The sequence below is a fragment of the Colwellia sp. BRX8-7 genome, assembly GCF_014077275.1.
Lineage (GTDB): Bacteria > Pseudomonadota > Gammaproteobacteria > Enterobacterales > Alteromonadaceae > Colwellia_A.
In genome coordinates this window covers 115,343-279,009 of the sequence record NZ_JACGVP010000005.1, presented here as the reverse complement: position 1 = coordinate 279,009, position 163,667 = coordinate 115,343, and the positions used below count along the sequence as shown (strand labels likewise).

Here is a 163,667-nt window from a genome sequence, read left to right as displayed (position 1 = left end):
TGTAGATATATTTTTTATTAATTTTCGTTATTCACCCATCTTATATCCCAAGTTTATTTTTTAATCAAGCTGAATAAAAAGTACGCTTATCATCACTCAATTTAGTTAAAATTTTTATCCAGTTAAAATTCAATAATAAAAGTACGTTATAATAAATATTTGTTATACAACTTAGGATCAAACCTTGAACAAATTTGCAGCCATAATTTTTGTTTTATTATTATCGTGTGGTGCTGCGCTATGGTTTTTAGCCAGTGACTCTTTAAATTTTCATATTAAAAATCAACTTCAAAATATTGGTTCGCAACTAAGCCAACAAAAAGTAACGGTTGAAAACGTAACAATCCATGGGTATCAGGGAACAGGAACCATTAGCAATTTTGTGTTGGCCCCGTCACAGTTATCAAATATTTCGACCTATGGAAAATCAACACTAAGTATTGCCGCCATTCATTTAGTGGTTGATCGTGATAGCTTAAAAGAAGATATTATTCTTATCGAGAGTATTACCATCGATGGTTTAAGTGCTTCAATTTATTACAGCGAAGATGGTGACAGCTTTAAACAACTACTATTAACCGTGCAAAAAAATATAGATCAATTCACCCTCAAAGACAGTAGTGTCAAAAATCAGCAACAAGTTACAACGACGCCACGTTTATTAAAGGTGGCTAAAATAACAGTAAATTCGCCAGTACTTAATTTAATAGGTCATAAAAACGCACCAATAATCACTAAAACATTACCTCGTTTTGAATTAGAAATTGTTGATAAAGAAACCGGTAACACTGGTGAAACCATAGGTATTGAGTTATTTGAAAAATTACTGAGCGCATTAAATAACCAAGCAACTATGCTTACAAAAACATTGTAAAGCTTGAAATAGTCTAATAACCCAGCTAATAATAGCTTTACTCTTTTATGTTTTTATCCGTATTGAAAAGGTCATAAAATGCGAACGTCATTAAAGTCAGCAAATCTCATTTGCATCCTACTTATTAATTCAGTTTTATTGTTATTACCTTTTACAAGTCATGCTCGAGATATAGAAATAACTCCCTTTATCGGGCAAATGTTCAGTGCTGATCTAATTAATAGCCAAAACGGCACAGACCTGGTTGTCACTGATGATAAAAATTATGGATTAGCAATCGCTTGGCAAGATTCACCTAATGGCCAAGGACAAATATTACTTAACACTGTTAGCCATGATTTTATCAGTAGTTCAGATCAACAAGAGCACTCCTTCGATATTACCTACTTGCATTTCAGTGGCGTTACTCAGCTTAAACAGCAAAATTATGTGACGACCATCTCGCTAGGTATCGGTGCCACTTATTTTGAAACTGACAGTAAAGACGAAATTTACCCCTCCCTCACTATGGCTTTTGGCACACGCTACGAACTATCAAAGAATATAGCTCTTGTTACAGAGCTTCGAGGTTATGCAAGTTATATAGAAGAGGATAATCAGTTATTTTGTCAAGAAACCATCTGCCACGCTTTGTTAGAAGATGGTCTGTGGCTTGATGGAAGTATTTCAGTTGGTTTAGCTATTAAGTTTTAGTCATCATTGATAAACCATTTTATTATCAAGGTCATTACTTACTTATTACCGATTGCAAAGATAGAGTAAACCTGCTGTTATAATCAAAACAGCTATCATTGTTAGACCTAGCTGATGTTGCAGACAAAATTTCCATAAATAGCTTCATCTAATGAAAAGCAGGGCTTTAAATTTGATACAGCCGTCGGGCTTGAACAAAAATTTCTTTGGCCGCGATTTTGAAAAGAAGCCGTATTATAAATCACTCGTTGTAAATTAAGTCCGGTAAAGCACTTTAATTACATGCCAACCAAATTTAGTTTTAACAAGATGGGGCTCTAATATTGCACCGCTAAAAGCCACTTTATCAAACTGAGGTACCATTTGACCTCGTTTAAACTCGCCTAAATCGCCCCCTTTTTTACCCGATGGACATGACGAATGTTTTTTAGCTAATGTTTGAAACTTAGCTCCTTTAGCTAGCTGCTTAATAATATCTTCTGCAATTTCTTTATGTTTAACCAAGATGTGAAGTGCATGCGCTGTTGCTGCCATATTGAAACCTTTTTAATACTGTCTAATAAACACGCATATTATAGCGGATCATGACTAATCTATTTGAATATTATCTTTCGGAAAACAAAAAGCCCCGACTCTTTCGAATCAGGGCTTTCATATAATGGTACCGCAGGACGGACTTGAACCGTCACTTCTTTCGAAACCGGATTTTGAATCCGGCGTGTCTACCAATTCCACCACTGCGGCTTAAATATTTTTCGTAGTAACTACCAAAAATTTAAACTGTTTATCAATAACGCCAGTGCGTTAATGAATCTGTTCGGCATTATACGAAAATAACTTTATTAAGCAATAGTTTTTATCAATCGTTGGTGTGTATGTTTATTATTTGCTCGATTTGGAGGGATTTGAAAGTTTAGAGCATTAAACACCGACTTAATTAATGCTTAGGTGACGGTTCCCCTCCAATAATGCGATTATGTATAGCTCGCAACACTCAAGAAAAATCTTGCCTTCATCGGCTATTGTATCGAAATTAAAATAATTTTAATCAAAATACACGGGGCAATATATAAACAAGTCATTTGATGCCAATCTAAAATCATTCTTGTGTGATATAACATAACTATGGAAAAAGCTTAGTAACAATTTACTTACTGTAAATTGACAATTCCATATGGAGAAATATTATGAAAACCTTAATAAACAATTCTAAAAAAGTACTTATCCCCTTAATTATGGGAAGTATTTTTGCTGGAAATGTTATGGCCGCAGGCCCCTATGCGGTTGAACTTGGCGAAGCAGGTACTTTCACCATATTGAGTAAATCTGGAATTACTGATGTTTATCCGTCTGCTGTTACCGGTAATGTCGGCACTAGCCCAATTACAGGCGCTGCGCTTTTACTCAACTGTGATGAAGTAACCGGCGCTATGTATACGGTTGACTCTGCTGGTCCACTGCCCTGCTCAATAAATTCACCTTACCTTTTAGGATTAGCAGTCAGTGATATGGGCATTGCCTACAATGATGCTGCAGGCAGAGTTCCTGCTGATCATACCGAACTTGGTGCGGGTGAAATTGGTGGCCTAACACTAGCACCTGGCGTTTATAAATGGTCTTCAGACGTCAATATCAGTACAGATGTTACTTTTAATGGCACTATGGATGATGTTTGGATCATGCAAATATCAGGTAATTTAAATCAGGCAAATGCCAAGCGCGTTACTTTAACGGGTGGCGCTTTAGCCAAAAATATTTTCTGGCAAGTCGCAGGTTATACCGCACTCGGCACTTATGCATCCTTTGAAGGCATCGTGCTCAGTAAAACCTTGATTTCTGTTAATACTGGAACCACTGTTAACGGGAGACTATTGGCACAAACTGCTGTTACATTGCAAAAAAACACGATTAACGCGCCAACTGAGCAATATGAAGAAGCTCCTCAATAACAACGTAGTGACTACAGTCAAATAGCGTTAACGACATATAAAAGGTAGCAAACTTCAATGCTACTATCATTTTTGTATGTCGTTTTTTAATACTATTTTAGCGATAAAAAACACAAATAATCATCTCTCTTATACTTTAGCTATTGTGTTTGATAAACTGTTAAAAATTTATTATTCACGTGACTTATGACTTTCATTTCATCTCAACATTTCCCCCGTGCCGGTTTTCGCCGCCGCTTAGCTTCTTGGGTATATGATCTTTTAATTGCCATTGCGGTATATATGACTGCTGGCGCAATGTCATTTCTATTGATGTACTTAGGTTTTCACTTTGGCTTATTCGGCTTACAGGGGTACGAACACTTTTCTGATGCTATTGCCAATACGGCTTGGTTAAAGTGGCCAAATGAGTTTTGGAAGCTTGCTTGGGTGTCGTTTTTCTTTATTTGGTTTTGGTCTAAAACCGGTCAAACCTTAGGGATGAAAGCGTGGCGTTTACGTGTGCAAAACCAAGATGGTACTTTGATCAATAAGGTTACTGGCCTAAAAAGATTACTGCCTACGCTATTAGGTTTAGGTAACTTTACGGTGATTTTTGATCGTAAAAACAAATTAAGCTTACAAGACAGGTTAACGGATACAGAAGTGGTGGTTTTAACGTTAGACGCTAACCGCGGTCGTTTGTAGAGTACTCCTGCTAATACGGGGCAATAAAAGTGAGGCATGATAAATGTGATTATCATGCCGACTAATCACATTTATCGACTAAAAGGCGCGCAAGTAAAAGTTAACTGGGCCGTTTATTCATTAGATATAACGCTAATGATACAAAGATAAAGCTGGGCATTAACGCGCCAAAAGCCGCAGGCAACTGATACACTAAGCTTAACGACCCTAACACTTCGTTTGTAATAAAGAACAAGATTCCTGTTGCTACTCCCATCATAATTCTTGCCCCCATCGATACTGAACGCAAAGGTCCAAAAACAAAAGACAAGGCAAGTAACAGCATCACCGCAACGGTTAGTGGTTGAACGATTTTACGCCAAAAAGCTAAAACGTAACGACTTGAGTCTTGGTTGTTTTCTTCCAAATAACTTAAGTATTCAGATAAGCCCCGTAATGATAAAGCTTCGGGAGTAACCATAACGACGCCAAGTTTTTCAGGCGTCAAACTCGATGTCCACATTTTTACCTGCGATGACTCGGTAACCATTTTGTTTTCACTTAAATGGGTATCGACAACATCACGTAACTGCCAAGCATCTTTTTGATAAATAGCACTATCTGCAGATAACCAACTTGATAGTTTTAATGATTTATCAAAGCGGTATATTTGTACATCGTTTAATTTCCCTTTATCTTCTACTTCACCAATATGAACAAAATAATCGCCGTCTTTCGCCCAAGTTCCATCAGCGGATGAAATTAAGCTTCCGCCTGATATCGCCTGTGCTTTAAGCTGTCTTGCGGCTAATTCACCAACCGGCGCTAACCATTCTCCGACCGCCATACTGATAAAAACGAGAATAGTCGCTGACTTCATCACTGATTTTATAATGTCTACCCGCGACAAACCTGCCGCTTGCATAACCACAAGCTCACTGTTTGTTGCCAGCATGCCCATACCGATTAAACCACCAATTAGTGCTGACATCGGGAAAAACATTTCAATATCGGGTGGGATTTTATAAAGCACAAATAAAGCAGCATGCGCAATATCATAGTTACCCTTGCCCACGGTTTTCATTTCTTCAACAAACTTAATGATACCACTTAGGCTGACAAAAACTGATAACGTTAAGAGCGTTGTAGATGCAATAATTCGACCAATGTACATGTCTAATATACGCATTATGATGATGTTCCTTTGCGGGTGAAATTGCGAAATAATAGCGGAAGCTTAGCTTTGATTTTCATCCCAAAACTGCGATCTTTTATAAGCAGACTTACGCCTAACACAAGCACAAATAAGTGTACTGGCCATAAACCTAAATTTTTAGGTATTGTGCCCGACTCAACGCCAGAGCGGACCGCTGTCAGCATCAAGAAATAACCTAAAAACAGCAATAACGCCGGTAACATTTTAGCAAATTTACCTTGCCTAGGATTAACAACACTTAAAGGTACGGCAATTAATGTCATGATCAAACACGCAATAGGAAAAGCAATGCGCCAATGACTTTCCGCACTAAAAGCAGCGGTATCTTCCTCAAACAAATCTTGGGTGGGAATAGCCCTTAATTTTCTATTTTTGTGCGCCACTTTTTGATCTTGTATTTGGATATAATACTTATCAAAAAAGACTTCTTTGAATTCTTTACTCTTAGTATCGTTTTGATAACGTGTACCGTCACTCAAGACTAAACGCTGTGAGCCACTTTCTTCCTCAATCACTTGTCCGGTTTGTGCATAAACTAAACTGGCATTAATAATACTTTTATCCGTGGCTTTTTTATCAGGAAGTTGCGCAACAAAAACTTTTTCAAAGGTGTTGTCATTACGATTTTTATCGTGAATAAAAATGACGGCTTTTTCATTACCTGTCGTTTGAAAACGACCAGCAATAAGCGAACTTAACCCCGAGTCTGCGGCTAATTGTTCTTTAACTTGATACTCATATTCCGAGGCCATAGGTGATAGGTACAGCGTAAAAATTCCGGTAAATATCGCTGTCACAAAACTTAAAATCAGTGTAACCCGCACTACGTACCATTCACTGACACCACAAGCATGCAATACTGTCATTTCGCTATCGGCATAAATACGCCCGTAAGCCAATAAAACCCCGAGAAATAAACTTAAGGGTAAAATCATTCCCGCTAAGTCAGGTATCTTTAAACCAATAAAGACCATAACCAAGTGTCCGGGGATCCCACCTTCGGCAGCATCATCAAGAATACGAACAAATTTATTACTAATAAATATGGTCATCAGCACTAAGAAAACCGCTAATTGAGTTTTAGCGACTTCTTTAAGTAAATAACGAAAGATAATCATAAGAATTCCCTATAAAAACATCGTTTTTTTCTGACATCTGCTCTATTTTTAAGTAAACTTGTCGTTTTCATAAGTAATATTAATTTTTGCTCTGAGGGGAATTCGCTTGCACCAAGCTATAATTATAGCCTGTAGCTGAATACTTTTAAAAGTAAGCATAACGATTATTTATAGATTTAAACAAGTTTACTCGTAAATTTCATTTAAAAACAGCTTGTTTTTGTACGAATTAGGAGAGCTCATGGAGTTCAACGTAAAAAGTGGTAGTCCCGAAAAGCAACGTAGCGCCTGTATTGTCGTTGGCGTTTTTGAACCTCGCCGTCTTTCAGCGATTGCTGAACAACTTGACGAAATTAGTGAAGGCTATATCAGTAACTTATTGCGTCGCGGTGATTTAGAAGGTAAATCAGGGCAAATGTTACTGCTTCATCACGTGCCTAATATCTTAAGCGAACGTGTTTTGTTGGTCGGTTGTGGTAAAGAACGTGAACTTGATGAACGTCAATACCGACAAATTATCAGTAAAACTATTAGTACGTTAAATGAAACGGGCTCGATGGAAGCTGTGTGCTTTTTATCAGAACTTCATGTTAAAGGTCGTGATACCTATTGGAAGGTACGCCAGGCCGTTGAAGCGACTCAAGACTGTTTATACAGCTTTGACGGATTAAAAACGCGTAAAGTTGAAGCACGCCGACCTCTACGTAAAATGGTTTTTAATGTACCAACACGTCGAGAGTTACCGATGGGCGAACGCGCTATTTCTCATGCGCTTGCTGTCTCTGAAGGTATAACAACCTGTAAAAATGTTGCTAATATGCCGCCAAATATCTGTAACCCAGCATATTTAGCAGAACAAGCTAAGATTTTAGAAAATGATTACGACAATATCAGCACCGAAATAGTTGGCGAGAAAGAAATGGAAGAATTGGGTATGAATTCATACCTTGCCGTTGGCCGAGCTTCACGTAATGAATCTATTATGAGTATTATTAAATATAATGGTGCTGGTGATGATGTTAATCCGATAGTTTTAGTCGGTAAAGGTGTGACTTTTGATGCCGGTGGTATTTCTTTAAAGCCTGGCGAAGCCATGGATGAAATGAAATATGACATGGGTGGCGCAGCGGGTGTTTTAGGTGCTATGCACGCCCTAGCAGAATTACAGTTGCCGATTAACGTTATTGGTGTTTTAGCCGGTTGTGAAAATATGCCCGGTGGCGATGCTTACCGCCCTGGTGATATTTTAACGACGATGTCAGGACAAACAGTTGAAGTATTAAATACCGATGCAGAAGGTCGCTTGGTTTTATGTGACGCGCTGACGTATGTTGAACGCTTTGATCCTGAACTTGTTATCGATGTAGCAACGCTTACTGGTGCCTGTGTGGTTGCCTTAGGTAAACATGCATCGGGCCTGTTGAGTACGCACAACCCATTAGCACATGAGTTGTTAAATGCTTCTGAACAAAGTGGTGACCGCGCATGGCGTTTACCGTTATGGGAAGAATATCAAGAACAATTAGAAAGCCCATTTGCTGATTTTACCAATTTAGGTGGCAAAGGCGCAGGTACTATTACGGCTGCCTGTTTCTTAGCGCGTTTCACTAAAAAGTACCACTGGGCACATCTTGATATTGCCGGTACGGCCTGGCGCAGCGGCGGCAAAGACAAAGGCTCTACTGGTCGTCCGGTAAGCTTATTGACTCAATTTTTATTGAATCGTGCCGGCGCAGAGCAAAGCGAATAACTCTAGACTAAAAAGAAATAAAAGGAACAACGCAAACATGCAAACACAAGTAATGTTTTATTTGCTTGAAGAAGATGCAAAGCATGAAGCGGTGGCTGAACAGTCACATGCTCATGCTTGTTTGCAGGCTGCTAATTTTTATCGCCAAAATCAGCGGGTATTTATTTACTGCGCTGATCAGCAAACAGCTCACCAGTTAGATGAACTGCTTTGGGCCTTTGAACCTGACAGTTTTGTTCCTCACAATTTACCGGGCGAAGGCCCTAAAAATGGCGCTGCCGTTGAAATTAGTTGGCAACCACCCACTAACCGACGCGCTATTTTAATAAATTTAACCAGCACAGTGCCTCACTTTGCTAATCAGTTTTCACACATTATTGACTTTGTACCCAGTGATGAAACCCTCAAACAACAAGCTCGAGAGCGCTATAAAGGCTATCGTCAATGGGGATTTCAAGTGGATAATCAAACCGCGCCACAACCGTCACAGTCAATTAATGCACTTTAATCAAGTTAAGTAGTCATCCCCATGGAAAAAACATTCAATCCTTCAGAAATCGAACAGTCTCTTTATCAAAGTTGGGAAGAGCAAGGTTATTTTAGCCCAACAGGTGAAGGAGATGGCTATAGCATTGCTATACCACCACCAAACGTTACCGGTAGTTTGCATATGGGACACGCGTTCCAACAAACTATTATGGATACCTTAATTCGTTATCAACGTATGCAAGGTAAAAATACTTTATGGCAAACCGGAATGGACCATGCGGGTATTGCCACACAAATGGTGGTAGAACGTAAAATTGCTGCCGAAGAAGATAAAACTCGTCACGATTACGGTCGTGAAGCTTTTATTGATAAAGTATGGGAATGGAAAGACGAGTCTGGAGGCACGATTGGCAAGCAAATGCGCCGTTTGGGTAACTCTATCGATTGGTCTCGCGAACGTTTTACTATGGATGATGGCATGTCTGAAGCGGTGCAAGAAGTTTTTGTTCGCTTATTTGAAGACGACTTAATTTATCGTGGTAAACGCTTAGTTAACTGGGATCCAAAATTCCATACCGCTATTTCTGATTTAGAAGTTGAGAACAAAGATAAAAAAGGTCACATGTGGTACTTACGCTATCCTTTGGCTGATGGCGTTAAAACCGCTGAAGGTAAAGACTACTTAGTGGTAGCGACAACTCGACCAGAAACTGTTTTAGGTGATACCGGTGTCGCGGTAAACCCTAAAGATGACCGTTATAAAGATCTGATCGGCAAACATATTTTATTACCTTTAGTTAATCGTTTAATCCCTATTGTTGGCGATGACCATGCTGATATGACCAAAGGTTCAGGTTGTGTGAAAATCACACCTGCACATGACTTTAACGATAATGAAGTCGGTAAACGTCATAATTTGCCATTAATCAATATTTTAGATAAAAATGCTGCTATTTTAGCAAACGCTGAAGTTTATAAAAATAACGGCGAACCTTCTGATGCCTACAGCACTGAATTACCAAGTGAATTTGCAGGACTCGACCGTTTTGTTGCCCGCAAAGCCATTGTCGCTAAATTTGACGAGCTAGGTTTACTTGTTGAAGTAAAAGATCATGATTTGGTCGCACCTTATGGTGATCGTTCAGGTGTGATTATTGAACCATTATTAACCGACCAATGGTATGTTCGCACCGCACCTTTAGTAGGCCCTGCCGTTGACGCGGTTGCAACGGGTCAAATTGAATTTGTGCCTAAACAGTATGAAAATATGTACAACGCTTGGATGCGTGACATTCAAGACTGGTGTATTTCTCGTCAGCTTTGGTGGGGACATAGAATTCCAGCCTGGTACGATGAAGATGGTGGTGTTTATGTCGGTAGAACCGAAGCTGAAGTGCGTGCTAAATACTCGTTGACGGCAGATTTTGTCTTAAAGCAAGACGATGATGTACTCGACACTTGGTTCTCATCAGCATTATGGACGTTTTCTACCTTAGGCTGGCCAAGCAATATGGAAGATCTTAAAAAATTCCATTCAACTGATGTACTTGTTACTGGCTTTGACATTATTTTCTTCTGGGTTGCCCGCATGATCATGATGACCATGCATTTCATTAAAGATGAAAATGGCCAACCACAAGTACCGTTCAAAAAAGTCTATGTTACCGGTCTTATTCGCGATGAAAATGGCGATAAGATGAGTAAATCAAAAGGCAACGTTGTCGATCCTCTTGATATGATTGATGGCATTGCCCTTGATGAGTTATTGGAAAAGCGCACCGGCAACATGATGCAGCCAAAATTGGCGGCAAAAATAGCTAAGCTAACCAAGAAAGAATACCCAGCAGGTATTGAAGCTCATGGTACTGACGCATTACGCTTCACCTTAACCTCAGTTGCATCAACAGGCCGTGACATTACCTGGGACATGAAACGCTTAGACGGTTACCGTAATTTCTGTAATAAATTATGGAATGCGAGTCGTTACGTGTTAATGAATACCGAAGAGCAAGACTGCGGTAAAGTCGTTAATGGTCAACAAGGTGAAGTGGAGTTTTCATTAGCTGACCGTTGGATATTAGGTCAATTCCAGCAAACCGTAAAAACTGTCCATGAATCTTTTGAAGCCTTTCGTTTCGATTTAGCTTCACAAGCACTATACGAGTTCACCTGGAACCAATTTTGTGATTGGTACTTAGAGTTAACAAAACCAGTATTGTTTAAAGGTAGCGAAGCACAGCAACGTGGTACTCGTCATACCTTAGTGACTGTGCTCGAAAGCTTATTACGCTTGATGCATCCTATTATGCCATTTATCACTGAAACAATTTGGCAACGTGTTGTGCCATTAAGTAACTTTGTTGCTGATAACAAAGGTAATGAAAACGCCAGTATTATGGTCCAGCGCTTTCCACAGTTTGATGAAAGCCAATGTGACCAGACGGCTATTGGTGATTTAGAGTGGGTTAAACAGTTTATTGTTGCTATACGTAATATTCGCGGCGAAATGGATATTTCACCCAGTAAAGAATTACCGGTACTGCTTAAAAATGTTAATGCTAACGACCAACGTCGCTTAGATGAAAATCAACAGTTTTTAAGTGCCTTAGCTAAACTTGAAAGTATTACGGTATTAACAGACAAGGACAATGCACCTCTGTCTGCTACTGCTGTTGTTGGTGATTTATCAGTATTAATCCCAATGGCGGGATTAATTGATAAAGAAGCTGAGCTAGCCCGTTTAACAAAAGCGGTCGATAAACTAGAGAAAGACGCTGAGAGAACCCGTGGGAAATTAAGCAATGAAAAGTTTGTTGGTAAAGCTCCTGAAGAAGTTATCAACAAAGAAAAGACCAAGTTAGCTGATACCGAATCGGCCTTAGCCAAGCTTGCTGAACAAATAGTACAAATTTCGGCGTTGTAAGGGTTGTTTATCTTATGATTGATAATAATAATGATTCTCAATCATAAATATCTAATAAAGCCAGCATCTTAGCTGGCTTTTTTATGTCATAAAAAAGTCATCAAATCTTAAGATTTTTATAGGATTTCAAGAAAATATTGTGCTAACATACTTTCGCGTTGAGTTTTTGCGTTTCGGGAGAAGGATATTTCAACTATTTACCTTAATTTAACAAGGTCGATTATTGATTAACCTCAGACGCTACTAGTTTGTGTTATTGGAAACCTTTCTCTGTCTGTACTTTTATAGGTAGAGAGCATTTACTCCGTATATTTCATAGTGGATAATCCACTTATTACTATTTTTTAATTAATGACCTACGGGAAATGTTGACATGTCTGATTCAGTAACTGGTAAAGTAAAATTTTTTAACGAATCTAAAGGATTCGGTTTCATCGAGCAAGATAACGGACCTGACGTTTTTGTTCACTTCAGCGCTATCTCTGGTGACGGTTTCCGTACACTAACTGACGGCCAAGCTGTTACTTTTACTATCAAGCAAGGACAAAAAGGTCCTGAAGCTGAAAACGTAATTGCTTCTTAATAACGACTTATCGTAGTTATTAAAGGATCTTAGGATCCGAATAAAAAAAGCGGAACAATGAAAATTGTTGCGCTTTTTTTTATACTAAAATTCAACCCACCACATTTTTTAAAGAACGCACATACCTTCAAACACCCCGTTGCTATCAAAGCCATTAACAAAGTCATTACTAAAGATCATCAAAAACGCATCAGTGATTGAACAAGAGTATGTGTTCTTATTGCTATGAGTTTATTTGTACGGCTGGGCCGATGAATCGCGTTTTAAAAGAACTTATTGGCGCAGCCATAGTGTTTGTTAATTAATAAAAAGAAGTGAGCTAATGAAGGGAGGTTTACAATAGTGACACCGTTATTAAATAGCGCAGCGGAAACACCCGTGAAAGGTATCAGCAAGGCTATAAAATACGGTGCCTTATTTTAGTTAGTGCCTTATCTCTGCAGAAATGATATCTACAATCGCATCAATATGCATTTCATCGGTATTTAAAGCTGGAATATAATGATACGTTTCACCACCAGCACCAATAAACATATCTCGGTTTTCGTGCACTAACTCTTCTAAAGTTTCTAAACAATCAGCACTAAATGCTGGGCTAATAATAGCGACATGCTTATTATCAGCAGCAAGATCAACAAGCGTTACATCGGTATAAGGTTGTAACCACTCTGCTTTACCAAAACGTGACTGAAAGGTCATCACAAAATCATCCTCGGTAAAGGCTAACGCTTCCATTAATAAACGCGTTGTCTTTGCACAACAACAATAATAAGGGTCACCCTGCTCTAAGAAATACTTAGGCATACCATGAAAAGATAATACTAACTTATCCGGCTTACCATGTTCGGCAATATGCTTATTTACACTTTGCGCAAGGGCCGCTATGTATTTAGGGTTGTCATGATAACCACTAATAAAACTTAAACTTGGGATCCAACGCCACGATTTAATTTTATTAACGACCGCATCGAAAGTAGAACCAACCGTTGGACCTGCATACTGAGGATACAGAGGTAAAGTAATTATCTTACTGACTCCTGCAAGTTGTAATCTGTCTAAAGCATCATCGATTGTAGGCTTACCATAACGCATTGCCAGCTCAACTCTGACATCATCACCATATTTCTCAGTGAGCACTTTAGCGACTTCGTCTTTTTGCTGTTGGCTAATAACTAATAAAGGTGAGCCTGATGGTGTCCAAATACTTTCATAGAGTTTTGCTGATTTTTTAGGTCGAACCCTTAAAATAATGCCATGCAAGATCATTAACCAAATAAGTCGAGGTATTTCAACGACCCGAGGATCAGATAAAAACTCGCCTAAGTAGCGTCTCAAAGCTGATGCAGTAGGCGCTTCAGGTGTGCCAAGATTGGTGAGTAAAACACCAACTTTAGCCGTTTTATTATGTATTTCTTTGGTACGGCCGTGAAAACGTCCACTAAATTTAGGCATGAATTCGATACTCTATTTTTTAAATGACGACAAAAAGACAACGGGTAAGTTAACCCTAACACACCAAACAAGAATCAGTTCATCTGATGTGTTAAAAGGCTCAAACCCATACTATATTTAAATTATGGAACGATATTACTAATGACTAAATTTAATTGCTCTGTAGTCGTTACTGGCACATTGTTAAGTTCAGCTTTGAAATCACCTGATTTAATACCAGCGCCGCCTGAAGCAGAAACGACTGCATAAATGTGTACCACATCGACATCACTCAACTTAGCTTGTGGCGTCATTGCACTTGCATCATTAAGTACTATGGTTATGGGTAAATCACTCGCGACTAATTTAACGGCGGCAAGAGGCATACGCCCCCGAGAAGTATCTGCAGATATAGCATAAATGAAAACCGTTTTATCATCACCCACTGACAGCAAGGTTTGTATTTCATCACTTAATGTAACGTTAACCGTTAGCTTGGGACCAGCAATACTTGGTTCGATTTGACTGTTAGCATCGTCGGTCATATTGGGTTGGGCGATACGCTTTTTCGCTTCATCAATAACTTCAAGCAATGCTTGCTTATTAACATTCTTTTTATCTGAATCAACAACACGTTGCCAATGAGAAATAGCCACTTGATACTTACCAGCAGTAAAACTATGCATACCTAGTAATATATTTGTGGAAGGATCACTCGGGTCTATCGATAAAGCCTGATCAATAAATCCTTGCACCCTTGCATCAATTTGTTGTTCGTTCTTATAGTAAATCGCTTGGGCTTTAGCACCAAACACATCGGCTTGCGGGCCTTCAATGCGTAAGACTTGGTCATAAGCTTTTACTGCACTGTCAAATTCACCGACGGTGACTAAAGATTGACCTAAAGCGTACCAAGCATCTGAGTTATCTGGTTCGGTTTTAGTGACATCCATTAAGCGTTTTAATTGATTAATAGTTTGTTGTTCCGCATTAGCCGATTGCTGCATTGGCTCTTGAGGCGTCATTGTTGTCAGTTTTTCATAAGTGCCTATTTCAGCATATAGATAAAAACTAAAAGCTAAAATAAAAACAGACAAGCCAACAGGCCAAGCCATAGCTAATACTTTCGTTTCTTGTGGCGTTTTATCTGCAAGATCTTGATTTTCCATATCTTGCAATAAAGTATTATCGAGCTCTGTTAGTAAATATTGGTAATTTTCATCATCAATATTATTTTGCTGAAAGTCTTTTTCTATCTCAGCTTTATGTTCGTGGTATAAGCGCACATTAGTTTCGTCACGCTGAGTATCATCAATCGAGATGTTGTTTTGGTGTTGTTTAATAAATGGTGCCCACACTACTGCTAAAATCAGCAATAAAAAGACAATAATGATAAAGATTAATTCCATGAGACAGCCTTATTTATGCTTTAGAATTTGATCAAGCTTATTTTTTTGATCATTGCTTAATGGTTGTTGGGCATTTTTAACTGGCTTTCGACGAAGAATAATAACGACGACTATCACACCAATAAATAATAGCCCTGCAGGGCCGTACCATAGAATATAAGTTAAGCTAGAGACCCTAGGGCGATATAAAACAAACTCACCGTAGCGTGACACCATAAAATCAACAATTTCCATATCAGCCTTACCTTGTTGAAGCATGTCATAAACTTCACGGCGAAGATCTGCGGCAATAGGTGAATTAGAATCAGCCAAATTTTGATTCTGACATTTAGGGCAACGTAATTCTTTATTAAGGGCATTAAAACGAATTTCTGTGACCTTATCTTTAAAGACATAAGTATCAACCGGGCTGGCTAAAACAAATGAACTCAGCAAGGTAACCGTCGTTAAAAATACGGCAACTAACAATTTATTGAACATCATTACTGGCTTCCTTTGCTCGTTGACGAAGCTAAAAATTCTGCTTCTATTTGAGTGATAAGTGGCTCAAATTCGTTTTGCCAAACTTGTGGAGTTAATGGACCCGCATAACGTTTGCGAATAATATTACTGTGATCAACCACAAAAGTTTCTGGTGCTGCGTATACACCTAAATTAACACTTAATTTTCCCTCTTCGTCAAAGGCCGAGAATTGATAAGGATTACCTAACTCGGTTAACCATTTTGCCGCATCAACACGTTGATCATCATAATTTAAACCATAAATAGTAAAACGATTTGTTTTAGACAATTCGTTCAAGTATTCGTGCTCATAACGACACGATGGACACCAAGTTCCCCAAACATTCACCAGTTTTATACCCGGTTTAAAGTCAGCTGTCGTAACAGTTCGATCAGCGTTTAATACCGAGTGTAAACTGAACTCAGGGAAATTTTTGCCAATCAACGCCGAAGGCAGTTCAGTCGGATTAAGCGATAAACCGCGAAATAAAATAGCCCCTAAAGCAATAAACAATATCAGTGGAATTAAACGAATTAACTTACCCATTACGCATTTCCCTGATTATTTGTTGCTAGTTCATCAGCGCTAGCTGTGTTTATTGACTTTTTATTGGTGGTCTTACTGACTTTTTTACGACGGTAGCGCTTGTCTAATATCGCTAAAAACCCACCAAACGACATAAATATTGCCCCCAACCATATCCAACGAACAAAGGGTTTGTAATGAACACGAACTGCCCAAGCATTTCCTTCTAAGGGATCACCTAATGCCACATAAATATCACGGAATAAACCTGGGTCAATACCCGCTTCAGTCATTCCCATGGTCTGTACTAAGTATGTGCGACGTTCAGGTTTCAAAAGCGTAACAAAATCACCATTATTGTACACTTCTATCTGACCTTGTTCGGCACTGTAGTTAGCACCTTTTACTTGCTTAATACCTTTAAAAGCGATTTCATAATCGGTATCAGAAATTTGAACTTTTTCATTAATGTGCATTTTTACGTTAGTTTCACTTTCATAAACAGAGACTATCGTTACACCAACGATAGTGATCGCTATCCCCATGTGAGCACAGGTCATGCCCCACTGGCTTAATGTCAGCTTAGAAAATTTCCCTTTGTCATTACCCGAGTTTATTTGATTCGTTAATTCTTTAAGAACGACCAGAAAAACCCAACAGGCTAAACCTATACCCATACTAACCAAGGGCACAAATTCACCACCGTATAAAAATGGGAAAGCAAGACCAACAATAACGCTGATCACTAGTGGACTCATCATTTGTTTGCGCAATTCACCTTGCTTAGCTTTTTTCCAGCGAATTAACGGACCAATTCCCATGACAACAAAAAGCAAACTCATGATCGGCACAAACACCGCATTGAAATACGGAGGCCCAACAGAAATTTTTCCTAAGCCCATAGAATCAACCAACAACGGATATAAGGTGCCCAATAAAACAGTAACCGTTGCCACAACTAAGATAATATTACAAATAAGCAGTGCCGTTTCACGAGAATACAAGGCAAAACGACTAAACGTTTGCACTGTACTTGCTCTAAAGGCATAAAGTGTTAATGAACCACCGACCGCAATCGCCAGTAATAATAAAATAAATAAACCACGACCAGGGTCTGCGGCAAACGAATGTACAGAAGTGATAACACCTGAACGTACTAAGAAAGTCCCCAACAGGCTTAAACTAAAGGCAAATATTGCTAATAACACGGTCCAATTCCTGAACGTACCACGTTTTTCAGTTACCGCTAATGAATGGATAAGTGCCGTACCAACCAACCATGGCATAAAGGAAGCATTCTCTACTGGATCCCAGAACCACCATCCGCCCCAGCCAAGTTCGTAATAAGCCCACCAACTACCTAAAGCGATACCTAAAGTTAAAAATATCCATGCGGCAACAGTCCAAGGTCTTGCCCATCGAGCCCAAGCAGCATCTAACTTGCCACACATTAACGCAGCAACAGCAAAAGCAAAAGCGACAGAGAAACCGACGTAACCTAAGTAAAGCATCGGCGGGTGAATAATTAAGCCAATATCTTGTAGTAATGGGTTTAAATCGCGACCTTCTGTGGGGACCATCGGCCATAAGCGTTCAAAGGGGTTAGAGGTTAATAACGTAAACAGCATAAAGCCAACAGCTATCATACCCAATACCGCTAATACCCTAGCAATAAAGGCTTCGTCGATGCCTTTACTGAATTTAGCAACGGCGGCAGTCCAAGCAGTGAGTGAAAAAACCCACAACAACAGCGAACCTTCATGCCCACCCCAGACGGCACTTATTTTAAAATAATAAGGTAAAAAAGAATTTGAATGACCTGCAATATATTTGACGGAAAAATCGTCAACGACAAAGCTCCAACCGAGAATAATAAGACTAATGGTAGTAAAGGCAAACATACCGAAGGTTAAGGGTTTAGCATAGCCGACTAATCGCTCTTGATTACTTGCCAATCCTACTAATGGAATAATGCTTAAACATATTGCAAAAGCTAAACCAATTATAAGGGCGAAATGTCCTAACTCAGGGAGCATTACTTCAGGGATCATTACTTTCTCCGATTCAGCGTATTTACTGAATACAAAAATTATCAATTAAAGACACCATTAATATGGCGTTTTAGTGAGTTTGTTGTTCAATTAACGGTAAATAGCAAGTTAAAGAAAAACAATTCAAACTAAAAATTTTGGTAATTCTAGCACTATATGGTGAGTAATTTCATCAATGTAATACGAAAATAAATGATTAATTTTCTCATTGCTAGGGCTAGCCTTTACCGACCGATATAGTATGATAATACCCAACTTGGTATTACGATCTAAATCAACTCTTTATGTAGCAAATTACGTTAATAGTTGTTCCATAAATTTGGTATTTAAATTATTCAAAAAGTGATTCTTTTGGCAAACTCTCAAAATATTCAACCACCGAACGAACGAGCGAATAAACAAGTATTGCTCTGTGCTAACGAATTAACTTGTATTCGTGAAGATAGAATATTATTTGAAGCACTTAATTTTTCAGTATCTAGCGGTGATATTATACAGGTGGAAGGCCCAAATGGATCAGGTAAAACTAGCTTATTACGTATTTTAGCCGGTTTATCTCAACCCTATGACGGTAGCGTGTTATTCCAACAAGAAAATATTGTTGACCATAGCGATACCTTTCATCAAAACTTACTCTATTTAGGACATTTACCGGGCGTCAAAGGTGAAATGACCGCTCAAGAGAATCTAGTGTTTAATCTTGCCTTGCATGGCAATGACATTTCAACAGCAGAAGAAACGTTAGAAAAAGTAAACTTGTTAGGTTTTGAAGATGCCCTTGCCTCACATTTAAGTGCCGGGCAGCATCGGCGTATTGCACTTGCACGTTTATGGCAAAGTACCGCGCCTATTTGGATATTAGACGAACCTTTCACCGCCATCGATAAGCGTGGTGTCAATACATTAGAGCAATTGTTTCTCGCACATGCTCAGCGTGGTGGCTGTGTTATTTTGACCACACACCAAGACTTATCATATCCTGAAGATAAGGTGAAAAAAATCACTTTAGATTACCGATTTTATTAGAGATAATAACATGACAACCGTTCATAATTTATCATATACGTCCGCTTTTAGCTTAATCATCAAAAGAGATCTTACAATTGCCTTTCGTCATCGCGACGATATTATTAATCCACTGTTATTTTTTATTATTGTCGTTACTTTATTTCCACTGGGTATTGGTCCTGAGTCGACAACTTTAGCGCGCATTGCACCGGGAATTATTTGGGTTGCGGCTTTACTTGCGACATTATTATCACTCGACCGCTTATTTAAATCTGATCACGAAGATGGTTCCTTAGAACAAATGATGCTGAGCCCTCATCCCATATTTATATTAGTGCTTGCTAAAATTATTGCACATTGGTTGGTTACTGGCTTACCCCTTATTTTTATTGCGCCGTTACTTGCCGTATTGTTACATTTAGATGAAAATAGCTATGGCGCATTAATGCTAACGTTATTACTCGGTACCCCCGTGCTCAGTTTACTCGGTGCTATTGGTGTTGCGCTAACGGTAGGTATTAAAAAAGGTGGCGTATTACTCAGCTTATTAGTCTTACCGCTGTATATTCCAATATTGATTTTTGCGACAAGTGCCATAGATACTGCGGCAATGAACTTACCTTACAGCGGACAACTTGCTATAATTGCCGCATTGTTTTTTGGCTCGTTAACCTTAGCCCCTTTTGCTGTTAGTGCAGCATTAAAAGTGAGTACTAACTAATGTGGAAATGGCTACATCCTTATGCAAATCCTGAAGTGTCGTATCGCTTTGTCGGTAAACTATTACCTTGGATTGCAAAGATTACGATCACTTTACTCACTATTGGCGTTATCTGGGCGTTAGTTTTTGCGCCAGCTGATTATCAACAAGGTGACAGTTTTAGAATTTTTTATATCCATGTGCCAACAGCTATATTATCAATGAGTATATATTTAGCTATGGCATCAGCGGCTTTTTGTAGTTTAGTCTGGCAGTTCAGGCTGGCTGATGCATCGGCGGCAGCCATGGCACCCGTGGGAGCTGTTATTACCGCTATAGCATTATTTACCGGCGCCGCTTGGGGTAAACCTATGTGGGGAACTTGGTGGATATGGGATGCGCGCTTAACGTCTGAATTAGTGTTACTTTTTCTCTATCTAGGTGTTATTGCTTTACACAATGCCTTTGAGGATAAAAACCTTGCAGGTAAAGCCGCAGGCATTCTATCACTCGTTGGCGTTGTCAATATTCCTATTATTAAGTATTCTGTCGAATGGTGGAATACCCTTCATCAAGGAGCAACCGTAAGTAAAATGAGTGCTCCCTCAATGAGTATGGATATGTTCTGGCCATTTGTTATCTGCTTTTTAGGTATCGCCATGTTGGTAACATTTGTTATTTCTATCCGTTTTCGTACCGAAATATTAGCACGTAATAGTATGCGTCCTTGGGTACGTGAATTGATCACCGCAGAGGGCATTAAATAATGCAGTTTGATAGTATTTCAGCCTTTTTTGATATGGGCGGTTATGCTTTTTTTGTTTGGTTATCTTATGGCGTTAGTGCTTTTTTATTAGCCGCGTTAATTTATAGCAGTCTTAGCAACCATAAAAAGGTTAAACAAAAAATAGCACTTCGTTTACAGCGCGAGAAGAAGTTACGCAAAGCGGCTCAACAAAATTCGGCGCAAGCAGAGCAAACTGATAGCAAGAACGCAGTTTTAAAAAATTTACCCAAAAACTCTAATAAGGTTGTTTCATGAATCCACGTCGTAAGAAACGTTTAACCATCGTTATATCTATTTTAGTCGGCCTAAGTGTCGTTGCTGGATTTGTGCTTTATGCATTAAGTCAAAATATAGATCTTTTCTATAAACCCTCTGAAATATATCAGGGTAAAGATGATACCGGCATAAAACCTATTGACGGCCAACGTCTTCGCATTGGTGGTTTAGTGGTACCTGGAAGTGTTAAGCGTGACCCATCAAGTTTAGACGTGACTTTTGAACTTGTAGATATGAGAATGCCAATAGTTTTTAATGATTCTGACCCTGTCATTAAAGTACATTATGACGGCATACTGCCTGATTTATTTCGTGAAGGCCAAGGTATAGTCGCAAATGGTATGTTAGTTAATGGCAATTTTATTGAAGCCTCTGAAGTATTAGCTAAACATGACGAGAACTACATACCGAAAGAATTAGCTGATGACATGGGTGAAAAGCATCAAAAACCCAGTTACAGTAAAGAACAGTTAGAAAAGAAAACCTACTAGTAAAAAACAAAAACGCTACACCAAGATAAATATTATATTTGTCTTGGTGTAGCGTTTTTTATTGTAAAATTTAAACGATTAATCGTTTAGCTAAGCAACATCATAAGCCGAAATAATACGATCACCGATTTTATTAAGAATGTTAATCTCACCTTCACAAACAGCAATAATCGACTTACCTTTCTTAAAGCTTTCAGGAATAACCACACGCCCTTCTGCAGATTGTAAAAATGATTCAATCTTATGTAAAAGTTCTAGGGAGTCATCACTGTAATAAATCAAGGTTACTATCTTTTCTTGGTAGATTTGCATTATTCACTCTTATTATTGTTGAGTTATAAATTTATCAAGTTAAAGTCACTTATAAACTTTATTGTTCAGCAATGGCTAAAAATAAAAAATCAGTAAACCTTGTATCCAAACAAAGTAACACAGCAAAAAACACAAAGCTAATTATACAATTAAATCAACAAGTTAAGTTAATAATAAGTTAACTCGGAGTTATCTTTAAGCAATTGTTGTATCTTGCTGTAAATTTTAAGTAAAAAAAAACCCTGAGTATAAAACCCAGGGTCGATCAAATTAGATCGTTTAACGCATCCTCAACTAGTGAGATCGGATATCCATGTGGATAAATTTTTTAAAATATTTAGAAACTGTCCAGAGAATCTATATTATTTCCAACTTTTCATTTTATGGCCCTTAAGCGCATAAAATAGAATAAATAAATAACAAGGTAACATCACAATATAACCCCCTTGTTGACCGAGTGATGAACCGCTTGCCAAGCCCCAAAATAGTGGACCAAATGCTCCTCCTGAAATACCCATAACTAATAATGCCGAGCCCACGCTGGTTAATTTCCCCATTCCAGAGAGTGCTAATGGGAAAACAGCAGGCCAAACAATCGCATTAGCTAAACCAAGCAATGCAATAAGCATCAAGGTATCAGGTAGTTCTGCCCCTCCAAAAGGAACAAGAATTATATTAGCGATAGCGTATGAATTATTGTCACCAAAGACCACACCTAAACTTAACACCAACCCCAGCAGGGCTGAAACAGTTAAGGCTTTTTGTTGAGAAATAAAACGAGGAATTAAAAAGATACCTAATATGTAACCTACCACCATACATATCATAGTGTATGAGGTCATTATGCTGTAATTTTCAACACCTAGAGACAAGGCAAACGTACCTATTGTGTCGCCGGCTATTACTTCAACCGCAACGTAGAAAAAGATAGTTAATACACCTAATGCTAGATTGGGGTGAGATAATGCTTCTTTAATATGTCCTTTGCTATTTGCTCCTTCTTCCTCATCTTCACTGGGTAATTCTGGAAGTGATGATTTTTTCACAGCAAAACCGAGTAAACCAATGAAAATCGCCATACCTAAATAAGGAAGTACCAACGAGTTAGCCATCTCATCAATACTGGCTTGGGTTAGTACTTCGGTTGAATGACCTTCAAAGCCACTCAAAATTAAGGCGGTAAAGACTAAAGGCGCAATAACACCGGCACCTTTGTTTAAAATTCCCATAACACTAATACGTGCTGCAGCAGATTCTTCAGGTCCTAAACGGACAACATAAGGATTAACAGCTGTTTGTAATAAAGTAATTCCCGAGCCCATCACTAACTGAGCAAACAAAAACAAAGCAAAAATTTGGGTTTGAGCAGCAGGAATAAATAATAAGCCAGCTACCATCATGGTGGCCATTCCCAAAGCCATACCATTTTTATAGCCTACTTTACGAATAATCGTTGCTGACGGCAGTGCAGTAAAAGTAACGGCAATGTAAAAAGAGAATAATATTAGTGATGCTTGAAATGGTGTCAGCTGGAGTATTTGTTTAAGGTAGGGCATTAATGACCCATTAAGCCATGTCGCAAAGCCTAGTATAAAAAAGAGTACCGCGACAATTGCCATCGGAAGTGCATTACTTTTTGGTTTATCACTTGTTATTATCTGTTCCATATATTCCTCAATATTTATCTTGTTATTATTGTTTTATGATAGGTTAAGTTAGTTAGTTTCTATAAATAGCTTGCCCAGAGATCCATGTCGATTTCACGGTAAAATTATCGTTAAGCTCAACAAAGTCAGCTTGACTACCTATTGTTAAACTGCCACGAATATCACTTTGCTTAATATAATTGGCCGGGTATTTTGAGGCCATTCTAAGCGCTTCATCTAAAGGTAACCTCAGGCCTAAATGAGTATTAGCTACTGCTTGCGCCATATTCAGCACCGACCCTGCCAACTCCCCTGTTGTTGACGTTAACTTGCCATTGTTAAGCCGCACTTTTTTACCAACTAAAGTAAACTCAACATCGCTTGTACCTACCGGTGGCATTGCATCAGTTACTAAGAAAACCCTTCCTGCAGGTTTAGTTTTCAGCGCTAATTTACAGCTCTCGTAATTAACATGATGACCATCAACAATTAAGCCACAACTTGCTTGATCGTTGAGCAAAGCACACCCCGTTACACCCGGCTCTCTGCCCTGTATTGCCGACATAGCATTATACAAATGAGTAAATCCGTCAGCACCCGCTTCTAACGCTTTTTGTGCGGTGTTAAAATCAGCATTGGTGTGGCCTAAACACACCTTAATACCCAACGAAACCATGCGAGCAATGTCATCAACATTTACCGTTTCAGGGGCAAGTGTCACCAGTATTTGCCCAATATCTTTACGTTCAAGCACTTGCCACTCTTGTGGTGAAATGGCGCGAATGTGCTCTTCGATATGTGCCCCTTTTTTAGCAACAGATAAATGTGGGCCTTCAAAGTGAATACCAATAATACCAGGTGTTTTTTCTGCCATTGCTTCTGCCATTGCTTCTGCAGCCTGTTGCATCACTGATATTTTATCGGTTATAAGGGTAGGTAACATCGCTGTAGTACCAAACTTGGCATGAGCGGCCATGATAGTTTTAATGTTTTTTAATGATGGTGAGTCGTTAAATAGTGCACCTCCACCTCCGTTGACCTGTAGATCAATAAAGCCTGGGACCACTAAACCATCAAGCACATCATCAACGTCAGAGATATTATTATCAAATGCTGTGATTTTTCCATCGGTGATCGTTAACACTTGATGGTCAATAAAATTTTGCCCATCAAATAATTTTTTAACGTAAAGACGAAATATAGTCATAGCAATGCTTGTTCCTTAAATTCTATCAATTAATTGGCTAGGTTTTACTGTAAAGCAAGTTGTTGTTTAGCGTAAATTACTGAACCAACTTCTGGTGGATGCTTTGGCTCGATCAGTTGTCGTTTAATATCTTTATCTAACCAAGGCTTTATTCTTGGTGTTAAGCCACCAATTAATGCAATGGCAGGTGGATTTTGCTTTAATAACTGCCTGGCCACATGGCTAATATATTCAGCGCCTTGTGCAACAATATCTAACGCAATTTTGTCACCTTCTTCTGCAGAGTCAAAAACCAAATTAGCCATACGGGCATAAAAAGCGGCTGGCTTACCAGCAATCACTTCGACTAATTCAACATCATCTTTGACATTTAATAACGCTAATACTTTGTCATTAATGGATGAATGAGGAATTAATCCATCGAGTGATAACAAAGATTGTTTTGCTGCCTGTAACCCAAACCATGCACCGCTACCTTTATCCCCATGAGGAAAACCATGAGCGCCAACAATATAAGGATGGCCATCAACATATGAAAAGCCACATGAACCAGTCCCCGTTATCATCACTGCACCGTCTTTACCATCGTGAGCTCCAAGACAAGCAATAAGTAAATCAGTGGCAAGATACATCTTTTTAAACGGATGCTGCCAGTTTGACATTTGCTCAAATAAAACCGGTAAATTCACCCCAGCAAGACCAACACCGGCAATTATATTACCGAGCTCACTTTCATCAATTCCGGCATTTTTAAGTGCTAATTTAGCCGACTCAGCAATTGAATTTATAGCTTGTTCATAACCGTGCAACGGGTTAGCAGGCCCCGCAATGCCAGTACCTAATATTTTATTATCATTCGACATTAGGATAGCTTTACATTTGCTGCCACCGCCATCTATGCCTAAGAATATTTCGTTGTTGCCGCTGCTGCTCAGCATGTTGACCTCATGTCTCTATATTTATTATTTTAATCACAATGCTTAATAAACAGCCAGTGTCTAAAATGTAATCTGATTTTATCTTAACGACAAATGACAGCGTTGTCATTTGTTTTTTTAATAAAAATGCTTTTTTTATTTTTCTATTACAAAATAAATAATGAATAGTCTGATTAAGCGGGCTTTATTAACTAGCCCGCCAAGAGCGTAAACCATAAATTAGTGGTTATTAATCGTTACTGCCCGACCTTTACGTTGTCCATCAAAGCTAATGCTGCGAACGTTTACTGTGCCCTCGATAGCTACTGGCCCTTGGTAACGAGTCCAATTGCCCGCCGATACTTGATACTCAATAGCGATACCAGGAAAAGCAATATTGGCATAAAGTTTCCCTTCTTTTACGATGGCACCTACGGTAGGTAATCGATAAAAAATGTTATCATTTTCTAATTTAATTAAGGCTTTTTGACCGATAGTATTCGCAAATAATTGCCACTGTTGATCGCGCAGGGCTTTTTTCTCTGCAGTAAAAAATTTAGTTGCCTGACTGTATTTAGCCCCCTGATAATTATAAGGAACTGCCCAATCAGCTAAGTGCCATGCACGCTCGGCTAAAGCAAACAGTCGTGGAAATAATTTATATTGCGCCGTATGGTCAGTACGAGTATTTTCACTCCATAACTGCCCTTGGATACCGAGGAAACGATTACCTAACTTCATCGGGGTTTGGCTATCATCGGCTTGATAAGGATTGTCTTGACGGTCCAACCAAAACTCCGCATGAATAGGTAAATTGTCGGGTATGAATTGAAAGACTTTTTCGGTGTTAGTGTGGCGAGAGGCCCAATAATAACCATGTTCTTTGGGATCAGCTTCATAAGGGAAATCAAAATAAAGTACATCGGGTGATGACAGCACAACTTGCCAATCTCTATTGACTAATTGATGGGTTTTGTTATGACCTCCCCACGCTAACGTATCCCAAGCGTTCGACTGAACAATAGCCGGCATATTTTCTTTACGGGTATGCTCCATACCATCGCTCCAACCTGCGGTTTCTATGTCTAATGCGGATAAAACACCAGCAACACGCTCAATAAAATAAGCACCAAGTTCACTCATTTTTTTAACACCTTTATCGTTATTGGCAATAAAGTCTTTACAGGCTTGAGACTCTATCCAAGCGCCCGCAGTTTCATCTGCGCCAATGTGATAACGCGTTAACGGTTGACCACCATCAGCATGAATTTTCTTAACTTGAGTCATCACTTCAGTCACAAAGTCGTAAGAAGACTCTAAGCAAACGTTGATGGTATTATCATTGTAAAATTGCACGGATGAATAGACCGTTGGGTCATTAGCATCATGGAGGATAAACTGTTTTGCTTTGTCATCTTGCTCAGCTATAGCGTATTTCTTGGTACGCGCTGCCATCGCTTTAATTGCGGCACGCGAATGCCCGGGCATATCTAAAGAGGGGATCACTTGAATATGGCGAGCCGTTGCTGCTTGTAATATCTCTTGATAGTCAGCCACAGAATAATAACCATTGACTTCACTTTTAGGGTCAATACCCGCGCCCAGTTGTGGTAATAAACAATTTTTATCGTTTAAATCAAAACAGCGCCTGCTACTCACTTCGGTTAACTCGGGGAGCGAGGGGATTTCTAATCGCCAGCCTTCATCATCACCTAAGTGTAAATGTAGCTTATTAAGTTTATAAGCTGCCATTTGATCAAGCAGGGTTAAAATAAAGGTCTTATCGTGAAAGTTACGCGCAACATCAATTAACAAACCGCGAAACTCATAATGAGGTTCATCATTAACCGTTAACACAGGTACTTGCGTTGAACCTAAGGTGATTAAGCTTGATAGTGATTGCAAGCCATTAAAAACACCAGCGCCGTCAACACCTGTGATCTTAATATCTGTTGTGGTGATGTCTAATTGGTAACTGCCAATCATTTTGCTGTTGTCTTCAAGCAGTCTTAACGTGACAGGCTTGCCTTGAGTATTATTAGCAATACCTAAGGTGTCTAAGCGAGTAATGGCTACGATAACATCATCTTTGTCGACATTACCATAATCAAGATTAATACCAGAAGTAAGACTAAGCTGAGCATTATTCTTACTATAAATAACCGACTTCGGCGTAGGTATAATCACCTTGCTCACATCGAGCTTTTGCTCACCTAATTGAGTATTTCTTTGATATAAACTTGCCGCATCAAGCCACTGAGTAGAATCTTGGGCGGTGCGTTTAAACTGCTTTTCAACATCAGTGAACGGCACCACATAAGGCAGTACTTCTAATCCTGTTTCACTGTTTGAATATGGCTTGGTACTGGCTATAACGCGTGGCTGTAAATTATTTGCACTGACAATGTAGTTAGGTAAAGCATCTGTTTCAGACAACGACCAAAACATAGCTCTAAACAATAAGGTTTTGGTTTCACCTGCAGTAAAGCCTTTAAACTTATCATTCAACGATATTTTATGTAAATCGCCATTAATATGAACAACAGAAAATTCATCACTTTCAAAAGATTGAATAGGCGCAATTTGGCTAAAGTGAATATGCCAATCTTTACTAGTTATAGATTGAGTCGCAGTGAAACTTAGCTCAACTTCAAAGCAATTACCGTCGGCGATATTTATATCACACTTATCACTGGGTATATTGGTCAATACTTTATACTTAACATTGAGCGTTTCAGCGATCTTGTCGATATCAATTTGAGTCGCGCTTACTGGGCTGTTATGTGTTGTTATTACAGGTAAAGCATCGGTCATTGAATCCGGTTTCGGTCCACAAGCGATTAATGTCGAGGTTGCAGTAATTAACAGTGCTAGAAGTTTTCTATTCATTATTTATAAGACTCACATGCTGTTGACGTTTGGTGTGAAAAATAATTTTCAACTTTGGATAGGCTTACAATCTCTTATTTTGACAGCGCTGTCAAAACAAATGTACTACAAAATATAATAGTTAGGAAAATCGACAATATTTTTGTTATAAATATTGTAGGATACCAATTAGCTTTGATTTAATATTTTGTTAGCCCCGACTTTAGAGAATTATTTTATGAACAGTAAACAACAACCAATATTTATTCATATTCCCAAAACAGGTGGCACCAGTATTAATTGTGTGATGAAAGGTACAGAGTGGCAAACACCACTTGACTATCACTACCGTCATTTAGATTTCGACACAAAAACATCTACTTGTGGTGATATTTTTGATAATAAAAATAATAAAACCTATCAAGAAGAATTTATTTTTATGATGCTTAGACACCCAGTTGACAGACTGATATCTGAGTATTATTACATTAGAAATAACCATGAATTCATGGACTTCCTAACGACTAAACCTGATAGTTTTTCAGCCTATGTAGACAACGTTCAAACCTCGAATTACATGCTTAAATTTCTTGATGGGCAAAGGATCTATTCTGAAAGTCAATTAACAGAAAAGAGAGCATTAGAGATTATTGAGTCAATTGATATTTTAGATATTCATGTTGGGATTTTTGAAGAGTATGACCGCTCTTTAAGTTACTTTAGCGAAGTAGGTGATTTTGATTGGCCAGAGACAATTGATGTAAAACGAGCAACGATTAATCGTCCAACTGTTAAGCAAATTCCATCAGAGGTTTTAGAAAAAATACTGACTGCCAACAAGCTTGATATTCAACTATATCTGCATTGTAAAGCTAAACTCATAGAGCGAACTCAAAAACTCGCTATTAATAAAATTAAATACCAAGGTGGGAAGTTAGACTTTGTCATTCCCTACACGATGTGGAATTGCATCTTAGATATCGAACTAACGAACAATACCTTCATTGAAGAAAACAAAAAATTCTTTGTGACGCTTAATACTTATCTACATAAAACAACCGGTTCAGGCAGAGAATACGCTAAAAACTGGATGAAACTATTTAAAAAATCTGTCGCGTTGTATTTCAAAGCAACAAAGTTTGCCAAACAAATTAAGCAAATTAAGAAGCCTTCCCCTATCGACGAAATAATCGCTGTGGCAAGAGCTATTGATGAAGCGACAATAAAGCCGTCAATGGGTTTAGATATTGGGAAACCACGTATAAAATTGTCACTAACACCTTTAATGGGTGAAGCATTGCAACAAGATGATGTGATCAAAAAAGGGATAATCAAATGGTAATCCCTTTTTGATCATCCCTAAACGTTTATCACTTTATTGCTAACTTAAATTTTTTGTAGCCCATGTAGCTTTATTGTTTCAATAAACTCACGGTGATTTGGTAAGCTACTTTTAATTTTATCGAGCATTTTCAAGTTTTGCTGAAAGTGCTTTTTAGCCAGCATATCATTATTATATAAATAGTCTTGTTTGCTTAAGTCACTTTTGAAATTCAAGCCATATAAAACATATTGAATACTCGCAATTGGGAAAACATCAAACTGAGCATCAGTATCATTAATATGAGGTGGATGATATTTCCACAACGCTAATAAATCTTGTAAACGATCTGACATTGATTCTTTTTGAATATTATCAAGCCAATATGCTTCATCTGTTCTTTCTGAAAGCACATAGTGCAGTTTCAAAAAGTCTATTATTGCTTCCCACTTTTTAATAAAGCCATTATTAAATTGCTTAGCAATAATTTCCATACTATTAAAGTCAGTCGGTAGCCGTTCACTTATCCACTCGACAGAATTATCGACCAAGATTAATGCTGAAGCTTCTAAGGGCTCTAAGAATCCAGCTGACAAACCAATAGCGACACAGTTTTTATGCCAAAATTTTTCTCGATATCCTGAAGTAAAAGGGATTTTTCTAAAATCCATCCCTTCTGCTTTAGGACCAATATGCTCTGCAAAGGTTTTAATCGCGTCTTCATGGCTCGTATGGTCACTTGAATATACATATCCCATACCTTTACGACTACTTAAGCCAATATCCCAAGTCCAGCCAGCGGTTTGTCCTGTTGCGATTGTATGACAAGCAATATCTTCACCTTCGTCATAAGGTATTTGCGTTGCGATTGCAAAATCATTAAACAAATACTTTTTAGCCGAGATAAAGGGCACTTTCATTGTTTTATCAATCAATATTGCGGCAAATCCTGAACAATCTACAAATAAATCACCATTGATTCGTCCACTTTTTTCACAGCCCAGATATTCAATGTAACCATTATCATCTAAATTCACGTCAATAACTTTATCAACCACATGGTTAACGCCCATCTCAATGGCTTTTTCTTTAATAAGATCAGCCACTTTTTTTGCATCAAAATGATAAGCGTAATTCAGTATCGATTGATATTCAGGAGTTACTATTTTTTTAGGGGCAAGTCCCGCTTCACATATCTGGTCTTGGAAATCTACTGCTTCAGCAAATCGACCATATTGTTGTTGGTTTTCTTTCTTCTGCCAATAGGCAGCCATATCAAACTGGCCATAACCACTGGGTACATTGAATGGATGATAATAAAATTCTTTTTTATCATTCAGGCGCCAGCTAACAAATTTAGCGCCTTGTTTGAAAGTAGCGTCACATCGTCTAATTAATTCAGTTTCAGAAATACCAATAGTGCGCAATGTTTTCCGCATTGTTGGAAAAGTACCTTCACCAACGCCTATTGTAGATATTTGGTCTGATTCAATTAATGTGATGCTAACATTCGAATTTTTACCACTACAATGCTGTTTGGCTAACATTGCTGCAGATATCCAACCGGCTGTGCCGCCACCAACAATGACTATGTTTTTTATCGCTTTATTCATTCATAATTCCTTCAGAGTATATTCGCCTGATATTCGCCTGATATTCGCCTGACACTCATTTATTAACGCCATACTACTTATTTAACAATTTATTTAAGTTGTCCTATTAACCACTTCTTTACCCCTTTTTTGGTTTGCTCATCTAGAGGCTCTAAAATCCCTCTAATTTCTTTGGGGATATGCTCATACTTTTCGTGTTGATCTGAGAAGATGAAATAATCAAATAAAGCTTTCCAAGTATTCTTTTGTACTAAAGGTAAATCACGAATAGAAAGCATTGCCATTAATATCGTATCAGCAGGAACAGGTTTAGTTTTGCCATTAATAGAACCACCTTCCCAATAATTCACTAATACATTGACGCCTCCCTTAGCCCGAACATGATGCCACCAAAGGATCGGAATATAGATAGCGTCACCCGGTTCAAGCTCGGCAACAAGTGCATTATCAAGAGCTTGATGAAATTTAGGATACTTCTCAAAGTCAGGTTCATTAAAGTCAACTAAACTCAACTGAGCCCCTGCGGGGGTAAAATCCATAGGACCTACATAAAGATTTTCGATTTGCTCTGGAGGAAATAAGGTAAAGGTTCGTTGTCCACTTACAACACAAGCAATATTTTCTGAATCATCATAATGAGCAGATACAACGGCGTCGTTACCAATCCAAATTCTCGGTGGGACACTTTTATCAAAAAATTGAAAAGGATTATTCTTTTCAAATTCAGGAAAATAATCAGCAACTGGCGCACTTTGTAAGGCAAGAGTGTCCGCTTTGTTATCTTTACTATTGGCTAATACATCACGGAAAAAGGTATCTAGTGGACCAACTTCTCTTTTGAAATTAAAATCAGTCATTTCTTTGTTATAAAAGAATCGTCCTTTTTCTTCTGGTGGTATCCGTGCAAATTGGATATCACCACCTATATATAAATCAGAAAAATATTGATATAAACCTTCAACACTCTGTTTCGCCTGCTTTACAGCAGGCCAATCATTTACTAGCCCCTTTAAAATTGCAGGTTGATGTAAGGGGAGTATCTCTTCTTTAAATACCTCAGGCGTTACATTATGCCAACAAGCAATTCCTTTTAGGGCTCTTTTATACATATGTACTCTCTTACTCTGGGGTAAAATTAGACTTTAACTGTAACAAACGATCAAATTGACTAAGGGATGCTAAATGAGCATAAATTGCTGCAAAATATTTACGCTTGTAAAGTGTTAATACTAAATCATCTGAAAGTTCGTTTAGTGCTTCTTCATCAACTTTATAAAGCCCGTTAAGCTGTCGTTCTCCTTCTTCACCTAGGGTAAGTGTTACCTCTGCTGGTTGTAATAAGTCATTTTCAACTAAGAAGGTAATAAAAATATCCGTTGCTGCATCTTTCGCTAAAATGTCAGTAAGCATATTTGTAACTTGCTGAGTTGCTTCTGAAGGCTTGCCATCTTCATCAAAAATTTGAACACCTTCTTTTTCATTCAAAAGTGCACTGTTCTCATCGATACATAAGATCATTTCACTTTCATCCACTACTTTTCCACCTGCAGCAAAAGGATAACGCCTAATATTTACGGGAATATAGTTGCTACGCACTTTATTATTAGCAAAAACTAAGTTTTCTTCGGCATCAAGACCTAACAAACCAACACTTTTGAATTTTCCTGTTTCTTGTTGTTTAACAAAAATAATAGGGAAATTTGTTGATGCGGGTATAAACTCAGAAGCGAGTAAAGGCGTCATATTTTGATTACTAACGTGTGCATAGTTACGGTCAACATTTATACGTAAGTTTTTATGTTTAACGGAATCTAGTGGAATCATATTTATTGTTGTCATTGTTAAATCCTCTTAAATTTCTGTTGAGGTATAAGCAAAAAAATACCTTATATTTTGCTTATGCCATATTTTTTTATTTTATTAATAATATCTCGATGCGACGTTAAGCTTTTCTGGGCTTGCAAAGCATGTTGTTTAATTCTATTTATAGCTTTGTTTGCTTGGTCAATATGAGGATAACGTTCACTTATTTGGCTAAGATCTGTCATAAAATCCATACCATAAAGTACGTACTGGTAATTCTCTAATTGAAACACTTCATATTTACTCGAAAAATCTGATTGGGTGGGTAAGTTAAATCGCCAATATTCCAGCTTTTCTAATAAACTATCAGGTGCTGTTTTGGGGTTAACATTATCTAACCAAAACTCGTTATCGCGTCGTTTACTTAAAAAGTAATGTAATTTAATAAAATCGATGACTTTATCCCATGCTGTCCGACTAATATCATTAAATGATTTTTCAGCATAGACCATTCCATGGGTAGTTGTTGGGAGTTTCTCGGCGAGTAACTTGGCTGTAGCTTCTACAATAAGTAATGCCGTTGCTTCTAAAGGCTCAACAAAACCTGCAGAAAGACCTATCGCTACACAGTTTTTGTGCCAAAATTTTTCTCGGTACCCTACTTCCATAGGTATGCGTCTGGCTGATAAATCAGCAGACTCATCACCGATATAATTTCTTAAAATTTCTTCTGCTCTATCATGGGATGTGTGATTTGAAGAATAAACATAACCGACACCTCTTCTTTTCGAAAGCCCTATATCCCATGTCCAACCAGCTTCATGAGCTGTTGAAATGGTATAAGGTGGAATTTCTTTTTCTTCATCAGCATACGGAACTTGCATAGCAAGCGCATTATCAACAAGTAACTGATGAGCTTTACTGACAAAACTAACCTTTAATGCTTGCCCCATTAAACGACTAGAGAAACCTGAGCAATCAACAAAAAAGTCTGCATCTACTGTTTGACTATCTTTTGCTCTTAGTTTTTCGATACTTCCGTCAGGGAATAAAACAACCTCCTCAATAGTCAATATTCGATGATTAATGCCTAAATTTTTACAACCATGTTTCGCTAGGAATTTTGAAAATTTCCCTGCATCTAAGTGATAAGCATAGTCTAATGTACCAGCATACTCTTTGTCGGTAATGCGTTTTGGACTTAAATGTAAATCGCATATCGTTTCTTGAAAGCTGACATGACTTGCATAGCTATCATTTCCTTTATTTAATAACCAATAAGGCGTGAGATCGAAGCCAGGAATTTGAGGGTAATTAAATAAATGGTGATAACTGTGGTGATGTCCTGATTTCGGCGTATGTAGCCAATCTACAAACTTAATTGACTGCTTAAACGTAACATCACATTCTTGAATGAATTCAGTTTCATTAACTCCAATCATTCTCAATGTCTGACGCATGGTGGGCACTGTACCTTCACCTACGCCAACAGGTGGTATATCAGCAGACTCAATAAGGGTAATAGTTGTTGTTACATCATTCGCATTATTTAATTGTTTCGCAAGTATACAAGCAGTTAACCAACCAGCTGTTCCTCCGCCTACGATCGCAATATTTTTTATTGGTGAATTCATGCAACTCTCTGAATCTGATTAAAATTAAATATGTAATATTTATAAGATATTCACTAGAAAAAAAAAGCCGAGCCTAAGCTCGACTTACTTGTCATGTCAATGTTAACTCAATAATTAGAAGTTAAGACGTACACCAGCAACAAAGCGACGACCGTTCGAATATAGTGATACTAAACGTGCTTTATCAACATTGTATTCAAAGATTTCTTCATCACCAAGGTTAACAGCTTCAAGCGTAAATGTTACGTTTTCACTGAAGTTCCAGTTTGCACTTGCATCCCACTGACCAAAGTCATCGTTATAAACTTCAATACCTGAGAAGTTAATTCCTTTGTACCATGCACTACGATAGTTATACATGATGCGAGCACCAAAAGTATCATTTTCATAGTATGCAGTTAGGTTCAATGAATTTTCAGATGTACCTTCAATTAAACCAGAACCAAGGTTAGCTTCATCACGCTCTTCATCTGCGTCTGAATTTGTATAAGTGTAGTTAATACTTGCACCGTAGCCACCGAAGTCATGCTGAAGACTTAATTCTACACCGTCTAATAATCCACCAAAACCATTACCCGGTTGAGTGAAATCAACATCAACAAACTGATTTTCTCTCTCAAAAAATCTAGGTTGAGTATCGATAGTGCTAGTACGTAATGTATTAAGATCTTTCACAAAGTATGCTGCAGAAAATAAAGATGCGTCTGCATAGTAATACTCATAAGAGATATCAAATTGGTTTGCGATGGTAGGTCTTAATTGAGGGTTACCACGAGTACCTGTATTTTGAGCCGTTGTTGATAACGCCCCCATAGATTCATTACCTGAAATATCCTGCCAGTTTTGACGAGACATTACACGTGCAGCACCAATACGTAAGATTTGATCTTCAGCAAGGTCCAAAGCGATATTAAAGCTAGGTAAGAACTCAGCATAATCATTATCTTGACTTACCCACTCAATACTAGAAGGGTTTAACCAGCTACCATTTTTAGTACGTAAACCTGAAGAATCATTTGAATATTCATAACCTGAAGATGTCTGCTCAGTAGAAACGTAACGAAGACCTACATTACCGCGGAAACCATCACCAGAAAAATCACCTTGAACATATAAGGCAGTTATATCTTCTTCAACCGACCAAACTTCACCTAAACCTTCATGGTTAGCATATCTAGCATCTGGACCAAAAGCCAATGCTTCCATAACAGAACGATTTTGTACAATTTGATTGGCAATGTTACCACCCGCTGCCGTGTCAACATTTACACTACCTAATGCATCTAAATCACAATCAGCCATTGTTGGACAACTAGCAAAGATAGATTGCATTGTACCATTCCAATCTGAATTAGGATCTGTTGCTTGAGTTGCATGCCAACTATATACTTCACGATCTTGTGAACGTTCAGCGTCTCTTGATTTAACACCGAATTTAACTGTAGAGAATGCACCTATGTTAACAGGCACCTCAAGATCTAGCTGAACCCATGATTCTTTATCTTCAGCGGGCTTAGCACCACCCCAAATCCAACCAGCTGCAAATTCAGAACCGTCAGAAGGATCCACACCAAAGTTAACTGTTGGCTTACCTGTTAGGTCATAATCATAACCTGCTTCTACTGCACTGTATTCCCAAGATGTTTCACGTATCGTTCCGCCTTCACCTTTTGTAGTACCAATTTCAAAGTTAAGAGTATAATCGTCTGTTTCATAATCGATATCTAAATGGTATTGCTCTGTTTCAGTGCTTGAAACACGGTTGATCATATTATAAGACGCTTGCCCTAAAGGATCTGATGTCGCTAAAATAGCGCCATCTTTTACTTTAGTAGCATTGGCAATAGCTGTCGCTCTATTTCTTGCTGGGAAATTAAGCAAGTTAGCATTTTGGTTATCGACATCCATTTTAGATTGAAGTGCATTAAATGTAACTAACAATTCATCACTTGGAGCGTATTGTAACGTAGCAAATACTGTTGAACGTTCACGGTCTTGAAGGAAACGTGGAGCACCTAAATTACCAGGAACAATAAAGTCATCATCGGGTGATGTTTGCCAGCCTAAAACTTCAAAGCCTTGGCGTTCAAGTGTACGGTCTTGTTTTACAGCAGAGACCATAAAACCGAAATTTTCGTCTTCATTTTTCCAAGAATACATCGCAGAAGCTAGCGGATCCGTTTTTTCTGATACATCAGAGTATTGTGCTTCTAACCCAATGCTAACACTGTTAGCATCCATTTCTAGTGGACGTCGTGTATTTAAAACAACAGTACCACCTATTGAACCTTCATCCATTGATGCTGTAGCTGATTTGTGAACCTCTAATCCTTTCACAATTACAGATGGCAACATGGTGTAGTTAAAACTACGGTTAGCTTCATCAAGAATAAACCAATCAGCAGAACCCACTGTTTGACCGTTTAATAATGTACGGTTATATTTTGGACCAGCACCACGGATTGAAATTTTCTCACCTTCACCAAACTCACGACTAACAGCAACACCTGTAATACGTGATAACGACTCAGCAACGTTTTTGTCTGGAAATTTACCGATATCTTCTGCAGTAATAACATCTACAACGCTATCAGCGAAGCGTTTGGCATTGATATTTTCTTTCAAAGAACCACGAATACCGCGAACTTCAATTACTTCAGTTTCTTGCTCGGCAGCTTTAACTTCTTCAGCAGCCATTGCGAATGGTGTAGCACCGCCCGCTAGCACTAGAGCGATTGAACTCGCTAACATGCCTTTTTTAAATTTTTGAATTGACATCGACTTTCCCTTACACACGTTTTTTTTAAATATAATAGTTATGTTTTTATAACCCTATCAAAGACAGCGCTGTCTTTTTAATTCATGACAGCGTTGTCATAGGTCGGGTAAAACATTACACAATAAATGACCATCTGGCTACACTTGATTACGATTTAATCAGCACCTTTAATGCAACGAACTGTAAACAATAGAGTTTTATTTTAGTTTTTTTGTAAACACCCTGTATTATTTTCGTACACACAAGCAATTATTATACGTTTTTAGCACTGCTTTATTCATTTAAAGTAACGTTTAATGAATAAAGAATTACTTTAGTGAATACTATAATTTAATGTCATTAATGAAGTCTAAAAAGGTAATTTTATTAATTTTCATTGTTTCAAAAATAGAAACGCTGACAATTTATCAGCGTTTTAAAGTAAAATTAAAGCTTATTTAGCTTTATTATAATAGTTCATCAAGTTAAGCGTAGAGCAATCATGACTCGGCGAAACATTACCGCTTTGCAGCTCTTTATGAATACTTTCTGCTAAGCCCTTACCTAATTCAACGCCCCATTGGTCAAAAGAGCATATTTGCAGCACAATACCCTGCACAAATATTTTATGTTCATAGAGTGCAATTAAGTTGCCTAACGTCTTAGGATCTATACGTTTTAAAAGAATAGTGTTGGTTGGACGATTCCCTTTGTGCACTTTATGAGGAGCCACCTTATCGATGTAATCAGCTGTCCGTCCTTTTGCTTTTAAATCAGCACGAACTTGCTTTTCATTGACGCCGGTCATTAATGCTTGTGTCTGTGCAAAAAAGTTCGACATTAACGTTTCGTGATGACCAGACACCGGCGTAACACTGGCAACCGAACCAATAAAATCAGCTGGTACAACATTATTACTTTGATGCAGGTACTGATAAAAGGCATGTTGACCATTAATACCCAGTTCACCCCATATAGAAGGTACGGTGGCATAGTCAACTTCATCGCCATTCCACGAAACAGATTTACCATTACTCTCCATTTCAGCTTGTTGTAAATAAGCAGAGAGCATATGTAAGGTTTGATCGTAAGGAAGGATCGCTTGAGATCTAGCTCCTAGAAAAGTGGTATTCCAAACGCTGAGTAAAGCCATTATTGCCGGCATATTTTTTTCTAGTGGTGCACTTTGAAAGTGTTCGTCCATTTCATTAGCGCCATCAAGCAATTCTATAAATTTATCAAAGCCCAGATCTAACGCTATTGCTAAACCGATTGCTGACCATAATGAGAAGCGCCCTCCGACCCAATCCCACATCCCGAAGATGTTTTCTTCTTTAATGCCAAACCCCATGGCATTTTCTTTATTCGCTGTTACTGCAACAAAGTGTTTACCGACCGCATTATCATCAAACGACGATGCGGTAAGCCACCTTATTGCTGTTTTAGCATTTGTCATAGTTTCGGTCGTGGTAAAGGTTTTACTGGAAACAATAAATAGCACTCTTTCTGGGTCAAGCGGACGAAGTATTTCTACGATTTGCGCGCCATCTACATTAGAAACATAATGAACATTAATGCTTTTATCACTGTAGTGTTTTAACGCCTCGGTGACCATCTGTGGACCAAGGTTGGAACCACCAACACCAATATTAACCACATCAGTAATACGCTTTCCTGAATAACCTAACCACTTACCTTCACGAACATGATTAACAAAAGCTTCCATTTTCTGTAACTGTACTTGAACGCTGGTGGTGACATTCTCACCATCAACAATGAGAGGCTCTTTGCTTTTACGGCGTAAAGCTGTGTGAAGAACAGCACGGTCTTCTGTTTTATTGATTTTTGCACCAATAAACATTTTTTCGCGCCATTCAACGACTTTACATTCACTAGCCAGATTGAACAGTGTATCCATTGTTTCAGTATCAATGAGGTTCTTTGAATAATCTAACAGTAATCTAGGTAACTCTATAGAAAACTTGTCAAAGCGTTCACTGTCTTGAGCAAACAGATCATTCATGTGCTGAGATTGTTTCTGTTGAGCAAGCTGAGTCAGCTTTTTCCAACTACTGAGTGTTTGACGACTTGACATAAATATTCCTATAGTGCATTAATTTAACCCTTCAATGTTGTACCATATTTGATAATGACAGCGCTGTCAATTTGAATTTTTATCCTTTATTTCTATAGATTAGTATAAAGGTTTGAGTTATTTTAAAATAAGTAGTTGCCGCCGTGCCAAAGAAACAATATTCTGTTGCGCTGCAGTAGGGTTACATAACAAGAATAATACACAAGGCTGTTTTAACCGATGAAAGCTACAATAAACGATGTTGCCAAACAAGCGGGTGTTTCGATAAAAACCGTTTCAAGAGTAATGAACAATGAATCATCTGTACGACAATTGACTCGAGATAAAGTCATGGAAGCCGTAAATGATTTACATTATCAGCCCAACTTAGCGGCACGAAACTTAGCGGGTACTAAGGCATACAGCATTGCTTTTATCTATGATAACCCTAACGCATATTATGTCATTGATATGCAAAATGGTATTTTAGCGGCTTGTAAACAACAAGGTTTTGAATTACTTATTCATCCTTGCCAAGCAAAATCAGTACATGTACTTGATGAAATTGCCGACATGGTTAGAAAGACACGAGTCGCTGGTTTAGTGCTCACTCCACCTTTTTCTGAAATGCCTGAATTTGTCCAAAAAATTATCGACCTAAATGTTGATGTTGTTCGGATAATGTCTGGCGATGTAGCACCCGATGAATTAGCCCCCTGCATTATGGTAAATGACCATGCGGCTTCGGTAAGTATTACTCAACACCTCATTGATTTAGGCCACAAACACATTGGTTTTATTGCCGGTGAAGCAGCACATATGTCAACTGTTGAACGTTTAAGAGGTTATAAACAAGCCTTGTCTGACAATGGCATTGCACTTGATGAGCGGTTAATTATTAATGGCGAGTATTCTTTTGAATCTGGCGTACTTGGCGCAAAGCAATTAATGTCTGAAGATATTCGCCCAACTGCTATTTTCTCATGTAACGATGAAATTGCGGCGGGTGCTTTGTTTGCCGCTCGGTTAATGGGGATATCAATACCTGATCAACTTTCTATTGCTGGTTTTGAAAACTCGCCCTTCTCTCGCCAAACATGGCCACGTTTAACGACAGCAAATCAGCCGAACCAAAAAATCGCTGAAGATGCAGCCAACTTATTGATTGCAAAATCGCGTAAACAAACCCCTCAAAATAGTGTTCATCATTACACACCAAGATTGATTGTCCGTGATTCAACCGCTAAACATAGCTCATTGATAATTGCTCATTGAGTTAAATCTTAGCGCAATATATAACCCACAACAAACCGGCCTTTCAACGGACAGTGTTCATCATTACACACCAAGGTTGATTGTCCGTAATTCAACCGGTAAACATAGCTAATTGCTCATTGAGTTAAATCTTAGCGCAATATATAACCCGCAACAAACCGGCCTTTCAATGGATAGTGTTCATCATTACACACCAAGGTTGATTGTCCGTGATTCAACCGCTAAACAGAGTTAATTGTCAGAAAACACTAAACTTTATCGACTAGCGTAACGCTTTAACGATAAAGTTTAGTTTGATTATCACTTGCAGCCTATGTTGATAAGCAAGTATGAAATATTACTTTTGTCTAAATGAATAAACGCCAACTTTACCATCCGCGCCTGCCGCCAAAAACATCATCTTATCGCTCGCAAGGGTATAGAAGCCTTTATCGTCTTTTTTACCTTGTGGGTTTGCTAGTACTTGCCACGTTTTTCCTGCGTTAAGCGAAATATCACTACTGGTTTTTCCTGTAGCAAGACAAATATTTCCCTGACAACTCATTGCTGAGCGCAAGCCATATTGCCCAGCATTGACTGACTGCCATTGGTTATCGGTAAAAGTTGCCATATTAGGGTAACTTGCAGGACGCTGTTCATAGTCTCCGCCAACAACAAAAAGTTGTTGCTTGGCATTTAATGCTAAACCATAACCGCCGGCGGTTTGTGTTTTAGAGTACAGTGGCACACGATCACGTTGCCATGTTTCACCAAAATCGACGCTGCTATAAACTGATGCTGAAAATCCACCCGTAGTAAGCCAAGCTTTACCTTTGTCACCAACAATTAAGGTATTACCACTGGCCGCAAAAGCGGCTTCTTTTTCAACAAATTTCGGGATGTTACTCTGCTCGATACGGCGCCACGTTTTGCCACCATCACTGGTTTTTTTTATAACATAAAAGCCATCGACAGGATCTCCCATCAACAAACCATTATCACCATCCCAAAAAGCGATGGAGTCAAAAAAGCCATCTTTATCTTCATTTTGATAAAGTAACTGCCAGCTATCGCCACCATCAATGGTTTTGTAAAGTACAGATTGTTCTCCACTGCCAACCCCCATAACAATAGCGGTATGCTTATCGAATAAGGCAATATCGCGAAAACCTGTTTTTATAGGGCTATCTACTGATTTATCCAACCAAGTTTTACCTCCATCTTGACTAACAAAAACAGTCTTATTACTACCACTAACCCACAATGAATTATCGATAACAGCACTTCCGCGCAAAGAAGGTGAACCTGGCAGCACCGTATGTTGCCAAGACGGCAAATCAACGATAGTAGTGCTACTGGCAATTACCGAGTAAAAGACAGTCGTGATACTAAGAGATTTTAAGATACGAATTAAGCGAGTGCTTACTTTAACTTCTGGTAATATTGAAAGAATTGATAGCATGATAATTATTATTTTAAGTGAACATAGCGCTACTATTCAATATTTTCAAATATTTAACAAGTGATAAACATCAAACACTGACAAAGAGGCAAAGCAACAAAATTGTCAGTCATTAAGTTGTAAATACCGCCAACTTCAGCGATAGTAGAATAATAAAAATAGCCGTGATAATACTTAATTGATTAATAAAACAGTAAATTCTTATGCTAGAAGTTGATGATAAAGTACTCGCTGATATCCGCCGTGGATTTTCTATTCCGGCTCAGCCAAGTTTATTAATTAAACTACAAAAAATAATGGCCGAAGACGAGCCAGACGTAAATGCGTTAGCCGATATTATTTCACAAGATGTCGGTGTAGCTTCAATTATTCTGAAAACCATTAACTCGCCCCTTTATGGATTGTCGCGCTCAATATCTGACATTCACAAATCAGTACGTTATATCGGTTTGCAGGGAATAAACTCATTAGTAACCAACACCTTGATTAAACGTAGTTTTGACCAACAAGATTGTAGTATCGCTTTAGAAGAGTTTTGGGACAGTGCCACACATATTGCCAACACTTGTGTTCATATTGGCAAAACGATTAAAGAAAAAACCTCAAAAGATAAGCTCTTTTCTCTTGGTTTATTTCATGATTGCGGCATTCCCATTATGGCAATGAAGTATAGTGACTACAACGATACTTACCAACTTGCTTACAGCACCCCAGATAAAACACTCCCCATCACTGAAGACCAAGCTTATGGTGTAAACCACGCAACCATTGGCTATTACGTTGCCTCTTCTTGGCGATTACCTAAAGATATTTGCGAATTAATTTTAATACATCACGACCGTGATTTTCTCAAAATGAATAATCCACGTGGTCAAGAAGTTTACTATGCAATATTAAAACTGGCAGAAAACCTAGTACACAATCATAAGCACTGTCGAGACTCTGCTGACTGGCCTTATGTGCAAGAGATGATTTTCACCTTACTCGACATTGATGAAGACAACTATCAAGATTATCTTGAAGACAGCGAATCATTCGATGTAAAAGCTGATTAACCCTTGAAGCTACCTTAAATAAGTTTGTCAAATAAGCCCTTGGTTAAGTGCAATCAATACCGCCCGTGTTCTGTCTCGGGTATTAAGTTTTGATAATATTGTTGATACATGATTTTTAATTGTGCCCTCAGCAAGAAAAATACTACTAGCAATTTCTTTATTAGAGAAACCACCCGCCACCAACTTTAAAATCTGTTGTTCTTTTTCAGACAAGGCTTCAATAACTTTAGATTCATTCAAGCCTTTATTTAATTGTTTCATCACCACGGGCTCAGCCACAAAACCACCATTGGCCAGTGTTTTAACGCCATTAACGAGTTTATCTAAGGAAACATCTTTAAGTAAAAAACCATTAGCACCTGCTTGTAAGCTTTGCATAAACAGTTCGCTATCATCAAAAGTTGTTAACATTAAAATAGGCAAGGTACTGCCTTGGCTTCTTAGAATTTTAACTAACTCAATACCATTCACTTTTGGCATTCTAATGTCGAGTAACAACACATCAGGCGTTGATTCACTGGCCAACATTTGTTGAGCGTGTTCGCCGTTTTCGGCCTGCCAAATAATACTTATATCGTCACTTAACGAAAGTAACCCTGCAATTCCCTGTCGAACTAACTGTTGGTCATCAACAAGCGCAACATTAATCATAACAATCCTCTACTTGTATTTTTAAGGTGAAACCACTGTCATTTACAATAAGATCTACCTTGCCAGAAAAATCAATCAATCGTTCATTCATGCCAGCTAAACCACTGCCAAAGTTTTCGTTATTCTTGTTGGTAACCGTGCCATTGTCAGACAAGTTAATGACTAAGCTATTGCCCATTTTTTCACAGGCTAAAGTAAATAGGTTCGCTTTGCCATGTCGAAGCGCATTACTCACACCTTCTTGTAAACAAAACATCAGCTGTTGCTTTAGTTGCAGTGAATTAATATCAATGGATGATTTCACAGTTAACTGACAATTAGGCAATTGATTAATGAGGTTTTCAAGCGACGAAACAAGATCTATTTGTTCTTCTTCACGCATTTCTTTTACCACTTGTCGAACGTTGCTTAGCAGTGTTTTAGCCAGTTGTAAGTTTTCTTGCAGTAAGGGTTTAAATTCTTCGGAAACTTTATGTTTAGCGACCTCTAAATTCAAAGACAACGCCGTTAGCTGATGACCAATAGCATCATGTAAGTCTCGAGATATTCGTAATCTTTCTTGCTTTTTCGATGAAGCTTTCAGCATAAATCGTGTTGCTAACAACTCTTGATTAATAGCCGCTAATTCTTCTTTAGCTTTTGCTTCACGCAAGATTGTTTCTATGGCAGAGAAACCAAAAACTTGTAGCATAAAATAGATAATGACCTGAAAAAATCCAGAAATAAAACTGCCATCATAAACAATAGTAAAATGAGCGACTGTAATAAAAAACATCAACAACAATGCTTTTTTTCGGGTAAACATTGATGGTAACTGCGTCGCAATCAACACTAACAAAATAGCGGCAACATTATAAATATCTGATGAAATTAACAATAATACCGTAACTACTTCAACCACCAGTAGTCGTTTATTTATCTTCGACTCTGCCCTTTTATCAGAAAAAACAATCCATGCAAATGAAAGATAAAAAATAATAAATGCCAACAATTTCAATACAAACGTCTGACCAAAATCAAGATTGACTAAAGACAAATAGCAAATAACTGACCAAGTAATAAAGCCAGAAAAATGTAGTAGCCAGTCTTTGCGTAAGTGCTCTGGTAATGGTGACTTCAACATAAATAAATACCTAGATAAAATGTGCAGTCTAAACCGTTAACATGCACATTTAAAACTTCATAATCATATGATTTTAAAACAAATCAATCGTAATTGCTGTGTTTTCTTTCACCATAAATTTAGCTTCTTTATATTTCGGCGCACCAAACATGCCGACATTATTACTAAAGCCATAGCCTTCTTTTGGGATCCCCATCATATTAAAATCCATTTTGTTATTGTCGTTTTCGTCTTGATACATTTTTATCGCATAGTCGCCATCAGGTACATTTTCAAAAATAGCGATTTCCTTACCATTTTGAGCTTTAACTTTTGCATAAAAACTAGCTTTATCTGTCTTATAATCTTCTTCTGAGGCATATAAAGCGATTAAAAGGTGGCCTTTCCCTTGCTCAATATCACTGATATTGACCGTTAAGTCAGCGGCAACGGCATGCTGGCTTAATAATAAAATCATCGATAATGCACTTATTACAGAAAGCGCTAAACTGGTTACTGACAAAGAGATTAATTTTTTAAAAATCATAATGATTCCTTTATTTATATAAATTGAAAGAGGATAAGTAAATTTGTTTATTAATTCATGATCAGTGTAAAGCTAAAGCTTTTGTTAAACAGGTGCCAAAAGTCATCATTTTCACAGCAGTAAAACATGACTTCTGGCACCTAAAGGTTAAAGGACATTATAAGAATATTGTTGGTTATGAAGATGAACAAGGTAACGTTGAAAGAGTGCGAGAATCACAATAGGTGCGATAACAGAGAGTACGATATTACCTTTAAACAACCAAGATAGAACGAGCGATATCAGTACGGCGATAAATAAGTAAGCTGATTTTTTATTAATGTTTATCCGATCTTTAGTTTCTTTAATCTGTGTTTTATTGATCCCAACAAAACCATGATTTGAAAAGAGCATGGTGGTAATACCAACAACAATCATCACAATAAAAATGGCCGACTCTTGCAACATGCTATAAAACGATAAATACCACCATTGTTGAAAAAATGCCGCTAAACCACCTAAAATCAAATAAATATTCGCTGATAGTATTAAACGGCTCATCACTATTTTAAGTTTACTGATTAACACTAACTGACAAATTCCCACCAATGCAGCTATTTTAAAAGCCAATAACCAGCTTTCATTGGATGTTTCGGTTTGCCAAAAACCAATCATTGAAAAAAGTGAAAGCGGGAGAAATTGTAATAAAGCACTGAGTTTATTTAACATACGGGCTGCCTTGTCGTTGAGTGATTAACTATTTACTTATTTTAAATAATAACGTTTCACAAGCTAAAACAAAGGTGCCAAAAGTCATGGTTTGCTTATAAAAAAAATGACTTTTGGCCGAAGAAGAAGGTATCAGCACCGATACAAAGCACATTAATCATCAACACCACTAATGTGTGCCTAAGGGGGGATTAGTCACGTAAAGCTTCGGTAACAGGTAAACGCATCGCCTTTATTACTGGTAATATCCCACCTAATAAACCAATAAATAACGCTAACGACATTGTTTTAATCATCAACAAAACCGTAATATCAAAATTGAACATCATTTGACTCAAATTACTGGCATTTTGCGTGGCAGCCGTCCAGCCATCAAAGACAAAATATAAAGGTAGTATGCCTAACACCCCACCAACAAAAGCAATGAGCAAGGCTTCACAAAGAATCGACATTGAAATTGCAAAAGGACTAAAACCTATCGCTTTATGCGTAGCTATTTCCTTAGAGCGACTTGCTATGGTGGCATACATGGTATTAAGTGCAGCCACTATTGCGCCTAACGCCATAACAATAGCAATAGGAAAACCTAACCAACGAATTAAGCGTGTTAAGTTACTGGCTTGATCAGCAAAGAATTGTTTTTCTGTTAACACTCGAATGTTTAACCTAGGGTCGTCCTGCCACTCTTTTTCTAATTGTGGTAAATCGCTAATATCTTTTAATGCTAAGCGGATAGACTGTAGCGTATTTCCTCGACGATAATCACTCTGTACCATGCCAATATCAGCCCACAATTCTGATTCAAAAACACTATTACCATCAGAAAAAATCCCGCTGACTGTCCACGCTGCTCCACCTAAGGTGATAACTTTGCCAACAATTAACTCTGGCATTCTACGCGTTATTGCCTGACCAACAATTAGCTGACGCACACCCGTAGCGAACATTTCACCTTTGACTAAACGAAAATTAGGGCGAAATTGTTGAGTCGATTTGCTGATACCTCGCAACGCTAAACTTTTCGTTTCTGTTTCTTGATCTACGGTATCTAGATTAGAAATATAAGTCACTTCAGCATTAACAAACATTTCAGCCGATACTTGCGCCAGCCCTTGTTCATCTTTAATAATTTTTTGATTATTCGCTAAAATATTAACTTCTACTGGAAACATCACACTTTGCAATTCTGAAGAGGCTCCCGCGCGCATCACTAATACGGTATTATCTAAACCAGTACGTTCCAGTGTTTTCATCATTCCCTCAGTCATTGCCAGAACACTTAAAATAACGCCAGCAACACAAGCAATGCTTAATATACTCACCATAGAAGCAATAATACGCTGCGGGAAACTTTTAAAATTAATAACCGTTAACGCTTGTGCTTGTTTTATATTGATAAACCATGAATGCTGCGCCTTTAATGAAATATTCATGCCTTGTCTCCTAACGTTTTGCTGATAACAAGTTGTTTAATCGCTACCGCCGGAAATACAGTGCAAAAAGCGGCAGCAATATTTACCCAGGCAAATACGGTTATATAATGACTTGGCGCAATCGATATACCCGGTAAAAAATCATTAAAACTCTGGCCGACCAATGCTAGAGATAAAGAGGCAAGAATGCTGCCCGACAAAGCGCCTAAGCCAATTAATAACAAAGCCTCTAGGTAAACACCTTGAATTAAACGTGTCGCTGAAAACCCTAAAGCTTTCATCATTGCGCTTTCATTATTACGCTCACGAATAGTTTGGATCATGGTATTGCAAACAATCAGTAATAAAGTAGAGAATACCGCAATAACTACAAGGTTAATGACCATAGCCATATCAACAAACTGTTGTGCTTGTTCTTTAATAAAAACCTGTTCAGTCGTGGTACGGGTTGGATTGTTGGTATGTGAGAACAATAAATCGATAGCAACAATAACGTCATCTACGTTGACATTTTCAGTTATTTCAGTCGATAACCACCCCAAAGAATTATTAGCATAAGCACGGCCTTTATCAAAATAAGCATGTTGGAAAAACACTTTATTATCAGCAGATGAATGCTGAGCTGTTTGGTAAATGGCAGAAACGGTAAACGACCAATTAAATGAACCACTTTTATTCATCCAAATAGAAGAGCTTAATGGCACGGTATCACCGATTTTCCAACCATATTTATCAGCAAGTCCCTGACCAATAACAATACCTGTGCGCGTTTTTTTCCATTGCGCTAGTTGCTCACTAGGGATTATATATTCATCAAATAAATTGAAATAATGATGATGGTCAACCGCAGTTACGGGTAGTTGATTTTTTTCATTTTGAAAGTACCCACCAAACCAAGATGCATAACTCACTTGTTTTACGCCCGGTAATGCCGCAATCTTTTGTTGAGTGTTAATGGGGAGAGATTGTGTCATTGATATTTTATGACTGGTCATTAAACGGTATTGATTACTACTGCTTACATTAGCCGTAAGCGCCTGATCCACTCCAGACAAGGTCGTCAATAAGAAAAAAGCCACCATGACAGAAGTACAGGTTAACCAAAAACGTACTTTTTTACGAAAGCTGTTCCGCCAAACTAATATCAGTAGGTTCATCTGCTTTCCCTCATATGACAGTTATGTGCTTCGCCAATATAAGACTCTAAATTAATCACTCTACTTGCGTAGTCAGCTGCTTTTTTATCATGTGTAACCATAACAATGGTTTTACCAAAATCGCGATTAAGTTGGTCAAGTAATGCCAGAATTTCATTGGCTGTTTTTCGGTCTAAATTTCCCGTTGGCTCATCACATAATAATATATGCGGGTCACTGACAATAGCGCGTGCAATAGCAACTCTCTGCTCTTGCCCACCAGATAACTCTTTGGGGAAATGACTAGCACGCTCACTCATGCCAACGAGCTCTAGCGCATAACTAGCATGCTCTTGTCGTTGCTTTTTATTTAACGAGGTTAACGCGAGTGGCAGTTCAACATTACCCTGCGCGCTTAACACCGGTAATAAATGATGTGACTGAAAAACAAAACCAATGTTTTCAGCGCGCCATTGGGTTAATGCCGCTTGCTTTAAATGATCAATACGCTGTGTACCAATAATCACTTCACCTGATGTCGGTTGATCAAGGCCGCCCATTAAATGCAACAAGGTGCTTTTTCCTAAACCTGATGGTCCCATTAATGCGACAAACTCACCTGATTTAATCGTTAAGTTAAAATCATGGTGAACGACTACCGTGTTTTTACCTTTCTGGTAACTTTTGTTAATATTTTTTAATGTAATGTTATAGCTATTTTTCATCATTTTTTCCTAAAATCTGCAGAGAGGCTTTCATTAAAGTGCGGCTATATCTACGTGATTATTTGAGCTACTAGGGAAAACATCTAACGAGTGTTGATCGTTTTTCATAAAGCTAACCTTCACCCCCATATCAGGTAAAATCCGAGGATCTGCTGTTAACAATTTCACCCTGACTTTAATGCTCGCTTTTTGACGATCTGCAGTAGGTATAACAGCAACGACTTCACTGCTAATACTCCATTGCGGGTATGCATCTAATCTAGCGAATACTTTTTGTCCAGGATAAACACGATTGATATAGCTCTCACCTACTTCAACTTCAATTTCTAACGAGCTCATATCAACAATAGTGCCGACACCGGTACGAATAAAACCACCACCAGAAGATCCCGCTGAAATAAGCTCACCCACTTGGGCATTTTTACTGATCACGACACCATCAAATGGCGCGCGAATTTTATGCTGATTTAACTGATACTGCGCCAATTCAACTCGTTGCTTTGCGGAGTCAACCATGGCTTTTTTATTTCGTATTTGGATGGCGAGTTGTGCATTTTTAAAGGCACTGTCTTCAAGTAATTGTTCACTGATCAGCTTTTTGCTGGCCAGCGTCTTATTACGCTTAAACCGCTGATTTTGCTGTTTAAAAAGTAAAGTAAACTCGTCAAAAACCGCTTGCTTTGCCGATAATTCCGCTAAAGCAAGTTGGTATGAAATCGATGCTTGCTTATCATCAAGCTCGGCGAGTATTTCTGATTTACTTACCCTTTGTCCTTCCTCAATATTTAAGCGGTTTAGCTTACCCGTTACACGAGAAGATACTGTAGCTATGCGCCTCGCAACCACATGGCCGCTCGCATCAAGTACGCTGTTATTTATGGGTTCTGCTGTATTTACATTATGGGTGGTAGGAGAGTGTTGTTTAATATCGACGTTAACTGACTCATTTACTCGTTTGTTATCAGTTTCAAGGTGATTAATAATTTCAGCAGCACTTGTTGGAAAAAACAGTGTCTGACCGACAAAATATAAACTTGTGCTGAGTAACGTAACAATCAAGATACTAGTATAGTTACCTGATAGCCCCGCAGCTTTAGTTTGCGGAGATCTATCAATAGTCAGCTTAGAAAGTTCGAAAGGGGTTTTACGTGTTATCGGCATTTTATTCTCCTACAAAGTTTGTAAAAGAATAAAAAAAAGTGGCGTCAGACAACAGTGCCAAAAGTCATTGTTATCAGAAAAGCTATAAATAATAAAAGCGTAAATAGGATGAAAACGTTATTCATCTATCAATAACGAATGACTGACTTGAGGTTAACCGAGTGAGTTAACGTGTGGTGAATCTTGCCCAAGACAATAATAATTCGCGAAAGTCTTCTAGCCCACAACTTGCTGACTCTTGATCGTCAAAGTCTATATCATCAGCACTGAGTGCTTCAGGTAAAGCTTCAATACCATTTAAGCTCGCGTTAGCGGCAATCGAAACATCTTTTTCAATGATTCTAACCGTATACTCACTGCCAACAATCTCCTGCTCTTGTGCACTTGCGTGCTCGGCTTTATCGATGAGCGTTAACAACGCGGTTAATTTTTGTGGATCGTTACCTACTTCAACTTCAAGCCAAGGGCCAAAAACTTCATGTTCAAAAGAGAACTTTGCTTTCGCATAGCGAGTAGTAGGGTCGTTTATAAATTCGTATTCCATGGGATAACTCGGAAATTTTTTGATATCTTTATTATAGAATATTTATCGCACAAGGGGGAGTTAACATTTACTCTTATCCCCCTCGATGAAACGATACGAGTGATAAACTATAATGGAATTTTTTTATCGGCAAAGGCTTTGGCGATAGAAAAACGCTTGCTTGACCGTTCGCCCAATTTAACCAGCATCAAATAACAAAACGGTACCAAAAACAAACTGGTAAAGGTTGAAAACAACAAACCTCCAATAATGGCAACCGCCATCGGGTAAGCTTGGCTATCACTTGATGCTAATGCTAACGGCACCATACCAATAATAGTTGTTGCAACTGTCATAAATATTGGCCGAATACGGCTAACACAAGCGTCGATAATCGGCGTCATTATATTCTCAGTGTCTACTTTTAACTTGTTGATTTGATCTATGAGGACAATACCGTTATTCACCACTATACCCATTAAAATCAACATACCGATCAGGCCTGTTTCACCCAACCCCATGCCTAAAATAGCAAAGGTCCAGTAAACACCAATAAAAGCTAAACCAATCGAAGACAAGATAGCGATTGGCATTAATAGTGATTCAAACAGCGCTGCCATAACAATAAAAATAAGCGCTAAGGCAAGCATCATGTTCATCATCATGTCTTTTGCTGCTTTTTCGTCTTGCGCAAATTGGCGTCCTAAGTTCCAATCATAACCCGAAGGAAAAACAATATTCTCCATCACTTCTTTAATTTTCATCGAGGCTTCAACACGGCTTAAGTCAGCTAAATTAATAGAAATTCCTAAGGTAGTTCTTCTGTTTGAGCGCGTAATTTGTTGCATTATCGGTTGTGTGTCAAAAACAACGAGTTGCTGTAAGGTAATAACTCTGCCGTTACTCTCATAAATAGGTAACTCTTTAATACGTTCGAGCGGCACAGCCTGTTCAGCGTGATAGACCAAGCGAATATCAACTTCACCTAGCTTAGCATCACGAAACGAACGCAAGTTAGTCCCACGCAGTGCACTTGAAATACGACTAGCGATATCTTGGGTGTTTAAACCTAAACGTGACACTTTTTCTCGGTCGATACGCAGTACTAACTCCATGTTTTTATCTTCGTTATCGATGCCAACTTCAGCAAAACCTTCAACATTACTTAACTGACTGATCACAGATTCGCTCAATTGTATTAAACGCTTGGTTGAGCTGCCGTTTAAAGTAAGTTTGACCAAATTTTCTTTTTGTTCTGACCAGTCAAATGATGGTTCTGCAATGGCCGTATCGGGGAAACCTTTTTTAATCTCTGCTTTTAAATCATAAAGTGTTTTTGAATAACCATCGTTAAGTTTTATGCGAGACATGGCAAAATCTGACCAAATCCGGCTATTGACTTGTGTAAACTCGAAGGCTTGTTGATTATCGTATAAGTACTGCTCCATCTCATCGACTAATTTACTGACATCAGCTAACTTTTGTTGCCCTTGGATATGATAGACAATATTGATTTCTTTGACAGTCTTACCCTTTTCGCCATTAATATTGACCATTTGCTTGGTTAACACACCACTAATGCAAAGTAATAAAATGAAAACCCCGGTTGTTTTAGGGTGAGTCAGTATTCTTGTTAAATTAGGACGATACCAGCGATCTAATTTTCCTTGGGTAACAACTGACGACAAGGCCTTTTTGTTAACACGACTAAGCATTAATGGAATGGCGGTTTTTGAAATAATTAATGATGCCAATAAAGGTAAACAAATCGCCACGGCTATTTGCTCAACTAAGATGGTAATAAAGTTTTTTTCACCCATCAGCAAAGGCATAAATACAATGGTGGTGGTGAGTGTGCCACTGATAATGGCAATACTGACATTATCAACACCATGAAGAATTTTGTCTATTGAGGTTAAGGCTTTATCTTGTTGTTGAAGGATACTCTCACAAATAACGACGGAGTTATCAATCAGTAAACCAACGGCAATAAAAAGCCCCGCCAGTGAGAGCATGTTTAAGGTGTAGCCCATAAAATACATGCCAGCTAAGGCAAAACTTAACGAAATAGGCACAGAAGCAACAACAATAAAAGTAATGTGGCTATTGCGCAAAAATATAAATAAAACAATAAAAGACAAGACAATACCTAAGGCGCCCGCCTTTAACAAATCACCTAATGATTCTTGAATTTCTTCGCCGCTGTTATCTTTAATTCCAATGGTAATCGCTTTAAAGTCATCTTCTTGGCGAAGCACTTCAATTAAAGCAACAATGTTATTTGTCACCTCGACAACATTAGCATCAGACTCTTTAAAGACTTCTAAGCCAACTGACTTCTTTCTATCTGTTCTAATTTCGCTATTCTTAGGAGGAGCGGTTAAACTCACTGTCGCTACTTCACTTAACCGAACACCCACTTTAACTTGAAAGTTTTTAATGTCGTCTAAACTATGATATTCACCGTCAGGAGAAACTCTGAACTTTCTACCTCCATTGAGAATAGAGCCTGACTTCACTAAAAAATTACTGTCACGTAAATCTTGCAATAACTTTGCTTGATCAACACGATTCATCGCGAGCTTAATACTGTCTAAATGAATTTCTATATGGGGTTGAACAACGCCACGCATTTCGACTTTACCAACACCTTGAAGCCTTTCTAGCGGGTTTTTCAGTTTTTTATCGATAAAGTCATAAGCGGTGGAGAGGTCTTTATTACCCGATAACACCAAGCTCATGATGGGTAGATCTTCAGTAGAGAACTTTTGTACCATTACGCTTTGCACGTCTTCAGGTAAAAGATGGCGCACCATATCGACTTTTTCTCGTACCTCTAATATTTTACTATCGAGATCACTACTAAGATCCATCATTACCTGAATAGAAGCACCGTTGGCCCGACTTCTTGACTGCATTTCAGTAATACCGCCTAAAGTCGAAACGGCTTCTTCTATCGGCCGGGTAATTAAGCGTTCAACTTCTTCAGGTGTGGCGCCGTTATACGGCACACTAATAAAAGCCATCGGAATATTCAGTGATGGCCAGCTTTCTTGTGGCAATAATTTACTGGCGACAAGCCCAGTAACAAAAAGCGACAACATCAACATAGCCGTGGTAACAGGCCGCCTTATCGCTAAAGCGGTTAACCAAACAGTTACTGGTAAGTCAAAAATGCTTTGCTTAGCTGTTTTCTTTTTAGACGTTGAATTTGTCATCTTACGCCTCGGCTACATTATTAGAGGATGCGCTATTAGCTTGCTGGCTTTCAAAACCATCATTGTCAAGTTCATCGCTTTCGACAATATAGTTTTTTCGGTCAAACAAGCTATACAAAACAGGAATTAAAAGTAACGTTAGCATTGTTGCAACCAGTAAGCCGCTCATTACCGTAATGGCAAGAGGTGCTCTTAATTCAGAGCCTTCTCCACTGCTAAATGCCAACGGCGCTAAACCTAAAATAGTGGTTAAAGATGTCATAATAATCGGGCGAAAACGTGAACGACTCGCTTCCATAATAGCAGCAAGTTTATCAACACCTTGATGACGTAACTGATTAATTCTATCGACTAAAACAATGGCATTATTCACCACAATACCCGTTAGCATAATAATACCTATGAGTACGATAACGCTGATATTGGTCCCAGTAACATATAAGCCTAATACCGAACCTAACACGGCTAATGGAATAGAGAATAAAATAATAAATGGATTTAATAACGACTCAAATTGTGAAGCCATCACTAAATAAACAAGGAATACCGCTAACGCTAACGCCATCATTAAGGAAGAAAAAGAGCTTTCCATTTCTTCATTTTGCCCTGCGACTCGTGCTTTAATATTAAAAGGTAAATAGAGTTCTTTCACTAGATTTTCGGCTTTGGCGGCCGCTGCAGATAAGTCGCCATAAGCCAGTGATGCGGAAATAATAGCAACACGACTTTGGTCAATACGGTTGATTTCATTAGGGCCAATACTTTCGGTAATATCGGCAACGGCGGCTAGTGGTAATGATTTGGCCTGCTGCGAGTTAACCGTTAATTGACGAATAGCTTGTGCTGAATTTCTCGCGTTTTCATCGGCGCGCACTAGGATATCAACTTGTCGGTCTTGTAAGTTGTATTTACTCGCCACCGAGCCAGCAATTTTAGTGACTAACTGATCGGCTATATCAGACGCTTTTAACCCTAAACTTGCTAAGCGCTCATTATCAAAGCTGATTTTTAACTCAGGTTGACCGGCGCGTAAACTATTGTTTAGGTCAATAAACTGATTATCCATCGACATTGTTTGCATTAATTGGTCGCTGTATTTTTTCAAAGCCACCAGGTCGTATCCTGACAAAATAATTTGCAAAGGACGCTCTGTTGTAAACATTTCTGTTTGCGCTATTTCAGCGGTGACATCAGCCATTTGAGCAACTTTCGCGCGAACCACAGCTTTAACTGATTCAAGATCATCACTGCTGTAAAGTGCCACTAACAGTTGTCCCCAGTTTTCACCGCCTTTACTGGCTGAGCTCATCATTAAGCTACCGCTACCTGCTAACGAATAGCTGTGCTTGACTCGTTTATCTTCGGCAATAGTCGCAGCAAGGTCTTTTAGCCGTTGATCAGTAACATCTATGGGCGTTCCTTGTGGCAAGGTTAACTCGATAGTAAATTCCGACTTTGCCACTTCAGGAACAAGTTCAACCGCAATTTTTGGTAATAAACTGCTGACAGCAAGCGCAAACACTAAACTAAGTGCCACTAAAATAGCTCTATTTTGCAAGGCGACTTTTAATAACCGACTGTAGGCTGACGCTAGTTTTTCAAAATAATAACTAAAAGCTTTATGTGCCGGTTTAAAAATAAAGCTGACGACCTTAGTGATTAAATTAGTAATCAATAACAAAGTTTTGGTTAATAATAAAGGTAAGTAATTAAAAACCAATAAAAGCGGAAAGGCCAAAATGTGCACGACGATATTAACGACTTTCTTTCTTCTAGTTAGCGGCACTTTATCGGTTTGTTTTTCTAATGAGTCATCATTATTGTCATTTGTAGGCATTCCTTTATTTTGGCTAAATTGACGTGATGCCAGCATAGGAATTAAGGTTAGCGCCACGATTAAAGAGGCGAGTAACGCAAAAGTCACCGTCATCGCTTGGTCACTGAATAATTGCCCGGCAAAACCGGTCACAAAAGCTAAAGGAAAAAACACCGCTAAAGTGGTCAGTGTAGAAGCAATAACAGCGCCCGAGACTTCATCGGTACCCTTTATTGCCGCTTCAATAATACTGGCGCCTTTTTCGCGATAGCGCGCAATATTTTCTAGCACGACAATCGCATTATCAACTAATAAGCCAACCGCTAAGGCAATGCCCCCTAACGACATAATATTAAGACTAATATCATTAGCAAACATTAAATTAAAGGTCGCGATAATTGAAATAGGTATCGCTAGTGAAATAATAATCGTATTGAAAAAATTACCCAAGAATAAATATAAAATCAACATGGCAAGTAATCCGCCAATAATAGCCGCACTTTTCACTTCGTCTACCGCATTGACAATAAATTCAGATTGGTCATAAATAACCGTAAAAGTCAGTGCTTCGGGTAAAGTTTCTTCAAGCTCGGCTAATTTTTTATTTACCGCTTTTGCTACGGTTACCGTATTAGCATCGCCTTCTTTATAAATGGCCAGTTCTATCGCTTCATTATTATTGATACGAGTAATATCGGTGCGTTCTTTTTCGCCATCAATAACTTGTGCTATGTCTTTAAGATAAATAGTTTTGCCATCGGCTTGCTTAACAATCATATTGCCAAGTTGCTCGAGTGAGACGAATTGGTTCACTGTTCGAACTAAATACTCTTGCTGACCATCGTAAACACGACCTGCCGACATATTAATATTTTCACTTTGGATACGTGCAACAATACTTTGTGCTGTTATACCTCGGCGCGCAGCTTTTTCTTGATCAAATACAACCTGTATTTCTTGCTGTAAACCGCCACCAAGCTGCACAGCGGCAACACCTGAAATAGTTTCCAGCTGTCGTTTTATTTCTTGCTCAGCAAAAGTACGTATCTTTTTTAATGCCCGAGGATGCTTATTTTCAGTGGACAGCCCTAAACGTATAATGGGGTCTAGTGCGGGGTTAAAACGTAAAATAATGGGTTTATTAACATCTTTTGGCAATGCAATTATGTCAAGCTTTTCACGGACATTCTGCGTCGCAAAGTTCATCGCCACGCCCCATTCAAACTCAATAACAACATCGGACTGTCCAGCTTTTGAGATAGAATGAACCTTGCGTATCCCTTTAACAACACCAACTGACTCTTCAATGGGTTTACTGATCAATTGTTCTATTTCAGCAGGTGCGGCGCCGGCGTTATCGGTTCTTACGGTTAACGTTGGATAAGAAAGATCGGGCAACAAGGCAACAGAGAGTCGAGAAAACCCCACCATGCCAAATAACATCACAGCGAGGGTAAACATCGCTACTGTTACCGGGCGTTTAACCACAGTACTAACAATACTCATGAATAATAATTCCTTTAGATTTAATGATTAGGTAAAAGCCAGTTCACAACTTATTAGTCTTGTGTTGCTTGATTATCAGCATTTTCCTTAACGGCATTATTATCAGTAGTTAGTTCAACGTTCTTCTTTTGGATTTTTTCTTTACCTATTATTTTTACAGCACTATCAATTTTCAAACCTTGCTGACCGACAATCACTACCGGTTCAAGGGCATTTAGTGGCGTTAATATTTCAACAAAACCATCTTGTTCAAAACCAGTAACCACTGTAACTTTCTTAGCTTTATTATCTTGAATAACGAATAAGCTGGTTTCAGTGTCGGTAACAAGCAAGGCATTTTGTGGCACAATTTGCGCGTTATCATGAACATCAAGTGTTAGTGACACTTTGGCAAACATCCCTGGTTTTAAGACATGGTTATCGTTATTAACTTTTAAGGTCACTTTAAAAGTCCCCGACTCGGTATCAATGATTGGTGAGATTAAGCCAACCGTTGCAGGAACTTCTTTTGCATTTGCCGGAAAGTTTAAATACGCTTGTTGACCAACATGAACATTATTCATTTCAGATTCGGGTAAATAAACAACCCCTTGTAAGGTATCGAGCGCAACAATGGTAAACATTTCACCACCAACATTAGCGGTCATATTGCCTTCTTTCACCATTCTTGAAGCAATAACACCTGATATTGGCGCTCTTACCTTTGAATCACGTACTTGTATCGCCGCCACTTTTTGTTGGTTTTTTCTTGTTTTCACTAAAAACTCAAGCTTCTCTAGATCTTTAACCGATATCAGTTGTTCACCATCTATTGGTCTACTGCGGTTAAATTCGGCAACCGCAGAGTCGACATCTATAGTGGTACGTTCAAGTTCTAATAAATAATTTTCAGAATCAATTTCAGCTAAAATTTGTCCTTTGGTAACCGACATTCCCTCTTCAACTAATATCTTGTTAATCATGCCTGTGACTTTATTGGTGACTTTGCTTTCTGCTTTTGCTTCAAGCACAGCAGTTGTTCGATAAGTATTAGTGATAGTTCTATTGTCAACAAGAGTAGTTTCTACGGGCACCTGATAAACTTTCTTTTCTTTGTCTGCTACTTTTTCTTCATTACAAGCGCTTAACACTGTGACTAAGAATAGTGATAATAATAATGAAGTTGCTAGTGAATTGAGGTGCATAACGGTCCGTTGTTTTATAATTATAATTAATGTCATTTTATCCGGATCGGCAAGTAAGATACAAATAGCTTTTGAGGGTTATTAAACATTCAATTGTAACGAGTTATGATTACTAGCAAGTATAAGAATTTTATCCGTAAAAAATATTTTGAATTATTTATTAAGTCGCCACAGAAACGCTATCTATCGAACGAACATTTTTTTTCAGTATCAACATTAAACACCTACCACTAAAATAATTAAAATAGTTTTAATCACCGCGCACTATGGTTTACGATTAATATATAAAAAAAATTTTTCTAACAAGGTTATTGAATGTCTTTTATAAAACTGTATTTTTTAGCGATTTTTACTGCTGTTATCTTCGTATCGCCCGTTATTGCTAATGACAAAGACGAGTCCCCTGTTCGCGGGCTAACTGGCTTTGAGAACATCAACGAAAGTCAGCCTTTATGGGAGTTTGGACTTGGTGGTGGCGCTATAGAAGTCGCTAATTACCCAGCATCAAGCGAGCGAAATTTTATTGCATTAGCCGCGCCCTATGTCGTTTATCGGGGCGATGTATTTCGGGTTGGAGGTGGTGATGGCATGCGTGCAGTTGTTGTTGAAACAAGTGATTTTGAATTAGACCTCTCCTTTGGCGGTGCATTCTCTGCCGACAGTGATGACAATACATCTCGAGCTGGTATGCCTGAATTAGACTTCTTATTTGAAATAGGCCCACAATTAATTTATCGCGTTAAAGACTATAAATTTTCACAAGGTGGAGATGCAAGACTCAAAGCTCGCTTGCAAGCAAGAGCGGTATTTTCTACTGATTTTGATCGCATCGACGATCGTGGTTTTGTTATAGAGCCAACCATTTCATACCAACAGCGTGGTGCAATTTTTAAAGAAGTAGGCTTAAATATCGCTTTTAGCTTAACTTTTGCGACTGAAAAATTACAAGATTACTTTTATCAAGTTGATCGCAAATTCGCCAATAGCAATCGCCAACAATATAATGCCAAAGGAGGCTATTTGGGCGCCGAACTTTCTATGGGTCTGTCATTACCCATACGAAAAAATATCCGCGCATTTATCACTGGCTCAGCACAATTTCATCAAGGAGCAGCCAACCAGAATAGTCCTCTTTATGAAGAAGACATTACTTACAGCGTCGGTATTGGCTTTGTTTGGCGCTTATACGAAAGTGACAAAAAAGCGAGTTGGTAACAAACCTTTCAATGACACTAAAACAAATAGCTACTATTGATTAAATTGACTTATAAAAAAGTTAACACTGCTCTAAACTGTAGATAATCAATTACAAAAGGAAAAAAACGATGTTCTCAATTAAAAAATTGTTCTCTTTAATGCTTAGCTTAACCTTGGTTGCTTGTGCTTCAATGGGAGATGGTAGTAAAGCAGAACAACAGCAAGAAATTATAACTATGAAAGATACGGTGCTTAACCAACTTTTTGCTAATAAACCAGATACCCGCAGCCAAATTAATTCAGCGGCAGGTTATGCTGTCTTTTCGAATGCTAATATCAATTTAATATTTATGGCAGCTGGTACAGGCTATGGTGTTGTTAAAAGTAATAATTCAGCTAAATATACTTATATGAATATGGCTGAAGGTGGTATAGGCCTTGGTCTTGGTGTTAAAGATTACCGTATTGTTATGGTATTTCATACGGCACAAGCAATGAATGATTTTGTTAATCAAGGTTGGAGCTTTGGTGGTAATGTTGATGCCGCTGCAAAAGCGGGTGATAAAGGCGGTTCAGTTGAAGGAGAAATGTATTACGGTGATGTAACTGTCTACACTTTTACTGAAAATGGCTTAGCCCTGCAGGCAACAATAAAAGGCACTAAGTTTTGGCAGGACAGTAAGCTTAATTAACAGCCCAACTCAGTAGTCATTATCCTTAGTTAAATCTGTTATTGATGTAAAGTGCACAATATGTAAATAAACCTTGTGCGCTTTAAGGGAAAATCAACATAAATTAACTTCGGTTGATGGACAACCTTAACTCTGGCTAAATTCCACTTAATTATAAAAACCATCAAGAAGATGAACTTACCTTTTTATCTATGGTCTATTTAGCCGAGTAATAAGTCGTTAACTTGAATGTTTAATAATAAGTGCTTTTATTAAAATCAATAACGTAAAAAGATAGTATAAAACGGTATTTACAAGGAGTTTTACAATACAAGGTTATAAGTTTGCTATTCTTTTCTCTATTATTTTCCATATTCTTGTTGTTTTACTGTTAAGTAATACGAAAGACAAACCGATCGATAATTTCACCAAAACACCAAAAAAAGTACCTATTAATAGTTTTATCTATTATAAACCGATTGAAAATAAACAAGAAAAAGTCATTTCCGTTGATAGTGAACAGAAAAAAGTAGCACAAAAAAAATTAGCCATTAAAGAGGTTGCACAGCAAAAGACAGACATTAAACCATCAAGTCCTTTAATAAAAGCGATAACTGCTCCGCTAAAAAAACAACAGCCTGAAGAGGTAAAACACCACACAACTTCCCAAAATTTATCTCGCCTTAAAGATAAAATTAATCAGCAAATAATCGACCAAGCCATGCAAAACTTCGCTAAACCTAATACAGGCTCGTTAATGCATGGTACACCGAGTTATGTTCCGCACTCTTTTGTTGAAGATACACAAAAGAAGAAGATTGGCTCAACAGCTAGTCAGGTGGGGAATGGCTTTAGTGTCAAAAAAGGTGATAACGGTACTTGTACGTTAACTGAAGATTTATCAGTTATTGGCCTTCAAGGCAAAACGACATCACAATTTAACTGTGGTTTATCAAAAGATGAGAAAAACTTTAAAAGGCATATGAAAAATGTCCTTAAAAAGTTAGGTCATTAATAAAAGATTAACCAACCGTAGCAGCTAAAAAGCATCGATAAATGACCATGCCCAATCTATACTTAGGTTATAATATGAGCAGTTGTGAGTATATCGCAAAGTAAACCTTTCGACTGAGAGTGAAATTCACCTCACTTTTACAATATTATCAACGCACAACAATACCAACATAACTACTACAACTAGACTTTCTATTAGTTATCACTGCGGTGAATAGTACTTATTTAATCAAATGATTCGTAGTAGCTCAAAAATCAGGTAAACTATAAGCAAAATTTTTCCTTGCTAATGATGATAATGTTATTAGCCCATTAGAACTAGAGAGAGTTTTAAATGAGTCTATATTTAGAGTACATTAAAGAAATTGAAAATCGTAAGAATGAGCTAGGATTAGCTCCTCTACCCATTGATTCTGCTGATCTATTATCAGAAATCATTGCTCAAATTAAAGATTCTGCAAATGAGCATCGCGAAGATTCACTTAACTTTTTCATTTATAACACTTTACCAGGCACAACCAGTGCTGCAGGTGTAAAAGCTGAATTTTTAAAAGAAATTATTCTAGCTCAGTCAGTTGTCGCAGAAATTACCCCAACGTTCGCTTTTGAATTGTTATCTCATATGAAAGGCGGCCCTTCAATTGAAGTACTTCTTGATTTAGCATTATCTGATGACGCAGCAGTAGCAAAACCAGCAGCAGAAGTTTTAAAAACTCAAGTATTTTTATATGACGCTGATACAGCACGTCTTGAAGCTGCATTTAAAGCAGGCAACGCACTGGCGAAAGATATTTTAGAAAGCTACGCTCAAGCTGAATTCTTCACTAAGTTACCTGAAGTTGAAGCAAAAGTTGAAATAGTCACTTATATTGCCGGTGAAGGTGATATCTCAACTGATTTATTATCTCCAGGTCATCAAGCACATTCACGTGCTGACCGTGAATTACATGGCCAATGCATGAGCACTCCAGAAGCTCAAGCAGAAATTAAAGCATTACAAGTTAAGTACCCTAAAGCGAAAGTCATGCTTATCGCTGAAAAAGGCACTATGGGTGTTGGTTCATCTCGTATGTCGGGTGTTAACAACGTTGCACTATTGGCAGGTAAACAAGCAAGTCCATACGTACCGTTTATTAACATTGCGCCTATAGTTGCGGGTACTAATGGTATTTCTCCAATCTTCTTAACAACCGTTGATGTAACTGGCGGTATTGGTCTTGACCTTAAAAACTGGGTTAAGAAAGTCGATGCAAGTGGCAACGCCGTTGTTGATGCAAATGGTGATGCAGTTTTAGAGGAAGCTTATTCTGTAGCGACTGGTACCGTATTAACTATCGATACCAAAGCGAAAAAATTATACAACGGTGACAAAGAGCTTGCGGATATATCTTCAGCCTTTACACCACAGAAAGTAGAATTCATGAAAGCTGGCGGTTCTTACGCGGTAACATTTGGTAAGAAATTACAAACGTTCGCAGCTGAAACACTTGGCGTAGCAACACCACCTGTATATGCCACTTCAAAAGAAATTTCTCATGAAGGTCAAGGTTTAACCGCCGTTGAAAAAATATTTAATAACAATGCTGTTGGTGTAACATCAAACACACCATTACATGCAGGCTCAGATGTTCGCGTTAAAGTTAACATTGTTGGCTCTCAAGACACAACAGGTCCTATGACATGTCAAGAGCTTGAAGCGATGGCAGCATCTACTATTTCTCCACTAGTAGACGGTGCATACCAATCAGGTTGTCATACAGCGTCAGTTTGGGATAGCAAAGCTAAAGCTAACATTCCTAAATTAATGGCATTCATGAACAAGTTCGGTCTTATTACTGCACGTGACCCGAAAGGCGTTTACCATGCAATGACTGATGTTATTCATAAAGTATTAAATGATATTACCGTAGACGATCGCGCAATCATCATTGGTGGTGACTCGCATACTCGTATGTCTAAAGGTGTAGCCTTTGGTGCTGACTCGGGTACAGTAGCAATCGCACTTGCCACAGGTGAATCGGCTATGCCAATCCCTGAGTCTGTAAAAGTTACTTTTAAAGGCAAGATGCAAGGCCACATGGATTTCCGTGATGTAGTTCATTCTACTCAAGCGCAAATGCTTAAGCAATTTGATGGCGAAAATGTCTTCCAAGGTCGTATCATTGAAGTGCATATCGGTACATTATTAGCTGACCAAGCATTTACCTTTACTGATTGGTCTGCAGAAATGAAGGCAAAAGCCTCAATCTGTATTTCTGAAGATGAAACACTAATTCAATCACTTGAGCTTGCTAAGAGCCGTATCCAGATAATGATCAACAAGGGTATGGAAAACGAAGCGAAAACACTTAACGGTTTAATCGCCTTAGCTGACCAACGTATCGAAGGAATAAAATCAGGCACTACGCCAGCATTAGCACCAGATGAAAATGCTAAATACTACGCGGAAGTAGTAATTGATTTAGATATTATCGACCAGCCAATGATTGCTGATCCAGATGTAAACAACGACGATGCTTCTAAACGTTACACTCATGATGTTATTCGCCCTGTTTCATACTACGCTGATAAATCAGTTGACCTAGGTTTTGTTGGTTCTTGTATGGTTCACAAAGGTGATATGCAAATTATCGCTCAAATGTTCCGTAATATGGAAGCACAAGGTAACAAGATAGAATTTAAAGCTCCATTAGTTGTTGCACCACCAACTTACAATATTGTTGATGAGCTTAAAGCTGAAGGCGATTGGGAGATTTTACAAAAATATTCAGGCTTCGAATTTGACGATGCTGTACCTAAAAATGCTGCGCGTACTAAGTACGAAAACATCATGTACCTTGAACGCCCAGGCTGTAACTTATGTATGGGTAACCAAGAAAAAGCTGAACCTGGTGACACGGTTATTGCAACATCAACACGTTTATTCCAAGGTCGTGTTGTAGCAGATACTGCTGAGAAAAAAGGCGAATCGTTACTTGGCTCTACACCGTTAGTTGTACTTTCAACAATGCTTGGTCGTTTCCCAACAATCGAAGAGTACAAGTCAGCAGTAGAGGGTATCGACTTAACTCGATTTGCTCCTCCTACGCATGAGATGACGACTAAGTATACTGCTCAAGCAGTACCTATTACAGTAATGTAATCACCGATATAGAGTCCTTAATAAGGGACTCTATTTTAAGCGATACATTAAAATAGACTTAGAAATATAAGGGTTATTTATTTTGGTTGAGTGAGGTAAAACTTACTATCAACTAAAATAAGTAATCCTTTTTTATTTTAATCTTCTAGTTATTAAAAATGGCACAGCCATGCAAGGACTATCCTCACTTAACTGGGTATGTAATTAAGTGAGCACATGAGAGAAGTTTACATTGAACAGAAATGCTTCTACTGACTAGCGCATTCAATATTAGCAGATAACGAAGGCATAATTAAATTTGGAAACGATTTTCTGTCATCAAACTTTTCAATACCTTTTAACACTTCAATGGTAAAACCATAAGTGCCACAAATCTCGTAAGACTGTCTCATCATAAAAGTAGCCAGCTTATCAAAATGAGTATCAGACTTAGGGTTAACCACTAAGTGATATTTATTGTCAGAGAGTTTTGTTTGTTCAAACTGAATATTGTGATCAAAATCCCATTGTGAAGCTCCGTTTTCAGAAACAATGTTGGTACAAGCAGATAGAGCAAAACAAGTAATAGCTAAAGTAAATAAACGCATCATAAGTCCTTTTCAAATAATAATTTATAGTATAAAGCAGCTGTACTCTACCATCGACAACCAAAAATGTACTAATGCTGAGACAATATAGCTGCCAAGGTATGGCGATGGTGCTGAGACAGTTCACGGTTCCTAAACATAAAAACCAGCAAAAATGCTGGTTTTTATATGAAGTTAGTCAAGCATTTACAAGTGCTTTTCTAAGAATTCACCCACCACCTTAAATGCTTCTATGCGATTTTCATTTTCATCGAGATAATGTGTACCATTAGCAAACTCAACAAAATCGATATCTAAATCAGCGTCTTTAGCCGCATCATAAAAATCGTCAGATTGGCTAAACCTTACCTGAGTATCATGTTTACCATGAATCAATAATATCGGTGCTTTGATCTGTTTAAGATAGTTAATTGCAGAAGTCGCTTTAAGACTGGCAATAATTTTATCGTCCGTTGGGTTACCAATGGTTTTATCAATAAAAGGTCGTTTAGATTCGTATCTGTATTCATCTTTTGCTAACTCAAGTAAGTCACCAATCCCAGCGATACTGGCAATACATTTAAATTGCTTGGGCCTTTGAAATGCAGCCGTTAATGCCACATAACCGCCGTAGCTAGCACCAACAATACAGCTATTATTAGTATCAACCAGTTCGGTCTCAGCTAACCAGTCTATCGCCTCATAAATATCATCTTGCATACGTTTTCCCCACTGTTGGTAACCAGCGGTTTGATAAGCGTTACTAAAGCCAGTGGAGCCACGAAAGTTAACTTGCAGTACGGCATAACCTTTACTGGCAAAGTATTGCACAAACGGACTAAAGTATTGGTAATCTCTTGATTGTGGACCGCCATGAGGGTGAATAATCAAGGGTGGTTTTTTATTATTACTCATTGGCGTTGTTGGCAACGTTAAATACCCGTGCAATGACATACCATCAGATGCTTCAAATTGAAACGGTTGAACACTAGCCAGCGACTTGCCTTCTAAATAGGGGTATTGACTGATCCAAAAACCACCTGATTTTTTAGCTAAATCTAACCAAAAAAACTTAGGGGGTGAATTATCTCGCTGAGCAGCTACTAAAATTTTCTTTTTATCTTTGCTCATACTATAAATACTGGCTTGGTATTGCTTGAAACTATTTTTTACAATGTTATAGATTTCAGTGTCAGCATCAGTAAAAAAATGATTCTTACGGTAGTGCTCGAAATAAATAGCACCAATAACTTCATTTCTATCCGCATTAAAAATAGCACCTTCTACATCATAGTTATCATTAGCATATAATAGCTTATCGTAGGCTCCCGACTTAATATCATATTGCCAAAGTGCGTCTCTGTGTAACTTGTGATCAGAGATAACAATCGCCTTATCATCACTAACTAAGATAGGAGAAAAAGTTTCACCTTCGAACGCCTTTTTAGAGTGTAATAACTTCCACTCATCATTATTGTCTTTTCTGTACCATATATTCGTAATCGTACTGTCATAATCGTCAGACCCTACACCCAATACGACATCACCCGCTTTATTGGCAACCCAACTATAAACGTCATATTTATTAACGAATAACTTTTCAAATTTATTTTCATAAATATTAACTTTATAGACAGATTGTCCTTTATCTTTAGGAGAGTACATCTGCAATAATACAAATTCTTTTTCTGCTTTTAATAACGAAACAACTTGTTGAGAGCTGTTTAAATCATACATAGCGATTTCTGCACCCGTTAAACTGCGAAGATTTGCTGCACGATTTAATTCAACCAACTTACTGCCGTCAATGTTAACCGAAAATAATCGATTAACTCGAAATCTATCACCCCATTGCTTTTTAGAGTAACTCGATGATACCAACAAACGTTCATTATTTGCCCACATAACCGAGTCTATTCTGTCTTTAGACTTTTTAAGGCTAACAAGTTTTATAATGCTATTTGAGCCAAAGTCACTCATCACAACCGACGGACCATCTTCACTGTTAAATATTCCAGCAATATGTTTACCATCTGGTGATACGGTAGGTTCTTGAATTATAGGTAAGTGACCAAACTCCTTGTAGGTTAACGTTTGTTTTTCTGCATGACTTAAGAAGGTCACGCTGAGCAATAGAATAGTGATTATTATTTTTTTCATTACTGCATCCTAGCGACTTGTTGATTAGCGGTAGTTGTCATTATCGATGATACGATAAAAATCATTTACCTATATCTTTACAAATTATTTACAAAATTGCCAGTAAACTTGCCATATTTATAATTCAGGTCGATCCAAACTAATAACGAGGTGGGTCATTGAAAAAAAGATGACTGATAATAATGATCAAAAAACGAAGGTTAAAAGGTATATCGCTGACTCTCACTAAATAGCGTTGGTGAATTGGGGCTTAGGTACTTAGTTCAGTAAAGATTAAGCGCTAACTAAAAAAATAGCCCATAAAAAATGCCATTCACTATCAATAGTGAATGGCATTTCAGCATAAATGCAAGTTTATCGTTTACTTAAAAACAATGATTATTTCTTTTTCTTTACCGCTTTTGCATTAGGTAAATCAGTAATTGAACCTTCAAAAATTTCAGCTGCTAAGCCAATAGATTCATTTAATGTTGGATGAGCATGAATGGTTAAGCCTATGTCTTCTGCATCAGCACCCATTTCAACGGCTAAACAAATTTCGCCCAACATTTCGCCTGCGTTGATACCAACAATGGCACCACCAAGAATACGGCCCGTTTCTTTTTCAAAGATTAACTTAGTTTTACCTTCAGTACGGCCAGAAGCGATAGCACGACCAGAAGCCGCCCAAGGGAAGTTAGCGACTTCAATGTTTAAACCTTGCTCTTTAGCTTCAGTCTCTGTTACGCCAGTCCAAGCCATTTCAGGATCAGTGTAAGCAACAGAAGGGATACAACGTGGTTCAAAGGTATGTTTTTTACCTGAGATAACTTCTGCTGCACAATGCGCTTCATGAACCGCTTTATGTGCAAGCATAGGTTGACCAACAACATCACCAATAGCAAAAATATGTGGAACGTTAGTACGTAGTTCATTCGTTACATTGATAAAACCACGTTCATCAACGTTAACACCTGCTTTGTCAGCAGCAACTAAATGACCATTTGGCTTACGGCCAACAGCCACTAAAATCTTGTCGTAACGTACCGGTTCTGCTGGTGCTTTTTTACCTTCAAAAGTCACATACAAACCGTCAACTTTAGCTTCAACTGCAACCACTTTAGTAGATAACATAATGTTGAAGTTTTTCTTGTTGAAATTAGTATAAATTTTAACAATGTCTTTATCTGCAGCTGGTACTAATTGATCAGCAAATTCAACCACTGAAACATTAGCGCCTAAAGCTCTGTATACCGTACCCATTTCTAGACCGATAATACCACCACCCAATACTAACATTTCATCAGGAATGTCATGAAGTTCTAAAGCGCCTGTTGAATCAATAACGCGTGGGTCATCATTTGGAATAAAAGGTAAATCGATAACAGAAGAACCAGCGGCGATAATAGCATTATCAAAAGTAACCGTCGTTTTCTCGCCGTCATTGCCTTCAACTTCAATCGTTTTATCTGAAGTGAACTTGCCGTAACCATAAACTGTAGTCACTTTACGCGCTTTAGACATTCCACCTAAGCCGCCAGTAAGTTGAGAGACTACGCTATCTTTCCAGTCACGAATTTTATCTAAATTAATTTCAGGCTTACCAAAAGTAACCCCGTGTGAAGCCATTGCAGCTGCATCATCAATAACTTTAGCAACATGAAGTAATGCTTTTGATGGGATACAACCCACATTTAAACAAACACCACCTAATGTTTTTCGGCTTTCAATTAAGACTACATCTAAACCTAAATCTGCAGCACGGAATGCCGCTGAATAACCACCAGGGCCTGAACCTAATACTACTACTTGAGTTTTAATTTCGTTACTCATGTTTACCTCAATTAACTTGTTGTTTTGTCATTTATCGCTTTGCCAATATGGAAAGCCACAAATATAATATTATTTATACTTTACTGGGCGGAATTTTACTTAAACTCCTACCAAAGTACCATCTTTAATCGCACCTTCTTTGACCAAAGTAGTAAAAAGTGAGAGGCACTTCTGCCTGCTCACTTTTATCTTAGCGTCAAAGACTCTATCAATTATAAGATCAATTGACGAATATCAGACATTACACTTGCTAAGTGTACCGTAAAGCGCGCGGCTAATGCACCGTCAATAACACGATGGTCGTACGACATTGATAATGGCAACATAAGTTTAGGCTCAAAATCCTTACCATTCCACTTAGGTTTTATTTCTGATTTTGAAACACCTAAAATTGCCACTTCAGGAGCATTAACAATCGGCGTGAATGCTGTACCACCAATACCACCAAGACTAGAAATAGTAAAACATCCACCTTGCATATCGGTCGCTTTCAATTTGCCATCTCGTGCTTTCATGCTAATTTCTAGAAGTTCACGAGAGAGTTGATGAATACCTTTTTGGTCGACATCACGTACTACCGGGACAACTAAACCATTAGGCGTATCAACAGCAACACCGATGTGAATGTATTTCTTGAGAATTAAGCTTTCTCCGTCTTCACTCAAACTTGAGTTAAACGCAGGGAATTCACGTAAAGCATCAGCAACCGCTTTTAAAATAAAGACTAATGGCGTGATCTTAAAACCTAGCTTTTTCTTTTCACAAATAACATTTTGTTCTTTACGAAATGCTTCAACATTAGTGATATCAGCTTCATCAAATTGAGTAACATGTGGAATAGTTACCCAATTACGATGAAGAAATGGACCTGATATTTTTTGAATACGCGTAAGTGCTTTCGTTTCAATTTCGCCAAATTTCGAGAAATCAATAGCCTTAGCACTGACGACCTGTAATCCACCCTCACCCGCAGCAACAGAGCTACCCGCATTAGCTTTAGGTCGAGACAGTTCGTATTTCACGTAAGACTGTACGTCTTCTTTTAAAATACGACTTTTTCTGCCCGTTCCTTTAACTAAGGTTAAATCAACACCATATTCACGTGCAATACGGCGAATCGATGGCGAAGTATAGATACTGCCCGATGAAGCCACTTTACCCGCTTGTGGGTGATGCGGAACAGGAGCAGCCTTTTGTGGTGCGGGTTTAGCTTTCGGTGCTTCAGCAACTTCTTCAGCAACAGGAGCAGGAGCAGCGACTTCAACTGGTGAGCCACTTGATGTTTCAAGCTTAATTACAATAGCGCCCTGCTTTACTTTGCCACCAACGCTAACCAATACTTCTTTAACGGTACCCGCATGTGACGAAGGCACGTCCATTGTCGCTTTATCTGTTTCTAAGGTGATTAAACCATCTTCAACTTCAATAACATCACCAACACTCACTAAAACGTCGATAATTTCAACTTCACCGTCTTCACCAATATCAGGAACTGCAATATCAATAATTTCACTTTGTGCTGATACCGCCGCCTTAGCAGGAGCCTCAGCAGGTGCAGGAGTTGACTCAACTTCTGCAACCTTTTCTTCTACAGCTTCTGCTGGCGCTTCGTCTGTAGTTTCAGCCGTTTCAGGTGCTGCTTGCGATGATGTCATTTCAGCAATCACATCACCTTCTTTAATTTTATCGCCAACACTGACCAATAATGCTGATAACTTTCCAGCAAATGGTGCCGGGATATCCATTGATGCTTTATCAGTTTCAACGGTAACAATTCCTTCGTCTGCTTCGATTGAATCGCCAACAGCAAAACAAATTTCAATAATTTCTACTTCGTCGCCACCAACATCAGGGACTAGAATTTTTTGACTATCTGACATATTAAATCTCCTAGTCTGCTTATGCGTAAAGTGGGTTAAGTTTTTCAGTGTCGATATCAAAGCGTTTAATCGCTTCAGTAACTACTGAACGCTCAACATCACCACGGTTAGCTAACTCAAATAACGCCGCAACAACAATATAAGCAGCATTCACTTCAAAGTGAGTACGTAAATTAGCGCGACTGTCACTGCGACCAAAACCATCGGTACCTAAACAGCGGTATTCGGTGTCTATGTAGGCACGCACTTGCTCTGAATAGTTTTTAATATAATCAGTTGCTGCAATTGCAGGACCATTTTCTTTGGTAATAACATTAGAGATGTACGCTTGTTTTTGCTTACTTTCTGGGTGAAGCATATTCCAGCGTGCAACATCTTGACCGTCACGGGCTAATTCATTGAATGAAGTTACTGAGTAAACATCACTTGAAATACCGTAATCAGCACTTAAAATTTGTGCCGCTTCACGTACCTTTTCCAAGATAGTGCCTGAGCCCATCAACTGCACGTTAACTTTTGGTTTTTTCGAAGCTTTCTTCGCTGCTACCGTTTCAAGCTTGTAAATACCTTTAATTATTTGCTCTTCAACATTTTTATTTTCAGGCATCGCCGGATGTTTATAGTTTTCGTTCATTAAGGTTAAGTAAAAGAAAATATTTTCATTTTCTTCATACATGCGACGTAAACCTTCACGCACAATAACCGATATTTCATAACCATAAGTAGGATCGTACGTCACACAATTAGGGATCAAACCTGCTTGCACATGTGAGTGACCATCTTGATGTTGTAAACCTTCACCATTCAAGGTTGTTCGACCGGCAGTAGCGCCTAGTAAAAAGCCTTTTGCTTGGCTATCACCCGCTGCCCAAGCTAAGTCACCAACACGTTGGAAACCAAACATAGAGTAGTAGATGTAAAATGGGATTGTTGTCGCATTACAAGTAGAGTAAGACGTACCCGCTGCAACCCAAGACGCCATAGCACCTAATTCATTAATACCTTCTTGTAAAACCTGACCTTTTTTATCTTCACGATAATAAGCAACTTGGTCAGCATCTTGAGGAATGTATTTTTGCCCTTCGTTTGCGTAAATACCCACTTGGCGGAATAAACCTTCCATACCAAAAGTACGCGCTTCATCAGGGATAATAGGCACGATACGCTTGCCTATTTTTTTATCTTTTAATAGTGCATTCAATACACGAACAAAGGTCATTGTTGAAGAAACTTCACGATCACCAGAGCCTTTCAATATTGCGTCAAAGACTTTAAGAGATGGGATTTCTAACGTTTCATCTGCTTGTACACGACGAGCAGGTAAAGAACCCCCTAACGCTTCACGACGCGCTTTCATGTACTTGAACTCTTCGCTGTCTTCAGGGAATCGATAGAAAGGCAAATCAGCAATTTCATCATCATTGATCGGCATATTGAAACGATCACGGTAAAGCTTAATAGACTCAACATCCATTTTCTTCACGTTATGAGCAACATTCAATGCTTCGCCTGAGGCACCTAAACCAAAACCTTTTACTGTTTTTGCTAGAATGACAGTTGGACGACCTTTAGTTTCTATCGCTTTTTTATAAGCGGCGTAAACTTTAACCGGATCATGGCCACCACGATTCAAACGATAAATATCTTCATCAGACATATTGGCAACCAATGCCGCTGTCTCAGGGTATTTATTGAAAAAGTTCTCACGGGTATATTTACCACCCTTGGCTTTACAGTTTTGGTATTCACCGTCAACCGTTTCTTCCATAAGTTGTAAAAGTTTACCTGAAGTGTCACGGGCAATAAGGGCATCCCAGTAAGAACCCCAAATAACTTTAACGACTTCCCAGCCAGCGCCACGGAAAGTACCTTCAAGCTCTTGAATAATTTTGCCATTACCACGAACAGGGCCATCTAAACGCTGTAGGTTACAGTTAATAACAAATGTTAAGTTATCTAAACCTTCACGCGAAGCTAAACCAATAGCACCTAATGATTCTGGCTCATCGGTCTCGCCATCACCTAAATAACAGTAAACGCGTTGCGCTGAACAATCTTTGATACCACGATCGGTTAAATATTTAAGGAAACGCGCAGTATAAATTGCTTGTAATGGACCTAGCCCCATAGAAACAGTTGGGAACTGCCAGAAATCTTTCATCAAATGAGGGTGAGGATAAGAAGATAACCCTTTACCATCACATTCTTGACGAAAGTTATCCATTTGAGATTCAGTTAAACGACCTTCCATGAAGGCACGCGCATAAATACCTGGAGAGATATGTCCTTGTGCGAAAATAAAGTCACCACCGTCTTTTTCAGAAGCCGCTCTGAAGAAGTGATTAAAACCGACATCGTATAACATCGCAGAAGAAGCAAAACTGCCTATATGTCCACCTAAGTCTAAATCTTTTTTCGACGCACGAAGTACCAGTACTAAAGCGTTCCAACGAATAGCTGCACGAATGCGTGCTTCAATCGTTTGATCACCTGGCATATTAGGCTCTTGCCCAGGAGGTATGGTATTTACATAAGCTGTTTTTGCTTCAAAAGGTAAATGTGTGCCACTGCGACGAGCGCGGTCAATAAGTTTTTCTAAAATGAAATGTGCACGATCTGGACCTTCATTTTCCAGAATAGAATCCATAGATTCCAACCACTCTTGGGTTTCCAATGAATCTAAATCAATTTTTGGGAGCTCAGACATAATTACTTAGTTTCCAATAGTTAGTAAGTATATATAGTCATCATTACTCTATATGCAGGTTTATTGCGTTTCAAAACTAGCACTACGGCGTTACTCATTGTTGCAATAGCGAACCATTGCTGCAAACGAATGCCTTGTATCTATAATTTTGCACTCACACTAAACTTCAACATCTTAAATTATGATAGCTATAAGTTAAATTTCTGTGTTTAAAGATAGTCAACTTTTGCATATTTACATGCTTTGATTAACGTTAAACAGTTATTTTCTAAATTTTATTTTGCAACGTAATAGCTATTAATATTCACTACGTTGCATTCTGCGCATTGATCTTTCCATGCGACTATCTTCTTGTGACATTTTTAGTAGCACTTCTTCTATAAAAGCGAGGTGACGGTGGCTTGCCCCCCAAGCTTTTTGTGGCTGACCACTAATAATTGCGTCTAACAAGCGTTTTCTAAATTCAGCCATTTGCGTAAATATATCTGGGCGCTTAGCTAAAACAGTAAGATTTTGCTCAATATTATCAATCAACAAACTCGACATACTTCGCGCTAAGTGCAGGGTGACCGCATTGTGTGACGCCGCACATATAGCAAGATAAAAGTCGAATATAGCTTCAGCCTCTAAACGTAAATCATTTTCTAACTGGGCATTGCCGATACCGTCATGCTTTTTCTGTATTTCAGCAAAATCATTTTCCGTGCCTCGCATCGCCGCATAATATGACGACATACCTTCAATACCATGACGAAACTCTAAGAGATCAAATTGCGACTCTTTACTTTTCGACATTAACTCAAATAACGGATCAGACAAGCCTGATAAAATTTGGTCACTAACAAATGTGCCACCACCTTGGCGACGATTTACTAAGCCTTTAGCTTCTAACTTTTGAATAGCTTCGCGTAATGAGGGTCGAGAAACATCAAATTGTTTTGCTAACTCTCGTTCAGGTGGTAATTTTTCACCTGCTTGCAAGCTACCTTCAAGAATCAAGGCTTCTAATTGTCGTAAAATTACATCCGACAATTTTGCTTGCTTAACTGGCTTTTGGATACCTGACAATGTCATAACTAACAGCTTAACCTATAGTTTTATTGGCCTAGAGTTAGATAAAACTAAAAAGTGATTAAACTTTCTTTGTAAATCTTCTAAAAAACCAAGAGGTAAATTGGTCTTACCAATCAAAAAAGTGGTGTAAAAATACCAAAAAAAACACATTTTGTAAAGAGAAGATAGATCAGCTAGGCTGATTTTCCAAGTACTATTTTAGAGCTCAAACTCCAAACAACTGTTTGAATAGCTAACACAATAACTCAAATAAAAGCCTTATATCGAACACTATTCAACCAACAAGGTGGTCATTAAGCTAAATTATTTTATCTGGTTATTTTTAGTTTTATACGCATTGAGATTCGATAACAGATCAAAAAAAACATTATAAAAATTATTGAAAAGCCCGCTATAAATTACGCTTAACTCTTATAAAACGGCTAGATGTTAAATAAAATAGCCCTTTACAAAGCTGAGTTTCCATTAATTAAAAGTCAATTTAAGCGACACAAAACAATAATGAATTATAGGACTATTTTTTAATTTATAACTTTATCTGACCAATCTAAACGAATATCCCACCCTTCTACTCGATGCTCTGGCTCTAATGGTGCAACTGATTCATCGATCGTCTTATGAACGTTAATTGCAGGCGTAATATTGACATCGCGGCCATGAATAAAACTCTGCGTTCTGACAATTTGGGTATAGGCTTTATTCATCGCATAAGCACGTTGCTTGGACGGGGTAATTAACGCATAAACATCCGCTTGCTTTACTTTCTCCTTATCAACAGAGCCATCTTTTTTATACCACTTGCTGTGCATTTCCATGTTTTCTCGAAACTCATTACCGCCACCATTAATTTGCAGATATTGTAAAATTTCTCCCTCTTGCTGTCCTTTCGATGGTGCATCTTTCATACCTTTTAAATTGATATAGCCCCAACCTGCTCGTCCAGTTACTTTTCTTGGAAAAGCAAACGTTTGATCAATTGTGGTACCTATAGCGGAGTGACAACCCATGCAGTAGAAAGTTTCTTCATAAGACTGAGGTCTTAACTCACCATTATAATCTTCTATGAAGCCTTGAATAAGCCAGCCAAATTTATTATTAAAACCACGGTCTTTAACACGGATATAACTGGGTAATTGTTCATCAAGTTTCTCTTTTCGCTCTCGCCGATAAGCACTGTCTATTGCCGAGTCATTTAATAATTGCGTTTTAGTCATATAGCGCAACTCTTTCATCCGTTGCGGAATAGTGGTTTCACCCTTTGTATCAATCCCAACATAACGAACTGAATGCATAATTTCGGTGTTAACCGGGTATTGTTGACGAGGCACTTTAATCTGCTTGGCATCGCCAACAAAGTATTCTTGAGCTAACAATAATTCAACTTGTCTGGTGAATTGACCATCTATATTTAAGTCGCTATTAAGCTTTACTTCATCGGCTGGGAAAATATCTATTTGTGGTAAAGCCTTAATACTCATTTCAACTAACGAAAGATTAATTAAATAGACATCTTCATTATATTCGCCATTAAGTTGCCTAAACTCTGCTGATAAGCGAATTAATACATCATCTGTGGCGCCATTCGTTGGCCAAAAGGTTCCCGGAAAGGGTTTGTAATTAAACGCCACCCAACCTGTGCCATCTTTAGCAATACCTTTATCATTAAAGGCTTCACCGGCTAAATTATAGTTTTTCAAGTCGGGAATAAAACCTTGCCAGTTATTATCTTTTAATGTCGTCGACAATTGACTGTAGTTATCTTGATCTATGTATTGTGCTATTTGTTCATCAGATATTTTTGCTATCCAGGGTTCGCGGTTAACAAATAAGTTTTTCCAGCTATTACTTTCACCTTCATCCGAAAAGTTGTAAAGACCCTGATTAACCCCGTCATTACGTAAATTATTGCGGTAACTATCAGTTTCAGTATGGCTATAGGTTTGATGACAGGTGTAACAGGGATTGTTACTCCCTGCAGTTTTGGTGTAACACTGCGATGGAATAGGTGCTTCTTCATTAATGCTGCCATTCGCTGTCGGCGTGATTATTTCACTCATGTCTACTTCGGGTAATAAGCCCTGAGTCATTTTTTCACTTTTTGATAAACTCGAAAAACCAATAAAGGAAATCGTCACAAGTAAACTAAATATTAATACGTAATTTTTCATAAGCTTTAATAGCCCCTCATTTATATATTCAGTAAATTATACAAGGCTTTTATTACAGTAATTTGAAGCGCACTTTCATATTTTCTTAACAATAAAGTCAAAAAGACGTCACCTAAATGTCACACCCCGATATTACTTTAATAGCGTTTTTACACATAACTCTAGGAAGATAAAATGCTGAATCTAAAAAAAAGAAAAATAGCGACACTCATAGCAGTGATTCTCGGTTCGTCAATGTTAACAGCGTGTGGTGGTGATGACGGTAAAAATGGTACAAACGGTTCTAATGGCGTCATTGGATTAGATGGTAGCAATGGCAATGATGGTGTCAACGGTGCTGATGGTACTGATGGTACTGATGGCGCTAATGGGAGTGATGGGGCTAATGGGCAAAACCTGACAGCTGCAGCAAAACTAACCCGCTTAGCAACCGTGCCAGTAGGTGCAGAAATTACGGGTATGTTTTTAACGGATAACGATGAACTTTTCTTTAATGTACAACACCCTTCAGATCTGTCAGGTAACGAAACACCAGCAAAAGTTGGCGTAGTAACGGGGTTTGACTGGGGTACGCTTGACCCTATGACTGAGAGTTTATCGGTTCCAACAACCGATACAGAAAAAATGGCAGTACGGGTCGTTGCCGGAACCTACCAAGTTTTGGGGCAAGCGGGTGATACCTTGAATAACCAATTACCTCATGGTTTAGGCGCGATTGCTAGTGCTGATCAAGCCACTAAGATTAAGCAATCTCAAGATCCTGATTTTAATGCCTTCGTTCCAACTTCTGCCAGTGGTGACACAGGTTTTTTATTCACCGCATGGGAAGATCGCCCAGGTGCAATGAGCCGTATAGAACTATCTAAAGAAGACAGTGGAACTTGGACAATAGGTGATGCGATTAACGTTGATTTTTCAGCGGTATTAGGCACAATCATTAATTGTTTTGGTACGCTATCACCATGGAATACCCCTTTAACGTCAGAAGAAAACTACGAAGCTGAAAATACCGAGCAATGGAATAACACCGCTTACTTAGATGGCTATCCTAGCTACCCAGATGTTAAAAACTTACAAACCTATTTAGCAAGTTCAACATTACCCAACCCCTATGATTACGGCTATATAGTTGAAATTACAGACCCAACTTCAACGAGCCCAACGCCAGTAAAGCATTTTACCTTAGGTCGTGTTGCCCATGAAAATTCGGTGGTAATGCCTGATTGGAAAACAGTTTACACCACTGATGATGGTTCAAATAAAGCCTTTTATAAATTTGTTGCCACTAACGCAGGCGATTTAAGCGCCGGCACTTTATATGCCGCTAAATTAACGCAAGACGCAACAAGTGCGCCAGCAAAAGCCGGCTTTGATATTCAGTGGATTGAGTTAGGTAGCAGTAATAATACCGAAATAAAAACCTGGATAAATTCATATAACGGTATTACTGAAGCTGATTATATTGAAGGTGAAACCAGCTATATCACTCAAACAGAAATAGATGATTGGGCAATAAATGGAGCTGGCGACGACCGTTACGCATTTTTAGAAACGTTACGAGCAGCTAAAGCCAAAGGCGCGACCACTGAATTTCGTAAAATGGAAGGTGTGGTGATTAATTATGATGGTGTTGCCAGTGGTGCCGTACCTTACATGTATGTTGCTATGTCTTCAGTTGGAAAAGGTATGGTTGATAATGAAGGTGATATTCAGCTTGATTCATCAGCTTACTGTGGCGCGGTATATCGCTTTGGTGTCCAAACAGACTTTAACGTTAACCGCATGGAACCAGTCGTTGTCGGTGGCGCTTATAATTCAGACGGCGATGCCAATGGCAACAAATGCGATGTTAATGGTATATCCAACCCTGATAATTTAGCGGTGATGGATGATGGTCGTGTTTTAATTGGTGAAGACACCAGTAAGCATGTTAACAACGCCCTGTGGATTTATAACCCAAAAGGTGAATAACCTTTAAAAATTCAGCGTTAATATTGATAAAGCCCAGCATGTCTGGGCTTTTTTTTACATAAAAGTGATACAAATATAAGGCGGTTTGCCGCTCGGTAGTAAGCGCTAGGGGTTGGTTTAATTTCAGCATTAAGAAATGACTTAGCAATACAAAACACTCACTAAATATTGACTAAACCATAGCAAGTAAATGCTAAGTAAATGCCATGGCAACTTAGCGTAAACAGCAGTATTTTTAGGCAACTATATATATTATACCGTATATTTTATATCTTATTTGACCAGGAAATACATTCTATGGTGGTATTGTACTATAGCGACATTTATAATTAGGCAAATCAGAATTAAACAAACAAATTCTATTGTAACTATCGCTATATAGCACCAAGCTGTTATGTAGTCATTTTGAGGAAGAGTATATGCTTTTTAATGGTTCGTTTAGCACAGACTGCCCAATTCGTCAGAAAATCCGTGAATTTTATCGTATTGATGAAAATATAGCAGTAGATCATATTCTACCTGTGGCAGAAGTTAATGTTAGTGCTAGAAGTAGAGCTTGGGAAAGAGCTCGCAAAATGGTTTTACAAATTCGTGAAGACCAATCTGGGAATGGCGCAATTGATTCCCTATTAAAAGAGTACTCACTCTCCAGTGAAGAAGGTGTGGTATTGATGTGTTTGGCAGAAGCCTTATTACGTGTGCCAGACAAACATACTCAAGATGCCTTAATTCGTGACAAAATTTCTCAAGGCCAGTGGAGCAGTCATTTAGGCAGCAGTGATTCACTGTTTGTTAATGCTTCATCATGGGGCTTATTAATTACCGGCACTATGGTTAATTATGCTGATAAACGTAAAAAAGACAGCTTTGGTTTATTGAAAAAAGTCATTGGTCGCTTAGGCGAGCCAGTTATTCGTAAATCAATGAACTACGCCATGAAAATAATGGGTAAGCAGTTTGTAATGGGTGAAACTATTCAAGCGGCAACAGCGCGTGCTGCCACTAAAGAACAGCAAGGTTATGTCTATTCCTACGATATGCTCGGTGAAGGTGCCCGCACCATGGCGGATGCTGATCGTTACTTTAAATCTTATCAAGTTGCAATCGATGCGATCGGCGCTGTTGCTCGCGCCTCGGGTAAAAATGATCCTCGCCGAGTGCCCGGTATATCGGTTAAGCTTTCAGCCATTCATCCTCGCTACGAGTTTACCCACAAAGCCCGCGTTATGGCCGAAATTGTGCCAAAACTTAAAGCACTTTGCTTACAAGCAAAAAGTTATAACATTGGCTTAACCGTTGATGCCGAAGAGTCTGAACGCTTAGATATATCACTTGATATTATTGAAGCGGTTTTTAGCGATAGCGAGTTAGGCGATTGGACAGGTTTTGGTATGGCTTTACAAGCTTATCAAAAACGTGCGCTTTTTGTCGTCGATTGGTTACGTGATTTAACCCTACGTGCTAACCGAAAAATGATGATCCGTTTGGTTAAAGGCGCTTATTGGGATACTGAAATTAAGAATGCTCAAAAAGATGGTCTTCAGCATTTCCCTGTTTTCACGCGTAAGTCTTCTACCGATGTTTCTTACCACGCCTGTGCTAATAAATTACTGGAATATAGAGATAGTATCTATCCACAGTTTGCTACGCATAATGCTTACACAGCGGCAACCATTGTTGAGCTAGCTGGCGATGATAAAGAAGGTTTTGAGTTCCAATGTTTACATGGCATGGGCGATTCTTTATATGACCAAATTGTCTCAAGTGAAAATATTCAATGTCGAATTTACGCTCCTGTTGGTCATCATGAAGAGTTATTAGCTTACTTAGTGCGTCGTTTATTAGAAAACGGCGCTAACTCTTCTTTTGTTAATGCTATCGTTGATGAGTCTCAGCCAGTCGAGTCTTTATTGGGCGATCCCGTTGAAAAAACCCAGCGTTTAAAAGATAAATATAACCACCAAATAGTTAAACCTATCGCCTTGTATCATGATGCGAAAGGTCTGGGCCGTGATAATTCTAAAGGGCTAGACTTAACCGATATTAATGCTATAGCGCCGTTAAAATTATCATTAGATAACTGGTTTACCGATCATCACATCAATGAAAATGATGTGCCTTCAGGCTCGGTAGCGGTTAAAAACCCCGCCAACCATAGTGAAGTCATAGGTTTCCATCAACACCACACTAAAGATGACATGCTGGCAATGATCGACACCGCACAAGCAACATTTGCTTCGTGGTCGAAAACACCAGTATCTGAACGTGCCGATTTGTTATGTCGCGTTGCCGATATTCTTGAACGCCATATGGACGAACTTATCGCCTTATGTATTAAAGAAGCGGGTAAAATTGCGCAAGATGGTATTGATGAAGTCAGAGAAGCCGTCGATTTTTGTCGTTATTATGCTAACCAAGCGATTGAACTCGAAGAAGATGAACGCCTAGAAGCTCGTGGTGTAGTACTGTGTATCAGCCCATGGAATTTTCCATTAGCGATATTTTTAGGGCAAGTTGCTGCGGCAATCGCTACCGGTAATACCGTATTAGCAAAACCTGCTGAACAAACGAGTTTAATTGCCTTGCGCACCATTGAACTAATGGAGTCGGTTGGACTACCTGAAGGTGTTGTTCAAGCGGTTATTGCTCGCGGAAGCGAAGTGGGCAGTGTTATTGTGCCTGACGCTCGTATTCAAACTGTTATGTTTACAGGTTCCACTGAAACCGGCACAATAATTTCACAAACGTTGGCTGATAGAGGTGGCGATCAGGTGCCTTTCATCGCTGAAACCGGTGGACAAAATTGTATGATAGTTGACTCAACTGCCTTGCCTGAGCAAGTTGTTGACGATGTTATTTCTTCAGGATTTCAATCGGCAGGTCAGCGCTGTTCTGCGCTTCGTGTATTATTTTTACAAGAAGACATCGCTGATAATGTCATTACTATGCTTAAGGGTGCCTTAGCAGAATTACATGTCGGTAACCCAGAATATTTAAGCACAGATATCGGCCCAGTAATTGATGAAAAAGCCCTCAGCGCGCTCAATGCACACAGTGACTATATGCAAACCCATGGTCAATTGTTATATCAGTGTGAGATATCAGCTGAAGTGGCAGGTAACGAGCATTTCTTTTTTGCGCCTCGTCTTTATGAAATTAAAGATATTAGCGTCCTTAAAAAAGAAGTCTTTGGCCCTTGTGTGCACATTGTACGTTTTAAAGGCAATGAAATAGAAGCGGTTATCGATAAAATTAATGGTACAGGTTTTGGTTTAACTATGGGTATTCATACGCGTATTGAACACCGTGCCTTAGATTTAGCTAAGCTGTCACGCGCAGGTAATGTTTATATTAACCGTAATATGATTGGCGCCATTGTTGGCGTACAACCTTTTGGTGGTCGTGGTCTGTCCGGTACGGGACCAAAAGCAGGTGGACCCAATTACTTAACACGTTTAGTTATTGAAAAAGCTACGCCAGATGCCGAACAATTTAACTTGCTACCTTCGCAGGTAGAAGCCTTAGACGGTGATGCAGAATCAGATAAAGCCTCAACTTTGTTTATGGACAAAGCAAATGCAGCAGAAAAAGGCTGGCGCTTAACTGAGTTAAATACCCGTCTTTCTTGTGTTCGTCAGCTGTTAGCCAAAATTGCGCATATTGATATTGTTGATGATTTAGCCGACGATTTAAATCTGACCTTAAAAGGCGCTCGTTCACAGTTGATTGATATTGAAAAGCGTTTGAAAAAGCCAACATTCTTACCAGGACCAACGGGTGAGTCTAATGTGTTATATTTGGAAAACCGCGGTAATATTATTTGTTTTGCCGATGCGACAGTGAGCTTTCACTTCTGGGTACTATCTATTGTAACGGCGTTGGCTACCGGTAATACCGTTGTTAGTGTTGTTTCTGATTTGTATTATGATGAAGCCATCGCCTTTAGAGACAAGTTCCTCTCAACGGGTGCCGATGAAGGTGTTTTTCAGGTTGCACGTTTACGCCACTTGTCAACGATGTTAGCGCACCCTGCCTTGTCAGGTGTTGTGGTCGACAGTCATTGTGATCGTAAGCACTTTATCAGTGAAAAATTAGCTGAACGTCAAGGGGCGATATTGCCAGTGATCAGTTCAGAATATTTCGATAATTTGATCCAACGTCTATTAACCGAGAAAACGATTAGTATTGATACGACGGCATCAGGTGGTAATACATCGCTGATGACCTTAGTTGAAGAAGATTAACAACTGATTGCCTAAAAAGTATGACCCGTTATGGGTCATTACTTACAAATCAAACGAAAAAGGGCATCATAAGATGCCCTTTTTATTGATATTTTTTTATATAGCTGTGATCAACGTTGTTTATATTGCGTTGGGCAGTATCCTCTCGATACGTCAGGACTTCTTAATTTTACATGCTTGGTTGAGCGTCCACTTACTCTTTCCCGCCATAATCTAAAGCTTCTAGGCTTTAAGTGACTACGCATAAACTTAATAACATCAGGCTCTTGCAAACTAAACTGATGTTCTATTGCTTCAAATGGTGTTCTATCTTCCCAAGCCATTTCTATAATTCTTGACTCTTCATCCATAGAAAATTGCATAAAAGGATCCTAAAGGTAGTAAATAAACATAATCGTTATACGCGCCACTCATAAATAAAGACCATTAGCGCCTAACTTTTATCCATTAACTGAAGGTCTGCCTATCTAGCCAGCGCTAACTCATGAGCCTATAAATTATCTAGATTATTCAATAACTGTGTTGCGTGCTCTCTAATTTCAATTTTTTTCGCAGGCTCCATTTTATCCCAGTTACGAATAGGAAAACTCATTCTATGATTGCCAGCAAACTTATCATAATTTTGATCAATAAAATTCCAATACAAACTGTTTAATGGGCAGGCATTAGCGCCCACTTTTTCTTTAACGTTGTAATGGCAACCTTTGCAATAATCACTCATTTTATTGACATAATTACCACTAGCCGCATAAGGTTTTGTCGCTATCCAACCACCGTCAGCAAAAAGTGCCATGCTGCGGGTATTCGGTAATTCTACCCATTCAATCGCGTCAATGTAGATACCTAAATACCAATCATCGACTTGGCTAGGCGTTATGCCAGCCAGTAAAGCAAAGTTGCCGGTGATCATCAATCGTTGAATATGATGAGCATAGGCATGTTTGAGTGATTGCGAGATAGCACTTCTTAAGCACTGCATTTTAGTATTAGCATTCCAGAAGAAAGCGGGTAAATCACGCTTTGCCTCTAAAAAATTCTGATCGGCATAATTAGGCATATTAGCCCAATACATACCTCTAACATATTCTCGCCAGCCTAATATTTGCCTAACAAAACCTTCGATTTGCGCTAAGGTTATCTTACCTGCTGATGCTTGATAGGCAGCCAGAGCGGTTTCAATGACCTCAAGCGGATTAAGCATTTTACAGTTCAATGAAAAACTCAGCCGCGAGTGGTACAAACTCCAAGCATAAGGTGAGGCTACAGTCATCGCATCTTGAAAATTACCAAAGTTTTCTAACTGATGTTCGCAAAAGAACGTTAATAATTCTAGCGATTGTTGGCGATTAATAGGATAAGCAACATGCTCAGATTCACGCCCTATCGTGTCAATCTTATGATGTTTTATCCGTTGTAAATAATCACTTGCTGGGTTGTCAAAGACCAGTGGTTTAGGAATAAATTTAAGATCGGTTTTTTTAAAGGATTGACGATTATTCGCATCAAAATTCCAAGCATCACCTTCAGGCTTGGCACCATTCATTAAAATAGCAAAGCGCTTGCGCATAAAACGATAAAAATTTTCCATTCTTACGTGGGTAGCGGCTTTAAAATGATCAGCGAGTTCATCAAAGGGTAATAAAAAGTGTTCACTGTCGACTTCATAGACAGGTACCGATAATTGAGCTGACATCTCGCTTAATTGCGCGCGCAATCGATATTCATCAGGACGCATAAAACTAAAATCTTCACTGGCATAAGTGGTCACTAATGTGGCGATCAAAGCAGGTAAATCTTGATATTTTGCTGTTTCATCTAAGGTTAAATAGCAAACCTGATGCCCTTTACTCTCCAGAGTTTGAGCAAAATTATCCATAGCAGCAAAAAACGCTGTTATCTTCTGACTGTGGTGCTTAGTATAATTAGCTTCTTGATAAAGCTCTGCGATGACATAAACAACATCGCTATCGACCCGTTCAAACCAGCTGTGCATAACATTAAGTTGATCGCCTAATATTAGCCTAAGATGTTTCGCCTTCATTAATTTACCTTACTTTACATTTAACTTTGAATTGATCTATACATAATTATTTTAGCTGATGCTGGTATTTTTACTACGTCGGCAACGCTCAGAGCAATAGCGGACATCTTCCCAACACGCTTGCCATTTTTTACGCCAAAAGAAATTCTTTTTACAAGTCTGGCAATTTTTCTCGGGTAACGTTAATTTTTTATGCATGATAACTTAATCACTTTCTGCAATTTTTAACTGTTGAGGTTTTTTAGCTTTGGATATTTTTTTATTGCCTCTAACATGTTTAGCTACAATACGTTGCCCTTCTTTTTTAGTGGTAAATCGTTGACGAAAGCCCCACAGTAAATCGCGAGCAATCTTGCCTGTTTCGTTAATATCAACCATAGGAGATGGATAATCATCACCTAATTGGCATTGATAAAGCTGTTGTTCCATGGGTGACAATAACCAGGGTGTATGAATAACTTCATTGGGTAATTCAACTAATTCAGGTAACCATTTTCTCAGGAATTCACCATGACTATCTTTCTCTAATGATTGCTTAACCGGGTTATAAACCCTTATGATATTAGTACCAGTAACACCAGACTGCATTTGAAATTGTGGGTAATGAATGCCAGGTTCAAAATCAAGAAATAATTGTGCTAAATGGGTAACGCCTAATCGCCAATCCACCAGTAAGTGATGGCATAAAAAACTCACTAGCATCGCCCGCATACGAAAATTTATATAGCCAGTTTGCTCTAAACAACGCATACAAGCGTCAACTAATGGATAACCTGTTTGCGCAGTTTTCCATTTATCTAGTCGTTCTTCAACACTCAGTCCACAATGAATATCTGGATACATTAAGTCATTATAGGCTTTATTCACGGGTCGCCATTGCATTTGATGTTCACTTTCAAATTTTTGAATAAAGTGACAATGCCAATGTAGCCGAGAAGCCAGCGCGTCTATTGGTCGTTTCCAACCCCGCTCTGATCTTGTTATCAAAATAGTTTGATAGAACTCTCTTAAACTTATATTGCCCCAGGCTAGATAAGGTGACAACCGAGAGCAACTTTTACGACTTGCTTGCGGTTTAGAGATATCAAAATGATACCCCTTACCACGACCCTTTAAGAAGGATTGCAGGGTTCTTTGTGCCCAAATCTCGCCACCTTTGAGCATAAAGTCATCCGTTATTGACCATGATATTGGAAAACTGCAGACAAATAGCTTATCTATTAATGTGCAACTCGCTAGAACATCATCCGATAATTTGGCTTGTTCCAGCGGGGCTTTCATCACTTGGCGCCAGTGTTTGTCCCAATCAATTCTATTTTTTTTGCCACGACTTACTGCACCAAATTGACTCTCATTCCAAACTATATCTTGTGCTTGGCACCACTGTTGTACCGATTTATCTCTCTCAAAGGTCGATAATAAACCCACTTCTTCGTGGCTAAACAACCCGCTTATTTTAAAGACGTTATTGATTTCAATTAAGCCCGCTATTGCATCACCAAAATACAAATATACACGTGAATTAAAAGCGGCTAGCTGACTATTCATATCAGCAATAGATTGCCAAACAAAACGCCAATGCCGCTCATCATAATGAGGGTCGTTTATAAGTAGCGGTTCAAAGACGTAGTAAAGCAAGGTTTGACCCGATTTAATCGCTTGCACTAAAGGTTGATGATCACTGAGCCGTAAATCACGTTTCAGCCAAACAACATTTACCGCTGTATTCATCGGTTTTTCTTCAATAAGTGTCTTAGTCATTTAGCGGTTGCACCGGCCAATCAGAAGCGTCGACAGAATCCAGTGGCTTACTCGAGTAATCATCTCGGGTAACCCACTTAGCCTGATAAACCCCATCAGAGTCATAAAGTGCTGTTTGCTTTTCAATATTGAAATGTCTGCCACCTCTAGGGTCAACGCCGACACCCGCAATATACTGCCAATTACCCCAATTAACTCCAGCATCATAATCTATTAGCTGCTCTTCAAACCAAGCCGCGCCAAATCGCCAATCAACACTGAGTTCGTTAACCAAACAACTGGCTACAATTTGACGGGCTCGATTACTTATATAACCTGTGGTCATTAATTCATTCATACAGGCATTAACAAGCGGATAAGGAGTTTGACCTAAGCACCATTTATTAAAACGCTCAGGATAAAATGAAGTTAAGGGTGGATGTTCAGCCAAACCTTTAAATTGGTAGGTTTTTGCACCGACTTTAAAATGTAACCACTGGAAGTATTCTCGCCATAATAATTCTAAATATAGACATTGTGTTGAACTATTTTCCCCTTGCTGCTCTTCAAAATCAGTAATGGAGCGGTTTACTTGCCGCGCAGAGATACAACCATAATTTAACCAAGCCGATAACTTACTGCTATTATCCCAGCCGTCTAAATTATTTCTAACCTGTTTATAATCAGCCGGTAAAGCCGATGAAAAGTAACGACTAAGCTGCTTTAAACCGGCAGTTTCACCGCCCTCAAAATTATAACCACACTTTGCCCTTTGATAAGGTGTGTTAGGTAACCACGATGGCCTAAAAATTGTTGGTGAAGGCATATTAGCAAACATACTGGGCAAAGATTGAGTGCTGGGTGTAACATCAGCGATGCTAATATCAGCCATCACCTTTCTAAACTTAGAATAACTTATTGGGAGTTGCTCAAGTTCAAAGGGTAAAACGTGATGTGGGAATAACGTAAATTGATCGACCTGATGAATATCCGCTTCGGGCAAACGCCGACCGAGCTCATCGATCAAACTGTTTTCATATGTGCCAGGAAGACGTGTGGTAATAACATCGGTAATATCATATTTTTCACAGAGCGCGGTTAAACTCGATAATGTGTCCCCGTAAACAATGTAAAGTTGTTGATCTAATGCTAATAAACTTTGATTAAAATCACTCAAACACCCCTGTAAAAAGTGCCAGCGTTTATCACCCAAAGGTTTAGATTGATAGTTCTTTGGCTCGAACCACTTTTTATCAACGACATAAACACAAAGTAATTGTTCGCTTTGGCTGGCTAAGTTAAGTGCAATGTTGTCATTGAGACGAAGATCGTTAGTCACCCAGTATAAGGAACGTTTCATAGATATAATTCGAAGATTCAAAAAAATTATATACGAATTAACTTAGCGATTAGATCAACATCGTTAAGTTATTATATGCGGGTGTAACTCGATGTAGTCAGGCAGTTAATCGCCCACTAATTGATAAAAGCAGGTTTTACAGAAAATCATAGTTGAGTCGGTTAGCTGAGGCTAATACTTAATAGGTAAGAATGACGAGTGTATTTAAGTGATAAAAAAAAACCTCTGCATTGCTGCAGAGGTCATTTAATCAATTAATCAATTAATCATCTTGAACAGGTTCATCCCAAGAAAGATGATGTTCACTTAAGACGACCAAGTTTTCACTATTGATCAATCGTTGTGAAGCGCTATACCCAAGGATATTTTGCACTGTTTCGTCTGGACGACTAGCAATAATGGCTGTTTCATCCGATGAGAAGTTACACAAACCACGTGCTATTTCTTCACCTTTTTCGTCGTAGACGTGAAGCACATCTGCGCGCTCGAAGTTGCCATGTATTGAAACAACATCGTGACAGGTAAATCCTTCGTCACCGCCAAATAATGCATCAGCAACTTCTTGTTTTATCACTAAACTACCGGCCATTTGTAAACGGTCAGTTAGCCAGATGTTCCATGCTGATGAAGGTGATGAGTGAGCAATACACTTAGTGTGTCTGCGATCACCGTGCAATATTCCGGTAACAGGCGCTTCCATCGTCCCTCTCGAAATAATGGTTGTACAACCAGCATTTTGCGCCATATTGGCCGCTTGTAGTTTAGTTAGCATGCCACCGGTACCTAAAGAGCTGGTGCCGCTTGCCGCTTCCATATAACTACTAACATCTTCGATAGAATCGACAAAAATTGCGCCTTCTTCTGAAGGGTCTCGGTCATACACGCCATCGATACAGGTAAGAATAAACAAATACTCTGCGCCAATCATTTGTGCGACTTTAGCAGCAAGTCTGTCATTATCTCCGACACGAATTTCTTCTGTAGTCACCGTATCATTTTCGTTGACGATAGGCATTACGCCTTGTTTTATCAGGCGATGAACGGTATTTTTAATATTGAGAAAGCGACGTCTATTTTCTAAATCATCTAAGGTAACTAAAACCTGTGCTATATCAAAACCATACTCAAGTGCAATTTGCTTGTAGGCATGCATTAAGATGGGTTGTCCACAAGCGGCAGCCGCTTGCTTATCTTGCACACTAGCATTTTCAATAGTGCAACCAACCGTATTTAGACCTAATGCTACTGAACCAGAAGAGGTCAGTACAACTTCGTAGCCTTGCTCGCGTAACAAAGATATGTCACTTAGGAGACCATGCATAAAAGCAAAACTAGGTGTTAAATTTTTAACATTTGCTAAGAGACTCGAACCCACTTTAATAACGATACGTGGCTTGTTTCGAGAAGATTTATCAGTTTTTTGTTGTTCAAATGAGGGCAAAATTACTCCGTGCTCTGGTTAATTAAAATAAATAGTAGCGTTGAATCATTCACAAAATTGATTCAACAAATTGCAGCTATTTTCGTGATATTTTATTGTCGTATTAGAATTATTGCTTATTACTGATAACATAAATTTATCTGCGGTTGACTGCGTTAAAAGTAATAGATAAAAAATTGCTGAAACGTTGGTAAAAACGTTAGAATTTGACGGCAATCGACAAATGAGTGCAGATATCATATACTAAAAAAGATAATTTTTCAATTGAACTCAAACTCAACGTTTTGAAAAATATATTATCGGATTTTAAAAAGTTCGTACTGAACACCTGCAAAACGATCTGCATTTCATTCAATGTAAGCTAAAAAACAACAGGAGTTTCATGTCATTACTTATGATTGGTTGTGGTAAAATGGGCGGTTCTTTATTGACTCGTTGGGCAACCTCTACAAATCACACCATCACTATTATTAATCCCTCATTAGTTAAAGCACCGCAGAATGTTATCGTCAGACAAGCCATTGAAGAGCTAGCTGATCAACGTTTCGACATCATTGTTATTGCGATTAAACCACAGCTTATTGAAAAAATATTACCAAGCTATCGTCGTCATCTTGCTGATTCGGGTTGCATTATTTCTATCGCTGCTGGCTACTCGGTTTTTTCAATAGAGCAACTGATTGGCGAACAAGCTATTGTTCGCGTTATGCCAAATCTACCCGCAAAAATTGGTAGAGGCGTTAGCGGACTTTTCGCAAACTCTCGTTGTAGTGCGGCTCAAATTGAAAACGCTGTAGCATTAACCAATGCCGTTGGTTTTACACACATAACAACCAGCGAAGACGAGCTAGACCGAGTAACGGCAGTCGCTGGAAGTGGTCCTGGTTATGCCTTTGAAATAGCACGTTGTTGGATAGAGTCGGCAATTAAACTCGGCTTTTCACCGCAAACTGCAAGAGAGTTGGTATTGAATACACTCAGTGGTTCGATGGAGTTGGCCTTAACGAGTAAAGAAGATGCCGAGACTTTGCGAAACTCAGTAACCAGTAAAAATGGTACGACAGCGGCAGGATTAAGTGCGCTTATGCAAGATGAACAGTTAGCGTCTCTATTTGACTCAACTGTTTTATCGGCTTATCAACGTGCAGTAGCCTTGCGCTAACTTTAGTCTAGTCAGCAATGACGCACTCAAACATTTTTGATGAAAACCCTAAATTCTTTAAACTGAACTTTTATTATTGCTTTTGATATTAATATCAGCGATAAAAATAAAAGTTAATATCATTCAAGTAAAAAAGTTGATCAAACAGTTTAGCGTTAAATGAACAAGTAAAAGGATAAAAATTAATGTCAAATACCTCTAAGAATACTGATATAGAAACAATGATCACCACGCTTGGTAAGCAAGCAAAAGCCGCGGCCAAAGTACTTGCCTGTGCAACGACAGAACAAAAAAACAAAGCATTAACTATTGCCGCAAATGCGCTTCGTGAAAATATGGACGCACTGCTAAAAGCAAACGCACTCGATGTTTTAAGCGTTAAAAAAGCCGGTAAAGCCGATTCTTTTGTAGACCGATTAGAGCTTAACCCTGAAAGAGTTGAAGGTATGGCTGTCGCGCTAGAAGACATTGCCAAGCTAGCCGATCCTGTCGGTCGAGTATTAGCTGAATTTGACCGTCCCAATGGTCTTAAAATAACCCGTGTAGCAACACCTATTGGTGTTATTGGGATGATTTATGAATCACGTCCTAATGTTGGCGCAGATGCTGGCGCGTTATGTCTTAAGTCAGGTAATACGGTAATTTTACGTGGCGGCTCTGAAAGCTTAAATTCCACACGTATTATTGTTGAGTGTATGGCAACGGGTTTACGTGCGGCTGGCTTACCGGCTAACTGTATACAACTGGTTGACACCGATGACCGATCTGCCGTTGCCGCTTTACTGCGCTGTGCCGATTATGTTGATTTAGTTATTCCTCGTGGTGGCCGAGGTTTAGTTGAGCTAGTCAGAAACGAAGCTCAAGTACCAACCTTGTTACACTTAGATGGCAATAACCATATTTATGTTGATAAAGACGCTGACTTGACCAAAGCACTCAGTATCATTAAAAATGCAAAATTACGCAGAACCGGTGTTTGTGGTGCAACTGAAAGTTTAGTGTTAGACCAAGCAATAGCAAAAGAATTTTTACCACAACTCGTAGATACCTTAGCGGGTTGTGAAATTCGTGGCGATGTTGCTGCTCAAGCCTGCGATCCCCGTATTAATGTTGCAACTGATGCCGATTGGGATACTGAATACCTTGATGCGATTTTATCGGTTAAAGTAGTATATGGATTAGATGAAGCGCTTGATTTTATTGAAGAGCATTCCTCTAAACATACCGATGCTATTATCACTGAAAATGCGGAAATCGCGGAAACGTTTATGCGCTCTGTCGATTCTGCCGTGGTGATGCATAACGCCTCAACTCAGTTTGCTGATGGTGGTGAGTTTGGTATGGGCGCTGAAATTGGTATTGCAACCGGTAAAGTACATGCACGTGGACCCGTTGGTTTAGAGCAGCTAACCATTTTTAAATACCGTGTTGCCGGTCAAGGGCAAACTCGTCCTTAAACGCTTTTGCATTAAACACTACCACGCATAAAAGTACCAAACTTTTAGCTAAATCTATACCTAGTTAACACTTTTTTGTTAGCGATAATAGTGCCTCTAACCGCGTGTTAGGGGCTAGCTATTTATATTAAGTTCAGACCTTTTTCACGTAAATCCCCCATACATTTATCAAACGATTAAAACGTTAAAGCTACCGTTAGTTTAGGCGAGGGATTACTATCACTTTCGTTAACCTTATCAATGCGCTATAGATTTAAATACTTAGTAAAACAGTATTTAAACCTTTCGTTTACAAATGTAGTTGGCTGAGAAATTATAGCTATGTTATAGTTGCAACCCTTAGGACTAGGTATAGAATAGTCTATACTTGCCCGTCATTTATAAAGCCTTACCGTAAACCTATGATTTCATTATTAAAAAACGTGAACCTTTATAACCCTGCTCCTATGGGTATTAAAGATGTGCTGATTGCTGGTGGAAAAATCGCTGATATTTTTGATGTATCTGATCATGCCCACCATAATATCCCTGATAACTGGCCGGTAGAAGTTATCGATTTTAATGGCGCATACCTAGTGCCAGGTTTTATCGACAGTCATGCTCATATTACCGGTGGTGGTGGTGAAGCAGGTTTTTCAACACAAGTTCCCCCAGTTTCTCTTTCAGAATTTACCCAAGTGGGTGTGACAACTGTAGTTGGACTTTTAGGTACAGATGACACCACTCGAAGTATTGCCAACCTAATAAGCAAAGTTTACGGACTCCGTGAAGAAGGCATGTCGGCATATTGTTGGACCGGTGGTTATCATTATCCGTTAACAACGTTAATTGGTAGCGCAAAAGCAGATATTACTTTTTTAGAGCCAGTTATTGGTATTGGTGAGTTTGCTATTAGCGATCATCGTTCAAGCCAACCAACTTTTGAAGAAGTAATAAAACTAGCTAGTGAAGCACATGTTGCGGGGTTATTGACAGGCAAAGCCGGTATTATTCATTTTCATCTCGGTGATGGTGAACGGCGTCTTGAATTAATTGAGCGAGCGATTAGTGAAACAGAAATTCCTGCCCGTGTCTTTAATCCGACGCACGTTAATCGAAATAAGCCACTATTTGAAGACAGTTGCAAATTATTAGCGCACGGCTGTTATATCGATATTACCGCTTTTCCTGAAGGCACAGCAGAGCCTGGTTTAGAGGCATGCGATGCGATAGAAATTGCCGTACAAAGAGGTTTACCCTTGGACAAAATAACCGTCAGTTCAGACGGTGGTGGTTGTTTACCTTGTTTTGATCAACAAGGCGAATTACAACACATGGACTTTGGCCGAGCCAGTACATTACTGGAAACATTACAAGCAACATTAAGAAAGAATATTGCGCTTGAAAGTATTTTACCGATGTTTACTAGCAACGTGGCTACGTTGTTACGTTTACACAGTAAAGGAAAAATAGTACGTAATAACGATGCCGATATGCTCGTACTTAACAACAAATTTGAAATTACTGACGTGATGATAAAAGGTCGTTGGCATAAACGTGACAACACAACAGTAGTAAGTGGAACTTTTGAGTAGAGGTAGGTATGTGTCCAGCAAAAATTGCTGAAGGTCAGCAAAGGGGATTTATAATTCCAATCGGGGGGGCAGAAGAGCGTGTTGATGACCCAATAATTCTACAACGTTTTGTAGAATTATGTGGCGATGAAAATGCCAATATAGTGATTATTCCAACCGCGTCACAGCTTGCTGAGACTGGGCCAAATTATGAAGTTATTTTTCGTAATCTTAATGTCAAAAATGCGATATCTTTACCGATAAATAGCAGAGAAGATGCTGAGCGCGAAGATTATTTAGCCGCACTTGAAAACGCAACAGGTATTTTTATTACCGGTGGTAATCAATTACGCTTGTCGACTATATTAGGCGGTACTTCGGTTGCACAGAGTATAAGAAAATTAAACTCTGAAGGTGTGCATGTTGCAGGAACATCTGCAGGTGCCGCTATTATGCCTGAGCATATGATTGCAGGTGGCTCTACCGGTGCATTACCTAATGAGCAAGGTGTAACTTTTGCTCCTGGCTTAGGTTTAATAAGTAAAGTACTTTTAGATCAACACTTTAGTCAACGTAATCGTTTAGGACGTCTACTTTCTGCTGTTTCATATAATCCTTTTGCTTCAGGACTAGGAATTTGTGAAAATACCGCGGCCTTTATTGCGCCAGACGGGTTACTAGAAGTAGTTGGACACGGAAGTATTACGGTAGTTGACCCTTCTGATTTGCAGCACAGTTCAATGGCTGAAGCTCGTACAGGAGATTCCATTACCTTGATAGGGTTAAAACTTCATATGCTTAGTCACGGTGATACTTATTGTTTAAATACTCGAGTCGCATCACCTAAAGCCGTTTAGTCTCTTTAGACACCAATAAGCTAAGCTAAAATTTGCCCATAAATAAACGCATTATTTATGGGCAAATCTATTTAAAAGGCTCACAAACGCCGCTTCTTTTTCATTGAACCCGAATAAAAAAATACCTTTCTACGACGCTATTCAACATAACTTTTTGGCTGACTTTCCTTGCGCATTTAATCATTAGCAAGTTTAGAAAAAAATTGTCTTGTCTATTAGTAAAACCATGGTATCTTTTTGTTATACCATTATTTTTTTATGGCAATTTTTTACTTCTATTCGATCTTATAAAGATCTTAAGTGTAATGCGTTGAAACTTCTCGGTTTGTAACTCAACATATGCACATCAATAGAACCTGTGCACATAGTCAGTTCAGTATCACCGTGATTTATTCCTCCCAATAATTGTCATATTATATTTTGTTGCACCCTGTTTTCGACAAAAGGTTCAACTTGTAGGTACACATAATAATAATTCTAATCACCTGATTTTTGGACATATAATGAAAATATTAACAAGTAATGTTTATGTTGGCCCTAATGTTTACGCCCATTTTCCTGTTATTCGACACGCTGTTGATGTTGGCATATTAGAGCAATACCCTTCGGTAAAATTAGGTAAAGAATTCATTGATGGCTTAATTGAAGCCTTACCCGGTTTAAAAGAGCATGGCTGTTCATACGGCGAATCTGGCGGTTTTATTAGGCGCTTGCAAGAAGATGAAGGTACCTGGATAGCTCACATATGGGAACATGCAACCTTAGAACTGCAATGCATGGCCGGTACTGAAGTTACTTTTGGCAAAACCAGAGGCAATGGCGAAGTTGGTCAATATGACATGGTCTTTCAGTACAAACAACGAGATGTTGGATTAGCTGCTGCTGAACTTGCCAGAAACCTGCTTATCTCAGTGATGCCAGTAAATATTCAAGCACAACTACAAACAAAATTAGAAGCCGATTTCGATTTTGCAGAAGAGCTATCAAACTTTATTCGTTATGCACAGCGCAAAGAATTTGGTCCTAGTACTCAATCTTTAATAACGGCAGCCGAAGAACGTCATATCCCATGGCTACGGTTAAATCAGTACAGCTTAGTACAATTTGGCCATGGTAAATACCAACAGCGCATTCAAGCCACCATTACTAGCCAAACGAATCATATTGCTGTTGAAATATCTTGTGATAAAGAAGACACCCACAATTTATTAAATGATCTCGGTTTACCTGTGCCTAGACAACAAATGGTTTATTCTGCCAAAGATGCCATAAAAGCAGCAAAACGTATTGGCTTACCGGTTGTACTTAAACCATTAAATGCTAACCATGGCCGTGGCGTCTCTATCGATTTAACCACTGACGAGCAAATTAATACAGCATTTGATTTTGCCCGCGAACAAGGCACCAGTAGAGCTGTTTTAGTTGAGTCATTTTTAACCGGTTTAGATCATCGAATGCTTGTTGTTAATGGCGAACTTGTTGCTGTCGCAAAACGCGTACCGGGTCATGTTGTTGGTGACAATAAACACACCATTACGCAATTAATCGATATTGTAAATGAAGACCCGCGTCGGGGTGTTGGCCATGAAAAAGTGCTCACTCAACTCGAAATGGACTCACAAGCAACCCGTTTAGTTGAAGAAGCTGGCTATAGCGTTGATACCATATTACCTGAAGGAGAAATTTTCTATTTACGTTCAACCGCTAATTTATCAACGGGCGGCACCGCGATAGACATGACTGATGTAGTTCACCCTGACAATAAAGTGATGGCTGAACGAGCGATAAAAGCCGTTGGTCTTGACGTTGGCGGTGTTGATTTTCTGACCTCTGACATTACTCAATCATATAAAGATATCGGCGGCGGTATCGTTGAAGTCAATGCCGCGCCAGGTTTTCGTATGCATGTTGCACCAAGCCATGGCAAACCTCGTGATGTTGCTGGCAAAGTTATTGATATGCTCTTTCCACCTAATACACCCACTTGTATCCCTATTGCCGGCATTACAGGTACCAACGGTAAAACAACAACCTCACGAATGCTTTCGCACATTTTAAAAACAGCAGGGCATGTTGTAGGTATGACATCAACTGATGGTGTGTACGTTGATGGTCTGTTATCAGTAAAAGGCGATATGACCGGACCCGTTGCATCACAAATTGTCTTAAGAGATCCTTCGGTTGATATTGCTGTTCTTGAAACTGCCCGTGGTGGCATCGTTCGCTCAGGTTTAGGTTATAGAGAAAGTAATGTTGCCGCCTGCATTAATGTTCAACCCGATCATTTAGGCTTAAAAGGTGTTGATACCCTAGAACAACTTGCTGAAATTAAACGTATTGTCGTTGAAGTAGCCAAAGACGCGGTCATACTTAATGCCGACGACCCACTTTGTTTAAAAATGGCCGACCATACTCAAGCAAAACATTTATGTTATGTGACTATGAATTCAGGACATGGTTTAGTTAGAGAGCATATTCGCGCGGGTGGACGTGCCGTGGTGCTTGAAAAGGGCATCAATGGTGAAATGATCACCATCTTTGATAACGGTGCGCATATCCCATTACTTTGGACACATTTAATTCCTGCGACACTGGAAGGTAAAGCCACTCATAACGTACAAAATGCGATGTTTGCCGCTGCCCTCGCCTATTCTCTAGATAAACCACTTGATGCGATTCAACAAGGATTAAGAACGTTCAACACCACCTTCTATCAAGCACCGGGGCGAATGAACGTCTTTGATGAACATCCTTTTAGAGTTATTTTAGATTATGCTCACAACGCCGATGGTGTTCGCCATATGAGCGAATTAGCGACTAAATTAGACGTTAATGGTAAGCGTATTGCGGTATTAGCCGCACCGGGAGATCGCCGTGATGAAGATATTGAAAACATCGCCAAAGCAGCCGCTGGACATTTTGATTTATATATCTGTCGCGCCGATGACAATCTTCGTGGACGTGGTAGCGATGAAGTGCCGCAAATGTTAGCTGCAACGTTAAAAGCACAAGGTATCAGCGAAGACAATATCTTGATGATACCTGACGAGGTCACAGCTACTGAAAAAGCCTTATCGATGGCAAATAAAGATGATTTAGTGATTGTCTTTGGTGATGCGATTACCCGTTGTTGGAAGCAAATCATTAATTTTAACGGTAGTGAAGATAATCCAGCAGAAACAGTAACAAAACCCGTGCATACCGTTGTTTCGATGTTAAACACCGATGAACCTGATCCCTTTATACTAGAATCAGGCATGAAGTTAGTTAAGGATGATCGAGGCGTTCGCATTGTTTCAACCATAGAAGAAGAAAGTGATTAAAAACAAGTTAATGCAGTTATTTGCCATTAACTTAAGATGAATAAGCTTAACCCCGCTAGGTGATGTGTTACCAACATAACCTAGCGGCACAAATTAGCGCAGCCTATTGTTAAACCAATAAAGCTGCGTATTAACTTTTCAAATCATCATCGAGCTTGTCATACAAATAATGACCTAACAAAACTGTCTCAAAGTTAACAATTATATTGATACAGCTTTACCTTCTTCTCACTTTCCTAACAGCGCTGCGTTAGGAATAAATTTAATCAAATTGGTATGCCATGAATAACCTTATAACCTTAACATTAGATGACCAGCGACGGCTTACTGGCAAAAGCTTATTATGGAATAAACCCGGCGCGATTATTGATGCTTTTGTCTCAGGCATCGATAAGCAAACAGTCGTTGATCAGTGGTTAATTTACGTTAATCAGTTATTGGCAGCAGTCGATTGGCAAGATGAATCTACGTGTTATCGTATTTTTGAAGACGGCATAAGCCTTGCGATAAGTGCGCCAATGGATGCCTTGTATGCATCTTGCGATGTCAACGAAGCCGCATGGGATTTTGCGTGTAGCAAAATTTTAACCGGCAGTATAAGTGACACTCATCAACAAGAAATGGATAAAACCGTCACTCGTCTTAAACAAATGATTGCCGAAGAGGCTAACCCTGCTCTACTTAACTTAATAGATTTAGCCATAAATAATCATGTCGATTATTTAGTTGATGATGATGAATTTTCGTTAGGTTACGGTAAAAGCTGTCAACGCTGGCCAGTGACATCATTACCAGATCCAACGCAGCTCAATTGGCAACACTACCAATCAATTCCTATTGCATTGGTCACTGGCACTAACGGAAAATCAACCACCGTGCGTATCATGTCTGAAATTATTAAGCAGTCTAATAAATGTTGCGGTGTCACCTCGACTGACTTTATTCGTGTTGGCGAAAAAATAATAGATTATGGTGATTATTCAGGACCCGGTGGTGCACGAATGTTACTTCGACATCCAGAAACCGAAACAGCCATTCTAGAAGTCGCGCGCGGCGGAATATTGCGCCGTGGCCTACCCATAGATCACGTTGATGCCGCATTAATTACCAACATAGCTGAAGACCATTTAGGGCAATATGGTATCAATACCGTAGCAGGGCTTGCACAAACCAAAGCGGTTGTAGCAAAAGCGCTAACTAGCGGTGTATTAGTGCTCAACGCTGATGATCCGTATTTAACAGCACTTGCACCAACATTAACCGTTAATAAATGTTGGTTTTCATTAAATGAAAATAATCCAGTACTTCAACAGCATAAAGCCATTGGTGGTGCTATTTGTTTCATCCGTGACGGCGCAATTTTTTATTGTACGCAAAATACCAGCACTGGCGAGCGCCTTGAATCGATGATCGTTGCCGTTAACGATATACCTATGACATTAAACGGCGCTGCCCGACATAATGTTCAAAATGCCTTAGGGGCGACCGCTTTAGCTAAGAGCTTACACATAGATAGCGCAGTGATTGGTCTTGCCTTGCAAAATTTTTCAAGTAATGTTGACGATAATCCGGGCCGCGGTAACCAATTTAAACTCAATGGCGCTTCGGTTATTATGGATTTTGCCCACAATGTTCATGGTATGAATGCCATGGCACTGACCATGGCCAATATACCAGCATCACGAAAGTTTTTGATGCTTAGTCATGCAGGTGATCGCAGCAATGACGATATTATTAAAATGACAAAATCAGCCTTAAAAATGAAACCTGATATATTGGTTGCGGCCGAAACTGTCGAGTACTTAAGAGGAAGAGAGCTTGGCGAAATATCAAATTTAATAGCTAAAGTAGCGATTGAAAGTGGTATGTCTGCCGATAACATCTATTTTTCAGAGGGTCCTTACCAAGGTGCGCAACAGATTGTTAATCAACTGTCAGCTAATGATTTAGCACTGTTAATCGTTTTATCTGAACGAAATAAAGTGATCGAGTTATTAACCAAAAAGGCAAATCAAACAGCAGATATGTCGTAAACCATAAAATCATCAATAAAATTGAATAATAGGAACTTTAGAAAGCCGCTGAGTGATTTAAAAATAGCTCAGGCGGTTACTAAAGTTTACTTTTAAAAGACTAAAACAGCAGTTGCTGTTTTGAAAATCGATTGTGTTAGGTTTCATCGTTTAATTGCTTTGTGCCTTCCAGTAAATAAGGAGCAAGTGCGCTTTTAAAATCGAGTGTTGCCCCCAACTTATTGGCTAGCAGTATCATACCGGTAATTTTACGATTGACTAATGCAACTTCAAATATCGGAGATGCTATCGCTGTTTTATCGGTAATTAATGGCATACTAACCTCTCTAATTCGCTTAATCAGTTGTTGTTTTTTTAAGTTGTAGCCCGTATTACTTTGTAAACAATAACTAGCTTCAAAACACGTCTTTAGCACAATATCTATCGCGGTATCACTCATGTTATTGTCAACTAAACCAAGCGAATACAAGGCTGAACGCATGTCATTATTATCTTGACGCTGCATTGCATCAGCCATAGCAAGATAATGTACTGAGGTATGTTGAGAAAGCTGCCGGCAAGCGCCAAAATCAAGTAACACTATTTTTTGTGTATCGCTCTGATACAAGAAATTAGCAAAGTTGGGATCACTTTGCATAAATTTATGCGTAAATAGCTCTTGGTAAGTTAAATCCATTAATTGGCTACAGACTAAATCAACAATACCATCACTCATCGTACTAATATCAGTGATGGGAGAACCTTCGATATATTCCATCGTCAGTATATTTTTGTCCGTTAGCTCGTCAACAACAAAGGGCACAATAAAGCGAGGGTCGTTACACAGGTTTTCACGATAAGTGTTAAGAAATTCCGCCTCCTGCAAATAATTAGCTTCAGCTTTAAGCTGTGCTTTTGCTTCAGCGAGCACGCTAGTCAAATCAATATGTTTAGGTAAAACGCCACTGAGTTTTAATAAATTCATGACGTTATCAATATCACTGTCAATGCTTTCTCTAACACCCGGGTACTGGACCTTAATCGCCAACTGACGACCATCCTTTAGTGTTGCCCGATGAACCTGACCAATACTTGCCGATGCGATGGGGGTAAATGAAAAATAACTAAATTGTTGATGCCAGTCTTTTGACCAAGACGCAGCCAAGGTTTTCAGTAGTTGCGCCTTAGGCATAGGGTCAGCTTCTTGGCGCAATCTTGAAAGAATAGGTTCCCATTCGATAGGCAGTAATTCACCGGCATCCATGGAGAGTAGTTGACCAAGTTTCATCGCCGCGCCGCGCATATGTGCTAAACGCTTGGTGATAGATATAGCGTTGTCAATATTACGTAAGGACTCAGTTAATGATGGACGTTGTCCACTGAGCATTTGTTTTGTCGCACCTTTAACAATATTGCCGGCAACCGCTGAGGCCAAACCGCCCAACTTAGCGAGACGAGCAATTCTTCCGGAAGGTACTTTCCGCTCTTTACGTTTGTCGGTCATCGCCAAATGGCTTGGTTGGGCATGTTAACTATTACCTTAATGTTGTTTACTCTAGCCTCCATACTATTTATAGCAAGCGGTGAGGGGCAAGAATAAGATTAACAAAAATTAAGCCGGCAACCAATGACATTACAATCAAAAAAGACAAGTTACTTCAACACGTTCAATTACTACCTTATTTTTAGGTATTTATGTATTTCGAAGACTAAGATAATGCGTAAGTTAAACAGCATAGAAAGCCGTTCAGTCTCCTATAGCTAGCGCTATAACATTATTTGGGATTGTATAGATTGATACGAAAGGATTTTAGAAAACCGCTTGATTATTATTAAAATAATCAAGCGGTCACTAGAATAGTTGAGTTGACCACATAAGCCGGGTTTTGTATCTCTTTCGAAAAAGAGTGACAATCATTCGTCTAGGCCTTAAATCGCTCTAAGGCTCAAGCAACCTACCCGGTTTCAACGCGAGCCACGCCATATGAAACCCTATTTGGTCTTGCTCCGGGTGGAGTTTACCCTGCAATTACTGTTACCAGCAATCCGGTGCGCTCTTACCGCACCCTTTCAGCCTTACCTGTGAAGTTCCTAGAAACAACCATCGGCGGTCTTCTCTCTGCTGCACTTGTCGTCGGCTCACGCCGCCCAGGCGTTACCTGGCACCCTGCTCATTGGAGCCCGGACTTTCCTCCCCCTCATACCTATATCTTCAGTTTACACATCTGATACAAGAATAAAGCAGCGATTGTCTGGTCAACTCGCCGCGCATTTTACCTGAATTACAAAAAAAGCCAAGGCTTATTAATACGACTAAAAAAAATGATTGTGAGCACTGATGTAAGTAACCTTTTATTATTACCAATTACTATAATTAGCTATTTTTAGGCTACAGCTTAGTCTCTTTCACTAAAAATAAAGCGCTAAAGGCGACATGCACACCATTTGTCCAACCGAAACCTTCTTGTACATCATACTCTCCGCCTTCGGCTTTATGGCTTTGATGACATACATTATATTTTTCCATTATTTTTCCTGTTTGCTGAAAATACGACTCTACCGTATTAAGCCAACGGTTCTTAATGGTTAGTGCTAAGCATTGTTTTTCATATTTAATTAGGCCTTGAACAGCAAACCAATGCAATGGCGCCCAACCATTTGGTGAATCCCATTGCTGGCCTGTTTCAATAGCAGTCGTGATTAAACCGCCTCGCTGTAAAAATTCATTTTCAATCAACTTACTAACTTGGTCAGCTTGTTTCGCATCAGCTAGCTCAACAAACAAAGGTAATACTCCGGCTAATGATTTTACTGAGCTATAAGATTTTTTATCTAGATCATAGTCCATGTAAAAACCATCATTTTCTGACCACATATAACGCTGTATTGCTGCCTTTCTTGTTGTCGCATAGTCTGAATAAACAAGGCTCGACGCTTTATTCCCCAGTATTTCATAGAACTTAGCGAGTAATTCTTCCTGTTTGTACAATAGGCAATTCAAGTCAACTGGTAGAATGCGCGTAGTTCTAATAGACGCTAATGAATTTTCATCGCCTAACCAGCGTGAACTAAAATCCCATCCTGATTCGCATGCCGCACGAATATTACGATAGAAAGATTCAGGGTCTTCAGGCATTAATTCCTGACATAATTCAATGTCTTCACGATATGATTCGGCACGAGGAGCAGCATTATCATCCCAATATCGATTCAAGAAACTTCCGTCGGGCATTTTAATGATTCGTCTAGACTCAAATTGTTCATCTGTCTCCAATGCCTTACCTTGCATCCAGAACTTATATTCTGTTTCAATGGCTTTAATATGAGTTGTTATAAATTGCTGTTTATTTTGTTGAAAAGGCAAAAGTAACTCAACTAACAAGCCTAAAATAGGAGGCTGCGAGCGAGATAGATAATAACTTCTATTACCATTAGGAATACAACCATAGTTTGATTGTAATTCTAAGAAGTTACTCAACATAGATTCAGCTAAAGCAATATTTCCTGACTCAACCAAACCTAATGCAGTAAAGTAGCTGTCCCAGTAATATATCTCCCTAAATCTACCTCCTGGCACTATATAAGGATTTTTCAGAGGTAACAAAGAGCCTACAGCATTGGGATCAGCTTCCTTTTTTAAAGCGGTCCATAGTGAATCAATGTGTTCGGCGATACTCGTTTTTACGTTTTCTGAATGTATTTCTTTATGCTCAACAATATCAAAACACTCTGTGATAAAAGCTTCTAAATTGAATGAAGACTTATGTTTTTTTTCAATTTTATACTTCTGTAAAATTTCCATAAAAGCAGTTTTAGGAATAGCATCAGTAAAAGTTTTGCTGTCAGCAAACAAACCACTCATTTGCACATCTTTGAATAATTCACTTTCAAAAAAATGTAAACTTTCTTTAGTTTGTTGATTTAATAATTCGGTATTCATCATGGGGTAACCTTGTTGTTATTTCTTTAAACAGAATGCTTCGCAGTTGCGACTTTAAAAAAATACAAACTAGCGACGAGAAGTCCCATAGGTATTAACGAGAGATAAAAGGCTTGTTGACCACCGAGTGCTTCAAAAGAATAACCGGTAATAATAGAACCTGTAGTACCACCGAGTGCAGAAAATACCACAATGAGTCCAGTCATTGATGAGTGCTTTGCACGCGCTAAACTACTTAGCATCACTGAATTGAGTACAGGATAAATAGGCGCCATCATTAAACCAATTAACGGGAGAAGATAAGCGACGGCTGGAGCATCAAAAACACTGGTGACTAAACCCGTCGTCGGGTCTTGTGTTAATGGCAGTAGTAATAGAATAATTAATGCCATCCCTGCTAAACAAATATTCAAAAAGGTATACCAATTTAGGTAACGTAGAATTTGCCCAGCTAATAATCGACCTAATGCTAATGCAGCGGCAAAAATACTCGTCATCTGTACACTAATATTGGTGGGTAAACCTAAGACTTCACTATTGAACGTAGGTAGCCAAGTGCCGATCCCTTGTTCAATTAATACATAAAGAAATATAGAGATGACAAAGATAAGCACCAAAGGCTGATAACTCATTTTTATCATTTCAACAAAGTCACTAAATATACTTGTCGATGTTAAAGACTGCTCAGCTTTGCTAATCGAAGAAAAGCTCACTAACACTAAGGTTAATAAAGACATAACGGCTAGCACATAATAAACATTCATCCATTGTGTAGACTCTGCCGAATTGCCATCAATATAAAAACTGAATAACCAATAGCCCGATAAACTGCCGAGCATAAAAATACCTTCTATGGTGTTAAGCAGTGAAGAGTGAGATTTTACTGAATGTGTTAACTGACCAATAATGGAATAAACTGATATTTTGACTAAAGCAAACGAAACACCTATACAGGCGAATAGGAGTTTGATCACTAGAAAGTTACCAATAACTGGCGTTAAGAAACAAGCGATGGTAACTATGGCTAAACCTACAGCCAGCGCAATTTTATATCCAATTCGTGGAATAACTGATGCCACAAAAAAAGAAACAAACGCGATAGATAAATCTTTAAAACCTTCTAATGTACTCGCTTGCGGTTTGCTTATATCAAAGCTATTTATTGACTGAAGAATGACAGTACCTACGCTATTAAGCAGAATAGCAAAAACGAAATAGCTTGCAGCAATTGCACTTATGGTAATAAAACGCGACATAAATAAACTCATTATTTGATAATTAAGTTTAGTCTATAATCAAAAGCGCACGAATGCAAACGTTTGCATTCGTGCGCTAATAATAAGAGGATTTAACGATTATTAGATAGAGCGGGTAGAGTTTCGTGCAATTAACTCAATATCCATAACAACCGATTTTGCTTTTCCGCCACTAAACTGAACTAATAACTGTTCCACCATAATTTTAGCCGCCGATTTAGTATTTTGTTTAATCGTGGTAAGTGACGGGTGAAAAAGCTCAGCCATCGCTATATCATCAAATCCTACAATACCAACATCATTTGGAATACTGACATAACGCTCTTTCAACGCTTTCAACGCTCCAAGTGCCACCATATCGCTTGATGCAACAATGCCATCAAAAAACAGCCCCTTTTCAAGAACAAGATCGCCGATTCTTTCGTAAGCCACTTTACTGGTTATATCACACGCTAATGTTAATTCATCACTAATATTAATATCATACTCTTTTAGTGCACGCCCATAGCCCTTATAGCGTTCACTCATTTCTGCATGTTCAGGATCTCCAAGAAACAAAATACGTTTGCAACCGGTATTTATTAAATGTTCCGTCGCTAAATATCCGCCTAGCTCATTATTACTGCCGACAACGGCATAGTTCGCGTGCCCTTTTGGATCGCCCCACACAACAAGTGGTGCATTAGATTCAGCCACCTTTTCAATTTTTTCCGTGCTTTTACCTTGCCCAATAACAATAATGCCATCAGCGCGACTACTTCCTATGAAGTAATTAGCCCAATCTTGTGTTGCCATAAAAGAATTCGACAACAGTAATTCATAGCCACTTTGATTAAGTGCTTGGTTTAAATCGCCCACCACTTTGAGTAAAAAAGGGTCACTAATACTTTGATCGGTATTGTCAGTTAAGTTTAAAATTACCGCGACAACATTGGTTTTTTGCGTGCGTAAACGGCTAGCAGCTCTATTTAAGCTAAAATTATGTTCACTCGCTAATGCTTGTAATTTTTCACGTGTTTCTTTTTTTATCAAAGGGTTATCATTCAAAGCCCTTGATACCGTTGACGTTGATACACCTGCTAGTTTAGCCAGCCCTGCCAAAGTAAGTTTGTTTGCGTTAGCCAATTCCGTTTATTTCCAAAATTAATAAAATAAAAATGCCGAGGAAGTATTACATATCTAGCTAGTATTGCAATTGAAAGCACAACAATGCAAACGTTTGCAAAAACAACTTGCAAACGTTTGCATTCATCTTTATATTAATTATGGGGAAGGAAATATCAATAAATATAACTAATAACTGATATGGCACTGCTAATATTGGTATAAGAGGGAAAAATACATGACTACTAACTTCAAACTATCTACCATTGCGATAGTTGTCGCATTAAGCTGCCAAGTGAGTTCAAGCTTTGCGGCAGAGAAAACATCAACAAAAAATAAAAATGCTAATATCGAAAAAATTGTTGTTACGGGTACTTTCAGCGGTAAAAGCGTTGCTAAGGAAGAAGCAAGCTTTGCTGTTAGTTCTTTTTCTGAAGACGACATGATAAAAATAGCACCTAAAAGTACCGCTGATCTTTTTAAAGCAATTCCTGGTGTTTGGGCTGAAAGCTCGGGTGGCGTTGCCGGTGCCAATGTATTTGTTCGCGGCTTTCCAGGTGCAAGTGACGCACCATACCTTACAATTCAGCTGCAAGGCGCTCCTATTTTCCCACCACCAACACTTAGTTTCCTAGAAAATTCAAGCATATTTCGCTTAGACGATACTATTGAATTTATGGAAGCACTTCGTGGCGGCACAAACCCAGTAATATCAAATGGTCAGCCAGGCTTAACCACTAACTTTTTATTAAAAGAAGGCTCTGAATATACTGAAGGTTCAATTAAATATTCAACATCCGATTACGGCTTACAACGTGTAGATGGCGTAATAAGTGGTCGCTTAGCTGATGATTTATACTTCATGGTTGGTGGCTATATTAAAAGCTCACCTGGCGCTCGTGACGCAGGTTTTAATGCTGAAGAAGGTAATCAATTTACTATTAACATTACTAAAAAGTTAGACAACGGTAAAATTAATATTTATACCCGTCAAACTGATGATCATGGTACTTGGTATGTACCCGCACCTATCACTGTTGATGGCGTATACAATAACTATACGCAAATTGGCACTAATAATCGTCTGCAAGAAATTGAGTTTGGTGATGGAGAATCTAAAGTTTTTGATTTTGGTAAAGGCCGAGGCTGGAATGGCGCAGTATCTGGCGGTAGCATTGATTTAACCCTTGATAATGGTTGGGGTCTTGTTGATCGTTTCTCTTACACCAAAGGTGATGCTGATACCTATGGCTTAGTACCACAAGGTGGAGCGGTTAAGTTATCAACGGTTGCTAATAATGGCGAATCGGCCATTGGTGTGGTTACTGGTACTCAATATAATGGTGATACCGACGTACAAATGATTGGTGGTTGGGTCGTTCTCAAAGAAATTGAAGCATTTACTAACGACTTTGCTTTAACTAAAACATTTGATAAAGGCAGTGTAACGGGTGGTTTTTATAATTCTACATTTTCATCTACCGATTGGTGGTCATTAGGTAATCAGTCTTATCATGTGGTAGAACAAGGTGGCGAAAACCTGACAGGTATTGACTGTAATGACAATGCCGACCACTGTAGTTGGAGTTACGACATCAATAGCATTGGTGATGGCAAAACTACCGCATTTTATGCTGCTGCATCTTATGAAATTTCAGATGTTTTAACTATCGATAGTGGTGTACGTCGTGAAAATCATGAAATTGAATATACGCTTGATACGGGCTTAGACGGTAGTATTGATCAGGTAGCCTCTTTTGATGAGTCAAGTACTTCATGGACTGTTGGTGCAAACTGGATGTTTACAGAGAAACAAGGAATTTTTGCTCGTATCAGTGACGGTAGCAAAATGCCTTTCTTTGATAATTTAAGAGAAGGTCAAACTGAAGTTCAAGAAGTTGCTCAATATGAATTAGGTTATAAACATTCAGCTGATAACTTTAGTCTTTATGCTACAGGTTTTTTCAACGAAGTGACTGGTGATTCTTTCGTTGCTATTCCAGGCCAACCAGCACAAGTAACGACCAATGAAGCTTATGGAGTAGAAATTGATTTTAATTTCTTCACCGATAATGGCTTCTCTGTTGCCGTAGGTGCGACGCTTCAAAAAACTGAGCTTACAGAGTCTAGCAACCCTGATAATGTCGGTAATCAAGCACAAAGATTACCAAACTGGCAGGTACGTATCACGCCAAGCTACGATATTGAGTTTGACAATGGCATGTACGGCACAGTATACGGTACAGTTTCTTCGGCAGACGACCGTTTCAGTGATCCAGAGAATACTGATGCGCTAATATTAGAAGGTTATACGAAAATTGATTTTGGTGTCATTCTAAACCTTACTGACGAAGTTAAAATGCAATTAGCGGTGAACAACCTTACTGATGAAGAAGGTTTAACAGAAGCAGATCCGCGCGGAACTTCTGGTCTGTTGGATAATGGCCGTTATATCATAGGTCGTACAATGGATTTTAACGTGAGTTATCAGTTCTAGTTTGACGGTACGTTTGAGCGATTAGCAAAAAGCCAGCTTATATTATTAGCTGGCTTTTTATATTGATTTAATTATCATTTACTCGTGCTATTTAAAATAAGCGTATTAGTGGGAGTAAACGACCTAAACTTGGTCTTCCTTCATTGAAAGGGCAATCTCATATAAAGCGTTTTTCTTCACACCATAAATTTCAGCAGTAATTGCACAAGCTTTTTTAGGTTTCATTTCTTCCAATAATAACTTCAATGTGTCAATCGCTTTTGCGGGTATCACATTGGCGTCAATTTTTTTGCCTTCTATGATTAAAACCATTTCACCTTTTAACTGATTTGGATCTTCTTTTAACCAAGCTAGTAAGTTTTCAGCAGTATCTGAGTGGACGGTCTCGAACGTTTTTGTTAACTCACGAGAAATAACCACCTGACGGTCTCCACCCAATACTTTGACAATATCTTCAACGGTATCAATTGCTCTACGTGGCGCATCATAGAACACCATAGTGCGCGGTTCTTCTAATAAGTTTGCTAACGTTGATTGTCTAGCACCTGATTTTGAAGGAAGAAAACCTTCAAATGAAAAGCGATCAGTGGGTAAACCCGCGACAGATAGAGCAGCAATTGCTGCACAAGCCCCCGGAATAGGAGAAACAGGTAAATTAAGTTGTCGGCAATGGCGAACCAAATGAAAACCAGGATCACTGATTAAGGGTGTTCCGGCATCTGAAACCAGTGCTATGCTTTTGCCTTCTTGTAAAAGTGTTGCTACATAGTCTTGACGTTGGCGTTCATTATGGTCATGTAATGATAATGTTTTGTTTTTGATAGTATAAGCAGATAATAATCTTTGAGTATGGCGAGTATCTTCACAGGCAATAATATCCACATGAGTTAACACATCAAGTGCGCGTTGACTGATGTCGGTTAAATTTCCAATGGGTGTGGCGACGATGTAAAGCGTGCCTGATTCTACAAATACTGACGACATAATGAATACTTAAGTTGAGACTGATGAAGATGAAGTTTATTATAAAGCTAACTAATAAAGTACGGATTTATCGCTGGTGAGCCAAACTAATTTTTTGTTTTCTAAAAAAAGCACTTTTTATCGCATTACTACACTCTTTTCTGTCGTTCTACTAACAACGACATTATTGACAAGTTGCGGTACTTCCAAAAATATTGCTGCCAATAAAGGCGCAATCGACTCTCGAAATCAACCATTAGCGAGTGCCAATAATAAAATAACCTCACAACAGTTGCTGTCGGCTGCACAAACACAAGAAGTAAAAACAGCAATCGCCACACTTATTGATGCTAGTGAATTACTGATTGGTGAGGAGAGTTATAATCAAGCACTATGGTTATCTGAGCAACTCACAACACTGACTGACAATTCACAAGACAATTACCGTCTAGCATTGGTAAGTGCAGAAAGTTTACTTAAGCTAAATGAGGTTGAATTAGCCTTTAAGCAGCTTGAAGTTGCTAATAAAATTTCAACCGATAATAACGTTATTCATCGCGAAAACTACTACTTCTTACTGGCTGATATACAGCAGCGTAGAGCATTAGAAATTAGTGCGGTCAACGCTAAATTGCATTGGTTTTCCAGCAGTTCAAATACAGACGTTGATGATATTTATGAATTATGGCAAGCATTAAGTTTACTGTCTACTTGGCAAGTCAGCCAATTAGCAGAGCTTGACCCGCCTTATATTAAAGGTTGGCAACAACTATTAACTTACGCGCATAAATTTGGCGGTGATATTAACCGCTTTGATGCTTACTTAAGTCAGTGGCAAGGTGATTTTTCTGCGCACCCCGCACAAGCGATTATTGAAACATTAAGAAGAACAGAACAAAGCCCACAAGCACTTATTGAAAATATTGCTATTATTTTACCCCTTTCCGGTAAACAAGCGTCTGCAGGAAAAGCTGCCCAGCAAGGGATCCTAGCCGCTTATAGTAATATTCCCAATAAAAACTTAACCTTTATCGATGCTGATACACTTGACTGGACCTTATTAAATGAACAGCTAATCGCCTTAGATAGTCATTTTATTATTGGCCCTTTGCTTAAAAATAATGTTGATAAGTTCCTTGCCCAAGGTGAAATTTTGCTACCTAGCTTATTACTTAACACCCCAAAAGTTCAGCAACGGAGCGCAGAGCAATTCATTCTGTCGATGCGCCCAGAAGACGAAGCTTACCAAGCAGCAACAACATTGAGTCGTAAAAATTATCGCTCACCAGTCATACTTAGCCACCGAGATACCGCCAGTAAAAGAATTGCCCGAGCCTTTAGCAAACAATGGCAACTGATTAACGGCTATGCTCCTGAAGTTGTATATTTCGAAAAAGGCAAAATGATGCAAGAGCAACTCAAAGCTAGCTTAGAGGTTGATAGTAGCCAAGCCCGTATCAAGGATTTGAAAATAAGAGTAAAACAGAGTATCGATTCAGAGCCAAGAAATCGCCGTGACATCGATATGTTTTACTTAGTGGGTTCACCGGCACAAACAAAATTACTAAAACCGTACATTGATGTTAATACCAGTCCTTTTGCTACTATTATCCCGGTTTATGCTAGCTCTCGCAGTCATAGCAGTAAACAAGATTCAAGTAAGCATAATGATCTTCGTAACCTTATATTTACCGAAATGCCTTGGCTATTAAGTAGCCAACAACAAAATGCTCAATTAGCTGATTTGAGTAAAACGCTTTGGCCAAGTCGCACTGACTCTTTACAACGCATCTTTGCCATGGGTTATGACAGCCTATATTTAGTCGATAAACTGCCGCTAATGAAAAAAAAACCCTATGTTCGTCATTATGGTCAAACCGGTATATTAAAATTAAACAGTAATAACACCCTAACGCGAAGCTTATTGTGGGGCATATATCAAGATGGCGAGGTCGCTGAAATTGCCATGGACTAAGCCAGTTACGACTAAAAAAACTGGCGATATTACCGAAAGGTACGCGGGAGATTTTTTGGTGGCACAAGGCTTAATTATTGAAGAAAAAAACTACACCTCCCGGTTAGGTGAAATTGATATAATCGTCAAAGATGCTGACACTTATGTCTTTGTCGAAGTAAAATATCGTGCTTCGATGTCGTTTGGTGGTGCTATTTCAGCAATATCAACGAAAAAACAGCAAAAAATTAGGAAAACAGCTGCAATTTATCTGCAACAATGTGGTTTAAACGAATATAATACTTCTTGTCGATTTGATGTTATTGCTTTACAAGGTAATATAAACAATCTCGATATTACCTGGCTAAAAAACGCCTTTTAGAGTCAATAAACGGAGCTAATTTCATTTATGTTAGAACGGATCAAAAGCAACTTTACCGAAAGTATCCAAACCAAAATTGCCGCCAGTGAATTACTAGCAGGCCCTATTGAGCATGCTGGTATGATAATGGTGCAAAGCTTATTGGCTGGTAATAAAATACTTGCCTGTGGTAACGGCGGTTCAGCGGGTGATGCACAGCACTTTTCAGCCGAATTATTAAACCGCTATGAAACTGAACGACCACCTTTGCCGGCAATAGCCTTAACAACCGACACGTCGACGATTACTTCTATCGGGAATGATTATTCCTTTGATGAAATATTTTCTAAACAAGTGCGAGCATTAGGTAATAATGGTGACGTTTTACTCGCTATTTCAACCAGTGGTAATTCTCGCAATGTCATAAAAGCGATTGAAGCAGCAGTATCTCGCGACATTCCTATTATCGCATTAACCGGCGGTGATGGTGGTGATATTGCAGGTTTACTGGGCGAAAACGATGTAGAAATACGTGTACCTTCTTCACGTACGGCTAGAATTCAAGAAGTACATTTAGTGGTAATACATTGCTTATGCGATATTATTGACACGACTTTATTTCCTCAAGATGCCAATTAATATGATGCGAAAAAAATTATTAATAACCCTAGCAAGTATTGTACTTTTGCAAGGGTGTGTTGCTGCTGCTGTTGTTACTATTGTCGGTGGAGCATCTGCTGCTACCGATGAGCGTAGTATTGGTACACAGTTGGACGACCAAAAAATTGAATTTGAGGCCAATGCTAAGCTTGGCAACCATCAAGCCCTCGAAGACAACACTAATCTGCAAGTGATCAGTGTTAACGGTAGTGTCTTAGTTATCGGGCAAGTGCCCAATACCTATTTACGCGATCTGGCGATAAAATCGATTAATGAAGTTAAACAAATTGTTCAGCTACATAATCAAATTCGTATCAGTAATACCACTTCTATTACGACCAGAAGTAATGATGTTTGGTTAACGTCTAAGGTTAAAGCGGCTCTTTTTGGCAGTGACAACATCGATGCGACTAATATTAAAGTGGTTACTGAAAATGGCGAAGTATTTTTAATGGGCTTAATAACACAAGCACAAGCTAATGAAGCCGTAGAGATAGCCCGTAATGTTAGCGGCGTCAATCGTGTATTCAAAATATTTGAATACATTTAACGATAAGTGACTTACCATAGCGCTCATAAAAAAAGCTTCACAAGTTAATACTTGTGAAGCTTTTTTATTATTTGCTGCTTGCCATAATAATGACTGAAATAAATTTAAAACAGTTTCAGCATAACCGCTAATATACCAACAAAAATTATGGTGTCTTTAGTAATTACTTGATCACTTTTAAGCTAGGCTTACCTTTCGCTGAACTCTTTTCAGACTTGGTTTTTGCAGTGCTGCTCTTATCTGAAGAGACACTAGATAAACCTACTGGCTTTACTGGACTTATTTCTTTATCAAGTTCTGGTTCAGGGTGTTCAATCGCAAGCGATGTCCCTGCACCATTCTCTTTTGCATAAATAGCACTAATAGCACCGTAAGGCACGACCAGCTGTTCAAGCTTACCACCAAAACGTGCGCTAACTTCAATGGCATGATCAGCAAGAGAAATAGAGCCAACGGCTGACATTGAAACGTTGAGCACAATTTGCCCATCAGTTACATAAGCTGTTGGAACTAACACACCATAGACACTCGTATCTACAGCAATATATGGTGTAAGGTCGTTATCAGAAATCCACTGATAAAAAGCTCTCACTATATAAGGCTTGTTAGAGGTCATCTCTGGAGATATCAAGGTTAAAACATACCTAAACGTATTTCACGTTCTTCTTCAGTTAACGATGCTTGAAATGACTCACGTTCAAATAACTTCAGCATGTAACCTTTAAATTCTTTAGAGCCTTCACCATCAAGTTCAATACCTAAAGCAGGTAAACGCCATAGTAGTGGTGCTAAGTAACAGTCAACTAAACTGAATTCTTCACTCATAAAGTAAGGCGCTTCATTTAAAATTGGCGCTACACTTAACAAACTTTCTTTAAGTTCTTGACGAGCTTTGCTTGCAGCGTCTGCTGGGCCACTCATAATTATTTTTGCTAGACTGTACCAATCTTGTTCTACACGGTGCATCATCAAACGGCTACGACCACGTGATACCGGATAAACTGGCATTAATGGTGGATGAGGAAAACGCTCATCTAAGTATTCAATAATAATTGATGCTTCGTATAGTGCTAATTCACGATCAATTAACGTCGGTACTGTGCCATAGGGATTTAAGTCGAGTAAATCTTCTGGTAAGTTAGCCAAATCAACTAAGTGAATATCAACGCCAACACCTTTTTCAGCGAGTACGATGCGTGTTTGATGACTATACATATCATCAGCATGAGAATATAAATTCATCACTGAACGCTTGTTTGCTGCTACGGCCATAATGCCTCCAAAAATCTGTAATAAAAAACTAACAAAGGGGGCCAAAGCCCCCCATAAATAAAACGCTGTACATTAACAATAATTGTTAGTGTACATCCTTCCAATATTCAACTTTAAGTAAGTAAGCAAAAATAAGGAAAATAAATAAGAAACCTATTACCCAATATCCCATAGCTTCACGCTTAAGCTTACTTGGCTCACCGGTGTACTCTAAGAAATTGGCTAAATCACGAGCAAAGGCATCGTACTCTTCAACGGTCATAGAACCACCCGTTGCTTCACTGAGATTACCATTTTCGTCCATCGTACGAACACCTTGTAACCCCTGTAAAACATGCGGCATACCCGCATTTTTTAATACGGTGTTATTAACGCCAAAGGGACGTTCAGGATCAACGTAGAAAGAACGCAAGTAGGTATAAATATAATCAGGCCCTGGTTTTAAACGCGCCATTAGCGTTAAATCAGGTGGTGTATTACCAAACCATTTAGCCGCATCTTTTGCTGGCATAGTATTAGTAATATGATCACCGACTTTTTCACCCGTATACATATAATTAGCAATACCATCGGCTTCACTAATACCTAAATCCTCGAAAGTACGATTGTATCTTTGGTACTGCAACTGGTGACAACCTAAACAATAATTAATGTAAGATTGAAAACCACGTTTAAGTGACTCTTTGTCACTTAAATCATTACCGGCTTTGTCTAAATGAACACCACTGCTAGCAGCAAGTGTGAGCATAGGTACTAGCGCAAAAATTCCAAAAGTAAAAGCTCTAATAAATTTATTCATTATCCTGAAACCCTCTCTGGAACTGGCTTAGTTTTTTCGTTCTTACTGTATACCCATAAGGCAAGAAAGAAACCAAAATAACCAAACGTAGCAATAGTACCAATTAAGTTATAGACCGGTGTTGATGGCAATGTACCTAAAACACCCAAAGCAATAAAACAAATAACAAATTGCGCTAAGTTAACCGTATGAGCAGTACAACGGAATTTGATAGATTTTACTGTACCACGGTCAAACCAAGGTAATAAGAATAAGACAATGATCGCAGAAAACATACCAACTGCCCCTAATAACTTATCAGGGATAACACGTAAGATGGTATAGAAAGGACCAAAATACCAAACCGGTGCAATATGCTCTGGTGTTTTCAAACCATTTGCAGGTTCAAAATTTGGCGCTTCCATAAAGTAGCCACCACCTTCAGGGTTGAAAAACATTACCCAAGAGAAAATGATTAAGAAGATAACGATCGCCACTAAATCTTTAACGGTGTAATAAGGGTGGAACGGGATCGCATCGACGATATCGTATTTTTTAGTATATTGCTCATGGAAAGTAAATTTACTGTGCTCTTCTAATGGCACACTGCCTTTAGGTTTTTTAATATTTGTGCCTTCAGGATTGTTCGAACCCACTTCATGAAGTGCAAGAATATGTAAGAAAACTAATACAACTAAAACCAGCGGCATTGCAATAACGTGTAAAGCAAAGAAACGGTTTAAGGTAGCACCTGATATAACGTAATCACCACGTATCCAGAGTGTTAAGTCATCACCTATAATTGGAATAGCGCCAAACAGAGAAATAATAACCTGCGCGCCCCAATAAGACATATTACCCCAAGGTAATAAGTAACCCATGAAAGCTTCAGCCATAAGCACTAAGAAGATCAACATACCGAAGATCCAAAGTAACTCACGAGGCTTTTGGTATGAACCGTACATCATGCCACGGAACATATGCATATAAACTACAACAAAGAACGCTGACGCGCCTGTAGAATGCATATAGCGAAGTAACCAGCCGTAATCAACATCACGCATGATGTATTCTACAGAAGCGAACGCACCTTCACCTGATGGCTCATAACTCATTGTTAACCAAACACCCGTTAACAATTGGTTGACGAGTACGACACTCGCTAAAACACCAAAAACATACCAAAAATTAAAGTTTTTAGGTGCAGGATATTGACCAGCATGCTTGTTTACCGCGTCGGTTAACGGTAAACGTTTGTCAATCCACGCCATTAAATTAGCTAACATTATGCTTCTCCTGCGCTAACACCAATTAATAAGGTGTCTGCTGTTGGGAATGAATGCTCAGGAACCACCAAGTTTGTTGGTGCAGGAACGCTTTGAAAAACACGACCAGCCATATCAAATTTAGAACCGTGACAAGGACAAAAGAAACCGTCTTTTACACCTTCAACAAACTCTTCAAAATCGCCTTGGTGGTGAGTAGGAGCACAACCTAAGTGAGTACACACGCCTAAAGCAACCATAAACTCAGGCTTTATTGAACGATATGCATTGGCTGCATAAGTAGGTTGTTGAGGCTCTTCTGAACCTGGGTCTTTCAATTGATCGTCATGCGCCGCTAAAGTTGATAATATTTCTTCAGTTCTACGGACCACATACACAGGTTTTCCTCGCCATTCAGCGCGGATTAATTGACCTGGTTCTATTTTACTAACATTGACTTCAACCGGAGCACCTGCAGCTTTCGCTCTAGCACTAGGGTTCCAAGAACCAATGAAAGGCACAGCCAAACCGACAACACCAACACCACCTACTACCGAAGTAGCAGCAGTTAAAAAGCGTCGACGGCCGTTATTCACGGGCGCATTGCTCATTCAAAATCTCCAAATAACATTGTTTCAAACAAATTCGAATTATTATTCTCACAGCTACAGTGAGTTGCGAGAGGAAATACTTTCCAATTGTTTGCCCAAACTTGCGACAAAAAATTTTTCTGATAATAAAGAAATAAGCACTTTTTTACAAGTAAAAATAAGCGAAACATCAGTTATATATCTTTATTTCACTGACTTTGTCACTTTAGACACACAGCTAAATACGAAAGATTATTATTCAAAAAAAGCGCAGAAAAGAATAGTTTCTCTTTCGCTATCCGATAAATTATTTTAATGCTTATATAGTTGAGTGTAATTGCTAACCATCGAAAAAGTGCTCAGTAAACAGCTCAATAATACGACTATTTTCCCGCATATTATTTTTATTACTGATCCTTTAAAGTTTACCATTTTATTGGAACTCGCACTGTATTATTTATTATCGCCTAAGGTCGCTTTTATAATAAACAGCCCACGAAGTTACCTTACTGCGGATGCTCATTTTTCTAAATGACAGATATAAAAAAACCGACATAAAGTCGGTTTTTTGAAAACGTATAAGGTAAATATTAACGTTTTGAAAATTGTGGCTTTTTACGAGCCTTGTGTAAACCAACTTTCTTACGTTCAACTTTACGAGCATCACGAGTTACGAAACCAGCTACACGTAGAGAACCACGTAAAGTTTCATCGAACTCCATTAATGCACGAGTAATACCGTGACGAATTGCGCCAGCTTGACCAGAAATACCACCACCAACAACAGTGATGTTAAAGTCAAACTTTTCTAACATTTCAACTAATTCTAATGGTTGACGAACAACCATACGAGCCGTTTCACGACCAAAGTATACAGAAATGTCACGCTTGTTAATTGTAATTGCACCGTTACCAGCTTTCATGAACACACGAGCAGTTGAGCTCTTGCGACGACCAGTACCGTAATATTGATTATCAGCCATTGCTTAAAGCTCCAAAAGTTGTGGTTGTTGTGCAGTATGCTTATGTTCAGTGCCCGCGTAAACTTTAAGCTTACGGAACATTTCACGACCTAAAGGACCTTTAGGTAACATACCTTTAACTGCGAATTCTAAAACACGCTCTGGAGCTTTTTCAATTAGTTTTTCAAAACTAATTTGCTTAAGACCGCCTGGGAATTCTGTATGCGAGTAGTAAATTTTACCTTTCGCTTTATTACCAGTTACTTTCACTTTCTCAGCGTTAATAACAACGATGTAATCGCCAGTATCTACGTGAGGAGTATATTCTGCTTTATGCTTGCCGCGTAAACGGGTTGCAATTTCAGTAGCGATACGTCCTAAAGTCTTATCTTCGGCGTCCACTAAGAACCATTCGCGTTGTACGCTTTCTGGTTTTGCTACAAAAGTTTTCATTAAAAAACCCAATATTTATTATGTTACTTTAAATGATGAATGCTAAGAATTAGCATCACCGGTTAAAAAGACCACGCTCTACCCCTTCGAGTATCGAGTCCATCGCCACTACTTTTCACAAAAGTCAAAAACAGTAGGCATTTGTAACGCAGGGAGCGCGGATTATACAGAAGTTATCTACTAAGATCACCTATAAATCACAATCAATTGCACTTTTTTTAAACTTTTATCACGAATACAATCGCTAGCTAGTAACTAACCACATTTTGAATCGCCGCAATTTAAGCAAGTAGCGCAATTGTCTAATGAGATTACCGACTTTTGATAACATTTTACACATTGGCTTGCTGTGGTTGGAAAAGCTAATAGCTCACTTCCCTCTTTAGCTTTTATTATTTGGCGCTTTTCCTCAATGTAGGCTTGTTGGTGGTTATCTCTTTCACTTTTTGGCAACCTATCTAATGCCTTTAAATGTGTTTCAATTTCATCGTTTTATTTATGGTCTATATTACCTATAAAAATAAATGACAAAAGCCAAAGCACTTCATACTGCACCCAAAACCAATAAAAAAACAAAATATAGCTAATTTGTGTAATAACGCTAAAATTGCCATAAAAAATGCTGATCGTTAAATCGGCATTTTTATAATTATCTTTAAGTAAGTTTTACTATCTCACTAAGGTAAGTGCTTACTTGCTAAATAATCATGTGACTGCATTTCTTGTAAACGACTTAAACAACGTTTGAACTCAAATTCCAAACCACCATGGCTGTATAAATTTTCCATTTCGACTTCAGCAGAAATAATTAATTTTACATTACGTTCATAAAATTCATCAACCAAGGCAATAAATCGACGGGCCGCATCTTCACGATCGACACTCATTTGTTTAACATTAGCTAATAATACCGTGTGATACAAACGACTTATCTCCATATAGTCAGTTTGACTACGTGCGGATTCACACAACACCGAAAAGTCAAAGTGCACAATACCGTCTGACTCTTCAATCGCCGATAATGAGCGATTATTTATTTTAACGTCAACATCTTTCTTACCTGGTTTGACCGACAATTGAATAAAATATTGCGCCAGGTTTTCACTTGCCTCTGCATCAAGTGGAGCATGGTAAATCTCGGCTTGCTCTAGGGTTCGCAAACGGTAATCAATACCGCTATCGACATTTACCACATCACAATGTTTATTGATGAGTTTAATGGCTGGTAAAAAACGTTCGCGTTGCAAACCATTTCGGTACAGACCGTCAGGTATAATATTTGACGTTGCCACTAAAGTAACATTATGTGCAAATAATTCTTCAAACAAAGCGCCAAGGATCATTGCATCGGTAATGTCGGAAACAAAAAACTCATCAAAACAAATAATGCAGGTTTCATCAGCAAAACGTTTGGCAATTATTTTCAATGGGTCAGCTTGCCCGGTTAATGTTTTTAATTCTTGATGAACACGGTGCATAAAGCGATGAAAGTGAACACGCATTTTATTTTCAAAAGGCAAACAATCATAAAATGTATCAACTAAATAAGTTTTCCCTCGACCAACGCCACCCCAAAAATAAAGTCCTTGTATGGTTTTGGTTTCAGATGAGGCAACAATGCGCTTCCAGCGATTAAGCACCTTCTTAAATCCTTCAACGGGTAAGGGTTTATTTTGAAGATCTTCATAGAGACGCTGTAAGTTTTTTACCGCATTTTCCTGCGCATCGTCATGTAAAAAATCATCACGAATTAAATCTTCATTATACTTATCTAGAGGTGAAAGCTTGATCATTTATTGGCCACTTATATTTTGTTTCACAAAGTCTTTACAGGACTAATGAAATATTTTCTTGAAATTAACAAATTCGCAATCATATTCATTAGGTAAGCGCGAACAGAAGCGCTATTATACAAAATAAGTTCCCATATTTTTACTAATTTTACTAATTTTATTGAATATAACGAGGGTTTGACACTATGGATATAGTTTTAGCAATTTTTCTTTTATTAGTTGGTGCGGCAATAGGTTTTGTTGCTAGTCGTTTTTTATCTGCATCAGTCCAAGACAACCAGAAACTTAGTGAACGCGTTAGTAATAGTGAAGCCGCTTTAGCGCAATATAAACTCGATGTTGCAGAACATTTAGATGATTCAACAATACTTTTGGACAAAATGAATAGCACTTGCCAAACGGCCATGTTGCAAATGGAAAAAAGTACGCAGTTATTAAAGCAAGCAACACCTTCAGACGTTGATGGCATGCCTTTTTTCTCAAAAGAAACACAAGAACAACTTGCACAAACCGTATCATTACGTCACAGCCGAGCCGAACGTAAGAGTGAAGAAACAAGCACAGAACCACCACTTGACTACTCAGGTCAAGCGAGTGGACTTTTTGCCGACAAGAAACAAAGTGTTACAAATGTAGGCTAATGTTCTTTGGAACTAACGCACACAGCATAGGTCTTTAGTTAAGTATAAAATTACATTAATCATTTATGTTTATAAGAAGGTTGTCTCTTTTATGAAAAAACTGTCTGTTTTAGCAACAAGTATTCTTCTTTCCGGCTCTATTGCCGTGGCAAGTTTGCCCGTCCAAGCCAATTTACCTTTTTCCGTTAGTGGTCAACAGTTGCCAAGTTTAGCGCCGATGCTAGAGAAGGTTACTCCAGGTGTCGTGCTAATTTCGGTTACCGGTACCCACGAAGATAAATCTAAAGTACCAGATGCTTTAAAGTTTTTCTTTGGTAATCCTCAACAAAACCAAGCAAGAAAACGTGAATTTCGAGGTTTAGGCTCAGGGGTCATTATTGATGCTGCACAAGGCTACATAGTCACTAATAATCATGTCATCAATGAAGCTGATGAAATTCAAATAACGTTAAAAGACGGTCGTCAAATCACCGCCAAGAGAATTGGCTCCGATGCCAGTAGTGATATCGCTTTACTACAAATAGACGCTGAAGATTTAATTGAAGTAAAATTAGCTGACTCAGATGATATACGAGTTGGAGATTTTGCTGTTGCCATTGGTAGCCCTTTTGGTTTAGGTCAAACCGTCACTTCAGGTATTATAAGTGCTTTAGGACGTAGCGGATTAAACGCGCAGAATTACGAAGACTTTATTCAAACTGATGCTGCTATTAACAGCGGTAATTCAGGTGGCGCACTCATTAACTTACACGGTAAACTTGTTGGCATTAATACGGCAATATTAGGCCCTAATGGTGGCAATGTGGGTATTGGTTTTGCCATACCCAGTAATATGGTCGATAACATTGTTAGACAATTAATTGAGTTCGGCGAAGTTCGCCGCGGTGTACTTGGCGTGTTAGGCCGAAGTGTCAATGGTGAAATCGCCAAGGCACTAGAACTCGAGTCGAGCCAAGGTGGCTTTATCGAGCAAGTCGTTGCTGATTCTGCTGCTGCCGATGCCGGTATTGAGTCTGGTGATGTTATTACCAAAGTGAACGGAAAAGTGGTGAAAACGTTTGCCGCCATTCGAGGAAAGATTGGCTCGATTGGCGCAGGCAAGTCTGTTGAATTAACGGTCATCAAAAAAGACGGTTCAGAAAAGACTTATGACGTTACGCTTAAAAAACAAGAAACAGCAAAAGTAGAGGCCGCAAGCATTCACAGAATGTTAGATGGCGCTGAACTTGAAAATAGTACGAATGATCAAGGTATTGATATTAAGTCAGTCGAAGAAGAAAGTCCCGCCGCCGCTATTGGTTTACAAAGAGGTGACGTGATCAGCGGAATAAACCGCACGCGTATAAAGTCTATAGGTGAATTACGCAGTTACTTAAATGACAACAAAGGGGTTTTTGCGCTCAATATTGTCAGGGGTAATAGCACATTATTTTTAATGATCCGCTAACACCGCAAGGGTGATAATGGACTTATCTAAAGGCTCTTTATGAGCCTTTTTTATTTTTCAAACTATAAGATTAAAGCAGACCTATGCTATGCTAGCGATATTAAACACTCATCATAAAAATTAATTTTGAACATAATAAACCTAATAAAATACATTGTTCGTCCAGCCAGTTATGGCGTGATGTTAGCTGTCACTTTACTTCTATTAGTGCCAGAGTTACGCAACAACACTTTGCAAGTACTACAAAACAATCAACCACAACAACAACCATTATCTTATGCAAAAGCAGTAAGTACCGCCAGTCCTGCTGTTGTTAACATCTATTCAGAAGATATAAGCACTAGCCCTGTCTATGGTGCAAAAGCGAGAAGATCTACCCGCTTAGGTTCAGGGGTTATTATGGATTCTAACGGATATATATTAACCAATTTTCACGTCGTACAAAATGCTGATTTAATTAATGTTGATCTGCAAAATGGCCAACGTTTTCCTGCAGAACTTATTGGTTATGATACTTATACTGATTTAGCCGTCCTTAAAGTAGACACAGCGAACCTACCGGTTATTCCACAAAGAGCTGATTTACAATCACTTGCTGGTGATGTGGTTTTAGCGATAGGTAATCCACTAAATTTAGGACAAACAGTGACTCAAGGCGTGATAAGTGCCACAGGTCGTAGCGGTTTAAGTGTCATTAATTATTTAGAATTATTACAGATGGACGCGGCCATTAATGATGGTAATTCCGGCGGCGCGCTTATCAATACTAATGGCGAGCTGGTAGGTATTAATTCAAGAAAGTTCATTGATACAGAAAGGAATATTCAGGGAATATTTTTCGCCGTTCCTTATTCACTCGCCCATAAAGTGATGAGAAAAATAATTGCTAATGGTCGGGTCATACGTGGCTACTTAGGCGTAAGTATCAACTCGCTACCAAACAACTTTAAAGGTTTTACTATTGCTGGCGTTGAAAAGAACAGCCCTGCCTTTAGAGCTGGCTTACAACCGGGTGATATCGTTTACCAGATTAATAATGTCGCCATTAGTTCATTTATACAAGCACAAGATATTGTGGCTGAAACTCAACCTGGCACCGTATTACCTTTTAAATTAATACGAAAGAAACAGTTAATAGAAGTATCTGTCACTATTTCTGAAAAGGCAAAAGATTAGCCAGTGATTAAAGGATAATGCCAAATGTTTTTAATCTCTTGCGCCAAAAGTTAACAAAAATTTGGCGCTGTTGATAAACAATTTGCCTAGCTCGTTCAGCTCAGCTCAGCAAGACAGTGATTAAATTATAACGCCATGGGTGTTTTATCACTTGGCTAAAAATTAACTAACATCCGGCGCTGTTGATAAACAATTTGCCTAGTTCGTTCAGCTCAGCTCAGCTCAGCAAGACAGTATTGATTACGGCCATTGTTTTTCGCCTGATAGAGTAAACTGTCCGCTTTTTTCATAACATTAGCGACAACAACAGACTGAGACGACTTAACCACCACAGCACCAACACTGACTGTTAATTGTGGCGACACACTAGAATACTGATGTTTGATTTTTTTATCTTTGATCGCTTGAGCAATATTACTGAGCATAATTTCAGCGCCCGCTTTATCACAATCAGGTAAGATGAGCACAAATTCTTCACCACCATAGCGTGCGATAAAGTCTCGTGGTCTTACACAGATTTCACGAAGCGCCTGTCCGACTTGCCTTAAAGCAACATCGCCAGCGCCATGACCGTAGCCATCATTATATTGTTTAAAGTAATCTATATCGAGAATTGCCACGAGTAAATTGGTATGCTCATATTTATTTGCTGCAACTTCATCTTTTAAAACAAGATCCATCTTACGCCGGTTATTAACCCCTGTTAAGGCGTCAATATGAGCAATTTCATCTAACATTTTACGTTGACGAATTAATTCTAAATGCATCATCACGCGAGCAATAACAATGTTGGGTTTAAAGGGCTTATAGATATAATCACAGCCGCCTAAATTAAAACCACGCTCTTCATCATCATCATTAGCTAAACCTGTGATAAAAATGACCGAAATATTGATTGTCTTAGGGTCATTTTTCAAAGAATCGATGACCTCAAAACCAGAAATATCAGGCATAATCACATCTAATAAGATAAGATCAGGAAGATGTTTTCTAGCAAGTTCTCTGGCTTGTTTACCATTTTTCGCAAAAATAATTTTTGCTTGTTCCTGCAACAACTCTTTTAGCATTTTACGGTTTGCTTTATCGTCATCAACAATTAAAATGATTTGCTCTAAAGTTTTCATTTTCCGCTATCAACTTTTTTCTTTTAAAACAGATAATAATCAAGCCAAACTTGACCCACTAATACTCACTTGCCCTTGAGTCGACTAATAGACAAGTTTATTCCTTAATGCTTCGATACGGTTTAATGCGCTAGCGTATTCGATATCTTCAACTAATTCGACAATATTATCAACAAGTTCAACGAGATCACTTCCTCGGGTATATTCGAGTAACTGTGGTAATAAGTCTTCGACTTCTGCATCTTCTTTTTTAAGTAAGTCGACAATAGAATTTAACAGTACGAGTAGTAACTCTTTGTTAATGGCCTTTTTAGGCTCATCACTTAATAAATCTGTATGGCTATTAGTCAAGGTCGCTAAGGCTGATAATATCTTCTGGTGTTCTGTTATCAGTTGTCTCATGAGTGATAAACAGTTCTCAGGTTGCTCTTTTATTTTTCCTTCTAGCTCTGCTGATAACTCAGCTAAACAGAAGGCACCAATGTAAGCGGCATTAGATTTCAAAGAATGAACCATGCGATATAAACTTTCAACGTCTTTATCTTGGTAAGCTTGCTCTATTTTTTGAGGAATTTTTAGGGTACTTTTATGAAAGTCGATAACGAGTTTTTGATAAATATGCTGTCTGCCACCCATCGCCTGCAAGGCTTTCTTACTGTTTAAGCAACTCAGTTGTGCAATGCGATCCATTAATGTTTTTTCGGGGTTATCCGAAATCAACTCAGTAATATCAATATTTTGCTCTTTAATATCGACAGATTTGTTTACCACGGCATTAATTTTATCACTTAAGTATTTTGCCATTAAACTAAATAACGCGTTAGGGTCAATCGGTTTAGTAAAATATTCATTCATACCGGCTGCCAAACATTTATTGAGCTCATCTGGCATCGCGTGAGCTGTCATGGCAATAATAGGCAGCTTTTTAAATTGGGCTTGTTTTCTAATTTCTTGTGTGGCCGTTACCCCATCCATTTCAGGCATTTGAATGTCCATCAAAACTAAGTCATAACTTTTATTGGCTAATTTCTCTAAAGCGACAAGGCCATTTTCTGCAACATCAACATTCGCTTGGGTATCTTCTAAAAACCCTAAAACAACCTGTTGGTTTAACTCATTATCTTCAACTAATAATATGTCGGTTGTTGAAAAATCCATTAAACTTGCATTTTTTATGCTGTAAAAGTCTTCATCAGGGGAGATTTTCAATACATCCATCATCGCCTCTAATAGCAAGCTGGCATTAACAGGTTTCTCTAAGAAGCCATCAATACCCGATGAATGTGCTAACGGCATGGCATCACTTTTATCAAATGCCGTCACCATTAACACTGCTCGAACGTTATATTGATTTTTATCATCTTGTATCGCTTTAGCAAAAGCAATACCATCCATTTTGGGCATACGCCAATCAGTAATAACCAAGTCATAAGATTTATGATTACTTTTTGCCGTTGCTAACAATGCTAATGCTGTTTCTGCGCTGGCTACGGCGGTAATTTCACAATGAAACTCTTGTAACAACTCAGTAATAACATTCAAGCAAAGCTCATTATCATCCACCACTAAAATATTAAGTCCTTTAATAGCGTCAATATTTATCAGTTCATTGCCCGGTAAATCGCTTTTTTCACAGACAATATTAAAGCTAAATTTACTGCCTTTTCCTAACGTACTCTCAACCCAAATCTCACCGCCCATCAAACCACTTAACTCTTTACAAATGGATAAGCCTAAACCTGTGCCACCAAATTTTCGGGTAATTGAACTGTCTGCTTGGGTGAACGACTGAAAGAGGTTATTCATTGTTGATTGTTCGAGACCGATACCTGTATCACTCACACTAAATTCAAGCGTAAGCTGATTACTATCATCAGCCATTAATGACTGTTTAGCCAGACCGACTTCAATAAGGATATGTCCTTGTTCGGTAAACTTAATAGCATTACTCACTAAGTTAACTAAAATTTGCTGCAGGCGAACCGGATCAGACTTGATATGCTTTGGCACATCACTATGTACTTTAACAATAAGCTCTAAATCTTTAGCATGAGCACGCAACGCACAAATATTATTGGTTTTCTTAATTAAGCCACCCATATTCATTGTTACCGACTCTACTGACATTTTACCGGCTTCAATTTTGGAGAAATCTAGAATATCGTTAATTAGCCCTAAAAGCGCTTGAGAAGCGTCTTGGGTTTTGCTAATTAAGTCTTTTTGATGGGGATTTAAATCCGTTTTCAGCGTTAAATAACCTAAACCGATAATAGCATTCATCGGTGTGCGAATTTCATGACTCATTTTAGCCAAAAACTCACCTTTTGCTTGCATCGCATATTCGAGTTCAACGGTACGCTCAGCGACTTTCGTCTCTAAACTGCGGTTAATATCTAGCAAGGTTAAATGCGTTTCAACACGCGATAATAGTTCGTATTTTGAGATAGGTTTAGTTAAATAATCATTACCGCCAGCAGAAAAACTTTCAACTAAGTCAACGACTTGATTTTTAGCCGTTAAAAAGATCACCGGTAACTCATTAACTGAATATTTTTCTCGAAGTTTTCGACAGACTTCATAACCTGAAATTTTTGGCATCATAATATCAAGTAAAATTAAATCAAACGGACGTTCCCCCGCCAACAAGCCTTCACTCGCTTGTTCAATAAGCGCTAAAGCTTGCTCACCACCGTGGGCTTGAAAAAGCTGATAATCCAGTGGCAATAAATAGTTATTTAAGACTTGACGGTTAATCGGATCGTCATCAACGATTAATACTCGAAAATCATTATTCTCCTTATTGGTCGTATTATCTTTCGGTGATAAAATATCAACAGGAAAGTAGTCAATAGTGTCATCTAGGGCCTGTAATCGTGATAACTGTTGCTTAGTTTGCTCATGGTTTACATCCCCCACGGCGATAAGTTCACTTAATTCACTATCACTTATATCGTAAATCGGAAGCGTGAAGCTAAATATGCTGCCTTTATTCTGTGTCGAGCTTACCGTTATAGTACCGCCATGTAACTCAACAAGCTGTTTAGAAACCGCTAAGCCTAAACCTGTGCCACTTGCGGCACGCGTCTCGTTACCCGTAACTTGTTCAAATGATTTAAAAATAGTCGCCAAATTTTCTGTTGCAATCCCAATCCCAGTATCACTGATATCAATACAAACAAATTGCTGTTCATCAGTACGGCTATTGCCCACTAATTGCGCAGAAATAGTCACTGTACCTGATGGGGTAAACTTAATGGCATTGCCAACTAAATTAAAAAGAATTTGCTGCAAACGGTCCTCATCAGCTTTGACCGCAGGGAAATCTTTAGCAATATTATTAATTAGTTCAATGTCTTTTGTTTTTAATGTGGCTCGAGATAAAGTAAAGACCACATCAACCATACTGTTAATATCAATTGCAGAGGTCTGTATTTGTAAACCATGATTTTTTAATTTTGAAAAATCTAAGATATCATTCACTAAGTTTGATAACCGTCGACCACTCGCCACCACCATGGATAGGTCATGATTCGCTTTTTCCGGCAACTGCCCAGCAACACCGTCAATTAATGACTCGGCTAAACCAATAATACCGTTTAAAGGAGTACGTAACTCATGGGAAGTATTAGCTAAAAATTCATCTTTTAATTTATCAACACGGGTTAAACGTAAATTAATGGCTTGCTCTTTTAAACGTTGGTAATTCAAACGATATATATAAGAGATTAGCGCGCCAATACCGACAATAAAATAAAAAGTAAACGCCCACCAAGAAAGCCATGGCGCTGGTAATACCGTAACGTTTAATGACTTCCCTTGTTCGTTCCAGTAGCCGTCACCATTACTGGCTTTTACCCGAAAGACATAATCGCCTGCGGGTAAATTGGTGTAAGTGGCTCGGCGATTTTTTGCATCGGTATAAACCCATTTTTCATCAAAGCCTTCAAGTGTGTAAGCATATTTATTACTCATTGGCTCAGAAAAGTGGAGAGCTGAAAATTCAAAAGTGATCAGTTTTTCAAGGTGAGTTAACGTTAGTTGTGTTAATTCATTGATGACGGCATCAAGCATAAATGGCTGTTCAGTTTTATTGCCACTTTCTTCATATGAGCCCACTTTAACCGTTTCGTTATGTACCAAAAAATTGGTTAGGACAATGTTGGGTAATCTGGTGTCGTCTTTAATATCTTGTGGATAAAAATGGTTATAACCATTAACACCACCAAAAAACAACTCACCCGATTTGCTTTTATAATATGAAAGTGTGGCAAACTCCTTTGATTGAAGTCCATCGGTAACATCATAATTTTTAAAATTTTCTGTTTCTGGATTAAAGTGTGACAAGCCATTAGTCGTACTCAACCATAAGTGACCTTGTTCATCTTCTAAGATGCCATAAATAGTAGAACTGGCAAGACCATGTTTTTCTTTATAATGGGTGAACTTTTCTGTTAATGGGTCAAATTTATTTAAACCATTTGAAGTCCCCAACCATAAAATACCGTCACTCGTTTGATGAATGGCATCAACAAATTGATTACTAAGGCTATTGTCATTTTTGGGGTCGTGCTTAAAGTGCGTAAAAGTATTCGTTTTAGGATCAAACTTATTCAAGCCACTAAACATGGTGCCGAGCCAAAGAAAGCCTTTATCGTCTTTATGTATCGCCCATATATTATTTCCTGACAAAGAATTTATATTGTTAGGATCGTGCATAAAGCGAGTAAACTTTTTAGTGCGCGTATCAAATTTATTGAGACCGCCCCCCCAAGTACCTATCCATAAAGTATGCTCATTCTCTTGAAAAATAGGTAGTATTTTATTATGGCTAATACTGTTTGGATCATCAGGATTATGCATAAAGCGCGTAAAAACTTTTGTTTTAACATCAAAAAGATTTAAACCACCACCAACGGTACCCACCCAAACACCTTGTTTTTCATCATTGATTAACCAAGTAACCGTATTCGATCCTATGCTATTATTATTGGTCGGATCATGTAAATATTGATGATATTCGCCTGTCGTTTTGTCATATTCATTTAACCCTGACTGATAGGTTGAAATTAATAATTTATCGGTAGAGTGTTCCAAAAAGTGAAAAAAAGCACCACCTTGTAAGTTATTATTTTTTGTAACATCTTGTACTGTATGGTTAAATTGTTCTCTAGATACGTCATATTTATCAATACCATTGATATATGTACCTATCCATAGGTTATTTGCATTATCATTAATAATGGCTCTGATATCATTGTCGATTAAGCTATCAGGGTTTTTCTTGTCTGATTGCAGGTGCTCAATACTTTTGCTGATGAGGTTATAGCGATAAAGCCCCTTATTCCTAGTCGTTATCCATAAGTCTTTATTATTCTGTAATAAAAATGAGGTAATATGGCTACTAGCAAGTTCATTAATTAATGTGTTGTGATCACTAAGCAAACCACTTTTCTTGTGGTATAAATGCAAACCATTTTCAGTGCCCAACCATAATGTATTATCGTCATATTCTAAAAGGCTGGTGATACTTTGCTCTTTCAACTCTATTTTCACAGCGTTCAGCGTCTTAGCTTTCATATCAAAAAAACTAAGTCCACCTTGCGTACCCAGCCATAAATCATTGTTGCTATCTTCGAGAATAGCTTGAATATTGTTACGTAAGGCATTATTTTCTTCACTCTGGTGGGAGAATAGAATAAAGCTTTCGCCATTAAATTTATTTAATCCATTTTTGGTGCCTACCCATAAGCTACCAAACTTATCAGCAGTTAATGTTTGAACAATATTGTTACTCAAACTATTATTTTGTTTATTGTCATGTAGAAACGTAGTAAATAACTCGGTACTTTTATTAAACCTATTTAAACCGTTTACTGTTCCAAACCATAAATTTTCATTGCTATCTTGAGTAATCGATAAAACATTATTATTAGATAAACTATCAAGTTTATCGCTATTGCTGCGAAAAACTTTAAATTGATAACCGTCAAAGCGATTAAGACCATCAGTAGTACCAGCCCAAATAAAGCCTTGTTTATCGTGATAAAGAGCTTGCACCGATGCTTGTGATAAACCTTGGTCACGAGAGAAGTGATCAAAACTATACTGCGAGTTTTCTGCATAGCTGTGTAGCGAAGTAGCACATAATATGATGAGGGAAAGTAATTGAATTAAGCAGCGCATTTGTTTCTTCTTTTTATAAATAATGATTCAAGTAAGCTGGTATGTAGCTTAAATATAAAGTTTGACATCAACAAGTTATAATTAAAATTATCCCTTGACAAGAAATTCAATTAATTACTATGCTATTGCAGCTTTATTTCAATGTACTGGTATAAAGTAAGGTAAATAATACCTCTAATCTAAGGATAAAAATATGTCTAATAATAAAAGTAACGCAGATCATCTACATGACGCTGGAGTAGTTAATAAAGCAGAGCTAAGTGATGAACACCTAAAAGCCATCGATAGTTTATCAAAAGAAGAAGTTGCACAATTAGAGTCTATTCATAAAAGTGCGAACAAAGACAATGATAAGCCTGTTGGCGTTATTGTTTAATGGAAAAAAAGAATACGTTACCGCATTACCAACGTTTAAATACAAACCTTTTGTTAATGAAAATGCGAGCAGGGGCTGTAAATAGTACTTTTACTCAACTTGCTTGTTACCCTGATGTTTGTATAGAACAAGCCATCGTAAATTATAAAATATCAACGACATCTACAGAGTTGATGAAAGAAGTTATTCGTTGCGCTAAATTACGACCTGAAGACCCTATATCAAAACCCCTTATTGCTTACATGGAACAACATATTCCTGAAGAGCTTAATCACGACGAGTGGTGCTTAGAAGACTTAGAAGTACTTGGGGTGCCCAGAGAGTCTGTTATTAATAAAATACCTTCAACCAATTTAGCCGCCTTAATTGGTTCACAATATTACTGGATCCGCCATGCTGACCCGATTGCCTTTATGGGATACTTGGCCTGTTTAGAGGTGAACCACCCTACCGTAGAATATGTTGAAACATTAATTGAAACTTCAGGTCTACCGGCAGCAGGCTTTAACAGTTTAATGCATCATGCCAAAGTTGATTCACATCATAAGCAAGATATTATAGATACGATAAACGCTTTACCATTAACGCAAGAGCAATATAAATTGATGGAACTAAGTGCTTTTCAGACTTATCGCTATGTCGCTTTAGTGATGGAAGATGTTTGTCGGGTAGCACCCGTTCAACAAAAAACGAGTACTTAATATCAAAGTTCGTTATTATTCTTTGTGGTAAGAAAAATATTTATCTGATTATTTTTCACATAATTTGGTAACTGTTTTTTATATCCACTCACTCGATGGCAACCGCCTTTGCTGCTTTATCTAAATTCAAATATCCTGAAGGATAATCTTTTACATCGGGTAATTTTGGCGTTTTCCCTTTTAATGCAAGTGCTAAATAACAGTGACTTAATGATAGCAACAATTTATTTTTTATCAGTATTGCTAATGCTTTATTCACGTTGATGTCATCATTAGGGAGTGCTAACTCGGCTAACTTACTGATCAAACGACTTTTTGATACTGGCTCTTCACATAATCTGTAAATACATGCTGTTAAACCTGATAATTGATGGGTAACGTTAGTAGCCACTTTACGGGTGTCAATAACAACAATATTTTCGCCTTGGTCGCTCATATAAAGTAAGGGTACTGAGCTACCACTCCACTGCTGTGACCATAGCGTAACTTGCTCTTGTAGTAACTTATGACCCGCTACATTGTGAACATTACCAACAGTTAAACTAAAAACAGCTTGATCTTTTGTTGATTTCTCATCAAAAAAATAGGCGATATTAGCAAGTTCATTCTCTGTTAAAGGATAAATATACTGATAACTTTGTAATGGTTCAAGCGTTAGGCCGTACTTTTTAGGGTCTTTAAAATAAGGGCTAAAGCGCGGATAGCGTATTTTAATCAATTCATGATAAGGTGGTTGTAAGTGCATAATAAGCGGCAGTATTTCTGCAATTTCATCATACCAATGGTCTTTTTCATTTGGCGCTCCACATAACAAATTCCATGAAACCCTCACACCAAAATTTAAGCTCCATTTAAGTGCAGAAACATTTTGAATACCTGTAGCACCTTTAGCAACGAGCTTTAAAAAATCGTCGTGTAAACTTTCAAAGCCAGGTTGTATCCATTTTACCCCAGCATCAGCTAGTTGAGCGACATGCTCTTTTTTCAGGTTAGACTTTGTTTCATAAAAAATATTATATTTTTGTTCCTTACTTAATGCAGGTAGCACTGTTTTCATGTATTCCATCGGTAAAATATTATCAACAATTTCTAATTTATTAATGTTGTATTTTTGATGAAGCTCCTCAAATTCAGCTAATACTGCTGACGAAGACTTTGAGCGATGCGTCATGCTAACACCGTTTAAGCCACAAAAGGTGCAATGCTTTTTGGCTCCCCACCAGCATCCTCTCGAGGTTTCAGCTAACAACCCCGGATGAATACTTGCCGTTAAATCTAAATGATCTAACGTACTAAAATAGCTGTCGTAAATGGGGATACCTACCTGAGCCATATCTTCAATATAACCACGTGGTGGCTTGGTTGACACCTTGTTTTGTGAGAGCAATAAGTCATTATTTTTTTGGCAAATAAAACCATGCGGTAAGTTATGCGTGCCAATAAATTCATTACGCATCAGCTTATCAATGAACTTACCGATAACGTCGTCACACTCACCTGAAAAAACGTAATCAACCCACGGAAAAGACTCACTGATGGTTTGCCCCATAATACTTTCACAATTTGCCCCTCCCATCATTGTTACTACATTGCTATTTTTTTCTTTGATCATGCGTAGTAACGCCAAAGAGGCACAATTTTGTTGGAAGGTAGAAGTACAGGCTACGACTTTGGGTGAGTCTGCTAGGATGCGATCAGCTAATTCAGCAATATATTGTTCCGCTTTATTTCTAGTGGATAAAAGTTGCTGTTTTATGATGTCGGTCAAATCAGTGAATAGCCCAAAGAAACCGTCGTCATCACGTTTTTTGTCCGGAAAAGCACCACGAGAAAATGTCCATTCGCCAATGAGATGTTCAAAAAAAGAGTTGTCTATTTGATCATAAAGTTCAAGGCCAATTTTTGTCGAGAATTCAACATTGCCATATATTGTTTCTACTTGGTGACCATATTTATTAATATAATTTTCAATAAGCCCCAGTGCTAGAGAAGGCCGAGTAATTGAAGAATACGGCATATTGATCAAGTAGATAGTTGAAAGCATGAAAGAGACAAGTCTTATTAAATTTAATTAAACGATATATTAACAACTAAAATTATTTTTCGCTTCCTTTAATCTCTTTTGTATAAAGGACAAAGTTTGTACACTTTTATCGACCTAACAAAACAAATATTGTATCTTTAGTCATTGTTATTGTTTATAAAGTTAAAAAAGACATGGAAGCCTTGCATAAAAGAACCATACAACCTGATATCCATGATCATCGTGATCACCAATTTTGTCTACATCACGGTGACAAATCGCCCCAGTACAGCCATATAACTTGCCCAATTAAATTAAAAGAGCAAATGGCTGAAGATATTCTCCCTATGGTAGATTTACGCAAGAGTCTTACCTCTGAGATAATTAACCAAGGCTTACTTAATTCATGTTCAGCCTGTGCTATTGCAGTAGCGGCTGAACTTTATTTAGTCAAAGATAATCAGCCTTTTATTAATGAGAACATCAGTAATATCGATGCTTCACAAATGTTCATTTACTACAATGAGCGCGTAATAGAAGGTAAAGTTGATTTAAATGCCCCTGTTTTTATTCGTAACGGAATTAAATCTTTGTTTAAAAACGGCATTTGTTCAGAAGTCTCTTGGCCTTATCCTGAAACAACATTACCCAAAAGCATTAAAAATATTATTAGGACAGGCAGCGTTGCAGAAATTACAGCAGCGATAGCAAAAGCACTAAAAGACAATGAAACCGAATTACATGCTGCTATTTCACAAAGCCCCTCTATGCAGGCTCTCACACAAGCAAAAAAACATATAATCAACCGTTATTGCAAATTAACCCTAGATAACGGTTTGCTAGACCTAAAAATGTCTTTGTCGAAAGGCTTTCCTGTTATTTTTGGCATGATGGTACCGAGAAGTTTTTATTTAACACCGGCGAGTGGTATTTTTACTATGCCTTCCCAAAATGAAATTAGGCTCGGTGGTCATGCCTTACTAGCGGTTGGATATAATGATGCCGCGCAGCACTTTATTGTTAGAAATTCATGGGGTGAAGAATTTGGCGACAAAGGCTATTGCTATATACCTTATGATTTTTTTATTGGTAAATATAACACCAATCAAATAAGTCAGCCTGAAGAGACACAAGATAACACCTTTAGCTTTTGGTGCCTGACTCATGACTAATTACTCGGTAACAAGTTATGAGTCATCGGTGTGACCATTTAATGGCATTAATCTTAGGTAGATAAACTTAGATACATAAACTTAGGTACATAAACTTAGATACATTAGCCTAACCATCAATCAATACCGTTAATATTTGCGGATTATTGTGCAATGTTCGATGCACTGGACAACGGTCAGCTATTTCCATTAATCGTTTTTTTTCATTATCACTTAACGGCCCAAACAACTGAACTTTGCGAAGTAATGATTCTATCTTTTCATCATGCTCTGACGCTTTGTCTGCATCATTTAAATAATTACGCTCGTGGGATAAAGAAACTTCAACGTGCTGAAGCGGAATTTTTTTGTGGTCGGCATACATACGGATGGTCATTGCCGTGCAAGTACCTAGAGCAGCAAGTAAATGTTCATAAGGATCTGGACCTGAATTCTTCGCGCCTGACTGAGTCGGTTCATCCGCATACCAGTGATGGCTATCACTAAAAACTTCCTGCTGAAATTTGTGATCAAGCTCAGCAACCAAAACATGTCCCTTTGTAATGTTAACAGTCGAGATTTCAGGCGCGGGAAGATAACGACTCGCCCACCCTGAAATTGTTTGAGCAACATATTCACTATCAATTGATTTGGATAAAAGGTGATCAGCGGTATCTAAGCTAACAAAACTTTTAGGGTGTTTTGCCGCTTTGTAGATTTTCTCTGCATCTGCGATATCTACGGTTAAGTCAATCGGAGAGTGTAAGACCAATAAGGCTTTATTCAAGTGTTGTATATGTTCTGTCGTTTGATTACGTAAATCATCCAAAAATTGCTTCTTAATTGTAAATTCACGAGAACCTAAACTCACTTTCGCCGAACCGCTTTGTTCAATTTTATCAAGGTGTGCATCAAAGTTATGTATAACATGGCTTGCCTCATATGGGGCACCAATCGTTACTACGGCTTTAACTTTTGGAAGTTGTGAAGCCATAGCTAAAACAGCCGCGCCACCAAGACTATGACCTATTAAAAGTTGAGGAGCTTGATAATTTTTTTCAAGGAAGTGAGCGGCTGACAGTAAATCTTCAGTATTGGATGAAAAATTAGTATTGGCAAAATCACCGTCACTATTTCCTAAGCCAGTGAAGTCAAAACGAAAAACGGCAAAACCATGTTGCACCAAAAATCGACTAATACGTGATGCTGCCGCTATATCTTTACCACAAGTAAAACAGTGGGCAAAAAGTACATAGGCTCGAGTTTTTTGATCAGGCGTTTCTAACAAACCTGCTAGATATTGACCTTGGCTAGGAAATTCTACTTTTTTTCTCATCGGTTCTCTCCTGTGTGTTAATTAACGGCGTTAACTTACGTGCTATACGTAGATGACGTTAAGTAAGCAACAGTGGGTCGATAACCGCTTGCCAGTCGGTTAACCTTGATTGGTGATCTAACGGTACTTTACCAGCATTATTTATAAATAATGTTGGTGTTGCCCATACAGCCTTGGTGGCAGCATAACGAATAGGAGTACGAGCCTGGATGTAAGTATCGTTATTATTCATGCTTTTAATAAAATTTTCGCGGTCTACGTTGGCATGCTCTTCAGAAAAATCGGCTATCAATTGAATTAAATCATAGTGAGACTTATGTAAAAACTTATCATTATAAAATTGTGCTTGTCGCTCAAATATAAATGTTGTGAAATCATAAAATTTACTGGCGTCACCCTGTGCTAATGCAAAGAGCCCTAAACTCATATCCCAAGCCTGTCGGTGATTGCTTAGGGTGATTAAATGCACTCTAAGACTGACAGGCTTATCTTTATAATGTTTAGACACTGCCAGTAACGTTGGCCAGATAGTGCGAGAATGTGGGCATTGAATATCAATAAAAGCATCAAGAGTAATAAGTGCTGCTGCATCACCAAGAAGGAAGCCGCTCGGGCGATGAGGAATAGGTATAGTCATTACAAATATTTCCCTGTATTACTTATCATTGATGATTATAGCTAAATAAATTACCTATGAGACTGTTGAAACTTTGCCATTGAATAACTGTTTTTCAACAAGTCGGTCTAATGCAAAGCGCCCACCATTAAAGATAACAACCAATGCGAGTAATACTCCCCATAATACATGTTCAGCATAGGCGACTGGCGCAATATCTTCTAAACTTATCACAGCAACAATATTAACAAAAAACAAACCTAAAGCAGAAAATCGACTCGCTAATCCAGCCATTAATAACAAGGGTAAAATAATTTCTGCACCTGTACCTAAATAAGCGGCTAATTCAAACGGTAATACAGGTACTTGATATTCATATTCAAATAACATCAGTGTACTCTCCCAATCTCTGAGCTTCGTTAGTCCAGAGGCAAAAAAGGCCCAAGCAACATAAAAACGCGCAGCTAACAATGCGACGGGTTCTAACATACTAATTTTACTGGCAACATTACGATAAAAAAAGCTGGTTTGTAAGAATAGATTTTGTAAAGTATCCATGGTTATTTCTCTTTAAAATAATAAATTAAGTTACGCTCAATAGCACTAATCAGCCATTGTTCAAATGAAAATTCGTTGTCATGATTTACTGCATTAAGGGCTTGTTCTAATGATTTACCAGCCAGTAAGTCATTGATAAAAAGACCTTCATTTATAGTTAATGTTGTTACTTTTGGCTGATATTCAGGACGGTAAACCATCACAAATTGTTCTAAAGGTTTTACTGATAGTGCTTGCCTTGCATTATTCATTGCCATTTTTCGTTGAAGTTCATCTTCATGATGATGTGCATAAAAAATATTTTCTAATGGAAATGCTGTTTTCAACACGCGCACATTCTGATTAAATTCAATAAAAATATCCTTAGGTTCACTTTCACCAAGCACTTGCAATGACGTTTGTACCAAGGTCTGATCACGACCATTTAATGCACAATGAATGTGCCAATCTAGAGCAGAACAATCAGAAATATAAGGATAAATCATAGCTATTTTTGTTGTTTCTAAAAAGTGAGAAAAATTTTCTCCCCATAGAGCCCAGTCGCCTTGGTCTGGTGGCGATCTCCTTAAAAATTGATAAACTAGGTCTTCGCCAATATCACTATCTAACAATTCAAATACTGTTGGAAAACTAATCGTCAATGCTCGTTGAGCGTTAGCCAGTAGGTTTCGTCGATAAACAGTAATACCTTTAGCGTCAAAACCACATTGTTCTAAGACGGTTGAACCTTCATTCCAAATAACGTCTAGCAATGTTTGCTGGAGACTTTTATTGGGTTCATTTCTACCTGGTTCATTAATGCTTAGCTCAATTTCAGGTTGTTCACTCATGTGCTCTTTCTCACTAATACCGCATGGGCAATATCACGCGCTTTTTTAGCTTCAGCAACCAGTACTGACCACTCGGGCAAATCGCTGTCCCATTCAATGAGTGTTGGCAGTGCCCCAAAACGGGTTAGCGCTTTTTTATAGCCTAACCAAACTTCATCAGAAACGGGGCAAGCATGATCATCAATGGTTAACTCTCCTACCAAAGGTATGCTACAACCGGCTAAGTGAATTTGTGCCACACTCGCCACGGGTAATTCATTAATATAATCAGCTATAGATTGCTGAATATCGCCGTTATCAAAATTTACACTATTAACGGCAATATTATTAATATCTAATAATATTTTTGCCCCCGTACGTTGATAGAGCTGTGTTAAAAATTCAGCCTCTGAAAGATGGCTTTCATCAAACTTTATATAAGCAGAAACATTTTCAATGATAAGTTCTCGCCCTAAAAAATCTTGTACTTTTTCAACTTGTTCACACATCGAGGCTAACGTCTGCTGAGTATGGGCAATCGGTAACAGATCACCACTGTGAATAACTTGCCCTTGTTGCTGTCCCCAAGTAAAACAGGCATGTTCAGACATAAGAAATGGGTCAATATTTTCCGTTAATTTTTTCAAACGATCCAAGTAATACTGCGGAATGTTCTGTGCAGAGCCAAGCCCCATTGACGTTGAATGCAAACTGACTGGGTATTTCTCTCTAACTTGTTTAAGTACAGATAACGCAGCGCCGCCTTGACCAAAAAAGTTCTCCGAATGTACTTCAATAAAATCAACCTGTTTGGGCTGAGTTAGTATGTCGGTAAAATGAGGGTGCCTTAGACCAACGCCTATCATTACATTACTGTTTAATACCGACATACTCATTATTTAAGCGCCTTTCGTTGCTTTATAAAGTTTTTTAGCATCTGCTTTTGATAGTCCGCCAAGTGTTGAGCAAGTACCCTTAGTTACTAGCTTCCATTCACCTTTATCGTTATCAACCTTTGACTGACCAGCACATGAATGGGTACCCGCTAAATTTGCACAATCGTTTTGTGCCGCTTTTGCTACGCCATAACATTTTTCTTTCTTATCTGCTGCTTCTGCTGTTGCAACAATACCTGTCGAAATTACTGCAGCTAGTGCTGCACTTACTAATAATTTATTATTCATCATTTATCCTATTATTGTTTAAATGAGCAACTAGGTCCGTTGCTCTAACCATTGTATTAATTGTTGTTGTGGTAAGCCACCTACACGTTGGTCAATAATTGCACTATTATTCACCAACATCAGCGTAGGTACACTACGTATACCATAATCAGCAGCTACACTTGCCATACTATCGACATCAATTTTAATCGTGTTAAATCTATTTTTCATCAGATCAGAGGCTCCTTCAACAATAGGAGACATTGTTTTACAAGGTCCACACCATGAAGCAGTAAAATATAACAGTGAATATTGATGCTGAGATAATAGATCATCAATTGAGTCATCTAATGTTAGTTGTTTCATCATCAAACCTTACCTAATGGGTGAATATTAGTCGTAAATTTTTTCAATTTGCGCTTCTGTTAACCCTTTAATATCGGTCCAATTAGTCTGAGCGGTTTCAATATAACCCGGAATATCTGTTACCCATTTTTTTTGCACGTCTTTATTGAGGTTTAAATATAATTTGTCACCACGGATATGCCAGGCCATCGGATCGGTATCAAATTTTTTATTCATCGTAACGCCAAAGGCACAGAAACCACCGTACTGTGGTGCATATTTACTTGGCTCAGATTTAAAAAGGTCACGGTTATCTGCCGTAGAAAACTGGTAAATAGCGCCGTTGTAAGCTGCAGTGAATTGATCTGAGCCTTTCGTTGGTGAGCCTTTAGTAAAATAAGATACCGTATCATAGCCTTTAATCGCTAAATCATTGCCATTGGCATTTACTTCAATATTCGCTGCAAAACTTAAACTGCTAACTAATAAGGCAGAAGTCGCAAAGGTAGATTTTATCAATGTTGAAATTTTCATTTTGTTGCTCCAGTAATTAATTTTTACTCTGTCATGTTCAAAGTTTGTTTATTAATAAGGATGTTTCCTTGGTTGATAATATAGGCCTTTCAATTACCTAAAAGGAATGAGATAGTCCTAACTTTGAACCCTATCGTCCAGAATAGGTATAAAGAGAGATAAAATGGATCAACTTTCAGTCATCTTGCAACGCTTTTCGATGAATACTGAGGTTTTCTTTACCGGAAATTTATGTGGTATTAGTAATTTTAATCGCGAGCAAAATCAGGGACACTTGCACTTACTTCGCAGTGGAGAGTTAACGCTGATTGATGAGCGGGGTAAACCTCAATTAATTAATGAACCGACCGTGTTATTTTTCCCAACACCTCATGCTCATCGTATTATTGGTAGTGAGCACAATCCTCCTGAATTAGTTTGCGCTAACATCATCTATAACGAAAGCTCCTCTAATCCCATTGCTAATGCTCTGCCTACGAGAATGTCCTTTACACTTGGCGAAGACGAAAAACTGAAACAAACTGCAGATTGGTTATTCGAAGAAGCGTTTCACGAACGATGTGGACGACTTCCTATGATTAATTCGTTAACCAATATCTTTCTTATTCATGTACTTCGCCATGTACTCGATAACAATATTATGCAGCACGGATTACTCGCAGGATTAGCCCACCCTCAAGTCTCCAGGGTATTATTAGCTGTTCATGATGCGCCACAGCATCAGTGGAGCTTAGAAGAAATGTCTGAGCTTGCAATGATGTCCCGTTCAAAATTTGCAGATATTTTTAAATGTACTGTTGGTCAAAGCCCTGGAGATTATTTAATTGATTGGCGTATTGTTGTGGCTAAAGGCTTATTAAAACAAGATAAATCTGTGGCCTTAGTGGCTAATGCGGTTGGTTATGAAAATGGCTCAGCATTAGCACGGGTGTTTAGAAAAAAATTGGGAATATCCCCAAAGCAGTGGCTTGAAAAAACACGCTAACTTAATTTGACTATGCGACATGACTTACCTTTTCAACGCAGCCAAAATTGGCTGCTATTAATGAAGTTATCTTTAATAATAAAACCAGCTATTGAAAAATAAATTATAAATAAAAATTTATGCAATACTGATATATTTTTATTTAACCGCCAAACCGCGAACTAAAAACATTACAATTTTTATTTGCTTAAACACTTAGCTTCAATATGATCTATTGATGAGAATATAGCGGTATATGCAGGGAGATTTTTGGTGAAAGAACATTTAGTCAATAAAAGTAACGTTAGGCGACTAACAAGCGCTGATTTCGGTCAATTATCAAGTGGTGAATCAACACAACTTTTTACCCTGCAAAACAACCGTGGGACTCAGATAAGTATCACTAACTTTGGCGGCATAATCACCGCCATTAACACCCAAGATAGCAAAGGTATTTTTGCTGATATCGTTTTAGGTTACGATAACATTGAAAGCTACGAACACGACCCTTATTATCTAGGTGCCATTATTGGTCGCTACGCCGGTAGAATTGAGCAAGGGACTTTCAGTATTGCTGATGAAACTTTTCAGCTGACCTTAAATGCTCCTGACAGCCAACTTCATGGAGGAAAAAAAGCCCTTAACAAGCAATTGTGGCAAGCCAATACATTTCAAAATAACAGCTCGGCAAGTGTAGTGCTCACTTATACTAGCCCCGATGGCGAAGAAGGTTTTCCCGGCACCGTTACTTTTAAAGTAATTTATACTTTAGATGACGATAACCAATTCACCCTTGAATATTTTGCCCACACCGATAAAACTACTATAGTCAATTTAACGCAACACAGTTATTTCAACTTGGCTGGCCATGACAGTGGTAATATTTTAGATCATCAAGTTTATATTAATGCTAACCATTTCTTACCTATGTGTGAACGTGTCTATCCGACAGGTGAAAAAGGCCCCGTTGCTGGAACGGTTCATGATTTTACCAACGCTGCAGACCTACGCACTTTGGGCGATGAAATTAACGGTGAAGATGAACAAATAAAAATTGGCTTGGGTTATGACAATTATTGGCTTTTAAATAAAGAGTCTTTAGGGGGAGAAGTGCTTGCAGCACAAGCTGTCGAAAAATCCTCTGGCCGTTGCCTAAGTATTTATTCAGACCAACCTAGCTTAATTTTATATACCGCCAATTATATTGACGGTAGCCAAATAGGTAAAGACCATTGCCGTTACCAGCCACGCGCTGCACTTTGTTTAGAAACCCAACGCGCTAATAGTTTTCACAAGGGTTGCTCTATCGACAATGTACTATTGACCCCTGAAGCAGATTTTTATAGTAAGACTCGCTGGATTTTTTCTTGTCTTTAAAATGAAGATCACAGATAAAAAGGATCGGTGATCCTTTTTATCTGCTGGTAATTACTTAACGAAAAACATGATGAGTGCACCAGCCATTGCGCCAAATAACGCCGCAAATAATATCTGCATATTTGGGTTAAAACTATTATCTTCTTCATCTGAAAACGCTTCATCAAGCGCTTCAAGTAAAACTATCTCAGTTTGTGCTATTTCAAAAACCGACGCGAGTCCAAGTACGGTATCTTGAGAAGCATTACCGTAACGTTCTACGCGTTGCACCGTTCTTAAGCTAATAGCGCAGGCATCAGCTAAATGTTGTTGGGTCCAGCCATTGGCCGTGCGAAGCTCTTTAATTTTTTTGGCATTAACATCCATCTTATTCACCAAACAACATAAATAAAACGTTAACGGCTAAAAAACCACAAAATGCACCGGCTACAAAGCAACTTGGGATGAACCACCAGAGTTTATCTTTACTGAGTTGAAGACTTTTCTTTAGCGCTTTTTTAAGTGTTTTTACATGGACATCATTTTTGATTAACGTACAGTGAGTTTCACCGGTAAACATATTAACAACATGTAATTCAACTTCATAAGAGTCTGCACCAATAGAAAAATAATGAATTGATTTACGTCTAAACGACCATTTTCCAGAGACTAATACATCATCAACATAAAGTCGCTCTTTACCATTAACCGCTGAGCAATTTAAGTAAACCGTATGGTCACCTTCAATAAAGCTATAGTTGAAACCCTTGCGAAAACTTATCGTACCTTCCAAATCTCGTTTAGCCGTTGTCATATTCGGTGGTATATTTTTTTCTGAGTTTTTCTTTGTCGTGTTTTCTACATTATTTTCCATGATGTTGCCTTAGTTAGTCTTATTGGTGTGAGGCCAGTAAAACTTTTTTCGGTAATAAAGTCTGCGTCATTGAGGTGACAGTACCCCTAAATGTCATATGACAACATCAGTGTCACATAAACTAACGTATTGAAAATATTAAACAACACAAAATAAAAGAGGGCAACATAATTGTTGCCCTCTTTTATGCTAAGTCAACCTAGTTAACTATACATCTAATAAATCTTTAATTTGTTGGGTGATTTCATCGATTCTATTAATATCTATCGGGGCAATAAAGATAGTATCATCGCCAGCTAATGTGCCTAAAATTCCGGCGGGTTCACCTAAACTGTCTAGCATTCTCGAAATCAATGGCGCACCACCAATACCGGTTTTCAAAATTATTTGCATATTATTATGCTTAACACTGACCACAACTGACTGAATAGATTGCTTTGATTTAGGTACTGCAAGCTCATCAGGTAAAATATAAACAACTTCAGTATTGGCGTTACGCATTTTAACTGCGCCAAGTTTTGACAACAAACGAGATATTTTCGCTTGTGACATGTTTTTAAAACCTTGCTTATCTAAAGCTTCAGCGAGCTGACTTTGTGAACCGTAGCATTGATCTTTTAATAAGGATTTGAATGCTAAAACTAATTCTGCTTCATTTTTTTTACGGCTAGAAATCATATCTTCGCTGGTACAGTGGTTATATTATTTTTTATTTTAAGCGATTAACACTATATTCACCTAGACAAATTTATAAAAAGTAGTGTTAACTTTGTATTTTCACTAAAGAAATAACACCTAAGGATACAAGGCTACATAAATAAAGCCTTAGCCTAAAACAAAAAAAAGTAAAAAGTGGGTAATAAACATCTGAATATAAAGACTTTTATGACAGTTCTGCGCGAGGATGTACCGTTCTTTCATTCCATTAGTATACGGATTTACCCTTCGTTGCTTTTGATTTACTGCTGAGACGCTAAGCAGCAATTTTACTTTACTCGATAGTTATACATATTTACTTGCTTACAATTTTTAAACATTTTTCAAACGCATATGTCTGACAAAATTTGCTTACATTTGTTAACATTTAGTTATATAAAAAATAATAAGAATTTATCGAAGAATCATGAACAATCATCTTCCAAAGACAGATCGCTTAATAGGCTGTAAATTATGTTGAGTAAAAACTTAATAAAAAGTACCTATCAACTCTTTTTTTTATTACTGACATTTATATCAGTACCCGCTTTAGCTGCTGATCCACAACATGAAAATGAAACTACGGTCTTTGATAAAACATTCAGCTGGCAAGCTATGGGTGGGATCTCAGGTATTTACCAACAGAGTCAATTAATGGGGGTTGAGCCATCAGAATTTGAAGATTACCTTAATATTTCACTGTTACTTGATGTTTATTACAAAGGTTTTTTTATCCAATCAAATCATCGTCGCTCTGATGCTGTCACGCTAGGAGGTGAAATAGGCTACGAACTCATTGTTGAAGACAATTGGGAACTCGATATTATCACCAAAACTTATGTACAGGGTTATCAGCCTAAAGAATTAATAAAAAATAGCGACTCTGGTATCGCCACCTTACTCGGTTTACAAGAAAGAGACTCGGGTGAAGGGTTAGGCTTTCGTTATTCCCACTTTTATGACGATGCTATTTTATCGGTCGATGTCGCCGCACTTATCACCGATGGCTGGGTGGCTGATATCTTTTATAGCAAGTTACTTCCCTATAGAAATTGGGACATTTATCTTGGCGCAGGTCTTACCCACTATTCAGCACAAGTGACTGATTACTTTGTCGGTGTTAATAAAAATGAAGTTTCAGATATGCGTTCTTTTTATAAACCCGGTAGCAGTTATAAAGCACAATTAGAAGTATTTGCTCGCTACCCTATATCTCAAAAGTGGTCGTTTAATGGCGGTGTAACTCAAAGTTATTATTCTGCTTCTTATAATGACAGCCCTCTGATTGGCCAGCAACACTTAACACAAGTGATGTTAGGGGTACTTTATGTCTTTTAAATTTAGCAAAGGACATGCTAAAAAGTGGTTATTATTAAGCTGTTTATTCGCGGGTTTGACGTCTAGTGTCGCCGCAGAAATAACGCAGGAGAAACAAGTTCAGCAGCTCGAAAAATCGCCAGAAAATCACGTGAGCTTTTCAGCACAGCCAGCTAACTGTATTGCTTTGCGATATGGTAGAACCTGCTACGCTAACGTAAAAATAAATTGGACTAGCGATATTAAGCAAGATTATTGTCTATTGATTAAACAAGAAAAAACAGCACGAACAGTTCAGCAAAACATAAAATGTTGGAAAAGTAGCAATGGCAACGAAATTATTTTTAATTTTGAATCAAATAAGAAAATTGAATTCCAGCTGATGTCCTCTAAAGACAAGCAAGTTATTGCAGAAACCGCAGTAGAAGTAAGCTGGGTGCACGAAGCAACCCCAAGAAAACGTCGCTGGCGTATATTTTAATGCTAACGTCAGATGTAATAAGGATAAAAAAATGACCAGTCGAATCTTATTAGTAGAAGATGATTTAACCTTAGCTGATTGGGTTTGTGAGTATCTTCGCGAACAAAATTTTATTGTTGATCATGTCGCTCGTGGTGACTTAGTCATGGCCGCCATGGCAAAATTTCAACCACAATTGGTATTGCTCGATATTATGTTACCTGGTTTGAATGGTATTGAAGTCTGCCGATTGATTCGCCAGGAAAGTCAATTACCGATAATAATGCTCACCGCTAGAGCGGATGAGTTTGATGAAGTTATAGGCTTAGAGGCCGGCGCTAATGACTACGTAATAAAACCTGTTCGTCCACGTGCCCTACTAGCGAGAATAACGGGTGCGCTTAAGCATAGCGCTCCAACCGAATCATCTACGCAAATAATAACCTTCGGTTCACTCATTATTAATGGTGAAGCTAAGCGAGTCACCTATAAAAATGAAGAGGTGGAATTATCGACCAGTTTATTTGCCTTTTTAACTTTTCTTGCTAGCCATGCTGGCGAAGTTGTTGACAGAGACACCGTATTTAAAGCGTTAAAAAGTCGCGAATATGACGGACAAGATCGCCGTTTTGATGTGATGCTTTCAACACTACGGAAAATATTTAAAGACGATCCACAAAAACCACAAAAATTTAAAACGGTTTGGGGTAAAGGCTATTTATTTGTGGCCGATGCGTGGGCTGAATAAAAAATGAAACGCTTGTATATCAGTATGGTAGTTGCCGTGTTGGGGGCATTATTCATTATAAGTTGGGGACTAGATAAACTGGTCGCAAAACAAGGTAATGAACATGAAAATACAGAGTTAGTGGTTTACCAGAAACTCATTGATGGTTTTGAGCAACAGTTATCAAGCATAAAAGCTGATGAATTATTAGAAAAAACCAATCAATTAGCAAAGAACTTTCAAGTCAATGTTTCACTTGAAAGTACCGATAACATTGCTTTGCCACCCTCTTTACTGGCACAACTCTCACAATCAGGTGGTTTATTACTCGCTTCTCAAGATGATGCTTATTTATTAAGAAAGATATCCTTGTATCCACAAACGCTGATACATTTACAATTACCACCGATGGTGCCAGAAAATGAACAAGAAAATTTACTTTTCACCTTGATCCTCTATCTAGGTATTTGTGGTATTTTACTGCTCTGGCTGTTGCCATTAACTCGTCGCCTTTATTTACTGACATTTGCCGCTGCTAAAATTGGCGCTGGCGATCTATCAATACGTGTTCCTTATAACCGTTTATCTTATATAAATACCTTAGAAAGCAGCTTTAATAATATGGCGGCGCGCATAGAGAAATTGGTTGCTGACAATAAAATTCTTGCCCGCAGTATTTCCCATGATATTCGCACACCTATGTCATGCCTGCGATTTGGCGTTGAAGCCGCATTAGACTGTGATGATTTAAACAAAAAAAACAACTATCTTTTGCGTATGGAAAACGAATTGACCCGCATGGAAGATATGACAACTGCTTTTCTTGACTATGCGGGTATGGAACGACAGAGCTTTCATTTAAATACCGAATTAATTGATGTCAATAATCTCATTGAACTGGTGACCAGCGACTGTCAATCATTAGCAGAACAACATAATATTAAATTAACTTGCCAGTCATTAAACATAGAGAAATTCTATTCTTTAGACTTTCATTGGTGTTATCGCGCCGCATTAAACTTAGTGAGTAATGCTATTCAGCATGCCAATTCACAAGTCATATTATCGGTAGAGCTAACCCAGCAAGGGTTTTCCATTGCAGTAGAAGATGACGGTAAAGGTATTCCAAAAGATAAACGAGACGTCATTTTTTCACCTTTTATAAAACTTGATAGTTCACGTTCACGAGAGCAAGGACACTTTGGTTTAGGGCTTGCTATTAGCGCTAAAGTGATGGACTGGCATCAAGGCACCATTAAAGTCATTGCAGGTCTTCATTTATCAGGTGCACGATTTATTTTACTCTTTCCAGCGCAGAGTCAAATTGAAAAATAATAAACATTTACAATAGTTTGCTACCAAGACAACTTGTGATGATAATAAGATGAGTGTGCTATTATCGTTATCATTTACAGAAAGAATGGCCAATTGGTGACTGCTATTTTGCATTAGTACCCTATTAAGTTAATTGCCGCCCTCTACTTACGGTAAATATGAGTAATGCTAAAGCTTTAACTTCCCATATTTATAACTTTCTATTAGTATACCGCCTGATTTCATCTTGATAAAATTAACTAAAGCCTTTTAAAATAAAGGACTATTTTGTTTTTTATTTTTCAAAACTAAACACTAGCAGTAAATAACTATGAGTAAAGTTGTTAATAACACCTCCCTAAAACAAGTGCTAACGAACTATCGATGTTCTGTTGATCAATGTAGCGTATCTCCTTTAGGGAATGGCTTAATTAATAGCACTTACTTAGTGCGAAATATTAACGATAATTTTGTTTTACAACAAATAAACAAAAACGTTTTCAAAAAGCCAGAAGACGTCATTAATAATGCGGAATTGATTAACCAACATTTATTAGCAAAAAAGCAGCAGAATTTATATTCGCTATCGCCAATATGGCAAATACCAACTATCGATAAACAACCTTTTGTTATTGATGAACACAAAGAGTACTGGCGTGCTATTGGCTACATACCGAACTGTTTTACTGTTGAAGAAGTTGAAAACCCCGTACAAGCACGGCAGGTTGGCTCAGCTTTTGCGCAATTTACAGCAGCATTAAGTGACTTTTCTGCAACATCATTAACCGAAACCATTCCTGACTTTCATAATTTATCTAAACGAATGGATGATTTAAAAACGGTAGTCAATACCAATGCTAAGCAGCGTTTATCTTCATGCCAAGCACTCGTTGATTTTTGTTTTGCACAGCAAGTTTTTATTGATGAAGTCGCTAGCCTTACCCAACAACTTCCGCTGCAAGTTACCCATAACGATACTAAAATTAATAATTTATTATTTTGTGCTAAATCCAACCAACCACTTGCTGTCATTGATTTAGATACCTGCATGCAAGGATATCTTATGCATGACTTTGGTGACATGGTAAGAACTTGCTGTTCAAATTTACCTGAAGATGGCAAAGATTTAACAAAGATGGCCGTTAGATTTGATATTTACAGTGCGCTAGCGCAAGGCTACATAGAAGCTTTTGGTGACAAAATGTCGGCACTTGAACGACAAAGCTTAACAATTGGCGCACAATTATTACCTTTTATGCTCGGCGTTCGATTCTTAACTGATTATCTAGATGGAGATAATTACTTTCACGTTAAGCATCAAAGTCATAATGTAGAACGTGCTAAAAATCAGCTTAACCTTTATCAGTTGTTACATAAGGATCGTGAAAAACTGAATAAAATAACCACTGATTGTGCCCTCGCCATAAGTTAACCCCTGCTGTTGCCTTTGGTCAGACTTATAAACGGGGTAAAGTTATATTAAAGGCGACACGACCTGCTAATCAATCAATTCTACCTTCTTTATTGAGTGTTACTTTGCCACTTTTGCGATTAGAGACACAAGTTATAATGAGTGAAGAATCCAATAAAGTATCTTATATTTGACGAGTTTGACCTTGTTGTTATTGTTTGTTTTTTAACCTACACTATTTTAAAAATATAATAATAAGAATAATAATGGCTCGATATAATAACGTCACCCCAAGGTTTGTTAAATACGCCATGTTAGCAAGCATTGCATTTATATTGATAATTGCCAGTAACTTAGTTAATAACATCACAACATTTACTAAAAACGATAATGAACAACAATTTGTGGAAGTAAGCACATTGCAAACTGGCATTGGTCAGCAGACTCGATTCTCGCTCTCTGATGGTTCAAGAGTTAAGCTCAACACCAATAGCCTAATCGAAGTCAATTTTTCAAAAAAAATGCGCTTATTAACGCTTATAAAAGGCGAAGCGAGCTTTGATGTTACTAAAGATAAAAGTCGACCCTTTATGGTCATGGTGGGTGAAAGATCATTTACCGCCTTAGGGACCATTTTAATATAGAAAAAAAATCAAACAAAAATATCGAGCTTGTTGTGACCAAAGGCCGTGTTTTAATTACCGAGTCATACCAGCCCATCGATAAATTAGTTAAACAACAAACAAGGTTAACAACAGAAAATTTGCCTGGGGTAGTGATTGCGTCAGGTGAAATTGCCACCATAGAAAATAGTGCCTTCACTGCAAATAAAAGCACGTCTTTTGAACAAATTCAGCGAGTACTCGCTTGGCAACAAGGTATGTTAGTTTTTAATGGTCAACCCTTAGATGAAGCTTTAACTGAAGTTAGTCGCTATACCACCATAAAGTTTGAAATCATTGATAGTAAACTCAACCAAACAAAAGTATCAGGCTACTTTAAAGCTAACGATATCGATGGGCTACTTGAATCTTTAAAAAACAACTTTAATGTTCAATTCGAAAAAGTAAATAATAACATCATTCGCTTAAGCCTAAACACCGAAGAAAATCACTAAAGCATTTATTGCTAAGCTGGCGCCGAATACCGCTTTTAAAAGTATTATCTCATTTACTAAAAAAGCAAAGTGCTAAGACTTTGCTTTTTTAGGTTTTAAGGTTAAGCATATTAAATTATTAATATTAGCTATCAGGGTCAAGACCCTGCTTAATTTTTTCTATTCGCTCTTGGTGCCTATGATGCGCTTTCAATGCATTAACAGAAAAGGCGCCAACAATAGCAATAATGGGTATTAATAATGCGAGTGTTGCCGGATTAAGTAGTGTTTCTAACCATCCCATCAGTAAGTCCTTTTAAAATTATTAATTAAGCATTAACGGTTATTCTTCGAAATAAGTCCCCCAACCATCATAATCAACTTTACAAAGGCTGGCTAACTCAAACATTTTTTTAGTCTCTTCGAAAATAATCTCTTCATCGAGCGGTTGTTCAGTAATAATATCAAAAGCGAAAACTTTATCACCATTTTCTAGCTCGGCTTCTTCAGGGTCTTCTATTTCTAAACCCATTTTAAAAGCGGTAATAGCCGCTTTTTCTAGCAGATCAAAATCTGTACTAGAAAAATGATGCTCAATAGTGTGATGTACCTCTTCGTTGGTACCATCTTCGATAAGGGCATTCACCAAATTATTGGTGTGATCTTGCCATTGTTGCAAATCTTCATCTATCATCATGATCTCTATTTTTAAACTTTATTTTTTAGGATTAGCTCGTTTCCAGACTCTTTACTGAGCTCAGCAATTTTCACAAGCATACTTTTATGGGCGGTGTTAGCGACTTCTCTAATACTTTCTTTAGCTTGGTTATTAAAATATATAGGCTCTAATAGCTCAATAATCAATTTACCGTTGTTCCAACGACCTAATTTTATCTTGCCGTGTAAATTACTAACACAAACAGGAATAATAGGTACATTTGCTTGTTGCGCTGTTCGAAATGCGCCAGTTTTAAAAGGCAGTAAACCTTTACCATTACTTCTAGTTCCTTCTGGAAATAACCACACAGACAACTCTTTTTCAGTAATCTTTTTTGCAGTTAACGCTATGGTATTAATGGCTTTACTTGAATTTGAACGATCAATTAAAATGTTACCCGTTAACCAATACATTTGGCCGAAAAAAGGGATCCACTTTAAACTTTTTTTACCAACACTAACAGTAGAAGGCTGAACAGCTGCACTAACAGTAAAAATATCGTAGCTATTTTGGTGGTTACATATATAAACTGCAGGTCCAATATCTTTAATACTTTCGGGTATTCTAACCTCAATAGTTAGGCCTAAAAGTGTAGAGACCTTACTCAAATAATGTGAGGTATGATAGACATTATTACGATGAAAGGGTCGTAAAATACTATAAATACAAGCAGCACAACAAATAAAGACTAAAGCTAGTGTCATGACAATAAAGCGAATTATGGCTAACAAATTTACATCCTAATTAATATATATCGGCGCAGTATACCTTATAGATGTTCGACAACAAAATTCCTTTTTATTAACTAAAATGGGGGTAAACAGCTATTATTTATCTAATGGAAATTATCGGGCTATTTGAAGTTCTCTATATTTCATATAAAGAACTTTTAAACGCTCATATCAATACTGCGTAAAAAAGTCTGTAATATCTCTTTATCACCACGGGCATCTAATTCATCAATAACGATTTGCAAGGCAAGCATATCAATTCCTACCCCAAAAGCATCACGTAACGAAGATGGGCCTAGTATAGGCAAAACTAAATAAGGTCCTGGGGCAATGCCCCATTAACCCAGTGTTTGACCAAAGTCTTCATTTTGTTCATCTAGACCTATTTTCGTTACTGCATCAAATACACCAAAAATACCAAGAGTGGTATTTACCGTAAAATGACCAAGAGTTTCAACGCCAACACTAGGTTTACTTGTAAAAGTGCGTTGATAAAAACAGAAAACCCTCATACGTTTGTAAAAAATACTAACCGCTCTTTCAACAAAGTCAGGTGTTATCGCTTTATAACCAGCAACAACAGGTAAAGTATGTATTCGTCTGCTTTTGCATAAAGTCATACATACGTCGATTGAACCCTTGCCAAGGATCGTCATATCGATTAGTAACCGCTATTTTTTGATAGACTAAAGACAACTTCACTCGAGGCGCTTCGACATTACCTTCAATAAAAGACAAATAAATAGGGTCATTAAAGCCAACTATTTCACACTCAATATTTTATTAAGCTAAATACTCTCGTTGTTTTTTATACTGTGTTGACCAAGGTTAATTCTTCGACTAATCAAATATTAAGCGATATAAAGTGGTATTTAAGCTAAATATAACGCCTTTTTTTCAATACTTGCCTATAGTTAACATCTAGTAAAAGTTAATTAAAATAATAAAAACATTAATTTTTTGGAATAGGTTATCTCATGAAAATATTGATAAAATGGATGCTATCACTACTATTTACCTTAAGTGTATTACCTAATGCACAAGCCTACGACGATGAAAAAATAGTACCAAGCGCTATAGAGGGATCCTTAATTAGTGACTGGGCCAATTCGGCGGTAATTTTTGAGGCTTTAGATAAAGGTTATGATTTAGAAGCCATAGGGTTCCCTCTGACAAGCAAAGCCACTGCCCCATCTGAGACACGATTAATCAACAAATCTGAAACTCACCAAATAGCGATCGTTTTTGATAATAAAGCTTTTAGTGCCCAAAGTGGTTTTTCACACCAGGGGCTTGATCAAATTAATGAACAGACTTTTTTTATTCAAGGCAGTTACCGAGTACTACAACAAGAAAATTTTGCCTTACTTGTTACTGCAAAAATAGAGTCTTTAAGTGATCACTCAATCTACCAGTTTTACAGTAATGACTTTGTTTCAAGCGAAGTATCTTCCAGAGATATTAACGGCGCAAAATCCTATGCTAGGTTTGGTATTCTAGGTCAATATTCAATAAACAATAACTGGTATGTGAGCGGAGGGTTAACATCAACAGCTCATGAAGATTCTACAAACAATTTACCTATTAATAATATTCAAAAAGAACAAGTAGCGATATTTGGCACCACCTATATTTTTTAATCTTTGGTCGCAGTAAGATCAATAGAATTTCGTCACCACAAAAGGGGCGCTAAAACATCAATAGAATGGCAAGGGTCGCTGTGAGATCAATAAAAAAGCGCTACCATAAAATGGTAGCGCTTTTTTTATCATGCTATTTAATGTTATTTTAGCTGACTAGAATAAGCTTTCATCAATATCAAACAAGGTATCACAACCCGCTTTTATCGACGCAGTCAATGACAAACGACGAGGTAACAAACGTGCGAAGTAGTAGCGCGCTGTTTTTATTTTACTTTCATAAAATTCATCACTTGAACTTTCTTTAGCCAAAGCTGATTCAGCCATTTTAGCCCAAACAAATGCCATTGCTGTGTAACCAAATACATGCAGGTAATCGTTAGCCGATGTTCCTAACTCTTCAATATTCCCTTGCGCTGCTTTAAGGATATGCTGAGTTAATTCAGCTAAATCAATATTGGCATCTTTTAAAGGTTGAATAAATTCTTGCATGTTATCGGCAGAAGTTTGTTCAATGTAAGTGTTCACTTCATTGATAAAAGTCTGCATTAACTCGCCCTTACTAGCGGCTACTTTTCTTGCTAATAAGTCCATCGCTTGAATGCCATTAGTGCCTTCGTATATTTGTGCGATACGTACATCACGAACCAGCTGCTCTTGTCCCCATTCACGGATATAACCATGACCACCTAAGACTTGTTGACCTGCAACGGTATTATCAAGACCTAAATCGGTAAAAAAGGCTTTCGCTAAAGGAGTCATTAAAGCTGATAAACTCTCACCCTTAGTTTTTAATTCGCCTTCACCATAGGTTGCCATATCCAGTGTCATTGAAATGTACGTAGACAATGCGCGTGAACCTTCAGTTAATGCCTTCATGTTAAGTAACATACGACGTACGTCACCATGAACAATGATAGGATCAGCTGCTTTCTCTGGATACTTAGCGCCTGACAATGAACGACCTTGTAAGCGTTCTTTTGCATATTCTAAAGCATTCTGGTAAGAACGTTCTGCCGCACCAATACCTTGAATACCAACACCAATACGTTCAAAATTCATCATAGTGAACATGCAGGCTAAGCCTTTATTCTCTTCGCCAACTAAGTAACCTTTTGAGCTATCAAAATTCATTACACAAGTTGCTGAAGCGTGAATACCCATTTTATGTTCAATGGAACCACAGCTCACATTATTAAAATCACCTAATGACTCATCGTCATTGACTTGATATTTAGGGACTAAAAATAGTGAAATACCACGAGGGCCGGCTGGCGCACCGGGTAATTTCGCCAATACTAAATGGACAATATTTTCAGTGATATCGTGTTCGCCGGCAGTAATAAATATTTTTGTACCACTAATGGCAAAGCTACCATCGTCTTCAGGAACAGCTTTAGTGTAAATCAATCCTAAATCAGTACCAGAATGAGGTTCAGTTAAACACATGGTTGCCATCCAGTCGCCTGCATACAAACGTGTTAAATAGCGCTCTTTCAATTCGTCTGTCGCATGCTTAGCAATCGATAAGCCAGCACCAGCGGTTAGCCCTGGATATAATGAAAAGGCGATATCTGCTGAACAGAGCATTTCTTCGTGTAATGCCGTGATCACTTTAGGCATACCCATACCACCAAAGTCAGGTTCGCCACCTAAGCCTGTCCAACCACCATCAGCGTAAGTTTTAAATGCTTCTTTATAACCTGGAGCGGTTGTTACTTTACCTTCATTGAAACTTACACCAATTTCATCACCTTGGCGTGAAAGCGGGGCAATTTCTTGCTCAGCTATTTTTGCACATTCTTGTAAGATGGCTTGCGCGGTCTCGCGATCGACATGCTCTGATAAGGTAGGCATTGACTGCCACATTGCTTCCATTGAAAAAACATCATATAACAAAAAATTCATATCTTTTAATGGTGCTTGATAATCAGCCACGGTATTCCCCTAATATTTTTAAATGTTACGACAAATAACATTGTAATTTAACTTTTGAAACAATCATTTCAAACATGCGTTTGAATATAGCAAAATCTGCTTAAAAGTAAAGCGTCAACGATAAATATTAAGTCATCTTTTGTTGATTGGTATGAAAAGTAAAAATGCGTTAATGTTAGCATAGGTAATATCTTTGCTAGTGGTTTGATTATTTTCGATGACTTCTCCTATGTTAACTAAATTTTTATGCATAACGCTTTGCTGTTTAATGCCCTCTTTGGCCTTAGCCGAACAACTCGCCTTTTCAAAAGTAGAAAAAGGAGATAATTACCAATTTAATTATCAATGGCTTGATTATCAGGGTGAAACACAAAGCCTACAATTTTTACTGGCTAAAAAAGCAATATTCGATCGTTTTAGAAACTTCAAAGTATTTAAAGCTGATATGGCAAAATATTCAATTAATAATGCCCTACAAAAGAAATTACGTGCAGAGCCTATCCGTGGGGTAATGATTGATTTTAATAAAAATTCCACAAATGATGAAATTGTCATAAAAGGACGAAACAACCAAACAATCAATGCCGCCTACGCTAGAGTTTATGAGTTAAAGCAAGCGTTAAGTGATCAATATTTAGCAGATAATTACTATCATCAATTTATAACTCATGATCAAATTAACGCGGTAAAACCAGACCATGGACGATTTGCAAATATTGCCAGCATTGATTTAAAGCCGGTAAAGCCTATTATTCTTAAAAAGTTTTCAATAAAAAACATTCGAAAAGTTACCGACTATGTTTTAGGATTTATACAAAGTATTCCCTATGCAACTTTAGAATCAAGAGTAACCGCCTCTGGAGCAGGTTTTAATCCACCATTAAAGTTATTATGGGAAAACCAAGGTGATTGCGACAGTAAAGTCACGTTAACAGCGGCAATTTTACGTAGCCTAATGCCACGTATAAAAATGATTCTAGTCTTTATTGATAATCACGCTTTACTCGGTATTCAAATGCCTGTGCAAGCAAATGATCAAACAGTTGTTATTGATGGCATATCGTATGTGCTAGCAGAGCCAACAGGGCCTAGGCTTTTACCTTTAGGGAAAATAGCTCCCGCTTCAGAGTTAGCGGTAGGTAACGGGCATTACACAGCAGAGCGGTTCCATAAAAAGGTAAAGCGAGCATTAAAAACAGACCTTAATAATACGACTGTAGTGGGTAAGGAACCATAACACCGAGCTGTTATTAATGTGAATAACGATGAGTTGTTGCAATTAATTAAGCACGTCTAAAATACTCGAAAGTAGTAATTCAGCACTGATAGGTTTTGCCATATGCTTATTCATACCCGCTGCTAAGCTTCTCTGCTTGTCTTCTTCACGGGCGTGCGCCGTCATCGCGATAATGGGTAAGTTATGAAATTCTTTTTGTTGGCGTATTTGCCTAGTCGCTGTTAAACCATCCATGATCGGCATTTGAATATCCATAAGCACAACATCAATATGGTGCTGCTTATCGGTCAATATTTCCAACGCTTCTTTACCATGACCCGCAATAATGACATTGGCTTGCATCGTTTTTAATAGCTCTTTTGCCACCAACTGATTAACTAAATTATCCTCAACCAATAAAACATTAATACCTTTTAAATTATCAATATCTTGCGACAGGCTTTGCAAAGGAATCGATTCGTCAATAGCTGCTTCAGCCGCAAGCTCTCTAGCTGTTATGACTGAAAATAGCTTACTGATAAAGCTTCGATAAAGTGGTTTTTCTAGCAAGATATAAGAAAGTTTTAATGCCTCAATACGTTCAATGATTTCACTGGAAATACCTTTAGCCATTGGATGACTTATCGCTAATAAAATCTGGTTATCAAGACAGCTTTGATATATTTTTTCTGGATATTTATTAATGCTTTGTTCGTCAATAATCAGCACTACATTTTCATTGTTCTTATATTTGTCGAGTTCCGATAACGCCGTAATATTAACATGGCTTATTTGAGAACCCGCTAGATGACCTATTAACGATTCAGATAATTCTTGAGAATAACTGCACAAGGTCAGTGCTGATTTTTTGCTTAATGCCTTATTTTCAACAACGTTAAAAGGTAAAACAAAAGTAAAGCTAGTGCCTTTACCTAAGTCACTTTTCAAGGAAATGTCACCCGATAAAAGATTGATAATTTGCTGACAAATAGATAATCCTAATCCTGAACCACCATATTCGCGGGTCATCGACTCATCTGCTTGACGAAATGCTTCGAATAAGTGACCTTGTTTTTCTTGAGCTATACCTATACCGGTATCAGCAACGATAAAGCGTACTAAAACCTGTGAGTCATCAAAGATGGTGCCTACAGCATCATTGCCCGTATTAACTTTTTCAACTGTTAGTGAAATTTCACCTTGGTGGGTGAACTTCATCGCATTATTAAGTAAGTTTGTTAGTACTTGCACCAATCTCATATCATCAGTTAAGACAATATCTGGCACATCAACAGCAATATTTATCTTTAGAGATAATTGTTTTTCACTGATCATACCGATATTAAGTTTAACGGCTTGATCGACTATTTTGTCAATACTGGCGGGCATTTTTATAACAGACATATTGCCAGATTCTATTTTGGCTAAATCAAGCACTTCATCAACCAAATGTAAAAGGGACACAGATGCACCTTCAGCATTTAATATATGTTGCTGCTGTTCATTCGTTAAACGTGTTCTGGCTAATAAAAATAGCATACCTTTAATCGCATTAATTGGCGTGCGTATTTCATGGCTCATATTAGCTAAAAACTGACTTTTTGCTTGGTTAGCATATTCAGCTTGGTTTTTTGCTTGTTCCAAAGCGACATTCGCCGAATACTGCGCGGTAACATCACGTACTAAATTGATAGTGCCAACAATTTCAGCGGTTTGACTATATAACTGGTTACTAAACACCTCATAAGTATTAGCCGGTGTTTCAACAACCTCTGCTAATCCTTGTTCTGTTGACCGTGTTAATGACGCTTCAGACATAGCGACTAATGACTGACCTAACTCGACACTGACTACTTCATTACTACACTTACCAATTAAATCTAGTGAGCCTGCTTGAACAAAGTTTTCAAACGCTTTGTTATACCCCATCATGGTGCCATCTAAGTCGTTAAAAATGATGTAATCAGGAATAGCATCCATCACCGAACGCAGCAAAGCATAGTCACGTTGGTGTTGTTCACTCTTAAGGCGTAACGCTTGGGTTTTTTCGTTAACACGCGTATCAAGAATCACATTTTGATCTTTCATTTGCTGCAATAAAGTACGATTTTGTCCAAAAATATCTTCAACAATTTTAAACCAATATGACCAGTCCGCTGGAGGTTTTACTTTACCTGGATCACCATGCGAGCAATGTTCAATATGATTAATAAATTCTTTAGTGGGCTTCATAAAGGTTTTGCGCGTTACGATATAGATGATACTCATAAAGGCAAATAGCCCGACAAAAAACAAAACCAGCATCAAGATAAATCGATTAAAAATAGAGGCAGTAAATTCTTGATAAGGTTGGTACTTAAGGAGAACCCAACCATTAATAGGTAGTTGATATTTTTGAATGAGCCAAGTGCCCTCTTTGTGACTGTCGGGTAATTGATTAATGCGCTGATAGGAATAACTTGCTAATTGCTTTGGTGCAATATCTTGCCAAGTTAGCTTGGTTGATAAGGCTTGATTATCAGCCGTTTTGTGGATGAGAATATTGTTCTTTTCATCAAGCAATATTAACGCTTGATTAGGTTTACTAATATCAGGCAAACCATCACTCAAACTTGATAAACTAAAGTCCATTAGCACCGCGCCAGCGAGTGATCTATTACGATAGACAGCTGTGCCTAACGAAGCACTCAAGCCTTTACCTGCTGAATCTAAATAAGGTGGTGACCAAAAGAAATTGTCGTCGCCAGGCAATAGCGTTTTAATGCTATTGATATTGTCATTATTTAAGTTATGCTCTGAGAACCGCCAACTATCACGCCCTATCCAAGGATATAGGCTAACAAATTGATTTAAAGAGATGTAATAAAACCAATTAGATTCTTTAATTGAATTTTTGGCAATAATAAATGCTGGCGTTAACGCATTTGCCATTGCCAGCTCTTGCTTTTGTAACTCATCAAAATCAGCAACCTGCCCGATACCCGTTATACTTCCTCGGTAATTTTTTCGATGAGCAAAAGAATCTCGGCTATTTTTCTTTAAATAGAATTCATTACCGTCTTGTTCAAGTGGCGGGGTTGTAGCAAGTAACTCTTCGGGGAAAGAAAGATGATAATTAGCAAATTTTTTAATGCCAGCAATACTTTTTAACCCCAAAATCAAGGTGTTTTCTAACTGCTTAGCACGTGTAGTTAAGGTGCGAAGTTCTCGTGCCTGATATGAATCTAACTCAATAAAATATCGGTAAGACGCTATCGACATAGCAATCAATGTTATTACGATAAACACAGCCAAAACAGAACGATTGTAACGACTAAACACCTGTTCTTTGGAGGACTTATCAAACACTGTTGCAACCTTATATTTATTCAGATAATTTTAATTTATAACAATTAATACATCTTACTTAAAATAGTCTTTGATAACTAGTCGCACGGCTAAGTCGGTCAATTATCAAAACTAAAGGCTCAAAAATGAGCCTTTAAATATTACCTATAAAATCAGCTGACCCTATAAATTTTCCTCGGCGAAAGAGGCTAATCGACTTCTCACCACACCATTTAGATTAATAGTTGAGCTACCTGAAAAGTCTTTAAAACGTTCAACAATATAGGTTAGCCCTGACGTAACCGCCGTTAAATAATTACTATCAATTTGAGCAAGATTACCTGAACAAACCAGCTTAGTACCCTCACCGCAACGAGTGATAATTGTTTTTAATTGCGATGCCGTTAAGTTTTGACATTCGTCGAGCAAAACCAAAGAGTTTTGAATACTTCTGCCGCGCATAAAATTCACTGACTTAAACTGAATATTGGCTTTTTCCATTATGTAATCAAGGCTACCATTCATATTTTCATCTTGTTTATGCAACACTTCTAATGAATCGGTAATAGCCGCGAGCCAAGGCGCCATTTTTTCTTCTTCTGTTCCGGGTAAAAAGCCAATAGACTCAGCAATTTCTGGAGTACTGCGCGTAACGATGACTTTATCATAGAGGCCACGTTCTATTACTTGTTCAAGCGCTGACGCCAGCGCTAGCAGTGTTTTCCCACAACCTGCTGGCCCAGTAAGAATCACTAAATCTATGCTTGGGTCAAGTAAAGCATCCAATGCCATCCCCTGGTAAATGTTTTTTGGATGGATCCCCCACGCTTGTTTTGCCATTAAACGGTCTCGGCTTAAATCCATTATCGACAATTTTTCGTCATCCCAACCAGTAACTTTGCCGGCAAAGTTCTCACTATCATCAATAAGATATTCATTCATGTAAGTATTAGGAAGGACATCACGCTTAACATAGTGGGTGGTATTTCGGCCTTCAGTTTCACTTTCACACTCATTAACATGTTGCCAAAAGTCACCTTCAAACTTGTGATAGCCTTTCGTTAAAAATTTAATATCATCGATAAGCTGATCTGTACGGTAATCCTCAACATAAGCCAAACCTGCGCCTTTAGCTTTTAAGCGCATATTAATATCTTTAGTGACCAAGACAACTTTATTGGGCGCCTTTTTTTCCTGTAGGTATAAAGCCGCGTTAATAATACGATTGTCATTTTCATTAAAAGATAACCGGCCAGCTTTTTGCTCTAAGGTATAATCATTAAAGATTGATAAACAACCACTGGGATGTTCGTCATCATTTTGAGGTAATTTAACACCCGCAAGTACTTCTTCAGGAGTGGCATCGACAAGCATATCTTCAAGTGCACGTATCGCAACACGGGCATCTCGACTAACATCTTTGCGGCGGTCTTTAATGGAGTCTAATTCTTCAAGCACAGTCATGGGGACGACCACGTCGTGCTCTTTAAAAGAGAGAAAAGCGAAAGGTTCGTGTAATAAAATATTTGTGTCTAATACGTAAAGAATTTTTTCATCATTCATACAAAGATCTCCTATCTAAGTTAACGTGACACAGAAGAATCGTTAAGTAAGCTTAATCACTTAGTCTTCAACTGCGACTAAAAAACCAAAAACAGTAACTATACCTTTACCGATCACCTTATTACGTGAATGATAACTTTACTTTGCCAGCTAAATTTATCACTGGCAAGTGGCATCGAAAGATTATTTGTCCTCAGACAAACTTTATTGCCGCCTTTTGTAAATTCTCGGCATTTTTTGGTGATCCTAACTATGATTAACGTTACTATAGCGCCCTTTTTTAATGCCGTATTGGCGTGTTCTGTTGCACAAGTTTTTAAAAATCGTGCAAGGTTTTAATTTTTGGAGTTTTTATATGGTTTTTTACCCTGGTCAACGATGGATAAGTGACGGAGAGTCGGATCAAGGATTAGGCACGGTACTAACGGTTGAACACCGTTTTGTTTCTATTTTATTTACCGCTACCGGTGAATCGCGCCAATATGCCATAGCAAATGCACCATTAACACGTGTTATTTTCAACCAAGGGGATAGTATTCCTAGCCACGAAGGCTGGATGCTTATCGTTGAAGAGGTTGAAGATATTGACAACTTACTCACTTACCATGGTAAGCGCCAAGATACCGGTGAAGAAACGTCACTAAAAGAAGTGATGATTGACCACTTTATCAAATTTAATAAACCGCACGATCGATTGCTTAATGGTCAAGTTGACCGTCTCGACTGGTTTCGTTTACGCAAAGATAGCTTAAAACACCAGCATACTCAGCAGCAATCGCCATTAATGGGTTTAAGTGGTGGCAGAGTCAGTTTAATTCCTCATCAACTTTATATCGCTGAAGAAGTTGGCTGTAGATTTGCACCTCGCGTGTTACTTGCCGATGAAGTTGGTTTAGGTAAAACCATTGAAGCTGGCCTCATTATTCACCAGCAGCTTGTTACCGGTCGTGCACAACGTATTTTAATTATTGTGCCTGAATCACTTATGCATCAGTGGTTGGTAGAAATGTTACGCCGTTTTAACTTACATTTTAGTATTTTTGATAGTGAACGTTGCCAAGAAATAAAAAACTCAGGTGAACAAGAAAATCCATTTAGTACTGAACAACT

General features: G+C 38.3%; 129 protein-coding genes, 1 tRNA gene, 1 other RNA gene and 1 pseudogene (1 of these 132 cut by a window edge). 51 read left to right on the top strand and 81 right to left on the bottom strand.

The annotated features are described in order from the left end of the window. The first annotated feature begins 184 nt into the window (after nucleotides 1-184). Both H4J57_RS07255 and H4J57_RS07250 read left to right on the top strand, forming a co-directional pair. The gene (locus tag H4J57_RS07255) at nucleotides 185-874 is read left to right on the top strand and encodes a hypothetical protein (protein ID WP_182242368.1); all 690 of its coding nucleotides are present in this window, start codon (nucleotides 185-187) and stop codon (nucleotides 872-874) included. A 78-nt stretch (nucleotides 875-952) separates the two neighbouring features. After that, a complete protein-coding gene (locus tag H4J57_RS07250; protein ID WP_182221803.1) occupies nucleotides 953-1,567 on the top strand; it encodes a hypothetical protein in 615 nt (204 codons plus the stop codon). A gap of 255 nt (nucleotides 1,568-1,822) precedes the next feature. Here H4J57_RS07250 and ppiC read toward each other — a convergent pair whose 3' ends face one another. Beyond that, nucleotides 1,823-2,101: a peptidylprolyl isomerase PpiC gene (ppiC, locus tag H4J57_RS07245; protein WP_070375841.1), complete on the bottom strand. Its 279-nt coding sequence runs from the start codon at nucleotides 2,099-2,101 to the stop codon at nucleotides 1,823-1,825. A 125-nt stretch (nucleotides 2,102-2,226) separates the two neighbouring features. After that, nucleotides 2,227-2,311: transfer RNA gene (locus tag H4J57_RS07240), tRNA-Leu, on the bottom strand. Between the two features lie 443 nt (nucleotides 2,312-2,754). On the opposite strand from H4J57_RS07240, the gene H4J57_RS07235 reads away from it, so the two are divergent. Together H4J57_RS07235 and H4J57_RS07230 are read left to right on the top strand one after the other, a co-directional pair. Further along, entirely contained in the window at nucleotides 2,755-3,516 is a 762-nt protein-coding gene (locus H4J57_RS07235; protein ID WP_182218267.1) for an ice-binding family protein, read from the top strand. A 186-nt stretch (nucleotides 3,517-3,702) separates the two neighbouring features. Beyond that, nucleotides 3,703-4,203 (top strand): RDD family protein, encoded by a 501-nt coding sequence (locus H4J57_RS07230; protein WP_182218268.1) that lies wholly within the window; start codon nucleotides 3,703-3,705, stop codon nucleotides 4,201-4,203. A gap of 100 nt (nucleotides 4,204-4,303) precedes the next feature. Here H4J57_RS07230 and lptG read toward each other — a convergent pair whose 3' ends face one another. Both lptG and lptF read right to left on the bottom strand, forming a co-directional pair. Next, nucleotides 4,304-5,371 carry an LPS export ABC transporter permease LptG gene (lptG, locus tag H4J57_RS07225; protein ID WP_220465994.1) on the bottom strand — a complete coding sequence of 356 codons (1,068 nt, stop codon included), beginning with the start codon at nucleotides 5,369-5,371 and terminating at the stop codon, nucleotides 4,304-4,306. Continuing rightward, nucleotides 5,371-6,516, bottom strand: coding sequence for an LPS export ABC transporter permease LptF (gene lptF, locus H4J57_RS07220; RefSeq protein ID WP_182242367.1), 1,146 nt, complete (start codon nucleotides 6,514-6,516; stop codon nucleotides 5,371-5,373). Before lptF ends, lptG begins: the two co-directional genes overlap by 1 nt. Nucleotides 6,517-6,757: 241 nt before the next feature. Between lptF and pepA the strand changes: the two genes are divergently transcribed. The 4 genes from pepA to H4J57_RS07200 all read left to right on the top strand — a co-directional run bounded on the left by pepA (nucleotide 6,758) and on the right by H4J57_RS07200 (nucleotide 12,261). After that, entirely contained in the window at nucleotides 6,758-8,266 is a 1,509-nt protein-coding gene (gene pepA, locus H4J57_RS07215) for a leucyl aminopeptidase (protein WP_182242366.1), read from the top strand. Nucleotides 8,267-8,303: 37 nt separating this feature from the next. Next, nucleotides 8,304-8,774, top strand: coding sequence for a DNA polymerase III subunit chi (locus H4J57_RS07210; RefSeq protein WP_182172566.1), 471 nt, complete (start codon nucleotides 8,304-8,306; stop codon nucleotides 8,772-8,774). A gap of 21 nt (nucleotides 8,775-8,795) precedes the next feature. Continuing rightward, a complete protein-coding gene (locus H4J57_RS07205) occupies nucleotides 8,796-11,678 on the top strand; it encodes a valine--tRNA ligase (RefSeq protein WP_182242365.1) in 2,883 nt (960 codons plus the stop codon). Nucleotides 11,679-12,051: 373 nt separating this feature from the next. Beyond that, entirely contained in the window at nucleotides 12,052-12,261 is a 210-nt protein-coding gene (locus H4J57_RS07200; RefSeq protein ID WP_070375833.1) for a cold-shock protein, read from the top strand. Nucleotides 12,262-12,684: 423 nt separating this feature from the next. On the opposite strand, the gene hemH is transcribed toward H4J57_RS07200, so the two are convergent. From hemH to H4J57_RS07175, 5 genes are all read right to left on the bottom strand, one after another. Continuing rightward, nucleotides 12,685-13,713, bottom strand: a complete 1,029-nt coding sequence (hemH, locus tag H4J57_RS07195) for a ferrochelatase (protein ID WP_182242364.1) — start codon at nucleotides 13,711-13,713, stop codon at nucleotides 12,685-12,687. 122 nt (nucleotides 13,714-13,835) lie between these two features. Further along, the gene (gene ccmI / locus H4J57_RS07190) at nucleotides 13,836-15,101 is read right to left on the bottom strand and encodes a c-type cytochrome biogenesis protein CcmI (protein ID WP_182242363.1); all 1,266 of its coding nucleotides are present in this window, start codon (nucleotides 15,099-15,101) and stop codon (nucleotides 13,836-13,838) included. 9 nt (nucleotides 15,102-15,110) lie between these two features. After that, on the bottom strand, nucleotides 15,111-15,581 hold the full coding sequence (locus H4J57_RS07185; RefSeq protein ID WP_182242384.1) for a cytochrome c-type biogenesis protein: 471 nt from the start codon (nucleotides 15,579-15,581) through the stop codon (nucleotides 15,111-15,113). Between the two features lie 2 nt (nucleotides 15,582-15,583). Continuing rightward, on the bottom strand, nucleotides 15,584-16,150 hold the full coding sequence (locus H4J57_RS07180) for a DsbE family thiol:disulfide interchange protein (RefSeq protein ID WP_182242362.1): 567 nt from the start codon (nucleotides 16,148-16,150) through the stop codon (nucleotides 15,584-15,586). Next, on the bottom strand, nucleotides 16,150-18,165 hold the full coding sequence (locus H4J57_RS07175; protein ID WP_182242383.1) for a heme lyase CcmF/NrfE family subunit: 2,016 nt from the start codon (nucleotides 18,163-18,165) through the stop codon (nucleotides 16,150-16,152). Before H4J57_RS07175 ends, H4J57_RS07180 begins: the two co-directional genes overlap by 1 nt. 366 nt (nucleotides 18,166-18,531) lie before the next feature. On the opposite strand from H4J57_RS07175, the gene ccmA reads away from it, so the two are divergent. Genes ccmA through ccmE form a run of 5 tightly spaced genes read left to right on the top strand, consistent with a single transcriptional unit; the run spans nucleotide 18,532 to nucleotide 21,442 of the window. Next, a complete protein-coding gene (gene ccmA, locus H4J57_RS07170) occupies nucleotides 18,532-19,206 on the top strand; it encodes a cytochrome c biogenesis heme-transporting ATPase CcmA (protein WP_259366814.1) in 675 nt (224 codons plus the stop codon). Nucleotides 19,207-19,216: 10 nt separating this feature from the next. After that, nucleotides 19,217-19,909: a heme exporter protein CcmB gene (gene ccmB / locus H4J57_RS07165; protein ID WP_182172592.1), complete on the top strand. Its 693-nt coding sequence runs from the start codon at nucleotides 19,217-19,219 to the stop codon at nucleotides 19,907-19,909. Next, nucleotides 19,909-20,655, top strand: coding sequence for a heme ABC transporter permease (locus H4J57_RS07160; RefSeq protein WP_182221797.1), 747 nt, complete (start codon nucleotides 19,909-19,911; stop codon nucleotides 20,653-20,655). The genes ccmB and H4J57_RS07160 overlap by 1 nt, the downstream gene beginning before the upstream one ends. Continuing rightward, nucleotides 20,655-20,930, top strand: coding sequence for a heme exporter protein CcmD (gene ccmD / locus H4J57_RS07155; protein WP_182242361.1), 276 nt, complete (start codon nucleotides 20,655-20,657; stop codon nucleotides 20,928-20,930). Before H4J57_RS07160 ends, ccmD begins: the two co-directional genes overlap by 1 nt. Next, complete coding sequence (gene ccmE, locus H4J57_RS07150) at nucleotides 20,927-21,442, top strand: cytochrome c maturation protein CcmE (protein WP_070375826.1); 516 nt, start codon at nucleotides 20,927-20,929, stop codon at nucleotides 21,440-21,442. Before ccmD ends, ccmE begins: the two co-directional genes overlap by 4 nt. A gap of 90 nt (nucleotides 21,443-21,532) precedes the next feature. On the opposite strand, the gene H4J57_RS07145 is transcribed toward ccmE, so the two are convergent. The 5 genes from H4J57_RS07145 to H4J57_RS07125 all read right to left on the bottom strand — a co-directional run bounded on the left by H4J57_RS07145 (nucleotide 21,533) and on the right by H4J57_RS07125 (nucleotide 28,413). Then, nucleotides 21,533-21,754, bottom strand: a complete 222-nt coding sequence (locus H4J57_RS07145; protein ID WP_070375825.1) for a TIGR02922 family protein — start codon at nucleotides 21,752-21,754, stop codon at nucleotides 21,533-21,535. Between the two features lie 362 nt (nucleotides 21,755-22,116). Beyond that, on the bottom strand, nucleotides 22,117-23,409 hold the full coding sequence (gene nagP / locus H4J57_RS07140; protein WP_070377171.1) for an N-acetylglucosamine MFS transporter NagP: 1,293 nt from the start codon (nucleotides 23,407-23,409) through the stop codon (nucleotides 22,117-22,119). 64 nt (nucleotides 23,410-23,473) lie between these two features. Then, the gene (gene nagA / locus H4J57_RS07135; RefSeq protein ID WP_182242360.1) at nucleotides 23,474-24,607 is read right to left on the bottom strand and encodes an N-acetylglucosamine-6-phosphate deacetylase; all 1,134 of its coding nucleotides are present in this window, start codon (nucleotides 24,605-24,607) and stop codon (nucleotides 23,474-23,476) included. Nucleotides 24,608-24,651: 44 nt separating this feature from the next. After that, entirely contained in the window at nucleotides 24,652-25,545 is an 894-nt protein-coding gene (gene nagK, locus H4J57_RS07130; protein ID WP_182213608.1) for an N-acetylglucosamine kinase, read from the bottom strand. 219 nt (nucleotides 25,546-25,764) lie between these two features. Further along, nucleotides 25,765-28,413, bottom strand: coding sequence for a family 20 glycosylhydrolase (locus H4J57_RS07125; RefSeq protein ID WP_182242359.1), 2,649 nt, complete (start codon nucleotides 28,411-28,413; stop codon nucleotides 25,765-25,767). Nucleotides 28,414-28,630: 217 nt separating this feature from the next. On the opposite strand from H4J57_RS07125, the gene H4J57_RS07120 reads away from it, so the two are divergent. Beyond that, nucleotides 28,631-29,734: a sulfotransferase family 2 domain-containing protein gene (locus H4J57_RS07120; protein WP_182242358.1), complete on the top strand. Its 1,104-nt coding sequence runs from the start codon at nucleotides 28,631-28,633 to the stop codon at nucleotides 29,732-29,734. Between the two features lie 44 nt (nucleotides 29,735-29,778). Here the strand turns inward: H4J57_RS07120 and H4J57_RS07115 are convergent, their stop codons facing one another. The 6 genes from H4J57_RS07115 to pgi form a co-directional block, all read right to left on the bottom strand. Then, complete coding sequence (locus tag H4J57_RS07115) at nucleotides 29,779-31,326, bottom strand: tryptophan halogenase family protein (protein WP_182242357.1); 1,548 nt, start codon at nucleotides 31,324-31,326, stop codon at nucleotides 29,779-29,781. An 89-nt stretch (nucleotides 31,327-31,415) separates the two neighbouring features. After that, complete coding sequence (locus H4J57_RS07110) at nucleotides 31,416-32,435, bottom strand: cupin-like domain-containing protein (protein ID WP_182242356.1); 1,020 nt, start codon at nucleotides 32,433-32,435, stop codon at nucleotides 31,416-31,418. A gap of 10 nt (nucleotides 32,436-32,445) precedes the next feature. Continuing rightward, nucleotides 32,446-33,165, bottom strand: coding sequence for a SapC family protein (locus tag H4J57_RS07105; protein WP_182242355.1), 720 nt, complete (start codon nucleotides 33,163-33,165; stop codon nucleotides 32,446-32,448). Nucleotides 33,166-33,212: 47 nt separating this feature from the next. Further along, a complete protein-coding gene (locus H4J57_RS07100) occupies nucleotides 33,213-34,763 on the bottom strand; it encodes a tryptophan halogenase family protein (protein ID WP_182242354.1) in 1,551 nt (516 codons plus the stop codon). A 114-nt stretch (nucleotides 34,764-34,877) separates the two neighbouring features. Next, nucleotides 34,878-37,541 carry a TonB-dependent receptor gene (locus tag H4J57_RS07095; protein ID WP_182242353.1) on the bottom strand — a complete coding sequence of 888 codons (2,664 nt, stop codon included), beginning with the start codon at nucleotides 37,539-37,541 and terminating at the stop codon, nucleotides 34,878-34,880. 434 nt (nucleotides 37,542-37,975) lie between these two features. Next, the gene (gene pgi / locus H4J57_RS07090) at nucleotides 37,976-39,616 is read right to left on the bottom strand and encodes a glucose-6-phosphate isomerase (RefSeq protein ID WP_182221793.1); all 1,641 of its coding nucleotides are present in this window, start codon (nucleotides 39,614-39,616) and stop codon (nucleotides 37,976-37,978) included. A 219-nt stretch (nucleotides 39,617-39,835) separates the two neighbouring features. On the opposite strand from pgi, the gene H4J57_RS07085 reads away from it, so the two are divergent. Next, nucleotides 39,836-40,870, top strand: a complete 1,035-nt coding sequence (locus tag H4J57_RS07085) for a LacI family DNA-binding transcriptional regulator (protein ID WP_182242352.1) — start codon at nucleotides 39,836-39,838, stop codon at nucleotides 40,868-40,870. A gap of 337 nt (nucleotides 40,871-41,207) precedes the next feature. Here H4J57_RS07085 and H4J57_RS07080 read toward each other — a convergent pair whose 3' ends face one another. Beyond that, on the bottom strand, nucleotides 41,208-42,311 hold the full coding sequence (locus H4J57_RS07080) for a YCF48-related protein (RefSeq protein ID WP_182242351.1): 1,104 nt from the start codon (nucleotides 42,309-42,311) through the stop codon (nucleotides 41,208-41,210). 203 nt (nucleotides 42,312-42,514) lie between these two features. Between H4J57_RS07080 and H4J57_RS07075 the strand changes: the two genes are divergently transcribed. After that, nucleotides 42,515-43,366 (top strand): HDOD domain-containing protein, encoded by an 852-nt coding sequence (locus tag H4J57_RS07075; RefSeq protein ID WP_182242350.1) that lies wholly within the window; start codon nucleotides 42,515-42,517, stop codon nucleotides 43,364-43,366. A 27-nt stretch (nucleotides 43,367-43,393) separates the two neighbouring features. On the opposite strand, the gene H4J57_RS07070 is transcribed toward H4J57_RS07075, so the two are convergent. From H4J57_RS07070 to H4J57_RS07015, 12 genes are all read right to left on the bottom strand, one after another. Next, a complete protein-coding gene (locus H4J57_RS07070; RefSeq protein ID WP_182242349.1) occupies nucleotides 43,394-44,017 on the bottom strand; it encodes a response regulator transcription factor in 624 nt (207 codons plus the stop codon). Beyond that, nucleotides 44,010-45,140 (bottom strand): sensor histidine kinase, encoded by a 1,131-nt coding sequence (locus tag H4J57_RS07065; RefSeq protein WP_182242348.1) that lies wholly within the window; start codon nucleotides 45,138-45,140, stop codon nucleotides 44,010-44,012. Before H4J57_RS07065 ends, H4J57_RS07070 begins: the two co-directional genes overlap by 8 nt. A 73-nt stretch (nucleotides 45,141-45,213) precedes the next feature. Next, nucleotides 45,214-45,666 carry a DUF2141 domain-containing protein gene (locus H4J57_RS07060; protein ID WP_182213624.1) on the bottom strand — a complete coding sequence of 151 codons (453 nt, stop codon included), beginning with the start codon at nucleotides 45,664-45,666 and terminating at the stop codon, nucleotides 45,214-45,216. Between the two features lie 147 nt (nucleotides 45,667-45,813). Next, nucleotides 45,814-46,374, bottom strand: a complete 561-nt coding sequence (locus tag H4J57_RS07055; RefSeq protein ID WP_182242347.1) for a hypothetical protein — start codon at nucleotides 46,372-46,374, stop codon at nucleotides 45,814-45,816. A gap of 191 nt (nucleotides 46,375-46,565) precedes the next feature. Continuing rightward, nucleotides 46,566-47,807 carry an FtsX-like permease family protein gene (locus tag H4J57_RS07050; protein WP_182242346.1) on the bottom strand — a complete coding sequence of 414 codons (1,242 nt, stop codon included), beginning with the start codon at nucleotides 47,805-47,807 and terminating at the stop codon, nucleotides 46,566-46,568. Next, the gene (locus H4J57_RS07045; RefSeq protein ID WP_182242345.1) at nucleotides 47,804-48,964 is read right to left on the bottom strand and encodes an ABC transporter permease; all 1,161 of its coding nucleotides are present in this window, start codon (nucleotides 48,962-48,964) and stop codon (nucleotides 47,804-47,806) included. The genes H4J57_RS07050 and H4J57_RS07045 overlap by 4 nt, the downstream gene beginning before the upstream one ends. Beyond that, complete coding sequence (locus H4J57_RS07040) at nucleotides 48,961-49,668, bottom strand: ABC transporter ATP-binding protein (protein WP_182242344.1); 708 nt, start codon at nucleotides 49,666-49,668, stop codon at nucleotides 48,961-48,963. Before H4J57_RS07040 ends, H4J57_RS07045 begins: the two co-directional genes overlap by 4 nt. 33 nt (nucleotides 49,669-49,701) lie before the next feature. Next, nucleotides 49,702-50,829 (bottom strand): efflux RND transporter periplasmic adaptor subunit, encoded by a 1,128-nt coding sequence (locus H4J57_RS07035; RefSeq protein WP_182242343.1) that lies wholly within the window; start codon nucleotides 50,827-50,829, stop codon nucleotides 49,702-49,704. Between the two features lie 166 nt (nucleotides 50,830-50,995). Beyond that, on the bottom strand, nucleotides 50,996-51,373 hold the full coding sequence (locus H4J57_RS07030) for a YacL family protein (protein ID WP_070375813.1): 378 nt from the start codon (nucleotides 51,371-51,373) through the stop codon (nucleotides 50,996-50,998). A gap of 107 nt (nucleotides 51,374-51,480) precedes the next feature. Beyond that, nucleotides 51,481-54,570 carry an efflux RND transporter permease subunit gene (locus H4J57_RS07025; protein WP_182242342.1) on the bottom strand — a complete coding sequence of 1,030 codons (3,090 nt, stop codon included), beginning with the start codon at nucleotides 54,568-54,570 and terminating at the stop codon, nucleotides 51,481-51,483. A gap of 1 nt (nucleotide 54,571) precedes the next feature. Continuing rightward, nucleotides 54,572-57,892 carry an efflux RND transporter permease subunit gene (locus tag H4J57_RS07020; protein WP_182242341.1) on the bottom strand — a complete coding sequence of 1,107 codons (3,321 nt, stop codon included), beginning with the start codon at nucleotides 57,890-57,892 and terminating at the stop codon, nucleotides 54,572-54,574. 53 nt (nucleotides 57,893-57,945) lie between these two features. Next, nucleotides 57,946-59,076, bottom strand: coding sequence for an efflux RND transporter periplasmic adaptor subunit (locus H4J57_RS07015; RefSeq protein ID WP_182242340.1), 1,131 nt, complete (start codon nucleotides 59,074-59,076; stop codon nucleotides 57,946-57,948). Nucleotides 59,077-59,391: 315 nt separating this feature from the next. Here H4J57_RS07015 and H4J57_RS07010 point away from each other — a divergent pair, with 315 nt between their 5' ends. From H4J57_RS07010 to H4J57_RS06995, 4 genes are all read left to right on the top strand, one after another. Continuing rightward, nucleotides 59,392-60,291: a MipA/OmpV family protein gene (locus H4J57_RS07010; RefSeq protein ID WP_182242339.1), complete on the top strand. Its 900-nt coding sequence runs from the start codon at nucleotides 59,392-59,394 to the stop codon at nucleotides 60,289-60,291. A gap of 110 nt (nucleotides 60,292-60,401) precedes the next feature. Continuing rightward, nucleotides 60,402-60,965, top strand: a complete 564-nt coding sequence (locus H4J57_RS07005) for a YSC84-related protein (protein ID WP_182213643.1) — start codon at nucleotides 60,402-60,404, stop codon at nucleotides 60,963-60,965. 700 nt (nucleotides 60,966-61,665) lie between these two features. Next, the gene (locus H4J57_RS07000) at nucleotides 61,666-61,959 is read left to right on the top strand and encodes a hypothetical protein (protein ID WP_182221784.1); all 294 of its coding nucleotides are present in this window, start codon (nucleotides 61,666-61,668) and stop codon (nucleotides 61,957-61,959) included. Between the two features lie 333 nt (nucleotides 61,960-62,292). After that, nucleotides 62,293-65,100: a bifunctional aconitate hydratase 2/2-methylisocitrate dehydratase gene (locus H4J57_RS06995; RefSeq protein WP_182221783.1), complete on the top strand. Its 2,808-nt coding sequence runs from the start codon at nucleotides 62,293-62,295 to the stop codon at nucleotides 65,098-65,100. 248 nt (nucleotides 65,101-65,348) lie between these two features. Here H4J57_RS06995 and H4J57_RS06990 read toward each other — a convergent pair whose 3' ends face one another. From H4J57_RS06990 to H4J57_RS06960, 7 genes are all read right to left on the bottom strand, one after another. Then, nucleotides 65,349-65,687, bottom strand: a complete 339-nt coding sequence (locus H4J57_RS06990) for a hypothetical protein (RefSeq protein ID WP_182213649.1) — start codon at nucleotides 65,685-65,687, stop codon at nucleotides 65,349-65,351. A 186-nt stretch (nucleotides 65,688-65,873) separates the two neighbouring features. After that, a complete protein-coding gene (locus H4J57_RS06985) occupies nucleotides 65,874-67,826 on the bottom strand; it encodes a S9 family peptidase (protein WP_182213651.1) in 1,953 nt (650 codons plus the stop codon). 378 nt (nucleotides 67,827-68,204) lie between these two features. Next, complete coding sequence (lpdA, locus tag H4J57_RS06980; RefSeq protein ID WP_070375807.1) at nucleotides 68,205-69,638, bottom strand: dihydrolipoyl dehydrogenase; 1,434 nt, start codon at nucleotides 69,636-69,638, stop codon at nucleotides 68,205-68,207. A gap of 212 nt (nucleotides 69,639-69,850) precedes the next feature. After that, nucleotides 69,851-71,518 carry a dihydrolipoyllysine-residue acetyltransferase gene (gene aceF / locus H4J57_RS06975; RefSeq protein WP_182242338.1) on the bottom strand — a complete coding sequence of 556 codons (1,668 nt, stop codon included), beginning with the start codon at nucleotides 71,516-71,518 and terminating at the stop codon, nucleotides 69,851-69,853. Nucleotides 71,519-71,537: 19 nt separating this feature from the next. Beyond that, nucleotides 71,538-74,225, bottom strand: coding sequence for a pyruvate dehydrogenase (acetyl-transferring), homodimeric type (gene aceE, locus H4J57_RS06970; protein ID WP_182213654.1), 2,688 nt, complete (start codon nucleotides 74,223-74,225; stop codon nucleotides 71,538-71,540). Nucleotides 74,226-74,522: 297 nt separating this feature from the next. Beyond that, nucleotides 74,523-75,284, bottom strand: coding sequence for a pyruvate dehydrogenase complex transcriptional repressor PdhR (gene pdhR, locus H4J57_RS06965; protein WP_182242382.1), 762 nt, complete (start codon nucleotides 75,282-75,284; stop codon nucleotides 74,523-74,525). Between the two features lie 536 nt (nucleotides 75,285-75,820). Next, the gene (locus H4J57_RS06960; protein WP_182242337.1) at nucleotides 75,821-77,467 is read right to left on the bottom strand and encodes a hypothetical protein; all 1,647 of its coding nucleotides are present in this window, start codon (nucleotides 77,465-77,467) and stop codon (nucleotides 75,821-75,823) included. A gap of 174 nt (nucleotides 77,468-77,641) precedes the next feature. Between H4J57_RS06960 and H4J57_RS06955 the strand changes: the two genes are divergently transcribed. Both H4J57_RS06955 and putA read left to right on the top strand, forming a co-directional pair. Continuing rightward, on the top strand, nucleotides 77,642-79,438 hold the full coding sequence (locus H4J57_RS06955) for a PhoX family phosphatase (RefSeq protein ID WP_182242336.1): 1,797 nt from the start codon (nucleotides 77,642-77,644) through the stop codon (nucleotides 79,436-79,438). A gap of 419 nt (nucleotides 79,439-79,857) precedes the next feature. Then, the gene (gene putA, locus H4J57_RS06950) at nucleotides 79,858-83,682 is read left to right on the top strand and encodes a bifunctional proline dehydrogenase/L-glutamate gamma-semialdehyde dehydrogenase PutA (protein WP_182242335.1); all 3,825 of its coding nucleotides are present in this window, start codon (nucleotides 79,858-79,860) and stop codon (nucleotides 83,680-83,682) included. A gap of 110 nt (nucleotides 83,683-83,792) precedes the next feature. Here the strand turns inward: putA and H4J57_RS06945 are convergent, their stop codons facing one another. From H4J57_RS06945 to proB, 6 genes are all read right to left on the bottom strand, one after another. Beyond that, nucleotides 83,793-84,044: a TIGR03643 family protein gene (locus tag H4J57_RS06945; RefSeq protein WP_070375800.1), complete on the bottom strand. Its 252-nt coding sequence runs from the start codon at nucleotides 84,042-84,044 to the stop codon at nucleotides 83,793-83,795. 128 nt (nucleotides 84,045-84,172) lie between these two features. Further along, nucleotides 84,173-85,723 carry a cryptochrome/photolyase family protein gene (locus H4J57_RS06940; protein WP_182242334.1) on the bottom strand — a complete coding sequence of 517 codons (1,551 nt, stop codon included), beginning with the start codon at nucleotides 85,721-85,723 and terminating at the stop codon, nucleotides 84,173-84,175. Between the two features lie 51 nt (nucleotides 85,724-85,774). Further along, on the bottom strand, nucleotides 85,775-85,921 hold the full coding sequence (locus H4J57_RS06935; protein WP_182242333.1) for a DUF2256 domain-containing protein: 147 nt from the start codon (nucleotides 85,919-85,921) through the stop codon (nucleotides 85,775-85,777). A 6-nt stretch (nucleotides 85,922-85,927) separates the two neighbouring features. Further along, the gene (locus H4J57_RS06930) at nucleotides 85,928-87,484 is read right to left on the bottom strand and encodes a cryptochrome/deoxyribodipyrimidine photo-lyase family protein (protein ID WP_259366813.1); all 1,557 of its coding nucleotides are present in this window, start codon (nucleotides 87,482-87,484) and stop codon (nucleotides 85,928-85,930) included. Next, complete coding sequence (locus H4J57_RS06925) at nucleotides 87,477-88,823, bottom strand: DASH family cryptochrome (protein ID WP_182242332.1); 1,347 nt, start codon at nucleotides 88,821-88,823, stop codon at nucleotides 87,477-87,479. The genes H4J57_RS06930 and H4J57_RS06925 overlap by 8 nt, the downstream gene beginning before the upstream one ends. A 262-nt stretch (nucleotides 88,824-89,085) precedes the next feature. Continuing rightward, entirely contained in the window at nucleotides 89,086-90,264 is a 1,179-nt protein-coding gene (gene proB, locus H4J57_RS06920) for a glutamate 5-kinase (RefSeq protein ID WP_182221776.1), read from the bottom strand. A 382-nt stretch (nucleotides 90,265-90,646) separates the two neighbouring features. Here proB and H4J57_RS06915 point away from each other — a divergent pair, with 382 nt between their 5' ends. The 6 genes from H4J57_RS06915 to H4J57_RS06890 all read left to right on the top strand — a co-directional run bounded on the left by H4J57_RS06915 (nucleotide 90,647) and on the right by H4J57_RS06890 (nucleotide 100,649). After that, nucleotides 90,647-91,426, top strand: a complete 780-nt coding sequence (locus H4J57_RS06915) for a pyrroline-5-carboxylate reductase (protein ID WP_182242331.1) — start codon at nucleotides 90,647-90,649, stop codon at nucleotides 91,424-91,426. 185 nt (nucleotides 91,427-91,611) lie between these two features. Further along, a complete protein-coding gene (locus H4J57_RS06910) occupies nucleotides 91,612-92,883 on the top strand; it encodes a glutamate-5-semialdehyde dehydrogenase (RefSeq protein WP_182242330.1) in 1,272 nt (423 codons plus the stop codon). Nucleotides 92,884-93,284: 401 nt separating this feature from the next. After that, nucleotides 93,285-94,457: a beta-aspartyl-peptidase gene (iadA, locus tag H4J57_RS06905; protein ID WP_182221774.1), complete on the top strand. Its 1,173-nt coding sequence runs from the start codon at nucleotides 93,285-93,287 to the stop codon at nucleotides 94,455-94,457. An 8-nt stretch (nucleotides 94,458-94,465) separates the two neighbouring features. Further along, nucleotides 94,466-95,293, top strand: a complete 828-nt coding sequence (locus H4J57_RS06900; protein ID WP_182221773.1) for a cyanophycinase — start codon at nucleotides 94,466-94,468, stop codon at nucleotides 95,291-95,293. Nucleotides 95,294-95,796: 503 nt separating this feature from the next. Beyond that, the gene (gene cphA, locus H4J57_RS06895) at nucleotides 95,797-98,616 is read left to right on the top strand and encodes a cyanophycin synthetase (RefSeq protein ID WP_182242329.1); all 2,820 of its coding nucleotides are present in this window, start codon (nucleotides 95,797-95,799) and stop codon (nucleotides 98,614-98,616) included. Nucleotides 98,617-98,897: 281 nt separating this feature from the next. Continuing rightward, nucleotides 98,898-100,649 carry a Mur ligase family protein gene (locus H4J57_RS06890; RefSeq protein WP_220470276.1) on the top strand — a complete coding sequence of 584 codons (1,752 nt, stop codon included), beginning with the start codon at nucleotides 98,898-98,900 and terminating at the stop codon, nucleotides 100,647-100,649. Nucleotides 100,650-100,785: 136 nt separating this feature from the next. Here H4J57_RS06890 and H4J57_RS06885 read toward each other — a convergent pair whose 3' ends face one another. The 5 genes from H4J57_RS06885 to H4J57_RS06865 form a co-directional block, all read right to left on the bottom strand. Then, nucleotides 100,786-102,132, bottom strand: coding sequence for an AarF/ABC1/UbiB kinase family protein (locus H4J57_RS06885; protein WP_182242328.1), 1,347 nt, complete (start codon nucleotides 102,130-102,132; stop codon nucleotides 100,786-100,788). Nucleotides 102,133-102,486: 354 nt separating this feature from the next. Beyond that, nucleotides 102,487-102,892: RNase P RNA component class A (gene rnpB / locus H4J57_RS06880), an RNA gene on the bottom strand. A 125-nt stretch (nucleotides 102,893-103,017) separates the two neighbouring features. Continuing rightward, nucleotides 103,018-104,571, bottom strand: a complete 1,554-nt coding sequence (gene treF / locus H4J57_RS06875; protein ID WP_259366812.1) for an alpha,alpha-trehalase TreF — start codon at nucleotides 104,569-104,571, stop codon at nucleotides 103,018-103,020. Nucleotides 104,572-104,594: 23 nt separating this feature from the next. Next, on the bottom strand, nucleotides 104,595-105,824 hold the full coding sequence (locus H4J57_RS06870; protein WP_182221769.1) for a sugar MFS transporter: 1,230 nt from the start codon (nucleotides 105,822-105,824) through the stop codon (nucleotides 104,595-104,597). Nucleotides 105,825-105,926: 102 nt separating this feature from the next. Next, complete coding sequence (locus tag H4J57_RS06865; protein ID WP_182213678.1) at nucleotides 105,927-106,949, bottom strand: LacI family DNA-binding transcriptional regulator; 1,023 nt, start codon at nucleotides 106,947-106,949, stop codon at nucleotides 105,927-105,929. Between the two features lie 217 nt (nucleotides 106,950-107,166). On the opposite strand from H4J57_RS06865, the gene H4J57_RS06860 reads away from it, so the two are divergent. Next, entirely contained in the window at nucleotides 107,167-109,425 is a 2,259-nt protein-coding gene (locus tag H4J57_RS06860) for a TonB-dependent receptor (protein WP_182242327.1), read from the top strand. 123 nt (nucleotides 109,426-109,548) lie between these two features. Here the strand turns inward: H4J57_RS06860 and rsmI are convergent, their stop codons facing one another. Next, nucleotides 109,549-110,409 carry a 16S rRNA (cytidine(1402)-2'-O)-methyltransferase gene (rsmI, locus tag H4J57_RS06855; protein ID WP_182242326.1) on the bottom strand — a complete coding sequence of 287 codons (861 nt, stop codon included), beginning with the start codon at nucleotides 110,407-110,409 and terminating at the stop codon, nucleotides 109,549-109,551. A 76-nt stretch (nucleotides 110,410-110,485) separates the two neighbouring features. Between rsmI and H4J57_RS06850 the strand changes: the two genes are divergently transcribed. The 4 genes from H4J57_RS06850 to dolP are packed head-to-tail and all read left to right on the top strand — an operon-like array spanning nucleotide 110,486 to nucleotide 113,913. Next, nucleotides 110,486-112,363: a penicillin-binding protein activator gene (locus H4J57_RS06850; protein WP_182242325.1), complete on the top strand. Its 1,878-nt coding sequence runs from the start codon at nucleotides 110,486-110,488 to the stop codon at nucleotides 112,361-112,363. Beyond that, nucleotides 112,350-112,724: a YraN family protein gene (locus tag H4J57_RS06845; protein WP_259366811.1), complete on the top strand. Its 375-nt coding sequence runs from the start codon at nucleotides 112,350-112,352 to the stop codon at nucleotides 112,722-112,724. The genes H4J57_RS06850 and H4J57_RS06845 overlap by 14 nt, the downstream gene beginning before the upstream one ends. A gap of 27 nt (nucleotides 112,725-112,751) precedes the next feature. Next, nucleotides 112,752-113,342: a phosphoheptose isomerase gene (locus H4J57_RS06840; protein WP_070375790.1), complete on the top strand. Its 591-nt coding sequence runs from the start codon at nucleotides 112,752-112,754 to the stop codon at nucleotides 113,340-113,342. Nucleotides 113,343-113,346: 4 nt separating this feature from the next. Further along, nucleotides 113,347-113,913, top strand: coding sequence for a division/outer membrane stress-associated lipid-binding lipoprotein (gene dolP / locus H4J57_RS06835; protein ID WP_182242378.1), 567 nt, complete (start codon nucleotides 113,347-113,349; stop codon nucleotides 113,911-113,913). Nucleotides 113,914-114,076: 163 nt separating this feature from the next. Here the strand turns inward: dolP and H4J57_RS06830 are convergent, their stop codons facing one another. The 8 genes from H4J57_RS06830 to zapE form a co-directional block, all read right to left on the bottom strand. Next, a complete protein-coding gene (locus H4J57_RS06830) occupies nucleotides 114,077-114,544 on the bottom strand; it encodes a ClpXP protease specificity-enhancing factor (RefSeq protein ID WP_409049405.1) in 468 nt (155 codons plus the stop codon). A 2-nt stretch (nucleotides 114,545-114,546) separates the two neighbouring features. After that, nucleotides 114,547-115,185, bottom strand: a complete 639-nt coding sequence (gene sspA, locus H4J57_RS06825; RefSeq protein WP_070375788.1) for a stringent starvation protein SspA — start codon at nucleotides 115,183-115,185, stop codon at nucleotides 114,547-114,549. Between the two features lie 85 nt (nucleotides 115,186-115,270). Beyond that, nucleotides 115,271-115,984 (bottom strand): cytochrome c1, encoded by a 714-nt coding sequence (locus H4J57_RS06820; RefSeq protein WP_070375787.1) that lies wholly within the window; start codon nucleotides 115,982-115,984, stop codon nucleotides 115,271-115,273. Continuing rightward, nucleotides 115,984-117,249 (bottom strand): cytochrome bc complex cytochrome b subunit, encoded by a 1,266-nt coding sequence (locus H4J57_RS06815; RefSeq protein WP_182242323.1) that lies wholly within the window; start codon nucleotides 117,247-117,249, stop codon nucleotides 115,984-115,986. Before H4J57_RS06815 ends, H4J57_RS06820 begins: the two co-directional genes overlap by 1 nt. Then, a complete protein-coding gene (gene petA, locus H4J57_RS06810) occupies nucleotides 117,249-117,839 on the bottom strand; it encodes a ubiquinol-cytochrome c reductase iron-sulfur subunit (protein ID WP_070375785.1) in 591 nt (196 codons plus the stop codon). Before petA ends, H4J57_RS06815 begins: the two co-directional genes overlap by 1 nt. Nucleotides 117,840-118,408: 569 nt before the next feature. Further along, complete coding sequence (gene rpsI / locus H4J57_RS06805; RefSeq protein WP_182169313.1) at nucleotides 118,409-118,801, bottom strand: 30S ribosomal protein S9; 393 nt, start codon at nucleotides 118,799-118,801, stop codon at nucleotides 118,409-118,411. A 3-nt stretch (nucleotides 118,802-118,804) separates the two neighbouring features. Further along, nucleotides 118,805-119,233, bottom strand: a complete 429-nt coding sequence (gene rplM, locus H4J57_RS06800; RefSeq protein WP_070375783.1) for a 50S ribosomal protein L13 — start codon at nucleotides 119,231-119,233, stop codon at nucleotides 118,805-118,807. A gap of 677 nt (nucleotides 119,234-119,910) precedes the next feature. Beyond that, on the bottom strand, nucleotides 119,911-121,026 hold the full coding sequence (zapE, locus tag H4J57_RS06795; protein ID WP_182242322.1) for a cell division protein ZapE: 1,116 nt from the start codon (nucleotides 121,024-121,026) through the stop codon (nucleotides 119,911-119,913). A 185-nt stretch (nucleotides 121,027-121,211) separates the two neighbouring features. Between zapE and H4J57_RS06790 the strand changes: the two genes are divergently transcribed. From H4J57_RS06790 to H4J57_RS06780, 3 genes are all read left to right on the top strand, one after another. Then, nucleotides 121,212-121,667 (top strand): YhcB family protein, encoded by a 456-nt coding sequence (locus H4J57_RS06790; RefSeq protein ID WP_182213692.1) that lies wholly within the window; start codon nucleotides 121,212-121,214, stop codon nucleotides 121,665-121,667. A gap of 91 nt (nucleotides 121,668-121,758) precedes the next feature. Continuing rightward, nucleotides 121,759-123,114: a Do family serine endopeptidase gene (locus H4J57_RS06785; protein ID WP_182221764.1), complete on the top strand. Its 1,356-nt coding sequence runs from the start codon at nucleotides 121,759-121,761 to the stop codon at nucleotides 123,112-123,114. 126 nt (nucleotides 123,115-123,240) lie between these two features. Then, the gene (locus tag H4J57_RS06780; RefSeq protein WP_220465261.1) at nucleotides 123,241-124,290 is read left to right on the top strand and encodes a trypsin-like peptidase domain-containing protein; all 1,050 of its coding nucleotides are present in this window, start codon (nucleotides 123,241-123,243) and stop codon (nucleotides 124,288-124,290) included. A 212-nt stretch (nucleotides 124,291-124,502) separates the two neighbouring features. Here H4J57_RS06780 and H4J57_RS06775 read toward each other — a convergent pair whose 3' ends face one another. After that, nucleotides 124,503-125,414: a diguanylate cyclase domain-containing protein gene (locus H4J57_RS06775; RefSeq protein WP_182230198.1), complete on the bottom strand. Its 912-nt coding sequence runs from the start codon at nucleotides 125,412-125,414 to the stop codon at nucleotides 124,503-124,505. A gap of 84 nt (nucleotides 125,415-125,498) precedes the next feature. Next, entirely contained in the window at nucleotides 125,499-131,597 is a 6,099-nt protein-coding gene (locus H4J57_RS06770; protein WP_182242321.1) for a response regulator, read from the bottom strand. Nucleotides 131,598-131,790: 193 nt separating this feature from the next. Here H4J57_RS06770 and H4J57_RS06765 point away from each other — a divergent pair, with 193 nt between their 5' ends. Together H4J57_RS06765 and H4J57_RS06760 are read left to right on the top strand one after the other, a co-directional pair. Beyond that, on the top strand, nucleotides 131,791-131,973 hold the full coding sequence (locus H4J57_RS06765; protein ID WP_182242320.1) for a hypothetical protein: 183 nt from the start codon (nucleotides 131,791-131,793) through the stop codon (nucleotides 131,971-131,973). Beyond that, nucleotides 131,973-132,674 (top strand): iron-containing redox enzyme family protein, encoded by a 702-nt coding sequence (locus H4J57_RS06760; protein ID WP_182242319.1) that lies wholly within the window; start codon nucleotides 131,973-131,975, stop codon nucleotides 132,672-132,674. Before H4J57_RS06765 ends, H4J57_RS06760 begins: the two co-directional genes overlap by 1 nt. Nucleotides 132,675-132,762: 88 nt before the next feature. Here the strand turns inward: H4J57_RS06760 and H4J57_RS06755 are convergent, their stop codons facing one another. After that, nucleotides 132,763-134,718, bottom strand: coding sequence for a RiPP maturation radical SAM C-methyltransferase (locus tag H4J57_RS06755; RefSeq protein ID WP_182242318.1), 1,956 nt, complete (start codon nucleotides 134,716-134,718; stop codon nucleotides 132,763-132,765). A 173-nt stretch (nucleotides 134,719-134,891) separates the two neighbouring features. On the opposite strand from H4J57_RS06755, the gene H4J57_RS06750 reads away from it, so the two are divergent. Next, nucleotides 134,892-135,869 (top strand): C1 family peptidase, encoded by a 978-nt coding sequence (locus tag H4J57_RS06750; RefSeq protein ID WP_182230201.1) that lies wholly within the window; start codon nucleotides 134,892-134,894, stop codon nucleotides 135,867-135,869. A gap of 109 nt (nucleotides 135,870-135,978) precedes the next feature. Here H4J57_RS06750 and H4J57_RS06745 read toward each other — a convergent pair whose 3' ends face one another. The 8 genes from H4J57_RS06745 to H4J57_RS06710 are packed head-to-tail and all read right to left on the bottom strand — an operon-like array spanning nucleotide 135,979 to nucleotide 141,209. Beyond that, nucleotides 135,979-137,184 (bottom strand): bifunctional alpha/beta hydrolase/OsmC family protein, encoded by a 1,206-nt coding sequence (locus tag H4J57_RS06745; protein WP_182242317.1) that lies wholly within the window; start codon nucleotides 137,182-137,184, stop codon nucleotides 135,979-135,981. 58 nt (nucleotides 137,185-137,242) lie between these two features. After that, nucleotides 137,243-137,821 carry a thioredoxin domain-containing protein gene (locus tag H4J57_RS06740; RefSeq protein ID WP_182242316.1) on the bottom strand — a complete coding sequence of 193 codons (579 nt, stop codon included), beginning with the start codon at nucleotides 137,819-137,821 and terminating at the stop codon, nucleotides 137,243-137,245. Nucleotides 137,822-137,875: 54 nt separating this feature from the next. Then, the gene (locus H4J57_RS06735) at nucleotides 137,876-138,358 is read right to left on the bottom strand and encodes a DoxX family protein (protein WP_182242315.1); all 483 of its coding nucleotides are present in this window, start codon (nucleotides 138,356-138,358) and stop codon (nucleotides 137,876-137,878) included. Nucleotides 138,359-138,360: 2 nt separating this feature from the next. After that, nucleotides 138,361-139,188, bottom strand: coding sequence for a putative DNA-binding domain-containing protein (locus H4J57_RS06730; protein WP_182242314.1), 828 nt, complete (start codon nucleotides 139,186-139,188; stop codon nucleotides 138,361-138,363). Continuing rightward, nucleotides 139,185-140,063 carry a DUF692 domain-containing protein gene (locus tag H4J57_RS06725; protein WP_259366810.1) on the bottom strand — a complete coding sequence of 293 codons (879 nt, stop codon included), beginning with the start codon at nucleotides 140,061-140,063 and terminating at the stop codon, nucleotides 139,185-139,187. Before H4J57_RS06725 ends, H4J57_RS06730 begins: the two co-directional genes overlap by 4 nt. Nucleotides 140,064-140,066: 3 nt before the next feature. Further along, nucleotides 140,067-140,351: a DUF2282 domain-containing protein gene (locus tag H4J57_RS06720; RefSeq protein ID WP_182242313.1), complete on the bottom strand. Its 285-nt coding sequence runs from the start codon at nucleotides 140,349-140,351 to the stop codon at nucleotides 140,067-140,069. 30 nt (nucleotides 140,352-140,381) lie between these two features. Beyond that, nucleotides 140,382-140,699, bottom strand: coding sequence for a co-chaperone YbbN (locus H4J57_RS06715; RefSeq protein ID WP_182242312.1), 318 nt, complete (start codon nucleotides 140,697-140,699; stop codon nucleotides 140,382-140,384). A 24-nt stretch (nucleotides 140,700-140,723) separates the two neighbouring features. Further along, nucleotides 140,724-141,209: a YHS domain-containing (seleno)protein gene (locus tag H4J57_RS06710; RefSeq protein WP_070375769.1), complete on the bottom strand. Its 486-nt coding sequence runs from the start codon at nucleotides 141,207-141,209 to the stop codon at nucleotides 140,724-140,726. 163 nt (nucleotides 141,210-141,372) lie between these two features. On the opposite strand from H4J57_RS06710, the gene H4J57_RS06705 reads away from it, so the two are divergent. Together H4J57_RS06705 and H4J57_RS06700 are read left to right on the top strand one after the other, a co-directional pair. Next, nucleotides 141,373-142,194, top strand: a complete 822-nt coding sequence (locus H4J57_RS06705; protein ID WP_182242311.1) for an AraC family transcriptional regulator — start codon at nucleotides 141,373-141,375, stop codon at nucleotides 142,192-142,194. Between the two features lie 252 nt (nucleotides 142,195-142,446). Next, on the top strand, nucleotides 142,447-143,550 hold the full coding sequence (locus H4J57_RS06700) for an aldose epimerase family protein (protein WP_182242310.1): 1,104 nt from the start codon (nucleotides 142,447-142,449) through the stop codon (nucleotides 143,548-143,550). A 51-nt stretch (nucleotides 143,551-143,601) separates the two neighbouring features. Here the strand turns inward: H4J57_RS06700 and H4J57_RS06695 are convergent, their stop codons facing one another. The 3 genes from H4J57_RS06695 to argR form a co-directional block, all read right to left on the bottom strand. Then, entirely contained in the window at nucleotides 143,602-143,916 is a 315-nt protein-coding gene (locus H4J57_RS06695; protein ID WP_182221753.1) for a helix-turn-helix domain-containing protein, read from the bottom strand. Nucleotide 143,917: 1 nt separating this feature from the next. After that, a complete protein-coding gene (locus tag H4J57_RS06690) occupies nucleotides 143,918-144,403 on the bottom strand; it encodes a hypothetical protein (protein ID WP_182242309.1) in 486 nt (161 codons plus the stop codon). Nucleotides 144,404-144,610: 207 nt separating this feature from the next. Further along, nucleotides 144,611-145,081: a transcriptional regulator ArgR gene (gene argR, locus H4J57_RS06685; RefSeq protein ID WP_070375764.1), complete on the bottom strand. Its 471-nt coding sequence runs from the start codon at nucleotides 145,079-145,081 to the stop codon at nucleotides 144,611-144,613. Nucleotides 145,082-145,573: 492 nt separating this feature from the next. Between argR and H4J57_RS06680 the strand changes: the two genes are divergently transcribed. The 7 genes from H4J57_RS06680 to H4J57_RS20275 all read left to right on the top strand — a co-directional run bounded on the left by H4J57_RS06680 (nucleotide 145,574) and on the right by H4J57_RS20275 (nucleotide 151,445). Next, complete coding sequence (locus tag H4J57_RS06680) at nucleotides 145,574-146,437, top strand: MipA/OmpV family protein (RefSeq protein ID WP_182213719.1); 864 nt, start codon at nucleotides 145,574-145,576, stop codon at nucleotides 146,435-146,437. Then, nucleotides 146,427-146,897 (top strand): DUF3019 domain-containing protein, encoded by a 471-nt coding sequence (locus H4J57_RS06675; protein WP_182242308.1) that lies wholly within the window; start codon nucleotides 146,427-146,429, stop codon nucleotides 146,895-146,897. The genes H4J57_RS06680 and H4J57_RS06675 overlap by 11 nt, the downstream gene beginning before the upstream one ends. Before the next feature lie 31 nt (nucleotides 146,898-146,928). Beyond that, nucleotides 146,929-147,624 carry a response regulator transcription factor gene (locus H4J57_RS06670; RefSeq protein WP_182169277.1) on the top strand — a complete coding sequence of 232 codons (696 nt, stop codon included), beginning with the start codon at nucleotides 146,929-146,931 and terminating at the stop codon, nucleotides 147,622-147,624. 3 nt (nucleotides 147,625-147,627) lie between these two features. Further along, nucleotides 147,628-148,938 carry an ATP-binding protein gene (locus H4J57_RS06665; protein ID WP_182242307.1) on the top strand — a complete coding sequence of 437 codons (1,311 nt, stop codon included), beginning with the start codon at nucleotides 147,628-147,630 and terminating at the stop codon, nucleotides 148,936-148,938. Between the two features lie 310 nt (nucleotides 148,939-149,248). Further along, nucleotides 149,249-150,349: a phosphotransferase enzyme family protein gene (locus tag H4J57_RS06660; protein ID WP_182242306.1), complete on the top strand. Its 1,101-nt coding sequence runs from the start codon at nucleotides 149,249-149,251 to the stop codon at nucleotides 150,347-150,349. Nucleotides 150,350-150,594: 245 nt separating this feature from the next. Continuing rightward, on the top strand, nucleotides 150,595-150,972 hold the full coding sequence (locus H4J57_RS06655; RefSeq protein ID WP_182242305.1) for a FecR family protein: 378 nt from the start codon (nucleotides 150,595-150,597) through the stop codon (nucleotides 150,970-150,972). Between the two features lie 32 nt (nucleotides 150,973-151,004). Further along, nucleotides 151,005-151,445: a FecR domain-containing protein gene (locus tag H4J57_RS20275; RefSeq protein WP_182242304.1), complete on the top strand. Its 441-nt coding sequence runs from the start codon at nucleotides 151,005-151,007 to the stop codon at nucleotides 151,443-151,445. 124 nt (nucleotides 151,446-151,569) lie between these two features. Here the strand turns inward: H4J57_RS20275 and H4J57_RS06645 are convergent, their stop codons facing one another. The 4 genes and pseudogenes from H4J57_RS06645 to H4J57_RS19975 all read right to left on the bottom strand — a co-directional run bounded on the left by H4J57_RS06645 (nucleotide 151,570) and on the right by H4J57_RS19975 (nucleotide 153,493). Further along, nucleotides 151,570-151,728 (bottom strand): hypothetical protein, encoded by a 159-nt coding sequence (locus H4J57_RS06645; protein ID WP_182213728.1) that lies wholly within the window; start codon nucleotides 151,726-151,728, stop codon nucleotides 151,570-151,572. Between the two features lie 39 nt (nucleotides 151,729-151,767). Then, on the bottom strand, nucleotides 151,768-152,121 hold the full coding sequence (gene rraB, locus H4J57_RS06640) for a ribonuclease E inhibitor RraB (RefSeq protein ID WP_259364676.1): 354 nt from the start codon (nucleotides 152,119-152,121) through the stop codon (nucleotides 151,768-151,770). A gap of 11 nt (nucleotides 152,122-152,132) precedes the next feature. Then, nucleotides 152,133-152,873, bottom strand: coding sequence for a 1-acylglycerol-3-phosphate O-acyltransferase (locus tag H4J57_RS06635; protein ID WP_182213730.1), 741 nt, complete (start codon nucleotides 152,871-152,873; stop codon nucleotides 152,133-152,135). 158 nt (nucleotides 152,874-153,031) lie between these two features. Further along, a pseudogene (locus H4J57_RS19975) lies at nucleotides 153,032-153,493 on the bottom strand (MlaA family lipoprotein). 357 nt (nucleotides 153,494-153,850) lie between these two features. Here H4J57_RS19975 and H4J57_RS06620 point away from each other — a divergent pair. After that, a complete protein-coding gene (locus tag H4J57_RS06620) occupies nucleotides 153,851-154,513 on the top strand; it encodes a hypothetical protein (RefSeq protein ID WP_182213732.1) in 663 nt (220 codons plus the stop codon). A gap of 156 nt (nucleotides 154,514-154,669) precedes the next feature. On the opposite strand, the gene H4J57_RS06615 is transcribed toward H4J57_RS06620, so the two are convergent. Then, nucleotides 154,670-156,451 carry an acyl-CoA dehydrogenase C-terminal domain-containing protein gene (locus H4J57_RS06615; protein ID WP_182213733.1) on the bottom strand — a complete coding sequence of 594 codons (1,782 nt, stop codon included), beginning with the start codon at nucleotides 156,449-156,451 and terminating at the stop codon, nucleotides 154,670-154,672. Nucleotides 156,452-156,680: 229 nt separating this feature from the next. Here H4J57_RS06615 and H4J57_RS06610 point away from each other — a divergent pair, with 229 nt between their 5' ends. Further along, nucleotides 156,681-157,688 carry a hypothetical protein gene (locus H4J57_RS06610; RefSeq protein ID WP_259366348.1) on the top strand — a complete coding sequence of 336 codons (1,008 nt, stop codon included), beginning with the start codon at nucleotides 156,681-156,683 and terminating at the stop codon, nucleotides 157,686-157,688. 42 nt (nucleotides 157,689-157,730) lie between these two features. Here the strand turns inward: H4J57_RS06610 and H4J57_RS20270 are convergent, their stop codons facing one another. Continuing rightward, the gene (locus tag H4J57_RS20270) at nucleotides 157,731-161,015 is read right to left on the bottom strand and encodes an ATP-binding protein (protein WP_182242301.1); all 3,285 of its coding nucleotides are present in this window, start codon (nucleotides 161,013-161,015) and stop codon (nucleotides 157,731-157,733) included. Nucleotides 161,016-161,177: 162 nt separating this feature from the next. After that, a complete protein-coding gene (locus H4J57_RS06600) occupies nucleotides 161,178-162,557 on the bottom strand; it encodes a PhoH family protein (protein ID WP_182221744.1) in 1,380 nt (459 codons plus the stop codon). Nucleotides 162,558-162,912: 355 nt separating this feature from the next. Here H4J57_RS06600 and rapA point away from each other — a divergent pair, with 355 nt between their 5' ends. Continuing rightward, on the top strand, nucleotides 162,913-163,667 hold the 5' end (the start) of the coding sequence (rapA, locus tag H4J57_RS06595) for an RNA polymerase-associated protein RapA (RefSeq protein ID WP_182242300.1). Its footprint extends 2,173 nt past the window's final position; the window shows 755 of its 2,928 coding nt (coding positions 1-755); its start codon is at nucleotides 162,913-162,915; its stop codon lies beyond the right edge, outside the window.

Excerpts from the sequence above, each read along its gene's own strand:
- H4J57_RS07010 (WP_182242339.1), top strand. The coding sequence starts at position 59,392 with ATGTCTTTTATAAAACTGTATTTTTTAGCGATTTTTACTGCTGTTATC.
- H4J57_RS06655 (WP_182242305.1), top strand. The coding sequence starts at position 150,595 with ATGGCTCGATATAATAACGTCACCCCAAGGTTTGTTAAATACGCCATG.
- ccmE (WP_070375826.1), top strand. The coding sequence starts at position 20,927 with ATGAATCCACGTCGTAAGAAACGTTTAACCATCGTTATATCTATTTTA.
- lptG (WP_220465994.1), bottom strand. The coding sequence starts at position 5,371 with ATGCGTATATTAGACATGTACATTGGTCGAATTATTGCATCTACAACG.
- H4J57_RS07095 (WP_182242353.1), bottom strand. The coding sequence starts at position 37,541 with ATGTCAATTCAAAAATTTAAAAAAGGCATGTTAGCGAGTTCAATCGCT.
- H4J57_RS07205 (WP_182242365.1), top strand. The coding sequence starts at position 8,796 with ATGGAAAAAACATTCAATCCTTCAGAAATCGAACAGTCTCTTTATCAA.
- H4J57_RS06990 (WP_182213649.1), bottom strand. The coding sequence starts at position 65,687 with ATGCGTTTATTTACTTTAGCTATTACTTGTTTTGCTCTATCTGCTTGT.
- H4J57_RS06860 (WP_182242327.1), top strand. The coding sequence starts at position 107,167 with ATGACTACTAACTTCAAACTATCTACCATTGCGATAGTTGTCGCATTA.
- H4J57_RS07110 (WP_182242356.1), bottom strand. The coding sequence starts at position 32,435 with ATGTATAAAAGAGCCCTAAAAGGAATTGCTTGTTGGCATAATGTAACG.
- H4J57_RS06985 (WP_182213651.1), bottom strand. The coding sequence starts at position 67,826 with ATGAAAAAAATAATAATCACTATTCTATTGCTCAGCGTGACCTTCTTA.
- H4J57_RS06750 (WP_182230201.1), top strand. The coding sequence starts at position 134,892 with ATGGAAGCCTTGCATAAAAGAACCATACAACCTGATATCCATGATCAT.
- H4J57_RS06955 (WP_182242336.1), top strand. The coding sequence starts at position 77,642 with ATGCTGAATCTAAAAAAAAGAAAAATAGCGACACTCATAGCAGTGATT.
- H4J57_RS07045 (WP_182242345.1), bottom strand. The coding sequence starts at position 48,964 with ATGAACCTACTGATATTAGTTTGGCGGAACAGCTTTCGTAAAAAAGTA.
- H4J57_RS07025 (WP_182242342.1), bottom strand. The coding sequence starts at position 54,570 with ATGACAAATTCAACGTCTAAAAAGAAAACAGCTAAGCAAAGCATTTTT.
- hemH (WP_182242364.1), bottom strand. The coding sequence starts at position 13,713 with ATGCCTAAATTTAGTGGACGTTTTCACGGCCGTACCAAAGAAATACAT.
- H4J57_RS06815 (WP_182242323.1), bottom strand. The coding sequence starts at position 117,249 with ATGTTAGCTAATTTAATGGCGTGGATTGACAAACGTTTACCGTTAACC.
- argR (WP_070375764.1), bottom strand. The coding sequence starts at position 145,081 with ATGATTTCTAGCCGTAAAAAAAATGAAGCAGAATTAGTTTTAGCATTC.
- H4J57_RS07080 (WP_182242351.1), bottom strand. The coding sequence starts at position 42,311 with ATGCTATCAATTCTTTCAATATTACCAGAAGTTAAAGTAAGCACTCGC.
- H4J57_RS06790 (WP_182213692.1), top strand. The coding sequence starts at position 121,212 with ATGGATATAGTTTTAGCAATTTTTCTTTTATTAGTTGGTGCGGCAATA.
- lptF (WP_182242367.1), bottom strand. The coding sequence starts at position 6,516 with ATGATTATCTTTCGTTATTTACTTAAAGAAGTCGCTAAAACTCAATTA.
- H4J57_RS07020 (WP_182242341.1), bottom strand. The coding sequence starts at position 57,892 with ATGAGTATTGTTAGTACTGTGGTTAAACGCCCGGTAACAGTAGCGATG.
- H4J57_RS07005 (WP_182213643.1), top strand. The coding sequence starts at position 60,402 with ATGTTCTCAATTAAAAAATTGTTCTCTTTAATGCTTAGCTTAACCTTG.
- dolP (WP_182242378.1), top strand. The coding sequence starts at position 113,347 with ATGCGAAAAAAATTATTAATAACCCTAGCAAGTATTGTACTTTTGCAA.
- putA (WP_182242335.1), top strand. The coding sequence starts at position 79,858 with ATGCTTTTTAATGGTTCGTTTAGCACAGACTGCCCAATTCGTCAGAAA.
- H4J57_RS06690 (WP_182242309.1), bottom strand. The coding sequence starts at position 144,403 with ATGGAAAATAATGTAGAAAACACGACAAAGAAAAACTCAGAAAAAAAT.
- H4J57_RS06960 (WP_182242337.1), bottom strand. The coding sequence starts at position 77,467 with ATGAAAAATTACGTATTAATATTTAGTTTACTTGTGACGATTTCCTTT.
- H4J57_RS07230 (WP_182218268.1), top strand. The coding sequence starts at position 3,703 with ATGACTTTCATTTCATCTCAACATTTCCCCCGTGCCGGTTTTCGCCGC.
- H4J57_RS07115 (WP_182242357.1), bottom strand. The coding sequence starts at position 31,326 with ATGAATAAAGCGATAAAAAACATAGTCATTGTTGGTGGCGGCACAGCC.
- H4J57_RS07210 (WP_182172566.1), top strand. The coding sequence starts at position 8,304 with ATGCAAACACAAGTAATGTTTTATTTGCTTGAAGAAGATGCAAAGCAT.
- pgi (WP_182221793.1), bottom strand. The coding sequence starts at position 39,616 with ATGTCAAGTCGTCAAACACTCAGTAGTTGGAAAAAGCTGACTCAGCTT.
- H4J57_RS07200 (WP_070375833.1), top strand. The coding sequence starts at position 12,052 with ATGTCTGATTCAGTAACTGGTAAAGTAAAATTTTTTAACGAATCTAAA.
- H4J57_RS06945 (WP_070375800.1), bottom strand. The coding sequence starts at position 84,044 with ATGCAATTTTCTATGGATGAAGAGTCAAGAATTATAGAAATGGCTTGG.
- H4J57_RS06760 (WP_182242319.1), top strand. The coding sequence starts at position 131,973 with ATGGAAAAAAAGAATACGTTACCGCATTACCAACGTTTAAATACAAAC.
- rpsI (WP_182169313.1), bottom strand. The coding sequence starts at position 118,801 with ATGGCTGATAATCAATATTACGGTACTGGTCGTCGCAAGAGCTCAACT.
- petA (WP_070375785.1), bottom strand. The coding sequence starts at position 117,839 with ATGAGCAATGCGCCCGTGAATAACGGCCGTCGACGCTTTTTAACTGCT.
- lpdA (WP_070375807.1), bottom strand. The coding sequence starts at position 69,638 with ATGAGTAACGAAATTAAAACTCAAGTAGTAGTATTAGGTTCAGGCCCT.
- H4J57_RS07180 (WP_182242362.1), bottom strand. The coding sequence starts at position 16,150 with ATGGGTAAGTTAATTCGTTTAATTCCACTGATATTGTTTATTGCTTTA.
- H4J57_RS07035 (WP_182242343.1), bottom strand. The coding sequence starts at position 50,829 with ATGCCGATAACACGTAAAACCCCTTTCGAACTTTCTAAGCTGACTATT.
- H4J57_RS07060 (WP_182213624.1), bottom strand. The coding sequence starts at position 45,666 with ATGATTTTTAAAAAATTAATCTCTTTGTCAGTAACCAGTTTAGCGCTT.
- H4J57_RS06675 (WP_182242308.1), top strand. The coding sequence starts at position 146,427 with ATGTCTTTTAAATTTAGCAAAGGACATGCTAAAAAGTGGTTATTATTA.
- H4J57_RS07030 (WP_070375813.1), bottom strand. The coding sequence starts at position 51,373 with ATGGAATACGAATTTATAAACGACCCTACTACTCGCTATGCGAAAGCA.
- H4J57_RS06740 (WP_182242316.1), bottom strand. The coding sequence starts at position 137,821 with ATGACTATACCTATTCCTCATCGCCCGAGCGGCTTCCTTCTTGGTGAT.
- H4J57_RS06745 (WP_182242317.1), bottom strand. The coding sequence starts at position 137,184 with ATGAGAAAAAAAGTAGAATTTCCTAGCCAAGGTCAATATCTAGCAGGT.
- H4J57_RS07015 (WP_182242340.1), bottom strand. The coding sequence starts at position 59,076 with ATGCACCTCAATTCACTAGCAACTTCATTATTATTATCACTATTCTTA.
- H4J57_RS06620 (WP_182213732.1), top strand. The coding sequence starts at position 153,851 with ATGAAAATATTGATAAAATGGATGCTATCACTACTATTTACCTTAAGT.
- rraB (WP_259364676.1), bottom strand. The coding sequence starts at position 152,121 with ATGATGATAGATGAAGATTTGCAACAATGGCAAGATCACACCAATAAT.
- nagA (WP_182242360.1), bottom strand. The coding sequence starts at position 24,607 with ATGACTATATTTCGTCTTTACGTTAAAAAATTATTTGATGGGCAAAAT.
- H4J57_RS06680 (WP_182213719.1), top strand. The coding sequence starts at position 145,574 with ATGTTGAGTAAAAACTTAATAAAAAGTACCTATCAACTCTTTTTTTTA.
- H4J57_RS06910 (WP_182242330.1), top strand. The coding sequence starts at position 91,612 with ATGTCAAATACCTCTAAGAATACTGATATAGAAACAATGATCACCACG.
- H4J57_RS06840 (WP_070375790.1), top strand. The coding sequence starts at position 112,752 with ATGTTAGAACGGATCAAAAGCAACTTTACCGAAAGTATCCAAACCAAA.
- H4J57_RS06785 (WP_182221764.1), top strand. The coding sequence starts at position 121,759 with ATGAAAAAACTGTCTGTTTTAGCAACAAGTATTCTTCTTTCCGGCTCT.
- H4J57_RS07040 (WP_182242344.1), bottom strand. The coding sequence starts at position 49,668 with ATGAAAAATAGCTATAACATTACATTAAAAAATATTAACAAAAGTTAC.
- H4J57_RS07120 (WP_182242358.1), top strand. The coding sequence starts at position 28,631 with ATGAACAGTAAACAACAACCAATATTTATTCATATTCCCAAAACAGGT.
- H4J57_RS07070 (WP_182242349.1), bottom strand. The coding sequence starts at position 44,017 with ATGATTAATGTTGCGCTTGTTGATGACCAACAGTTAGTTCGACAGGGA.
- H4J57_RS06995 (WP_182221783.1), top strand. The coding sequence starts at position 62,293 with ATGAGTCTATATTTAGAGTACATTAAAGAAATTGAAAATCGTAAGAAT.
- ccmB (WP_182172592.1), top strand. The coding sequence starts at position 19,217 with ATGACAACCGTTCATAATTTATCATATACGTCCGCTTTTAGCTTAATC.
- H4J57_RS07085 (WP_182242352.1), top strand. The coding sequence starts at position 39,836 with ATGAAAGCTACAATAAACGATGTTGCCAAACAAGCGGGTGTTTCGATA.
- H4J57_RS06735 (WP_182242315.1), bottom strand. The coding sequence starts at position 138,358 with ATGGATACTTTACAAAATCTATTCTTACAAACCAGCTTTTTTTATCGT.
- H4J57_RS06720 (WP_182242313.1), bottom strand. The coding sequence starts at position 140,351 with ATGAATAATAAATTATTAGTAAGTGCAGCACTAGCTGCAGTAATTTCG.
- H4J57_RS06890 (WP_220470276.1), top strand. The coding sequence starts at position 98,898 with ATGAATAACCTTATAACCTTAACATTAGATGACCAGCGACGGCTTACT.
- H4J57_RS06915 (WP_182242331.1), top strand. The coding sequence starts at position 90,647 with ATGTCATTACTTATGATTGGTTGTGGTAAAATGGGCGGTTCTTTATTG.
- zapE (WP_182242322.1), bottom strand. The coding sequence starts at position 121,026 with ATGATCAAGCTTTCACCTCTAGATAAGTATAATGAAGATTTAATTCGT.
- aceE (WP_182213654.1), bottom strand. The coding sequence starts at position 74,225 with ATGTCTGAGCTCCCAAAAATTGATTTAGATTCATTGGAAACCCAAGAG.
- H4J57_RS07050 (WP_182242346.1), bottom strand. The coding sequence starts at position 47,807 with ATGAATATTTCATTAAAGGCGCAGCATTCATGGTTTATCAATATAAAA.
- H4J57_RS07250 (WP_182221803.1), top strand. The coding sequence starts at position 953 with ATGCGAACGTCATTAAAGTCAGCAAATCTCATTTGCATCCTACTTATT.
- H4J57_RS06755 (WP_182242318.1), bottom strand. The coding sequence starts at position 134,718 with ATGCTTTCAACTATCTACTTGATCAATATGCCGTATTCTTCAATTACT.
- H4J57_RS06600 (WP_182221744.1), bottom strand. The coding sequence starts at position 162,557 with ATGAATGATGAAAAAATTCTTTACGTATTAGACACAAATATTTTATTA.
- ccmI (WP_182242363.1), bottom strand. The coding sequence starts at position 15,101 with ATGGAATTAATCTTTATCATTATTGTCTTTTTATTGCTGATTTTAGCA.
- H4J57_RS07145 (WP_070375825.1), bottom strand. The coding sequence starts at position 21,754 with ATGCAAATCTACCAAGAAAAGATAGTAACCTTGATTTATTACAGTGAT.
- H4J57_RS06670 (WP_182169277.1), top strand. The coding sequence starts at position 146,929 with ATGACCAGTCGAATCTTATTAGTAGAAGATGATTTAACCTTAGCTGAT.
- aceF (WP_182242338.1), bottom strand. The coding sequence starts at position 71,518 with ATGTCAGATAGTCAAAAAATTCTAGTCCCTGATGTTGGTGGCGACGAA.
- H4J57_RS06775 (WP_182230198.1), bottom strand. The coding sequence starts at position 125,414 with ATGAAAACTTTAGAGCAAATCATTTTAATTGTTGATGACGATAAAGCA.
- H4J57_RS06820 (WP_070375787.1), bottom strand. The coding sequence starts at position 115,984 with ATGAATAAATTTATTAGAGCTTTTACTTTTGGAATTTTTGCGCTAGTA.
- pepA (WP_182242366.1), top strand. The coding sequence starts at position 6,758 with ATGGAGTTCAACGTAAAAAGTGGTAGTCCCGAAAAGCAACGTAGCGCC.
- rsmI (WP_182242326.1), bottom strand. The coding sequence starts at position 110,409 with ATGTCGTCAGTATTTGTAGAATCAGGCACGCTTTACATCGTCGCCACA.
- H4J57_RS06665 (WP_182242307.1), top strand. The coding sequence starts at position 147,628 with ATGAAACGCTTGTATATCAGTATGGTAGTTGCCGTGTTGGGGGCATTA.
- treF (WP_259366812.1), bottom strand. The coding sequence starts at position 104,571 with ATGATGAATACCGAATTATTAAATCAACAAACTAAAGAAAGTTTACAT.
- nagK (WP_182213608.1), bottom strand. The coding sequence starts at position 25,545 with ATGCTGAGCAGCAGCGGCAACAACGAAATATTCTTAGGCATAGATGGC.
- H4J57_RS07055 (WP_182242347.1), bottom strand. The coding sequence starts at position 46,374 with ATGTTAAATAAACTCAGTGCTTTATTACAATTTCTCCCGCTTTCACTT.
- H4J57_RS07105 (WP_182242355.1), bottom strand. The coding sequence starts at position 33,165 with ATGACAACAATAAATATGATTCCACTAGATTCCGTTAAACATAAAAAC.
- H4J57_RS07075 (WP_182242350.1), top strand. The coding sequence starts at position 42,515 with ATGCTAGAAGTTGATGATAAAGTACTCGCTGATATCCGCCGTGGATTT.
- H4J57_RS06715 (WP_182242312.1), bottom strand. The coding sequence starts at position 140,699 with ATGATGAAACAACTAACATTAGATGACTCAATTGATGATCTATTATCT.
- H4J57_RS06725 (WP_259366810.1), bottom strand. The coding sequence starts at position 140,063 with ATGAGTATGTCGGTATTAAACAGTAATGTAATGATAGGCGTTGGTCTA.
- H4J57_RS07065 (WP_182242348.1), bottom strand. The coding sequence starts at position 45,140 with ATGTTGAAGTCACCATTACCAGAGCACTTACGCAAAGACTGGCTACTA.
- ppiC (WP_070375841.1), bottom strand. The coding sequence starts at position 2,101 with ATGGCAGCAACAGCGCATGCACTTCACATCTTGGTTAAACATAAAGAA.
- H4J57_RS07185 (WP_182242384.1), bottom strand. The coding sequence starts at position 15,581 with ATGTTCAATAAATTGTTAGTTGCCGTATTTTTAACGACGGTTACCTTG.
- H4J57_RS06660 (WP_182242306.1), top strand. The coding sequence starts at position 149,249 with ATGAGTAAAGTTGTTAATAACACCTCCCTAAAACAAGTGCTAACGAAC.
- H4J57_RS07125 (WP_182242359.1), bottom strand. The coding sequence starts at position 28,413 with ATGAATAGAAAACTTCTAGCACTGTTAATTACTGCAACCTCGACATTA.
- H4J57_RS07160 (WP_182221797.1), top strand. The coding sequence starts at position 19,909 with ATGTGGAAATGGCTACATCCTTATGCAAATCCTGAAGTGTCGTATCGC.
- H4J57_RS06710 (WP_070375769.1), bottom strand. The coding sequence starts at position 141,209 with ATGAAAATTTCAACATTGATAAAATCTACCTTTGCGACTTCTGCCTTA.
- H4J57_RS06870 (WP_182221769.1), bottom strand. The coding sequence starts at position 105,824 with ATGTCGCGTTTTATTACCATAAGTGCAATTGCTGCAAGCTATTTCGTT.
- H4J57_RS06610 (WP_259366348.1), top strand. The coding sequence starts at position 156,681 with ATGTTAACTAAATTTTTATGCATAACGCTTTGCTGTTTAATGCCCTCT.
- H4J57_RS06645 (WP_182213728.1), bottom strand. The coding sequence starts at position 151,728 with ATGGGATGGTTAGAAACACTACTTAATCCGGCAACACTCGCATTATTA.
- H4J57_RS06900 (WP_182221773.1), top strand. The coding sequence starts at position 94,466 with ATGTGTCCAGCAAAAATTGCTGAAGGTCAGCAAAGGGGATTTATAATT.
- H4J57_RS06705 (WP_182242311.1), top strand. The coding sequence starts at position 141,373 with ATGGATCAACTTTCAGTCATCTTGCAACGCTTTTCGATGAATACTGAG.
- H4J57_RS06940 (WP_182242334.1), bottom strand. The coding sequence starts at position 85,723 with ATGAAGGCGAAACATCTTAGGCTAATATTAGGCGATCAACTTAATGTT.
- H4J57_RS06935 (WP_182242333.1), bottom strand. The coding sequence starts at position 85,921 with ATGCATAAAAAATTAACGTTACCCGAGAAAAATTGCCAGACTTGTAAA.
- H4J57_RS06925 (WP_182242332.1), bottom strand. The coding sequence starts at position 88,823 with ATGAAACGTTCCTTATACTGGGTGACTAACGATCTTCGTCTCAATGAC.
- H4J57_RS06695 (WP_182221753.1), bottom strand. The coding sequence starts at position 143,916 with ATGGATGTTAATGCCAAAAAAATTAAAGAGCTTCGCACGGCCAATGGC.
- H4J57_RS07000 (WP_182221784.1), top strand. The coding sequence starts at position 61,666 with ATGCAAAACTTCGCTAAACCTAATACAGGCTCGTTAATGCATGGTACA.
- H4J57_RS07235 (WP_182218267.1), top strand. The coding sequence starts at position 2,755 with ATGAAAACCTTAATAAACAATTCTAAAAAAGTACTTATCCCCTTAATT.
- H4J57_RS07100 (WP_182242354.1), bottom strand. The coding sequence starts at position 34,763 with ATGAATTCACCAATAAAAAATATTGCGATCGTAGGCGGAGGAACAGCT.
- H4J57_RS06765 (WP_182242320.1), top strand. The coding sequence starts at position 131,791 with ATGTCTAATAATAAAAGTAACGCAGATCATCTACATGACGCTGGAGTA.
- H4J57_RS07175 (WP_182242383.1), bottom strand. The coding sequence starts at position 18,165 with ATGCTCCCTGAGTTAGGACATTTCGCCCTTATAATTGGTTTAGCTTTT.
- iadA (WP_182221774.1), top strand. The coding sequence starts at position 93,285 with ATGATTTCATTATTAAAAAACGTGAACCTTTATAACCCTGCTCCTATG.
- H4J57_RS06930 (WP_259366813.1), bottom strand. The coding sequence starts at position 87,484 with ATGACTAAGACACTTATTGAAGAAAAACCGATGAATACAGCGGTAAAT.
- sspA (WP_070375788.1), bottom strand. The coding sequence starts at position 115,185 with ATGGCCGTAGCAGCAAACAAGCGTTCAGTGATGAATTTATATTCTCAT.
- H4J57_RS06730 (WP_182242314.1), bottom strand. The coding sequence starts at position 139,188 with ATGAGTGAACAACCTGAAATTGAGCTAAGCATTAATGAACCAGGTAGA.
- cphA (WP_182242329.1), top strand. The coding sequence starts at position 95,797 with ATGAAAATATTAACAAGTAATGTTTATGTTGGCCCTAATGTTTACGCC.
- rplM (WP_070375783.1), bottom strand. The coding sequence starts at position 119,233 with ATGAAAACTTTTGTAGCAAAACCAGAAAGCGTACAACGCGAATGGTTC.
- ccmD (WP_182242361.1), top strand. The coding sequence starts at position 20,655 with ATGCAGTTTGATAGTATTTCAGCCTTTTTTGATATGGGCGGTTATGCT.
- H4J57_RS06770 (WP_182242321.1), bottom strand. The coding sequence starts at position 131,597 with ATGCGCTGCTTAATTCAATTACTTTCCCTCATCATATTATGTGCTACT.
- H4J57_RS06885 (WP_182242328.1), bottom strand. The coding sequence starts at position 102,132 with ATGACCGACAAACGTAAAGAGCGGAAAGTACCTTCCGGAAGAATTGCT.